The organism is Rehaibacterium terrae (assembly GCF_014202935.1).
Lineage (GTDB): Bacteria > Pseudomonadota > Gammaproteobacteria > Xanthomonadales > Xanthomonadaceae > Rehaibacterium > Rehaibacterium terrae.
Genome location: NZ_JACHHX010000001.1, coordinates 56,206 through 285,722, shown reverse-complemented (window position 1 = coordinate 285,722; position 229,517 = coordinate 56,206). Strand labels below are relative to the sequence as shown.

Sequence of the window (229,517 nt, the reverse complement as noted above, 5' to 3'; positions counted from 1 at the left end):
CGGCGATCTCCGCCCGCAGCGTGCGCGCGGCGGCCGGCTGGACCAGCCACAGGCCGGCCAGCAGGAGCAGCCACTTGCCGCCTGTCCCTGCGCTCTGCATGCTCACAGCATAGTCGTTGCTAGGGATTCGGCGATGAACACTGCACTCCGTCTGCTGCTGGTCGAGGACGACCCGGTCAGCGGCGCCTTCCTCACCGCCGCGCTGGAAGCGCTGCCGGCCATCGTCGATCTGGCCACCGATGCCGCCCAGGCCCGGCGACTGGCCCGCGTGCAGATCCACGCCCTGTGGCTGATCGACGCCAACCTGCCCGACGGCAGCGGCGAGCGACTGCTCGCCGACCTGCGCGCCGGCCTGCATGCCGACGCGCCGTCGGTGCCGTCCGCGCTGGCCCTGACCGCCGACCCTTTCCCGGAACGCCATGCCAGCCTGCGCGCGGCGGGTTTCGCCAAGGTGCTGACCAAGCCGCTCGATGGCGAGACCCTGCGCACGGCCGTGCTGGCGCAGCTTGCCGGAGACACGTCGGCGCCACCCCGGCCGGACGGAGGCCCGTGGGACGAGGCCCGCGCATTGGCGGCCGCTGGCGGCCGGATCGAGACGGTGCTGGCGCTACGCCAGCTCTTCCTCACCGAACTGCCCCGGCAGCGCAGCGCGATCCGGCAGGCACTGGCCGCTGGCGACGCGACCACCGCGCAGGCGACGCTGCATCAGCTCAAGGCGGCCTGCGCTTTCGTCGGCGCGACACGACTGCTCGACGCCGTGCGCGCACTGCACGCGACACCGGCCGACGACGTGGCGCGCGCAGCCTTCGAGCGTGAGTGCGACGCGCTGATCTGACGGCGCACGATGAAGGGGCGACCGGCCCGGCAGTGTAGAATTTGCCGTTTCCCGCTGCCGCCGCGCCCGCCATGACCGACGCCGCCCTCACCGCCCTGTCCCCCATCGACGGCCGCTACGCCGCCAAGGCCGAGGCCCTGCGCCCGATCTTCTCCGAGTACGGCCTGATCCGGGCGCGGGTGAAGGTCGAAGTCGAGTGGCTGCTGGCGCTGGCCGCGGAGCCTGGCATCGTCGAGCTCGCACCGTTCTCCGACGCCGCCACGGCCCGGCTGCGCGCGCTCGCCGACGGCTTCTCGGTGCAGGACGCCGCGCGGGTCAAGGCGATCGAACGCACCACCAACCACGACGTCAAGGCGGTGGAGTATTTCCTCAAGGAGCGGCTCAAGGACGATGCCGGACTCGCCCCGGCGCTGGAGTTCGTGCACTTCGCCTGCACCTCCGAGGACATCAACAACCTCAGCTATTCGCTGATGCTGCGCGAGGCGCGCGCGGCGGTGCTCGGGCCGATGCTCGACGCGCTCGCCGGCAAGCTGCGCGCGATGGCGCACGAGTACGCCGCGCTGCCGATGCTCTCGCGCACCCACGGCCAGACCGCCTCGCCCACCACCGTCGGCAAGGAGATCGCCAACGTGCTGGCCCGGCTGCAGCGGCAGCGGCGCCAACTCGACGGCGTCGAGCTGCTGGGCAAGATCAATGGCGCGGTCGGCAACTACAACGCCCACGTCGTCGCCTACCCGGGGGTCGACTGGCCGGCACTGTCGCGCCGCTTCGTCGAGTCGCTCGGGCTGACCTGGAACCCGTACACCACCCAGATCGAGCCGCACGACTGCATCGCCGAGCTGTGCGACGTGCAGCGCCGCATCAACACCATCGGCATCGACCTGTGCCGCGACGTCTGGGGCTACATCTCGCTGGGCTACTTCAAGCAGGCGGTGAAGGCTGGCGAAGTCGGCTCCAGCACCATGCCGCACAAGGTCAACCCGATCGACTTCGAGAACGCCGAAGGCAACTTCGGCGTCGCCAACGGACTGTTCGAGCACTTCGCCGCCAAGCTGCCGATCAGCCGCTGGCAGCGCGACCTGACCGACTCCACCGTGCTGCGCGCGCTCGGCACCGCCTTCGGCCACACCGTCGTGGCGCTGGATGCGCTGCTGCGCGGCTTGGGCAAGCTCAGCGCCAACCCCGAGCGCCTCGCCGAAGACCTCGACGCCGCCTGGGAAGTGCTGGCCGAGCCGGTGCAGACGGTGATGCGCCGCCACGGCCTGCCCAACCCCTACGAACAGCTCAAGGCGCTGACCCGCGGCCACGGCATCAGTGAAGCCGCCATGCGCCAATTCATCGCCGGTCTCGACCTGCCGCAGGACGCCAAGGATCGCCTGCTGGCACTCACCCCGGCCAGCTACACCGGCCTGGCCGAGCGGCTGGCGAAGGAGATTTGACCGCACGCAACTGGCCGCGTGACGCGGGCAGGATGCCCGCCTGCCCTTGAAACGGGGGCCGGAGCGGCAGCGGGCGCGCGGAAGTTGAGTCCCAAGGATCGCCGGCAGGGAGGGCCGGCCGGTCGCGACCGGATCACAAGCCAGCGCCCGCTCCCCCTCGAAAGGGATGAGGGCAGAAACGATCGCGGCTCACACCGCCCCTGCATTCGAGGCTGAAGCCATGCGCACCCCGATCGAAATCGACGCTTCCCGGCTGCCGCCGCTCGGCATGCCGCCCGAACGCTTCCTGCGCGACTACTGGCAGAAGAAGCCGCTGCTGATCCGCAACGCCTTCCCCGGCTTCGTCCCGCCGATCGAGCCCGAGGACCTGGCCGGGCTGGCCTGCGAGGAGGCGGCGCTGTCGCGCATCGTCGTCCACGACCGCAAGCGCGACCGCTGGGAGCTGCGCCACGGTCCGTTCGCCGAAGAGACGTTCCCGAAGATGCCGCGCAATGACTGGACCCTGCTGGTCCAGGACGTGGACAAGTGGGACGCCGACGTCCGCGCGCTGATCGCGCATTTTTCGTTCCTGCCGCGCTGGCGCATCGACGACGTGATGATCAGCTTCGCCGCCCCGGGCGGCTCGGTCGGCCCGCACACCGACCAGTACGACGTGTTCCTGCTGCAGGCCCAAGGCCAGCGCCGCTGGCAGATCAGCACCGATCCGAAGGCGCCGCAGGACTTCCGCGACGACGCCGAGCTCAAGCTGCTCAAGCGCTTCACGCCGACCCACGAATGGGTGCTGGCGCCCGGCGACATGCTCTACCTGCCGCCCGGCGTGCCGCACCATGGCGAGGCGGTGGATGCCTGCCTGACCTTTTCGCTGGGCATGCGCGCGCCCTCGGTGGCCGAGCTGATGGTGGACCTGGTCGAGCACCTGGCCGCCTCGATCCCCGACGAGCAGCGCTACGCCGACCCCGACCTGGCACCCGCCACCGATCCGGCCGAGATCGACGCCGCCGCCTTGGCACGCCTCGATGCCGCCCTGGCCCGGCTCAGGACCATCGACGCCGGCGAACTGCGCGACTGGTTCGGCCGCTTCATCACCACCTACCGCGCGGCCGGCGACCTGAGCCCGCCGGGCCGCCTGCCGACAGCGGCCACGGTGGAGAAAACGCTCTCCGCCGGCGGCCGTCTGCTGCGCCACCCCTTCGCCCGCTTCGCCTGGGCCCGTGCCGGCCGGGGCGCGCGGCTGTACGCGCACGGCCAGGACTACCCGATGGGCGTGGCCGCCGCACGCCGGCTCGCCAATGCCGAGTCGCTCGATGGCGCGGATCTCGCCGCGCTCGATGCCGACGCCCGGGCGGCCGTGATGGCGCTCGTCCGCCGTGGACTTTATCGTCCGCACCGGGCCCGGGCGGACGGCCCGACCCGGTAGCGGGCGAGAGAACAGCACGAGGAATCCCCGATGCGCGCCACCATCGATCCGGAGGCCGGCTTCCACGTCGAACCGGCCGACTACGCCACCGATTTCCAAGACCTGCGCCGCGTCCGCGAGACGGTGTTCGTGCAGGAGCAGAACGTCCCGCTCGAAGAGGAATGGGATGCACTGGACCCCAAGTGCCATCACGTGCTGGCACGCGACGCGGCGGGCCATGCGATCGGCACCGGCCGGCTCACCCCGGAGCGCAAGATCGGCCGCATGGCGGTGATGCGCGACTGGCGCGGCAAGGGCGTGGGCGAGGCGATCATGCACGCCCTGCTCGACCGTGCCCGCGCGCTCGGCTGGCCCGAGGTCAGCCTGCACGCGCAGGTCGCGGCGATCGGCTTCTACCAGAAGCTCGGCTTCGAGCCCTACGGCGAGCGCTTCGACGAGGCCGGCATCGAACATCAGGCCATGCGTCTGGCGCTGACGCCGACCGAGGCCGTGCCGCGCGCGCCCTCCGACCTGCCGCCCGCCGAGCCGCCGCAGCCGGTGGATAGCGCCGAACAGGCCGCCGCGGCGCTGCTGCGGATGATCCCGCTGGCGCGCAGCCTGATCCGTATCTACACCCGCGACCTCGACCCGCTGCTGTTCGGCCGCCCGGATGTGCTCGATGCCCTGCGCCAGTTCGCCACCGGTCGCCGCGGCGCGCAGGTGCGGGTGCTGGTGCAGGATCCGGCCAACGTCCAGCTGCGCCATCATCCGCTGCTGGCGCTGGCGCAACGGCTGGCCAGCACCTTCCACTTCCGTGCGCCGGTCGAGCCGCAGGACGAGCACTACCCGGCCGCTTTCGTCGCCACCGACCGCGGCGGCTTCCTGTTCCGCGCCCTCGGCAGCCGTTTCGAGGGCGAGGCCAGCGCCTGCGCGCCGGCACGGGCGCGCCAGCTGACCGCCCTGTTCGATCCGGTCTGGGAGCGCAGCCGCGTGTGCAGCGAGTTCCGCGCGCTGGGGATCTGAAGCGGGGACGGGACCCGGGCAAGAGCACCAAAGCACCGGCCTCCCGGCCGCCGCGTGATCCAGGTCGGCCCAAGGCCGCGCGTGCCTTGGCTCAGGTTCCGGTGCGCTGCGCCATCGGGCTATAATTGGAAACTTGTCTGCTGCGGCGCAGCAGGCTCCAGAAAAATCCTGCCCCGACAATCCTTTAGCCCCGAACGCACAGGGCCCGGTACTCGCCGTGGAAAGCCTTATCAAGCAGTTCGCTCAGACCTCGCACATTTCCGGCGGCAACGCCGCCTTCGTGGAAGACCTCTACGAGCAGTACCTGGTCGATCCCGACAGTGTCGGGCCGGAATGGAAAGCCTATTTCGACGGCATGAAGGGGCGCGAGGCCGGCGACATCCCGCATTCGGCGGTGATGGCCGGCATCCGGCAGGCGGCGAAGGCCGCCGGCCGGGTCGCGCCGGGCACGGTCTGTGATGAGGACGCCGCCAAGCAGGGGGCGGTGCTCAAGCTGATCACCGCCTACCGCTCGCGCGGCCACCTGCAGGCCGATCTCGACCCGCTCGGCATGATGGTCAAGCCGGCGGCACCGGACCTCGAGCTGGCCTTCCACGGCCTGTCCGATGCCGACCTCGACAGCGAGTTCGGCACCGGCCCGCACTTCGGCGGTCCGGCCCGGATGAAGCTCCGGGATCTGGTCGCCCAGCTCAGGGCCACCTACTGCGGCAGCATCGGCGCAGAGTTCATGCACATCACCGACGCCGAGCAGCGCCGCTGGGTGTACGAGCGTCTGGAGCGCGCCGCCGGCCGCTTCGGTTTCGGCGCCGACCAGCGCAAGCGCATCCTGGAGCGCCTGACCGCGGCGGAAGGGCTCGAGCGCTACCTGCACACCAAGTACGTCGGCCAGAAGCGCTTCTCGCTGGAAGGCGGCGACAGCCTGATCCCGCTGCTGGACGTGCTGGTGCAGCGCGCCGGCGCCGACGGCGTCAAGGAGATCGCCATCGGCATGGCCCACCGCGGCCGCCTCAACGTCCTGGTCAACACCCTCGGCAAGCCGCCGCACAAGCTGTTTGCCGAGTTCGAGGGCAAGTTCGACCACGTCGACGACCCGGCCCACACCGGCGACGTGAAGTACCACATGGGCTTCAGCTCGGACATCAAGACCCCGGGCGGGCCGGTGCATCTGGCGCTGGCCTTCAATCCCTCGCACCTGGAAATCGTCGGCCCGGTGGTGGCCGGTTCGGTGCGTGCCCGTCAGCTGCGCCGCGACGATACCGAGCGCAAGCAGGTGCTGCCGGTGCTGATGCACGGCGACGCCGCCTTCGCCGGCCAGGGCGTGGTGATGGAGCTGTTGCAGATGTCGCAGGCACGCGGTTTCGCCGTCGGCGGCACGGTGCATGTTGTCATCAACAACCAGGTCGGCTTCACCACCTCGCGCGTCGACGACGCCCGCTCGACCCTGTACTGCACCGACGTCGCCAAGATGGTCGGCGCGCCGATCCTGCACGTCAACGGCGACGACCCGGAGGCGGTGGTGTTCTGCGCCCAGCTCGCCCTCGACTTCCGCCAGGCCTTCCGCAAGGACGTGGTGATCGACCTGGTCTGCTACCGCCGCCACGGCCACAACGAGGCCGACGAGCCGGCGGCCACCCAGCCGTTGATGTACCAGAACATCCGCCGCCGCAAGACCACCCGCGAGCTGTACGCCCTCAAGCTGGTCGAGGAAAAGGTGATCGGCGCCGACGAGGCGCAGGCGATGATGGACGCCTACCGCGACCGACTGGATGCCGGCGAGGTCACCGCCGAGGTGGTGCCGCCGGCGGCCGATGCCATCACCGTCGACTGGACACCCTACCTCAAGGGCCGCATCGACAGCCCGGCCGATACCCGGGTGGCGCCGGACCGGCTGCAGACACTGGCTGACCGGATCTTCCAGATTCCCGAGCAGGTCAAGCTGCACCCGCGCGTGGCCAAGATCTACGAGGACCGCCGCAGGATGGCCGCCGGCGAGCAGCCGATGGACTGGGGCTTCGCCGAGAACCTCGCCTACGCCACCCTGATCGACGAAGGCTTCAAGCTGCGCCTGGTCGGCCAGGACGCCGGCCGCGGCACCTTCTTCCACCGTCACGCGGTGCTGCACGAGCAGACCACGGGCGAAACGTACTGGCCGCTGCGCCAGCTGGTCGACAAGCCCGAATACGTCACCATCATCGACTCGTTGCTGAGCGAAGAGGCGGTGCTGGCATTCGAGTACGGCTACGCCACCGCCGACCCGACCACGCTGACCATCTGGGAAGGCCAGTTCGGCGACTTCGCCAACGGCGCCCAGGTGGTGATCGACCAGTTCATCGCCTCCGGCGAGGCCAAGTGGGGCCGCCTGTGCGGGCTGGTGCTGTTCCTGCCGCACGGCTACGAGGGCCAGGGGCCCGAGCACAGCTCGGCGCGCCTGGAGCGCTTCCTGCAGCTGTGCGCGCTGGACAACATGCAGGTCTGCGCGCCGACCACGCCGGCGCAGATGTTCCACATGCTGCGCCGGCAGATGAAGCGCGCCGCCCGCAAGCCGCTGGTGGTGATGACACCCAAGTCGATGCTGCGCCACAAGCTGTCGGTCTCGACGCTGGACGACCTCAGCGGCGGCGGCTTCCAGTTGCTGATCCCGGACAGCCAGGTCAAGAATGCCAAAAAGACCAAGCGCGTCGTGGTCTGCGCCGGCAAGGTCTATTACGACCTGCTGGAAGAACACGAAAAGCGCGGCCTCGAGGACGTCGCGCTGGTGCGCGTCGAGCAGCTGTACCCGTTCCCGCGCGCCGAGCTGTCGGCCGAGCTCAAGCGCTTTGCTGCGGTCACGGACGTGGTGTGGTGCCAGGAGGAGCCGATGAACCAGGGCGCCTGGTACCAGATCCAGCATCATCTGCGGGCCTGCCTGCAACCCGGGCAGCACCTGCACTACGCCGGCCGCGGACGTTCGCCCGCCCCGGCCTGCGGCCATTTCAACCAGCATGTGGCCGAGCAGGCCAAGCTGGTCGACGACGCGCTCGTCGGCAAGCTCAACGGCGACCTCGCCGCCGAATGATCCCGACCCTCGCCCTTCCCCACGACCGACGCAACCCAGGACCCCGTCCATGAGCACCGAAGTCAAAGTCCCCGTCCTGCCGGAATCCGTTTCCGACGCCACCATCGCCAGCTGGCACAAGAAGGTCGGCGACGCCGTCAAGCGCGACGAGAACCTGGTCGATCTGGAAACCGACAAGGTCGTGCTGGAAGTGCCCTCGCCGGTGGACGGCGTGCTCAAGGAGATCAAGTTCCAGGCCGGTGACACGGTGACCAGCCAGCAGGTCATCGCCCTGATCGAGGAAGGCGCGGTCGCCGAAGCCAAGGACGAAAAACCCGCCACCGAGGCCGAAGAAAAGAAGGCCGAGGCCCCCAAGGCCGCCAAGGCCGCCGCGCCCGCCACGAAGAAGGCCGGCACCGCCGAGTTGTCGCCGGCCGGCCGCCGTGTCGCCGAGCAGCACGGCATCGATCCCGCGCAGGTCGAGGGCACCGGCCGCGGCGGCCGCGTGACCAAGGAGGACCTGGTCAACTACATGAGCGGCAAAACCGGTGCCGCGCCGTCCGGCGCCCGTCCGGAGCAGCGCGTGGCGATGACCCGCATCCGCCAGCGCATCGCCGAGCGCATGATGGAGTCGAAGAACTCCATCGCCATGCTCACCTCTTTCAACGAGGTGAATCTGCGCGAGGTGATGAAGATGCGCAAGACCATGGGCGAGCAGTTCGAGAAGGCCCACGGCATCAAGCTCGGCTTCATGAGCTTCTTCGTGAAGGCCGCCGCCAACGCGCTGCAGCGCTTCCCGATCATCAACGCCTCGGTCGACGGCAGCGACATCATCTACCACGGCTACGCCGACATCTCGATCGCCGTCGCCACCGACAAGGGGTTGGTGACGCCGGTACTGCGCAACGCCGAGTCGATGAGCTTCGCCGAGGTCGAGCAGGCCATCGCCGACTACGCGAAGAAGGCCCGCGACGGCAAGCTCGCGCTGGAAGACCTGCAGGGCGGCACCTTCACCATCACCAACGGCGGCACCTTCGGCTCGCTGATGTCCACGCCGATCGTCAACCCGCCGCAGTCGGCGATCCTCGGCATGCATGCCATCAAGGAGCGTCCGGTGGTGGAGAACGGCCAGGTGATCGCCGCGCCGATGATGTACATCGCGCTCAGCTACGACCACCGCATCATCGATGGCAAGGACGCGGTGCTGTTCCTGGTCGACATCAAGAACCAGCTCGAGAACCCGCACCGCATGCTGCTGGGCATGTAAGCGGCGCGGCTGTGAGCGGTGAGCGGCTGGTTCCGCTGACCGCTCAGCGTTCTCCTGCGCACACCCCCTGAATATCGACGACCGGAACGACCATGAGCGAACAGCAGAACTTCGACGTTGTAGTGATCGGCGGCGGCCCCGGCGGCTACGTGGCGGCGATCCGCGCCGCGCAGCTCGGCATGAAGGTCGCCTGCGTGGACGCCTTCAAGGCCAAGGGCGACGGCAAGCTGGCGCTGGGCGGCACCTGCCTCAACGTCGGCTGCATCCCGTCCAAGGCGATGCTCGATTCCTCGCGGCAGTTCCACAACCTGACCCACATGTTCGCCGACCATGGCATCACGGCGGACAACGTGGCCATCGACGTCAAGAAGATGGTTGCCCGCAAGGACAAGATCGTCAAACAGTTCAACGGCGGCGTGGCGCAGTTGTTCAAGGCCAACAAGGTCACCGCCTTCCACGGCTTCGGTACCCTGCACCCGGAGCGCGTGGTGAAGGTCAAGCTGCACGACGGCGGCGAAGCCGTGCTCAAGGCCACCAACGTGATCCTCGCGGCCGGCTCGGTGTCGATCGAGCTGCCGTTCGCCAAGTACGACGGCAAGTACATCGTCGACAACATCGGCGTGCTCGACTTCGAGGAGACCCCCAAGCGTCTGGGCGTGATCGGCGCCGGCGTGATCGGCCTGGAGATGGGCAGCGTGTGGCGCCGCCTCGGCGCCGAGGTGACCATCCTGGAAGCGCTGCCGGACTTCCTCGCCGCCGCCGACGCCGACATCGCCAAGGTGGCCGCGCGCGAGTTCAAAAAGCAGGGCCTGGACATCCGGCTCGGCTGCAAGGTCGGCAAGGTCGAGGTCAAGAAGAACGAAGTCCATCTCACCTACAACGACGGCAAGGAAGACCAGACCCTGGTCGTCGACAAGCTGCTGGTCTCGGTCGGCCGCCGCGCCGCCACCGAGGGGCTGCTGGCCGAGGGCACCGGCGTCAGGCTCGACGGACGCGGCATGATCGAGGTGGACGAGCACTGCCACACCGGCGTCGAGGGCGTATGGGCCATCGGCGACTGCGTACGCGGCCCGATGCTGGCGCACAAGGCCTCGGAGGAAGGCATCGCGGTGGCCGAGATGATCGCCGGCCTGCCCGGCCACGTCGACTTCAACACCGTGCCGTGGGTGATCTACACCGAGCCGGAAATCGCCTGGGTCGGCCGCACCGAGAAGCAGTGCAAGGACGAGGGCATCCCGTACAAGGTCGGCACCTTCCCGTTCGCCGCCATCGGCCGCGCCGTGGCGATGAATGAAACCGCCGGCATGGTGAAGGTGATCGCGCATGCCGAGACCGACCGCATCCTCGGCATGCACCTGTGCGGCCCGAACGTCTCCGAGCTGGTGCATGAAGGCGTGGTGGCGATGGAGTTCAAGGGCTCGGCCGAGGATCTGGCACGCATCTGCCATGCCCACCCGACCCTGTCCGAAGCGGTCCACGAAGCCGCCCTGGCAGTGGACAAGCGCGCGATCCACAAGGCCAACTGAGCCGCAGCTTCCGCCAGAGGGCGCCTGCGGGCGCCCTTGGCCTTCCAGGAGACAGCAACAGCATGAGCGTCCCTGCCGCCTTCCGCGCCTTCCGCATCCACCATGACAAGGCCGGCTATCGCGCCGGGCTGGAAACGATCGGGCTCGACGACCTCTCACCGGGCGAGCTGGTGATCCGTGCCGCCTACTCCAGCGTCAACTACAAGGACGCGCTGGCCGGCACCGGCGAGGGCAAGATCCTGCGCCGGTTCCCGCTGGTCGGCGGCATCGACGTGGCCGGCCATGTGGTGGCGTCGAGCGATGCGCGCTTCAGGGAAGGCGACGCGGTGCTGTGCACCGGCTGCGGGCTGTCGGAGACGCGCGACGGCGGTTATTCGGAGTACGTGCGGCTGGAGTCGCAATGGGCGATCCCCCTGCCGGCCGGGCTCGACCTGCGCGAGGCGATGATCCTCGGCACCGCCGGTTTCACCGCCGGCCTGGCCCTGTTCCGGATGATGCAGAACGGCCAGACCCCGACGATGGGCCCGGTCGTGGTGACCGGGGCCACCGGCGGCGTCGGTATGCTGGCGATCGACATCCTCACCCGCGCCGGCTACGAGGCACATGCCATCACCGGCAAGTTCGAGCAGTTGGACTTCCTGACCATGCTCGGTGCCAGGCAGGTGGTCTCGCGCCGCGATCTCGATCTGGGCCAGCGCCCGCTCGAAACAGCGATATGGGCCGGCGCCATCGACAACGTCGGCGGCGAGATGCTGGCCGGCCTCACCCGCGTCATCAAGCCGTACGGCAACATCGCCAGCTGCGGCCTGGCCGGCGGTCACACGCTGTCGACCACGGTGATGCCCTTCATCATCCGCGGCGTGAGCCTGCTCGGCATCGCCTCGGCCGGCACCGCGCGCGACATCCGCGAGCAGGTCTGGCAGCGCCTGGCCTCGGACTGGAAGCCGGCCCACCTGCCGGCGATCTGCACGCGCGAAGTGGGTCTCGACGAACTGCACGAGGTCTTTCCGCGCATGCTGCAGGGCGAGTCCTTCGGGCGGACCCTGGTGCGGATCTGATCCATCCTGTGGACATGTCCGGCCGCGGGGCTACAATCGCGGCGGCCGAATCCCCCGAGAGCGCATCCGATGGCACGCATCCTGATCGTCGACGACTCGCCTTCCCAGCTGCTGGGCATGAAGCGGGTCATCGAGAAGCTCGGCCACGAGCCGCTCACGGCCGAGGACGGCGCCGCCGGCGTCGAAGTCGCCAGGCGAGAGCTGCCGGACCTGATCCTGATGGACGTGGTGATGCCGAACCTCAACGGCTTCCAGGCCACCCGCGCGATCACCAAGGATCCGCTCACCGCCCACATCCCGGTCGTGCTGGTGACCACCAAGGACCAGGAAACCGACAAGGTCTGGGGGATGCGCCAGGGCGCCAAGGCCTACATCGTCAAGCCGTTCAACGAAGCGCAACTGACCCAGGTCGTCAACGAGCTGCTCGGCCCCAAGGCCGGCTGACCCCGCCGCGTGTCCCGACGCGTTCCGGAGCCTGCGAAAGCAGGCGCGTCGCGCGAGCCTTGCGCTGGCGAGTGCGCCGCATGCACGGGCCGAGCCCGCCGAAGGGTCCGCTACCGCCCCCTGTCCCGGCCCCGGCATCGCGAACCTGGCGCCGGCGCCCGGCTTGGCACACGAAGCCTGCCGGGCCAGCCTGGAACCATGCTCTGCAGCCCTCAGCCCTGGCCTGCGTCGCCCCCGAAGGCCTTGGCCATGTCGCGGTAGACCTGTCGCTGGCGGTCGTTGGCGGCACGCGGGGCGCGGATCTCGATCTCGACGATCTGGTCGCCGCGCGGCTTGCCGGGCAGGCCGCGGCCGCGCAGACGCAGCTTGCGGCCGGCGTCGGAATCCGGCGGCACCTTGAGTTCGACCGGCCCACCCAGCGTCGGTACGGTGACGGTGGTGCCGAGCGCGGCCTCCCACGGTGCGAGTTGCAGGGTGTAGATGATGTTGCGGCCGTCGACCTCGAACTGTGGGTGCGGCTGGTAGTCGATCTCGATCAGCAGATCGCCACGCCGGCCGGCGCCACCCTGCCCCTGTCCGGCCAGACGGATCACCTGTCCGGGACGGATGCCGGCCGGGATCTTCACCTCCAGGGTGCGCCCGTCCACGTTCAGCCGCTGGCTGCCGCCCGCATAGGCCACCTCCAGCGGAATCGCCAGCCGCGCCCGCACATCGCCACCGGACGCCGCCTGCGGACGCCCGCTGCGCATGCGGCCGAACAGCGACTCGAAAAAGTCGCTGAAACCGCCGGCGCCCTCGTCGAAATCGAAATCGAACCCCTGCGCCCCGTGCTGGCCGAAACCCGGCGGCGGGCGGAACTCCTCGCCCGCCCGGTAGCCGCCGGCACGCAGCTGGTCGTACTGCGCCCGTCGGACCGGATCGCGCAGCACCTCGTAGGCCTCATTGACGGCCTTGAACTTCTCCTCGGCCCCTGGCTCCTTGCTGACGTCGGGGTGGTACTTGCGCGCCAGCCGGCGGTAGGCGGCCTTCAGCTCGGCCTCGCCGGCGCCGGGTTCGACGCCGAGCGTGCTGTAGTAATCCTTGAACTGCATGGCGTGAGCTTATCCATCGCATCGGGACGTCGCGAAGTGTGCGCGAACCCGACACAAAAGAACACGGCCCGCGGCTCAGCACCGCAGGCCGTGCGAGCGGGTGCCCGTGAGGGCCCCGGCCCGTCGTCGCGGTCAGCCGCCGTTGACGGTGATGCGGCGCGGCGTGGTCTCGGGCTTCTTGGGAATGTCGATCTGCAGCACGCCGTTCTTGCCGCTGGCGGTGATGCCGTCCGGGTTGGCGCTGTCCGGCAGCGCGAAGCGGCGGTAGAACACGCCGTGCTGGCGCTCGATCCGCGAGTAGCGGTCGGTCTCCTCACGGGTCTCCGACTTGCGCTCGCCGCGGATCGACAGGATGCCCTTGTCCATGTTGATCTCGATGTCCTTCGGATCCACACCGGGGATGTCGGCGAAGATCACGAAGCGCTCGGGTTCTTCCTTGATGTCCACCCGGGGCACCCACTGGCTGGTCACCACGTTGGACTGGTCGGCGTCGGTCTCGCTGAAGAAGCGGTCGAAGACCTGCTTGATTTCTTCCTGGAGGCTGTTCTGCACCGCCCAGGGGTTGTAACGCACGATGCTCATGGTCGATCCTCCTGCATGCTTGGCCGGGGCGAACCCCGGCGGGCCGGGGCTGCCATGCCCGGATAGATGGGGATTCCAGCCGTGAGTTCAAGCCCCGCTGCTACACTCCGCTCCCCATTCCGCTGCACACGAGGCCACCATGAGCATCCGGGTCGGAGACAGGATTCCCCGCGCCACCCTCAACGTCCTGCGCGACGGCGTGCAGGCCGTCGATACCGACGAGATCTTCGCCGGCAGGAAGGTCGTGCTGTTCGGCGTACCCGGCGCATTCACGCCCACCTGCTCGGCCAGGCACCTGCCCGGCTTCGTCGAAAGGATCGACGAGTTCCGCAAGCGCGGCATCGAGGTCGCCTGTCTGGCGGTCAACGACGCCTTCGTGATGGACGCCTGGGGCAAGAGCCAGGGCGTGCCCGACGATCTGCACATGCTGGCCGACGGCAACGGCGCCTTCACCCGGGCCCTGGGGCTGGAGCTGGACGCGACCGCTTTCGGCATGGGCCTGCGCGCCAGGCGATTCGCGCTGTACGCCGAGGACGGGGTGGTCAAGCAGATCCACGTCGAGGCGCCGGGCGAGTTCAAGGTCAGCAGCGCGGACTACGTGCTCGAACACCTCGACTGAGGGCGGGACTCGGGTCCCGGGGCTCGGGAAAGAGCACCGGAACATCGTCATCCAGGCACGAGCCGGGACCCGATTCTCTGCTGAAGCCGAAGATCGCAGCGGCAAGGCCTCCGGCGCGGACGAAGCCGCCTCACCCCTCCCCTCGCGCTGGGGGCAGGCTCGTCGAAGCACCGGGATGCCGCTCCCGCGGCATGACGAACAAGGGCGCCCGGCGGCGCCCTTGTTCGTTTCAGCCGGGCGGACCGCCCGTCTCAGGCTGTGGGCTGCGGGGCCACTTCGTGCGTGGCCGTCCGCGGCAGGTCCCCGCGTTCGCCTTCGCCATCGGCTTCCTCCTCGGCGATCGCATCCACGCGCTCGATCGCCTGCAGCTTCTCGCCCTCGGCCAGGCGCATCAGGGTCACGCCCTGGGTGTTGCGGCCGACCTGCGAGATCTCCGCCGCGCGGGTGCGCACCAGTGTGCCCTGATCGGAGATCAGCAGGATCTCGTGCTGCTCGGTGAGCTGGATCGCACCGACCAGCGGCCCGTTGCGCTCGGAGGTCTGGATGGCGATCACGCCCATCGTGCCGCGGCCCTTGCGCGGGTATTCCGCCAGCGCGGTGCGCTTGCCGTAGCCGTTGGCGGTGGCGGTGAGGATGTCGCCGTCGCCATCGACCACGATCAGGCTGACCACATGCTCGCCCTCGGCCAGGCGCATGCCGCGCACGCCGGTGGCGGTACGGCCCATCGAGCGCACCTCGCTCTCGGCGAAGCGCACCGCCTTGCCGTTGGAGGCGAACAGCATCACGTCGCGGCTGCCGTCGGTGAGCTGCACGTCGACCAGGGCATCGCCCTCGTCGAGATTGATGGCGATCTTGCCGCGCTGCAGGCGGAAGGCGAATTCGGTCAGCGGGGTCTTCTTGACCGTGCCATTGCGGGTGGCGAAGAACACGTAGTGACCCTCGGCGTACTCGCGTACGGGCAGCACGGCCTGCACCTTCTCGCCTTCCTCCAGTGGAATCCAGTTGACGATCGGGCGGCCGCGCGCGTTCGGGCCGGCCTCCGGCAGCTGGTACACCGACAGCCAGAACACGCGGCCGGCGCTGGTGAAGGTCAGCAGGGTGTCGTGGGTGTTGACCAGCCACAGCTTGTCGATGAAATCCTCTTCCTTCGTCGCTGCCGCCGCGCGGCCCTTGCCGCCGCGGCGCTGGGCGCGGTAGGCGCTGACCGGCTGGCGCTTGGCGTAGCCGGCATGCGAGAGCGTGACCACCACGTCCTCGGGCGCGATCAGGTCGAGGATGTCCAGGTCCTCTTCGCTCTGGCGGATCTCGGTGCGGCGCGCGTCGCCGAACTCGGCACGGGTGGCGCGCAGCTCGGTGCGGATCACGTCCAGCAGCACGTCCGGGTTTTCCAGGATGTCGATCAGGCCGCGGATGGTATCGAGCAGCGCGCGGTACTCGTCGGTGAGCTTTTCCTGCTCCAGGCCGGTGAGGCGGTGCAGGCGCATCTCGAGGATTTCCCTGGCCTGCGCTTCGGAGAGCTGGTAGCCGTCCTCCAGCAGGCCCAGACCCGGCGCCAGATCCTCCGGGCGCGAGGCTTCGGCACCGGCCGCAGACAGCAGCGCGCCGACCATGCCCGGCGGCCAGCGCCGCGCCAGCATGCGCTCGCGCGCGACCTGCGGATTCTCCGAGGTCTTGATCAGCTCGATCATCTCGTCGACGTTGGCCAGCGCGACGGTCAGGCCTTCGAGGATGTGGGCGCGGGCGCGCGCACGGCGCAATTCGTAGATGGTGCGCCGGGTCACCACCTCGCGGCGATGGCGCACGAAGGCTTCCAGCATCTGCTTGAGGTTGAGCAGCTGCGGACGGCCATCCACCAGCGCCACCATGTTGATGCCGAACACCGACTCCATCGGCGTCTGCGCGTACAGGTTGTTGAGCACCACCTCGGCGCTCTCGCCGCGCTTGACCTCGATGTAGATGCGCATGCCGTCCTTGTCGGACTCGTCGCGCAGTTCGGAGATGCCTTCGAGCTTCTTCTCCTTCACCAGCTCGGCGATCTTCTCGATCAGCCGGGCCTTGTTGACCATGTACGGGATCTCGGTGACGACGATCGCCTCCCGGCCGGTGCGGTCGTCCACCTCGATCTCGGCACGCGCGCGTATGCGCACGCGGCCGCGGCCGCTGTGGTAGGCGGCGTGGATACCGGCGGTGCCGTTGATGATGCCCGCGGTCGGGAAGTCTGGACCGGGGATGTACTCCATCAGCTCGCCGATGCCGATCTCCGGGTTGTCGATCAGCGCGATGGTCGCGTCGATCACCTCCGAGAGGTTGTGCGGCGGGATGTTGGTGGCCATGCCCACGGCGATGCCGGCCGAGCCGTTGACCAGCAGGTTCGGCACCCGCGTCGGCAGGACGGTGGGTTCGAGTTCCTTCTCGTCGTAGTTGGGCTGGAAGTCGACCGTGTCCTTGTCGATGTCGGCCATCAGCTCGTGCGCCAGACGCGACATGCGCGCCTCGGTGTAGCGCATCGCCGCGGCGGCGTCGCCGTCGATCGAGCCGAAGTTGCCCTGGCCGTCCACCAGCAGGTAGCGCAGCGAGAACGGCTGCGCCATGCGCACCAGGGTGTCGTACACCGCGGTATCGCCATGCGGGTGGAACTTGCCGATCACGTCACCGACGATTCGGGCCGACTTGTAGTAGGGCTTGTTGCTGTGCGCGCCGAGCTCGTTCATCGCGTACAGCACCCGGCGGTGGACCGGCTTGAGGCCGTCGCGGACATCCGGGAGGGCGCGTCCCACGATCACGCTCATGGCGTAATCGAGGTAGCTCTTCCTCATCTCGTCTTCGAGGTTGACGGGGATGACTTCCTTGGCGAGCTCGGACATTCGTTTTTCCGTTTTGTTTCAGCGACTTGAAGCAACTTTATGAAGTTGATTCAAACGACGGTTTCCGACCGTCCGAAAGGCCGGTCGAAAAGACGTGAAATGGTACCACGGACGGGCGCCCCGAAGGGTCCCGTTTCGCGCTCGGAACAAGCACTTGCGGGCCCCGGCGGCAGGCGCGCCAGGGGCCGGATCAGTCGCCGAACACCGCCCGCATCCGCGCCGGGTCGGGACGCTCGATGACGCCCTTCTCGGTCACGATGGCGTCGATCAGTCCGGCCGGGGTCACGTCGAACACCGGATTCCACGCCGTCACGCCCGCGGCCACCGTGCGCTGGCCGCCGTAGCCGAGCAGTTCATCGGGGTCGCGCAGCTCGATCTCGATGTCCTCGCCGCGCGTGGTGGCCATGTCCACCGTCGACGACGGTGCCACCACCATGAACTTCAGCCCGTGGTGCCGGGCGGCGATGGCGAGCTGGTAGGTGCCGATCTTGTTGGCGGTGTCGCCATTGGCGCAGATGCGGTCGGCGCCGACCACCACCCATTGCACCTGACCGGACCGCATCAGATGCGACGCCGCGGCGTCGGCGATCAGGGTGGCCGGGATGCCGTCCTGCTGCAGTTCCCACACGGTCAGTCGCGCGCCCTGCAGCCAGGGCCGGGTTTCGCCGGCGAACACGCGGGCGATGCGGCCGCTCGCCACGCCGGCGCGGATCACGCCCAGCGCGGTGCCGAAACCGGCGGTCGCCAGCGAGCCGGTGTTGCAGTGGGTGAGCACGCCGGCGCCGGGGGCGATCAGCCCGGCGCCGAGCGCGCCCATGCGCCGGTTGGCGGCCAGATCCTCGGCCTCGATGGTGCGCGCCTCGCGCTCCAGCACCAGGCGCCAGTCGGCGCCCGCGCCGGCCAGGGCGCGGCGCACGCGCGCCAGCGCCCACATCAGGTTGACCGCGGTCGGCCGGGCGGCATTGAGCCGGTCCAGCGCCGGGGCCAGCCTGGCCAGCGCCGTGCCGCCGTCCGCCGCCTCCACACCCTGCCCCGCCAGCACCGCACCCCAGGCGGCGGCGATGCCGATCGCCGGCGCACCGCGCACCACGAGATCGCGAATCGCCTGCGCCACCGCGTCGCTGTCGGCGCAGTCGAGGTATTCGACGGTGAAAGGCAGCTTGCGCTGGTCGAGCAGCGAGAGGCGGTCGCCCAGCCAGCGGATCGGACGGACGCGGTCGTAGCGGTCGAAGTCGAGCATCGGAATCCTTGCAGGAGAAAACAGCGGCGAGCTTACCCGATACACCTCGCGGCGGTCCGCGTTATGCTCCGCTCATGCCCGCACGCAAGGCACCCGCCAAGCCCGCCCGGAAGACACCGCGTGGAAAGCCCGCGCCGGCGCCGGCCAAGGTTCCCGCGACAGCCCCTGCCGGAGCTTCCGCCCCGTCCTCCCCAGCCCCGATGCTGTCGCGGGACATGGCGGTCGACAGCCTGCTGCACACCGCGGCGGTGAAGGCCGGCGCCGGCGCCGCGCTCAAGGTCGTACTGGACGGCATCCCGCTGCTCAAGCCGTTCATCCCGACGCGTCTGCGCCGCACCGCGGGCGTCTGGTCCGAGGAGCGGATTCAGCGCCACCTGGTCCGCGCCGTGTACGCACGGCATGGCCTGAAGCCGGCTCGCTGGGAGATCGACGGCGTGCTGGCGGTCGCGCAGTCGCAGGGCGTGCTCACCCCGCTGGCCAGCCGGGCCGGCGTGCAGGCGCTGCTCTCGACCTGGATCCCGCGCGGCATGGCCGACACCGTGTTGCGCTACACCCCGCTCGACCCGCTGGTGACCGCCACCGCCCGCGCAGTCGCGGCCACCTGGGCCGCCGGCCGCTACGCCGACGGCGTCTGCAAGCTGCGCCGCGCCGGCGCCGACTGGCTGCCGGCGCCGGTGGCCGGGATGCTGAAACTCACCCCTGCCAAGCTGCGCGACTGGAGCGCGGAGGCGCTCGCGCTCGCCCTGCCGCCGCTCAAGCTCGTCTCCGGGTGGGGTCCGCACGCGGAGCGGGCGGAGAGGCCCCCGGGCAAGCGCTGAGTCAGTACACCGCGAACTCGCCCCGGCAGCCGTCGGCCACCCAGATGCCGCGCCGGTCCCAGCCCCAGGTACGCCCCTCGATGCAGGCCGCGCGCGAATACTGCTCGACCAACCGCACGCCGCCACGGCCCAGTGGCGCATCGCACCACTGGGTGCGCCCGCGATGGGACTCGCAGGTGACGAAGACCGGATGGATGCCGATCGCGCCGCCACGGCCACGACCATGCCCGCGGCCGTGCCCGCGTCCGGGATGGCCGCCATAGGCCGCGAACTCGGCCCGGCAACCGCCGGCCACCCAGATGCCACGCCGGTCCCAGCCCCAGGTGCGCCCCTCGATGCACGACGCATTCGAGTGCTGGCGCAGCAGGCGTACGCCGCCACGGGTATCGGCGGGACACCAGGCCTCGCGCCCGCGATGCGACTCGCACAGCACGATCTCGCCGCTCCAGCCTCGGCCGTACCCGCGCTCCGCCTGTGCGGCCGCCGGCAGCAGGCCTGCGCCGAGACCGATCGCGAGACCGCCAAGCAGCCCCATCCGCCGGATTCGAAAGTCGAACATCGCCCGTCCACCTCGCCTCTCGCGGCTCATGCCGCGCCACGACGCTAGGCGAGTCCGGATGAATACGCGGCCAACCCGGCCGGCCGCCGCGATCGATGTTCAGTCGCCGGTTAGCGCGGCCATGGACGCGCGCAGGCTGCGCTCGAACGCCTCGGCCGACATCGGCCGGCCGAACCACCAGCCCTGCACTTCGTCGCAACCGAGCTCCTGCGCGAAACGCGCGTGCTCGGCGTCCTCGATGCCTTCGGCCGTCAGCGCCAGGCCAAGCTCGCCGGCCACCGCCGCGATGGCGCGGGCGATGGCATGTGCGTGCTCGCCGCCATTCTCCTCGCCGCTGATGAAGGCGCGGTCGATCTTGATCCGGTCGACCGGCATCCGCTGCAATCGCGCCAGCGAGGAGTAGCCGGTGCCGAAATCGTCGATGGCGATGTGCACGCCGCCGTCCCGCAACGCCTTGAGCTGGGCGAGGATCTGCGATTGCTCCTCCTGGTGTGCCAGCACGCTCTCGGTGACCTCCAGCTCCAGCGACGCCGGCGGCAGGCCGAAGCGCTCGAGCAGGGCGAACACCTGTCGGTCGAAGCCACCGCGCTCGAGTTGCCGCACCGACACGTTCACCGCGAAGCGCAGCGACGGCAGGCCCGCCTCCCGCCAGCGGGCCGCCTGGGCGATGGCATGTTCGAGCACCCAGGCGCCGATCGGCACGATCAGGCCGCTGGACTCGGCCACCGGAATGAACTCGGCGGGCGAAACCTCGCCGATCATCTCGCTGCGCCAGCGCAGCAGGACCTCGGCCGCGACCATCCGCCGCTCGGCCAGACCGATCACCGGCTGGAAATGCAGCGTGAACTCGCCCCGCTGCAGCGCCGTGCGCAAGGCGTTGTCGTAGGCCAGCCGCTCGGCAGCGGCGCGGGTAAGCTCGCGCGAATAGAAGCGCAAGGTGTTGCGGCCAGCCGCCTTGGCCGCATACATCGCGGTATCGGCATTGCGCAGCAGGGTTTCGGCGTCCTCGCCGTCGCCCGGATACAGGCTGATGCCGATGCTCGGGGTCAGGTACAGGCTGTGTTCGCCGACCACGAAAGGCTCGTTGAACGCCTCCATCACCTTCTCCGCGACGCGCTCGGCGCCGCCGGGATCCTTCAGCGATTCCAGCACGATCACGAACTCGTCGCCGCCGATCCGCGCCACCATGTCGCTGTCGCGGATCAGCGCGCGCAGCCGCGCGGCGACCGCCTGCAACAGACGGTCGCCGACGCTGTGACCGAGCGAATCGTTGATGTTCTTGAAGCCATCCAGATCCAGAAACAGGATCGCCACGCCGCTGTGCATGAAGCGCGCCCGCGACAGCACCCGCTGCAGATCCCTGGTCAGCAGTGCGCGGTTGGGCAGGCCGGTCAGTGCATCGTGGTGGGCCAGGTGGTCGAGATGCTCGCGCGCGAGCACCAGCTCGGCGATGTTGAGGTAGCCGAGGATGAAGTTGACCGTCCGCCCCTGCTCGTCGCGTGCGGCGGTGACCGTGCGCCATACCGGATAACGCGAACCGTCGACGTGGGTCAGCCAGCCTTCGCCCCGGTGCCCCTCCGGCGGCAGCCGGTCGTCGGCCAGGCCGCCGCGCAGCAGTTCCGGATCGAGCAGGTGCCAAGGCTGGCCCACCAGCTCGGACTCGCTGCGACCGAGCATCTCCTCCAGCATCGGGTTGACCTGCACGACGATGCCCGCGGCATCGGTGACCGCGAGCCCTTCCGCCGAGCTGGCGAACACTTCCGCCGCCAGCCGCTCGCGCTCGTTCCTGCGGTAGATGTCGGTGACGTCGCGCGCCGCCATCAGCACGCCGCGCAGGCGCCCCTCGGCGGTGCGCAAGGCGAGCTTGTGGATCTGGATCAGGCACATCTGGCCCGTGATGCCGTGTTTCTGCCAGTGCATCGCGGTGATGACCGAATCCGACGCGATCGCGCGGCGGTCGTCCTCCTCGAAGCGGGCGGCGACCTCGGGCGGGAAGATATCGCCGGCGTGGCGTCCCACGATGTCCTCGCGCTTCATGCCGACGAAGTCGGCGAAGATCGGATTGCACTCCAGATAGGCACCGTCGGCATCCTTGATCGCCACCGGGTCGGGCAGGCTCTCCACCACGACCCGCAACAGCGCGCGCTCCTCCTCGAGCCGTCGTTTGGCGGCACGGTGCTCGGCATCCGTGCGCAGCCAGACGATCATGCTGGCGCAGGCCGCAAACACGGCCTTGAGCCGTGAAAGCATCCGCTCGTTGTAGCCGCCGTCACGATTGGCGAGCGCCAGCAGGCCGATCACCTCGTCCCCGCGCTTGAGCGGCACACCGAGAAAGTTGCGCAACGGGAAATGCCCCGCCGGCAGGGTGCCGCCCCAGCCCGGATGGCCGGGCGGATCGTTGGCGATCAGCGGCTCGCCGCTGGTGACCGGATACCCGAGCAGGCTGTCCAGATTGTGTATCTCCAGCCCGCTGTCGAGGTACTGGCGATGCAACTCGGCCGAGGCCCCGTCCCAGGGCTCGGCGGTCAATGCCAGCGCCCGCAGGAGAACGCCGCCCTGTCCGTCGCGGACCACCTCGGCCAGCAGGCCGTGCTCGCTCTCGGTGAGCGCGGCCAGTTCCCGCACCATCTCCTCGGCGCGCCGGCGCGGCTCGCCCTGGCTCATGAACTTCGACAGCACGCGCACGGCAGCGTTGTCGATGCGCGCCATCTCCTGCTCGCCGAGCACGGCGGCATGCAGCCCGGCGGCCAGGCCGGCGAGCCGCCCGAAGTCGGCCAGCGTCCGCAGCTCGCATTCGGTCGGCTCGCGCACGCGGTCGAAGTACACCGACAGCGCGCCGCGCACGCAGCCCGCCGCATCGATCATCGGCTCGGACCAGCAGGCGCGCAGCCCGAGCTCGTCGGCCAGCGGGAGCAGCGGCGCCCAATGCGGATCGGCGGCCACGTCGGGCGTCAGCACGCGCCGCCCCAGCGCCACGGCGCGCGGGCAGCTGCCCAGGGAGGGGTCCGGACGCAGCCCGGCGACCGCCTCCACCCACCGTTGCGGCAGGCGCTCTGCATGCGCGACCTGCAGCCGACCGGTCTCCGGATCGAGCACGAGCACCAGACACATGGCGCCCTCGATGGCGGACTCGAGCCGCGACGCCAGCAGGGCCGCCAGGTGCGGGAAGGGGACGCTGCCCGATTGCGTCGCCGGCGCCGCAGCGTCGCCGGAAATCGGGGGAGATGCCGTCGTGGTCGGACGAGTGGTCACGCGAGGGCCAGGCTCCGTTGCCATCGGCGTCCCGCGTCTGCCAGGCGAGACGTCGACAAGTCTGACTCAACGCCCTGGCACTGCCAAGCCGAGCGGTGCTGCGCCCCGCCAGGCGGCTTGCGACCGACGCTCAGGCGCGTTCGAACGGGAAGGCCAGCACATCGGCGATCCGCTCGCAGCCCAGCATGGCCATCAACAGGCGGTCCACGCCCAGGGCGACGCCCGCGCAGGACGGCAGGCCGGCGTCGAGCGCCGCCAGCAGCCGCTCATCGACCGGCGGCCGCACCTGGCCGCGACGGTGGCGAACGACCAGATCCCTGCCGAACCGTTCGCGCTGCTCGCCGGCGTCGCACAGCTCGTGGTAGCCGTTGGCCAGTTCCAGCGGGCCCAGGTACAGCTCGAAGCGCTCGGCCACCGGCGGCTCACCGGGGCGGATCCGCGCCAGTGCGCACTGCGAGGCCGGATAGTCGTAGAGCAGCAGGATGCGGTTGTCGGGCAGTACCGGCTGGACGAGATGGGTCATCAGCAGGTCGAGCAGATCGTCGCGGGTCAGGCCCTGCGGATCGATGCCGAACATCGCCAGCGGCGCGTACAGCTCGGCCTCGCTGGCGGTATGCGGGTCGAGCCCGAAACGGTCGCGGTAGAGCTCGCCGAAGCTCATCCGGCGCACCGTGGTGCGCTTGCCGACCAGCGCCATCGCCGCCTGCACCAGATCGGCACACTCCTCCATCAGGCGATGGTGGTCCCAGCCCTCGCGGTACCACTCGAGCATGGTGAACTCGGGATTGTGGCACTTGCCGGCCTCGCCGTTGCGGAACACCCGACCGAGTTCGTAGCAGTCGCCGACGCCGGCAGCGAGCAGCCGCTTGAGCGCGTGCTCCGGCGAGGTGCGCAGCCAGCGCCGGCGCTGGCCGGCTGCGGCGGGGCCCTCGAATTCCAGGCTCAGGCTCTGGATGTTGGGATCGGTATTGCCGGCCTCGGAGAGGATCGGCGTCTCGACCTCGAGCACGCCGCGCTCGGCGAAGAAGCGGCGGATCAGCGCGTACAGCCCGGCGCGCAGCTTGAGCGCCCTGAGCGGGGCGGTGGGTTGCCAGTCGTTGGCGGGATTCGTAGTCATCGTCGAAGTCTGGAGATGCGGCGCAAGGGAAGCGCGGAGAAGGACACGACTGCAGGAACGACGTGGTCGTCTCCCGGAGGCCGACGGCCTCAGCCGCGACCGCGAGAGCCGAGGAGTGAGTGAAGAGGAGTGAGTGAAGAGGAGTGAGTGAAGAGGAGTGAGAAACGAGGGAAAGCATCGGCTGACCGCAGCCTTGTCGCTCCCTCACTCCTCACTCCTCTTCACTCGTTTCCAGCCATGGCGGTCGCGGCTTGCACCGTTCTACAACATACCCTGCGGCGCAGCGGTTCCGTCATTTCCCGTGTTCGGCCAGGAAGGCCAGCAGCCGCGCCTCGTCCCAGACCTCGACGCCCAGCTCGCGCGCCTTGGCGAGCTTGGAGCCGGCCGCCTCGCCGGCGACCACGAAGCTGGTCTTTTTCGATACGCTGCTGACCGTCTTGGCGCCGAGCGCCTCCAGCCTGGCCCCGGCCTCCTCGCGGGTCAGCGACGAAAGCGCGCCGGTCAGCACCACCGTCTTGCCCGTCAGCGGACCGGTGCGGGCATCGGCCCGGGCGCGTGCGCGCAGCGCGTGCATCTGCGCCTCGGCCGCCCGCAGGCGCGGGCCCCAGTGCGGATCGTCGAGCAGGGCCAGCAGCGCGGCCGCGGGCGCGGCCGGCACGCCGAGCGCGATCAGGCCGTGTTCGCCCAGCGAACGCAACGCGGCGAGGTCGGCGCAGCGCGCGCCGATCCGTTCGATGGACGTGTCGCCGAGGCCAGCCAGCGGTGCGCCGAGCGCCTTGGCCGCGGAAAGCAGGTGCGCCAGGTCGAGCCGACTGGTCAGCATCGACGAAGGCGCGCCGCTGCCCTGTGCGCTGACGCCAGCCGCGAGCAGCGCATCGATCACCTGCTGGTTGTGCGGCTCGGCGAAGAAGGCGGCGACCGACTGCGCCACCTTCGGGCCGACGTCCGGCACCGCCAGCAGCAGCATTGCGTCGGCATGGCGGATTTCCTCCAGCGAGCCGAACGCGCGTGCCAGCGCCTTGGCGGTCTCCTCGCCGATCTGCATGATGCCGAGCGCGAACAGCAGCCGCTCCAGGCCGGCGCCACGGCTGCGGTCGATGGCCTCGACCAGGTTCTCGGCCCATTTGGTGGCGATCTTGCCGGACTTCACCGTCTCCGGCACGGTGCCATCGCGCTCGTCGGCACGCCGCTTCATCTCGAGAAAATCCTCGAGCGTGAGCCGGTAGAGATCGGCGACGGTCTCGACGTAGCCGAGATCGACCAGGTCCTCGATGATGCGCTCGCCCAGGCCTTCGATGTCCATCGCGCGACGCGAGGCGAAGTGGATCAGCGCCTGCTTGCGCTGCGCCGGGCAGTACAGCCCGCCACTGCAGCGGGCCACCGCCTCGCCGGCTTCGCGGACGATGGCCGAGCCGCAGGCCGGGCACACGGCCGGCATCGCATAGGGCGGATGCAGCGGCTCGCCGTTTGCGTCGCGCGGGCGGCGCTCTTCGATGACGCGCACCACCTCGGGGATCACGTCGCCGGCGCGGCGCACGATCACGCTGTCGCCGACGCGCACGTCCAGCCGGGCGATCTGGTCGGCGTTGTGCAGGGTGGCGTTGGTGACGGTGACACCCCCCACCTGCACCGGCTTCAGCCGCGCCACCGGGGTGATCGCGCCGGTGCGGCCGACCTGCACATCGATGCCCTCGACGACGGTGAGCTCCTCCTGCGCCGGGTACTTGTGCGCGATCGCCCAGCGCGGCGCACGGGCGACGAAGCCCATCGCCCGCTGCTGCTCGTAGCGATCGAGCTTGTAGACCACGCCGTCGATGTCGTAGGCCAGCGCGTCGCGCCGCGCACCGATGCGGGCGTAGTAGGCCAGCAGCCCGGCGAGCCCCCGCGCCACGTCGGCCTCGGGGCATACCGGCAGTCCGAACGCACGCAGTTTCGCCAGCGTCTCGGAATGCCGGGCCGGCAGGTCCCAGCCCTGTACGGCGCCCAGTCCATAGGCGAAGAAACTCAGCGGCCGGCGCGCGGTGACGCGCGGGTCGAGCTGGCGCAGCGAGCCGGCCGCCCCGTTGCGCGGATTGGCCAGCGGCTTCTCGCCCCGCGCCAGCGCCTGCGCATTGAAGCGCTCGAAGGCGGCCTTGGGCATGTAGACCTCGCCGCGCACTTCCAGCACCGCCGGCGCCTCCCCGCGCAGGACCAGCGGAATGGCGCGCACGGTGCGCAGGTTGGCGGTGACATCCTCGCCGGTGAGGCCATCGCCCCGCGTGGCGCCGCGCACCATCCGGCCGTCTTCGTAGCGCAGGCTGATCGCCAGCCCGTCGATCTTCGGCTCGACCGAGAACTCGGGGTCGGCGTCCCCGGTTTCTTCGGCGATGCGGCGCACGAAGTCGCGCACTTCGTCCTCACTGAAGGCGTTGCCGAGCGAAAGCATCGGCACTTCGTGCACCACCTCGGCGAATTCCCGCGCAGCCTGGCTGCCGACCCGCTGGGTCGGGGAGTCCGGCGTCAGCAGTTCGGGATGCTCGGCCTCCAGCGCCTGCAGCTCGCGCATCAGCCGGTCGTACTCGGCATCGGGAATACTGGGGTCGTCGAGCACGAAATAGCGGTAGTTGGCGTCCTCGATCAGACGCCGCAGTTCGGCGACACGGGCGGCGGCGGATGTGTTGCTCATTGCGGTGGTCGGTGCCTTGGAGTTCCAGCCGGGATGCGACGGATCATCCCGGGCAGGTCCCACCCGCAATCCGGGAGGCGACAGACGAGCAAGGAGGCGCGGAAAGCGGGAGAAAGCGTCGGCTCGTCGCAGCGCTGCCCTTCTCTCACTTCCCGCTCCTCTTCACTCGTTTTCCGCTTTTCGGGTCGCGGCTGAGGCCGCCCCTGCAGGGTGGATGCGGTCACCAGCGGGGCGGCTGGTGCAGTTTTTCCTGCTTGCGGTCGTAGGCGCGCAGCTCATCGCGGATGTGGGCGATGCGCTGACGGCCGAGCGCGTTGCGCTCCTCGTCCAGCACCACCGCGTCGAGCAGTTCGGCCATGCGTTGCGCGGTCGGCAGCATCATGTCCCAGGCATCGAGCGCCGGCATGGGGCCCGGCAGGGTCATGAAGAAGGTGATGCCCGGGGTCTGCAGTGTCTGGATCTGCGCCATGTCGAAGCTGCCCGGCTGCAGGATGTTGGCAACCGAGAACACCGGCCCGGCCTCGGGATGGCCATCGAGCAGGCGATGGAAGATGTTCATGTGACCGTAGACCAGACCGGCGCGCTCGGCGGCGACCACCAGGTCGGGGCCGTGCAGCAGGTGGCCGGCGCGGGCGGCAATGTAGAGGGTGACGATGCGGTCGTAGTCGGTCTGCGGCCGGGCACCCAGCCCGGACTGCCCGCCGCCAGGCGCCGCGCGCGGCTCGCCGTCGCCGAGGCTGCGGTCGATCAGTTCCAGCTCGTCCTGCACGTCGCGCGGGTCGTCCCGTCCCTGCGCGTGTTCGGCAGCCTCGGCTTCGATGATCTCCTTGAGCGTCGGCTCCACACGCGCTCCGCTGCGCTTGGGCGCAGGCGCGGCACTGCGGCGTCCCTGATCGGGCTTCTTCGGCCGACCGAGGAAATAGATCGCGGCAATCAGCACCAGGCCGGCGATGAGCAGGATGATGCGAAGCTGGGTGGCGTCCACGGGTGTGCTCCCTCTGTTCCGGTCAGGCGGCGCCGGCCAGGCGCGAGGCTTCGGCCAGGTCGACCGAGACCAGGCGCGACACGCCCGGCTCGCGCATGGTCACGCCGCACAGTTGACGCGCAGCCTCCATGGTCGCCTTGTTGTGAGTGACGAACAGGAACTGCACCTTCTCGCTCATCTCGCTCACCATCGCGCAGAAGCGGCCGACGTTGGCCTCGTCCAGCGGTGCGTCGACCTCGTCGAGCAGGCAGAACGGCGCCGGGTTGAGGCGGAAGATGGCGAACACCAGCGCCACCGCGGTCAGCGCCTTCTCGCCGCCGGACAGCAGCGAGATGTTCGACGGCCGCTTGCCGGGCGGACGGGCCATGATCGCCACGCCGGTATCGAGCAGGTCCTCGCCGGTAAGCTCCAGATAGGCGTGGCCACCGCCGAACAGGCGCGGAAACAGCTCCTGGACGCCGGCGTTGACACGGTCGAAGGTGTCCTTGAAGCGGCCGCGTGTCTCGCGGTCGATCTTGCGGATGGCGTCCTCGAGGGTTTCCAGCGCCGAGGTGAGATCGGCGTGCTGGGAATCGAGGTAGGTCTTGCGCTGCGACTGCTCGCCGTACTCCTGGATGGCGGCGAGGTTGACCGGCTCCAGGCGGCGGATCCTGGCCTCCAGGTCGGCCAGCGCCTTCTGCCAGGCATCGAAATCGGCCTCGGGCGGCAGCGCCGAAAGCACGGCGTCGAGCGTCATGCCGGCGGCGGCGATGCCCTCCTCCAGCTGCTGCGCCTTGAGCGCCAGTGCCTGTTCCTCCAGCCGCTTGCGCGAGATCGTCTCGCGCTGCGCCAGTGCCTGCTGGTCACGCTGCTGGCGGGTCTGTTCGTAGCGGCGCATCTCGTCCTCGATGCCATCGACCGCCGAACGCGCGGCGGCGAGGTCGCGCTCGACCACCACGCGCTGATCGAGATAGGCCTGCCGCTCGGCTTCCAGTTGCCGGATCGGCGCGTCGCCGTCGGCCAGCTGCGCGGCCAGTTCGCTGCGGCGGCTTTCCAGTTGCGAGCGCTGGCTGCCCATGCGCGCCAGTGCCTGGGTCAGCGACACCACCCGGGTGCGCTTGGACTCCAGCGTCAGGGCCAGTTGATGCGCGGTCTCACGCACCTCGCGTGCGGCGTTGCGGGCGGCGTCGCGGCGGTCGATCAGCAGGCGGCGCTCGCTCTCCAGGGCGGCGCGCTGCGACTCCAGCTCGCCCATGGCCGAGAGTGCCCGCTCCAGGCCGCCACGCGCCTCGCTGGCGCGCGCCTGCGACTCCTGCAGCGTCTGCGCGAGCTGGGCCAGTTCCTGCTCGATGCGGGCGAGCCGGCCCTGCGCCGACTCCAGCCGGCCCTGCTGGCTCTGGATCTGGCCGGCCAGCTCGGACACGCCGCGATGCGCCAGATACAGGCTGCGCTGGGCATCCTCGCGCTGCTGCTCGGCTTCCAGGATACGGTCGCGCAGCAGCGCCAACTGCTCGTTGAGTTCGTGCTCGCGCCGCGCCAGCGTGTCGATCTCCTCGCGCAGCGCGTGGATCTCGCGCTCGCGCGCCAGCGCGCCCTGCTGAGCCTCGCCGGAGCGCAGCACACGCACCCAGCCCGGGCCGATCCATTCGCCGGCGCGGGTGACGATCGCCTGGCCATCGGCCAGCGCAGGCAGACGCGCCTTCGCCGCAGCCAGATCCTCGGCGACCAGGACATTCTTCAACAGGCGCCGGATCGCGGCCGGGCCGCGCAGCCGCGCCGCCAGCGAATCCGGCGCCACCTCGACCGGGGCGGTGTCGGCCGCCACCAGCGCGACCCGTCCGTTGGCGAACTGCGCCAGCGACTCGAACAGCCGCTCGGGCGCGTCGACCGTCACAGCTTCGAGCAGGGCGCCGAGCACGGTCTCGACGGCGGTTTCCCAGCCGGCCTCGACCTCCAGCGTTTCGCCGAGCCGGGCGGCGTTTTCCAGCCCGTGCTGGCGCAGCCATTCGAGCGCGGCGCCCTTTTCCTGGCCGAGCGCGGCGTGCTGCAGGGCTTCCAGCGAGCCGAGCCGGCCGCGCGCGGCCTGGCCCTGCTTGCGGGTCTCGGCCAGCTCGGCCTGCGCCTGCCGTTGCTGCTCCTGCAGCGCGGCGACCGCCCGCTTGCGCTGTTCGAGCTGCTCGCCGAGCGCATCCAGGCTGGCCTTCTGCTCCTCGTGCCGCAGCCGCATCTCCTCCAGCGCCTGGCCGAGTGTGGTCACATCCAGGCCACCGCGCTCGCTGGCCAGTGCTTCGCGGCGCCGGCCGGCTTCCAGCGCCTGCCGCTCCAGGTATTCGATTTTGGTGCGCTCGACTTCGGCCGCACGCGAGGCTTCCGCGTGCGACTTGGCGTAGGCGTCCCAGCGCAGCTGCCAGTCGGCCAGCGCGGCTTCGGTGCTCCGCAGCGCCTCCTGGCGTTCACCATCCTCGGACTGCAGCGCCTCCAGCCGCGGTTCGGCCTCGGCGATGGCCAGGCGCAGCTCCTCGAGCTGACGCTCGTCGGCCTCGATGTGCTCGCCGATTTCGGCCCAGGCGGCGTCGGCCTCGATGCGGGCGCGCTCCAGCCGCTGGTACAGCTCGCGCTGGTGCTGGATCTGCTGCTCGACGCGGGCGATGTCGCCGCCGATGCGGTAGACCTCGGCCTGCACCTGCGCCAGCCGCTCGCTGGCCTCGCCATGCTGGGCACGGCAGATTTCGATCTGCGCCTCGGCATGGCGCTGCTCGGCGATCAGTTGTTCCAGGCGGGTCTCGTCCTGCGCCAATGTCTCGCGCAGCGCAGCCAGCTGGCCGTCGAGCCTGCGGTATTCGAGCGCCTTGAGCTGGGCGTCCTTTTCGCGCCGCTCGGCCTGGTACTGCTGGTACAGCTCGGCGGCGCGCGCCTGGCGCTTGAGGTGTTCGAGCTGCTTGTCGATCTCCTCGCGCAGGTCGTTGAGGCGGTCGAGGTTCTCGCGGGTGTGGCGGATGCGGGTTTCGGTCTCCTTGCGGCGCTCCTTGTACTTGGAGATGCCGGCGGCCTCCTCCAGGTACACGCGCAGGTCCTCGGGCCGCGCCTCGATGATCTGCGAGATCATGCCCTGCTCGATGATCGAGTAGCTGCGCGGGCCCAGGCCGGTGCCGAGGAACAGGTCGGTGATGTCGCGGCGGCGGCAGCGCGCGTTGTTGAGGAAGTAGCTGCTCTGGCCATCGCGGCTGACCACGCGCTTGACCGAGATTTCGTTGAAGCGGGCGTACTCGCCACCGACTGCGCCGTCGCTGTTGTCGAAGATCAGCTCGACCGTGGCCTGGCTCACCGGCTTGCGCGTGGACGAGCCGGAGAAGATCACGTCGGTCAGGCTGTCCCCGCGCAGGCGGCTGGCCGAGCTCTCGCCCATCACCCAGCGCACGGCGTCGATGATGTTGGACTTGCCGCAACCATTCGGACCGACGATGCCGGTCATGTTGGTCGGCAGGTGCAGGGTCGTGGGGTCGACGAAGGATTTGAAGCCCGAGAGCTTGATCGTTGAGAGACGCATGGGTCCGGAGCATACGCCGCGGCGGCGCGGAAGATGAGGCCCTCCGTGGAGCCGTCCGGGGACGGTTCCGCCACGTCAATCCATGGGAAACGCGAACCGGGGGCGCCCCTTCGGCCAAGTGCCTGATTCCCTTGGCCAAGCTTCGGGCCGCCCCGCGCTCGCAGCCGGCCGGCAGTATAGCCGGAACCGTCCCCGCCGGTTCAGCCGCCGCCGGCCTCGTCCGGCGTCTGCGCGCGGATGCTCAGCGCGTGGATGTCGGTCCGCATCAGCTCGCCGACCGCGTCGAACACCAGCCGGTGCCTGGCCAGCGGACGCAGCCCCGCAAAGGCCGCGCTGACCACATGCACGGCGAAGTGCCCGCGACCGTCGCGCGCGCCCTCGTGGCCGGCGTGCAGGTGGCTCTCGTCGACGACCTCCAGCGCGACCGGTGCCAGCGCGGTCTCGATCGCCGCGCGGATCAGTGCGACCCGGCGTTCGCCCACGTTCACGTTCATGGCAGCACCTTGCGGAACGGCCGCACCTCGACCCGCTCGTAGACACCGGCGGTCACGTAGGGGTCGGCCTCGGCCCAGGCGCGGGCAGCTTCCAGCGAGGGGAACTCGGCGACGATCAGGCTGCCGCTGAAACCGGCCGGGCCGGGATCCTCGGCGTCGATGGCCGGGCACGGACCGGCCAGCAACAGCCGCCCCAGCGCCGCCAGGGCCTCCAGCCGCGCCAGATGCGCCGGACGCGCGGCCTGGCGGGCGGGGAGCGAACCGGGGCGGTCATGGCCGAGGATCAGATACCACATGGGTGAGCTTGCCTTCGTGTCGAAGGGCGGCATGATACTGCGATGAGCGAACGCTTCCGCGTCCACCCCGTCGACCCCCAAGCCCGACTGATCGAACGCGCCGCCGACCTGCTGCGCCGCGGCGCGCTGGGCCTGTGCCCCACCGATGCCGGCTATTCGCTGGTGTGGACGATGGAGGCGCGCGATGCCGAAGACCGGGTGCTGCGGATGCGCGCACTGGACACCAAGCACCCGTTCACCTTACTCTGTGGCGCATTGAGCGAGGTCGGCCGCCTGGGCCGGCTCGACGACCGGGCCTTCCGACTGCTCCGGTCGCTGACCCCCGGCCCCTGCACTTTCATCCTGCCGGCCGCCTCCGAGCTTCCCCGCCGTCTCAAGCAGAGCAAGCGCCGCGCCATCGGAATCCGGCTGCCGGACCACCCTGTCGCGCAGGCCCTCATCGCCGCGGTCCGTGAGCCGCTGCTGTCGACCACGCTGCTGCTGCCCGACGACGAGGAACTGGCCAGCCACGAGGCCGAAGCCGTGGCGGAGCGGACCGAACGACTTGTCGATTTCATGCTCGACGCCGGGGACTGCGAACCCGGCCCCACCAGCGTGATCGACTGCACCGGAGACGAACCGGAACTGGTGCGCCAGGGCTTTCGCCCGTTGGCGCTTTGATCGGACAGACAAGCTTGCGCGGCCAGGCCAGGCTTTGCGATGGGCATGAGCGGATGAGCATGCAACCGGCGCAGGACGCCAATCCCAGCACGACCGCCGACGCGGCGCCCGGCAACGGCGCGACGCCCCCTCACCACCCGCAGCAACAGGAAATGCCGCTGGCGGTGGTCAAGGGCCAGCCGGTGGTGGAGATCCCGCAGGATCTGTACATCCCGCCGGATGCGCTGGAAGTGATCCTGGAGGCCTTCGAGGGGCCGCTGGACCTGCTGCTGTATCTGATCCGCCGGCAGAATCTGGACATCCTCGACATCCCGGTCGCCGAGATCACCCGGCAGTACATGGGCTACATCGAAGTCATGCGCGAAATGCGCTTCGAGCTGGCGGCCGAGTATCTGCTGATGGCCGCCATCCTCGCCGAGATCAAGTCGCGGATGCTGCTGCCGCGTCCGCCCAGCGAGGAAAGCCACGAGGAAGACCCGCGCGCCGAGCTGGTGCGCAGGCTGCAGGAGTACGAGCGGTTCAAGAAGGCCGCCGAGGACATCGACGGCCTGCCGCGGCTGGAGCGCGACACCATGCCGGTGAGCGCGCACGTGGCCGACCGCAATGTGGTGCGGCTGCCGCCGCCGGTGGACCTGCGCGAGATGCTGCTGGCGCTGCGCGACGTGCTCAAGCGCGCCGAGCTGTTCAGCCGCCACGCGATCCGCCGCGAGGCGCTGAGCGTGCGCCAGCGCATGGGCGAGCTGCTCGCGCGCCTGCAGGACGGCCAGTTCCACGCCTTCCAGACGCTGTTCGCGGTCGAGGAAGGCCGGCTCGGCGTGGTGGTCACTTTCCTCGCCATCCTCGAACTGGCCAAGGAGCAGCTGCTGGAGATCGTGCAGGAGCAACCGCTGGCGCAGATCTACGTGAAATCGCTGGCCGCCGACGGCAACGAGTGAACCCGGACGCATGGAACAGGACCTGATCAAGCGCATCGTCGAGGCCGCACTGCTGGCGGCCAACCAGCCGCTGAGCCTCGCCCAGCTCAACGCGCTGTTTCCCGAGGAGCAACCGCCGGCGCCGGGCAGCCTGGAGCTGGCCCTGGAAAGCCTGCGCGAAGACTGCGCCGGCCGCGGCATCGAGCTGGTCGAGGTCGCTTCCGGCTTCCGCTACCAGGTCCGCCAGGACGTCTACCCGTGGGTGGCGCGCCTGTGGACCGAGCGCCAGACCCGCTACGGCCGCGCCGTGCTGGAGACGCTGGCGCTGATCGCCTACCGGCAGCCGATCACCCGCGGCGAGATCGAGCAGATCCGCGGCGTGGCGGTGTCGAGCAACATCATCAAGCAGCTGGAGGAGCGCGAGTGGATCCGCGTGGTCGGCCACCGCGACGTGCCCGGCAAGCCGGCGCTGTTCGGCACCACCAAGGCCTTCCTCGACTACTTCGGCCTCAAGAGCCTGGATCAGCTCCCGCCGCTGACCGAACTGCAGGAGATCCCCGACCTGGAGCCGGAGCTCCCGTTCGATTCCGCCCCGGTGCCCGCCGCGGCAGCCATGCCGGAGACTTCCGCCAACGACGACGCCTCGCCCGAGGCGCCGCAGGCTTCCGAGGGTCCCAGCGCGGGCAGCTCTTTCCGAACCTCCGCGGACTCGTCCGCGGACAGCCCCACCGACGCCGTCGCGACGACGACCGTCCCTTCCCACCCCGATACGGCCGAGCCCGTCGCTGAAGACGCCGCCACGCCGGAGCCAGAAAAGCAATGAGTGAAACCCAACGCCGCGTTCTCTCGCTGAAGCGCGAACGCACCGAAGACAGCGACAGCCGTCGCATCGAGGAGCGCCTGCACAAGGTGCTCGCCCAGGCCGGCCTCGGCTCGCGCCGCGCGCTCGAGGAGCGCATCGCCGCCGGTCTGGTCAAGGTCAACAACGAGGTCGCCAAGGTCGGACAGAGCATCCGCGGCGGCGACCGCATCGAGATCGACGGCAAGACCTTCGTCGCCACTGCCCTGACCGAGCCGGCGCGCGTGCTGGTCTACCACAAGCCCGAGGGCGAGGTGACCACGCGCGAGGATCCGGAAGGCCGCCCGACCGTGTTCGACCATCTGCCGCGCCTGAAGGGCGCGCGCTGGATCGCCGTCGGCCGCCTGGACATCAACACCACGGGCCTGCTGCTGCTCACCACCGACGGCGAGCTGGCCAACGCGCTGATGCATCCCTCGCACGAGGTCGAGCGCGAGTACGTCTGCCGCATCCATGGCGAGGTCGGCCAGGACGTGATCGACCGGCTGGCACGCGGCGTCGAACTGGAGGACGGCCCGGCCAAGTTCGAGCAGATCGAGGCGATCGGCGCGTCTGACAGCCATGCCTGGTTCCGCGTCGTCGTCAAGGAAGGCCGCAACCGCGAAGTGCGCCGGATGTGGGAGTCGCAGGGTTTCCAGGTCAGCCGCCTCAAGCGCGTGCGTTACGGCACCGTCACCCTGCCCCGCCTGCTCAAGCGCGGCCAGAGCGAGGAGCTGCCCGCCGAACGCGTGGCCCAGCTCAAGCGCGCGCTCGGGCTGGAGGACAACGCCGGCAGCCTGACCCTGCAGCCGGTCATCGGCCAGCGCCGCGCCCGCACCACCGAGGTCAAGGTCAGCCGCGAGGATCGCCAGGCCGCCTACGTCAACGGCTACATCGCCGACGAGGCCCGCGAGCTGCGGGCCTTCGACCACATCCGCGACGAAACGCCCGCACGCCGTGGCCGCGGCGCCGGACCGGGGCGCGGCAAGGCCGGCAAGGGCAAGCGCGGTGGCAAGCCGGGCCGGCCGGCGGGCCAGGACAAGCGCCTTGGTGGTGGGGCACGCGACGTGCAGGCGCCCGGCTACGACCACAATGCCACCGCCTTCCGCACCTGGTACGTGCCCGAAGGCGTGGAGACCGGCCCGGCCGGCCACCGCAACCCCGGCACCGGCCGCGGACCGCGACCGTCGGGCGGCAAACCGGGCGGCAGGCCAGGCCCCAAGGGGGCTGGTGCCCGCCCGGGCGGCGGCGGCAACAAGCCCGGCGGACAGCGTCGCGGCCCCGGCGGAAAGCCCGGCGGCAAGCCCGGCGGAAAGCCGGGCGGGCGTCCGCATGGCCGTGGCGCGGGACCGCGCGGCGGCGGCGGCGGCCACTGAGGCCCAACGCCCGACGCCGAAACGGCCACGGGCGCGCTCGATCCGGTGGCCGTCCCGGGCCGCGACAGGCTCAGTCGATGAGACTGAACCGATCCGCATCGAGCTGTGCCGGAAAGCGCTCGCGGTGGCGCGCCAGCGGCTCGGCGGAAAGCGTGGTGGTGACCACCGCCGGCTGCAGCGCCAGGTCGGCCAGGGTCTGTCCGAGGAAGTCGGCCACCAGGCTGTCGCCGTGATACGGGATGTCGTTGCCGTCGGTGCCGACCCGGTTCACCGCCGCGACGTAGCACAGGTTCTCGATCGCCCGCGCCTGCAGCAGCGTGCGCCAGGCGTGCCGCCGCGGCGCCGGCCAGTTGGCGACGAACAGCAGCAGGTCGTAGTCGAAGCGCCCCTCGGCCTCGACGCCGAAACGGTTGCGGCAGAACACCGGAAAGCGCAGGTCGTAGCAGACCAGCGGACAGATCCGCCAGCCCTTCCACTCGACGGTCAGCCGCGCGCGGCCGGCGGCGTAGCGCTCGTGCTCGCCGGCCATGCGGAACAGATGACGCTTGTCGTAGTGACACAGCCCGCCGTCGGGCGTGGCCCACAGCAGCCGGTTGTAGACACGCTCGCCGTCGCGGATCTGCACGCTGCCGGTGACGGCGGCATCCAGCTCGGCGGCCAGCGCGCGGATCCAGGCCACGGTCGGCCCCTGCATGTCCTCGGCCTCGGCGATGGCCTCGTTGCTGAAGCCGCTGGTGAAGGTTTCGGGGAGGATCACCAGGTCGGTTCGTCCGGCCAGCGGGCGCGCCATTCCGGCATACATCGCCCGATTGGCGGCAGGATCGCGCCACACCGTGTCGCCCTGGATCAGCGAAACGCGCAGATCGTTCATGGTTCCGGCTCCGCTCGGTTCGGCAGCATCGGTTCGGTTCCTGTCCGGCGCTGCGGCGGGCCGCCCCGCCACCTCGGCGGGGCGGCCGGCCGCGGCCTGGGGTTCACAGTTGCTGCAGGCGCGCGACCGCGGCCTGGAGCGTTTCCTCGCTCTTGGCGAAGCACAGCCGCACCAGACGCTGCCCGGCCGGCGCGGTTTGGTAGAACGGCGACAGCGGGATCGCCGCCACCCCCTTCTCCACCGTCAGCCAGCGGGCGAATTCCGCGTCCGGCAGGTCGCTGACCTGCGAGTAATCGACCAGCTGGAAGTAGCCGCCCGGCACCGGCAGCGGCAGCAGGCGCGTGCGCGTCAGCAGCTCGCGGAAACGGTCGCGCTTGGGCTGGTAGAAGGCGCCGAGCCCGAGATGATGCTCCGGGTGGCGCTCGATCATCTCGGCGAATGCCCACTGCGCCGGAGCGAACGTGCAGAAGGTGTTGTACTGGTGCACCTTGCGGAACTCGGCCGACAGCGCGCGCGGGGCGATGCAGTAGCCGAGCTTCCAGCCGGTGCAGTGGTAGGTCTTGCCGAAGCTCGACACCACGAAGCTGCGCGCGGCCAGCTCCGGGTAACGCAGCACGCTCTCGTGGCGACGGCCGTCGTAGACGATGTGCTCGTAGACCTCGTCGGACAGCACCAGCACCGGCGTGTCGCGCAGGATCTCAGCCAGCGTCGCCATGTCCTGTGCCGACAGCATGGCGCCGGACGGGTTGTGCGGCGTGTTGATGAAGATCAGGCGCGTACGCGGCGTGATCGCGTCCTTCACCCGCTGCCAGTCCACCGAGAAGTCGTGCGGATGCAGTGGCACATGCACCGCCACGCCGCCAGCCAGCGCGATCGCCGGCTCGTAGCAGTCGTAGCAGGGGTCGAGCACGATCACCTCCTCGCCCGGACGGACCACCGCCGCGACCGCATCGAAGATCGCCTCGCTGGCCCCCGAGGTCACGGTGATCTCGGCGTCCGCATCCGGCCGATGGCCATACATCGCCTCGGTCTTCGCGGCGATCGCCTGGCGCAGCGCCGGGATGCCGCTCATCGGCGCGTATTGGTTTCTGCCTTCGCGCATCGCGCGTGCCAACGCGTCGACCAGGAATTCCGGTGGATCGAAATCGGGAAAGCCCTGGCCGAGGTTGATCGCCCCATGCTCCAGCGCGAGCTGGGACATGACGGTGAAGATGGTGGTGCCGACCTTGGGCAGCTTGCTCTGGATCTGCATGAGCGTCCTGTCGGAAACGCGGCGAGTCGAGGATGAAGAAGGGCGCGGCCCGCGTGGACCGCGCCCCGGATCATAGCCGGCAACCGGCTTACTGGCAGAGCTTGGGCTCCGACAGCACCGCCGTCGGCAGCGACTCCACCCAGAGGCCGGACAGCGGCGGAGCGAATTCCGCGGTGATGCCCAGCCGCTCGACGCGATTGGTGCCGTAGCGGCGCACGCCCTGCCCGACGATGCGGCTGGTGGTGGGCTGGTAGGTGCACAGCGGGCAGAAGCCGGTGAGCTGTTCCATGGCGATGCTCGCCTCGGCGTTGCCGGCATCATAGTCGCGGGCACCGATCAGCCAGCGCGGGAAGCCCTGGCCGTCGTACAGGTAGGCGGTGAGGATCTCCAACCCGTTCGGGATCACGCCGGGCGGCTCCAGCTGCACGTTGTAACCGAAGCCCGATTTGTCCGGCGAGTACCAGTGGCCGGTGACGTCGAGAGCCTGCCCGTTGAAGACCGGGCAGCCCTGCCCGCCGCCCAGGCGATCCATCGGCTCGTAACCGCTCTGGCCGTCGAGCTGGTAGTGGAAGTCGAGCGTGCTGGTCCCGGTGGGGATGATCTGCACCCGGCCGACCGGGGTGGAGGCGGTCTGGTTGCCGTTCCAGACGATGCGCAGCAGGTCGGCGTTCCAGACGCCGCCGTTCCCGGCCAGCGCCGGCGCCACCGCCAGGTACCAGGTCGGCGTGCCGTCCTGCAGGTAGGTGTACCAGAGCATCAGCCACTGGCTGCCGGCATAGTCCAGGAAGATGCCGTGGCCGGAGCGACGCCAGTTGTAGTACTGGCCGGAGCGCAGGTCAGGACGGGGACCACTCTGCAGCACACGGGCACGGAGGGCGAACTCGGTGCTGGGGGTGGCGCGAGTGTTTACCGGAGTCAGGTACCAGCGCCCGGGCTTCAGGTGGTTCCCGCTGAGAATGATGCTGCGGCTGTCATGCGCCCCACTGAGCACGGTCTGGGCCTGGTTGCGCGGCGGCGCGAGATTGATCTGCGGTGAGGATGCCTCGCTGGCATGCGCCAAGTACAGGTCGACGCCGAATGCGTTCTCCAGCGTGAAAGCCACCTCTTGGGCATTCGGCGGCACCTCGAAGTAAATGCGTTCGTGAGCGGCATTGCCTGACAGGCGCAGACGCAGTGTCTCCCCATCCTTCAACGCCCGTGCCGCTGACGTACCGGCAACACGGCTGATCCTCACCGGCACCTCCATGGTGACGAAGTCACGGGTCGCCGAGATCTGGACCAGGCCATAGCGGACATCCCCAGGCAGCATGCCCGGGTCGTTCCAGCTCAGACGCAGGTTGAATGGGGCGTTGCGGGCGACCTGTCCGGGACCGGTCGCGGTCAGGCCCCGCAGGTCTGCCCCCAAGGGGGATCGTGGCACGGCATAGCCTTCGAGCCGGATGGTGTCGACAGCCCCAGGCGAGCTCGACTCCCAGTTCTGCACCAGGGCCCAGACCACGAGGTTCTCAGAGCCCCCCGGGTGCTGGACATCCAGCTCGCAGCGCTCGCGCGCCTGGCCCTTGGGATCGGTCGAACGGCAGCGCTCCTCGCTGGCATCCGGACGGCTATTGCCGTTCTCGTCGATGCCGACGTAGAGATCGTAGTCGACGCTGGCCGGGCCGGTGGCCTCGAACACGACCTTCCAGGACACCGGCTGGCCATCGGCGCTCGGCGGCAGGGTCAGGGTGACGTAGGCAACGCCATCGGTCAGGTCGTCGTAGACATTGTTGCGTGCCGAATCCTGGCGCAGGTTGAAGTTGGTAATGAGGGGCGCGGCCAGCGGCGTGCCGCGGAAACGGGCATCAGGCAACGCCACCAGCCCCGACAGTGGGTAGTCGACGAAGCCGGCATCGCTATCGACCTGAAGCTCGATCGGTGGCGGCACCTGTCCCGGCAGGACATGGAGCGAGACCGGAATGGTCGCATCCGGCCGACCGTCGTTGGTGATGCGCTTGAAGCGCACCGTGCCATGGATCCAGCGCCCCGCCAGCGACGGGTCGGAGACATCGAAGGAGAAGTTCACCGACTGCGTGGCCCCGGCCGTGAGCGTGAAGCTGGCGGGACTGGCACTGGCGACGACTCCGGCCGGCAAGGATTCGAACTGCACCTGCCACTGCCCGCCGCCGGCGAGGTCGGTCACCCGTCGGGTCAGTGCGCATGCTTCCAGACAGGAGGCATGCACCAGAGCCGGCAGGTTGAGGTCGCGTGGCGTGCCCCCCGCACCCGGATTGGCATTGACGAACTCGGCAGAGGTCACGTTGAAGGACAGCGCCGCCCGGATGGCGCGCGACACGTCGATACTGCCGGCGCCCTGGTCGAACGGCGCGGCCAAGGTCGTGCCGTCGGTCAACTTGACCGAATTGCGTGCAGTGGTCGTGAGCGCGGAGATGATCTCGTTGGCACGCCAAGTCGGGTTGGCGGCTCGCAACAGGGCAGCCGCACCGGCCACGTGCGGGGTGGCCATCGAGGTACCCGACTTGAAGACCACACCACTCCCGGTGCGGTCGGCGGCCAGGATACTGACCCCAGGCGCCGTCACGTTCGGCTTGAGTACCTCGGCGATGTTGTCCGGCTTGGCCGGACCACGGCCACTGAAGCCCGCCAGCACATCGGCGAAGCCGGCCGCATCGCGCACCGTGGCGGCATCGAGCCGCCCGGTGTGGCCGCTGCCGGTGGACAGCCACTGCAGGAGCGCCTGGGCGTCGGCGTAACGGAGGTGGGTGGAGGGGATCGTGTGGGCATCCGCCACCACGCTGGCGCCGTCGGAGATCTGGTTCAGCAGCACCATCGCCGCGCCGCCGGCATTCTTCACATTGCGGCTCTTGTCCACGCGCGCATAGATGCCGCGGTCGCACAGCACCATGCGGTTGCTGTAGGTCGTCGCCCCCCACGCCGAAGGCATGTTGTTGCCGTTGAGGCTGGTGTCCGCGCCCTCGGCGCACAGCCGCGGCTCGGCGTGCACCAGCGGGAAGGTGCCGCTGCCGCCGGTCTGGCTGGCGCCGATCAGCACCCCGCCATTGGGCGGCGGCGTGGCGCCACCGCTCAGGAAGAGCTGGTTGCCGATGATGCGGGTATGGCTGGCCGCCGCCACCGTCAGCACCCAGGGGGCGTTGCCGGGGCTGGTGACCGTGCCCGCGCCGGGCCCGTCGTTGCCGGCGGCGACCACCACCACCACGCCGGCGTCGCGCAAGCCGCGCATCGCGTTGGCGCTGGAGTTGCTCCAGGGGTTGTTTGCGCTGCCGCCGATCGAATAGTTGACCACATGGACCTGGTCGGTGGCCGCCTGGTTGAGGGCCGCCAGTGTGGCACTGCCCGGGCAGGAACCGGACGAGCCCTCGTTGGTGCAGGCCTTGTAGCTGATCAGGTTGGCGCGCGGCGCCACGCCGGAGATCGTGCGGGCGACCCCGGACACGGTGACATTGAGCGGATTGCCGAGCACCGTGCCGGCGACATGGGTGCCGTGGCCGCTGACGTCGGAACCGTCGCTGCCCTCGCTGGTGAAGTTGTAGATGCCGATGAGCTTGTTGTTGCAGGTCGCCTGTCCGGTGGCACAAAGGCCAAGGAAGCCACCTTTCGGGTTGACGTGCACGTAGCCGTCCAGCGGGCTGGTGGCGGCGAATGAAGGGTGGCTTGCGTGGATGCCGGAGTCGACAACACCGACGATGACGCCCTCGCCGCGGGTGGTCACGCCGGCCGCACCGCTCCAGACCTGGTCGGCGCGGATCCAGCCCGGACCGGCATCGGTGTGCAGCCGTTCGATTTGCTCGCGCTCTACCTGCCTGACACCTGGCAGCTGGGCCAGCCGCTCGGCCTCGTGCGGCTCCAGCTCCAGCGCCACGCCATTGAACACGACATCGTAGACATGGGTCGGCCGCAGCGTGCGCCCGAGCCGCGCCTCGGCCTCCGACAGGCGCGCCTCGCGGCGGTCGCGCAGGAACGCCAGATACCCCTGGCTTTCCGGCGTCTTCACGTCGAGCATGCGCGCGCCGGTCACCGCCGGGCTGGTCGCGCTCAGGCGCGGGGCGCGCTTGTCCAGCTGGTCCGGGCCGGTGTAGCTGGCCAGGGCCGGCTCCTCGAACTGGACGATGTAGATGGCGCGGCCCTGGCTGCCGTGCTCCTTGGCGCCGGCCACCGGCACGGCGAAGGCGGCGATGCCGAGGACGCCGGCGATGGCGCGGGCGAGGATGGGCATGGCGGGGGGCGTCATGTTGGGCGTTCTCCTGATGGGCCGGTAGCGTGGCCACGGCAGCGTGGCTGCCGTTCGTCCTTGCGGCTGCGTGAGAAGGGTTTCGGGCCGTTCCGGGAATCCGACATTTACCGTGTTTGACCGCCACGGACAAGACTGATTGCACATACGTTCAGACGGCCTCATGCGGATGCCGGCGGCGCAGACAGAAACCTGAACGTGCCGGCGGCCCCGTGACACGGCCCTTGGCTTGCATGCGTGGATGCGGAGCGCGACCGCCCCCGGCAACCGGCCCGCCGCGCCGGCCGGCCGGCCGGCCGGCCGGCAAGATTTGATCGGCATCATGGACACCCCTTTCCGCGACTGGGTAGCATGCGCCCGCCGATGACTCCCGACGCTCCCGCCAGCCCGCCGCTGCTCGCTGCACGCGGCTTGCGCTTCCTGCGCAACGAAGAACCCGTGTTCGGGCCGCTCGATTTCGAGGTGCACGGTGGCGAGGCGCTGCTGGTGCTGGGCGGCAACGGCGCCGGCAAGACCACATTGCTGCGCGTGCTGGCCGGCCTGCTGGCGCTGTCCGAGGGCGAAGTCCTGCTGGACGGCGAAACACCGACGCGCGACAGACTCGCCCTCGCCGTCGCCTACCTCGGCCACCACCTCGCCCACAAGGGCGAGCTGACCGCGCTGGAGAACCTCGCCTTCGCCGTCGGCCTGGGCGGCCAGCGCCCGCGCAGCTCGCTGACCCAGGCACTGGCCAGCGTCGGCCTCGCCGGCTACGAGGACACCCCGGCGCGCAAGCTCTCCGCCGGCCAGAAAAAACGCCTGTCACTGGCCCGCCTGCTGCTGGTGCCGGCGCGGCTGTGGCTGCTGGACGAGCCTTACGCCAACCTCGACCTGGACGGCATCACGCTGGTGAACCGCATGATCCGGAAGCACGTCGGCGAGGGCGGCGCCGCGCTCATCACCACCCACGGCGCCTACGCCGCGCCGCCGGTGCGCACCCGCACCCTGAGCATGAACGGCGAGGCGTCGCGCTATGGCTGAGCCCGGGATGCTGCGTGCCGGCCGCGCCATGCTGGCGCGCGACCTCAAGCTGGTCTGGCGCCGCCGCGGCGACGCCGCCCAGCCACTGATCTTCGCCCTGCTGGTGGTCACCATGTTCCCGCTCGCGCTCGGCTCGGAACCGGCGCTGCTGGCGAAGATCGCGCCGGCCGTGCTGTGGGTGGCCGTGCTGCTGGCAGGCCTGCTCACCCTGGACACGCTCTACCGCGGCGATGCCGACGACGGCAGCCTGGAACAGATGCTGCTGGCCCCCACCCCGCTGGCCTGGCTGGTGTTCATCCGCGTGCTGGTGCACTGGGCCACCACCGCCCTGCCGCTGTTGCTGGTGACGCCGCTGCTGGCCGAGCTGCTGCACCTGCCGGGGAACCTTCTGCCGGTGTTGATGGTCTCCCTTGCGCTCGGCACCCCGCTGCTCAGCCTGATCGGCGCGGTGGTGGCCGCGCTGACGGTCGGGATGCGCCGCTCTGGTATGCTGCTCGGCCTGCTGGCGCTGCCGCTGTACGTGCCGGTGCTGGTGTTCGGCGCCGGCAGCGTGATGGCCGCCGCACAGGGCCTGCCCTGGACCGGCGCCCTCCTGCTGCTCGCCGCCGGCCTCGCCCTGGCCCTGATCCTCGCCCCCCTCGCCGCCGCGACCGCCGTCCGCATCGCCCTGACATGAACGCTCTCGTCCGCTGGTTCCATCGGCTCGGCTCGCCGCCCACCTTCTACGCCTTCGCCGCGCGCTGGGTGCCGTGGCTGTTCGCCGCCGCCGTGCTGACCACCCTGTGGGGGCTGTGGGCGGCGCTGTTCCAGGCGCCGGCCGACTACCAGCAGGGCGACAGCGCACGCATCCTCTACATCCACGTGCCGGCCGCCTGGATGAGCCTGTTCGTCTACGCGCTGATGGCCTTGTATGCCGCCATCGCGCTGATCTGGCGGATCAAGCTGTGCGAGGTGCTGGCGATGGCCTGCGCCCCGGTCGGCGCGATGTTCACCGCCGTCACCCTGCTCACCGGCGCGATCTGGGGCAAGCCGATGTGGGGCACCTGGTGGACCTGGGACCCGCGGCTGACCTCCGAACTGATCCTGCTGTTCCTGTACCTGGGCGTGATGGGGCTGAACGCCGCCATCGAGGACCGCCGCAACGCCGCCCGCGCGGCCGGCTTCCTGGCCATCGTCGGCGTCGCCATCCTGCCGGTGATCCGCTACTCGGTGGACTGGTGGAACTCGCTGCACCAGGGCGCCACCGTGCGCATCTTCGGCGAGTCGAGCATCGACCCGAGCATGGTGCCGCCGCTGGTCGCGATGGTGGTCGCCACCAAGTTCTGGTTCGCCGGCTCGCTGCTGCAACGCGCGCAGGTGGACATCCTGGAGCGAGAGGCCGGCAAGGACTGGGCCCGCGCGCTCGCCGGAGACGCTGCATGAGCACGCTGCTGGAAATGAGCTACGCGCCCTACGTCTGGTCCGCCTTCGCGGTCTTCATCGTCGCGCTGGCCTGGGACGGCCTGTCGCCCTGGTTCAGGCACCGTCGTGTCCGTCGCGACATCGTCCTGCGCGCGCGCCGTGAGGCGGCGCGCACAGGCAAGCGAGTCGAAGTCGAATGAATCCCACCCGCCGCCGCCGCCTGTTCCTGGTTCTCGCCCTGCTCTCCGCCGCCAGCGTCGCCGTCGCGCTGGTGACGCTGGCGCTGCAGCAGAACCTCACCTACCTCTACACGCCGACCCAGGTCCACGAAGGCGAAGCCGGCAGCGCCCGCTTCCGTCTCGGCGGCGAAGTCTGCGACGGCAGCATCGAGCGCACGCCGGGCACGCTGAAGGTGCGCTTCGACGTCACCGACCGCGTCAACGCGCTGCCGGTGCGCTACGAAGGCATCCTCCCGGACCTGTTCCGCGAGGGCCAGAGCATCGTCGCCACCGGCCGGATGGAAGACGGCGAGTTCGTCGCCGAGCAGATCCTGGCCAAGCACGACGAGACCTACATGCCCAAGGAAGTGGCCGACGCCATGGCGCAGGCCATGCAGCGCCCGGAGAACAGCGGTTGCCCGGCGAGGTGATCGACTGTGCTGCGGGAGCAGCGGAGGTCGCGGCCGATGCCCGCGAGCCCGGCAGTCGCGGCTTCCGACGCTTCCGCAATCGACCCGATGACGACCGCCGCGTGAAACCATCCCATGCTCCCTGAACTCGGCCAATTCGCCCTCATCCTCGCCCTGGTCGTCGCCTTCGCCCAGACCATCCTGCCGCTGGCCGGCGCCCAGCGCGGGCACGAGGGATTGATGCGGGTCGCGCGCCCGGCCGCCTGGGGCCAGTTCGTGCTGCTGGCGATCAGCTTCGCGCTGCTGACCTGGGCCTTCATCGCCCAGGACTTCTCGGTGGCCTACGTCGCCCACAACTCCAACAGCCTGCTGCCGATGCAGTACCGCTTCTCGGCGGTGTGGGGCGCGCACGAGGGTTCGCTGCTGCTGTGGGTGCTGATCCTGGCGGGCTGGAGCGCCGCGGTCGCCCATTTCAGCCGCAGCCTGCCGCTGCCGGTGGTGGCGCGCGTGCTCGGCATCATGGGCGTGGTCAGCATCGGCTTCCTGCTGTTCACCATCCTGACCTCCAACCCGTTCGAACGCCTGCTGCCGGCCGCACCGGAAGGCCGCGACCTCAATCCGCTGCTGCAGGATCCGGGGCTGATCTTCCATCCGCCGATGCTGTACATGGGCTATGTCGGCTTCGCGGTGGCCTTCGCCTTTGCCATCGCCGCGCTGATCGACGGCAAGGTGGACGCGCGCTGGGTGCGCTGGTCGCGGCCGTGGACCAACGTCGCCTGGGGCTTTCTCACTCTCGGCATCGCGCTCGGCTCGTGGTGGGCCTACTACGAACTGGGCTGGGGCGGCTGGTGGTTCTGGGACCCGGTAGAGAACGCCAGCTTCATGCCCTGGCTGGCCGGCGCGGCGCTGATCCACTCGCAGGCGGTGACCGAAAAACGCGGCTCGTTCCGCGGCTGGACGCTGCTGCTGGCCATCGCGGCGTTCTCGCTCTCGCTGCTCGGCACCTTCCTGGTGCGCTCGGGCGTGCTGACTTCGGTGCATGCCTTCGCCTCGGACCCCGAGCGCGGCATGTTCATCCTGCTGTTCCTCGGTTTCGTGGTCGGCGGCTCGCTGCTGCTGTACGCCCTGCGCGCGCCACGCGACGACACCGGCGCCCCGTTCGCCGCCAGCTCGCGCGAAACGCTGCTGCTGGTCAACAACCTGCTGCTGACCGCCGCCTGCGCGATGGTGCTGATCGGCACCCTGTTCCCGCTGTTCGCCGACGCGCTCGACCTGGGCAAGTTCTCGGTCGGCCCACCCTACTTCGGCCTGCTGTTCACCGTACTGATGGCGCCACTGGTGATGCTGGTGCCGTTCGGCCCGCTCACCCGCTGGCAGCGCGAGCAGCCCGACAAACCGCTGCGCATGCTCGCACCGTGGGCCGGGCTGGCGCTGATGTTGGGCGTGATCGCCTTCTTCGCCTGGCCCGAGGGCAGCGCCAAGACCGCCTTCGGCATCCTCGGCGCGGCCTGGGTGCTGGGCGGCACGCTGCGCTTCGTCTGGCAGCGCCTGCGTACCGCCAACGGCCGCTTCACCGCCGAGATGCTCGGCATGACGCTGGCCCACTTCGGCATCGGCCTGTTCGTGGCCGGCGTGCTGGTGGTCGAGAGCACCAAGCTCGAAACCGACGTGGCGGTGACACCGGGCCAGACGGTGTCCGCGCGCGGTTACGACTTCCGCTTCCTCGGCGTCGAGCAGGTGCCCGGCCCCAACTACCTCGCCGACCGCGGCCATGTCGTGGTCACCCGCAACGGCCGCATGGTCGCCGACCTGTGGCCGGAGAAGCGCGCCTACGCCAGCGGCGGCCAGGTGATGACCGAGGCGGCGATCGACTGGGGTCTGATGCGCGATGTGTACGTCGCGCTGGGCGAGCCGCTGGATCCCTCCGGCGAAAGCTGGGCGATGCGCCTGTACGTCAAGCCGATGATCCGCTGGATCTGGCTGGGCGCGCTGCTGATGGCGCTGGGCGGCTTCGTCGCCGCCGCCGACCGCCGCTTCCGCCGCGCGCCGAAGGAGGACAGCGCATGAGCTTGAGCCGCCTGTGGCCGTTCCTTGTATTCCTCGCGCTCGGCGCGCTGCTGTTCGCCGGCGTGCTGATGAGCGGACGCGAGAACCGCGAAGCCATCCCTTCGCCGCTGATCGGCAAGCCGGCGCCGGGCTTCGCGCTGCACCTGCTGCACCAGCCCGAGCGCATGGTGACGATGGACGAGCTGCGCGGCGAGCCGTTCCTGCTCAACGTCTGGGGCAGCTGGTGCCCGGCCTGCCGCGACGAGCACCCGTACATCGAAGCCTTGGCCCGTAGCAGCAAGATCCGGGTGGTGGGCTTCAACTGGAAGGACGAGCGCCAGGACGCCCTGCGCTGGCTGCAGCAGTTCGGCGACCCCTACCACCTGATCGTGGTGGACGAGGAAGGCGGCACCGCCATCGACTGGGGTGTGTACGGCGCGCCGGAAACCTTCCTGGTCGATGCCGAGGGCATCGTGCGCTGGAAGTACATCGGCCCGATCACGCCGGCCGTGATCGAGTCGCAGCTCAAGCCCCGGCTGGCCGAACTGGGAGTCGCGCTGTGATCCGCCGCCTCCTGCTCGCCCTGCTGCTCGCCTGCTCCACCACGGCCGTGGCGCTCGACCCGTTCGACTTCCGCGATGCCGCCGAAGAGGCGCGCTTCCGGGCACTCGCCCACGAACTGCGCTGCGTGATGTGCCAGAACCAGTCGCTGGCCGACTCCAACGCGCAAATCGCCCAGGACTTGCGCAGGCAGGTGCTCACGCTGATGCGCGAGGGCAAGAGCGACGAGGAGATCAAGCGCTTTCTGGTCGAACGCTACAGCGAATTCGTGCTCTACAAGCCACCGGTGACGCCGGCCACCTGGCTGCTGTGGTTCGGCCCGGCGCTGGTGCTGCTCGGCGGCATCGTCGCGGTCACGGCCATCGTCCGCCGACGCGCGAAGCAATTGCCGCCGCCGACCCCGGCCGACGACGAACAGGAGTGGTGACCCGATGACCGGATTCGTCCTGGGCGCGATCGCGCTGACCGTGCTGACGCTGGCCTTCCTGCTGCCGCCGCTGTGGCGCGATGCGCGCCCGCTGGCGATCGCACTGGCACTGCTGGTGCCGGCTGCTGGCGTCGGCCTGTACCTGGGCTACGGCACGCCGGCCGCGTTGCAACCACATGCCCAGATCGCTCCATCGCTGGAGGAGGCCATCGACCGCCTCGCCGCACACCTGGCCGACAACCCCGGGGACCAGCAGGGTTGGGCCCTGCTCGGCCGCAGCCGCAAGGCGCAGGAGCGCTTCGCCGAGGCCCGCGAGGCCTTCGCCCGCGCCCACGCGCTGGCACCCGACGATGCCGATCTGATGGTCGAGTACGCCGAGGCCATGACCCTCGCCAGCACGACCCGCATGATCGATGGCGAAGCGCTCGCGCTGCTCGAACGCGCCCTCGCCGCCGACCCGCAGCAACAGCGCGCACTGTGGTTCCTCGGCATCCATCACGTGCAGCACGGGCGTCCGGTCGAGGCAGCCGAGACCTGGGAGCGCCTGCTGCCGCTGGTGTCCGGGCAGACCCGCCCGGTGCTGATCGCGCAGATCAACGAGGTCCGCCAGCAGGCGGGCCTGCCGGCCATCGAGGACGCCGCACCCGCCGCCGTGCTCACCGTCACCGTCGATCTCGACCCGGCCCTGCGCGGCCACCTGCGGCCGGGCGACACGCTGTACGTGATGGCCCGCCAGACGGACGGCGCGAACATGCCGCTGGCGGTCAAGCGCCTGCCCGCCACCGGTTTCCCGCTGCAGGTGAGCCTGGGCGACGACGACAGCCCGATGCCCACGCTCAAGCTGTCCGATCAGGCGACAGTGCGCCTGATCGCCCGTGTTTCACATTCGGGCGATGCCGCCGCCCGCCCCGGCGACCTCGAATCCGCGCCGCTGGACGTGACACTTGCCGAAGGGACGAGCCACACACTGCGGATCGAGCGCGTCGTCGAGTAAGCGCACGCACCTGCCGCAGCCCGGGCGCAAGAGCCACGGCACGCACGGAGAGCAACCGAGAACAGCGGAGACAATGGAGGGGCTGATTTCGAATCCCTCCGCTTCCTCCACTGTTCTCTTTCCGCTCCGTGCGTGCTTTAAGCTTTGTCCGTTTTGTGCGCCGCCACCCGACGATGACCGAATACATCCCGCCCGGCACCCGCTTCCATGCCCTGCCCTCGCCGTTCCCGATGAAACGCGGCGGCGCCCTGCACGGCGCGCGCATGGCCTACGAGACCTGGGGTGAGCTGAACGCCGCACGCGACAATGCCATTCTGATTCTCACCGGCCTGTCGCCGAACGCCCACGCCGCGGCCAACGCCGGCAACCCGGCGCCGGGCTGGTGGGAGGAGATGCTCGGTCCCGGCAAACCGATCGACACCGACCACTGGTTCGTGGTCTGCGTCAACTCGCTGGGCAGCTGCAAGGGCTCGACCGGCCCTGCCTCCATCGACCCGGCCAGCGGCGAACCCTACCGGCTCGACTTCCCCAAGCTGTCCATCGAGGACGGCGCCAATGCCGCCCACGAGGTCGTGCGGGGGCTGGGAATCGAGCGCCTGGCCTGTCTGATCGGCTGCTCGATGGGCGGCATGACCGCACTCGCCTACCTGCTGCTGCACCCCGGCAGCGCACGCAGCCACATCAACGTCTCCGGCAGCGCCCGCGCGCTGCCGTTCTCGATCGCGATCCGCTCGCTGCAGCGAGAGGCGATCCGGCTCGACCCAAACTGGAACCAGGGCCGCTACGACGACACCCACTACCCGGAAAACGGCATGCGCATGGCGCGCAAGCTCGGCGTGGTCACCTACCGCTCGGCGCTGGAGTGGTCCGGCCGCTTCGGCCGGGTGCGGCTGGACAGCGACCGCCGCGACGGCGACGATCCGTTCGGCCTCGAATTCGAAGTCGAGAGCTATCTCGAAGGGCACGCGCGCCGCTTCGTGCGCCAGTTCGACCCCAACTGCTACCTGTACCTCAGCCGCTCGATGGACTGGTTCGACGTGGCCGAGTACGCCCCCGCGCGCGGCCCGGACGAAGTGCTGCAGGCACTCTCACGGATCGCACTCGAAAAATCGCTCGCGATCGGCGTGGAAACCGACATCCTGTTCCCGCTGCAACAGCAGGAGGAGATCGCCGAGGGCCTGCGCCTGGGCGGCGCCGACAGCCGCTTCGCCCCGCTGCCTTCGCCGCAGGGCCACGACGCGTTTCTGGTCGACATCCCGCGCTTCGGCGACCGGATCGGCGGCTTCCTCGCCGAGCTGCGCCCCCCTCCGCGCAGGGGCGGCTGGTAAGATCCACGCACCCACCCGACACGAACCGCCATGCTCACGCTGGATTTTCCCGGCAGCCGCAAACTGATCGCCGCCATCGACGCGGCCGTCGCCGCCCCGGACGACAAGGCCGTCACCGATGCCCTGCGCAGCACGCTGTGCCGACTGATCCGCGATCCCGAGGTGCGCCTGCCCGACTGCGTGCTCGATGCCCTCCCCGACCACTACGCCCGCCGCGAGCTCTACGTCAGCGATCGGTACGGTTACTGCGTGGTCGCGATGACCTGGGGCCCCGGCCAGGGCACGCCGATCCACGACCACGCCGGCATGTGGTGCGTCGAGGGCGTCTGGCATGGTCAGCTAGAGATCACCCAGTACGAATGCCTCGCCGCCGCCGAGGAGTGCTGCCGCTTCCGCCCGGTCGGCACGCTCACCGCCGGCCCCGGCTCGGCCGGCAGCCTGATCCCGCCGCACGAGTACCACACCATCCGTAATCCCAGCGACGACGCGGTCGCGGTGTCGCTGCACATCTACCAGCGCCAGATGACCTGCTGCTCGGTCTTCCAGCCGCTCGGCCAAGACCGCTACGCCCGCGCCACGCGGCAGCTGTGCCTGGACAAACTGGACTGAGGGCGGGGACGGGGACTCGGGAAAAAGCTGTCGGCACATCGTCATCCCGGCACAAGCCGGGGTCCATGCCGACCCTGCGCTTCGGCTGCGGCAGAGACGGATTCCGGCTCGGGCGAAGCCCGGCCTGCCCTGAGCTCGTCGAAGGGCCAGGACGACGGCAAGCCCCCCAGCCCCCAGCCCGCCTGGGCTATACTTCGCCCCCGCTGCCGGCGTGGCGGAATCGGTAGACGCAGCGGACTCAAAATCCGCCGATGGCGACATCGTGAGAGTTCGAGTCTCTCCGCCGGCACCAGCGAGCATCGCGAGAACCCGCGCACCCGCGCGGGTTTTTCGTTTCCGCGGCGCTCACAGCGGCCACACCACGAGCAGCATCGGCAGGCCGACGGCGATCACCAGGATCTCCAACGGCAGGCCGAGCGGCCAGTAGTCGCCGAAGCGGAAGCCGCCCGGGCCGAGAATCAACGTGTTGTTCTGGTGCCCGATCGGGGTCAGGAAGGCGCAGGACGCGCCCACCGCCACCGCCATCAGGAACGGGTCGGCGCTCACCCCGAGCTGGCCGGCGGTGCCGATCGCGATCGGACACATCACCGCCGCGGTGGCGGCGTTGTTCATCAGGTCCGACAGTGTCATGGTGACGACCAGGATCAGCGCCAGACTGAAAATCGCGTGGCCGTGGGCCACGTTTTCGATCAGCACGCGGGCGACCAGGTCGGCCGTGCCGGTACTCTCCATGGCGCCGGCCACCGGGATCAGCGCAGCCAGCAGCACGATCACCGGCCAGTCGATCGCCTCGTAGACCGCGCGCGGCGGCACCGTGCGCAGGGCCATCGAAGCCAGCACGCCCGCCGCGAATGACACTGCCGCCGGCACCAGCCCGAACGCCGCGCCGCCGACCGCGACAGCCATGATGGCACCGGCGGTCAGCGCGCGGCGGCGGTCGGGAATGCGCAGTTCGCGTTCGGCGAGCGGCACGCAGCCGTAATTGGAGGCGAATTCGGCGACGGCCTCGGACGGCCCCTGCATCAGCAGCAGGTCGCCGGCCTGGAACGTGAGCGAACGCAGCCGCGCCAGCGAACGCTGCCCCTGCCGCGACAGCGCCAGCAGGTTGATGCCGTACCGGGTGCGCAGGAGGATGTCGCTGGCCGAGCGCCCGGTCAGCGCCGATCCCGGCAGCACGGCCAGTTCGATCAGCACGATGTCGTCGCCCGCGGCCGCGGCCTCCCCGTCCGCCCCGACTCCATCCGCATCCTCACGCTTCTCGGCATCCGTATCGGCCGGTGCATGATGCCCGGCGCCGCCATCGCCCACGGAGTCATCCTTGCCGGTTCCGACCTCCTTGGCCTCCTCCAGCCGCAGGCCGAGAGCGGAGAGCGTGTTGGCCAGCGCATCGGCCTCGGCCTCGATCACCAGGATGTCTCCGACACGCACGCGCCGCCCGGGGTTGGGCGCGGTCACCCGAACATCGTTGCGCACCAGGCCCACCACCTGGGCCCCGGTTTCCTCCAGGAGCGCCTCGATCTCGCGCAGCGAGCGACCAGCCGCCTTGCTGCCCTCGGGCACTCGCGCCTCGGTGAGGTAGGCGCCGGCGTCGAAGCTGTCGACACCCCCCTGCCTGCGCGCCGGCACCAGCCGCCAGCCGATCAGTGCGACGAAGGCGACGCCGACCGCCGCGACGACGACACCGACCGGGGCGAAATCGAACATCGCGAAGGTGTCCGCACCGGTCTGGCCACGAAAGCCGGACACGATCAGGTTCGGCGGCGTGCCGATCAGCGTCGTCATGCCGCCCAGGATCGAGCCGAAGGCCAGCGGCATCAGCACCTGGCCCGGCGGCATCTGCTGGCGCTTGGCAACCTGGATCGCCACCGGCATCAGCAGCGCCAGCGCGCCGACGTTGTTCATGAACGCCGAGAGCACGGCGGCCAGCGCCGTCAGCGCGGCGATGCTCACGGTCGGCCCGGCTTTCGACGGCAGCACGACCCGGGTGACCGCATCCACAGCTCCCGAAGTCTGCAGGCCGCGGCTGAGCACCAGCACGCAGGCCACCGTGATCACCGCCGGGTGACCGAAGCCGGCAAAAGCCTCGGTGGGCTGCACCAGCCCGGCCAGTACGCAGGCGAGCAGCGCGCCGGCCGCCACCATGTCGTGGCGCCAGCGTCCCCACAGGAACATCGCCACCGTCGCCAGCAGGATGGCGAGGATCAGGACCTGCTCCGTCGTCATGCTCACCCCTCCACCTCGACCGGGCGTGGCTACAGACTAACGCCATCCCTGCGGGCGTTCCGCACGCAGGGGGGGTGCGCGGCGTCCGCCCGGGCGGGAACCCGGCGGCCACTGGCGACTTCAGCGCTGCTGCGCCGTCTGGGCGAGCAGCGCCGCGCCAACCCGCTCGAACACCGGCATCAGCTCGGCACGCACGCCGACCGGCAGCCGGCCCAGCAGCGTCGGCAGGCCGAACGGGGGCGCGGGCAACGGATCGCCGCGCCAGCCGAACGCCACCCGGTTGCTCATCGCCCGCTCGCCGACCACCAGCAGCCGCTCGCCGAAGCTGCGGCGCAGGCGGTCGAGATGGCGCTCGACATCGTCACCGTACAGGTTGAACGCCGCCACGCCGCCATCGGCCAGTGCATCGCGGCAATCGTCGTAGAAACGTTGCGACGAGAGTGCCTCGGGAATGCCGGTCTCGTCGTAGCCGTCCACCAGCAGCAGGTCGTAGCGGCCCGGCCGCGCGGCGACGAAGCGCGCGCCGTCGTCCAGCACCACGACGAAACGCGCATCGTCGTCGGGAATACGAAACTCCCGCCGCAGCGCGACCACGTGCGGATTGATCTCCACCACCTCGATCCGCGCCTCGGGCAGGTGGCGGTAGCAGAACTTCGCCTGCGAACCGCCGCCCAGCCCGACCATGCCGACCCGACGCGGCCGCGGCTGCCACAGCAGGGCCGCCATCATCGTCCGCGTGTAGTCGATCAGCAGCACGTCCGGCCGGCGGGTGAGCATCCGGCTCTGCGCTTCGCCGGCGGTGAACTGCAGCGAGGTGTAGCGCCAACCGCGGCGGATGAAGGGCTTGCGCAGGTGCGGCGGCGCGTCGTCCGTGCGACGGCCGTGCAGGCGTCGCGCCAACACATCCAGCCAATGCCGCCAACCGCTCGACTGCTTGTCCGCCATCGCGCTTTCGTCATGCCACACGGGGCGCAAAGCCTAGCGCAGCCGGCGCGCAGGGGGGAAACACGCAGAAATCGATCCGTCACCGCCCACACGTCGAACAGGGCGGCGTTGTCGGCGCCTTCCGGCTCCAGCCATTCGCCGTACGGCCACTGCTCGTCGAAGCTGCCGCCGGCCTGGGTCTGGAAGCGAATCTTGCCGGCACCGGCCAGGCGGAATACCGCCGTCGCGGTCTGCGGGGTGTCCACCACCGATTCGACCAGTTTTCACTGCGCCACAGATTTCACCCACGCGACGCTCACCGACACGGCAGCGGTGTTGGGGTAGCGGCGGCTGCCGCTGCGTGCGTTCGCGGCGCTCCGACAAGGAAAGGGGACGGGTCGACAACCCCCGTCCCCCGCCCCGCCCGGCCCGCGCTGCGCGCGGGCAGGAGCGCGGTGCCTGCCGGGTTACTGTGCGAACTCGCAGGTCACTTCCGGATTCCAGTCGGCGAAGATGCCGCTGGGGTTGTCGCGGCCGACCCACACGTGCAGCGCCCATATGTCCTGGTGCGGGTTGTAGTGCAGGTGCTGGCCGAGGAACTGCGGCGGTTCGGCGTGCGGCCACAGCGGCGCCGGGATGATGTATTCGACGCCGAGGAACTCCATCGAGCCGTCGGCGGTGGGCGCATACAGCAGCGCTTCGGGCCGCAGCAGCGAAAGCGTGCCGTTGCCGAGCTGGTCGAGCTTGCCGTAGTGATAGCCCATGCCGCCCATCGGCGACTCGACGCAGCCGCTCAGCGGAACATCCCAGCCGGCGGCCACGGCCGTGTCGAAGCTGAAGAACGGCGAGACGGCGCGACGCAGCATGTCGAGCTGCCTGGCGACTTCGTCCTGCCGGCACGCCGGCGGCAGGGAGCCGCCCGGCTTGGCTGCGGCAACCACACCGCAGTGTTTGGGCAACGCATCGCTCCCGCTGGAATGGGCGCCAGCCGCGCCGGCGGCCAGCGCGCCGCCGAACAGGCAGCACAGCACGGACGCGAACTTCGTTGACGGCCGGCAGGCTGGTGCACGGGTCGGATTGTCGATGGCGGATTTCATGTCGTTCTCCCTGTCGAGGAATGTCGGTCGGGCGGAGCAGGCCCGCTCCCGATGCTGCGCGGCGGGCTGCCGCGAGACTTCCGCGAATCCTCAAGAAGTCATCAAATTCCGCTCCGGATCAGGCGCTTGGCATGGTCCGGCGAGTTGCCCGGCGGCGACCGACGTGCCAGCCTTGGCCGCATGGCCTTTCGCTTCGGCGATTTCGTCCTCGATCCACGGACCGGCAGCCTGACCGGACCGGAGGGTCCGGTCGCGCTGCGCCGGCAGGCGTTCCGACTGGCTGAGGTACTGCTCGAGCACGCCCCCGAACTGCTCGACCGCGACACCCTGCTCGACGCCGTCTGGGGCCACGACGCGCTGTCGCCCAACGTGCTGCCGCAGACCATCAGCGAGCTGCGCCACGCACTCGGCGACGACGCGCACGCCCCGCGCTACATCGAGACCCTGCATCGGCGCGGCTACCGGATGGTCTGCGCGGTGGAACGGATCGACCCCGGGACGCCATCCGCGGCGGCCGGCACGACGCCGGGGATATCGGAACCGACGGCACAACGGCCGCGCTGGCGATTGCCCGCAGTGGTGGGCATCGTCATCGCGGCCTTGCTGTCGTCCGCGCACTGGTGGCAACGTGACGCGCATTGGCGCTGGCTGCACGTGGAGACGATCCCGGAGATCCGTCGCCTGATCGAAACCGACCTGGTCGCCGCCTGGCGCCTGGCCCATGCCGCGCGCCAGCGTGCGCCGGACGATCCGGTACTGGAGCAGCTCTGGCTCGATGTCAGCCTGCCGGTCACGCTGACCAGCGAACCGGAGGGCGCGACGGTCGCCGTGCGCGGCTACCGCGACGAAGCCGACTGGCTCGCGCTGGGCCGCACGCCGCTGCACGACGTACGCCTGCCGCTGACCATGCTGCGCTTCCGGGTCGACTTGGCGGACCATGCGCCGATCGAGGTCGCGCCGAGCGTGTTGCCCGCCCCTGATGCCTTCCGCCTGCACGCCGCGGACGAGGCGCCCGAGGACATGGTGTTCGTCCCCGCCGGGCCGGTGCGCTACCTGCTCGTCCCCGCCGAACTGCCGGATTTCTGGATCGACCGCCACGAAGTCAGCAACCGCGACTATCTGCGCTTCGTCGAGGATGGCGGCTACCGGCGCCCGGAATTCTGGCGCCATCCGGCGATCGAGGACGGCCGCGAGCTGGCGTGGGAGGAGCTGATCGCCCGCCTGGTCGACAGCACCGGCCTGCCCGGTCCGGCCACTTGGGCGCTCGGCACCTTTCCCGAAGGCGAAGGCGACCATCCGGTCGCCGGCGTGAGCTGGTACGAGGCCGCCGCCTACGCCGAGTGGGCCGGCAAATCGCTGCCGACGGTGTTCCACTGGTGGCGCGCCGCCGGCCTGGGTATCGCGCAGGTGGCGAACTTTTCCGACATCCTCGCCGCCAGCAACTTCGCCGGCCGCGGTACCGTGCCGCGCGGCAGCCTCGGCGGCCTCGGCCCGTACGGCACCTACGACATGGCCGGCAACGTCGCCGAATGGTGCGCCAACCCCGCCGGCGAGCGTCGCCACATCCTCGGCGGCGGCTGGGCCGACAACGCCTACCAGTTCCGCGATTTCGACGCCCAGCCCGCACTCGAACGCCGCCCGGGCTTCGGCTTCCGGCTGGTGAAGCAGGCCACCCCCGTCGACGAGGGCCTGCTCGCCGAAGTGCTGTTCCCGACCCGGGAACTCGCGCCGCCGGTCGACGACATCACCTTCGGTCACTTCGCCCGCATGTTCGACTACGACCCGGCGCCGCTGGACGCCGTGGTCGAGGAAATCGACGACAGCCACCATGCCTGGCGGCGCGAGCGGGTGAGCTTCAGTGCCGGCTATCCGGGCGAGCGCGTCATCCTGCAGCTGCTCCTGCCCCGGCGCAGCCAGCCGCCGTACCAGACCGTCGTCCATTTTCCGGGCGGCGACGCGCTGATGCTGGCCGACAGCCGCGAGGCCGGCCTGCTGCAGGTCGAGCCGTTTCTGCGCAGCGGCCGCGCGGTGGCGTACCCGGTCTATCGCGGCACGTTCGAGCGGCGCGTGCAGATGCCGCCGGGACCGCTCGCCGCGCGCAGCCTGCTGGTGCAGCAGGTCAAGGATCTTCGCCGCACGCTGGACTACCTCGCCAGCCGCGACGACATCGACAACGACCGGCTCGCCTTCCACGGCCTGAGCTACGGAGGCTGGCGCGCGCCGTTCGTGCTCGCCGTCGAGGATCGCTTCCGGATGGCGATGATCATGTCGGCCGGGCTCAGCGCCGCGCCGCTGCCGCCGGAAGTGGCGCTGCACAACTACCTGCCGCGGGTCACTCTTCCGGTACTCCTGATCTCGGGCCGCGACGATTTCAATTTCCCCTATGAGCAGTCGCAGAGGCCATTCTTCGAGCTGCTCGGCACGCCCGACGCGTACAAGCGCCACGTGGCGTTGCCGTGGGGCCACCTGCCACCCGGCTACACCGAGGTCGTGCGCGAGCTGCTCGACTGGACCGACCGATGGCTGGGACCGGTGTCGGCCGTCGCGCTGGCCGCGCGCGACGGCGGCGAGGCCAGCGAGTAGCTGCACCGCTGTCGATTTCCGCCGCTCCGGTTCGTCGTACACACGAATGCCGCACTCGCGCCGGCACCGTGCCATCCCCCACGCCCGGAGAACGACATGGCCACCCGCTTCCAGCGCATCACGCCCTTCCTCTGGTTCGACGCCCAGGCCGAAGAGGCCGCGGAGTTCTACGTTTCGATCTTCGACAACTCGCGCATCCGCAGTGTCGCCCGCTACGACCAGGCCAGCGCGCAGGCTTCCGGGCGGCCGGAGGGGGCGGCGATGACGGTCGATTTCGAGCTCGACGGCCAGCGTTTCACCGCACTCAACGGTGGACCACATTTCGCGTTCACCGAGGCGGTGTCGTTCGTCGTCCATTGCGATACGCAGGAAGAGATCGATCGCTACTGGGATCGTTTGTCCGAAGGCGGCGACCCGCGCGCGCAACAGTGCGGCTGGCTGAAGGACCGCTACGGGCTGTCGTGGCAGATCGTTCCGCGCGAGCTGCCGGCGCTGCTCGGTCGGGGAGACTCGGGCAAGGCCGGCAAGGTCATGCAGGCGCTGCTGTCGATGAAGAAGCCGGACCTGGCCGCACTGCGCGCCGCGGCCGAGTGAGCCGCCGCGGCATTCAAGCGCGCAGCGTCTGCAGATGGATGCTGGTCTCGGTGGCGCTGACGCCCTTGATGCGGCGGATGCGCTCCAGCGCCGCCGAGAGTTCCGTCAGGTTGCCCACGCGCAGTTCCGCCAGCAGGTCCCAGCGGCCGTTGGTGTCGTGCAGCGCCGCCACGCCGGGCTCGCCGAGCAGCGCGCGGATCACCGTCTGCTGGTTGCCCTCGACGGCGATGCTGGTCCAGGCCCGGATCTCGTCCGGCGCCGAATCGGGCCGCAGCCTCACCGTGTAGCCGACGATCACACCCTCGCGCTCGAGCCTGGCGATGCGATTGGTGATGGTGCCGCGCGAGACCTTCAGCGCCTGGGCGAGTTCGGCGATCGAGGCGCGCGCGTCGTGGCGCAGCTTGGCGATCAGTTGCTGGTCGAGGGCGTCCATTTGCGCATACTGCCATCGACAACTGCCGAAATGCCACGCATCTGCCCATTTACGCGCATTTTTGCTGTTTTGCGCTGACGGCCGCCTGCGGACAATGGAATCGACGGCGCAACCGCCCGCGCCCCCATGCGTCCGAGGACACCGATGACCACCCTGCTCACCACCCGCGACATCGCCCGCATCGTCGCCACGCTCGGCCTGCCGCACGTGCTTGCGCGCATGGTCGACTACATCGACGCCGACTTCCGCCGCTGGCCGGAGTTCGAGAAGTGCGCGCGGCTGGCCTCGCATTCGGACGTGGGCGTGATCGAGCTGATGCCGGTGTCCGATGCCCGCGAGTACAGCTTCAAGTACGTCAACGGTCACCCCAAGAACACCCGCGAGGGCCTGCCCACGGTGATGGCCTTCGGCGTGCTCGCCGACGTGGACACCGGCAAGCCCACGCTGCTCAGCGAACTGACCCTCACCACCGCCATCCGCACCGCCGCCACCTCGGTGCTCGCGGCGCGGGTCTTGGCGCGCAAGGACGCGCGCACGATGGCGCTGATCGGCAACGGCGCGCAGAGCGAGTTCCAGGCGCTGGCCTTCCATCACCTGCTCGGCATCGAGGAAGTGCGCCTGTTCGACGTCGACCCGGCCGCCACGACGAAGCTCGCCAGCCATCTGGCGGGGGCCGCCCCGGCGCTGCGCGTGCTGCGCTGTGCCGACACCGCCGGGGCGGTGCGCGGCGCCGACATCGTCACCACCGTCACCGCCGACAAGACCAACGCCACCATCCTCACCCCCGACATGCTCGTCCCCGGCATGCACATCAACGGCGTCGGCGGCGACTGCCCGGGCAAGACCGAGCTGCATCGCGAGGTGCTGGCGCGCGCGTCGGTGTTCGTCGAGTTCGAGCCGCAGACCCGCATCGAGGGCGATCTGCAGCAGATGCCGGCGGACTTCGCCGTCACCGAGCTGTGGCGGGTGCTGACCGGCGCGGCGCCGGGCCGCCGCCGCGACGACGAGATCACCGTGTTCGACTCGGTCGGCTTCGCGCTGGAGGACTATTCGGCCCTGCGCCTGCTGCGCGACTGCGCCGGTGAGCTGGGCCTGGGCGAGACCATCGGCCTGATCCCGGCGCTGGACGATCCCAAGGACCTGTACGGCCACCTGCTGGCCGAACCCGTGCGGTCGCGCCGGCGGGCGGCCTGATCCGGCGACCGGCGACCGCTTCCCGCGGTGGCGGTCTTCGCGCAACATCGCGGCTCGGACTCAGGGACGCCGCGATGACCTCTCCCCTGCCGGAAACGCTGCGGCTCGGACTGCGCCGTATCGACGACACCGACCTCGACGCCCTGCACGCCGTCTACGGCGATGCCGAGGCGATGCGCTGGGTCGGCGACGGCCGTCCGCTCGACCGCGCGCAGTGCGCACGCTGGATCGCGCTCACCCGTGCCAACTATGCCCGGCGCGGCTACGGCATGTTCGCCGTCGTCGCCCGCGGCCAGGACCGGCCCCTGGGCTTCTGCGGGCTGGTGCATCCCGGCGGCCAGCCGCTGCCCGAACTCAAGTACGCCCTGCACCGCAGCGCCTGGGGCCGCGGACTGGCGACCGAGGCCGCCGCTGCCCTGCTCGGCTACGGCGCGACGGCCCATGGCCTGCGCCACGTCGTCGCCACCGTGGCGGCGGCGAACACCGCCTCGCGGCGGGTACTGGAGAAGATCGGCATGCGCCGCACGACCACGCGGCGGGAAGCCGACGGCAGCGACACGCTGGTGTTCGCCTGGCGCTTGCCGGCCTGAGCGCGCCAGCCGCCCGGCGCTGGAGCCCGACCCCACCGGCCCGGACGCTGCCCTGTGCGCGCCGCTTCGACGAGGCCTGCAACGGCCACGCCACCCTCCGGCCTCCACCGGTCCGGCGCGGAAAGCACGCGCTACTCCTGCTGTCAGCCGCTGCAGCCGCCGCAGCACACCGAAGGCAACCGGACGATCTGGCACGCCGCCACCGGACAGCCGACCTGGCCTGGCGCAGAGCCCCCGCCAGCTCGGTCACCGACAGTACCGCCGCCACCTTCAGGCTGATGCCATCTGCGCCCGGCGCGTGCAGCGCTGCCCGGTCCAGTGCACGAATCGGCTCTTCCACCGCCCCGAGGTCGGGCGCCGGGGCAGTCAGTCCGATCTTGCATTCCATCGCATCGCTCCCGTGGCTGGACCGCCCCCGCGGCGGTGTTCGGGCATGCCCGGCGACCGCGACGCCGCGCTCACTGACCTCGATCAGGCCGGGCGCAATGGCGCGCTGACGGCTCCTCCCCGGGCGTGCGGCTCAAGCACCCGGCCGGGAAGCTGTCAGCACCACCGCGTCGTCCTGCAGCCGCAGCGTGCCGGGGCCGTGGGAGTCTGCCGACCGCCATACCGCATGGCCAAGCTGGACCTCGACATTGGGATACACTGCCTCGCCCACCGCGACATGGGCGTTCGCCGCCAGCGTCAGCATCGCCTGCAACTCGGCGTGCCGGGCCTCCAGTGCTTCCCGCGCCTGCTCGGCGGCTGCCAGCGTGCGCTCGGCCCGTTCCTTGGCCGCGCGACGCGCGGCACGATCGTCGTCGCGGGTCAGGGCGATGACCTTGCGCAGGTCGTCCTGCTGCGCGCGGTTGCGCGTCAGCGCTTCCAGGACGGCAGCCAGCTCCGAATACACCTGCGGGTGGTAGCCGACCAGCAGGCAGGTGCGCACGCCGGCCTGCGAGCCCAGCCTGCCCACCGACAGCGCCGCGCCGGCCCGCGCCATGCCGCCGATCAGCTGGCTGCGGCGCGCACCCGGCTTGCCGATGACGATGCAGTTGGGCGCGGTCAGCTCGCTGTGCACGGCGAACTCGCCGATCGCGATATCGTCGCCGGCTTCGATGACCGCGTTCTCGCAGAACTGCAGGCCGATCGGACCCTTCGCCTTCAGCCTCGCCGGTTGCAAGGCTCCGCGCGGATCCAGGCAGCCGATCACCCCGGCCCGCACTACGATGCTGCCACCGGCCTCGATCTGCGCCGCCTCCACCGTACCGCCGACCACCACGTCGCCGCTGGCACGGATGCGCATGCCGGCGATGACGTCGCCCGTCACGTTCACCGAGCCGTCGAAATCGATGTTGCCCGTGGACAGATCCACCGCCGGCAGCGTGATGGTCGGCTCGACGTCCACGCCGTCCGGCCGCAGCAGCGGCTGGCCGGTGATGTCGGCGATCAGCAGGTCCGGGTCGTCGGGCGAGGGCGAAGCGCCACGCAGGTCGGGGGCGTACGGCGTGTCGACGACACCGTCGGCGGGGATCACCCCGCCCCGCACGTCCTCGCCACTGCGCCCGGGAATGGCCGGGCTGCGCCGCATCAGCGCATCGCCGGCCTTCACCACCACCAGACCGCCCAGCTCCCGGTAGTCGACCACACCCCACTCGTCCACCCGCGGGCCGCGCCGACGGATGTCCGGAATCAGGCTCTGGAAACGCGCCGGCACGCCGGGTTCGGGCGGCCGGCCGCGCGCGATCGGCAACCGCTCGACGATGCCGGCGGCCAGCGCGCGCTCGATCTCGCCCTCCAGGATGCCCACGACCACGCCCTGCGCGGCCAATGCCGCGTCGACCTGAGCACGGGTCACCGGCGCGCCGCCGAAGGGCGGCTCCAGCGACAGCCAGGCGGTCATCGCGTCCGTCGCCAGCACGATCTCCAGCCGGCCATCGCGCCGCTCGGCCACCTCCAGCGCGAATGGCTGGCCCGCCGCCACCCGCCGCACGAACTCGTCCATGGCACCGTCGAGGCGGTACAGTGCCCCCCAACCACCGTCGGCAATGGCCTCGTGCAGGCATCCGCGATCGATCCGTTCGCGGGCCGTCGCGCCCTGCTCTGGCGCGAAATGGGCAACCAGCTTGCCCTCGGCCTCCCGCCACTCCAGCCGCAGCATCGATGGCGGAAGCCCGCTCATGCCGGCCCGGGCTCCCCGTCGGACCGCCCTGGCGCGTGCCATGTCCCGACATACGACGAATTCGACATGCCGCTGCGCACCCCGCATCACGCGGGCGGACCACGGATCGGCCCGCCCTGCAGATTACTTATCGGTGCCAGCGCCGGGATTTCCAAGCGCCGGGGCCCGGATCCCGTGACGGCCGTCGCAATCGCGAAGCTTCGGTGCCCACGGCAGCCCGTCGCGCCTCCGGCCTGCGCCGTGCCCGGCACGGGCTGACCTGTCCAGCGCGCCGCCGCCGCCTCCCTCTGGACACTGCGTCCCACGATGCCAGGCGCCGCCACCCCGGATGCCGGCCATGCGACCATTTCCGCCGCGCGCACGTCGTTGCCCGCGCAATCGATCCGCCCCGCTCCCCACCGAGGCCAGCGCGTGACCCCCGCCATCTCGATCCGGAATCTCTGCAAGACCTACGACAGCGGCTTCCAGGCGCTGAGAAACGTCGATCTCGATATCCGCCGCGGCGAAATCTTCGCCCTGCTCGGCCCCAACGGCGCTGGCAAGACCACTCTGATCGGCATCGTCTGCGGTATCGTCCGCCCCACCGCCGGCACGGTGCTGGCCGACGGCCACGACGTGGTGCGCGACTACCGCGCCGCCCGCAGCAAGATCGGCCTGGTGCCGCAGGAACTGGCCACCGAGACCTTCGAGACCGTCTGGGCCGCACTGCGCTTCTCACGCGGCCTGTTCGGCAAACCGCCCGACCCGGCCCACCTGGAGCGCGTGCTGCGCGACCTGTCGCTGTGGGACAAGCGCGACACCAGGATCAGCCAGCTCTCCGGCGGCATGAAGCGGCGCGTGCTGATCGCCAAGGCGCTGGCGCACGAGCCCAGCATCCTGTTCCTGGACGAGCCCACCGCCGGCGTCGACGTCGAACTGCGCCGCGACATGTGGGACATGGTGCGCCGCCTGCGCGAACACGGCGTCACCATCATCCTCACCACCCACTACATCGAGGAGGCCGAGCAGATGGCCGACCGCATCGGCATCATCAACCGCGGCGAGCTGCTGCTGGTCGAGGAAACCGCCACCCTGATGCGCCAGCTCGGCAAGAAGCAACTGCTGCTCACGCTGCAAAGCCCGCTGGCGGAGGTGCCCGAGCGCCTGGCCGACCTGCCGCTGGAGCTGACCGAGGGCGGCGAGCAGCTGGTGTTCACCTTCGACTCGCAGCGCGAGCGCACCGGCATCGCCAGCCTGCTCAAGCGCCTGCAGGACGAAGGCATCGCCTTCCGCGACCTGCACTCGCGCGAATCCTCGCTGGAGGAGATTTTCGTCGACCTGGTGAGGGCCGGCCGATGAACGTCCACGCCATCCGCGCCATCTACCGTTTCGAGATGGCCCGTACCTTCCGCACCCTCACCGAAAGCCTGGCCTCGCCGGTGCTCACCACCTCGCTGTATTTCATCGTCTTCGGCGCCGCCATCGGCAGCCGCATGGGCGACATCGACGGCGTGAGCTACGGTGCCTTCATCATCCCCGGCCTGATCATGCTCGCCCTGCTCAACGAGAGCATTTCCAACGCCTCGTTCGGCATCTACATGCCCAAGTGGTCGGGCACCATCTACGAGCTGCTCTCGGCGCCGGTGTCCTTCGTCGAGGTGGTGCTCGGCTACGTCGGCGCGGCGGCCACCAAGTCGCTGATGATCGGCGCGCTGATCCTCATCACCGCCCGCTTTTTCGTGCCCTACGAGATCGTCCACCCCGGCTGGATGCTGTTCTTCCTCGTGCTCACCGCGGTCAGCTTCAGCCTGTTCGGCTTCCTGATCGGCCTGTGGGCCAGCGACTGGCAGCAGTTGCAGGTGATCCCGCTGATGATCGTCACCCCGCTGACCTTCCTCGGCGGCGCCTTCTACTCGATCCAGATGCTGCCGCCGATCTGGCAGACGCTGTCGCTGTTCAACCCCGTCGTCTACCTGATCTCCGGCATGCGCTGGGCCTTCTACGGCGTCGCCGACGTCAACGTGCTGATCAGCGCCGGCATGATCCTCGGCTTCCTCGCCGCCTGCCTGGCCGCCGTGTGGTGGATCTTCCGGACCGGCTGGAAGCTGCGCAGCTGAGCCCACGGAGCGACACAAGGCCATGGACGGCATGGCAGCCGGCATGCCCGGCATCCACCCTACTGCGACAAGGCATGGTCGATCGCCGCGCACACTGCCGCCACCTGCGCCTCATCGCACTGCTCGGGCGTGGCGCGCGGGCTGTCGGGGTAGACCTCGGTCGTGGTGGTGTAGCGGGCGCCGGTGATGCCGGCACACAGGCCGAGCTCACGGAACGGATAGAGGATCACGCCCGGGGCGACCACGGGCGAGCCGATGATCTGGCCGCGGGCATCGGCCGGCGCGATGTGGGTCACCCGGCGCACCGCCTCGATCACCGCGGACTGGAAGACGAGCTGCGGATTCTCACTGTCGCCGACCAGGTAAAAACCGTCGGGAATCTGCCCGGGCTCGAACGGCTTGCCGTCGCGCGCGGCCAAGGCCGGCCGGAATTCGGTTTCGTCGGAATCGGTGGTCTCGTGCAGGTCGATGTGCAGCAGGAAACGACCACGCAGCGGCTCGACCAGGCGCATCAGCGCGGCCGACTCGGGCGCCTGCTGGCTGTGCTCCCGGAACGCGCGATTGGGATCGACCGCCTGCGCATTCCAGCGCTGGATTCGTTCGTAGGCCCACGGGCTGACGCAGGGGGCCACCAGCAGATTGACCCGATCCGCATAGCGTGCCGCCTCCCGATCCAGAAACAGCAGTGCGCCACGCACGCCACTGGTTTCGTAGCCATGCACGCCGGCGGTCACCAGCACGCAGGGCAGCCCGTCGCGCCAGTCGCGGCTGCGGACGGCGAACAGCGGGTAGCTGTCGGGCGGATACTCGATCCGGCCGTACTGCACCACTTCGAAGCGCGCCCCCAGCCGCTCGATCGCGCTCACCACGTCCTCGCTGTAGCTGCGCTGGCGGCGCTGGCGCGCCCGCCAGGCGGCAAGCTCGGTCGCGCCCCAGGCTTGGCCGGGAACACCGATGGGATAACTGCCCGCCATTGCGCGGCAACTCCAGTGATCCAGAAAGGACGCGCACTTTAGCACCCACCGCCGGCCGGCAGGCACAATGGCCAGACCGCACGCCACCAGACCGGACCCGACCCCGTGCCGCACTATTCCGGCCCCCTGCTCACCCGTGCACTCGCCCAGGCGCTGCTCGCCGCACGCGATGCCGGCGCGGCCATCTGGACCGGCTCGCTGGACCTCGGGCGCTCGCAAACCGAGGCACGGCTGGAGGCCGACGCCTGGCACTGGCAGGGCCGGCGCTATCCGTACCCGGACGCGCTCCGGGACCGCACGATCCATTACTGGGACGGCGCGGGCTTCGCGCCGGTGTCGCGCTACTCCGGCGCGCTGATCAAGCTGGTGCCGACCGAATGGGGCGCGCCGACCTTCGAGATCGACGGCATCAAGATGCTGCCCACGTCGAAGGAGTCGCCCATCGACGACGCGCGGCGCAAAGTGGGGCTGATCGAGCCGCGCGGCAAGGTCGTGCTCGACACCTGCGGTGGCCTCGGCTACTTCGCCGCCTGCTGCCTGGAGGCCGGCGCCGCGCGCATCCTGTCGTTCGAGAAGAACGCCGACGTGCTGTGGCTGCGCACGCTCAATCCGTGGTCGCCCGACCCGGATGCGCCCGCCAGCGACGGCCGGCTGCAGCTCACCCACGCCGACGTGTCGCAGGCGATCACGGGCCTGGCCGACGCCTGCGTCGATGCCGTGCTGCACGACCCGCCGCGCTTCGGCATCGCCGGCGAGCTGTATTCGCAGGCGTTCTACGACCAGCTCGCGCGCGTGTTGCGCCGCGGTGGGCGACTGTTCCACTACACCGGCAGCCCGAACAGACTCACCAGCGGCCGCGATGTGCCGCGCGAAGTCGCAAGGCGGCTCGAAAAGGCCGGCTTCAGGGCGCAGCCCGCACTGGACGGGGTGCTGGCAAGCAAGCGCTGAGCGCGCCCCCTCAGCCGCGCCAGTTCGCGTGCGTCTCCCAGAACGCCACGCTGCGCAGGTAGGCCGCGCGGTCGATCGGCACGCCCGAGCCGCCCTCTTCCACCCCGAGCGCATTGCGCATCATGGTGATCGGCGCCATCGGGATCTCCTCCGGCGCGGCGGTGTACAGGCAGCCCACCACGCCCCAGTCGGCCTCGATGGGCGTGCCCTCCTTCGCCATCTGCTCGCGGCTGTAGAGAATGGCGATCAGATAGTCCGCCACCGGCGGCTCCACACCCTCGAACCAGCGCACCAGCACCGGCAGTTCGTCCTTCGTGCGCGCCTCGTAGGCCGAGCGCAGCAGGTGCCGGTTGTCGTCGGTGATCGGCACCACCATGCAGCGCGTGGAGGTCCAGTTGCGGTGCACGTGCAGCTTGCAGAACGGCGCATAGCCGTCGAGCACCTTCAGCGGCGGCACGGTGTTGAGGTGCCGCTCGAACTGCTCGGGCGTGCAATCCTGGATGGTGTTGCGGCGCGGCTCGCGCGGGAACAGGCGGGTACGGGCGAACTCGGTCAGGACGATCGACATGCGGTGGGCCACGGGTTTCGGACTGCGCTGGATTGTCTCCGAAATGGCGCGCTGTCCGCAGCGCCCTCAGCCCGTCATCACCAGCGGCCGCCACAGCAGCACGAACGCGCTGATCGTGGCCAGCGCGACCAGGTTCATCCAGAACCCGGCCCGCACCATGTCGTCGATGTGCAACCAGTCGGCACTGAATACCGCCGCGTTGGGCGGCGTCGAGATCGGCAGCATGAACGCACAACTGGCCGACAACGCGATCACCGCCATGATCGTGTGCGGGTCGACGCCGATGCCCGCGGCCAGGCCGATGCCGACCGGGATCAGCATGTTCGAGACCGCCGTGTTCGACATCACCTCGGTCATGAACAGCACGATCGCCGCCAACGCCACCACGATCAGCACGGTGGGCAGCACCTGCAGCCCGCCCAGCAGCGTGCCGAACCACACCGTCAGCCCCGAGCTTTCGAACGCCGCCGCCAGCGACAGCCCGCCGCCGAACAGCAGCAGCAGGCCCCAGGGGAGGTTTCGCATGTCCGGCCAGCCCATCAGCCGGCCGCGCCCGCGCCGCGCCGGCAGCAGGAACAGGCTGACCGCGCCGATCATCGAGATCGACGTGTCCGACAGCCGCAGCGGCGCCGGCAGAAAGCCGCTGCCGATCCACAGCGCCGCCACCGTGCCGAACACCGCCAGCACCGCCTTCTCCTCGAATGCCATCGGGCCGAGCTGGCGGAGCTGCTCGCGGGCGAAATCCGCGCCCACCTCCTGGCGCGGGCGCACCGCAAACGCCACCCGCGTCATGTAGAAGTACAGCGCCGTCAGCATCAACGCCGTCAGCGGCGCGGCGAAGAAGAACCATTCGGCGAAACTGACCGTCCGCCCCAGGCTCATCTGCGACACCGCCGCGAACACCGCGTTGGGCACCGAGCCGATCAGCGTGGCCAGGCCGCCGATCGAGGCCGCGTAGGCGATCGACAGCAACAGCCCCTTGGCGAAGCGCCGCAGCGATTCGTCGTCGTAGAGCTGTTCGCGGCGGACCTCTTCGATCAGCGCCAGCCCGATCGGCAGCATCATCAGCGCCGTGGCCGCGTTGGAGATCCACATCGACAGAAAGGCCGTCGCCAGGATGATGCCCAGCGTGATGCGCCGCCCGCCGGCCCCGACCATCGCCACGATGCGCATCGCGATGCGCCGGTGCAGATCCCATTTCTGGATCGCCAGCGCGATGGTGAACCCGCCCATGTACATGAACACGATCGGATTGCCGTAGGCCATCGCCGCCGTGCGCTCGTCCGCGCCGCCGGCGATCGGCAGCAGGAAGACCGGCATCAGCGACGTCGCCGGGATCGGCAAGGCCTCGGTGATCCACCACGTCGCCACCCACAGCGTCACCGCGAGCACCGCGCGCGGCGCGTCGTCCAGCCCGGTCAGCCCGGGCGCGAAGTACACCAGCGCGAACAGCAGCGGCCCGAGCATCAGGCCGACGCGCTGGCGCATCGATGCGACCGGCTCAGACGCGATCGCGGTATCCGCGGATGAAGCCACGAACCCTCCCCGGGCGTGTGTTCAGCGGGCGATGGTACCGCGGCGGCATGAGCGCGCCGCACCGGCCCGGCCGGGGTTCACGACTGAATTCCCGCTCTTGCGGGGGGAACGGAAGACATCAAGCCCCTCGCAGCTCCCCTCCCGCACCATCACAGCCTGAACTCCGCCCCGTGAATAACGTGAGTCCGTTCGGGCCAGCGTGGGCAGAGCGCCTCGATCACTTCCATCAGCTCGATCCATGCCGTGACGGGATCGCCAGCGGGCTGAAGGTGCGCCGATGCGCCGCCATCCCTGACGAGGATCGGCTCGGGCGAGGCATCAGCCCTGCGGTCGGCCGAGTTCCGCGATGAGCTCATCGAGCAGTTGCTCCCGATCGAACAGCCTGAAGTAGTCGGCGACTTCCGTCATGTCGAGCGTCGCCCGGTTGGCTTGCAACAGCGCGCGGATGTCGTCCAGGTCACGAAGGCGCGAAGGATCGTTGGCGAACCCCTGCAGTTTGAAAGCGATCAGACCTTCCGCGCTGATGACGCGCAGGCGGCCCAGTCCGGTGTCGCGTTCTTCGGCTTCGGCCAGCAGGCGTCTGGCGATCGGTCGGTGTGCATACAGCAGATCGAGGCCTTCGTCGTCGCGCACGTAGTTGGCGGCGTCCTCGCTGCGATGGATGCAGCGGTAGCCCAGGTCGAGCAGGACCCGGTGCAGGCGGTCCGCGTCGTCGGCATCGGCGAGGAAGTCGACGTCCCGGGTTGCCCGCACCACGTTGTGCACCGCCAGCGCGAGTCCGCCGATCAGCGCCGGCGGCTGCTTGCTGTCCGCGAACGCAGCCAGTACCTGCTTGATCTGGTCGACCAGGCGGGACATGGCTACATGTTCCGCCGGTACTCGCCGCCGACTTCGTAGAGGGCGTGGCTGATCTGGCCGAGGCTGTGGGTCTTCACCGCCTCCATCAACGCCTCGAACACGTTTCTGCGCTCGCGGGCGGTGGACTGCAGATGGCGCAGGGGATCGCTCACGGAAGCGGCATCATCCCGTCCCTCGCCGTGAGGGGGAGGAAGCCGGACGGCGTTGCGGGCCTGCTGGAAGGCGCGGACGTTGTGGATCTGCTGGGCCTTTTCTTCCGGCGTGGAGCGGATCAGTTCGATTTCAGTGACGATGTCACCGGCGTGTTCCTTGGGCAGGAAGGTGTTGACGCCGATCAGCGGCAGGCTGCCGTCGTGTTTCTTCTGCTCGTAGTAGAGGCTCTCTTCCTGGATCTTGCCGCGCTGGTACATGGTGTCCATGGCGCCGAGCACGCCGCCACGCTCGGAGATGGCCTCGAACTCCTTGTACACGGCCTCTTCGACGATGTCGGTGAGCTTGTCGACGATGAAGCTGCCCTGCCAGGGGTTCTCGCAGAAGTTCAGCCCCAGCTCCTTGTTGATGATCATCTGGATGGCGACGGCGCGGCGCACGCTCTCTTCGGTAGGCGTGGTGATGGCTTCGTCGTAGGCGTTGGTGTGCAGGCTGTTGCAGTTGTCGAACAGGGCGTACAGCGCCTGCAGCGTGGTGCGGATGTCGTTGAACTGGATCTCCTGCGCGTGCAGGGAGCGGCCGGACGTCTGGATGTGGTACTTCATCATCTGGCTGCGCGGGCTGGCGCCGTAGCGCTCGCGCATGGCGCGGGCCCAGATGCGGCGGGCGACGCGGCCGATGACGGTGTACTCCGGGTCCATGCCGTTCGAGAAGAAGAAGCTCAGGTTCGGCGCGAAGTCGTCGATGTGCATGCCCCGGGCGAGGTAGTACTCGACGATGGTGAAGCCGTTGGACAGGGTGAAGGCGAGCTGGCTGATCGGGTTCGCGCCGGCCTCGGCGATGTGGTAACCGGAGATCGACACCGAGTAGAAGTTGCGCACCTTGCGGTCGACGAAGTACTGCTGGATGTCGCCCATCATGCGCAGGGCGAATTCGGTGCTGAAGATGCAGGTGTTCTGGGCCTGGTCCTCCTTGAGGATGTCGGCCTGGACGGTGCCGCGCACGGTGGCGAGGGTTTCGGCCTTGATGCGGGCGTATACCTCGGGCTCGACGAGCTGGTCGCCGGTGACGCCGAGCAGGCCGAGGCCGAGGCCGTCGTTGCCCTCGGGCAGCATGCCGGCGTAGACCGGGCGCTCGCGCCCCTCGAAGAACTTCTCGATCTTCTCGTGGGCGGCGTCCCAGCGGCTCTGGTCGGCGCGCAGGTACTTCTCGACCTGCTGGTCGATGGCGGTGTTCATGAACATCGCCAGGATGATCGGCGCCGGGCCGTTGATGGTCATCGACACCGAGGTGGTCGGCGCGCACAGGTCGAAGCCGGAATAGAGCTTCTTCATGTCGTCCAGCGTGGCGATGCTGACGCCGGAATTGCCGATCTTGCCGTAGATGTCGGGGCGCTCGGCCGGATCTTCGCCGTACAGGGTGACCGAGTCGAAGGCGGTGGACAGGCGCGCGGCCGGCTGGCCGAGACTGAGGTAATGGAAGCGGCGGTTGGTGCGCTCGGGCGTGCCCTCGCCGGCGAACATGCGGATCGGGTCTTCGCCGCTGCGCCGGTAGGGGTACACGCCGCCGGTGTAGGGGTAGTGGCCGGGCAGGTTTTCCTTCTGCAGGAAGGTCAGCAGCTCGCCCCAGCTCCGGTAGGTGGGCGCGGCGATCTTGGGGATCTTCTGGTGGCTGAGCGACTCGCGGTAGTTCTCGACGCGGATGGTCTTGTCGCGGACCTTGTACTCGTTGACCTCGTCGGTGATGGCCTTGAGCCGCGCCGGCCACTCGCGCAGCAGCTTGAGCGCCTCGGACGAGAGCGACTGCACGGCGTCCTGGTAACGCTGACGCAGGGTGAGCAGCGAGCGGTCGACCACGACCCCGTCCACGTCCCCGTCCACGTCCCCGGACACGGCCGAAGCTTCCTGCGTCGTCCCATGCTGCGGGAGCAGGTCCTCGGCGGCATACAGGTCCAGGGCTGCGGGCAGGCGCGGATCGCCGAGATCGTGCAGGCTCTGCCAGTAGGCCTGGGCACGGTTGGCGATCTCGGCCTGGCGGGCGATCTCGGCGTTGATACCGCGGCCCTGTTCGGCGATCTCGGCCAGGTAGCGGATGCGCTGGCCGGGGATGAGGACGGTGGCGCGGGGTTCCTTGAGCGAGGTATCGACCTGCGGGTTGAAGTCGCAACGGGTGGCGGCGACACCATCCCCACCCTTCCCTGCCACGGCGGGGGCGGCGGCCCCGAGGCCGAGCTTCTCGCGCAGCAGCCGGCACAGGTTGACGAACATCCAGGTCACGCCGGGGTCATTGAACTGGCTGGCGATGGTCGGATAGACCGGCACGTCCTCGTCGGCCAGCTTGAAGGCGGCGCGGTTGCGCTTCCACTGCTTGCGCACGTCGCGCAACGCGTCTTCCGCACCGCGCTTGTCGTATTTGTTGAGCACCACCAGCTCGGCGTAATCGAGCATGTCGATCTTCTCGAGCTGGCTGGCGGCGCCGTAGTCGCTGGTCATCACGTACATCGGAAAATCGACCAGATCGACGATCTCCGAGTCGCTCTGGCCGATGCCGGCGGTCTCGACGATCACCAGGTCGTAGCCGATGCCCTTCATGAAGGCGATGCAGTCCTTGAGCACCGCGCTGGTGGCCACGTGCTGGCGACGGGTGGCCATCGAACGCATGAACACGCGCCGGGAGCGCAGCGAATTCATGCGGATGCGGTCGCCCAGCAGGGCGCCGCCGGTGCGGCGGCGGGTCGGGTCCACGGCCAGCACCGCGATGCGCATTTCGGGAAAGTGCTGCAGGAAGCGGTTGAGCAGTTCGTCGGTGACGGACGATTTGCCGGCGCCGCCGGTGCCGGTGATGCCGATGACGGGAGTGGTGGCCCGGAAATGGGAAATCGGGAATCGGGAGCCGGAAGGGCCGGCGGCCCATTGCTTGCGCAGGCCGGCGAGCTCGGTCTCGCTGAACAGGCCATCCTCGATCGCACTGAGCATGCGGCCGATGCCGATCTCGTCGTCGATGTCGGGAGTGGCGAGCTTTTCCGGGTCCTGGATCCCCGGCCCCTGGTCCCGGGCCTGCGCAGCACGCCGCACCACATCCTCGATCATCGCCACCAGCCCCATGTGCATGCCGTCATTGGGGTGGTAGATGCGCTCGACGCCGTAGGCCTGAAGCTCGCGGATCTCTTCCGGCGTGATGGTGCCGCCACCACCGCCGAACACACGGATGTGGCCGGCACCACGTTCGCGCAGCATGTCCACCATGTACTTGAAGTACTCGACGTGGCCGCCCTGGTAGCTGGACACGGCGATGGCGTCGGCGTCCTCCTGCAGCGCGGCGCGCACCACGTCCTCCACCGAGCGGTTGTGGCCGAGGTGGATCACCTCCGCCCCCTGCGCCTGGATCAGCCGCCGCATGATGTTGATGGCGGCATCGTGGCCGTCGAACAGGCTGGCGGCGGTGACGAAGCGCAGCGGCGTGGCCTCCGGTCGGGGCTCGGCGGCGGGAACGTGGCTGGCGGGAATGCTCATGCGGCCCTCGGAACTCAGAACGGGGAACCGCCAGATTGTAGCCCAGGCCCCGCGCAGGCCGCCGGCCGGCGGCGGCAGGGCTGGAGGCGCGCGCGACGGCCCTTCTCGCACGCAGAGGAGTTGCGGAACGTGCGCTCGCAAGCCCGCCGCGGCGGCCGCTCCGACCGCGCGGCGGGACGTCATGGACTATTCGGTGACGATCTCGCGATGCATGGGGGCGAGCTTGGCCAGCAGCTTGTTCTGGGCTCGGAACGGGATGCCGCGCCGATCCATCGCAATCTGCAGGTCCTCGACCAGCGCGTTGAAGTCGGCACGGGTGATGCCCAGGCCGGCATGCGAGCTGCGCATGTCACGCCCGCTGTAGGTGCAATCGCCGCCGAGGATCACGCAGAACTGCTCGACCAGCTGACGCTTGATGCGCACCTGGTCGGCGTTTTCGAAGAACGGCCGCATGCGCGGATCGTCGAGCAGGATCGTCATGAAGTCGTCCATCAGTGCGGTCAGGCCGGCCACACCGCCGAACTCATCGAGAACGGGGCGCAATGTGGGGTCGGCCGGCGCCGGGTCCATCTGCGCCTGGGCCGGTTGGACCAGTGCCAGGGCCAGCCCGAGGAACAGGCCGAGCTTGGTCGGGAGTCGGAACATGGCATGTCTCCTTGGGTTCAGAAGCCGACCTGCAGCGAGGCGTACCAGCCACGCTGGTTGTCTGCGATGACGATGTTGCCGAGATCGACGTAGGCAAGGGTCAGCGAGAGGTGCTTGTTCGGAGCCCAGGCCACGAACGCATCCCAGGCGTCGTCCTCGCGGGCGATACCGAGATTGTCCGGCTTCATCCGGTACTCGGCGCCGATGGCGAGGTGACGGTTGAGCAGCCAGGCGGCGGAGCCCTCGAACTGCGGCCGGTAGCCGTTGCGCCGGTCACCACCAAAGCCGAGGATTCCGAACTGATTGGCCTTGGTGAAACGCACGGTACCGTTGAGCAGCAGGCTCTGGGCGAGATAGAGCTTGGTCGCGGACACGTAGAAGTCACTGCCGCGATGGCTCTGCGCACCGACGAAGGCGAGCACCGCCGGCTGGTCGTTGCGCTTGCGCTGCACGCCGACGGCCACCTGCGGCACCCAGCTGTCCTGTTCCAGAACAGCATCACCGAACAGGCGAAGCTTCAGACCGAGCGTGTCCTGGGTGAAGGTGAAGCCTCGCCCCAGGCCGAGGGCTGCACCGATTTGCCTGGTGTCGAACTTCTGTCGGGAAAGGCTGACCTCGACGCGATCGAACAGACCCAGCAGCACGCCCTGGCTGTCCATGGCGTAGTCGCCCGTATCCACCCGGGTATAGAAAGCATTCGCGCCGAACTGGTCGCGGGTGCCGTACCCGCCGATCACGGCCCAGGGCGTGAGACCACCTCCGGCCGCACCCTCCACTTGGCTTACGCCACCGGTGAGCAAGAGTTTGCCGCTGCTGCCGCGGCCGCTGTCCTGGGCCAGCGCAGCGCTTCCGGCGAGCATGAGTGTCAGGGCGAACACGACGCGCGCGTGGCCCGGACGCCTGTACATGGCTTGCATGGAGTACCCCCTCTCGAATTCGGACACTGGCGGGAGACGCTCGGTCTCCCGCCTCTCTTACGCAACAGCCAAGGAACGCGGATGCAGCCGGACCGGAGCACCCTTTCCGACGGCCATCCCACCGGCACCGGCGTCCGGGCAGCAGTCGCGGCTCGCCGGCGACCGGCGTGGATACACCGCCCGACACGCAGCCCGGGACCTTCAATGGCCGTGATCGAGCGTGTCCTTCAGCTGGCCGCGCACCGCACCCGCGGGATACTCCTGGTTGTGCACGTTGATATAGAACTCCTCCGGGTGCATGAGGATCTCGACGGCGGTGGCACGCAGCGCGCCGGTCATGGGATCGCGTGCGAACGCAGGGGCCCCGTTGGGCAGGATGCGGTCCTCGGCGATGCAGTCGGCCGCGCGGCCGTCCTGTGGCCAGGCCAGATTGACCACCACCGGTCCGTTCTGGCCCGGTCGGCCGCGATGGATGTGCGCCTGGCGGCCGTTGCCCGGGGGCAGGTCCAGCTCGCCGATCCGCTCGACCAGCAGGACGTAACAGATCGTCGTGCTGTCGCCGTCGATCCCGAACACGTAGGCCTCGCCGCGACCGCGCGGGTCGCCGACGATGCGGTTGTCCCGGCTGCCGCTGGCGACCTCCGCGCGCCCGCTCAGGCTGGCCTCGAGCACGATGTTCTCGTGACCGGCCGAGACCGGGGCGGCCAGCCCGAACGCAGCGACCGCGGCGACTGCGGAGCACGCTGTCCAGAGGGAGGTTTTCATGGTCTGTCTCCTCGAAGAAGCCGATGGAAACCGCGGCCGCTCCCGCTGCGGGAGCCGTCGCCGGGCTTCAACCGGCTGCTACGTGTCTAGTGCGGAGCCCGGATGCGCTTCGGGAGATGGCGGTCGCGGACGCCCTCGCCCGTGGCCGGTGCAGGGCCTGCGCGCGTCAGTCGGAACGCACCGCGTGCCAGACGTCGTTGACGCCGTCCCCGGTGATGTCGCCGGGGTTGCGGTCACGGACCCAGTAGTAGAGCGGCTGCCCGCGCCAAGTCCACTGCAGGCTGCCGTCCATGCGCTCGATGATCCCGAACTCGCCCTGCGGCTCGTCGTCGAGGCCGGCGGCGAAGATCGGCCAGAGCCTCTCGCAGACGCGGAAGCAGGTGCTGACGTTGGGGCGGTCGCGGCTGTAGGTGTAGAGGGTCATGCCGCGGGCGTCGACGAGGACGCCGTTGAGGAACAGCGCCGGCGCATCGGTCCGCTGGGCGGCCAGCTGCCGGCGCACGGCTTCGACCTCTGCCTCGCCGAGATTCTCCGCGGTGGGCTGGAAGATCCGCCCGACCTCGGGGGCCTCACGGGCCTGCCGGGCCGTCGCCGTCGCGCTGCACAACAGCAGGGCCAGTCCCAGGCAATGGATCGCAGTACGAGTCATGGCGGTATCCTCCGATGGAGATGGTGGGGCGGAACACTGCACCCAAGCTGATCATCGTCCGATCAAGCGCAGGGCCAGGCGGGTCAGCCAGCCCAACCGCGGCACCAGCTCCGAACGGATCAGCAACAGCGCGCCTTGCGGGGCGACGAAAGGTTTGTGCCTGGCCCCTGCCGGGGCCAGCAGATAGTCACCGGCGAAGTACTCCACGCCGTCGTGGACGATGGAGCCCTCCAGCACCAGACACTCCTCCTCGTGGCGGTGGCTATGCGGCGGCACACGGGCGCCGGGCGCCAGCCGCCACAGGCTGGTCTCGGTGCCGGCGGTCTCGTCGCGGCGCAGGGTCTTGATGCGGATGCCGTGCACGAACTCGCGCCATTCGCCTTCGTCCGCCCGCAAGACCCGGGTGGCGGGGGCCGCGGCATCGGCAAGGATGCGTTCGCGCATGGCCAGGCGGCGCGCCGGGTCCGGCGTCACCGGCGTCATGCTCTCGGCCAGACGGGCGGCCAGGTCGGGATCGAGGCGACGACGATCAGTCATGGCCGCCCCCTCGCCGAGCGCACGGCGCAAGGCCTGCAGACCGCGCCGGATATGCGATTTCACCGTACCCAGGGCGACCCCGGTGCGCGCGGCGATCTCCGGATGGCTCAGATCCTCGAAGAAGGCGAGCGCCAGCATGCGCCGCTGCTCCACGCTGAGCGTCTCCAGGGCATGGGCGACGGCCGAACGGCTGTCCAGGACCGCCATGAGGCGGCTGGCGGGATCATTTTCTTCACACAGCGTATACGTATCCAGCGCGTCCTGCGGATGCGCCACCAGACGGCTGCGGTGCGCCCGCTCGCGGCGCAGCCGGTCGACCGCGCGGCTCCAGGCGATGCGCAGCAGCCAGGCCAGCACGCCGCCGCGTCCAGGGTCGTAGTGTCCGGCCCCCTCCCAGACCTGCTGATAGACCTCGCAGACGACCTCCTCGGCGTCCTCGGGCCGGCCCAGCACGCGGATGGCGGTACCGTAGACACGGTCGACGGTGCGGTCGTAGAGCTCGCCCAACGCCGCCTGGTCGCGTTCGCACAGCCGCGCGACCAGATGGACGAGCCGGGTGCTTTCATCGATGGCGGCGGCAGGAGGCGGCGAGACTGGCAATCGGCTCATCCCGGACCCCGGCGAGTCGGGAACAGCCGCGATTGGGCATCGGAACCGGAGAAATCCGCGTGAAGGGCAGGCCCGTCCCGGCAGGCTGGGCGCGCCTGCGCCGGAACGCGGCCGGTGACCGGGGCCATGGCCTGCGCTCCGGACCGATCGCGCCGACCCAGCCCGTGCATGCACCGGCCGGCCGGCCGGGCTTTCCGGAGCGATTGCTTTACAATACGCGCGCCGTCAGGCCGGCCGGGGCACCCGGACAGGGCAGCGGCTCAAATTCCATCAATCAGTTACGTCCGGAACTTCGCTCGAAACATCAACCTTTCCGAGCGCAGTCGGCCGTCACCGGAGCCTCCAGATGATCTTCGAAACCATCTCCACCTCGGGCCACGAGGAAGTGGTGTTCTGCCATAACAAGGACGCCGGCCTCAAAGCCATCATCGCGATCCACAACACCGTGCTCGGCCCGGCCCTGGGCGGTACCCGCATGTGGAACTACGCGAACGAGGCCGAGGCGCTCAACGACGTGCTGCGCCTGTCGCGCGGCATGACCTACAAGGCCGCGGTGTCGGGCCTGAACCTGGGCGGCGGCAAGGCGGTCATCTGGGGCGACCCGAACAAGGACAAGTCCGAGGCGCTGTTCCGCGCCTTCGGCCGCTTCGTGAACTCGCTGGGCGGCCGCTACATCACCGCCGAGGATGTCGGCATCGACGTCAACGACATGGAGTACGTGTTCCGCGAGACCGAGTACGTCACCGGCGTGCACCAGGTCCATGGCGGCTCGGGCGACCCGTCGCCGTTCACCGCCTACGGCACCCTGCAGGGCCTGATGGCGGCCCTCAACGTCAAGTTCGGCAACGAGGACGTCGGCAAGTACAGCTATGCCGTGCAGGGCGTCGGCCACGTCGGCATGGAGTTCGTCAAGCTGCTGCGCGAGCGCGGCGCCAAGGTGTTCGTCACCGACATCAACCAGGAGGCCGTGCGCCGCGCGGTCGAGGAGTTCGGCTGCGAGGCGGTGGGCCTGGACGAGATCTACGACGTCGACGTCGACGTCTACTCGCCGACCGCCCTCGGCGGCACCCTCAACGAGACCACCATCGACCGCATCAAGGCCAAGGTGATCTGCGGTGCGGCCAACAACCAGCTCGCCACCGACCAGATCGGCGACGAACTGGAACGCCGCGGCGTGCTGTACGCGCCCGACTACGCGGTCAACGCCGGCGGCCTGATGAACGTGTCGCTGGAGATCGACGGTTACAACCGCGAGCGCGCCATGCGCATGATGCGCACCATCTACTACAACCTGATGCGGATCTTCGAGATCTCCAAGCGCGACGGCATCCCGACCTACAAGGCCGCCGACCGCATGGCCGAGGAGCGCATCAACACCATCGGCAAGCTGAAGCTGCCGCACATGGGCAACCATGCGCCGCGCTTCCTCGGCCGCCGCGCCAACTGATCGCCGCCATCCGTCGCACACACACCGCCCGGCCCGCCCGGGCGGTGTCGTTTCGGGGGCGGCAAGTCCCCGTCCGTGCGACAGAGGGCTTGAGAGACCACGGCGCGCTCACGCGCCGGCGCTACAATCACACCACCGCAAGCCTTGGAGTTGCCATGCGTCCATTCCCCTTGGGCGAAGAGATCGACGCCCTGCGCGAGGCCGTCCGCCGCTTCGCCGAAAGCGAGATCGCCCCGCGCGCGGCGCAGATCGATCACGACAACGCTTTTCCGCAGGAGCTGTGGCCGAAGCTGGGCGAAATGGGTCTGCTCGGCATCACCGTGCCGGGCGAGTACGGTGGCAGCGGCATGGGCTACCTCGCGCATCTGGTCGCGATGGAGGAAATCAGCAGGGCCTCGGGCTCGGTGGGCTTGAGCTACGGCGCGCACTCCAACCTGTGCGTGCAGAACCTCTACAACAACGGCAGCCCGGCACAGCGCGCCAAGTACCTGCCGAAGCTGTGCAGCGGCGAATGGGTGGGCGCGCTGGCCATGAGCGAGCCGGGCGCCGGCTCCGACGTGGTGGGCTCGATGGCCTGCCGCGCCGAGAAGAAGGGCGATGTCTGGGTGGCCAATGGCAACAAGATGTGGATCACCAACGGCCCCGAGGCCGACGTGCTGATCGTCTACATGCGCACCGCGGGCAAGGAGGCCGGCAGCCGCTGCATGACGGCCTTCCTGGTCGAGAAGGGCATGAAGGGCTTTTCCACCGCGCAGAAGCTCGACAAGCTGGGCATGCGCGGCTCCAACACCTGCGAGCTGGTGTTCGAGGACTGCGAGATCCCCGAGGAAAACGTGCTCGGCGAGGTGAACCAGGGCGTCAAGGTGCTGATGAGCGGGCTCAATACCGAGCGCCTGGTGCTCACCGGCGGCCCCTTGGGCCTGATGCAGGCGGCGCTCGACGTCGCCCTGCCCTATGTGCGCGAGCGCAAGCAGTTCGACGCACCGATCGGCAGTTTCGGCATCATGCAGGCCAAGATCGCCGACATGTACACCGCGCTGCAGTCCGCCCGCGCCTACGCCTACCTGGTGGCGATGGACTACGACCGCGGTCACGCCACGCGCATCGATCCGGCCAGCTGCCTGCTGCACGCCTCCGAGGCCGCGGTGCAGGTGGCGCTGGAAGGCATCCAGTGCCTGGGCGGCAACGGCTACATCAACGAGTACCCGACCGGCCGCATCCTGCGCGACGCCAAGCTCTACGCGATCGGTGCCGGCACCAACGAGATCCGCCGCATGCTGATCGGGCGGGAGCTGTTCGAGGGCCGCGCCTGAGTCCACGCGGCGCGCCCGTCGCCGCCGCGCTGCCGCGGGTCGCCTCGACCGCACCGCCGGCGACCGGACGCGGTATAAGTACCGACGCCGGCGACTGTCCGGCAGATCCGGAATCCCGGGAGCGCCGGGACTCCGCCAGCAACGGGCCGGCTCCTCTTGGCCGGCCCGCTTTTTATTCGTTCCGCCCACCGGCGGAGCGGGTTTGCCGCAGTGCAACATGCGAGCGCATAATCGAACGGTTCGGAAGCATTCCCGATCCAACCCGGAGATACGCATGACCCACGTCGTCATCGCGGGCGCCAAGCGCACCGCCATCGGTTCCCTCCTCGGCCAGTTCACCGGCGTCCCCACGCCGACGCTCGGTGCCGCCGCCATCCGCGCCGCCCTGGAACAGGCCGGCGTCGCCGCCGCCGATGTGTCCGAAGTCATCATGGGCTGCGTGCTGCCGGCCGGACTCGGCCAGGCACCGGCCCGCCAGGCGGCGCTCGGTGCCGGCCTGCCGGCCGCGGTGGGCTGCACCACCATCAACAAGGTCTGCGGCTCGGGCATGAAGGCGATCATGCTGGGCCACGACCTGATCCGCGCCGGCTCGGCGCAGATCGTCGTCGCCGGCGGCATGGAGTCGATGACCAACGCCCCGCACCTGCTCAACGGCGCACGCACCGGCATCAAGTACGGCAGCGCCGAGTTCCTCGACCACATGGCCTGGGACGGCCTGACCGACCCCTACGACAAGCAGGCGATGGGCGTGTTCGGCGAAATGTGCGTGCAGAAGTACGGCTTCACCCGCGAGGAGCAGGACGCCTTCGCCGCCGAGAGCGTGCGCCGCGCGCTGGCCGCGCAGGAATCCGGCGCCTTCGCCGACGAGATCGTCCCGGTGACCGTGGCCGGCCGCAAGGGCGAGGTCGTCATCGACCGGGACGAGCAGCCGGGCCGCTGCGACATCAGCAAGATCCCGGCGCTCAAGCCGGCGTTCAAGAAGGACGGCACCATCACCGCCGCCAGCTCCTCCAGCATCAACGACGGCGCCGCGGCCACCGTGCTGCTGTCCGCGGAGCTCGCCAAGGCCAAGGGCCTGACCCCGCTGGCGCGTATCCTCGGCCACGCCACCCATTCGCAGGAGCCGGCCTGGTTCACCACCGCCCCGGTCAGCGCGATCGACAACGTGCTGAAGAAGGTCGGCTGGAGCGTCGGCGACGTCGACCTGTTCGAGGTCAACGAGGCGTTCGCCTGCGTGGCGATGGCGCCGATGAAGGAGCTCGGCATCCCGCACGACCGGCTCAACGTCAACGGCGGCGCCTGCGCGCTGGGCCACCCGATCGGCGCTTCCGGCGCGCGTCTGGTGGTCACGCTGATCAATGCCCTGCGCAAGCGTGGCGGCAAGCGCGGCGTGGCGGCGCTGTGCATCGGCGGCGGCGAGGCGACGGCGATCGCCATCGAACTGGCCTGACGGGACGAACGCACCGCGGCACGGCGCGCCATCGGCCGTGCCGCTTGACACGCGACGAACCCCTCCCATGATGTTAGCGGCGCGCGCCGCGCGTCCCATCCATCACAAGAAGACGAGGAAGTGCTCATGTCCAGCTACAAGACCCTGCTCGCCCTGGCCTTCGGCCTAGCCCTGGCAGCGTGCTCGAACCAGTCGCAGGAAGCCCAGCAGCCCGCGGCCGAGCCCGCCGCTCCCGCGGAGCAGGCGGCCCCGGCGGCCGAGGCGGCCAACGAAGAGGCGGCTGGCGAGGCGGCACCCGAGGCCACCGACGAGGCCACCGACGAGACGACCGGCGAAGCCGCCGAGGGCAACGGCGAGACCGCCGAGGCGTCCGACGAGGAGAAGGACGGCGACGGCGAGCACTGAGCGCCGCCGCCTCGACGCAAGGCCCGCCCACCGGCGGGCCTTGCGTTTTCGGCACCGCGGGGAGACGCCGGGCGGGCTTTCCGGCGACAATGCGGGTCTTGTCTCCCAGCGAGTCCCGCCATGCCGGTGATCAAGAGCCACGTCGATCCGCGATCGCCCGAGTTCCTCGACAACGCCGCCCACCTGCGCACGCTGGTCGAGGATCTGGATGCCCGCCTGGCCCGCGCCGCCCTCGGCGGCGGCGACAAGGCCCGCGACAGGCACACCGCCCGCGGCAAACTGCTGCCGCGCGACCGCGTCACCGCCCTGCTCGACCCCGGCTCGCCCTTCCTCGAGCTCTCGCCGCTGGCGGCCGAGGACATGTACGACGGCGCCGCCCCCGCCGCCGGCATCATCACCGGCATCGGCCGCGTGCATGGGCAAGAGATCGTCGTCGTCGCCAACGATGCCACCGTCAAGGGCGGCACCTACTTCCCGATGACGGTGAAAAAGCATCTGCGCGCGCAGGAAGTGGCGCGCGAGAACCGTCTGCCCTGCGTGTACCTGGTCGACTCCGGCGGCGCCTTCCTGCCGCTGCAGGACGAGGTGTTCCCGGACAAGGAGCACTTCGGCCGGATCTTCTACAACCAGGCGCGGATGAGCGCGGAGAACATTCCGCAGATCGCCGTGGTGATGGGCTCGTGCACCGCTGGCGGCGCCTATGTGCCGGCGATGTGCGATGAGGCCATCATCGTCAAGGAACAGGGCACGATCTTCCTCGGCGGCCCACCGCTGGTGAAGGCCGCCACCGGCGAGGTGGTCGATGCCGAGTCGCTGGGCGGCGCCGAGGTGCACACCGCCGTCTCCGGCGTGGCCGACCACTTCGCCGAGAACGACCGTCACGCGCTGGAGATCGCCCGCGACGTGCTGCGCCACCTCAATCGCAAAAAATCGCTGCCGGTCGCGGTGCAACCGGTGCGCGAGCCGCTGTATCCCGCCGACGAGCTGTACGGGATCGTGCCCAAGGACACCCGCCGCCCCTTCGACATCCGCGAAGTCATCGCCCGCCTGGTCGACGGCAGCCAGTTCCAGGAGTTCAAGGCGCGCTACGGCAAGACGCTGGTGTGCGGCTTCGCCCACATCCACGGCTACCCGGTCGGCATCGTCGCCAACAACGGCATCCTGTTCTCCGAGAGCGCGCTCAAGGGCGCGCACTTCATCGAACTGTGCAACCAGCGCGACATCCCGCTGGTGTTCCTGCAGAACATCACCGGCTTCATGGTCGGCAAGAAGTACGAGAACGCCGGCATCGCCAAGGACGGCGCCAAGATGGTCACCGCCGTGGCCTGCTCGCACGTGCCCAAGTTCACCGTGGTCATCGGCGGCTCCTTCGGTGCCGGCAACTACGCCATGTGCGGTCGCGCCTACGGCGCGCGCTTTCTGTGGATGTGGCCGAACGCGCGCATCTCGGTGATGGGCGGCGAGCAGGCCGCCAGCGTGCTGGCCACGGTCAAGCGTGACGGCATCGAGGCCGCCGGCGGCGAATGGAGCGCCGAGGAGGAGGAAGCCTTCAAGGCGCCGATCCGCGAGCAGTACGAGCGCCAGGGGCACCCGTACTACGCCACCGCCAGGCTCTGGGACGACGGCATCATCGACCCGGCCGACACCCGCCGCGTGCTCGGGCTGGCGATCTCGGCCAGCCTCAATGCGCCGATCGTCAAGGAACGTTTCGGCGTGTTCCGCATGTAACCGCTTCACAGCGCACCGGCGACCAAGAGACAGCCCCGCATGACCAGCATCCGCATAGACCGCCACGCCCACGTCGCCACCGTTGCCCTCGCCCGCCCGCAGGTGCACAACGCCTTCGACGAGACGCTGATCGCCGAGCTGACCGCCGCGCTGCAGGCGCTGGATGCCGATGACGGGGTGCGCGCGGTGGTGCTGACCGGCGACGGCGCGACCTTCTCGGCCGGGGCCGATCTGAACTGGATGCGCGGCATGGCCGCTGCCAGCGAGGCCGACAACCTGGCCGACTCGCTGCGGCTGGCGACGCTGATGCGCACGCTCAACTTCCTCTCCAAGCCGACAATCGCCCGGGTCAACGGCTCGGCCTATGGCGGCGGCGTCGGGCTGGTGGCCTGCTGCGACATCGCCATCGGCGTGGAAGGCGCCAAGTTCTCGCTGTCGGAGGTCAAGCTCGGCCTGGTGCCGGCGGTGATCTCGCCCTATGTCGTCAACGCCATCGGCCCGCGGCAGGCGCGGCGGCTGTTCCTCACCGCCGAAGTCTTCGATGCCACCGAAGCGATGCGCATCGGCCTGTTGCACCAGTGCGTGCCGGCCGATGCACTCGACGATGCCGTCGAGCGCCAGCTGCACTGGCTCGGCAAGGGCGGCCCGGCCGCGCAGCACGAGGCCAAGCGGCTGGCGCTGCGCATCGGCGGCATGACCCGCGAACAGGCCGAACGCATCGACGCCGACAACGCCGCACTGATCGCCCGCCTGCGCGTCTCGCCGGAAGGCCAGGAAGGTCTGGGCGCCTTCCTCGACAAACGCGCGCCGCGATGGGTCGAAGGATGAACACCACCCCCACCCCAGCCCTCCCCCTGAGGGGGAGGGAGACAAGCATGCCGCGTCGGCAGGCATCGACGCCCACCCAGGCGACGACCGCTCCTGCTCCCACCCCCACCCCGGCCCTCCCCCTGAGGGGGAGGGGGACAAGCATGCCGCGTCGGCAAGCATCGACGCCCACCCAGGCGACGACCGCTCCTGCTCCCACCCCCACTCCGGCCCTCCCCCTGAGGGGGAGGGGGACAAGCATGTCGCGTCGGCAAGCATCGACGCCCACCCAAGCGACGAGCGCTCCTGCTCCCTCCCCTTCAAGGGGAGGGCCGGGGTGGGGATGGTGTTAGCGAGGCCCACATGCGCGGACAGACCAACCGAAAAATTCTCGGCCCCGGCCTGCAGAAGACCTTGCGCAAGGCGCCGACCGATGCCGAACGCATGCTGTGGCGGTACCTGCGCGACAAACAACTTGGCGGCTGCAAGTTCCGTCGCCAGCACCCCTATTACGATTACATCCTCGATTTCGTCTGCATCGACCGGAAACTCATCGTCGAACTCGATGGCGGCCAGCATGCCGATCGGACCGAAGCGGATCGCGCGCGCGACGCTGCGCTCGCTGCCGACGGCTTTTACGTGCTGCGATTCTGGAACCATGATGTGCTTGCCCGGACCGAGGCGGTGCTGGAAACCATCCTGCGCGCCTTGGGCGAGCGACAGCCGAAGCAACACCACGCCCACCCCGGCCCTCCCCCTGAGGGGGAGGGAGAAGAGCTAGCGCCCGTGAGCGAGAACGCATGAACAGGCCGATCCTCAACATCGACGAGATCGAGTTCGAGCCGTGGCGGCACGGTAAGAAGTACGAAGCCCGCCCCGGTCAGATCGCCCGGCGCATCGGCGCGCGCAAGCTCGGCTACGGGCTGGCCGTGCTGCCGCCTGGCAAGTGCGCATTCCCGCGTCACAGCCATCGCGTCAACGAGGAGATGTTCTTCGTCCTCGAAGGCACGGGCGAGCTGCGCGTGGGCGACGCGCGCCATCCGATCCGTGCCGGCGACGCAATCGCCTGCCCGCCCGGCGGGCCGGAAACCGCGCACCAGATCGTCAACACCGGCGACAGCGAGCTGAAGTACCTGGCGGTGAGCACGATGCAGCACCCGGAGATCGTGGAGTATCCCGACTCCGGCAAGTTCGGCGTGCGCGCCATCGACGACGACGCGGGCGGCAAGCCGCGCGTGTTCCGCTACAACGGCCGGGCCGAGGCCAGCCTCGATTACTGGGACGGCGAAGACTGATGTTCGACAAGATCCTGATCGCCAACCGCGGCGAGATCGCCTGCCGCGTCATCCGCACCTGCCGCCGGCTGGGCATCCGCACGGTGGCGGTGTTCTCCGATGCCGATGCCGACGCGCAGCACGTGCGGCTGGCCGACGAGGCGCACCACATCGGGCCGCCGCCACCGGGCGAGTCCTACCTGCGCGGCGAGCGCATCCTCGACATCGCGAAAAAGACCGGCGCGCAGGCGATCCATCCCGGCTACGGCTTTCTGTCGGAGAACGCCGACTTTGCCGAGGCGGTGGAACGGGCCGGCCTGGTCTTCATCGGCCCCAAGGCCGCCTCGATGCGCAAGATGGGCTCCAAGGCCGGCGCCAAGGAGCTGATGGCCGCGCACGGCGTGCCGGTGGTGCCCGGCTACACCGGCGAGGACCAGGATCCGGCACTGCTGCGGCGCGAGGCCGACCGCATCGGCTACCCGCTGATGATCAAGGCCGCGCACGGCGGCGGCGGCAAGGGCATGCGCATCGTGCGCACGGCCGGCGAGTTCGCCGCCGCGCTGGAAAGCTGCCAGCGCGAGGCGACCGGCGCCTTCGGTCGCGACCGGGTGCTGCTGGAGCGCTACATCCAGCAACCACGCCACATCGAGTTCCAGATCTTCGGCGACGGCCACGGCCGCATCATCCACCTCGGCGAGCGCGAGTGCTCGGCGCAGCGCCGCTACCAGAAGATCATCGAGGAATCGCCCTCGCCGCTCCTGACGCCCGCGCTGCGCGCGCGGATGGGCGAGGCGGCGGTGGCCGCCGGCCGCGCCATCGACTACGTCAACGCCGGCACGGTGGAATTCATCGTCGGTGCGGATGGCGACTTCTACTTCATGGAGATCAACACCCGTCTGCAGGTCGAGCACCCGGTGACCGAGCTCGTCACCGGGCTGGATCTGGTCGAGTGGCAGCTGCGCGTGGCCGCTGGCGAGGCGCTGCCGCTGGCGCAGGACCAGGTGCGCCACACCGGCCACGCCATCGAGGTGCGGCTGTACGCGGAAGACCCGGAGGCCGGCTTCCTGCCCGGCTCGGGCAGGCTGGAGAAGCTCGTCCTGCCGCCGCCGTCGGCGCAGGTCCGCCTCGATGGCGGCGTGGTCGAGGGCGACACGGTGACGATCTTCTACGACCCGATGATCGCCAAGCTGATCGTCCACGGCGCCGACCGCCGCGCCGCGCTGGCCACGCTGGCCGATGCGCTGGCGCGCAGCGAAATCGTCGGACCCAAGTCGAACATCGAATTCCTGGAGCGGCTGATCCGTCATCCGGTGGTGGTCGAGGGCCGCATCGACACCGGCTACCTCGACCGCCATCTGGACGAGGTGCTGTCCGAGCCCGCCCCGCCCACGCCACGCGAACTGGCCGCCGCCGCCACCGCCGCGCTGCTGCACGACGAGGCCGCGGTGCGCGAACAGGCAGCACGCTCCGGCGACCCGACCTCGCCTTGGGCGATCGCCGACGGCTGGCGCCTCGGCCATGCCGGCGAGCGCCGGCTGGTGCTGCAGCATCGCGGCGTCCGCCACGAGCTGCACGCCGCCGGCAGCGCGGGCGACTACCGTCTTCGCGGCGACGGCTTCGCGCTCACCATCACCGGCGCCCGCATCGTCGACGGCATGCTGTCGGCGCGCTTCGACGGCGAGAGCGCGCGTTACCTGGTGCGTGCCGATGCCGACGCGACGACCGTCCACGACGGCCACCGCCGCGTCCGCTTCGAGCGTGTCGGCGCTTTCCATTTCGAAGGCGAAACCGATGCCGGCGCCGGCAACCGCCTCGCCGCGCCCATGCCCGGCCGCATCGTGCTGGTGAAAGTGGCGCCGGGCGACCGCGTCGACGAGGGCCAGGAGCTGCTGGTCATGGAAGCCATGAAGATGGAGCTGACCTTGCGCGCGCCACGCGCCGGCACCGTCGCCGAGGTACGCGCCGCCGCCGGCGACTTCGTCGAGGGCGACGCGGCGCTGGTGATGCTGGAGGAGTAGCCGCCGGAGACCGGGAATCGGGAATGGGAAATCGCGGGGAGCGAGCCACCGGCACCGCCTGCGGCGGCCCGAAGCACGACCGCCGGGCCGGCTTCCGCCACGCCCGCCCCGATTCCAGATTCCAGATTCCCGACGCCCGACACAGATGGAACGATGAGCCGATGCGCTCGATGGAGAACGCCCCCATGACCGCCCTGCCCGCCGCCGTCCGCATCGTCGAAGTCGGCCCTCGCGATGGCCTGCAGAACGAGAAGACCCTCGTCCCGACCGCGGACAAGATCGCCCTGATCGACCGCCTGTCCGCCACCGGCCTGCGCACGATCGAGGCGACCAGCTTCGTCAGCCCGAAGTGGGTGCCACAACTGGCCGATGCCGCCGAAGTCTACGCCGGCATCCGCAAGCAGCCGGGCGTGAGCTACCCGGTGCTGGTGCCCAATCTGCAGGGCTACCAGCGAGCCAGAGCGGTCGGGGTGACCGAGATCGCGGTCTTCACGGCCGCCTCGGAAGCCTTCAACCGCAAGAACATCAACGCCTCGATCGAGGAGTCGATCGCGCGCTTCGAACCGGTGCTGGAGCAGGCCAGGGCCGATGGCGTGAAGGTGCGCGGCTACGTCTCGACCGTGCTCGGCTGCCCCTACCAGGGGGAGGTGCCGCTGGCCGACGTGGTGCGGGTGGCCAGACGCCTGCACGAGCTGGGTTGCTACGAAATCTCGCTCGGTGACACCATCGGCGTCGGCACGCCGGGCAAGGCGCGCGAGATGCTGCGCGCGGTGGCCGGCGAGGTGCCGATGGCGGCGCTGGCGGTGCACTTCCACGACACCCGTGGTCAGGCGCTGGCCAACATCCTGGCCTGCCTGGAGGAAGGCGTCGCCGTGGTCGATGCCGCCGTGTCGGGCACCGGCGGTTGCCCCTACGCGCACGGCGCCAGCGGCAACGTCGCCACCGAAGACGTGGTGTACATGCTCGAAGGCATGGGCATCGCCACCGGCGTGGACCTGACGAAGCTGGTCGAAACCGGCCGCTGGCTGGCCAACCTGCTCGGCCGCGAGACAGGCAGCAAGGTGACGCGCGCCACGGCGGCTTGAGCCCTCACCCCGCCGTGTGATGCCGGCTCATGGCTGGCATGACGCGAACTCGTTTCCTTTCGCGGGCAGTGGCGGCGACACTGATGCGTCGCCGAGCCGCCCGCCAGACCCGATGAACGCATCCGTCTTCTCCATCCGCCCGATCGCAGCGGACGACGACGAAGCCGTCGCGGCGATCATCCGCACCGTCATGACCGAGTTCGGCGCCGACGGCCCCGGCTTCGCCATCCACGACCCCGAGGTGGCACACATGAGCCGTGCCTACGACCGCCCCGGCGCGGCCTATTTCGTGGTCGAGAAGGACGGCGCGGTGATGGGCGGCGGCGGCGTGGCGCCGCTCGACGGCGGGCCGGGGGACGTGTGCGAGTTGCGCAAGATGTACTTCCTGCCAGCCCTGCGCGGCCTGGGCGCCGGCGCGGCGATGATGTCGCGCTGCCTCGCCGCCGCCCGCGCGCTCGGCTACCGCCGCTGCTATCTGGAAACCCTGCACGGCATGGACGCGGCGCAGAAACTCTACGAGCGCACCGGCTTCCGCCGGCTCGACGCGCCCATGGGCCGCACCGGGCACTTCGGCTGCAACCGCTTCTACCTGCTCGACCTGTGAGCTCCCGTCGCGGCGGCCGCAACCACAAAATCAGCGGGCACCGGAGTGCGACCCGAGCCGCTCATGCCGGTGCCCCGGGCGTGGGGTAAAATCGCGGTTTTCATCGACGCAGGATTCCCCATGCAGCTCAACGATGTCCGTGCCGTCGTCACCGGCGGCGTCTCCGGCCTTGGCCTCGCCACCGCCCAGCACATCGTCGCCAACGGCGGCAAGGTCGCGCTGCTCGACATCAACGACGACAAGGGCGCCGCCGCCGTCGCCGCGCTCGGCGCCGACAAGGCGAAGTACTTCCGCACCGACGTCACCGACGAGGAACAGGTCAAGGCCGACCTTGCCGCCGCCCGGGAGTTCATGGGCGGCCTGAACGCGGCGATCAACTGCGCCGGCATCCTCGGTGCCGGCCGCGTGCTCGGCAAGGAGGGGCCGATGCCGCTCAAGCAGTTCTCGACCACGGTGATGATCAACCTGGTCGGCAGCTTCAACGTCGCCAAGGCCGCCGCCGACCTGATGCAGCACAACACGCCGGGTGTCGATGGCGAGCGCGGCGTGATCGTCAACACCGCCAGCGTGGCCGCCTACGAGGGCCAGATTGGCCAGGCCGCCTATTCAGCCTCCAAAGGCGGCGTGGTCGGCATGACCCTGCCGATGGCACGCGAGCTGGCCCGCTTCGGCATCCGCGTGATGACGATCGCCCCGGGCATCTTCTGGACCCCGATGGTGGATGGCATGCCGCCGCAGGTGCAGGAGTCGCTGGGCGCTTCGATCCCGTTCCCCTCGCGACTGGGTCGTCCGGACGAATTCGCCGACCTGGTCGGCTTCATCCTCACCCACACTTACCTCAATGGCGAGACCATACGCCTCGACGGCGCCGTGCGCCTGGCACCCAAGTAAGTAAGCCCATGGTTGGTCCGCACGAGCGGCGGGGACCACGACCGGAGCATCGCAGTGCCCGGGTCGCGGCTGAAGCCGCCCTTGCGACCGATTCCGAATCCCCGAGCCCGACCTGACCATGAAAGCCTCCGACATCAAGCGCGGCAACGTCGTCGAATACAACAACACCGTCTACCAGGTGCGCGACATCGAGCGCAGCGCACCGCAGGGCCGTGGCGGCAACGTCACCTTCCGCTTCACCCTGTACAGCGTGCCGGGCGGCCAGAAATACGACCTGAGCCTGCGTGCCGAGGACGAGCTGAAGGAAGTCGAGCTCAGCCGCCGCATGGCGACCTTCTCGTACAAGGACGGCGAGGCGTTCGTCTTCCTCGACGCCGAGGACTACACGCCTTACCAGCTCGACGCCGACGTGGTCGGCGACGCCGCCGGCTACATCACCGACGGGCTGGAAGGCTGCTACGTGCAGATCATCGACGACCAGCCGGTAGGCCTGCAGCTGCCACAGAACGTGACGCTGGAAGTGGTCGACACCCCACCCGAGCTCAAGGGCGGCACCGCCACCAAGCGCCCGAAGCCGGCGAGGCTGAACACGGGCATCGAGATCATGGTTCCCGAGTACATCGCCAACGGCGAGCGGATCCTGGTCAACACAGTCACCGGCGAGTACGTCGGCCGGGCCTGACCGCGGCAGCCAGACCCGGGCACGCTTCAGCGCGCCAGCCACTTGCGCGCCATGCGGCGCACGGAGTCGTCGATGTCAGGGTCGTCAGCCACTTCCACTATGTCGCGCCAGGCCAGGTCGTGCGATTCCTCGCCGACGACGAAACGCTCGTCGGCGCCGGCCAGCACCAGGTAACGCACGTCGTAGTGCCAGTGCGCCGGCTCATGGCCGCGCGCCGGGATCATGTGCCGGTCGAGGTCGAAGATCGCCGGCTCCACCCGCAGCCCGGCCAGCCCGGTTTCCTCCTCCGCCTCGCGCAGCGCCACCCGCGCCAGGTCGGCATCGCCATCGGCATGGCCGCCCGGCTGCAGCCAGCGGCCGAGCTTGCGGTGGTGGGTGAGCAGCACGCGCCGGCCGTCGCCGCTCACCACCCAGGCCGAGCCGGTGAAATGGCCGACGGCGTGGTGGCGCTCGAACACATCCGGGTGCGAACCGAGGAAGGCCAGGAACAGTCCGGCGGTATCGGCTTGGGTCGGCCAGGCGGCGGCGAAGGCCGCAAGGTCCGCGGAAAGCTTGCGGCGAAGGTCATCCATTCGGTTCGGTATAGATGGCACGGGAGCGGGAGTGTACCCCCGCACTTCGCGCGCGCGTGACCGGACGGTTACACTCCGGGCTTCCTTCCGGGGGAGGACCCGATGAACGACGCCGCCACCGCGCCCGCACTGCGCGATCCCAGCCTGTTGCAGGCGCTGACGCCGCTGCTGTTCCTGGCGGTGATGCTCTCGCTTTCGGTCCATCTGTACTCGGACGACGCCTCCTACGGCGCCAACCAGATCGCACTGCTGCTGGCCGCCGGCATCGCATCGTTGATCGGCATGCGCAACGGCCACCGCTGGGCCGACATCCAGGACAGCCTGGTCCACGGCATCTCGCTGGCGATCGTGCCGATCTTCATCCTGCTGGCGGTCGGTGCGCTGATCGGCACCTGGATACTCAGCGGCACCGTGCCGACGCTGATCATCTACGGCCTGAAGCTGCTGCATCCGTCGTTCTTCTACCCGGCCGCCTGCCTGATCTGCGCGATCGTGGCGCTGACCATCGGCAGCTCGTGGACGGTGGCCGGCACGCTCGGCGTGGCGCTGATCGGTGTGGCGCAGGGGCTGGACATGTCGCTGCCGATCACTGCCGGCGCGATCATTTCCGGTGCCTACTTCGGCGACAAGATGTCGCCGCTGTCGGACACCACCAACATCGCTCCGGCCGCTGCCGGCAGCGAGCTGTTCGCGCATATCCGCCACATGATGTGGACCACTGGCCCGAGCATCGCCATCGCGCTGGTGCTGTTCGCGGCGATCGGCCTGTTGGGCGGTGGCCGCAGCGAGGGCGAGACGGCGCTGGGTGACCTGCCGACGGTGATGGCGGCGCAATTCGACACCGGTCCACACCTGCTGATTCCGCTGGTGGTGGTGTTCGTGCTGGCGATGCGCAAATTCCCGGCCTATCCGACGATCCTGATCGGCGCGCTGCTCGGCGCGCTGTTCGCGGTGATCTTCCAGCCGGCGGCAGTGATCAAGCTGGCCGGCAACGAGGCGCTGTCGCAACCGATGGCGCTGCTGTCGGGCGCGTGGATGGCGCTTTTCGACGGCTTCAAGGCCGACACCGGCAATGCCGCCGCCGACGAGCTGCTCTCGCGTGGCGGCATGAGCAGCATGCTCAACACTGTCTGGCTGATCATCTGCGCAATGGGCTTCGGCGCGGTGATGGAAAAGACCGGCCTGCTGGAGCGCATGATCCGCGCCGTGCTCAAGGCGGCCCGATCCACCGGCTCGCTGATCGCCGCCACGCTGGGCACCGCCATCGGCGCCAACGTGGTCGCTGCCGACCAGTACATGTCGATCGTGCTCACCGGCCGCCTGTACCGACCCGAGTACGAGCGCCGCGGGCTGGCGCCGGTGAACCTCAGCCGCGCGCTGGAGGATGCCGGTACGCTGACCTCGCCGCTGATCCCGTGGAACACCTGCGGCGCCTACATGGCGGCGACGCTGGGCGTGGCCACCTTCGACTACCTGCCCTACGCCTTCTTCAACCTGCTCAGTCCGCTGGTGGCGGCGGTGTTCGCCTACGCCGGCTTCAAGATCCTCAAGCTCCAGCCACAGCCGGCCGTGGTCCACCGCGGCTGATCCACCCATCTCCCACGCAGGCAACGCTCCGGAACACGATATGGAAAAGACCTCGATCCACGGCATGTGGTCCTCGCGCTTCGCGTTCATCCTCGCCGCCACCGGCTCCGCCGTCGGCCTGGGCAACATCTGGCGCTTTCCCTACATGACCTCGGACAACGGCGGCGGCGCCTTCGTGCTGGTGTACCTGCTCTGCGTGGCGATGGTCGCACTGCCGATCCTGTTCGCCGAGATCGCGATCGGCCGGCGCGGCCGCAGGAGTCCGATCCACAGCCTGATGGACATCACCCGCGAGGACGGTGTCTCGCGCGGCTGGGTCGGCATCGGCTGGATCAGCATCATCGCCGGCGTGCTGATCCTCTCCTTCTACAGCGTGGTCGCCGGCTGGACGCTGCACTACTCCTGGCTGTACGTAAAGCAGCTGTTCGGCGGCGCGGCGATCACCGATCCCGGCCTGGTGTTCGCCGAGCTGCTGTCGCACCCGTTCGAGCTGACCTTCTGGCATGCGGTGTTCATGGTGCTGACCATGGGCGTGGTGGCGCTGGGCGTCGAACAGGGCCTGGAGCGTGCGGTGAAGTTCCTGATGCCGGCGCTGTTCATCATGCTGCTGCTGCTGGTCGCCTACGGCGCCACCACCGGCCACCTCGGCGCGGCGGCGAGCTTCCTGTTCAACCCGGACTGGTCGAAGATCGACGGCGGCGTGTTCCTGCGCGCCATGGGCCAGGCGTTCTTCTCGCTCAGCCTGGGCATGTGCACGATGATGACCTACGGTGCCTACCTGCCGCGCGACGTGTCGGTGCCGCGCGTGGGCGCCACCGTGGCGCTGGCAGACACCGGCATCGCCCTGCTCGCGGGCCTGGCGATCTTCCCGATCGTGATCGGCTTCGGCATGGCGCCCACCGGCGGCGGCGCCGGCCTGATCTTCACTTCGCTGCCGCTGGCCTTCAACTCGATCCCGTTCGGCGTGGTCTACGGCCTGATCTTCTTCCTGCTGCTGGCCTTCGCCGCCTGGACCAGCTCGATCTCGCTGCTGGAGCCGGCGACCGCGTTCCTGGTCGAGCGCGGCGTCAGCCGCAAGACCGCGGCGCTGTCGATGGCCGCGTTCTGCTGGGGCCTGGGTCTGTTGTCGGTGCTCGGCTTCAACCACTGGTCGCACGTGAAGATCCTCGGCCGCGACATCATGAGCTTCATCGAGCTGATCGCGAACGACCTGATGCTGCCGCTCGGCGGCCTGCTGATCGCGCTGTTCGCCGGCTGGTTCATCAGCGGCGAGCGCATGCGCGAGCAGCTGCACGGCCTGCCGGCGCCGCTGTTCACGCTCTGGCGCTGGCTGGTGCGCGTGGTGGCGCCGGTGCTGGTGGCGGTGGTGCTGGTGCGCGCGGTGATCTGAGCGGGGCCGCATGGACGGGGCGTGATGCGCCCGCGCAGGCGCTCGCGCCTCATCGTGTGGTGGCGAGCAGGTGCCGGCTTCAGCCGGCGTCGGCGTCCTGCGCGCCTTCCGGCGCCGCCTCGCCGTCGCCGGCCCTGGACAGCAGTTCGCGCGGCAGGGACTTCTTGGCCGGCGCGCCCATCTCGGCGAGGCTGTGCACCTGCAGGATGACGCTGCCCTTGCCGCCCTCGGTGAGCCGGCGCAGCGCGCTGGCGTGCGATTTCTGCGCCCTCTCCAACTGTGTGCCGACGTTTTCCAGCTCGTTCACCAGCAGGGCGAAGTTGTCGTGCAGCAGGGCCGCCTTGCGGGCGATCTCCATGGCATTGACATTGCGCCGCTCGATCTTCCACAGGTGGGCCACGGTGCGCAGTGTGGCCAGCAGCGTGCTCGGGCTGACCAGCGAAATGTTCTTGCCCAGCGCGTAGCCGTAGAGCCCTTCGTCGGCGCGTACCGCCTCGATGAAGGCGGCCTCGACCGGCACGAACATCAGCACGAAATCGAGTGTGCGCAGGCCCGGCAGGTCGGTGTAGCCGCGCGCGGCCAAACCGTCGATGTGGCGCTTCAGCGAGGCCACGTGCTCGCGCAGCGCGGCGACACGCACCTCGTCGTCGGCCGCGGCGACGAAACGCTCGTAGGCCACCAGCGAGACTTTGGCGTCGATGACCAGATCCTTGTCGTCGGGCAGGTGCACCACCACGTCGGGACGTGGCCGGCCGCCGTCCTCGTCACGATAGCTGGCCTGGACCTCGTATTCGCGACCGGACTGCAGGCCGGAGGCCTCCAGCACGCGTTCGAGCACCAGCTCGCCCCAGGCGCCCTGCGCCTGGCTGTCGCCCTTCAGCGCGCGGGTGAGGTTGATTGCATCCTGGCTGATCCGCTCGTTGAGCTGCTTGAGCGTGTTGATCTCCTGCGCCAGCATGCCGCGCTCGCGCTGCTCGCTGGCCCAGGTCTGCTCGATCTTGTCGCGGAAGTCCTTGAGCTGGACCTTGAGCGGGTCGAGCAGGCCACCGAGCTGCTTCTCGTTGTGTTCGGCGAAGCGCCTGGCTTTCTCGTCGAGGATCTGCTGGGCCAGGTTCTGGAAGGCGTCGCGCAGTTTCGTCTCGGCCTGCTGCAGGAGTTGCAGCTTCTCCTCGGCAGCCAGCGCCTGTTCACGGCTGCTGGCCTGCAGCCGCGCGTGCTCGGCGCTCAGCGCCTGATGGCGCTGCTGCAGGGTCTCGTGGGCACGTGCCAGCTCGTCACGCTGACGGGCGATCTCCTCGCCACGCGAGCGCATCCCGGCCAGCTCGGCATCGAGCCGGCGGGCTTCATCGAGCACCTCATCCAGCCGCTGACGCAGCGCATCGAACTCTCCCTGCATCGCGCCCTCCCGTTCACGGAAGCGACGCGAAAGCCACAGGCCGGCACCGAGCGCGCCCAGCGCCAGGCCGACGGCGAACACCAGCAGTTCGTGGAAAGGTGACAAGGCAGACCCCGGGCATCGACGATGCCGTCGATTCTAGCCGCCGGACCGTCTCAACCTGCGAGACGGCCCGCAACTCACCCGGGGAGGGATGGGCCCGACCGCCCGGAGCCGGGCCGGGCAGACCGTCACGTGGGAGTGAGGATCAGCCGGCCTTCCTGGCCCAGGCCGAGCACCAACCCTTGGCCGCCACGTGGTGGCCCGGGAACAGGGTGCAGGGGCCCCACTCGGCGTCGCCGCCGGTCCAGAACTGGCAGTTGGCGCAGTCGCTGCCGGGCTTGAAGTTGGGATGCGTCAGGCCCTCGGTGCTCTCGACGTAGTTCAGAGCCTTGGCCTGCGGGTTGTCGAGCGGCAGCTTGGGCAGGTCCTGCGCGAAGGCCGGGCGGTCGATCAGGCGGATGCCCAGCGGAATCGCGACCGCAGCGGTGGCGGCGCGGACGAGGAAGGTGCGGCGGGAATTGCGCGACTCGGACATGGCTGGCTCCAGGCTGGCGTCGTCGAAACCAGGCCATCGTACACCCACGCCGTGAATGCACGGTTGACGCCGATCAAGGCGGCGACCAGCGGCGCGGCGTCAGCTATCCGCTAAACTGGTGCGATGAACGACGCTCTCCCCTACGATCCCGCGCGACTGGCCGCCTGCGCCCGCGACATCGTCGCCCATACCCGCGAGCTGGCCGCGCTGGGCTGGACGCCGGCCACCAGCAGCAACTTCTCGATGCGGCTGGACGACCGCCACGCCGCCATCACCGTCTCGGGCCGCGACAAGGGCCGGCTGACCGAGAGCGACATCATGGTGGTGGATTTCGACGGCCAGCCGGTCGGCGCCGCGCATCGTCCGTCGGCCGAAACGTTGCTGCACACCCAGCTCTACCGGCGCTTCCCCGACGTCGGCTGCGTACTGCACACCCACTCGCGCACCCAGACCGTGGCCTCGCGCCTGTTCGCCCTGGCCGGCAGCGTGCGCCTGGAAGGCTATGAACTGCTCAAGGCCTTCGCCGGGAACACCACCCACGAGGCGGCGGTCGACGTGCCGGTGCTGCCCAACAGCCAGGACATGCCCGCCCTCGCGGCCCGCGTCGAGGCGCTGCTGGAGCGGGGACCGCTGTGGGGCTACCTGATCGACGGTCACGGCCTGTACGCCTGGGGCCGCGACATGGCCGAGGCGCGCCGCCACCTGGAGGCCTTCGACTTCCTGCTGGCCTGCGAACTGGACCTGAGGAGACTGCACCAATGAGCCGCCTGCGCATCTTCGCCGAGAGCGACCCGACCACGCCGGTCTTCGAGACCCGCGACCATGCCGAAATGGCCGAGCGGCTACGCGCCATCGGCGTGCGCTTCGAGCAGTGGGAAGCTGCGCAGCCGGTCGTGCCCGGCGCTGCGCCGGAGGAGGTGATGGCCGCCTACCGCGCCGACATCGACCGGCTGGTCGCCGAGTACGGCTTCAACACGGTCGACGTGGTCAGCATCGCGCCGGACAACCCCAACAAGGACGCGGCTCGCGCCAAGTTCCTCGACGAGCATTATCACGTCGAGGACGAAGTGCGGTTCTTCGTGGCCGGCTCGGGGCTGTTCACCCTGCACCCGGACGAGCGCGTGTTCGAGGTGCTGTGCGAAGCCGGCGACCTGATCTCGGTGCCCGACCGCACCAGGCACTGGTTCGACATGGGGCCGCAGCCGAGCTTCATCGCCATCCGCTTCTTCAAGGAGCCGGATGGCTGGGTCGGCCACTTCACCGGCACCGACATCGCGCGGAAGTTTCCGCGCTACGAACCCGGCCAGGCCGGGTGACCGCATCCTGCAGGAGCGGCGGAAGCCGTCAGCCTTCGGCAGACGACCACGTCGTGCCTGCCACATCGCCCCGGACAGAATGAAAAGAACGATCCTCACCGACATCGAAGGCACCACCAGCAGCATCGCCTTCGTCAAGGACGTGCTGTTCCCGTACGCCCGCCGCGCCCTGCCCGCCTTCGTGCGCCGGCATGGCGACGAGCCGCAGGTGCGCAAGTGGCTGGACGCCGCGGCGCTGGACATCGGCGGGGTGTCGTCGGACGAGTGCATCGTCGAGGTCCTGCAGCAGTGGATCGACCAGGACCGCAAGCACACCGCGCTCAAGGCGCTGCAGGGCATGATCTGGCGGGCCGGCTACGAGGGCGCCGATTTCCACGCCCATGTCTATCCGGATGCGGCGCAGGCGCTGCGGCAGTGGCACGCGGCCGGCCATCCGCTGTATGTGTACTCCTCGGGCTCGGTGCCGGCACAGCGGCTGTTCTTCGCCCACACCGAGGCCGGCGACCTCACGCCGCTTTTTTCCGGTTACTTCGACACCGAGGTCGGCGGCAAGCGCGAAGCGCAAAGCTACCGCAACATCCTCGCCGCCATCGGCCGCGAGCCCGGCGAGGTGCTGTTCCTGTCCGATGTGGTCGAGGAACTGGACGCCGCCCGCGAGGCCGGGCTCGACACCGTGCTGCTCGACCGCCCGCAGGACTACCCGCAGCCGCGCACCGGCGAGGCCGCGCACGGGCATCGCCGGGTAACGTCCTTTGCCGAAATCCAGCCGGCCGCCTGAGCCCGCGACCATCGCCACATGAGCCCCGACGCATCCCCCGCGCGCCTGATCCGGCAAGGCCTGAGCCTCGGCCTGCTGCGCCGTCCGCGCGACCTGCCGGCCATCGCCGGCCCCGGCGCGTTCTTCGCCGCCTTCGCCCTGTTCGCACTGCTCGGCCTGGGCTGGGATTCGGCGACCACGGCGCCGCCACGCCACTTCGATTGGTCCGCGATCACCGACTACGCGCTCTATGCCGTGCTGGCACTGCTGGCCGGCTGGTCCGGTACCGCCGTGCTGCGCCGCCCGAGCCTGTGGCTGACACTGGCGGCATTGATCGTGCTGGCCAGCCTGCCGTCGACATTGGTGCTGCTGCTCGCCGGCCACTCCCTGCCCGATTCCGACTGGCGCGATCTCGTGCTGGAGGCCGGTTTCGTCCTCGTCGGCCTGGCGTATCTGGCCCGCAGTATCGGCTACCTCGCCGCCGGCGCCGGTCTCGTCCGCCGCATCGGCGCATGGTCGCTGTGTGCGCTGCTCTGGCTGCTGCCGACCTGGCTCTACCCGGTGGCTCCGTTCTGGTACACGCAATGGGACCAGACGCAGGACGAAGCCGATCACCCGCAACTCGACCTGCAGGCGCTGCTCGAAGCTCAGGACGCCCTGCTCGACCGCGCCCTGGCCGACCTGTCGCCGCAGCGGCCGGGCAGGATCGACCTGTACGTGCTCGGCTTCGCCGGCGATGGCCATGAATCGGTGTTCCGCAACGAGGTCGACTACCTGCAGCAGCTGTTCTCGCAGCGCTTCGACGCCGCCGGACGCACGCTCGGTCTGATCAACCATCCGCAAACCTTCGGCCACGCGCCGCTGGCCACCGTCGCCAACCTGCAGCTCGCCCTGCACCGCATCGGCGACCGGATGGATCGCGACGAGGACATCCTGCTGCTGTTCCTCACCACACATGGCAGCGAGGAACACGAGCTGCTGGTGCAGCTCGGCCCGCTGCCGATGCAGCAGCTCCGCCCGCACGATCTGCGCGCGGCACTGGACGTGTCCGGCATCCGCCACCGCGTGGTGGTCGTCTCGGCCTGCTATGCCGGCGGCTTCATCGACGCGTTGCGCGATCCGGACACGCTGGTGATCGCCGCCGCCCGCGCCGACCGTCCCTCCTTCGGCTGCGGCGAGGCATCGGAGATCACCTGGTTCGGCCGCGCCTTCCTCGTCGAGGCGCTGAACCGCACGCATGATTTCGTCGCTGCCTTCGAGCTCGCCAGCGAACTGATCGCCGGCTGGGAGCATGCGCAAGGTTTCGAGCGCTCGCACCCGCAGATCGCCGTCGGCGAGCGCATCGGCGCGCGGCTGGCCGCCTGGCGCGACGGCATCACGCCCGGGCCGCCGGTCGCGTTCGTGCCGACCGTGCCGACCGTGCCGGCGCCGCGGGGCGAGGCCCCCGCTGCCGCGCGGCAGGACTTGTAACAGCGGCTTCAGCCGCGCTTACGCGCCCCGGCCGGCGCGTTCGGCGCAGCGCGCCCGGACCGCCAGCGCGGTCGCCGGGAAGTCGCAGAACAGGCCATCCACCCCGCGCGTCATTGCGGCGCACAGTTCATCCTCGATATCCGCGCAACCTTCGCCCACCGCATCGTCGCGAAAGGTCCAGGCATCCACACGCAGGCCGGCGGCGTGCGCGGTCGCCACCAGCTCCGAGTCGCGGCCCGCGCTGTCGGTCAGCGCCCGCTTGTCGGGCGCGATGCCGGCCAGCCAGTCGCGATGTGTGGAGATCGCGCCGCGCCAGTCGGCATCGGCTTCCAGCAGCAGCACACAGGGCAACCCGGTCGCCTCATGCACGCGGCGCAGCGCCTCGACATCGAAACACTGCACACGCAATGCCACGCCGGGCGGCCGCACGCGCATGGCGTCGAGGAAGGGCGGCACCGGATCGTGACCCTGCGCCGCCAGTTCAGCGGGGTGCTTGAGTTCCGGATACAGCGTCACCGCCCTGCCGCGGGCCGCGGCCGCCTGCGACGCCCAGCGCAGCAGATCGGCGAAACGCACCAGCGGATGCCGCCCGTCATGCGCCCGGCTGCGGCCGGGGAAGGGTTGTACCGCGCGCAACGTGTCCAGCTCGGCAGCATCGAAGTCGATGCTGTACCAATCGTCATCGCGGCGGCGGGCGGCGAATTCCGGCCGCCGGGAGATGTCCGTGCTGCGGCCGAGCGACTGCTCGTGGCGGGCGAACAGCACGCCATCGCGGCTGGGCACCAGGTCCGGCTCGATCACGTCGGCGCCCTGCGCCAAGGCCAGGGCATAGGCAGCCAGCGTGTGCTCGGGCCGCTCGCCGCTGGCACCGCGGTGGGCGATCACCTCGGGCGCGGCGCCAGTGAGGGTGCGCCAGTTCACGGCTCGGCCTCGACCAGCCGGTAGACGGTTTCGGCACGCAGCTCGCCACGCCAGCGATCGAAGGCGCGGACCTGGATGCGGTGCTCGCCGGCCGGCAGATCGGTGGGCAGCGCCAGCCGCCACAGGTGGGTGGAGACCTCCGCCTCCGGCACGCGGTCGTAGCCGCGCAGCGCCTCGGCGGCATCGTCGGCCAGGTTTTCGGCGAGAATGCGCGGATCGGCGCGCTCGACCCGCTGCATCGGCCGCCACTCGCCGTCGCCGATGCGCACCTCGACGCGGTCGCCGTCGCTGCCCATGAACACATTGGCCCAGACATGCACGCCCGGCCAGGCGCCGCGCCGCAGCACCTTCGGCGCGTGCAGGGCGATGGTGTAGTCCTCCGGGGCACGGGCCACGAACCAGCGCAGCGCGTACTCGCCGCCGGCACGCACGCTCAGCCGCGCGTAGCCGTTGGGCGTGCCGTCGGCCATCATCGCGGCAGGAATGCCCTCGGCATCCTTCACCCCTCCCCAGAAGCCGCCGCAGGCGGCGCCGACGTTGTACTCGTGCAACGGCGTCGCTCCATGCCAGCCGTCGGCCGGGCCGTGGAAGTGATGGCGCTGCTTGTGACTGTGCGCGCTGAGCAGCAGCACGTGCGGAAAGTCGCGCAGCAGCGCGAACAGCCGCTCGCGATCGGCGCGGCGGAACGTCTCGCGCGCCGGATCCGGGTCGAAGAACGGGATGTGCGCGGCCACCACCAGCAGCCGGTCTTTCGGCAGCGTCGGCAGGTAGCTCTCGAGGAAGACGAACTGGTCCTCGCGCAGCCCGCCGATGTACGCCGGCCGTTGACCGGGCCGGTAGACCACGTTGTCGAGCACGATGAAGCTGGCCCGCGCCTCCTCCCAGGCGAAGCTGTCCGGGCCGAAGTGGCTGCGGAAGGTGAGCAGCGAGTCCTCGTCACGGCCGGCGTCGAAGTCGATGTCGTGGTTGCCCGCCGCGTGCAGCCAGGGGATCCCGAGGCGCGCGGTGACCGCGTTCATCGCCGGGTACAGCGACAGGTCGTCGTCGACCACGTCGCCCAGGGTCAGCCCGAGCCGGGCGCGCGGGTCATGTTGCAGCGGCGCGACGATGTCGTGGGCGTAGTACCCGACCTCGGTCAGCGACTTCGGCTGCGGGTCGCCGAACACCAGCACCTCCAGCGTGCCGTCGTCCGCCGTCTCCGGCCGCAATGCAAAGTCGGCGCGGTTCGCCGTCTCGGCGGCGATGCCGCCGTAACGCAGCGGCGGCAAGCCGTCCGGGAAGTGGTGCCGCCAGAACGCCGGCAATCCGTCGTCACCGGTCGGAAAGGCGTACTGCGCGGGCTTGATCACGAACAGCGTGACGCCGGCACGCAGCGGCAGGCGGTAGTTACCGTCGGCATCGGTGACCGCGATCTCGCGGCCGTTGGACAGCTTGACCCCGGCCACGCCCGGTTCATCAGCGTCGCGCTGGCCGTTGCCGTTGCGATCCAGCCATACCACACCGCGCGCTTCCTCGGCACGGGCGCCGGCCAGACACAGTACGAGCAACAGGAACAGGGAAATCCGGCCCATCGGCGCGCTCCGGGAAATGTCCGGATTATCCGCTCGCCGGACCGGCACCGGAAGCGCGCCGCCGCAAACGCGGCATCGCCGCGATCGAGGGCGCGTGCAGGCGCGTCTTCAGCCGCGATGACGCGCTTGCAGCACCGCGATCGCGTCGGCCAGCGACAGCCCGCGCGCGCGCAGCAACACCAGCAGGTGGAACAGCAGGTCGGCCGCCTCGCCCAGCAGCGCATCATCCTCCTGCGCCACCGCGGCGAGCGCGGTTTCGACGCCTTCCTCGCCAACCTTCTGCGCGATCCGCCGCGGCCCGGCGTCGAGCAGCCGCGTGGTGTAGCTGCCCGCGGGCCGCTCGCGAACGCGAGTGGCGATCAGCGCATCGAGCTGGCCGAGGAAATCGCCTGGCGCGGTGGGAAAGCAGCTCGGGCGCTTGAGATGGCAGGTCGGGCCGTGCGGGATCGCCTGCACCAGCAGCGTGTCGGCGTCGCAGTCGGCCTCGACGGAGACCAGTTCCAGCACGTCGCCGGAGGTCTCGCCCTTCGTCCACAGCCGCTGCCGGCTGCGGCTGAAGAAGGTGACGCGCCCGTCCCTCAAGGTCGCCGCGAGCGCTTCGCGGCTCATCCAGCCGAGCATCAGCACGCGGCGGCTGAGGGCATCCTGCACGATGGCCGGCAGCAGGCCGCCCTGCTTGTCCCAGTCCAGACGATCGGTGTCCTCAGGCCGCATCGCGCACCTCGATGGCTGCGGCGCGCAGGCGCGCCTTGAGTTCGGGAATGCGGATCTCGCCGCCATGGAACACGCTGGCCGCCAGCGCACCATCGACATCGGCCTCGCGGAACACCGCGATGAAATGCTCGACCGCACCGGCGCCGCCGGAAGCGATCAGCGGCACCCGGCAACGCGTGCGCACGGCGCGCAGCTGCTCGATGTCGTAGCCGCCGCGCACGCCGTCGGCGCCCATGCAGTTGAGCACGATCTCGCCGGCGCCCAGGCGTTGTGCCTCCTGCACCCAGTCGAGCGTGCGCCGGGCCAGCGCGCGGGTCTTGGCGGGGTCGCCGGTGTACTGGCGCACACGCCACTCGCCGTCGGCATCGCGCAGCGAGTCGATGCCGACCACCACGCACTGCACGCCGAATTCGCTGGCCAGCTCGGCGATCAGTTCGGGGCGCTCCAGCGCCGGCGAGTTCACCGATACCTTGTCGGCGCCGGCGTTGAGCACATCGCGGGCATCGGCCACCGAGCGGATGCCGCCGGCGACGCAGAAGGGAATGTCGATGATCCGCGCCACCCGTTCGACCCAGGCGCGATCGACACTGCGGCCCTGCGGGCTGGCGGTGATGTCGTAGAACACCAGCTCGTCGGCGCCCTGGTCGCGGTACCGCAGGGCCAGGTCCTCGATCGCGCCCATCGTCACGTGATCGCGGAAGCGCACGCCCTTGACGACGAGGCCGTCGCGAACGTCGAGGCAGGGAATGATGCGGCGGGTCAGCATGGAAAGCGCCGGAGATCGGTGATCGGCCGCGCGCTGCGCGCGCTCGATCGGAAACCGGAAGCGCATCCGGCGTGGCCGTGCCTGCGACACCGGAGGACCGATGACCTCCCGCGGCTGTTCCGATTTCCCATTTCCCGTTTCCCAGTTCCGTGCATCAACATACCGCCGCCTCACGCAGTGCGTCCGTGAGATCGAAGCGTCCGTCCAGCAAGGCCTTGCCCAGCACCGCGCCGGCGCAACCGCACGCTTGCACGGCACGCAGATCGGCGAGGTCGCGCACGCCGCCGGAGGCCTGCACGGCCAACGTCGGCGCCAGTGCGCGCAGATGCGCGTACAACGCCAGGTTCGGGCCGGCCAGCATGCCGTCGCGCGCAATGTCGGTGCACAACAGGTGCTTGAGGCCGATGCCGGCATAGGCGGCAGCGAGCGTGTCGAGCGTGCGGCCGCCCGCCTCGCTCTGCGTCCAGCCATGGACCGGAAGCTGCCAGCGGCCGCTGGCGTCGCGCCGGGTGTCGAGCGCGACGGTGATTCGCCCGGCGCCGTAGCGGGCAATCCAGCCGGCCACCTGCTCCGGCTCCTGCACCGCCAGCGAGCCGACCACGACGCGGTCGGCGCCGGCCTCGATCAGCCGCAGCAGGTCGGTTTCCCGGCGCACGCCGCCGCCGGTCTGCACCGCCAGGCCGGTCTCGGCCTTGATCGTCCGCAACAGCGGGATGAGCGTGTAGCCTCCGGCGCGGGCGGCGTCCAGGTCGACCAGGTGCATCCAGCGCGCGCCGGCCTCGGCATAGTGCATGGCCTGGGCCAGCGGGTCGGTGTCGTAGCGGGTTTCCTGCGCATAGTCGCCCTGCCGCAGGCGCACCACGCGGCCGGCACGGATGTCGAGCGCGGGATACAGGTCCCAGCTCATGCCACACCTGCGCGAAGGAAGTTGTCGAGGATGCGTGCGCCGACCGCGGCCGAGCGCTCCGGGTGGAACTGCGCACCGGCCACGCGGCCACGCTGCACCACCGCCGCGAAGCGCATGCCGTGGGTACAGGCGGCGACGCAGTCTCCGCCAACCGGCGCTGCGTAGCTGTGCACGAAGTAGGCCTGCGCGCCCTCCGGCAAGCCATCGAGCAGGACCGAAGGACGGATCGGCTGCAAGCGGTTCCAGCCCATGTGCGGCACCCGAACCCCCTCGCTCTCGATCAGCTTCGTCACCCGGCCGGGCAGCAGGCCGAGACAGTCGACATCGCCCTCTTCCGAGGACTCGAACAGCAGCTGCATGCCCAGGCAGATGCCGAGCAGCGGCCGCTCCAGCGTGCGGATCGTCTCGATGAGTCCGGCCGCGCGCAGCTTCGCCATCGCCGGCGCGGCGGCGCCGACCCCGGGCAGGATCACCCGCTCGGCGGCACGGATCGTCTCTGTGTCGTCGGTGAACACGACGTCGGCACCGAGCCGCGCCAGCGCATGGCGCACCGAGCCGATGTTGGCCCCACCCGAGTCGATCAGCGCGACCTTCATGCCGCGCACTCCATCCACGACGACATCCCCCGTGTCGCCATCCCAGTGAAAGCCGGGATCCCGTTTCCGAGGCGCGAAAGAGCAACATGGATCCAGGCTTTCGCCAGGATGACGGTGGTCTGCGCTTTGTAGCGGGCAGGATGCCCGCTGCTTTTGAATGGGGCCCCTGAGTTGCGGCGGGCGCGCGGAGGAAAGGCCCAAAGGGTCGCCCGCAGGGATGCGGGCGACGTTTTCGTCGGTGCATGGATGCACCGTCGAAAACGCCCGGAGCGCGCACACGAACCCTCCGGACAGGATGTCCGGAGGGCGCAGCTCGAGGGGTGCCCTTTCTTTTGGTTACTTTTCTTTGGGCACGCAAAGAAAAGTAACTCGGCCGCCGGCAGGCGGACGAAACCCCGGCGCGCAGCGCCGGCCAGGTCGTGATGACCTGCAAGCGCAAGGCAACACCATCCCCACCCCAACCCTCCCCTTGAAGGGGAGGGAGCATAGAGCAGCCTCTGCGACGTGCGTGGTAACACGGCGACCTTCACAGCGCCCCCTTCGTACTCGGCAACTCGGCCCCTTCCTTCCGAACCGCCTGCCGCAACGCCCGCGCCACCGCCTTGAAACAGGCCTCGATCATGTGATGCGTGTTCTCGCCGCGCACACTCAGATGCAGATTGAGCCCCGCCGCCTCGCACAGCGAGCGGAAGAAGTGCGGCACCAGCTCGGTCGGAAGTTCGCCGACACGCTCGCGCGGGAAGGCGCCCTCGAACACGAAATACGACCGGCCGGAAAAGTCCAGCGCCGCCGTCGCCAGCGCCTCGTCCATCGGCAGGGTGAAGCCGTAGCGGGCGATGCCACGCTTGTCGCCCAGCGCTTGGCGCAGCGCCTGGCCGAGTGCCAGTGCCGTGTCCTCGACGGTGTGGTGCTCGTCGATGTGCAGGTCGCCGGCGCAGCTCACCGCCAGTGCGAAGCCACCGTGCTTGCCGAGCTGCTCCAGCATGTGGTCGAAAAAGCCCAGGCCGGTGGCAGCGACCGGCTCGGCGGTGCGGTCGAGATCGACACGCACCCGGATCTTCGTCTCCCGCGTCGTCCGCTCGACCTCGGCCCGGCGCGGCGAGGCCAGGATGCGCCGGACGATGCCGTCCCAGTCGTCGTGGCCCGGGCCGATACGGAAGCCGCGCGCGCCGAGATTGTCGGCGAAACGCAGATCCGTCTCGCGGTCGCCGATCACCACGCTATGGGCGAGGTCGATGCTGCGGTCGCGCAGGTAGTGCAGGACCATGCCGACACCCGGCTTGCGGTTGGGCGAGTTTTCCTCCGGCAGGCTGGGATCGATCAGCACTTCGCGAAACACCACACCCTGGGACTCGAGCACCTGCATCATCAGCCGGTGCGGACCCTCGAAACTCTCCCTCGGAAAGCGCGGGCTGCCGAGACCGTCCTGATTGGACACCATCACCAGCTCGTAGCCTGCAGCCTGCAGGCGCAGCAGCGCGGGAATCGCGCCGGCAACGAAGCGCAGCTTCTCGTAGGCGTCGATCTGCTGGTCGGCCGGCTCTTCGATGATCGTGCCGTCGCGGTCGATGAAGGCGATGCGTCTCATGCCGGCGCCCTCCCCGCGCCGAGCGCGGCGAGCAGGGTGTCGTTGTCCTGCACCGTACCGATGCTGATGCGCAGGGCATCCCCGAGCCCCGGGTAGCCGCGCATGTCGCGCACCACCACGCCGGCGGCGAGCAGGCGCCGGAAGGCGAGCTCGGCCTCGACGAAGCGCACCAGCAGGAAATTGCCCTGCGAGGGATAGCAGCGGCGCACGCCGGGCAGCGCCGACAGGGCCGCGAACACCCGTTGCCGCTCGGCGATCACGCAGGCGATTCGTCGGCGCGTCTCGTCCAGTGTCGCCGGCTGCAGCGCGGCCAGCGCGGCGCGCACCGACGGGCTCGGCAATGGATACGGCGCGGCGACGTTGCGCAGCACCCGTATCAGCGCCGGGTCGGCCAGCAACGCGCCGATGCGGGCGCCGGCCAGGGCATGCGCCTTGGACAGCGTGCGCAGCACGGCCAGGTTCGGATGGCGCGGCAGCAGCGTGGCGGCGCTGGCCTGCGCGGCGAACTCGCCGTAGGCCTCGTCCACCACCACCACGGCCTGGTCGGCCAGCGCGACGGCGGCGCGCTCGATCGCTTCCCGCGGCACGACCTCGCCGGTCGGATTGTTCGGCGAGCACAGGAAGACGATCCGCGCGCCACCGTCGCGCGCCGATGCGATGACGGCGTCGATGTCCAGCGCCCAGCCGTCGGCGGTGTCGATCAGCGGCACCTCGATGCGCCGCGCATCCTGCAGGCGGGCGCAGACCGCGTACATGCCGAAGGTCGGCGGCGCGAGCACCACCGCATCCCGGCCGGCACGGCACAGCGCGCGCACCAGCAGGTCGATGGCCTCGTCGCTGCCGCGGCTGATCAGCACCCGCTCCTCGTCCACCGCGTACAGCGCGGCCAGCTCCGCGTGCAGCGCAGCCGGCTGTGGATCGGGATAGCGGTTGAGGCCGAGACCGCCGTCGGCCGGCGACGGCCACGGACTTTCGTTGGCATTCAACCAGACCGAGCCGGTCAGGCCGCTGCGGCGGGCCGAGGCATAGCCTGCGAACTGGCGCAGGTCCTCGCGTACCAGATCGAGCACATCACTCATGCCGCTCCTCCGATGCGCCCGATCCGCAAGGTCACTGCGCGCTCGTGTGCGGCCAGCGCCTCGGCGCGTGCCAGCGTCGCCGCGCAGGGACCGATGGCGCGCAGCCCCTCGGCACCTACCTCCTGCACGCTGATCGCGGTCTGGAAGCTGGCGACGCTGACGCCGCTGTATGCCCGCGCCGCGCCGCCGGTCGGCAGTACATGATTGGTGCCCGAGCAGTAGTCGCCCAGCGCTTCGGGCGCGTAATCGCCGAGAAAGACCGAGCCGGCCGCCTCGACCTGGTCCAACCAGTTGCGCGGCTCGCGCAGGGCAAGGATCAGGTGCTCGGGGGCATAGGCGTTGCTGAGCGCGAAAGCGTCCTCCAGCCGGGCCACCTTGACCAGCCGCGCATGCTCCAGTGCGCGTCGGGCGATGTCGGCGCGCGGCAGTGTGGAAAGCTGGCGCGGCAACGCGTCGAGCACAGCGGCCAGCAGCTGGTCGGAGTCGCTGACCAGGATCACCTGCGAATCGGGGCCGTGCTCGGCCTGCGAGAGCAGGTCGGCGGCGACGAAGTCGGGATCGGCGCCGGCATCGGCGATCACCAGCACCTCGGATGGTCCGGCCGGCATGTCGATGGCGGCACCGTCGGGGTCCTGGGCGACCAGTTGCTTGGCCGCGGTTACGTAAGCGTTGCCGGGGCCGAACAGCTTGTCGCACCTGGGTACGCTCTCGGTGCCGTAGGCCATCGCCGCGATCGCCTGTGCGCCGCCGAGCTTGAGCACGCGATCGACACCGCACAGCCGCGCCGCCACCAGCACCGCCGGATCGGCCCGACCGTCGGCACGCGGCGGCGTGCACAGCACCAGCTCGCGACAACCGGCCAGCTTGGCCGGCACAGCGAGCATCAACGCCGTCGAAGGCAGCGGCGCGCTGCCGGCCGGAACGTACAGACCGACCCGGGCGATCGGGCGGAGCAAGCGGCCGCAGCGCACGCCGGGCGCGGTCTCGATCTCGAACTCACGCGGCATGCCGGCGCGGTGCCAGGCCACGATGCGCTCGCGCGCTTCGCGCATCGCCCGCTTCAGGCCGTCGTCGACGGCGCGCTCGGCGGCGGCGAACTCGTCCTCACCGACCGCAAAGGCGCCCAATTCGACACCATCGAAGCGGCGGGTGAGCGCGCGCAGCGCGACATCGCCATCGGCACGCACCTGGGCGATGACGCGTTCGACGGCGGTGCGCACCTCGACGGCGACCGCAGCCGTGGGGCGGCGCAGCACGGCCGCGCGGCCGGTGGCATCGAGCGAATCCCAGTCGATCGGGTTCAGCGGGAGCATGGTCGTGTTCATGCCAGCATCTGCTCCACCGGCAGCACGAGCAGCCCGCGGGCGCCGGCGCGCTTCATGTCCTCCAGCCGCTGCCAGGTGATGGCCTGCCGGCAGACCGCCTGCAGCGCGACCTCGGAGGCGGCACCGTCGATCTGCATCACGGTCGGCGGCTCGGCGTCCGGCAGCAGCCGCATCAAGGCCGGCAGCGCCGTGCGCGGCGCCTGGAACATCACCAGCTTGCTGCCCTGCACGCGCAGCACGCCGTCGAGCCGGCGCAGCAGCAGCGCGGCGAGTTCGGCGCGCTCGTCGATGAAATCGACGGCAGGGCCTGCCAGCACCGCCTCGCTCTCGATGATCACCTCGACCTCTCGCAACTGGTTGGCGACCAGGGTGGCGCCGGTCGAAACCAGATCGCAGACCGCATCGGCCTGGCCGAGGCGCGGCGCGATCTCGACCGAGCCGGACAGCACCACCGGCTCGGCGTCGATGTCCCTGGCCCGCAGCCAGCGACCGAGCAGTTGCGGGTAGCTGGTGGCGATGCGCTTGCCGGCGAGCATGTCCGGACCACGCCAGTCCCAGTCCTGCGGCACCGCCAGCGACAACCGGCAGCGGCCGAAGCCGAGAGTGCGCAGCTCGCGGAAAGCATCGCCCTGGCCACGCGCCCGACGCTCCTCCGCCTGCTCGTCGAGCACGTTGCGGCCGACCACGCCGAGGTCGCACACACCCTCGGCGATCAGGCCGGGGATGTCGTCGTCACGCACCAGCAGCAGATCGATCGGCAGGGATTCGCCGTAGCAGAACAGGCGGTCGCGGCTCTCGCGGAAGCTCAGCCCGGCACGTGCGAGCAGGTCGCGCGCCGGGTCGGCGAGACGGCCGGATTTCTGGATGGCAATACGCAGACGGTCGCGCGACTTCATGTCGCCTCCGGAGGAAGTCAAGGAAAGTTCAGTGCGCCTCGGCGTCGCTGGGCGCATAGCCGAGCCGCTCGGCGGCCAGGCGATAGCCGCCGGCCCCCAGCTCGACGCAGCGGGCGACCCGGCCGATGGTGGTGACGCTCACCGCCGTGCGGTCATGGATCTCCCGGTAGGGCAAGCCTTGCAGCAGCAACGGCACCACCCGCCAACGATCGGCCATCGCCTGCAGCTCGGCCGGCGTGCACAGATCCTCGAGGAAGGCGCGCAGCTCGGCCGGCGTGCGCAGGCTGAGCAATGCCGCGATCAACGCATCGAAGGCGCCGTCGTCACTGATCTCGGGTGGAAGGGCTCGGCGTTTCATGTCGTGAATGCAATAATGCGTTAGTACGCTAACTCATTTCAACGACCTGCGCAAGCCGGCCCTTGGCCGCCGCCGACCAACGCGATAATGTGATGCCGGTCACAGGGGAGGGATCCCATGCCGTGGAGCCGGTCAGTGTTCTCCGCCGCGCTGGCACTGTTGCTGAGTGCCGTGCAGGCGTGGGCTGCGGCCCCGGCCGTGATCACGCCCGGCCAGCCGATGCTGGATCTGGCACCCCACCTGAGCTGGCACCACGAGCCCGAGGCCCATGCCGGCGCAGTGACCCTGTTCGCACGGGCCGCCGCCGGCGAGTTCCAGCCATTGCCGAACGGCCGCACCAATTTCGGCTTCCGTTCCGGCGCGTTCTGGTTCCACACCCGGATCGAGAACCGCGACCCCGGCGAAACACGCTGGCTGCTGGTCCAGCGCTACCCGCTGAGCGACCGCATCGAGATCTGGCTGCGTCGCGCCGACGGCACCATCGACTATCAGGCTTCGGGCGACCACCTGCCCTTCAGCCACCGCGCAATCAAGTACCGCCATCCCAACTTCTGGCTGGAGCTCGCGCCCGGCGAGCCAGTCGAGCTGCTGGTCCGGGTCGAGAGCCAGAGTTCGATGCAGGTCCCGCTGGCCCTGTACTCACCGGCCGCCTTCGCCGAACTGGCACGCGATGCCCAGTTCAGCATCGGCCTCTACTACGGAATCCTGCTGGCGCTGTTCTTCTACAACCTGATCCTGTGGGCGACACTGCGCGATCCGACCTACTTCTGGTACATGTTCCACATCACGGCCTTCGGCCTGGTGCTGTTCTGCCTCAATGGCCTGGCCTTCGAGTACCTGTGGCCGAATTCACCCTGGCTGCAGGACCGCTGCGTGCCGGTCTCGATCTGCATCGCCCAGATCGGGATGCAGCAGTTCGCGCGCATCTTCCTTGAGCTCGACCAGCGCTGGCCGACCGGCAGCCGGATCGGCCTGGCGCTGATCGTCCTGTTCGCCGTGCTCGGGGTCGCTTCGCTGCTGCTGCCCTACCGCATCACCACGCCGATCGCCTCCGCAGCCGTGCTGCCGAGCGTGGCCTGGATCGTGATCGTGAGCATCGTCGCCCTGCGCCGCGGCTATGCGCCGGCCCGGCTGTTCCTGCTCGCCTGGGCGCTGTTCCTGATCGGTACGGCCACCTTCGCCCTGGTCGCCTTCGGCGTGCTGCCGAAGCTGTTCATCACCGAGTACGGTGTGCAGATCGGCTCGGCGCTGGAAATGATCCTGCTCAGCTTCGCCCTCGCCTACCGCTACGGTGCACTGCGCAACGAGAACGAGCGCATCGTGCGCGAAGCCAACGAGCAGCTCGAACGCAGCGTCGCCACGCGGACCGCCGAACTCAGCCAGGCCCTCGAGCAGCTGGCCGAAGCCAATGCGCGGCTGCGCGAACTGAACCGGCGCGACAACCTCACCGGGGTATTCAGCCGCCGTCACTTCAGGGAAACCCTGGAGCACCTGCTGGTCGACATGCACGAGACCGGCGCGTCGCTGGCCGTGCTGATGATCGACATCGACCACTTCAAGTCGATCAACGACGAGCTCGGCCACTTCACCGGCGATGCCTGCCTGCGCTGGATCGCCGGCCAACTGCAGGTCGCGCTCGGCAGTCAGCGCGGAGTGCTGGGACGCTTCGGTGGCGAGGAATTCATCGCCGCCCTGCCCGACACCAGCCTCGCCCAGGCCAGACGCATCGCCGAGCAGCTGCAGGAGGATATCGCCAGCACGCCGGTCCAGATCGGAGACGAAACGGTCCGGTTGACCATCAGCATCGGCCTGCACGTGATCCCGGCCGGCACCCGCACCGGCTCGGAGGAGGCGATCCGCCGTGCCGACGATGCGCTCTACCTGGCCAAACGTGACGGCCGCAACTGCGTGCGTGACAGCACCGCGTTGCCGGCCGCCACCGACTGAGGATCAGACCGCCGCGCGTGCGGCTGCCAGCAACCGGCCGGACTCGACCAGGGCCACGGCTGCCGCGACCTCGCCATCCATGGCACGGTCACGGCGCATGAACGGGATCGTCTCGCGCAACACCGCCAGTGCCGCAGCGACCGCTCGCCCGGGACCGAATTCGCCGCTGGCGGCCAGCTCGGCCCGCAAGCCCTCGACCTCGGCGAGAAACCCGGCATGGCCGTCCCTGTCCGGCAACGGTCCACCCTGCACCTTGACGGCCAGGGCGAGTGCATCGGCGCGCCGCGCCAGGTCGCGGGCGGCGTTGATCATGTCGCGCCGGAAGTCCAGCGCCTGCGCGGCGGTGTAGATCTCCAGCGCCAGCACGCGGCCGAGATCGCGGCACATGTCGAGCACATGGCGCGCCTCGTTGGCGCCCATCGACACGTGGTCCTCGGCATTGGCGCTGGTCGGCACCGAGTACACCGAAGCCGGATGCGCGCGCGTGGCCAGGTCGTTGACGATGGCCGCAGCCGTGTATTGCACGATCATGAAGCCCGATTCGGTGCCGTCCTCGTTGCCGATCAGGAACGCCGGCAGGCCGTCGTTGGTGGCCGGGTCGACCAGCTTGTTCAGGCGCCGCTCGGAGATCGCGGCCAGTACCGGGATCGCCGCCTTCACGTAGCTCATCGCCAGCGCCAGCGGCATGCCGTGGAAGTGGCCGGCGGAGATCACCTGCTCCTCGACATGGGTGGCGCCGACCGCATCCGGGAACACCAGCGGGTTGTCGGTGACGGCGTTGAGCTCGATGTCGATGACGCGCTTGGCCTGTTCGACCGCATCGCGTACTGCGCCGTGCACCTGCGGGATGCAGCGCAGCGAATAGCTGTCCTGCGGCTGGTGCTTCTTGCCGCCGCGGAACGGGCGGAAGCGCTGGTAGAACTTCTCGCGGCCGTGGCGCTGGCCGAACGGCACCCAGTCCCAGCCGATGTCGAAGCGCAGCGCCTGCGCTTCGGGCGTGTCCCAGCTCGTCGGCTGCCACGGGCGGAAGCGCGGCACCAGGTGGTAGGGAATGTCGACCAGGGTCGAGCCGGCCAGCAGGCGGCGCAGGTTGGCCGCGACCTGCACCTGGCCCGGATGCGGACGCAGTGCGTGGACCTTCTCGTCGAAGGCGGCGAGCCGGCCGGCGAAGGCGTCGAGGGTCATCGCCGCGGCCAGGTCGGCGGTATCGAGCAGCTCGTCGAGCTTCGCCAGCGCGAGCACGGCGCAGGCCAGCATCTGCGCCGTACCGTTGTTGAGCGCCAGGCCTTCCTTGTAGGACAGCCGCAGCGGCGCCAGACCGGCGCGCCTGAGTGCCTCGGCGCCCGGGATGCGCTCCCCGCCGTGGAAAGCCTCGCCACCGCCAAGCAGCACGATCGCCAGATGCGACAGCGGCGCCAGATCGCCGCTGGCGCCGACCGAGCCAAGCTGCGGCACCACCGGCACGATGCCGGCGTTGAGCATCGCCGTCATGGCTTCCAATGTCGCCACCCGGATGCCGGAATGACCGCGCATCAGCGTGTTGATGCGGATGACCAGCATCGCCCGCACCACCTCGGGCGGGAGCGGTTCACCGACACAGACCGCATGAGTGACGATCAGGTTGCGCTGCAGTTCCTCGTGCAGCGATTCGCCATCCGGATCCGTGACTGCGCCCGGCAGCTCGTCACGAAGCCGGTGCGCACCGAGCAGGCGGTCGGCATTGCTGCCGAAGCCGGTGCTGACGCCGTAGATCGGCTCCTCGCGGCGCACCTGCTCGGCGAGGAAATCGGCGGCATGGCGTACTTTCTCCAGCTGCGCCGCATCCAGCTCGACGCGCGCGCCGCCGGCCACGGCGACGACCTGCTCGCGGGTGAGGGAGTTTCCGTCGAGACGGATGGCCGACATGCTCACTCGCCCTCCATCGCGCGCAGTTGCTCCAGCTCCACGCGCAACACGCTGCCGAGCTCGGCGCGGGCAACCTCGAACTGCGCCTGCCGGCGCAGATCCTTGACGGTGACGGTGCCGCGCGCGGCCTCGTCCTCGCCCTGCAGCACCACGAAGCGGATGCCGGCGCGGTCGGCGTACTGGAACTGCTTGCCGAGCTTCTTCGGCTCCAGCTGCGCCTCGGTGTTGATGCCGGCGGCACGCAACTCGCGGGCGATGGCCAGCATCTCCGGCAGCCGCGCCTCGTCCATCAGCGCCACCATCGCCTGCACGGTGCTGTCGGCGGTGGCGACGATGCCGGCCTCGCGCAGCTGCCAGAACAGCCGCGTCAGGCCGATCGAGATGCCGACACCCGGCAGGTGCGATTTGGTGTAGTTGCCGGCCAGGTTCTCGTAGCGGCCGCCCGAGCAGATCGAGCCGATCTGCGGGTACTCGTCGAGCGTGGTCTCGTAGACGGTGCCGGTGTAATAGTCCAGGCCGCGGGCGATCGACAGGTTGATGGCGTAGTTCTTCTCCGGCACGCCCAGCGCCCGCACCAGCTGCAGCACCTCGCGCAGCTCGGCCACGCCGGCGTTGAAGGTCTCGCTGCCCTCGCCCAGCGCGGCGAGCTTGTCGAGTGCATCCTGGTGGCCGGCCGAGCGGATCTTGACGAAATCCAGGATCCGCTGCGCCGCCTCGTCGCTCAGCCCGAACCCGGGGCCGGTGAGCGTCTCGAACACCGCCTCCGGGCCGCGCTTGTCGAGCTTGTCCACCTCGCGCAACACCAGCATCTGGCGCTCGCCGTCGGCGATGCCCAGACCCTCGAAGAAGCCGCGCATCAGCTTGCGGTTGTTGAGCTGGATGGTGAACGGGCCGATGTCCAGCTCCGAGAACACCGCATGGATCACCGCCGGCATCTCGGCGTCGTAGCGGATCGACAGGCCGTCCTTTCCGATCACGTCGATGTCGCACTGGTAGAACTCGCGGAAGCGTCCGCGCTGGGCACGCTCGCCGCGGTACACGCGCTGCATCTGGTAGCGGCGGAACGGGAAAGCCAGCGCGTGCTCGTGCTCGGCGACGTAGCGCGCGAGCGGCACGGTCAGGTCGAAGCGCAGCGCCAGCTCGGGCAACCCCCCGGCCGGCTTCTCCAGCGCGCCGGTGGACTGCACGAAATAGACCTGGCGCTCGGTCTCGCCGCCGGTCTTGGTCAGCAGCACCTCGGACAGCTCCATCACCGGGGTCTCGATGGGCAGGAAACCGAAGCGCTCGTAGTTGCGGCGGATCGTGTCCAGCATCCGCTGGAAGGCGATCTGGTCACGGGGCAGCAGCTCCATGACACCGGGCATGGTGCGGGGCTTGATCAAGGCCGGACTCCGGGAGTTCGCGAAGGCCGCATTCTACAGGCGCGGCACGGACCGGATGCGGCGGGCGAACGCCGCTCTTGCCAGCCCCCGCAACCGCCCCTAAAATACGCGGCTCGAATGTCGGGGTGTAGCTCAGCCTGGTAGAGCGCTACGTTCGGGACGTAGAAGTCGCAGGTTCAAATCCTGTCTCCCCGACCAATATCTGCAAAAAAGCCGGCGCATGCGCCGGCTTTTTCTTTTCGGAGCCGCATGATCGGCCTGCCGCCCGCCTCACAGCCTCTGCAGGAAGCGCCCGAACTCCTCGGCGACGAAGTCCACATGATTCGCCAGCCGGTGCGAATCGTCGACCAGCACCAGCCGGTCGCGCCGCGCCCGCGCCCAGCGCACCACGTCCATCGCCGGAATCAGTTCGTCGTCCCAGCCGTGCACGATGGCGGTAGGCACCGCCGCGGCGTCGAAACGGCGACGGTAGCCCTCGATACCGATCGGCGGCGCCATCAGGAACAGTCCGGCCACCGGCATCTCGCGCGACAGCAGGCAGGAAATGAACGCGCCCATGCTCGACCCGGCCAGCACCAGCGGCCGCGGCGCGGCCTCGGCGTGTGCGCGCAGCAGCGCCAGACGGTCGTCGATGTCCTCGACCCGGCCGCGGGCGTCGATCGCGGTGTAGTCGGGGCGCTCGTGCGTCCAGCCCAGACCGTCGGCGACCGCGGCCAGCGCGGCGACCTTGGTCGCCTCCGGGCCGGAGTTCAGGCCGTGCGAGAGGATGACGTGTCCTTTCATGCCGCTTCGTCGCGTGCGGGTATCGCGCCGGGCGGAGTGACGCCGGACGCGCTGCGGTGGGCGGAAACCGCGCCGATGTTAGCATGCGGACCATGCTCCCCGACCTGCCGCCGCTGCCCGAGATCGACTACCGGCCGCTGCCCTACGAGGCGCGTCTGGGCACCCGCCCGCGCGAGGCGATCACGCGGGTCGTCATCCACTGCACCGAAACGCCCGACCTCGCCTCGGCGCGCCGCTTCGGCGAGAAGGTGCTGTACGACTCGGGCACCGGCAACAGCGGCCATTACTACATCGACCGCGACGGCCGCGTGCTGCTCTACGTGCGGCCCGAGCGCATCGCCCACCACGTCAGCGGTCACAACGCCGATTCGGTCGGCATCGAGCTGGTCAACCGCGGCCGTTACCCGCACTGGCTGGATTCGCGCCATCAGGCCATGACCGAGCCCTACCCCGAGGCTCAGATCCAGGCCCTGATCGCCCTGCTCCGCCATCTCCGGCACGAGCTGCCCAACCTGCGCCACATCGCCGGCCACGAGGACCTGGACACCCGCACCGTCCCTGCCAGCGACGACCCAAGCAAGACCGTCCCGCGCAAGCGCGACCCCGGCCCGCTGTTCCCGTGGGAGCGCGTGCTGCGCGAGACCGGGCTGGTGCGCATCGTCGCCGACTGACCTCCGCTGTTGCAGGCGCAACCGTTTTGTGGGAGCGGCCATCAGGCCCGTTCTGTTGCAGCGGCTTCAGCCGCGACCGAGTGTTGGGAGGCGAGTGAAGAGGAGTGAGGAGCGAGAGAAAGCATCGGCTCGCCAAGTCCCGCTCTCCCCTCGTTTCTCACCCCTCTCCCCTCGTTTCTCACTCCTCCCCCCCTCATTTCTCACCCCTCATTTCTCACTCCTCACCCCTCATTTCTCACTCCTCCCCCCTCATTTCTCACTCCTCCCCCCTCGTTTCTCACTCCTCCCCCCTCGTTTCTCACTCCTCCCCCCTCGTTTCTCACTCCTCTTCACTCGTCTCTCGCCCCCGGGTCGCGGCTGAAGTCGCTCCGCAACAACAGCGGGGGCGCGTCGCGTCGAGCGCACCACCCGCGCCGGCTATACTTCGCGCCCCGCGGAGGAATCCCCATGCCCCATCCCGTCGTCGCCGAACTGATCGATCTGCTTGCCCTGGAGCGCCTGGAAGACAACCTGTTCCGGGGCCAGAGCCGCGACATCGGGACCAAGTACGTGTTCGGCGGGCAGGTGCTCGGCCAGGCCGTCTCCGCCGCCCAGCAGACCACCACGCCCGAACGCGAGGTGCACTCGCTGCACGGCTACTTCCTGCGCGCCGGCGACATCGATCACCCGATCGTCTACGACGTCGACCGCGCCCGCGACGGCAAGAGCTTTTCGGTGCGCCGCGTCACCGCCATCCAGCACGGCCAGCCGATCTTCGTGCTGGCGGCCAGCTTCCACGCACCCGAGCCGGGTGTCGAGCACCAGCTCTCGATGCCCGAGGTGCCGTCCCCCGAAGACCTGCCGCCGCCCGAGCCGATCGACGCCGAGACACTCGCCGCCCTGCCGCCGAAGATGCAGCGCTGGCTCACCCGCCAGGGCCCATTCGAGCTGCGCCACGTCTACCCGCGCAACGAGCTCAAGCCGACCAAGCGCCCGCCCTACCAGCAGGTGTGGTTCCGCCTGATCGACCGCATCGGCGACGACGCCGCACTGCACCGCGCGATGCTCGCCTACGCCTCCGACTTCCACCTGATCGGCACGGCCACCTTCCCGCACGCGATCAGCTACTACCAGCCGAACGTGCAGATGGCCTCGCTGGACCATGCGATGTGGTTCCATCGCCCGTTCCGCGTGGATGAATGGCTGCTGTACGCCTGCGACAGCCCCACCGCCCAGGGCGCGCGCGGACTGGCGCGTGGACTGATCTACGACCGTGACGGCCGACTGGTCGCCAGCACCGCCCAGGAAGGCCTGATCCGCGTGCTGCCGGCCCGGCAGGAGTAGAATGACGGCATGCGCCAGATCTTCACCTCACCGCGCCTGGAGAACGTCGAGGGCGTCGCCCGCCTGCTCAACGAACACGGCATCGAAACCCACATCTCCTCGCCGCGCAGCTACAAGGGCAACCGCCGCGGCAACTTCAGCTACACCGCCCTGGCCCGCGGCCAGGGCGGCCCGCAGGCGGCGGTGTGGATCGTCCGCGCCGAGGACCAGACCCGCGCCCGGCAGATCCTGCGCGAAGCCAACCTGATGGAGTCCGATCGCCCGACCTACCTGCCCGGCGCCTACCTCCAGCCGGAGCAGCCGGCGATCCGGCCGCGCGCCAGCACCGCCCTGCGCATCCGCCTGTTCCTGCTCGGCGTCATCGGCGCGATGGCGGCGGCGATGTTCTTCCGCATGCTGGCCGGCTGAGCGATTTCCGCCCGCCGCACCTCACCTGCGGACATTGGCGCCGTTCACCGGGTCGTGGCAAGGGCCGGGCGCTCGATGCGCGGCGGCTCGGCGAACGGGCGGATGCCGAAGTGGGGGTGGATTTCGGCGGGGAAGTGGACGACGCCGTCCTTGACCACCATGCGGATCTTCATCGTCTCGCGCAGGTCGGTGGTGGGGTCGCCGGGGACGAGGAAGAAGTCGGCGAGCTTGCCGCGTTCGATCGACCCAAGGCGCTGGTCCTCGCCGAGGTAGCGGGCCATGTCCAGGGTGGCGCGGCGCAGCACTTCGGCAGGGCTGAAGCCGATGGCCTCGAACAGTTGCAGCTCGCGGTGGAAGTTGAACGAGCCGCCGAGGTCGGTGCCGGGGATGAGGAACACGCCACGGGCGTGCATCTCGCGCAAGGTGGCGAGGATGCGCTCCCAGGCGGCCGCGTAGGCCTCGGCGTCGCCGGGGGCGGACATGTCGGTCCAGGCGCGCTTGGCATCGCGCTGGTTGCCGATCGGCAGGTGCTCGATGTAGCCGGCGGCGCCGCGCGGGGTTTCGCCGTCGCGGTTGAGCAGCAGGTTTTCGTGGATGGCGATGGTGGGCTCGACGGCGACGTTCTTCGCGACGATGGCGTCCATCGTGCGGCGCACGCGCGGCGATTGCGGGTCGAGGTCGGCCAGGCGCTTGAGCGCGGTCAGGCGCAGCAGGGTGCGGGTGTCTTCCTCGGGGTCGAGCACCCAGCCGAGCATGATCTGGTTGATGTGGGTGAGCTCGTCGTAGCCGGCCTCGATCATCGCGTCGGCGTTGGTAAACGCCGGCACGTGGCCGGAGGCGCGCAGCCCCAGGCGGTGCGCCTCGGCGACGGCGGCGGCGCTCCACGCCGGGTTCATGCTGTTGTAGAGCTTGACCTGGTGGAAGCCGCGCGCGGCATACCAGCGCACCGCGTCCAGCGCTTCGCTCTGGCTGGCGACGAGGATGCCGTTGTTGGAGTTGAACGGGCTGCGGCCCTCGATGAAGCCGCTGCGGTGGATGCGCGGGCCGGCGACGGTGCCGTTCTCGATGCTGTCGATCAGGCGCTGCAGCGAGGCGTTGTCGTTGCCCATGTCGCGGACGCTGGTGACGCCGGCGGCGAGGTTGAGGATCGCGCCTTCCTGGCCGATGTGGCCGTGCATCTCGTAGAAGCCGGGCAGCAGCGTGCCGCCCTCGCCGTCGATCAGCACCTCGCCGGGTGACGGCACGCTACCGGCGGGCTGCACGCCGGCGATGTGACGGCCGTGGAAGACGACATCCACCGGCGTGGACAGCGCGAGTTTTTCCGGCTCGAACACGCGCACGTTGCGCACCCGCACCGGCGCGTCGAAGCGGTGGGCGATGGAGCGCGAGATGGCTTCGAGCCGCTCGCGGGCGAGCGCGTCGGACTTTTCGCCCAGCGCATCGACCTCGCCCTCGTAGCCCTTGCGGATCACCCCGAAGCGCGCCGAGACGATGCCGAACAGCGCGCCCTGTTCGTCGAGCAGGAAGAAGGTCGGGTTGAGCGACAAGCCGCTGATGGCGTGGAAGCGAACCACGCGCCGGGCCTCGCCCTCGCCCACCGCGACGGCCTCGCCGGCTTCGATGCGCAGCTCGCCGCCCGGCAGTGCCGGCAGGCGTCCGCCCTCGGCCGCGAGCAGTGCGCGGGCGTACAGGCCCAGTGCCCACGGGCTGGCGCTCTGGCCGATGTACAGCGCGCCCTCGTCGGCCTGCGCGCTGCCCTCGCCCACCGAGTCGCGCCAGCGCACGCTGCCGCCATCGCGCACGAAGTGCTCGTCCACGCGGCTGCCGAAGGTGGTCGTGCCGCGGATGGTCCACTCCAGCGGCAGGCCGTCGGCACCGAGCCGCAGCGTCTCGGCCATGGTCGGGCCGCGGCCGTTGTTCTTGAAGTCATAGTCGATCTCGACCCGCGCGCCGTCGCGCTTGGCGATCAGGTGGCCGACGGCGTTGCCGCCGGCGATCACGGTAAAGTGCTCCTCCACCGGCACGGCGTGGGCGGAGGACGAGGCCCACCACAGGGCGAGCAGCAGGGAAACGCGGCGCATCGGGCTTTCTCGACGGACGGGAAAGCCCGAATGTCTCCGATCCGGGCCGCCGGCGCCATAGGCCGTTGGTCGCGGTCGGCGTGCGCCGCCCCCCGGATGGCGACGGTCGGACCGCACCCACGACGGACGGCCGGCCGACCTTGCGAATCGAGACGCCGGTGATTGCAATGCACGACCGCGCGCGCTGCGCACCGCATGGAGCCGGCGCCCGCAAAACGGGCGCCGGCCGCGGCTCAGAAGCGATGCCAGAGCCGCACGAACCACGAAGCGCCGTTGAGACCGAACTGCACGCTGTCGAAGACGTGGCCGTTGTCGGTTTCGTCCGGGTCCTGGCGGGTCGGGAAGACATCGAACACGTTCGCGCCGCCCACGGTCAGCCGGGTGTTCTCGCTGAAGTTGTAGGTGACGGCGACATCGGCCGAGGTCTTGGCCGCATAGCGGGCGTTGGGTACCGGCGGGCCGGAGAAGGTGCCGAGCGTCTGCGGGCCGAAGTGGATGATCTTGAGGCTGCTGTCCCAGGCGCCCAGGCTGTAGTCGAAGCCGAGCGTGGCCTTGCGCCGCGGCGCGCCCTCTTCGATGAACAGGCGCTCGCGCTCGCTGAGCAGCACGTCCTCGCGGCCGACCAGCGACGGCGGGGCGTGGATGCGGGTGACTTCGTTCCTGTTGAAGTTGGCGGCGAAGAAGGTGGACAGCACGCCGTCGCCGACGGCGGTGCGGTGCGCCACGGTCAGATCGAGACCGCGGGTGCGGGTGTCCACCGAGTTGACGAAGAACTGCGCCTCGCCCACGCCGAGCCCTTCGAGGATGCCGCCGATGTTCGGGTCGTCGGTGTCGAAGCGGCCGGACAGCACGATGCGGTCGTCGATGGTGATGCGGTAGGCGTCGACGGTGACGGTGAGGTCGTCGGTCGGCGCCCAGGTGAAGCCGGCGGTGAAGCTGCGCGAGGTTTCCTCGGTGAGCGCGGGGATGCCGGCGGCGTTGGCGACGGTGCCACCGTTGGGCGCCAGCAGCACATCCACCGGCACGCCGCTGATGAAGTCGGTGAAGGTGGACGAGAAGAAGCGCTGCTGCAGCGATGGCGCGCGGAAGCCGGTACTGGCCGAGCCGCGCAGCAGCAGCGCGTCGGTGGCACGGAAGGCCAGCGCCAGCTTGCCATCGAGGGTGGTGCCGAAGTCGCTGTAATCCTCGAAGCGCGCGGCGGTGGCGACGGTGAGGCGGTCGGTGAACTGGGTTTCGACGTCGATGTAGGCGGCGCGGTTGCTGCGCGTGCTGTCGGTTTCGTCGCCCGGCTGGAAGCCGGGGAAGCCCTGGCTGCCGGCGTTGCCGCCGCCGGGACCGTCGGCGTCGATGTACGAGCCCGGTTCGCCGGCGTAGATCTCGTAGTTCTCGTGCCGGTACTCGGCGCCGAAGGCGACGTTCATGCCCTGCATCACGCCGTCGAAGTAGCGGGTGAAGTCGAGGTTGACGGTGTTCTGGCGGAACGAGAAACCGCCGGCATCGAACGCATCGGGGCTGATGCCGCGACCGCCAGCCAGCAGGTCGGCGTTGGCGATCGAGGCGTTGAGGGTGTTGGTGATGCGGAACAGCATCCGGTTGTAGCCGGTGGTGGCCGACAGGTCGGCCATCCACTCGCCGAGGTAGCCGCGCACGCCGAGCGTGCCGGAGCGGTCGTCGACGTCGGCATTGATGAAGGGCACGAAGCCATTCGGGTACATCGCCGCCGAATTGCGCGACGGGATGTCCTCGTCGCCGTCGCGGGCAAAGGCGCCGGAGGAGGCGTCGCGCTGCTGGATGCCGGCGGTGAAGTAGACGCTGGCGTTGTCGGTGAGCGGCTGCTCGCCGTTGAGGAGGAGCGTGGCGTTCTCGACCTTGCTGTCGCCGATGATGCGCGGGTTGTCCGGGCCGGAACGGTCGGAGCGGCCACGATCCAGGTATTCGCCGGTCAGCGCGACGATGCCGCCGCGCGCGGTTTCGAAGCCGCAGTAGCCGGACAGCAGCCAGTTCGCGCCGTCGCCGCGGGTGTACTGGCCGTAGCCGGCGGTGCTCTCGCAGCCCGCGCGGCGCTTGAGGGCGATGTTCATCACGCCGGCGATGGCGTCCGAACCGTACTGCGCGGCGGCGCCGTCGCGCAGGATCTCGACCCGATCGATCGCCAACAGCGGGATGGTGTTGAGATCGGTGCCGGTGTTGCCGCGGTTGCGCGCGCCGAACAGATTGACCAGCGCGACCGTGTGGCGACGCTTGCCGTTGACCAGCACCAGCGTCTGATCCGAGCCCAGGCCACGCAGCGCGGCCGAGTCGATCAGGTCGGCGCCGTCGGCGCCGGTCTGGCGGGTCGAGTTGAACGAAGGCGTGAGGTACTGCAGCGTCTGCGCCAGATCGACCTGCAGCCCCCGCGTGGCCGGCTTGTCGAAGTCGATGACGTCGATCGGCACGGGCGTGTCCGCCGCCGAGACGTTGGCGCGACGCGAGCCGACCACGAAGACCTGATCCAGTCGCGCGGCCTCCTGCGTCTCCTCCGTTTCCTGCGTCTCCTGCGCGACTGCGATACCGGCCGCAGTGAATCCACCCGCAACCACGCCCAGCGCGACCGCGATCGCCCGTTTCAAGGTATCCATGCCGTTCTCCCCTGGTTGGCGGCAAGAGCTTACGCCCGCCGCCGGCCCGGCGAACAGGGGGTGGGCGGGTTTGAGCCGAATCAAGGCCTCGCCGGCATGCCGGCCTACACTGCCGGCATGGCCACCGCCCCCGACGCCCGTGACGACGCGCCCGAGCCGGTCTTCCATGCCCGCGGACTGACCAAGGTCTACCGCATGGGCGAGGTGGAAGTGCACGCGCTGCGCGGCGTCGATCTGGATCTGTATGCCGGCGAGTTCGTCGTGCTGCTGGGCGCCTCGGGCAGCGGCAAGTCCACGCTGCTCAACATCCTCGGCGGACTGGACGCACCGAGCGCGGGGCGGGTCGAGTGCCGCGGGCATCCGCTGACCGGCGCCGGCGAGGACGCGCTGACGCGGTTCCGCCGCGAGCATGTCGGTTTCGTGTTCCAGTTCTACAACCTGATCCCGAGCCTGACCGCGCGCGAGAACGTGGCGCTGGTGACCGAGATCGCCCGCGACCCGATGCCGCCCGAGGAGGCGCTGGCGCTGGTCGGGCTGACGGACCGGATGGATCACTTCCCGGCGCAGCTGTCCGGCGGCGAGCAGCAGCGGGTGGCGATCGCCCGCGCCATCGCCAAGCGCCCGGACGTGTTGCTGTGCGACGAGCCGACCGGCGCGCTCGACTCCAGGACCGGCATCCTCGTGCTGCAGGCGCTGGAAAGGATCAACCGCGAGACCGGCGCGCTCACCGTGGTCATCACCCACAACGCGGTGATCGCCAACATGGCCGACCGGGTGATCCGCCTCAGCGACGGCCGCATCGCCGGCGAAGGGCGCAACCCCACGCGCGCCGCGGCCGAGGATCTGCACTGGTGAGCGCGCGTCATCGCCTCCGTGTCGTTACCGGCGACAGTGGGACCCGCAGGCTTCCGGGAGCGCCACACGTCGTCGCTGTCCCGATGGATCAAAAGCGAAAGCACGCACGGAGGAAGGGAGACGAGCGGAGAGTGCGCAGATGCCGTCCGATCGGAGCTCCTCCGTGTCCTCCGCCCTTCTCCCGCTTGCTCCGTGCGTGCTGTTCGTCTGTGAAGGTGGAAGCTGATATCCGCGCTGCCGGTGGCATTCGAGGCGCGGGGAGATTGCGGCCGTGACCCCCCTGCACCGCAAGCTGCTGCGCGAGCTGCGCCAGTTGCGCGGTCAGGTGCTGGCGATCGCGCTGGTGATGGTCGGCGGCATCGGCACCATGGTGATGGCGCTGACCAACTACGACGCGCTGGCCGATACGCGGGCGCTGTACTACGGCGAGTACCGCTTCGCCGAGGTGTTCGCGCGGGTCAAGCGCGCGCCGCTGCCGCTGGCCGGGGCGGTGCGGGCGATCCCCGGTGTGCGCGAGGTCGAGCCGCGCGTGGTCGGCTTCGCCAGCCTCGAAGTCGAAGGCTTCGACGAGCCGGTCACCGGGCAGATCGTGTCGCTGTCCACGCCCGAGGATCCTGGCCTGAACCGGCTGTACCTGCGTGAGGGCCGGTTGCCGCTGGCGGACGACGAGGTCGTGCTGGGCGAGGCCTTCGCGCAGGCGCATGGCCTGCGGCCCGGCGACGGGCTGGTCGCCATCCTCAACGGCCGCCGCCAGGCGCTGCGGGTGAGCGGCGTGGGGGCGTCGCCGGAGTTCGTGTACCCGATCCGCCCCGGCGACGTGTTTCCAGACTTCGAGCGCTACGGCGTGCTGTGGATGCCGCGCGAGCCGCTGGCGATGGCCTTCGACATGGACGGCGCATTCAACGACCTGGCGATCACACTTGCCCGCGACGCCCGCGAGGCCGACGTGATCGACGCGCTCGACGCCCTGCTCGCGCCGTACGGCGGCGTCGGCGCGCACGGCCGCGACCTGCAGATGTCGCATCGCTTCCTCAGCGAGGAGCTGAACCAGTTGCAGATGATGACGCGCTTTTTCACCGTGATCTTCCTCGGCGTGTCGGCCTTCCTGCTCAACGTGGTGGTGGGCCGGCTGGTCGCCACCCAGCGCGAACAGATCGCCGTGCTCAAGGCCTTCGGATACAGCCGCTGGGAGGTGGGCCTGCACTACGGGCAACTGGTGCTGCTGATGGTGCTGGTCGGCGTGCTGCCCGGCGTGGCGCTGGGCGCGTGGCTCGGGCGCGGCATGGCCGACCTGTACATGACCTTCTTCCGCTTTCCGTTCCTGGCGTGGTCGCTGTCGCCATCGGTGCTGGCGCTGGCGTTCGGCTTCGCCATCGCGGCCGCCGCGTTCGGCACGCTCGGCGCGTTGCGCCGCGCCTTCGCGCTGCCACCGGCCGAGGCGATGCGGCCGGAGGCGCCACCGGTGTTCCGCCGCACGCTCACCGAGCGCCTCGGCCTGGGCGTCCTGCTCGACCCGCCGGCGCGGATGATCCTGCGCAATCTCGAACGCCGGCCGTTGCGCACCACGCTGTCGGTGATCGGCATCGGCCTGGCCTGCGGCATCCTGGTGATGTCGCGCTTCCAGTCTGCCGCGATCGAGGAAATGATCGAGGTGCAGTTCGGCTTCGCCCAACGCGACGATCTCGCCGTGACCTTCGCCGAACCGGCCTCGTGGCGCGCGGCGGAAGAACTGGCCGCCCTGCCCGGCGTGCGCGCGGTGGAGCCTTTCCGCGCGGCGGCGGTCAACCTGCGCCACGGCCATCGCCACTACCACACGGCGCTGCAGGGGCTGGACGACGACACCGACCTCAAGCGCGTGCTCGACGACACCCTGCAACCGGCCCGCCTGCCGGCCGAGGGCCTGCTGCTGACCGACTACCTTGCCGACCTGCTCGGTGCACGGCCGGGCGACACACTGGACGTCGAGTTCCTCGAAGGCCATCGCCGCACGCTGCGCGTGCCGCTGGCCGGCACCGTACGCGAATACCTCGGCGTCGGCGCCTACGCCCGCCGCGACACCGTCAACCGGCTGCTCGGCGAAGGCGATGCACTGTCGGGCGCGTGGCTGGCGATCGACCCGCCGGCGCGGCTGGACGTGGTGAGCGCGTTGCGCGAGCGGCCGCGGGTGGCTGCCATCACCGACCGCGCCGCGATGGTGCAGAGCTTCCGCGACACACTGGCCGAGAACATCCTCGCCTTCACCCTGATCGCCACACTGATGGCCGGCAGTATCGCCGTCGGCGTGGTGTACAACGCCGCCCGCATCACCCTCGCCGAGCGCGGCCGCGAGCTGGCCAGCCTGCGCGTGCTCGGCTACACCCGCGCCGAGGTGCGCGCGCTGCTGCTGGGCGAACTCGGCGCACTGAGTTTCTTCGCCCTGCTGCCCGGCTTCGCGCTCGGCTACGGCATGGCCGCGCTGCTGGTGTGGGGCTTCCGTTCCGACCTGTACCGCATCCCGCTGGTCATCGCACCCGGCGGTTATGCGTTCGCCGGGCTGGTGGTGCTGGCCGCCACCGTACTGTCGGCGTGGCTGGTGCGCCGCCGCCTCGACCGGCTCGACCTGGTCGCGGTACTCAAGACAAAGGAGTGACAACGATGAAGCACGCCCGCCGCATCCGTTACTTCGTCGTCGCCGCCATCGTCGCCGCCCTGCTGCTGGTGGCGGTGTGGCCGACGGCGCGGCTGGTCGATACCGGCACGGTGGACCGCGGCCTGGTGCGCGAGACCTTCGACGCCGAGGGCCGCACGCGGCTGCGCGACCGCTACGTGGTGTCGGCGCCGGTCGCGGCGATGGCGCGGCGGCTGGCGCTGGAGCCGGGCGATACGGTCGCGGCCGGCCAAGTGCTGGTGACACTCGACCCGGTCGTCGCGCCCACGCTCGACGCCCGTGCCCGCGCCGAGGCGCAGGCGCGCGTGGCCGCCGCCCGCGCCCGGCTCGACGCCGCGCGCGAGGAAACCCGCGCCGCCGCGGCCGCCGCGGCGCAGGCCATCGCCGAGGACGAGCGCCAGCAGGCGCTGCTGCAACGCCGGCTCGTCGCGGTGGAAGCCGCCGAGCGCGCGCATACCGCGCGCCAGCGCGCCGAACGCGAGGCCGCCAGCGCGCGTTTCCGCGAGGCCACCGCCGCGCATGAACTGCAGGCCGCGCAGGTCGTGCTCACCCACGGCAGCCGCGACCGTCCGGCCGAGGCCGCCCTGGAACTCACCGCGCCGGTCGCCGGCGTGGTGCTGCGCCGGCACTACGAGAGCGCGCGCCCGGTACAGGCCGGCGAGGCGCTGATCGAGATCGGCGATCCGGCCGGGATGGAGGTCGAGGTCGACGTGCTCTCCGCCGATGCCGTGCGTCTGCGCGAGGGGATGCGGGTGGAACTGCTGCGCTGGGGCGAGGCGCATGCGCTGGAAGGACGCGTGCGCCGTATCGAACCCGGCGGCTTCACCAAGTTCTCCGCGCTGGGCGTGGAGGAGCAGCGCGTGTGGGTGATGGTGGAACTGGTCAGTCCGCGCGAGGACTGGCAGCGGCTGGGCGAGGCGTATCGCGTCAACGCCCGCTTCGTGCTGCGCGAGGCCGACGACGTGCTGCGCGTGCCCGGCAGTGCGGTGTTCCGTCATGGCGAGGGCCACGCGGTGTTCCGCATCGACGGCCGCCGCGCGCGACTCGTGCCGGTGCGCACCGGCCTGTCCGGCGGCGGCCTGGTCGAGATCGTGGATGGGCTGCAGGAAGGCCAGCGGGTGATCGTGCATCCCGACCGTGAACTGGAGGACGGCGACCGGGTGCGGGCAAGGTCCAGGTAACTACCCCGCCTTGCCCGGACACTCTGCCCGGGCAAGGACCGGCGTGGCGGGTAGCGCACGCGTCCGGCGACACGACGGCGACGCTCGCCACATCGATGCCATGGCAGCCGCCCATTCCGGACGCTTGTCGGTGGGATGCCGGATCGGCCGGCTGGCGCCGGCATCCCGGCGGCAGTTGAGCTCGATCAAGCCCGCCGTGACCGGCACCTGCGAGAATCACGTCTCCAGCCTGCCCGCGCGGCGAAGGAGGCGTCATCAAACCGCAACCCTCGGCAATGTTCTGGATCGGGGTCTACCTGGCCCTGATCGTGATCCCGCTGGGCGTGCTGCTGCTCGGCGAGCGGCCCCGCGGCGGCGGCTTCTGGTGGGATTTCGCGCTGGTGACCGGCTACGCCGGGCTGGCGATGATGGGCGTGCAGTTCGCGCTCACCGCGCGCTTCAAGCGGGCGACGGCGCCGTTCGGCATCGACATCATCTATTACTTCCACCGTTACCTGGCTTCGATCGCCTTCATGTTTCTGGTGGGGCACGCGGCGCTGCTGTACCTGAAGTACCCCGAGGTGGTCGGCCGGATCGACCCGCGCCACGCACCGGCCTACATGACGCTGGGCTGGCTGGGGCTGATCGCCTTCGCCGCGATCATGCTCACCTCGCTGTGGCGCAAGCGTCTGCGCATCGAGTACGACAACTGGCGGCGCATCCATGTCGTGCTGGCCGTGGTCGGCATCGTGGTGGCCGTGCTGCATGTCGAGGGCGCGGGCAGCTACCTGGAGTCGCCGCTCAAGCGCGCGCTGTGGACGCTGCTGGCGGTGTCCTGGCTGGCGCTGGTGGTGCATGTGCGCCTTGTGCGCCCCGCCCTGCTGCGTCGTCATCCCTGGCGCGTGGCCGAGGTGCGCAGGGAACGCGGGCGTAGCTGGACGCTGGCGCTGGAACCCACCGATGGCCACGTGCCGGCCTACCACCCCGGCCAGTTCGCCTGGGTGACCCTGCGTGCCTCGCCGTTCGCGATGCGTGAGCATCCATTCTCATTCTCCTCTTCACCCACCCGTCCCGGGCGGGTGGAATTCACCATCAAGGAGCTGGGCGATTTCACCGCGCGGATCGGCCAGATCCAGCCCGGCGAAACGGCATATGTCGACGGCCCCTACGGCAGCTTCGGCATCGATCGCCAGCCGCAGGCGCCGGGCTTGGTCTTCGTCGCCGGCGGCGTCGGCATCGCGCCGATCATGAGCATGCTGCGCGCGCTTGCCGACCGCGGAGACCGCCGCCCGCTGTGGTTGTTCTACGGCAACCGCGCCTGGGACCGCATCGTGTTCCGCGAGGAGCTGGAGCAGCTCGCGGGCAAGCTCGATCTCACGCTGGTGCATGTGCTCGGCGAGCCGCCCGAGGGCTGGACCGGCGAGCGCGGTTACATCACCCGCGAAGTGCTGGCGCGCCACCTGCCGGCGGATCCGTCCGCCCTGCATGCGTTCATCTGCGGCCCGGATCCGATGATCCGGCTGGCCGAGCGCGGCCTGCGCGAACTGGGCCTGCCGCTGCGCCACCTGCACTCCGAAATTTTCGACCTCGCCTGAACCCGGACAGGAGAACGACCATGCGCGAACGTTGGGCACGAACACTGGCGATCACGACCGGACTGATGGTGCTGGCGCTGTCGGTCGCTTTCGCCACGATCCAGAACCCGGGCGCGGATGCACTGCCCGTCACCGGCCACGCCGCCAAGTCCGCCGGCGACGACACCGAGCTTCTGGCTCGTGGCCGCGCCGTCTACGACGCGCAAGGCTGCGCCCGCTGCCACTCCATCGCCGGCCAGGGCAGCCCGCGCAGCCCGCTGGATGGCGTCGGCGCGCGCATCCCGCGCGAACTGCTCGGCGACTGGGTCGTCGGCAGCGAAGCGGTCGCCGACGAACTGGCACCGCGCGTGCTGGCGGCCAAGCGGCCATATGCCAAGATGCCGGCGGAGGATCTGGCGGCGCTGGTGGCCTACCTGGCCAGCCTCGACGGCGGCGAGTGAGGCCGGAAATCGGAAGAAGCATCGCGGCGCCGGGGCGGCGTCGCAAGACACCTGCCGTCGGCAATGCCAGGAAGCCTTCCGCCCCCCCGTCCGCGCGCGAGGGCAGCGGCGGTAGCATGTCCATGTGACCGCAAACGCCTCCATCCGCCTCTACCAGACCGCCGAGCACGGCTGCGGCTACTGGCCCGGGCGCACCGCGCGCGACCTGGTGCTGGACCCGCACGACGCGCAACTGCCCGAGTTGTACGCCGGCGCCCTGGCCATGGGCTTCCGCCGCTCGGGAGCGCACGTCTACCGGCCGCACTGTCCGGGCTGCCGTGCCTGTGTGGCGCTGCGCATCCCGGCCGCCGCTTTCGTTCCCGACCGCAGCCAGCGCCGCTGCCTGCGCCGCAACGCCGACCTCACGCTGCACATCGCACCGGCCCGGCGCAGCGACGAGCATTTCGCGCTGTACAGGCGCTACCTCGAATGCCGCCACCCTGGCGGCGGCATGGACAACGCCATGCCGGAGGACTTCGACCTGTTCCTGGCCTGCTCCTGGAGTCCGACCCGCTTCCTCGAACTGCGCCGCGACGGCCGCCTGCTCGGCGTGGCGGTGACCGACGTGCTGCCCGATGCGCTGTCGGCGGTCTACACCTTCTTCGAGCCGGACGAGGCCACGCGCGGCCTGGGCACCTTCGCCATCCTGCAGCAGCTGCGCTGGGCGCGTGAGGAAGGGCGGCGCTACCTGTACCTGGGCTACTGGATCGCCGGCCATCCGAAGATGGACTACAAGATCCGCTTCCGCCCGCACGAGCGCCTGCAGGGCGGGCTGTGGGTGGAACACCGCTGAGGCGCCGCGACACGCCACCGTCGCCCGCGCATGCGAGAATCTGCGCCCATGCGCACTCTCGTTCTCGTCCTGAGCCTCGCCCTGCTCGCCGCCTGCGGCCGCAGCCCCGACACCGCCACCGACGAGGCTGCCGTGTCCGAGCCGCCCGTGCCCACCGTCCGCTTCGCCACCTACAACGTCTCCCTGTACAGCACCGAACCCGGCGGCTTGATCGCCCGGCTGGAAGCCGGCGACGAGGGTGCCCGCAAGATCGCCGCCGTCATCCAGCGCCAGCGCCCCGACGTGCTGCTGCTCAACGAGTTCGACTACGACGCCGACCACCGCGCCGCCGGCCTGTTCCAGCGTGACTACCTGGAGGTCGGCCAGCACGGCGAGCAGCCGATCCGCTACGCCTACCGCTACCTCGCCCCGGTCAACACCGGCGTGCCGAGCGGGCTGGACCTGGACCGGGACGGCCGCAGCGATGGCCCGGCCGACGCCTGGGGCTTCGGCCACCAGCCCGGCCAGTACGGCATGCTGGTGCTGTCGCGTCACCCGATCGACGCCGCCGCCGTGCGCAGCTTCCAGCACTTCCGCTGGAAGGACCTGCCGGATGCGCTGGAGCCGCAGGTGCCGGAGACCGGCGCCCCCTGGTACCCGCCCCAGGTGTGGGAGCAGCTGCGGCTGAGCTCGAAATCGCACTGGGACGTGCCGGTCGACACGCCGCTCGGCCGCGTGCATTTCCTGGTCTCGCATCCGACCCCGCCGGTGTTCGACGGCCCCGAAGACCGCAACGGCCGCCGCAACCACGACGAGATCAGGCTGTGGGCCGAATACGTCTCCGACCAGCCGCTGGAATGGCTGTACGACGATGCCGGCCGCCGCGGCGGCCTCGACCGCGACGCGCTGTTCGTGATCGCCGGTGACCTCAACGCCGACCCGGTCGACGGCGACAGCGTCCCAGGCGCGATCCAGCAGTTGCTGGACCACCCGCGCGTGCAGCGCTACCCGGCGCCGCGCAGCGAGGGCGCGGTGATCGCCGCCGAAACCACCGGCGAGGCGAATCTGGCGCACCGCGGCGACCACGCCCACGACACCGGCAACTTCGGCCCGCGCGTGGGCAACCTGCGCATCGACTATGTGCTGCCTTCGGTCGGGCTGCAGGTGCGGGACAGCGGCGTGTTCTGGCCGCGCCCGGACGAGCCCGGCCACGACTGGACGCTGGCCAGCGACCACCACATGGTGTGGGTCGACGTCGTGCTGGAGCAGGCGCGGTAACCCTCCCGGCAACGACTCTTGCGCAGGAAGCGGCTTCGGCCGCGACCGGGCACGCACGGCGCGTAGCCGCTCGCGTCTGGCGCCGCTCCTGCGCCAGACGCCGACTATCCGGCTGCGGAACCCTTCAGCGCAGCTCCACCCGCAGCGCTTCCGCCGCCGCGCGGGCCTTGGCGCGAGCCTCGTCGATGCTCTCGCCGCGCGCGAGCGTCACCGCGACGCGGCGCCTGCCTTCCACCTTCGGCTTGCCGAACAACCGCAGCGCGGTGTCCGGCTGCGCCAGCGCGGCATCGACGTGGTGGAACACCGGTACGCCGTGGCCTTCGGCCAGCACCGCGCACGAGGCCGAGGGGCCGAACTGGCGCAGGTTCGGGATCGGCAGGCCGAGAATGGCCCGCGCATGCAGGGCGAACTCGCTCAGCTCCTGCGAGATCAGCGTCACCAGCCCGGTGTCGTGCGGACGCGGGCTGACCTCGCTGAACCAGACTTCATCGCCCTTCACGAACAGCTCGACGCCGAAGATGCCCCAGCCGCCGAGGTTGTCGGTGACGGCGCGGGCCACGCGCTGCGCGTTCTCCAGCGCCTTCGCGCTCATCGGCTGCGGCTGCCAGCTCTCGCGGTAGTCGCCATCGATCTGCAAATGGCCGATCGGGTCGCAGAAGCTGGTGCCGTCGCGGTGGCGCACGGTCAGCAGGGTGATCTCGTAGTCGAAGTCGATGAAGCCCTCGACGATCACCCGCCCCTGCCCGGCGCGGCCGCCGGTCTGCGCGTACTCCCAGGCCTCGTCGATCTCCGCCTGCGAGCGGACCGTGCTCTGGCCCTTGCCCGAGCTCGACATCACCGGCTTGACCACGCACGGCAGCCCGATCTCGGCGACGGCGAGGCGGTAGTCCTCCAGCGTGTCGACGAAGCGGTAGGGCGAAGTCGGCAGGCCCAGCGTTTCGGCAGCGAGCCGGCGGATGCCCTCGCGGTCCATGGTCAGCCGCGCGGCGCGCGCGGTCGGGATGACCTTCAGCCCGTGCGGCTCCAGTTCGACCAGGGTCTGGGTGTGGATGGCCTCGATCTCGGGCACCACCAGGTCGGGCTTCTCCTGCGCGATCAGCGCCTTGAGCAGGGCCGGGTCGAGCATGTTGAGCGTGTGGCAGCGATGCGCCACCTGCATCGCCGGCGCATCGTCGTAGCGGTCGGCGGCGACCACTTCCACTCCCAGCCGCTGCAGTTCGATCGCCACCTCCTTGCCGAGCTCGCCGGAGCCGAGCAGCAAGACACGGAAACCGTGCTTCGACAGGGGCGTGCCGAGGGTGACGGACTGGGACATGGCGGGCTCCGGCAGCGGGGAGGCGCAATTGTAGCCGGCGAGCATGCGGCACAGCGGCCTGCCGTTCAGCCCCGCGATTCACCCGGCTGGAATGATTTGCGATGCTGCCGGCTCCCCCGGTTTCCCGCCTTCGCCATGCGTTTGCTCCGTCCCGCCGTACCACTGCTTCTGCTGTGCCTGTGTCTGCCCGCCCACGCCGGCGAGCGCTGGGACGAGGCCGAACTGGCCGGGCTGGTCACCGACGCGCGGCTGGACGAGATCAGCGGGCTGGTGGTGTCGCACCTGCATCCGGGCGTGCTGTGGGTCCACAACGACAGCGGCGACGACGCGGTGCTGTACGCGATGTCGGACAGCGGCACGCACCTGGCCACGGTCGAGATCGAGGGCGTGCGCAACATCGACTGGGAGGACCTGGCCGGCTTCGAGCGCGACGGCCGCCGCTACCTGCTGATCGCCGACACCGGCGACAACGGCGGCATCCGCCAGACCCTGTGGCTGCACCTGGTCGAGGAGCCGGCCGAGGTGCGCGACCAGCGCGTGCGTCCGCTGCGCAGCATCCAGTTCCGCTGGCCGGACGGACCGCGCGACTGCGAGGCGGTGGCGGTCGATGCACAGCGCGGCGAAATCCTGCTGATCTCGAAGAAGCGCACGCCACCCGAACTGTTCCGCCTGCCGCTGGATGCCGCCGCCGGACCGGTACACGTCGCCGAACCCATCGGCCGGCTGACCGGCATCGCCCAGCCCACGCCCGACGACCTGCAGCGCAATCCGGTGTTCGGCCGTTACCGTGCACAGATCACCGCTGCCGACATCAGCGCCGACGGCCGCCGGCTGGCGGTGCTCAACTACCGCACCGCCTACGTCTACCTGCGCCAGGGCGACGAGGGCTGGGACCGCACTGTCGCCCGCCCGCCGGTCGAAGTGCCGTATCCGTGGCTGCCGCAGGCCGAGGCGATCGGCTTCGGCCCCGATGGCCGCACCCTGTGGGTCGCCAGCGAGAAGCGGCCCACCCCCTTGCTGCGGGTGCCGCCGCAGCAGGGGGATTGAAGATCGGGGCTCGGGACGCGGGCAGGCGCATCGAAGTCTTCACACTCCCGCGCACCCTCCTGCCGCTCGGCCGCACCGTCCCTTGCATATTGATATCAATTTGATATCTTTTCTTCACCCTCACGGAGAATCCCCATGAAAGAGCTCGAGATCCGCTCCTGGCCCGGCATTCCGGTCCTGATCCTGGTGCTGGCGCTGCTGGCCCTCGCCGTCTGGGGCTTCATCGACGGCGTCCGCAGCGGTGACGGCATGCAGCTGACGATCGCGCTGGTCGCCGCCATCGTGCTGCTGGTGAGCCTGGCCGGCTTCTACATGGTCGAACCCAACCAGGCGGCGGTGCTGACCCTGTTCGGCAAGTACGTCGGCACGGTCAAGGAACAGGGCCTGCGCTGGAACAACCCGTTCTTCAGCGCCAAGAAGGTCTCGCTGCGGGTGCGCAACTTCGAGAGCGGCCGGCTCAAGGTCAATGAGCTGGACGGTAGCCCGATCGAGATCGCCGCGGTGATCGTGTGGAAGGTGGTCGACTCGGCCGAGGCGGTGTTCAACGTCGACGACTACGAGAGCTTCGTGCACGTGCAGTCGGAGGCGGCGATCCGTGCGATGGCGTCGAGCCATCCCTACGACCAGCACGAGGACGGCCAGATCTCGTTGCGCAGCCACGCCGCCGAGATCAGCCAGCACCTCAAGGAGCAGCTCGACGAGCGCCTGACCACCGCCGGCGTGGACGTCCTGGAGGCGCGCATCAGCCACCTCGCCTACGCGCCGGAAATCGCCCAGGCGATGCTGCAGCGGCAGCAGGCCAACGCGGTGATCGCCGCCCGCACCCGCATCGTCGAGGGCGCGGTGTCGATGGTCGAGATGGCGCTGGAGCAGCTCAAGGCCAAGGGCATGGTCGAGCTCGACGACGAGCGCCGCGCGCACATGGTCTCGAACCTGCTGGTGGTGCTGTGCTCGGACCGCGCCACCCAGCCGGTCGTGAACACCGGTTCGCTCTATTGACCACCGCCTGCGCAGGAGCGGCCCGATCCGCGAACGGCGGCGTCCGGAGCGCAACGTCGACAAGCGGGCGGCCGCGACTGGAGCCGCTCCTGCAGGCACAGGTACACGGCAGCCCATGAGCGAGAAGAAAGCCTATCCGTTGCGGATCAGCGCCAAGGTCCTGGAGGCCATGCAGCGCTGGGCCGACGACGAGCTGCGCTCGCTCAACGCCCAGATCGAGTACGTGCTGCGCGAGGCGCTGCGCCGCGAAGGCCGGCTCAAGCCGCCCCGCGCGGAACCGACCGAGGACGATGCCGAGTGATGCGGCACTCCATGCACCAGGAGAGGAACTCCCATGGCCAATGAACGCTGGACCTACCAAGTCGTCGAAGTGAGACCGCGTCTGTTCGGCGTCAGGCCGGAGGACGTGCAGGCCGAGCTCAACCGGCTCGGCGCGCAGGGCTGGGAGCTGGTGTCGGTCACCCAGCCGGGCACGATGCATCCGGTCCGGCTCTACTTCAAACGCACCCAGTGAGTCTCGTGAACGCGCAAAACGGATCCTCATCATGAAACGTGAGTTCGCCCTCGCCCCGACCGGCAAGCTGCCTTGGCTGTTCCTGGCCGGCCTGCTGGGGATACTGCCGATGCTGCTGATCGCCGTCTCGGTGCCGGCGGCGGCCCCCGGTTCGCCGCAGGTCACATACGCGGCGCTGGCGCTGACCGGGTTCACCGCACTGGGCATCTTCGCCCTGGCGCGACGACGCTCGGTCGCCATCGAGGGCGACCGGCTGGTGATCCGCGCCGCGCTCTACACGCAGCGCATCCCGCTCGCCGAGCTGTGCCCGGAGCAGGCGCGCATCGTCGACCTGCGCGAACATCACCAGTGGCGCCCGGCATTGCGCAGCAACGGCCTGGGCCTGCCCGGCCTCAAGCTCGGCCACTTCCGCAGCCGCGGCCTCGGCAAGCTGTTCTGCGTGCTCACCGACGCATCGCGCGTGCTGGTGCTGCCCGAGCGCGGCGGACGCGCGCTGCTGCTGAGCCTGGAGCGCCCCCAGGCGCTGCTCGACGCGCTCCGGGCGCGTTGACGGCACACGAGCGCATCGCCAAGCTGCGCGCATGCTGCGACCGCGCGACTGGCGCCTGATCAACGGCGAACATTTCGAAGCCCTGCCGGCGGCGTTGGCGCGTGCCCGCGCCAATGCCGCCGCGCGCGCGCTGGCCCGAGCCGACTGGCTGATCCGGCGCAAGGACGATGGCCGCTATCTCGCCGCCGTATCGCAGCGCAGCGATACGCTGCGCGCCGTCCCGCTCGATCCGGCCGCGCGCCGCCTGGCCGATGCGCTGCACGCCTTCGCCGCCCGCCTCCATCCCGCCCGACGCGAACGCACCGGCGCGCGGACGGAGCTGTCGCTGCATCACCTGCCCCGCCTGCTGCACGCGCTCGGCCTGCCCGACGACTACGGCGCGCGGCACGCGCTGGCGCTGGTGGCCGAGCCGGTGCAACTGGCTTTCGCCGGCTTTGACCGCTACCGTCGCCCGCTCTGGCTGCATGCGGATGCCGCGCGCGCCTGGGCGCGGATGCGCGAGGCCGCGCGCCGCGACGGCGTGGTGCTGGAGGCGATCTCGGGCTACCGCAGCCATGCCTACCAGCTCGGCATCTTCCGCCGCAAGCTGGCGCGCGGGCAGACGGTGGAACAGATCCTCGCCGTCAACGCCGCGCCCGGCTACAGCGAACACCACAGCGGCCGCGCGCTGGACATCGGCACGCCGGGCGAGCCGCCGGCCGAGGAAAGCTTCGAGACCACCACCGCCTTCGCCTGGCTCGGCGCGCATGCCGGCGCCTTCGGCTTCGTCATGAGCTACCCGCGCGACAATCCCCACGGCATCGTCTACGAGCCGTGGCACTGGTGCTGGCGCCGCGCAGGCGCCTGAAAGGCGAAAAGCGAAATCACGCACGGCCGTGCGTGATTTCGCTCTTCCGACCCCCTACTGCTGCGACCGCGGCGCCGGTTTGGCGACGGCGCTGGCGGCGTCGGCGATGCGCCACAGGTACAGGCTGGCCCAGGTGCGGTATGGCCCCCAGCACTCGCCACGGGCGAGCAGGGCCTTGGGTGCGGGCATCGCTTCGGCACGGTCCACGATCTGCGCGCCCTTGCGGATGCCCAGGTCGTCGACCGGCAGCACGTCGGGACGGCCGAGACGGAAGATCAACATCATCTCCACCGTCCAGCGGCCGATGCCGCGGACTCGGGTGAGCGCGGCGACGATCTCGTCCTGGTGCATGCCGGCCATCTGCCGGGTGCTCGGGATCTCGCCGGCCTCGGCACGGCGGCACAGGTCGCGCAGCGCGAGTGTCTTGTTGCCGGACACGCCACAGGCGCGCAAGGTGGCGTCGTCGATGCGGCCGAGCGTGTCGGCATGCAGCTTGCGCGCTCCGATGGCGGCCTCGACGCGGCCGACGATGGTGGCGGCGGCCTTGCCGGAGAGCTGCTGGTAGAGGATCGCGCGGGCCAGCGCATCGACCGGGTCGAAGGGTTTCTTCCAGCGCGGGTCGGCTCCGATCGGGCCGATCCTGCGCATCCAGGCGCCGAGCCTGCGGTCGACGCGCGCCAGGTGCGCGCCGGCGGCCTCGACGTCGAAACCGCGCGGGTAGCGGGCCATGCCTTGCCTCCGGCTCAATCGCGCCGCACCAATGCGGCGACCGCCAGCAGCCACCAGCCGAGCATCATCAGCACGCCGCCGAACGGCGCGGCGGCGGTGCCGGTGCCGGCGAACACTGCCAGCGCCAGGCTGCCGGCGAACAGCAACATGCCGGCCAACAGCGCCGCCAGTGCCGAAAGCGCCAGCCACCCGGCCGCGCGCGGCGCCAGCGCGACCAGCGCCAGGCCGTGGCCGAAGGCGAACAGTGCCGCCAGCCCGAGCCGCGCCTGCGCCTCGCCATCGACACCGTGGGATGCGTAGGCGCCCAGCGCCACGGCGAGGCCGCAGGCGATGGCGCCGGTGGCGGTGAGCAGGCGTTGCGGTAGCGGCATGGGCGGCTCGACGGTCGTGAAAGCGGGAAGGCTACACCGCACAGAGCGCGCAGGCGCGCGGAGCGGTCGTCAGGCCGGCGCGGCATGCGCCACGATGCAACCGGTCGCGGCTCATGCCACCCCTGCCCCGGCGCCGCTCGTCACTGCGCCGGCGCGAGATACGCCTCGCGATCGCGGCGCAGGTTGGCGGCCTTGAAGTTCGGCAGTGCGAAGGCCCAGCCGTCGACCTTGCCGCGCAGCGCCTGGACGTCGGCGGACAGCTCGGCGAGGCGGGTGTCGGCGTCCTTGAGCAGCGCGTCCTTTGCCGTCTCGTCCAGTGCGGACGCGGCGGCTGTCTCACCTTCGTCGCCAGCGACCGGCTTCTCGGCGGCCTCGACGGCCCGACGGTCCTTTTCGACTTCGGCGGCCAGGAACTCGCGCGCCTGCGCCTCGTCCAGCACCGGCTCCAGCACCACCCACAGGCGACCATCGCGGTCCCAGGCGCGCAGGCCGATGCGCAGGCCGTCCTCGCGCAGGAACTCGGCAGCCAGGGTCGGCTCGCCCCAGTCGCCGTCGAAACGACGCACGTCGTCGAGCTGCAGGTTGTCGAACAGGCCGGCGGTGGCTTCCGGCGCGTAATCGCTGACCAGCCGCTGGCCGCGCGGGATCTGCGCGAGGGTGAAGCCGGCCGCATCACCGTCGCGGCGCTCGATGCGGAAGGCCGGACCGCGCTCCGGGCGCACCTCGACCGCCACGATCCGGCGCGCGGCGATGTCGAGCAGATCGCGCGCCAGCCAGCGGGCCGGGTCCTTCTCCACGGCCAGATCGGCGTCGGCCAGCCAGCTCTGCGCCTGCTCCGGCAGGCGCACGAAGCTGCCGCGGCCCTGCGGGTTGTTCCGGCCGACGATCACCGCCAGCGGTTCGCCGCCGCCATGCAGCTCCAGTCGCACACCGCCTGCCGCGGGCTCCGAAACGTCCTCGACGCCGAGCTGTGCATATCGCTCGGGCAGCGCGGTCTTGGGCTCGAGCCTGCGCGCCTGGGTGAAGCGCAACAGCAGGCCGCGCAGTTTGCCGGTGTCCGCCGGCCAGCCCTCGCGCTCGGCCACGCGCCAGACCTCGCCGTCGCGACGCAGCGTGACGAGCACGGCATCGCCGGCGCCGATCACGCGCACCTCTTCCAGCGCGTTCAGCCGCGCCTCCAGGGCGGGCAGCAGGGGGCCGGCCGCGGCATCGTGCCGCACCGGCGCCTGCCGTCCGCTGTACCACAGGACGCCACCGAGCAGGGCGATGGCGAGTACGACCAGCACGAGAAGTCGCTTGGCAGTCATCTCCTTCGTCTCCTTTCGCGGAACCGCTCAGCGCGCCAGCGCCTCGCGGCGGCGGCGCGCCTTCCACCAGGCGAAGCCGAGCGCGAACAGCGTCACCAGCAGCGGCATGCCGACGATGTTGAGGAACTTCAGCCGCGCACCCAGCGACTGGATGTCGGCATCGAGCTGGCGCCGCACCTGGCGCAGCTCCTGGCGGATGCGCAGCTGTTCCTGGCGGAAGCGCTGGATCTCGGCCTGCTGCTCGGGGCTGAGCAGTTGCGCGCCATCGGCGCGATCGCCCTGCAGCTCGACCAGGCGGCGCTCGGTTTCGGCAAGCTCGGCCTGCAGCTCGCGCTCCTTGGCGCGGAAACGATCGTCGGCGCGCCGGCGCAGCTCCTCGACAACCGTGAACGGGCGTGAAGAGGTCGGGCGGGTACGCACCGCGATCAGGTCGCTGCTGCCGACCAGGTTGTCGACCGCATTGATGACGAAGTCGCCGTTGTTGGCGAATGGATTGAAGATGCGCTGGCCGAAGAAGTTCTGCACCTGCACCCACAGCCGGTCGGCGAGCATGTCGGCATCGCCGACCAGGATGATATTGGCCGGCTCGCGGCTTTCGGCGAGGTGGCCCTCGCCGCTGCGCTCCGGGAAGGCAGTCCTGAGCGTGCCCGACAGCCGCGCCGCCAGCACGTAGCTCACGCCGCTGGGCTCGAAGCCGTCGAACAGCGCCCCCGGGTCGGGCAGGAAGCGCAGGCGTGCGACATCGACCGCCATCGAGGCCGGCGAGCTCTGGATCAGCGGCTCCAGCCGCACCTGCGCGTCGTCGGCGAGATTGAAATGACCGGCGATGGCGAGGTTGATGCTGTCCAGGTCGCCCGAGACCACGTCCTGCTGATTCAGGTTGGGCCGCCCGAGGCCAAGGAAGCCCAGGTGCCGCACGGGCGGGCGGTCGGCGCTGGGCTGCACCTGCAGCGCGTTGCGCGCATCCAGCACCGCCTTGTCCGGGTCGTACTGCACGCCCCAGGCCTGGAACAGCCGTGGCAGGTCGGAACTGCGCGTGGCGAACATCGGGTCGGCCTCCGGCCCGCTCTCGCCAGGATCCAGCTCGGAATGCGGGTCGACGAAGACCAGCAACCGGCCGCCGCGCAGGACGAACTGGTCGATGGCGTAAAGCGTGTCCTCCGGGAGGTTCTTCGGATGCACCAGGACCAGCGCGTCGATGTCATCGGCGATGCGGTCGACGTCTCTCCCCAGCCGGCGCAGGTCGAACATCTGCCGCAGCTCGCCGTCGATCACCCAGCCCTCGCTGACCCGTCCGGTCGCCGGGTCGAAGCCCGGGCCCATGTTGAGCGAGGAGAGCAGCCCGACCGCCGGCCGACGGTCGCTCGACAGCGCATGGATCAGCTTGGCGATGTCGTACTCGAGGAAGGCCTCCTTGTCAGGCTGGAAGAACGGAATGACCATCTGGCCGTCGGTGGCGTTGGTGCCGGCCAGACCGAAGAACAGCGTGTCGCCCGCCGCGCCGACCGGCACCGCCTGCAGGCCGAAGCCGGTGGCGCGGTCCTCGGCCTCGGAGAACGGCAGCGGGTCGATGACCTCCAGCCGCACCTTGCCGCCGGAGCGGGCGGCGATCTCCTCCAGCAGCTCGCGCACCCGCGTCGCATAGGTGCGGATCGTCGGCAGGTCGCGCGCGGCGCTCTCGGAGAAGAAGAAGTACAGGTTCACCGGCTCCTCCAGCCGCTGCACGATGCGCTGGGTGCCCTCGGAGAGGGTGTAGAGCCGGTTCTGGGTGAGGTCGAGCCGGACGCCGCGCAGCAGCAGGCCGGAGAGCACGACCAGGGCGAGAAAGACCGCGGCCAGCACGATCAGGGTGCCGCCGGTGTAAACGCGTTGTTGCATGCGGTTCATCGGTGGGCTCCTTCAGTCCGCCTTCTTCAGGGCGATCACGACCGTGCAGGCATACAGCCAGAAACCAATCGTGAGCACGAAGAACAGCACGTCACGCAGATCGAGCACGCCCTTGGCGATGGCGCTGAAGTGGGTCAGGAAGCTCAGCTGGGCGATGGCGTCGGCAAACGCCTGCGGCGCGACCGCGCGGACCGCGTCGAGTACCAGCGGAAAGCCCGCCAGCAGCAGCAGGAAGCACACCACCGCGGTGAGGATGAAGGCGACCACCTGGTTGCGCGTGGTCGCCGACAGACAGGCGCCGACGGCGAGGAAGGCGCCGGCCATCAGCAGGCTGCCGACGTAGGCGGCGAGGATAACGCCGTTGTCCGGATCGCCCAGATAGTTGACCGTGATCCAGATCGGGAAGGTCAGCGCCAGCGCAATGCCGACGAAGGCCCAGGCGGCGAGGAACTTGCCCAGCACGGCCTGCCACATCGTCAGCGGCAGCGTGAGCAACAGCTCGATGGTGCCGCTCTTGCGCTCCTCCGCCCACAGCCGCATCGAGACCGCCGGCACCAGGAACAGGTACAGCCACGGATGGAAGTTGAAGAACGGCTGCAGGTCGGCCTGGCCGCGCTCGTAGAAGCCGCCGAAGTAGAACGTCGTCGCGCCGGCGAGCACCAGGAAGATGACGATGAACACGTAGGCCACCGGGGTAGCGAAGTAGCTCGCCAGCTCGCGGCGGAAGACAGCGGTCACCGGACTCATGCCTGCGCCCCTCCCGTGGTGATGCGACGGAATACTTCGTCGAGCCGCCCGCGCTCGATCTGCAGTTCGCTGAAGGCGACATGGCGGCTGCGCAGACGCTCGGCCACGCTGTCGCCGAGCGCGCGTCCGGGCTGCGGAATCGCCACCAGCCTGCCGCTGTCGGCATCGGCCTCGACCGCCTGCAGGCCGTCGAGACCCTCCAGCGCGACGCGCGCGGACACCGTGTCGTCGGTGCGGAACGACACCGCGCCGTGATAGCGCGAGCGCCGCTCCAGCTCCGCCGGCGTGGCATCGGCCAGCAGCCTGCCGGCGGCGATGATGACCGCCCGGGTGCACACCGCGTCGACCTCTTCGAGGATGTGGGTGGAGATGACGATGGTGCGCTCGCGCGACATCTCGCGGATCAGGCCACGCACCTCGTGCTTCTGGTTGGGATCGAGCCCGTCGGTGGGCTCGTCCAGGATCAGCACCGGGGGATCGTGCAGGATCGCCGCCGCCAGGCCGACGCGACGGCGGAAGCCCTTGGAGAGCGTGTCGATCGGCTGCAGCAGCACCCCCCCCAGCGCGAGCCGCTCGACCACCGCACCGATGCGTTCCCGGCGCACCTCGCCGGTCAGGCCGCGCACATCGGCGACGAACTGCAGGAAGCCACCGGCGCTCATCTCGCCATAGCTCGGCGCGCCCTCGGGCAGGTAGCCGATCGCGCGCTTGGCGGCAAGCGGCTCGGCAATCACGTCATGACCACAGACCCGGGCCGTGCCCGCGCTGGGCGCGAGGAAGCCCGCGATCATCTTCATCGTGGTGGACTTGCCGGCACCGTTCGGGCCGAGGAAGCCGAGCACTTCGCCCGGCTCGACCCGGAAGCTGATGCCGTCGACGGCGGTCTTGCCGCCGTAACGCTTGGTCAGTTCATGGGTTTCGATCATCGCCGCACGTCCTGGATGCTGGATGCTGGTGACGGTGAGACGGGAAGCCGCGCCATCGGGCGACGACGCGACCGTAACCATTACCGCGCACGGCAGGCAAAGTTCCGCATGGACGGGGGTCCGCAACGTGGACGGAACCCGACCGCGCGCGGTGCGGCGCCACTCGTGCGGCGCCGGAAACGGCGCACGGCGGGAAACGCGAGTCGTCCGCCGCACGCGATGGCCGGTGGCGGCTTCACGCCGCCACCGGCGGTTTGCTTACCTGATCGGCCAGTAGACGTTGAACTGGCTTTCCTCGGCGGCCGTGCCCTCGATGTCCTGCAGATACTCCTCGAAGGCGCGGTCGTGGACCACTTCGCCGCGGGTCGCGGCCCAGGCGCGCAGCTGGTCGCGGACGACCGGCAGACCCGCCGGGTGGCCGTTGTAGACCGTCTTGAGCGCGCGGCCGGCGTAGCTGCGGCCGAACCTCACCTCGCCCTCGAGCTTGATCGATTCCGGATCGATCTCCTCCGCGGGCGGCAGCGCCTCGGCACCAGGACGCAGCTTCGCTTCCGTCTCGCCCTCGCCTTCGACACTCTCGTCGGCGGCCGGCTGCTCGGCGACGGCCGGACCGGTGCCCTTCTTGCGCACCGGCATGACCACGTCGAACTCGTACACGTCGGTACCGAAGTTGGTGGTCACCAGGCGGAACGGACCGGCGGCCTCCAGGTCGTTCTTCGCCATCACCTGGCGGATCCACTTGAGCTGGTTGATCATCGCGGTCTCGACCGCGGTGATGTTGCGCTCGGAGGTGGTCGGGATGTACAGCACGTTCTGCGCCGGGATCTCGACCGTCTCGATGGTCAGGTTGCCGTAGTCGTAGTTCGGGATGGTCGCGAACAGGGCGCCCAGGTTGGCCAGGCCGGTCTTCATGTCCTCGCCGACGGTGCGGGCGATGTACATGCCGGCGTAGCGGCCGAGCAGGTTCCAGCCGTACTCGACGTCATAGCGCTGGGTGATGACGGTGGTGCGACCGCGGCGCTCGATGTTGAAGCGCATCGTCTTGTTGTCGCCGTAGGCGTCGTTCTGCAGCGCGTAGCGGACCATCTGCACGCGCCCTTCCTGGCGGTTGTCGACGATCTCCCAGCTGCCCGAGCCGATGCGCTTGAGATCGGAGGCGTAGTCCAGGCGGGCGCCGACGCCGAAGTCCGGACCGCTGATCGTGTAGCGGATGTTCGGGTCGTGCAGGCGCATCGGATGCCAGTCGGCGAAGCGCTTGAAGCCGTTGAGGGTGTCGAACACGATCCGCACCGGACGGTTGGTCTCGGCGGTGTGCTCGATCGCCTGCTTGGCAGGCAGGAACAGGGCGACCACCACGAACAGGGCAACGACGATCAGGATGGCGGCGATGAATTCGAGAAGGCGGGTCATTCGGGATCTCTCCAGGAACGGCAGCGGCTGACGGGCGCGGGGGTGCCGCCAGCCGGCCGGAATCAGCAATGCTAACCGAAGTTCGCCGGCGGCTGCACAGGGGCAGCCGGGCAAGGCGCGAAATCGGCGCCGGAACGTGCCGGCGGTCACGGCAACGGCGCCCGCCCGCCGCGCGGACGGGCACCGCAGCCGCCCCGGTGCAGGCTCAGACCAGCTTGAGTTCGAAGGCCTTGAGCACGGCGCGCGTACGGTCGCGTACGCCGAGCTTGGACAGGATGTTGGAGACGTGGTTCTTGACCGTGCCCTCGGCCACGCCCAGCGAGTTGGCGATCTCCTTGTTGCTGAAGCCGCCGGCCATCAGCCGCAGGATCTCGGTCTCGCGCTCGGTCAGCGGGTCCGGGCGGTCCAGGCTGACGAACTCGTTGTGCATGTGCTCCAGCCCCGACAGCAGACGCTGGGTGACCGCCGGCTGCACCAGCGAGCCACCGGCGGCCACGGCCTGGATCGCGGAGACGAGCTGGTCCAGCGACACGTCCTTGAGCAGGTAGCCGCGGGCGCCGGCGCGGATGCCGGCCAGCACCAGCTGATCGTCGTCGAAGGTGGTGAGAATGATCGTCGGCGGCAGCGCGCCGGCCTTGGACAGCGCCTGCAGCGCCTCCAGGCCGGACATGACCGGCATGCGCATGTCCATCAGCACGACATCGGGCTTGACCTCCGGGATCAGCTCCACCGCCTGACGGCCGTCGGCAGCCTCGGCGACCACCCGGATGTCGTCGGAAAGCTCCAGCAGGGAACGGATGCCCTGGCGTACCAGGTTCTGGTCGTCGACGAGACAGACGCGAATCATGCCGGAGTCTCCAATGGCAGGCGGATGTCGAGCGCGAAGCCTTCGCCGCGCGCGGTATGGATGTCGATGCTGCCGCCGTAGGCGGCCAACCGCTCGCGCATGCCGCGCAGGCCGTGGCCGGGGGCGATGCCGTCGGCACCGCGGCCGTCGTCGCGGGCGCGGATGCGCAGCTCGCCACCGTCACGGCTGAAGCTGAGATCGAGGCGGCTGGCGCCGGCGTGGCGGACGGCGTTGGTGATGATTTCCTGGGCGCAGCGCAGCACGACGTGGGCGCGCTCGGGATCGTCCAGAGTGAACTGCTCGGGCACGTCGAGCCGGATGTCCAGCGCCGGGACCCCCTCGACCAGCGTGCGCAGGGCGCCGGCGAGCTCGACCGAGCCCTCGTCGCGCAGCTGGCTGACCGCCTCGCGCACGTCGGTGAGCAGCAGCTTGGCCAGGGTGTGCGCCTGGCGCACGTGCTCCTGCACCTTGCCGCTGCTCAGATGGCTGGCCACTTCGAGATTCAGGCTGAGCGCGGTCAAGTGATGGCCGAGCAGGTCGTGCAGCTCGCGCGAGATCCGCACCCGCTCGCTCATCCGCGAACTCTCGGCCAGCAGCGCGCGGGTGGCGCGCAGTTCGGAATTGAGCCGGCGCTGCTCGTCGCGCGCCTGCGCCTGCTGCTTGGCGACCAGGCCGATCACGAAGGCGAAGCTGGCATAGCCGGCGTACAGTGCCGACTGCAGCACCGCCTCGACCAGGGTGAAGCCGAGCCCCTGCATGAAGGCCGGCACCAGCGCCACGTGCTGCAGGATCAGCCAGGCCACGCCCAGCCGCAGCGGCAGCAGCCAGGCGATCACCCCGGCCACCACCAGCAGCAGCACGCCGCCCAGGCCAGTGCCGGTGAAGTGGCTCACCGCGATGGCCGAGAGCGTCAGCACCAGCAGCAGCACGTCGTCGTACCAGCGCGGCTGACGCACGCCGAGCGAACGGGTCACCAGCCAGTAGCTCAGACCGAAGGCGAAATAGGCCGCCGCCCACATGGTCAGCCGCACGTCGCTCAGCAGGCCGGCACCGTCCTCTTCCGGGAAGTACCAGGAATTGAGCAGCAGCGGGATCCCCACCATGGCCCAGGTGAACAGGCCGGCATAGCGGAGCAACTGCGTGTGGCTGAGGCGCCCGAGCATGCGGGCATCATAGGCTGCGCCGCGTGCGCCGCAACGGGGCCGGAAGTCACGCCGCGCCGGGCCGGATCGTGTCCGAACGGAGCGTTAACACCCGCCCGCCACCACCCCGCCGCCCGGCCGGCCATGCCATAATCCGCACCGGTGGCGGCCCTCCCGGCCGCCCGTCACGGGAGTACAGACAGGAATGTCGATCGTCATCCGCGACGTGCGCGAGCACGAGCTGGATTCCGTTCTAGCCCTGAACAACGCCGCCGGCGCCGCCATCCTTCCGCTGGACGCCGCGAAGATCCGCTTCTTCTTCGATCATGCCGAGTATTTCCGTGTCGCCGAAGTCGACGGTCTGCTGGCCGGCTTCCTGATCGCGCTCAGCCAGGACGCGCCCCACGACAGCCCCAACTTCCGCTGGTTCCAGCAGCACTACGACCGCTTCATCTATATCGACCGCATCGTCGTCGCCGGCTCGCGTCGCGGCGCCGGCCTCGGCCGCGTGTTCTACGCCGATCTGCAGAGCTTCGCCGAGGTGCGCAGCCCCCGCATCGCCTGCGAAGTGTTCCTGGAGCCGGGCAACGACATCGCCCTGCTGTTCCACGGCACCTTCGGCTTCCACGAGGCCGGTCGCCAGCTGATGCCGGGCGTGGAGCGCCACGTCTCGCTGCTGGTCAAGGAGCTGTGCAGCTGGCCCTGGGTGCGCGACACCTACGGCGAGAGCCTGCCCGAGCAGCCCTGGCTCGCCACCCGCCCCCTCCCCGGCCGCCAGCCGGCGCTCGCGACCGGCACCTGAGCATGGCGGCCGCCCGTCCCGACTACGAACAGGCCGGCGAACTGAAGATCGGGCAGGTGGGCATCGCCAACCTGCGCGTCCGCACGCTGGATGTTCCCAGGCTGGTGGAAGAGATGCGCGAGCGCGTCGAGCGCGCGCCCAATCTCTTCGCCCGCGCCGCGGTGGTGGTCGACTTCGGCGCGCTCAGCCGCTGTCCGTCGGTCGGCGACGCGCGCGCCCTGATCGACGGCCTGCGCGATGCCGGCGTGCTGCCGGTGGCGCTGGCCTACGGCACCAGCGAGGTCGAAGCGCTGTCGCGCGAACTGGGCCTGCCGCTGCTGGCCAAGTTCCGCGCCCAGTACGAGCGCGGCGAACCCGCGCCGGCCGTCGCGCCGCCGCCCGCGCCCGAACCGCCACCGCAACGCGAACGACCGGCGCCGCGCGCCGCTGCGCCGGCCGCCAGCCCCGGCCTCATGCACACCCTGCCGGTGCGCTCCGGCCAGCAGATCTACGCGCAAGGGCGCGACATCATCGTCTGCGCCACCGTCGGCGCCGGCGCCGAGGTGATCGCCGACGGCTCGGTGCACGTCTACGGCGCGCTGCGCGGGCGCGCCCTGGCCGGCGCGCAGGGCGACACCAGCGCACGCATTTTCTGCCGCGAGTTCCACGCCGAGCTCGTGGCCATCGCGGGGCACTACAAGGTGCTCGAAGAGCTCCCCAAGGCGCTGCAGGGCAAGGCCGTGCAGATCCGGCTGGAGAACGACAGGATCATGATCGAGGAACTGCCATGAACGAAGGCGTCGCAACCGAAACACTCCCGGACCGCGCCGAGGCCACCACCGCTTCGGGTCAGGCCCGCCAGGCGAAGATCGTCGTCGTCACCTCGGGCAAGGGCGGTGTCGGCAAGACCACGACCAGCGCCAGCCTCGCCTGCGGCCTGGCCAAGCGCGGCAAGAAGGTCGCCGTGATCGACTTCGACGTCGGCCTGCGCAACCTCGACCTGATCATGGGCTGCGAGCGCCGCGTGGTGTACGACTTCGTCAACGTCGTGCACGGCGAGGCCACGCTGCGGCAGGCGCTGATCAAGGACAAGCGCTTCGACAACCTGTACGTGCTGGCCGCCTCGCAGACCCGCGACAAGGACGCGCTGACCAAGGAGGGCGTCGAGAAGGTGCTGCGCGACCTGTCCGACGACGGCTTCGAGTACATCGTCTGCGACTCGCCGGCCGGTATCGAGAAGGGCGCCTTCCTGGCGATGTACTTCGCCGACCAGGCGGTGGTCGTGGTCAACCCCGAGGTGTCCTCGGTGCGCGACTCCGACCGCATCCTCGGCCTGCTGGCCTCCAAGACCCGCAAGGCCGAGCTCGGCGAGCGCGTGCAGGAGTTCCTGTTGCTCACCCGCTACAGCCCGGCCCGCGTCGAGGCGGGCGAGATGCTCTCCATCGCCGACGTCGAGGAGGTGCTCGGCCTGAAGACGCTGGGCGTGATCCCGGAGTCCGGCGACGTGCTCAACGCCTCCAATGCCGGCGTGCCGGTGATCCTGGACGACCAGTCCGACGCCGGCCAGGCCTACGAGGACGCCGTCGCCCGCCTGCTCGGCGAGGATCGCCCGATGCGTTTCACCCAGGCCGAGAAGAAGGGCTTCTTCAAGAAGCTCTTCGGCGCTTAAGGAGCGAGGGACGATGGGTATTTTCGATTTCCTGAAGGGCAAGAAGCAGACCGCCTCCATCGCCAAGGAGCGGCTGCGCATCATCGTCGCGCAGGAACGCAGCACCCGCGGCGGTCCGGACTACCTGCCGCTGCTGCAGCGCGAGCTGCTGGAAGTGATCCGCAAGTACGTCAGCGTCGACGTCGACGCGGTCAAGGTCGACCTGGTCAAGGACGGCGACCACGACGTGCTCGACATCTCGGTGGCGCTGCCGGACAGGGAAGAAGCCCGCGCGGCCGTCAACAGCTGAGCACGATGCCTTTTTCTGGAGCGTGTAGCGTGTGCTTTGCGCACGACTCCCCGGAGGCCACGTCGGGTGCGCAAAGTGCGCGCCACGAGGCCATGGGCGCGCCCGCGCCGGTCGAACCGGCCGTGCTGCGCCTGCATGACATCGGCTTCGACGCCCCCGCCGCCCTGCTCGCACGCTACGGGCTGACACTGCACCGCGTCGCCGACGGCGAGCCGATCCCCGGCAGCTACTGGGGCGACAGCGAAGCCGGCCTGATCGGCTGCACCGTCCAAGCCCGCGCCGACACCCCGGTGCATTCGTTGCTGCACGAGGCCTGCCACCTGATCGTGCTGCCGCCGGAACGTCGCGCCACCGTCCACACCGACGCCACCGACTCGGTCGCCGAGGAGGACGCCACCTGCTACCTGCAGATCCTGCTGGCCGACTGGCTGCCCGGCGTCGGCCGCGACCGGCTCATGGCCGACATGGATGCCTGGGGCTACAGCTTCCGCCTCGGCTCGGCGCGCGCCTGGTTCGAACACGACGCCGAGGACGCCCGCGCCTTCCTCGTCGCCCGTGGACTGCTCGCCGGGACCGGCGAACTCCTCGACCCTCTGCAGCAGCGGCTTCAGCCGCGACCGGGATACAACAGCGAAGATTCAGCCACGGATCCACGCGGATAAGCGCGGATGGAGCCGATTCAAGATCTTATCCGCGTCTATCCGCGCAGATCCGTGGCCAAAGACTGCTGTTGTTCCCGGGCATCCGGTCGCGGCCGTGGCCACGCCCACAAGCCCCTGCACTTGCGCAAGCCCACGGCTTGCGCGCCCCCGTCGCGCGCACTAGCCTGCCGGTTCCCAGCGCCACCCCCGGCGCACGTCGCCCCAGGAAACCCGCCGTGAAAATGCACCGCCCCCTGCTCGCCCTCGCCATTTCCGCCGGCCTGCTGGCCGGCTGCACGAAGGACGCCGCTCCGCCTGCCACGGCAGCCGAGGCCGATGCCTTCGTGGCCCGGGTCAACGAAACCTTCCGGCAGACGAACCCCGAATCGGCCTCCGCACAATGGCTGGCCTCGACCTACATCAACAGCGACTCGCAACTGATCGCCGCCAAGGCGCAGGAGCGCAGCCTGGCGCAACTCAAGGCGTTCGTCGAGGAGGCCAGGCGCTTCGACGGACTGGAGCTCAAGCCAGAGACCGCGCGCGCCATCCAGCTGCTCAAGCTGGCCACCGCCATGCCGGCACCGAAGGACCCGGCCAAACTCGCGGAGCTGACCCAGATCGCCACCCGGATGGAAGGCATGTACGGTGCCGGCACGTACTGTTCGGACCCGGACGACCCGGGCACCTGCAAGCAGATCGGCGAACTGTCGAGCGTGCTCGCCACCAGCCGCGACTACGACGCCCAGCTCGAAGCCTGGGCCGGCTGGCACACCATCTCGGTGCCGATGCGCGACGATTACCGCCGCTTCGTCGAGCTGGTGAACGAGGGCGCGCGCGAGCTCGGCTTCGCCGACGCCGGCGAAATGTGGCGCGCCGGCTACGACATGGACCCGGCCGATTTCCGCGACGAGACCGACCGCCTGTGGGGCCAGGTCAAGCCGCTTTACGAGCAGCTGCACTGCTACGTGCGCGGCCAGCTGGAGGAGAAATACGGCGAGAAGGGTTCGGTGGACGGCAAGATCCCCGCCCACCTCACCGGCAACATGTGGGCGCAGCAGTGGGGCAACCTGTGGGACGTGCTGGAGCCGTACAAAGGGGTCGGCAGCCTCGACGTCTCCAGCCGCCTGAAGGCGCAGCGCGACGGCGAATACAACCGTCTGCTGGCCTCGCTCGGCCGCGCCGCCACCGCCGCCGATCAGGTCGAACTGGGCCGCCAGGCCGATCTCGCCATCGCCAAGGCGATGAACGAGCGCGCCGAGGATTTCTACGTCTCGCTCGGGATGCCCCGGTTGCCGGAGTCGTTCTACCAGCGCTCGCAGTTCATCAAGCCGCGCGACCGCGACGTGGTCTGTCACGCCAGCGCCTGGGACCTGAACTATCAGGGCGACGTGCGCATCAAGATGTGCATCGAGCCGACCGAGGAAGAGTTCACCACCATCTACCACGAGCTCGGCCACATCTATTACTACCTGGCCTACAACCATCTGCCGCCGATCTTCCAGTCCGGCGCGCACGACGGCTTCCACGAGGCGATCGGCGACACCATCGTGCTGGCCATGACGCCCAGGTACCTGTCCAGCATCGGCCTGGTCGATGCGCCGGCGCAGAGCCGTGAGGCGTTGATCAACGCCCAGCTCAAGCTGGCGCTGGACAAGGTCGCCTTCCTGCCGTTCGGGCTGCTGATCGACCGCTGGCGCTGGGGCGTGTTCGACGGCTCGATCAGGCCCGAGGACTACAACAAGGCCTGGTGGGAACTGCGCGCCAGGTACCAGGGCGTGGCCCCGGCCGGCGAGCGCGGCGAGGACTTCTTCGACCCGGGCGCCAAGTACCACGTGCCGGGCAACACGCCCTACACGCGCTACTTCCTCTCCCACATCCTGCAGTTCCAGTTCTACCGCGCGCTGTGCGAAGCCAGCGGCCACACCGGCCCGCTGCACGAGTGCAGCTACTACGGCAGCAAGGAAGCCGGCGAGAAGTATTGGGCGATGATGGCCAAGGGCCAGAGCCAGCCCTGGCAGCAGACGCTCAAGGAACTCACCGGTGGCGAACAGATGGACGCCAGCGCCATCCTCGACTACTTCGCCCCGCTGCAGGCCTGGCTGGAAGAACAGAACCGGGGCAAGACCTGCGGCTGGTGATCCGGCTCGACCGATGCGGTGCGAACGGCCGGCGGGAAACCGCCGGCCGTTTTCGTCCGTCGAAGCGCTACAGCCGCTCGGTCGGTTCCAGTGCCGCCGCCTCGGCCACCGGCCCGGGCACGACGTGATGCCGCCGCATGTAGCCGAACCACAGCCACCAGGCCAGGAAAGTGAAGCCGCCAGCGGTCAGTGCCAGCGCCAGGCCGCCGTGGCTGACCAGCGGCGACACCAGGCCGGCGATCAGCGCATTGAATCCCAGACCGATGAAGGCCTGCAGGCTCGACGCCGCGCCGCGCTGATGCGGATACATGTCGAGAATGGCCAGCGTGAGGATCGGGAACACCAGCGCGATGCCGAAGGCGTTGAGCATCATCGGCAGCACCGCCAAGGGCGCCGCGGGCGCGCCGACCAGCAGGTTGTAGCCGACATTCACCGCTACCGCGAGGCCGCAGACCGCAAAACCCAGCCGGGCCAGCCGCGGCCCGCTGATCCTGCCGGCCATCCGCCCGGAGGTGTACGCACCCAGCATCATCCCCGAGATGGTCGGCACGAAGAACCAGGCGAACTGCTGCTCGTTGAGCCCCAGCAGATCGAGCACGAAGGCCGGCGCGGACGAGATGTAGAGAAACAGTGCGCCGAAATTGAAGCTGCCGGCCAGCGCCAGCCGCAGGAAGGCGCGGTTGCGCAGCATGGCGAGGTTGCCGTGCCACAGCTGCGCGGGATGAAAGGCGCGCCGCCGCGCCGGTGGATGCGTCTCCGGCAGCCAGCGCGCGGTCGCCAGCCAGATCGCCGCGCCGAACAGGGCGAGGAACCAGAAGATCGCCGGCCAGTCGGCGAAGCCGAGGATCCAGCCGCCGATGATCGGCGCGATCGCCGGGGCGATGCCGAAGATCATCGTGACCTGGCTCATCAACCGCTGCGCGTCCTCGCCGTCCAGACAATCGCGGATCACCGCCCGGCCGACGATCAGCCCCACGCCCGCCGACAGCCCCTGCAGCACCCGGAAGGCCAGCAGCGTGTTCAGGTCGGGAGCCAGCGCACAGCCCACCGAAGCGAGCACGAACACCGCCACCCCGCCCAGGATCACCCGCCTGCGTCCGACCGCGTCCGACATCGGCCCGTGGAACAGGCTCATCGCCGCATACGCCAGCAGATAGACGCTGATGGTCTGCTGCATGGCGACCTTGCTGGCGCGGAAGTCCGCGGCCATCGCCGGGAAGGCCGGAAAGATCGTGTCGATCGAGAAGGCGCCGAACATCGCCAGCGCGCCGAGCAGGACGGCGAGGCGGACGCGCGAAACCGGGAGTCGTGGGTGCATGCGGCCGATCCGTGGTGACGCGGCAGGATAGCAGGGCGACGGCGCCCGACTGCCTCGGTCCAGGCGCAAAGACTGTGCCGCACACGGCCCACCGACACAGGATGCAGATGCCGGGGCGGCCAAGGCCCCATACGGAGCCGTGCCCGTCAGGCGCCCCTCTGGCGACGCGGGTCACTCAGTGACGCAGCTTGCGCTGGTGGACGCCGCCACCGCGCTGGCTCAGCAGCTCGGCCCGCTCCAGCGAGCGCTCCGCGCGGCGCAGCTCGCCCATCTCCTGGTAGACCCGCGCCAGCGCCAGGTGGAAACGGAATTCGCCGTCGTGCAAACGGATCGCGCGCTGGAAGTAGTCGGCCGCCGCCGCGAACTCGCCGCGACGCTCGTGCTCCAGCCCGAGGATGAAGTTGTGGAACGGGTCACGCCGCTGGACCTCCAGCATGCGGCGCTCGTACTCGGCCAGCCGTCCGGCCCGCCCCTGCGCGCGATACAGGCTGGTGAGGTTGGTCAGGGTCGGGAGATGCTCGCTGTCGTGCGCCAGCGCGGCGAAGTAGGCACGTTCCGCGCCCTCGGGGTCGCCGACACGCAACTGCAGCACGCCGAGGTTGTTCCAGGCCGCCGCAAAGCCGACGTCCCTGGCCAGCGCGGCATCGAAGAAGGCGCGCGCGCCGGCGTGGTCGCCCTGCGCCAGCAGTTCGGCACCGCGGTTGTTGTACAGATGGGCCAGCGCGCGGTGGTCGTCGACGATCCGCGGCCGACCGCGGGTGGCGACCACGCTGCGGTCGAAATCCACCGTGTAGCGACGGCCCTGGATGCGCACCCCGGCGTTGATGTGGCCGGAGTGGAAGATGGTGCCGTCCTGCTCGATCCAGGCGAGCACCTGGTCGACCTCCTGGGCGTAGGCCTCGACGCCGACCGCACGCGCCAGGGTGACGAAGGCGAGCGTGAACGACAGGCAGTTGCCGCGCCGCAGCCGCCAGGTTTCCTCGACGCTGAGCGTGGTCTGCAGGTCGTACTCGAGCGCCATGCCGTCGGGCGCGAACATGAACTCGATCAGCAATTGCAGCCGCTGCTCGGGCGTGCGGGCGCGCTCGACCACCTGCGTCTGGACCCGCTCGCGCAATTCGGCCGGCACGGCGAACACCTGCTCCCGGTCCGGCGGCACCTGGGCGTACGCCAGGCCGGACAGCGCGAACAGCGCGATCGCCGTCAGCTTCGCCATGTCGGGCTCCCCCCGCTGCCGCGGGATGGCATCGCCACGGAATCATTCTACGCCCGCCGGCCGGTCGCGCCACGGCGCCGGCGACGCGCTTCAGCCGCCGTACGGCGGGGACGCGGCCGCGCGCCGCTGGCCGACCGCCTGCAGGAAGTGCAGGTGACGCTGGTACTGGTCCAACACGTCGTTGATCACATCCTCGCGCTGCCAGCCCATGATGTCGTAGTCCTGCCCGCCCTCGCGCAGGTGCACCTCGGCGCGCCAGTACTTGAGCTTCTCGGCGCGGTCGGCGCGGGTGTCGCGCAGCACGAACGCCGGCGGATCGTAGGCGCGCGGGCGCACCGAGTAGAAGAAATCGTCGCCATCGCCCGGGCCCACCTCGATCCAGACCCTGCCGTCCTCGCCGTCGCCGACGCGCGCCTGCAGCTCCTGCCGGGCGAACTCCGCGGCGACCGACTCCAGCGCCGGCCGCACAGTGCCTTCCAGGTAGGCCGCCACCTCGTCGCGGCGCGGCTGATGGACGATGGCGCGCAGCCGCTGCCGCCAGCCCAGTGCCGCGTGCGGGCCGCGCGGCTCCACCCTCGCCTCGCGCAGGCTCATCCGCTTGACCGCCTCGATGCGCAGCGCCCGCAGCAGACCCCAGCACATCAGCACCATGATGACGGCGAAGGGCAGCGCGCTGGCGATGGTTGCGGTCTGCAGCGCGCCCAGGCCGCCGGCCAGCAGCAGCGCCGCTGCCACCACGCCCTCCAGCACCGCCCAGAAGATCCGCTGCCAGGTCGGCGCCGACTCGTCGCCGCCGGAAGTAAGCATGTCCACGACCAGCGAGCCGGAGTCCGAGGAGGTGACGAAGAAGGTCACCACCAGCAGCGTGGCGACCAGCGAGGCCAGCGTGGACAGCGGCAGATGCTCGAAGAACCGGAACAACGCCACCGAGGTGTCGGCGGCCACCGCCTCGGCGAGCTCCGCAATGCCCTGCATCATCACCATGTGGATGGCGGTGTCGCCGAAGAAGGTCATCCAGACGAAGGTGAAACCCACCGGCACCAGCAGCACGCCGATGACGAACTCACGGATGGTGCGGCCGCGCGAGACGCGGGCGATGAACATGCCCACGAACGGCGACCAGGCGATCCACCAGCCCCAGTAGAACAGCGTCCAGCCGCCGATCCAGCCGGTCGGTTCGTAGGCGTAGAGGTTGAAGGTCATCTCGAACAGACGCGACAGGTACATGCCGGTGTTCTGCACCAGCGTCTGCAGCAGGAACACCGTCGGTCCGGCCGCCAGCACGAACAGCAGCAGGGACACGGCCAGGATCATGTTCAGCTCGGAGATGCGGCGGATACCGGCATCCAGCCCGAGCGCGACCGACAGCGTGGCCACCGCGGTGATCGCGGCAATGAGCATGATCTGCACGCCGATCCCGGTCGGCACACCGAACAGGTAGTTCAGCCCCGAATTGACCTGGATGACGCCGAAGCCGAGCGACGTGGCGACACCGAAGATGGTGCCGAGCACCGCGAACACGTCCACCGCGTGGCCCACGGGGCCGTGGATGCGCTCGCCGATCAGCGGATAGAAGGCCGAGCGGACGGTCAGCGGCAGGCCGTGGCGGAAGGCGAAGTAGGCCAGCGACAGCGCGACCACGGCGTAGATCGCCCAGGCATGGATCCCCCAGTGGAAGAAGGTGATGCGCATCGCCTGCCGCGCCGCCTCCGCCGTCGCCGCCTCGCCGACCGGCGGACTGGTGTAGTGCATGATCGGCTCGGCCACGCCGAAGAACATCAGACCGATGCCCATGCCGGCCGAGAACAGCATCGCGAACCACGAGGCGTAGCTGTAGTCGGGCTCGCTGTGGTCGGGGCCGAGCTTGATCCGGCCGAAGCCGGACACCGCCAGCAGCACCACGAACACCAGGAAGCCGGCCACCGCCAGCACGTAGAACCAGCCGGCGGTCTCCACCACCCAGCCCTGCACCGCGCCGAACAGCGCTTCGGCGGCCTGCGGCGCGACGATCGCGAAGGTGACGAAAACCAGCGTCAGCACGCCCGAGGCGATGAACACCGGGGGATTGATCCGGATCCAGTCGCGCTTGCCGTTCATGCCGTTCCTCCGTGTCGATGATGGCCCGGGCGCCGCGGCCGCTCAACGCCATGGTCGGAACCAACGAACCTTGGGACGACTCGCTTCACGGCGCTTGTCGGGAGACGATCACTCAGAAGTAGAAGCCGATGTTGACGTTCAGACGCGAGCGCCAGCGGTCGCCGCCCGGCTCGTCGATGCCCACGCCCGGTCCGCCGACGAACCACATGTTGCGGCCGGCGATCCAGTCGACGTAGGCGAACATCGGACCCTTGGCGAAGCTGCAACCGGTCACGCTCTGCCAGGAATCGCGCAGACCGGTGCCGCTTGCCTGCGTCGTGCTCAGATTGTTGTAGCAGGTGATGCCGTCGAACCAGCCGGTACGGGCAAAGTCCCAGGCGAGGTTGGCGGTCAGCACGTCGCCCCTGGCGGCGATCTCGAACGGAAACATGAAAGCCGACAGCGCGATCCGCGGCTCCGGCACCCAGTACTCGTAGTGCGCCCATTGCAGCTGCAGGGTCAACGGACCGCGCGCGAACTGCCCGTGCAGGGCCATGCCCCGATGATCGTGACGGCGTCCGCTCGGGCGGTGCTCGACCCGACCGGCGAAGGCCGAGGCGCCGAGTTCCATCGTCCACTCGCCGCCGCGGTCGATGTCACGGGCGTAGCGCAGGTTGATCCTCTCGCGCTCGCGGTACGGCAGCGCCGCGGTGGTGGCGACATCGAAGGAGTAGCGGCCGAAGCGCGCACCGGTGCCGTACTCGTCGCCGAAGAACAGCCCGGCATGCCAGCGTCGCTCGCCACGCGCGTCGCGCCAGACCACGCCGAGGTCGTAATCGTCCTCGATGCCGAGGTAGTAGCCGCTGCCGAACCAGAAACTGTGCGAGGCGTAGGGCAACAGGCCGAACGGCACCTTCACCACCCCGGCGCGCAGGTCGCGGTCCTCGTCGACGCGCCAGCCGGCCCAGGCGTGGTGCACGGCGTCGAAGCCGTCGTACCAGCGGTATTGCAGCGAAAAGAACAGCGGCCCGGCATGGCCACCGGCATCGACCCGCAACAGTTCCAGGTCGAGTTCGTTGTTGCCGGCCGAACCGCCGTAGTCGCGCCAGACGTAGTTGAAGCGGACGGCGCCGCCGAGCTCCAGGCCGGCATCGCGCGCGGCCGCCGGCGACGTCGCCACCCCGAGCGCCAGCAGCGCGGCGAACACCCTCTGTCCGTACATCGTTCCTCTCCCAGCGAACCCGTTCAGACACGGCCGGACCCTACGCCATGCGCCGGCCGCAGGCAAACACCCCGAGCCTGCGAATGCATGAAGCCGCGCCACGTGCATTCTCCCGGTGATGAGCCGGATGCCCTCCGACCGACCCGGGACAGGCGCGCCCGGACCCGCGCCGACGGATCGAGCGGCCACGGGATCGACCCGCGACCGGCCACCCGTGGCCGGGCCGCACGCTTGAAAATCCATTGGCGCTCAGCGCTCGTCCATCTGCCGCCCGTCCGGCCCCGGCGCCAGCCGCGGGTCCAGCTCCACCGCCACCGGCGAGGTGCGCGTGACCGGCACGAAATCCACCTGCTCGGCTTCGGGCACGGCGGCGCCGACACGGATCCGGTGGGCGAGGAAGCCGGCCAGCAGCAGCAACAGCACGACCATCGACAGCGGAAAGCCGTCGTCGCCGAGCCGCTGCATCGCGGCGCCCGCCAGCAGCGGGCCGAGGGTGGCGCCAATGCCGTTCACCAGCAGCAGGCCCTGCGTCGCCTGCAGCGCCTCGACGCGCTGCAGGCGGTCGTGGGTCTGCGCCACCGACAAGCCGTACAGCGAGAACGACAGCCCGCCGTAAACCGCGCCTGCCAGCAGCAGCGCGCGCGGCGCGGCATCGCCCAGCGACAGCATCGCCAGCGCGGCCAGCGCCGCCAGCAGCGCCACGACCAGCAGCACGCGGCGGCGGTCGCGGTGGTCGGACAGCCTGCCGATCGGCCATTGCAGCAGCGCACCACCCAGGATGGTGGCCGCGATGAAGGCCGCCACCCCGCCATCGTCCAGTCCGCGACCGGCGGCATAGACCGCCGCCAGGCCCCAGAACGCGCCGGTGACCATGCCGGAAAAGCCAGCCCCGAGCACACCGGTCGGCACCGCCCGGTACAGCCGGCCGAGCGACAGATGCGGCGTCTGGACCGGCGTGGGCGCCACCGCGCGGGTCATCGCGATCGGGATCAGCCCGAGCGAGAACAGCACCGCCACCAGCGCGAACGAGGCCAGCTCGCCCGGCCCATACACCAGCACCAGGCCCTGCCCCGCGGCCAGCGCCAGCAGGCTGGCCATCATGTAGACCGCGAAGACCTGCCCACGCCCCTCCTCCACCTGCGCGCCGAGCCAGCTCTCCACCACCATGTACAGCCCGACCAGCGCGATGCCGTTGACCAGCCGCAGCAGCCACCAGGCGACCGGATCCACGGCCAGGCCGTAGAGCAGGCTGACCGCGGCCGAGAGCGAGGCCATCGCGGCGAAGGCGCGGATGTGGCCGACCCGCCGGATCAGCGGCGGGCAGACGAACGCGCCCGCCACGTAGCCGAGGAAGAAGGCCGACATCACCACGCCGACGGCAAAGTCGGAAAAACCCTCCAGATGCGCGCGCAGGCCGAGCAACGTGCCGACCATCCCGGAGCCGGCCAGCAGGATCGCCATCCCCGTGAGCAGGGCCGAGACCGATGCCAGTGCGGATGCCTTCACGGCGGCTCCCGGGGCGCGTGAACCGCCGCCCACCATAGCGCGGTGGGGCCGCAGCGGCGAACCGGCCGCGCACCGCGCGGTCGAACCGTGGTGTCCGTCGGCCGCCACGGCGCGACGACCGCAGGGTGCCGCGCAGCCGCGGCGGGAGTATCGTGGAGCCACGGCCCCGGCCCGTCCGCCGGTCGCGCTCCGCGGGACGGGCCGAGGCCGGCCGGCGCATCGGGCAGGCGCGCCGGTCGGAGACAACGCAGCGCCACCGGGAGACGACGATGATCAGCATCAGCAGCACGCAAGAGGCGACCCGTCAGCCGTTCGAAGTGCGCACCGTCCCGGCCTTGCGGCCGCTGGACTGGGTCGCACGCGGGTGGGAGGACTTCAAGCAGCACCGCGGACCGAGCCTGATCTACGGCCTGCTGGTCACCGGCATGGGCTGGCTGATCTTCGCCCTCACCAGCCACCCCTATTTCATCGCCGCAGCAGTGTCCGGCTTCCTGCTGATCGGCCCGATCCTGGCCACCGGCCTGTGCGAACTGTCCCGTCGCCGCGACCGCGGCGAGCCGGCGAGCTTCGACGCCTCGCTCGAAGGGCTCACCCGCAACCGCAGCGCCATGCTCGATTTCGCCGGCGCGCTGATCGGCATTGGCCTGATCTGGTACATCCTGTCCGGCTTCATCCTGCGCCTGGCGCTCGGCAACGTCGCCCCCGAGATCGGCATGACGCTGTGGGACAATGCGCTGGCCAAGCTCACGCTCGGCCAGGTCGTCGCCTACTTCGCCGTCGGCGGCGCACTCGCCAGCCTGGTGCTGGCGCTGGCGCTGGTGTCGGTGCCGCTGATCCTCGACCGCCACGCCACCGCCGACGCCGCCATGCGCACCAGCGTGCGCGCGACCATCGCCAACCTGCCCGCAGTGCTGGTCTGGGGCGCACTGCTGGTCGGGCTGATCGCGCTCGGCTTCGCCACCTTGCTGGTCGGCATGCTGGTGATCTACCCGCTGCTCGGCCACGCCACCTGGCACGCCTACCGCGATCTGGTGGCCCCCGAGGGTGCGGAGCGCTGAGCCGCTCCCGTGCCGCCGCGGCGCCGCACGGGCGTCGCGGCGGCGCCCGGCTCAAGGCGCCTGCGCGCGGGCCGACTTCACTTCCACCGCCACCACGTGCGCGCGGCCGGCGAGCAGCGCCCAGGCGTGCTCGGCGTCCTCCAGCCACAGCACCTGCCCCGGATGCAGGTCGAACACCGGCCGGCTGCCGTCGGGCAGGGTCATCCGCAGCCGCGCCGCGTCCAGCGACACCAGCAGGAACGGCGGATGCCGATGCATCGGGCTGCTGCCGCCCGGCGTCGCCAGCACGTCGAAGACGCGCACGTGGTCGTTGTCGAACAACACGTGGTGGTTGACCGGATCGACCGCCACCGGCTCGTGCGGCGGCAACGGCGCGTCTGCCGTGGGCGCACCCTTGAGCTCGACCGCAATCACGTGCATGTCGCCAGCGAGCAGCTCCCAGGCATGCTCCAGCGGATCCAGCCAGAGCACCTGTCCGGGATGCAGGTCGAGGATGGAGCTCGCGCCATCGGGCGCCTTCATGCGCAGCCGCGCCGTGCCCAGGCTGACCGCCACCATCGGCGGATGCGAGTGCATCGCCGCCGACGCGCCAGGCGCCGCCATCACCTGCAGCACGCGCACGTGCCCGTTCTCCAGCACCACCTGATGGGTCACCGGGTCCACGCTCACCGCGTCGCCCGATGCCGCCATCGACGGTGCGGCAGTGGCTGCCAGCAGCAGGACGAAGCCGAGGCCAAGGATGCGTTTCATCGTCTCTTCCTCTTCTCGTCGTTACGAGGCTGCAAGGACGGCAGCGGCGGCGGCCGTCGGTCATCGCGGCGCGGTGGACGCAACGCCGATGTGCAGGCCGGGTCGTTCCCACCCGAGCCAACGCGGCCGCCCGCTGGCGCCGGCCACACGCGGCCCGGCCGCGCGGAGCGGCGCGGCGGAAGGGGTAGAATCCCCCTTTTCCCCCGCCGTACCCCGCTTCGTCCATGACCGACCTGGCCAGACCCGCCTTCCACGGCTTCGAGCAGATCCCGCTGCGCGAGTACGCCGAGCGCGCCTACCTCGACTACTCGATGTACGTGGTACTCGACCGCGCCCTGCCCTTTCTCGGCGACGGCCTCAAGCCAGTGCAGCGCCGCATCATCTATTCGATGAGCGAGCTGGGTCTGAATGCCTCGGCCAAGCCGAAGAAGTCCGCCCGCACCGTCGGCGACGTGATCGGCAAATACCATCCGCACGGCGACAGCGCCTGCTACGAGGCGCTGGTGCTGATGGCGCAGCCATTCTCCTACCGTTATCCGCTGATCGAGGGCCAGGGCAACTTCGGCTCCAGCGACGACCCCAAGTCGTTCGCGGCGATGCGCTACACCGAAGCCAGACTGACCCCGATCGCCGAAGTACTGCTGGGCGAGCTGGGCCAGGGCACGGTCGACTGGACGCCCAACTTCGACGGCACGCTGCAGGAGCCGAGCTGGCTGCCGGCGCGGCTGCCACACCTGCTGCTCAACGGCACCACCGGCATCGCGGTGGGCATGGCCACCGACATCCCGCCGCACAACCTCAACGAGATCGTCAGCGCCTGCGTGCGCCTGCTCGACCAGCCCGACGCCAGCGTGCGCGAGCTGTGCGAGCACGTGCGCGGCCCGGACTTCCCGACCGAGGCCGAGATCATCACCCCGCGCGCCGACCTGATCGCCCTGTACGAGACCGGCAACGGCAGCGTGCGCGCCCGCGCCACCTGGGTGCGCGAGGGCAACAATCTCGTGGTCACCGCGCTGCCCTACCAGGTGTCGCCCAGCAAGGTCCTCGAACAGATCGCCCAGCAAATGCGCGCCAAGAAACTGCCGTGGCTGGAGGACCTGCGCGACGAGTCCGACCACGCCAACCCGGTGCGGCTGGTGCTGGTGCCGCGCTCCAGCCGGGTCGACTACGACGGGCTGATGAGCCATCTGTTCGCCACCACCGACCTGGAGAAGAGCTTCCGGGTCAACTTCAACATCATCGGCCTGGACGGCCGCCCGCAAGTGAAGAACCTGCGCGACTTCCTGCGCGAATGGCTGCAGTTCCGCAGCGACACCGTCACCCGCCGCCTCAGGCACCGGCTGGAGAAGGTCGAGCGCCGCCTGCACCTGCTCGAAGGTCTGCTCATCGCCTTCCTCAACCTCGACGAGGTGATCCGCATCATCCGCAGCGAGGACGAGCCCAAGCCGGTGCTGATGCAGCGCTTCGGCCTGAGCGAGGACCAGGCCGAGTACATCCTCGAAACCAAGCTCAAGCAGCTCGCCCGGCTGGAGGAAATGAAGATCCGCGGCGAGCAGGACGAGCTGTCCAAGGAGCGCGACAAGCTCATCGCCACCCTCGACTCCAAGGCCAAGCTGAAGAAACTGATCAAGGACGAGCTGCTGGCCGACGCCAAGCGGTTTGGCGATCCGCGACGCTCGCCGCTGGTCGAGCGTCGCGCCGCGCAGGCGCTCTCCGAAACCGAGCTGGTCGCCAGCGAGCCGCTCACCGTCGTGCTGTCCGAAAAGGGCTGGGTGCGCGCCGCCAAGGGGCATGACGTCGATGCCGCCGCCCTCAGTTACCGCGAGGGCGACCGCCTGCTGCACGCCGTGCGCGGGCGCACCACCTGGCAAGCCGCCTTTCTCGACTCCACCGGCCGCGCCTATTCGACCGCCGCGCACACCCTGCCCTCGGCACGCGGCAACGGCGAGCCGCTGACCGGTCGCTTCACCCCGCCGGCCGGCAGCCGCTTCGTCGGCGCCGCCACCGGCGAGAACGATCAGCGCTTCCTGCTGGCGACATCCTATGGCTACGGCTTCGTCACCCGCTTCGAGAACTTCGTCGGCCGCCAGAAGGCCGGCAAGGCGCTGCTCAACGCCGACAAGGACGCCGAGGTGCTGGCACCGGTACCGGTCAACGATCCGAAGACCGACCTCGTCGTCGCCATCACCTCGGCCGGCCACCTGCTCGCCTTCCCGATCGCCGAGCTGCCCGAGCTGGACAAGGGCAAGGGCAACAAGCTGATCCAGATCCCACCGGCCAAGCTCAAATCGGGCGAGGAGAAGGTCACCGCCGTCGCCAGCGTGCGCGAGGGCGGCGAGCTCACCCTGTACTGCGGCCAGCGCAAGCTCACCCTGAGCTGGCGCGACCTGCAGGCCTACGCTGGCGCCCGCGCCCAGCGTGGCCACCTGCTGCCGCGCGGCTTCCAGCGCGTGGACGGCGTCGAGGCGGGCTGAGCATGGACGCCGCCTATTGGCTGCAGCGCTGGGCCGAAGGCCGCACCGGCTGGCACCAGCCCGAGCCCAACCGCCTGCTCGAACGCCACTGGGCGAGCCTGAAGGCGCCGCCCGGCAGCCGCGTGTTCGTGCCGCTGTGCGGCAAGAGCCTGGACATGGTCTGGCTGGCTGCACAAGGTCACGAGGTGCTCGGCGTGGAACTATCACGCGCGGCGGTGGAGGCATTCTTCGCCGAACAGGGGCTGGCGCCCGAGGTGGTCGAGGATGGCCGCTTCCGCCGCTACCGCGCCCAGGGCATCGAGCTGCTGGTCGGCGACGCCTTCGCGCTCACCGCCGATGACCTCGCCGACTGTCGCGCCGCCTACGATCGCGCCGCCCTGATCGCCCTGCCACCGGCCCTGCGCGAGCGCTACGTGCGCGAGCTGTACGCCCGCCTGCCCGCCGGCTGCATGACTCTACTGATCACCCTCGAATACCCGCCCGGCGAGAAGGAAGGCCCGCCCTTCAGCGTCGACGAGGCGGAAGTCCACCGCCTGTTCGAACCGGGCTGGCAGATCACCCTGGAGCAGCGCGTGGACATCCTCGACCGCGAGCCTTCGTTCCGAGAAGAAGGCGTCACCCGCCTGCACACCGCGGCCTACCGGTTGCGCAAGCGGTTGGGATAGGGCGGAAACCGGAAACCGGAAACCGGAAACCGGAAACCGGAAACCGGAAACCGGAAACCGGAAACCGGAAAAGCCTCACATGCCCGTCATCCCCGCGAAAGCGGGGATCCAGCGTCTTGCGCGCAGGCTGACAGGAGCGCGGAGTGGTCACGGACGCCGGGGCCCGTCCCGGCTACCATCGTCCCTTTCGCACGCCAGGAGTCGAACGATGCGTACATGGCTCAAGCGCAGCCTGCTGTCCCTGCTCGCCGTCGCCGTCGTCATCGCCGCCGTCGGCACCTTCGTGCTGCGCGGCAGCCTCGCGCCGCTCGACGGCGAGCTGGCCCTGCCTGGGCTGTCCGCCCCGGTCAGCGTCGAGCGCGACGCCGACGGCGTGGCGACCATCACCGCGCGCAACGAAGCCGACGCCCTGCGCGCGCTCGGCTATGTGCATGCGCAGGAGCGCTATTTCGAGATGGACCTGCTGCGCCGCGCCGCCGCCGGGGAACTGGCCGCGCTGCTCGGCCCGCTGGCGCTCGAACGCGACCGTACCGCCCGTCTGCACCGGCTGCGTCAGCGCCTGCTCGACGACCTCGACGCCGTCAACGGCGACATGGCGCCAGCCATCGAGGCCTATGCGGAGGGTGTCAACGCCGGCCTCGCCGCGCTGCGCGTGCGCCCCTGGCCCTACCTGCTGCTGCGCGCCAGGCCCGAACCCTGGCGCGTCGAAGACAGCGGCCTGGTCGCCTACGCGATGTTCTTCGACCTGCAGGACGAGCTGAACACCCGCGAGCTGGCGCTGTGGCGGTTGCGCCAGCATCTGCCGGCACCGCTGTACGCCCTGCTCACCGCCGAGGGCACCGAATGGGATGCGCCGCTGATGGGCGCGCCGCGCGGCAACCTCGCCCTGCCCGGCGCCGACGAGATCGACCTGCGCACCCTGCCCGCGCCCGATGAAAACGGGCCGGTCCGCTACTCCGAACCGGCCGCACCAGGCAGCAACAACTGGGCGGTGGCCGGCGCGCTCACCACCGACGGCCGCGCCATCGTCGCCAACGACATGCACCTGGGCCATCGCGCCCCCAACATCTGGTTCCGTGTGCGGCTGGTCTATCCCGACCCGCACGCGCCGGCCGGTCGCGTCGACGCCGCCGGCGTCAGCCTGCCGGGCGTGCCCGGCATCGTGGTCGGCAGCAACGGCCATGTCGCCTGGGGCTTCACCAACAGCTACGGCGATTGGCTCGACTGGGTGCGGGTGACGCCGGCCGGCGATGGTCGCTACCGCACGCCGGAGGGCGACGAAGCGATTCGCGTGCACCACGAAACCATCGCCGTGAAGGGCCGCAACGCCGTCGCGCTGGAAGTGCGCGAAACCCGCTGGGGCCCGATCCTGCACGTCGACAGCGATGGCCACGCCCTGGCGCTGGCCTGGACTGCGCACCGCCCCGGTGCGCTGAACCTGCGCCTGCTGGAAATGGTCCGCGCCGGCGATCTCGACCAGGCCGTCGCCATCACCGACCGGATCGGCATCCCGGCGCAGAACCTGGTCGTCGCCGACCGCCACGGCCGCATCGGCTGGAAGCTGGCCGGCCGCATTCCCCAGCGGCTCGGCGACTGTGACCCGCAGCAGCCGCTCGACCCGCTGGCCGGCTGCGACTGGGGCGACTGGCTACCGCGGACCCCGCAACTGATCGATCCGGCGCATGGCCGCCTGTGGACCGCCAACGCCCGCGTCGCCGACGGCGAGACGCTGCGCCTGATCGGCGATGCCGGCTACGCCCACGGCGCGCGGCAGAAACAGATCCGCGACGCCCTGTTCGCCCGTGAGCGCTTCGACGAGGACGCCCTGCTGGCGATCCAGCTCGACGACCGCGCGCTGTTCCTCGAACGCTGGCACCGCCTGTTGCACGAACGCGCCGCGGCCCAGGACGATGCCGCGCTCACGCGTCTGGCCGAGGCCGCGCGCGACTGGGAGGGCCGTGCCGCGCCCGAAGCGGTGAGCTACCGGCTGGTGCGCACCTGGCGGCTGGCCGTGCTCGACCGCATCGCCAAGGGCCTGAGCGCCCCGGCGCGCGTCGCACTCGGCGACGACTTCGTGATGCCCGATCTGCCACAGCTCGAAGGCGTCGCCTGGGAACTGGTCACCCAACGCCCGGCACACCTGCTGCCCAGACGCTTCGAAACCTGGGAGGCCCTGTTCGCCGAGGCCGCCGCGCAGACCATTGCCGACCTGGAAAAACTCGGCCCGCTCGAACAGCGCCGCTGGGGCGAGCGCAACACCGCCCGCATCTGCCACCCGCTGGCCGGCGCGATCCCCGGCTTCATCCGCCCGCACCTGTGCATGCCCGGCGACGAACTGCCCGGCGACGGCAACATGCCGCGCGTGCAGGCACCAGCCTTCGGCGCCTCGCAGCGCATGGTGGTTTCGCCCGGCCACGAAGCCGACGGTTACCTGCACATGCCCGGCGGCCAGAGCGGCCACCCGCTGTCGCCGTTCTGGGGCGCCGGCCACGCCGCCTGGGTGCAGGGCGAGGCCACGCCCTTCCTGCCCGGCGAAGCCAGGCACCGGCTCACGCTCACCCCATAACGCCGCGTGGCGGCTCCGTATAGGAGCGGCTTCAGCCGCGACCGGATGCCCGGGAACAACAACAGTCTTTGGCCACGGATCTACGCGGATAGACGCGGATAAGATTTTGAATCGGCTCAACCCGCACTTATCCGCGTAGATCCGTGGCTGAATTTTCGCTGTTGCGTCCCGGTCGCGGCTGAAGCCGCTCCTGCACGTGTGGGCTGGTTTCGTCGCGATCGTGCCGGCGCTGCGCGCCGGGTGTTCAGCCCGCCTGTGGGGTCCTCGCGAACTGGCCGGCCCTTCGGGCCGGGGGTTCCGTCCGCCTGCCGGCGGCCGGGTCACTTTCTCTTGCTTGCCCAAGAGAAAGTGACCAAAGAGAAGGGCACCCCAGAGCTCCGCGCCCTTTGGGCTTCCTGCCCAAAGGGTTCGCGAGCGCCGCCGGGGTTTTTCGACGCGGCATCCTGCCGCGGCGAAAAACGGCGTGCATCCGTGCACGCCGCCCTGACGGGCCTGATCCGGCGGCACTCGCCGCTGCGCATGGGGCCCCACCAAGAGCGCGGGCTTCCTGCCCGCAACAGCAACAGCGTCGCTCCGATCGCTCCCGATTCGCGCTTGCTCTTGGGCGGGCAGGAGCCCGCCCGCTTTTCCCGGGGCCCCTGAGCGGCGGCGGGCGCGCGGAGGAACAGCCCGAAGGGTCGCCGGCAAGGATGCCGGCGACGTTTGCGTCGGCACAGGATGTGCCGTCGCAAACGCCCGCAGCGCGCACGCGTGCCCGGAGGACAGGATGTCCGGAGGGCGCCGCGTTGGGGTGCCCTTTCTTTTGGTTACCTTTTCTTTGGGCAAGCAAAGAAAAGTAACCCGGCCGCCGGCAGGCGGACGGAACCCCGGCGCGAAGCGCCGGCAGGTCGCGACGAACCTGCACGCTGTAGGAGCGGCTTCAGCCGCGACCGGAGAACCCCGCAGGCAACCGGTCGCGGCTCACGCCGCTCCTACAGGCGAAGCGGGTCGCGGCGACCACGGGCTGCACATACGACACGGGAGCGCACGCAGCGCCCCCGTGTCGGTACCGCTGGCGGCCGGATCACTCCGTCGGCGGCGGGAACACGCTCGGCGCCGGCGGTGCCTGCGGGCGGTGCGGGGGATTCTTCTCCAGCTCGGCCAGCAGCAGCTCCACCGCCTTCTCGATGCTCGGGTCGCGCCCGGCGGCAATCAGTTCGGGGCGATCGATCACCTCGATGTCCGGCGCCACGCCCTCGTTCTCCACCGCCCAGTGGCCGTCGGTGTCCATGAAGCGGAAGGTGGCCGCCAGGATCGCGCCGTTGTCGCTCAGGCTCGGGTTGCCGGATATGCCGATCAGACCGCCCCAGGTGCGGGTGCCGATCAGCGGCCCCAGTCCGAGCTTGCGGAAGTAGTACGGCAGCGCGTCGCCGCCCGAGCTGGACAGGCCGTTGATCAGCATCGCCTTGGGCCCCAGGTGGGAGAGGAACGGGGTGGCGTTCGGCTCCAGGCCGCGCTGCTTCCAGTAGTTCAGCGGTTCGCGGCGCAGCAGCTCGATCATGCGGTCGGGAATGAAGCCGCCGCCGTTGTAGCGGTCGTCGATGATCAGGGCCTGCTTGTGCGCCTGTGCCACCATGCCGCGGAACAGTTCGCGGTTGCCTTCCACCGCGGTGTTCGGGACGTGGATGTAGCCGATGCGGCCGCCGGACAGGCGGTCGACTAAGGCGCGCTTTTGCTGCACCCAGTCGGCGTAGCGCAGGCCCTGCTCGGAGGCGATGGCCCTGACCCGCACCTCACGTGCGCCCTGCTCGACCGGGCTGGCGTTGACGCGCAGGGTCACCACGCGGTCGGCCTTGTTCTCCAGCAGCGCGTAGAAGTTCTTCACCGTACGGGTGGAAACGCCATCCACGGCGAGGATGTACTCGCCGTCGCGCGCGTTCACTCCCGGCGCGGCCAGCGGCGAGCGCGCCGACACGTCGCCGGCGTCGGCAGGGAAGACCCGCTCGACGCGGAAGTAGCCCGACTCGTGCGCGGCGATCTGCGCACCCAGCAGGCCGCCCGCCTTGCGCGGCACGACGGTCTCGTCGCCGCTGCTGACGTAGACGTGGCCGGCATTGGTTTCGCCGGCGATCTCGGTGAACAGGTAGTCGAGGTCGGCGCGGGTGACGACGTGCGGCAGCAGGGCCTCGTACTTGGCACGGATGGCGTTCCAGTCCTGGCCGTGCATGTTCTCGTCGTAGAACCAGTCGCGCAGGATGCGCCAGCCGTCGACGAACATCTGCCGCCACTCGCGGCGCGGCTCGATGCGCAGCTCCCACGTGTCGAGCGCGAGCTGGCCCTTGTCCAGCTCGGCGCCGGGCTTGGCGTCGACGATGGCGAACTTGCCGCCCGGCTGCTGCACGAGCAGCTTGCGCCCATCGGCCGAGAGCGCGTAGCCGGTGACGCCGGAGGCGACGTCGGCCGGCTTGTCGCCCTCGGTGGCGAGGAAGCGCAGCGTCGGCGCGCCGTTGCCGGTGGCCAGGTAGAACACGCCCTCGGCGTTGGCGGTGAGCCTGTGGTAGTTGCCGGCGGGCGCGGCCAGCGGCACCACGCGGGCGTTGAAGCCATCGGCGTCGATGCGCACGCGCAGCGGTGCCGGATCCTTCTTCGCCTCGCCGCCGCCGGCATTGCCGCCGCCCGGACGCACCTCGTCGCTCTTGGGCAGGAACAGCGCCGGGCCGTCGGCCGCCAGGCTGGCGGCGTAGATGCGGGTGGCGTTGTTGTAGAGGTAATTGAACTCGTAGCTGCTGAAGGCCAGGTTGTAGTCGCGGTTGGACAGGAAGTAGAGCCAGCGGCCCTGCGGGTCGAAGGCCGGGCTGGTCTCGGCGGTGTCGTCGGCGGTGAGCTGCCGCGTACGCCGCGACTCCAGCGAGTAGACCCAGATCGAGGTGTTGCGGCTGGCGCCGGTCTTCACGTAGGCCAGGTGGCGGCTGTCCGGCGACCAGGTGTACTGGGTCAGGTCCTGCACCGTGCCGCGGTCGACGTCGGTGGTGGCGCCGGTGGCGACGTCGACGATGCGCAGGCGCTGCTTCTTGTCACCGTAGGCGAGCTTGGTCGAATCGGGCGACCACACCGGCGCGAAACGCCAGATGTCGCCGTCACGGGTGACGCGACGCGGCTCGCCGCTGCCGTCCTGGGCGCGCACCCAGATCTCGTATTCACCGCTGGCATCGCTCAGGTAGGCGATCCAGCGACCGTCCGGCGACCAGCTCACGCTGTGTTCGCGCACATCGGGCGTGTTGCTGAGGTTGCGCGGCTCGCCGTGCCTGGCCGGCAGGGTGAAGATCTCGCCACGGGCGCCGAACACCGCGCGCTCGCCGCCCGGTGACAGGCCGAAGCTCTCGACGAAGGCGGCCGGCTTGACATGGCGCGGCTGGGTGTCGGGGAAGTCGCCGACGACACGGATCGGCACTTCCTTCGCGGTTTCGGTTTTCGGGTCGAAGCGCCAGATCGAGCCGCCGTGCTCGAACACGATCGCGTCCGGGCCGGCGCTCGGCCAGAGGATGTCGTACTGGTCGAAGTTCGTGAGCTTGCGCGGCTCGCCGCCCTGCGGCGGGATCGCGTACAGGTTGAGCGTGTGATCGCGGTCGGAGACGAAATACACCGTGTCGCCCACCCACATCGGCTGGTGGTCGGTGGCGCGGTGGTCGGTGAGGCGCAGCGAGGTGTTGGCGGCCAGGTCGTAGATCCACACGTCCTGCGCACGACCGCCGCGATAACGTTTCCAGCTGCGGAAGTCGCGGTCGATCGGCGTGTAGACGAACTTCGTGCCGTCGGGGGAGAACATGCCGCCGCCGGTCTCGGGCACCGCCAGCGGCGTTTCCATGCCGCCGTCCACCGGCACCAGGTAGGGCCGGCCGCCGCGCTCGTCGGTCGGCACGCGGTTGGCACGCACGAGCACGTGCCTGCCGTCCGGCGTCCAGTCGAGCACGCGGTAGTCGGTGCCGCCGCGCGGCGGCATCGGGCCGACGTCGTTGTACCAGGTGAGCTGGCGCGGCTCGCCGCCGGTGCTCGGCATCACATAGACCTGGCGGGTGCCGTTGTATTCGGCCGAGAAGGCGATCCACTGCCCGTCCGGCGAGAACTTCGGGTACAGCTCCTTGCCGGGGTGCGAGGTCAGGCGCTGCGCGGTGCCGCCATCGGCGTGGACCACGTGGATGTCGCCGGCGTGCACGAAGACGATGCGCTCACCGTGGATGTCGGGGAAGCGCAGCAGCTTGGTCGGGCTGTCGCCGGTCGCGGCATGGGCGAGCGGGGCGGCCGCCAGCAGCACGATGGCGAACGGGGAGATACGAGGGATCATCGGTGCACTCGCGGACGGACAGACGCGCGAGTATGGCCCATCGGCGCGGGCCGGGGCTGTGCCCTTGGTTGGGGCGCCGCGGCACGGGACCGCACCGCCACCCCACCCGGCCCGGCCGGGACGCCACCGCACCATGACCGAAGTCATGGTCAGCGACGCGGCCGCGGCTGTTACCCTTCGGCGCTCGCCCTTTCCGTCCGCACCACGGAGACCCGCATGCGCTGGCTCGCTCCCTCCCTGCTCGCCCTGGCCGTGACCGTCCCGTTCACCGCTCCGGCCGCCGCCCAGACGCCGATCACTCTCGACCAGGCCATGGCCCATCCGGACTGGATCGGCCCGCCGGTCGAGCAGGCCTGGTGGTCGCTGGACGGCCGGCAGGTCTACTACACCCTCAAGCGAGAGGGCGCGCTGATCCGCGACACCCATGCGCTCGACCTCGCCAGCGGCGCCAGTCGGCCACTCGCCGACGAGGCGCAGGCGACGATGGACGCCGCCAACCCGGTCTACAACCGTGACCGCAGCCTGGCGGTGTTCGTGCGCAACGGCGACGTGTTCGTGCGCGACCTGCGCAGCGGCGCGCTGACCCAGATCACCCGCAGCGCCGAGACCGCGGCCGACGCCGCCTTCAGCGCCGACGGCCAGGCGGTGATCTGGCGCGTCGGCCACGACTGGTACCGTTGGCGCTTCGCCGAGCGGGTGGTCGAGCCGGCGGCGCTGCTGCGCGCCGAGAAGGATCCGGCCGCGCCGCCGGCCGAGGACTACCTGCGCGACATGCAGTTGCGCCTGATCGCCACCCTCAGGCGCGAAAAGGACCAGCGCGACGCCCTGCGCGAGCGCGGCGAGGCGCTGCGCCGCGCCGACGCCAGCCGCGCCGCCGCGCCGGTGTATCTGGGCGACGGCCTGCAGCTGGTGCGCAGCGCGCTGTCGCCGGCCGGCCATTACGCGATCGTCGTCACCGAGCCGAAGAACGGCGACCGCGGCCGCCGCGGCCAGATGCCCAAGTACGTCACCGAGTCCGGCTACGAGGAGTTCGAGGATGTGCGTACCCGCGTCGGCCGCAATCCGCCGCTGGGGCACGGTCTGCGCCTGGTCGACCTGGCTGGCGGCAGCGTGGTCGAACTCAAGCTCGACCCGCTGCCCGGCATCGCCGTCGATCCGCTGGCCGACCTGCGCCGCGCCGCCGGCAAGGAGCCGCAGACCGGCAACCGCCGCGTCCGTGTCGACGGCGTGCGCTGGAGTGCCGACGGCGCCAACGTCGCCGTGATGCTGCGCGCCACCGACAACAAGGACCGCTGGATCGCCACCGTCGACTTGGCGAAGCAGGCGCTGGTGCCGGTGCACCGCCTGACCGATCCGGCCTGGATCAACTGGGCCTTCAACGACTTCGGCTGGCTGCCGGACGGCCGCACGCTGTGGTTCCTCTCGGAAGAGTCCGGCTACTCGCACCTGTACACCGTGGTCCCTGGCCAGCGCCCGCATCGCCGCACCGAGGGCCGCTGGGAGGTCGATGCGCCGGTGCTGTCGCACGACGGCAGCCGCGCCTTCTTCCTGTGCAACCGCAACTGGCCGGGCGACTGGGAGCTGTGCCGGCTGGACCTGGCCAGCAACACCGTCGTCGAACTCACCGGGATCGACGGCGTGGAGAGCTTCGTGCTCTCGCCGGACGAGTCGCAGGTGCTGCTGCGCTGGTCGTCCAGCCACGTGCCGCCGCAGTTGGCGGTGGTGGCGGCCAGCGGCGGCGAGGTGCGCAAGCTCACCGACACCCGCAGCGAGGCATACCGGGCGCGCGAGTGGTTGGCGCCGCAGTTCGTGCAGGTGCCTTCGAAGCACGGCGCCGGGCATGTCTGGGCCAAGCTCTACCGCCCGGCCGAACTCGAACCCGGCAAGCAGTACCCGATCGCCCTGTTCGTGCACGGCGCCGGCTACCTGCAGAACGTGCACGCACGCTGGCCGGTGTACTTCCGCGAGCAGATGTTCCACCAGCTGCTGGTGCAGCACGGCTATGTCGTGCTCGACATGGACTTCCGCGGCTCGGCCGGCTACGGCCGCGACTGGCGCACCGCGATCTACCGGCAGATGGGCCACCCCGAGCTGGAGGACTACCTCGACGGCATCGACTACCTGGTCGAACAGCACCAGGGCGACCGCGACCGGGTCGGCATCTACGGCGGCAGCTATGGCGGCTTCATGACGTTCATGGCGATGTTCCGCGAACCCGGGCGGTTCCACGCCGGCGCCGCGCTGCGCCCGGTCACCGACTGGGCGATGTACAACCACGAGTACACCTCGAACATCCTCAACACGCCGGACATCGACCCCGAGGCCTACCGCAAGTCCTCGCCGATCGAGTATGTCGAGCAGTTCGAGGGCCACCTGCTGATCAGCCACGGCATGATCGACGACAACGTGCTCTACCAGGACTCGGTGCGGCTGGCGCAGCGCCTGATCGAACTGAAGAAGCACGACTGGGAGCTGGCCAGCTATCCGCTCGAGCGTCACGCCTACCAGCATCCGGAAAGCTGGTACGACCAGTACCGGCGCGTCTTCGAGCTGTTCGAGCGCGCGCTGAAGACACCGAAGTGACCGACCCGCGCAGCCGCAGCTGTGCAGTCCGCGAAAGCCCGGCCACGCGCCGGGCTTTCGCGTTGGCGGCGGTAGAATCCGCGCCGACCGCCACAAAAGACCCGCCCATGCCCGACATCGCCGCCGTCCACGACTACCTGCGCGATCTGCAGGACCGCATCTGCGCCGCCATCGAGGCCGCCGACGGCGAAGGCCGCTTCGTGCAGGACCAATGGCAGCGTGCCGAAGGCGGTGGCGGGCGCTCGCGGGTGATGAAGCAGGGCCGGGTGTTCGAACAGGCCGGCATCGGCTTCTCCGACGTCTGCGGCGCCACCCTGCCGCCCTCGGCCAGCGCGCACCGCCCGGCGCTGGCCGGCGCGCCGTGGCGGGCGATGGGCGTGTCGCTGGTGTTCCACCCGCGCAACCCCTACCTGCCGACCACGCACATGAACGTGCGCTACTTCGAGGCCCGGCCCGCGGGCCGCGACCCGGTGTGGTGGTTCGGCGGCGGCTTCGACCTGACCCCGTTCTACCCGTTCGACGAGGACGTGCGCCACTGGCACGAAACCGCGCGGCGCGTGTGCGAGCCGTTCGGCGGCGAGGCGCGCTACCGCGCCCACAAGGACTGGTGCGACCGCTATTTCTTCCTCAAGCACCGCGGCGAGGCGCGCGGTGTCGGCGGGCTGTTCTACGACGACCTCGACGAGGGCGGCTTCGAGGCCTGCTTCGGCTACACCCGGGCCGTGGGCGATGGCTTCCTCGACGCCTACCTGCCGCTGGTGGCGCGCCGCCAGGACACGCCCTACGGCGAGCGCGAGCGGCAGTTCCAGCTCTACCGGCGCGGCCGCTACGTCGAGTTCAACCTGGTCTGGGACCGCGGCACCCTGTTCGGCCTGCAGTCGGGCGGCCGCACCGAGAGCATCCTGATGAGCCTGCCGCCGCTGGTGCGCTTCGAGTACGGCTACCAGCCCGAGCCCGGCTCGCCCGAGGCACGCCTGGCCGACTACCTCATTCCGCGCGATTGGCTGGCCGAACTCGCCTGAGCCCCGCTCCGGCCGGCGGCGGACGATAAAAAACCCCGCGGGCCAGGGGAAGCCCGCGGGGTTCGGGGGGAGGAAGGCCGGTCTGGGGAGAAACCGACCCTCCGGGATCCACTCAGGGGAGTGAGCGATCCAACGACGGGCGTTGCACCCGTCGATGACATCTGACCACTGCCGGGCTTGATGGTTCGTGAAGAATGCCGTTAACGCGCACTAATATTCATTCTCGATTCAGCGTTCGCCGCCACCCCCACGCAGGTCACTGATTTTCGCGGCTTTCCAGCACCGACAGGGGCGGGCGGAACCGGCACCACCCAGCGCGGAGAGGGCCGGGCTGGCGCCGCGCGCGCCCCCCCACTGCCGCACGCGGCACCTGTGCCGGGGCGCGCCGCGTAAGCCGCCGTTTCCGCCGCCCGTTCAATGTGCCTGATCCCAGTTGGCGCCGACCCCGGCGTCGACCACCAGCGGCACCCGCAACTGCGCCGCGCCCTGCATCCGCTGCTTCACCTCGGCCAGCAGGGTGTCGACGAAGCCGGCCTCGACCTCGAACACCAGCTCGTCGTGCACCTGCATGATCATGAGGGCACGCCCGGCATGCTCCGCCAGCCAGGCGTCCACCGAGATCATGGCGCGCTTGATGATGTCGGCGGCGGTGCCCTGCATCGGCGCGTTGATCGCGGCGCGCTCGGCGGCGGCACGCAGGCCCTGGTTGCGGGCATGGATGTCGTTCAGGTACAGCCGGCGGCCGAACACGGTCTCGACGTAGCCCTTCGCCCTGGCCTGCTCGCGGGTGCGCTCCATGAACTCGCGCACGCCGGGGTAGCGGGCGAAGTACAGCGCGATGTAGTCCTGCGCCTCGCCACGGGCGATGCCGAGCTGGCGCGCCAGGCCGAAGGCGCTCATGCCGTACATCAGGCCGAAGTTGATCGCCTTGGCGGCGCGGCGCTGGTTGCCGTCGACCTGCTCCAGCGGCACGCCGAACACTTCGCTGGCGGTGGCGCGGTGGATGTCCTGCCCGCTCTCGAAGGCCGCCACCAGGCCGGGGTCCTGCGACAGGTGGGCCATGATCCGCAGCTCGATCTGCGAGTAGTCGCAGGCGACGATGCGGCGGCCCTCGGGCGCGATGAAGGCCTGGCGGATGCGGCGGCCGTCCTCGGTGCGGATCGGGATGTTCTGCAGGTTCGGGTCCGAGGACGCCAGCCGGCCGGTGGCCGCGCCGGCCTGGTGGTAGCTGGTGTGCACCCGGCCGGTGTGCGGGTTGATCGCCTCGGGCAGCTTGTCGGTATAGGTCGAGCGCAGCTTGGCCAGACCGCGGTATTCCAGGATCAGCCGCGGCAGCGGGTGCTCGTCGGCGATCGCCTCCAGCGCCTCTTCGTTGGTGGACGGCTGGCCGGTCGGCGTCTTCACCAGCACCGGCAGCTTCAGTTCGTCGAACAGGATCGCCTGCAACTGCTTGGGCGAGTCGAGGTTGAAGCTGCGCCCGGCGATCTCGTAGGCCTGCTGCTGGGCGGCGTGCATGCGCCTGGCCAGTGCCTGGCTCTGCCGGCGCAGCTCATCGGCATCGACCAGCACGCCATTGGCCTCCATCCGCGTCAGCACCGGCACCAGCGGCATCTCGATCTCGCGGTAGACCTTCTCCAGCGCGGGCTCGGCAGCGAGCTTGGCGTGCAGGGCATGGTGCAGGCGCAGGGTGATGTCGGCGTCCTCGGCGGCGTAGGCGGTGGCCTGCTCCAGCGCGACCTGCGGGAACGGGATCTGCTTGGCGCCCTTGCCGGCGACGTCCTCGTACTTGATGGTCTCGTAACCCAGGTGGCGCCGCGCCAGCGTGTCCATGTCGTGGCGGCTGGCGGTGGAGTTGAGCACGAAGGATTCCAGCATGGTGTCGTGCGCGTAGCCGCGCACCTCCACGCCGTGCCGGCGCAGCACGTGCAGGTCGTACTTGCCGTGCTGGCCGACCTTGGGCCTGCCGACGTCTTCGAGGATCGGACGCAGCGCGGCGAGCACGGCGTCGCGGTCGAGCTGGGCCGGCGCGCCGGGGTAGTCGTGCGCCAGCGGCACGTAGGCGGCGTGGCCGGGTTCGACGGCGAAGCTCAGCCCGACCAGGTTGGCACGCATCGGATCGAGCGAATCGGTCTCGGTATCGAAGGCGATCAGCCCGGCCGCACGCAGCCGCTCGATCCAGGCGTCGAGCTGGCCGCGCTCCAGCACGCAGTCGTACTCGCCGGGCGCGGCCAGCGCCGGGTCGGGCGCTTCGGCCGCGGCGGCGGTGCCCGGGTAGCCCTTGGGCGCGGCGGTCGGCACCTTCGCGTCCGCACCGTCCGCTGCCTGCCCGTCCAGCTCGCGCAGCGCGGCCTTGAAGTCGTAGCGGGCATAGAGCGCGCGCAACGCGTCCACGTCCGGCTCGCGCAGCTTCAGCGTCTCCGGCCCGCCGTCGAGCGCGACATCGGTCTTGATCGTCACCAGTTCACGGTTGAGCGGCAGGCGGTCGAGTGCGGCGCGCAGGTTCTCGCCGAGCTTGCCGCCGATCTCGCCGGCGTGGGCGATCACGCCGTCGAGCGTGCCGTATTCGCCCAGCCATTTGGCGGCGGTCTTGGGGCCGCACTTCTCGACGCCGGGGATGTTGTCCACGCTGTCGCCCATCAGCGCCAGCAGGTCGACGATCTGGTCGGGCCGCACGCCGAACTTCTCGCGCACGCCGGCCTCGTCGAGCACGCTGCCGCTCATGGTGTTGACCAGCGTGATGCCCGGCCGCACCAGCTGGGCGAAGTCCTTGTCGCTGGTGGAGATGGTGACCTGCATGCCCTGCGCCGCGCCCTGCACCGCCAGCGTGCCGATCACGTCGTCGGCCTCCACGCCGGGCACGCGCAGGATCGGGAAGCCCAGCGCCTCGACGATCTGCAGCATCGGCTCGACCTGGGCACGCAGCTCGTCCGGCATCGGCGCGCGCTGCGCCTTGTACTCGGCGTACATCGCGTCGCGGAAGGTCGGCCCGGAGGCGTCGACCACGAAGGCGGCGTAGTCGGGTTTCTCCTTGAGCGTGGCGCGCAGCATGTTGACCACGCCGAACAGCGCGCCGGTCGGCTCGCCCGCCGCGTTGGTCAACGGCGGCAGGGCGTGGAAGGCACGGTAGAGGTAGCTGGAGCCGTCGATCAGGACCAGGCGGGGCATGGCGGCGCGCGTCGGGGGGTGAGCCGTCGATTCTACGGGAGCGCCAGCGTCCGCCGCCGGCACCCGCCGCGACCGTGTGCCGCGCTTGAGCGGCACGGCCGCATTTGCCATCCTGACCGCTCCCCATCGCAAACCCCACGCGCCGAGGTACGCCATGCGCAGGCCGCTCATCGCATTCTCGTTGCTGCTGGCGCTGCCCACGCTCGCGCAGCAGTCCACGCCCCGCGAGCTGCTGGCGCAGGAGCGCGACGCGGTCAAGGAAGTGCCGATCCCGGAGAAGATCCCCGCCCCCGCCGAGCGCGAGCCGCCACCGGCGGTGCGCATCCTGGTCGACGAGCGGACCGGCGACCGGATCGAGGAATACCGGGTCAACGGCCGCCTGCACATGGTCAAGGTGACGCCACGGCGCGGCCCGCCCTACTACCTGCTCGACACCAACGGCGACGGCCGCCTCGACAGCAAGGACGGCGAGGGACCGGTCCGCCCGGTGTACTGGGTGGTCTACCAATGGGACTGATGCCCGCGCCGGATCACGCCGCCCGCCCGGAGGCGCATGGCTGAGCCCGCCGGCGCCGCGCGCGCCCTCTCGAACCTCATCGCCGCGATCGACCGCCTCGCCCGCGGCGCTGCCTGGCTGTGCGCGCTGGCCACCCTGGCCTGCGTGGCGCTGGTGTTCGCGCTGGTGGTGGCGCGCTATGCCTTCAGCGCCGGCTCGCAGGCGGTGCAGGAGCTGGTCGTCTGGCTGCACGCCGGCGCCTTCCTGTTCGGCCTGGCCTGGACGCTGCGCGAGGACGGCCACGTTCGCGTCGACATCTTCCAGCAGCGCTTTCCGCCGCGCGTCGCCGCCTGGGTGGAGGTGGCCGGCGGCGTGCTGTTCCTGCTGCCGTTCTGCACCTTCGTCGTCTGGATGAGCTGGGACTATGTGGCCGCCAGCTGGGCGGTGCGCGAGGGCTCGCGCGAGCCGGGCGGGCTGCCGGCGCTGTACCTGCTCAAGGGCATGCTGCCGGCCGCCGCCGCCCTGCTCGGGCTGCAAGCGCTGGCGCAGGTGCTGCGCGCGCTGCGCCGCGCGCTGGGCGGAGCAGACACGTGAGCGGCGCGCTGCTGGCCGGGCTGGTGATCGCGCTGTGCGCGGCGCTGCTGGCCGGCTACCCGGTCGCCTTCACTTTGGCCGGGGTGTCGCTGCTGTTCGCCGGCCTGGGCTGGCTGCTGGGCGCCTTCGATCCGGCCTACCTGTCGGCGTTCCCGAACCGCGTGTTCGGGGTGATGACCAACGAGACGCTGATCGCGGTGCCGCTGTTCGTGTTCATGGGCGTGATGCTGGAACGCTCGCGGCTGGCCGAGGATCTGCTCACCACCGTCGCCGGCCTGTTCGGTCGCCTGCGCGGCGGGCTGGTGGTGGCGGTGCTGCTGGTCGGCGCACTGCTCGCCGCCAGCACCGGCATCGTCGGCGCGACTGTCGTCACCATGGGCCTGATCTCGCTGCCAGTGATGCTGCGCCACGGTTACGACCCGCGCCTGGCCACCGGCAGCATCGCTGCCGCCGGCACCCTCGGCCAGATCATCCCGCCCTCGATCGTGCTGGTGCTGCTCGGCGACCAGCTCGGCAACGCCTACCAGCAGGCGCAGCTGCGTCTGGGCAATTTCGCGCCCAAGGCGGTGTCGGTGGGCGACCTGTTCGCCGGCGCGCTGATCCCCGGGCTGATCCTGGTCGGCCTGTACCTGCTGTACGCGCTGTGGGTGGCCTGGCGGCATCCGGCCCGCGCCCCGGCCATCGCGCGCGGCGAGCGTGTCGGCGTCTGGCGCACCGTCGCCGCCGTGCTGCCGCCGCTGCTGCTGATCCTGGCCGTGCTCGGCTCGATCCTCGCCGGCATCGCCACGCCGACCGAAGCGGCGGCGGTGGGCGCGGTCGGCGCCACGCTGTTCGCCGCGCTGCGCCGGGAGCTGCGCCCGTCGCGTCTGCTGGAGGTGGCGCTGCGCACGGTGAAGATCACCGCGATGGTGTTCGCCATCCTGATCGGCGCGGCACTGTTCACCCTGGTGTTCCGCGGCTACGGCGGCGACGACCTCGTCCACGACCTGCTCAGCGGCCTGCCCGGCGGCACCACCGGCGCGTTGATCGCGGTGATGCTGATGATGTTCCTGCTCGGCTTCGTGCTCGACTTCATCGAGATCACCTTCGTGGTGGTGCCGATCGTCGGCCCGGTGCTGCTGGCGATGGGCGTGGACCCGGTCTGGCTGGGCGTGATGATGGCGATCAACCTGCAAACCAGCTTCCTCACCCCGCCGTTCGGCTTCGCCCTGTTCTACCTGCGCGGCGTGACGCCGCCGCAGGTGCGCACCGCGCAGATCTACCGCGGCGCGCTGCCGTTCATCGCGCTGCAGCTGGCGATGCTGCTGGTGCTGGCGCTGTGGCCCGGGCTGGCGACCTGGCTGCCGGGCCTGCTGTACGGCTGAGCGCCTCAGCGCCGGGCGGCGTAGTAGGCCTCTTCCGAGATCGCGTGCCAGGCCTGGGCCTGGGCGCGGAAGGCGCGCTGTGAGTCGTACACGCGGCGCACGAAGGGATCGGCGGCGGCCATGGCCTCCAGCGTCTCCTCGCTGGCGCGCCGGAGCGCGGCGATCACGTCGTCGGGCAGGCGGCGCAGCTGCACGTTGTGTTCGCGCACGAGCTGATCCAGCGCCTGCTGGTTGCGCGCGGTGTACTCGGCGAGCATGGCGTCGTTCACCGCGCGGCAGCAGGTTTCGACGATGTGTTTCAGGTCGTCTGGCAGCGCCTCGAACGCGGTCTTGTTGACCATGCACTCGAGCGTCGGGCCCGGCTCCTGCCAGCCCGGGTAGTAGTAGAACTTCGCGACCCGGTGCAGGCCGAAGGCCAGATCGTTGTAGGGGCCCACCCACTCGCAGGCGTCGATCGCGCCCGACTGCAGGGCGGTGAAGATTTCCGCGCCGGGCAGGTTGACCGGGGTGGCGCCGACCTTGGCCATCACCTCGCCGCCCAGGCCCGGGATGCGCATCTTCAGGCCGCGCAGGTCGGCCAGCGAGCGCAGCTCGCGGTTGAACCAGCCGGCCATCTGCACGCCGGTGTTGCCGGCCGGGAACGGGACCAGCCCAAATTGCGCGTACAGCTCGCGCCATAGCGCCAGCCCGCCGCCCTCGTACAGCCAGCCGTTCATCTCCTGCGCGTTGAACCCGAACGGAATCGCACAGAAGAACGGCGCCGCTGCGGCCTTGCCCTTCCAGTAGTAGCTGGCGGTGTGACCCATCTCGGCGGTGCCGCGCGAGACCGCGTCGAACACCTCGAACGCCGGCACCAGCTCGCCCGCGCCGTACACGCGCACCCGCAAGCGGCCGCCGGAGGCCCTGGTGATCATCTCGCCGAGCAAGGCCGCGCCGGTGCCCAGCCCCGGCAGATTCGCCGGCCAGGAGGTGACCATCTTCCAGCTCAGCCGCACGTCGGAGGCCGTGCCCGCCGATCCGCCCTCGCGTGCCCCGCAGGCGGCCAGCCCCGCGGCCACCGCCGCCAAACCCGTGCCGCGCAGAAGATCACGTCGCTTCATGGCCTCACTCTCCGGTTGCGTGGACGCCGAAGTGTAGCGGAGCCGATGCGACGGAAAGCAGGGGGATCGGCCGACGCCGCGCCAAGCCCGCGGCGCTGCTTCGCAGGCGCTACGCCACCTGCAGGTTGGCGTAGGCCAGCACCAGCCACTTGGGACCGACCTCGTCGAAGTTGACCTGCACGCGGGCGTGGCTGCCGGCGCCTTCGTAATCGATGACGGTGCCGGGGCCGAAGCTGGGATGCACGACCTGCTGGCCGAGCTTCAGGCCGCCGCTGTCGGCCGGTTCGGCGAAACGCCCCGAGAACGCCGGCCGCGACACCTGCACCTTCGGCCGCACCTCGCGCAGCAGCGCCGAGGGGATCTCGCGCAGGAAGCGCGAGGGCTGGCCGTAGGTGTCCATGCCGTGCAGGCGGCGCGTCTCGGCATAGCTCAACACGAGCTTCTGGCGGGCGCGGGTGATGCCGACGTAGGCGAGGCGACGCTCCTCTTCCAGCCGTCCGGATTCCTCCAGCGACCGGCTGCTCGGGAACAGCCCCTCCTCCATGCCGACCACGAACACCAGTGGAAACTCCAGGCCCTTGGCGCTGTGCAGGGTCATCAACTGCACGCCCTCGGCGCCGGCCTCGGCCTGGCCTTCGCCAGCCTCCAGCGAGGCGTAGGCGAGGAAGGCCACCAGCTCGGGCAGGTTCTCCAGCTCGTCCTCGTCGCTGCGGACGAAGCGGCTGGCGACCGACACCAGTTCGTCGAGGTTGTCGGTGCGCGAATCCAGCGCGCCCTTCGACTCGTTGGCGTAGTGCTCGCGCAGGCCCGAGCGCAGCAGCACGTGGTCGATCTGTTCGGCCAGCGGCAGGGGGCGGAGCTCGCCGGCCAGCTTGTCGATCAGCTCGATGAAGCCGCGCAGGGCGTTGCGGGCGCGGGCGGCGAGCGCGTCGCCGGACGCCAAGGCCTGCGCCGCCTCCCACAGCGGGATCGCCCGGCCACGCGCCAGCAGCCGCACCTCGTCCAGCGTGCGGCTGCCGATGCCGCGCGCCGGCGTGTTCACCGCGCGCTCGAAGGCGGCATCGTCGGCGCGGTTGGCCACCAGCCGCAGGTAGGCCAGCGTGTCCTTGATCTCGGCGCGCTCGAAGAAGCGGAAGCCACCGTAGACGCGGTAGGCGATGCCCTCGCGCTGCAGCGTCTCCTCGAATGCGCGCGACTGCGCGTTGGAGCGGTACAGCACCGCGCAGTCGCCGTAGCTGCCGCCCTCGCGCACCCACTGGCGGATGCGCTCGACCACGAAGCGCGCCTCGTCGATCTCGTTGTAGGCGGCGTACAGGTCGACCGGCTCGCCTTCGCCGGCGTCGGTCCACAACTGCTTGCCGAGCCGGCCGGGGTTGTGCGCGATCACCGCGTTGGCGGCGCCGAGGATGTTGGCGCTGGAGCGGTAGTTCTGCTCCAGCCGGATGGTTCTGGCACCCGGGTAGTCGCGCAGGAAGCGCTGCATGTTCTCGACCTGCGCGCCGCGCCAGCCGTAGATGCTCTGGTCGTCGTCGCCGACGATGAACACATGCCCGCTGTCGCCGGCCAGCACGCGCACGAAGGCGTACTGGATGGCGTTGGTGTCCTGGAACTCGTCGATCAGCAGCTCGCGGAAGCGCTGCCGGTAGTGGTGCAGCAGCGGCGGGTGCTGCAGCCACAGCTCGTGCGCGCGCAGCAGCAGTTCTGCGAAATCGACCAGCCCGGCGCGGTCGCAGCGTTCCTGGTAGGCGGCATAGACGCGCACCATCGTTTCCAGGAAATAGTCGCCGCCGACCTGGATGTGCTGCGGTCGGCGGCCCTCGTCCTTCTGCGCGTTGATCCACCACACCGCCTGGCGCGGCGGGAAGCGGCCCTCGTCGAGATCCATCTCCGCCATCAGGCGCTTGACCAGCCGCTGCTGGTCGTCGGCGTCGAGCACCTGGAAGGACTCGGGCAGCTTCGCCTCCTGCCAGTGCAGGCGCAGCAGGCGGTGGGCGAGGCCGTGGAAGGTGCCGATCCACATCCCACGGGTGCCGTGGCGCAGCATCTGCCCGGCGCGCTGGCGCATCTCGCCGGCGGCCTTGTTGGTGAAGGTGACCGCCATCATCGCGTGCGCCGGCACACGCTCGACCTCGTTCAGCCAGGCCAGGCGATGGGTGAGCACACGGGTCTTGCCGGAGCCGGCGCCGGCCAGCACCAGGTAATGGCCGGGCGGCGCGGAGACGGCCTCGCGCTGCGCGGGATTCAGCGCGTCGAGCAGGTGGGAGACATCCATCCGCGCATTGTACCGGCCCGCCGCGCGGCGGGCCGGCGCGCGGATCACTTGCGGCGGACGATGCCCACCAGCAGGCCGATGCCGCCGAGCGCCATCAGCGCGTAGCCGAGCCGATGGTCGGGGCGTTTTTCCTCGGTGACGGTCAGCGAGGCGTCGCCGATCCGCAGCACTTCCTTGCTGTCCTTGAAGGTGAACAGGCCGGCCGTGACCAGCGCGCCGGCCACCAGCAGCGCGGCACCAACCACCAGGAATGCATTGCGCATGGGAAGCTCCTGTGCGTCCGCCCGGAACGGGCCCGTCGAGCCTAATCTCACGCGCCGGGCGAAGCCAGCACCGCCTCTTCGAGCCGCACGCCGGGCAGGCCGAGCACGAAGTCAGCGCCCATCAGCTTCGACGGCGTGTAGAAGCCGCCGGGCGGGGGGGGCGACTGCCGCAGCAGGTGCTCGACGATGCCCAGCGCCGCGCTCACGGTGAGGTCATAGCCGTTCGGCGTGCGCAGGATCCGCTGCACGCTGCGGCCGGCAGCGTTGCGGGCGATGCCCCAGATCACGCAGCCGGTGCGCTCGCGGGCCTGCTCGGACGGGCCGCGCACCTTCTTCCTCACCTGCCGTTTCAACAGGGCCTGCACCGGTCCCCAGCCCAGCAGCGGGCCGAGCAGGCGCAGTCGGCGCAGCCGCGCCACCGTCGCCGGCGGCACCACCATGTAGACCTCGATGTCGGGGATGCCGGTGGACAGGTAAGCGGTGTAGACGTCGCCCCAGGGAATCGTCACCGCCGTGCGGGCCTCGCCGTCGCGCTCGAATTGGCGCACCTTCCAGGCCAGCGGCACTCTGCGGACCTGGCCCTGCTTGCGCACCCGGCCGCCCTTGCCCAGCCCCTCGACGCTGGTCGCCGCGGTGCCCGGGCTCGGCCCGCCGCCGGCCTCGAAGGCCAGCACCAGCGTGTCGGCATCGGGCAGGTCGCGCTTGAGGATGGCGGCCAGGCAGTCGGTGGGCACCACGTCGAAGCCGGCGCCCGGCAGCACCACGATGTCGGCCAGCTTGGCGTCGGCGTGCGCCATGTGGCAGTGCTCGAAGACGTCGATCTCGCCGGTGATGTCGAGATAGTGCGCCCGCGCCGCCAGGCAGCCGCGCAGCATCGGCGCGCAGGTGGCCGAGAACGGCCCGGCGCAGTTGAGCAGCAGGCCGATATGGTTGAGCCCCTCGCGCACGGCGGCATCGTTGTCGAGCGCGAAGGCGCGCCAAGGCAGGCCGAGCAGGGTGGCCAGGCGCTCGACCGCCGCGGCGTCGCGCCCGGCCAGCACCGGGCGCAATCCGCGGCGTGCCGCCTCATGGGCGATCAGCCGACCGGTGTAGCCGTTGGCGCCGTAGATCATCCAGTCCATGCCGGGGCTCCTCGGGTTCGCACGCGTCGCGCTCCCCGGCGCCGCTTCAGCGCCGGGTCGCCGCCAGCATTCTGCGGAAGTACCAGCCCGGCAGCCAGCGCTTGATCCGCCAGCGCAGCGTCTCGCGCCGGGTCGGGAGGATCAGGAACTCGCCGCGCTCGGCGGCGGCGAACAGCCGGTCGGCGACCTCGTCCAGGCGATCGGGCGCCCTGGCCATCATCCGTTCCGCCGTTTCACGCACGCGGGGGTCGCCGCGCCAGCTTTCCAGCAGGTTGGTCCGGAAGAACGCCGGACAGGCCACCGAGACGGTCACCCCCTGCGCCGCCACCTCGGCGCGCAGCTGCTCGGACAGGGCCACCACGCCGGCCTTGGCCACGCCGTAGCTCATGATGCCGGGCGCACCGGCCAGCGCGGCGAAACTGGCAATGTTGACGATCTGCCCGCGCCCGCGCGCCAGCATGTCGGGCAGGAACAATCGGCAGCCGCGCACCACGCCGAGCAGGTTGATCTCCAGCACCTCGCGCCACTCCTCGATCGTGCTGTCGACCAGGCAGCCGCCGCTGGCGATGCCGGCGTTGTTGACCAGCACGTCGAGCCGCTGCCAGCGCCGCATCAGGGTGTCGTGCAGCGCGCGCATCGAGGCGTCGTCGCCGACGTCGGCGACGAGCGCGAGATGACCCTCGCCGGGGAGCAGCGCGGCGGTTTCCTCGGCGCGCTCGAAACGCCGATCGGCGCAGGCCACGGCGGCGCCCGCGGCGGCGTAACGCAGCGCCAGGGCTCGCCCCAGCCCGCTGCCCGCCCCCGTGATCAGCACCTGCCGCCGCGCCATCCGGCCCGCTCCGCATCGCGTGATAGGCTGCGGAGGATACCAAGACACATCGGACCGATCCGTGCACGACCCCCTGTTCGACCTGCACGACCGCATCGCACTGGTCAACGGCGCCTCGCGCGGCATCGGCGAGGCCATCGCCCGTCTGCTGGCCGCCCACGGCGCCCACGTGATCTGCACCAGCCGCCGCCAGGAGGCCTGCGAGGCGGTCGCCGCCCGCATCCGCCAGGAAGGCGGCCGCGCCGAGGCGCGGGCCATGCATGCCGGCGACCCGGCCGCGATCGAGGCGCTGTTCGCCGCGCTCGACGCCGCCGGCCAAGCACCCGACATCCTCATCAACAACGCCGCCGCCAACCCGTACTTCGGCCCGGCACTCGACATGGACCTGGCCGCCTGGGACAAGACCGTCGCGGTCAACCTGCGCGGCTGCTTCTGGACCTGCGTGCAGGCGGCACGGCGGATGCGGGCGAAGGGCGGCGGCGCGATCGTCAACATCGCCTCGGTCAACGCCCGCCGCCCGGCGCCCGGGCAGCTGGTCTACTCGCTGACCAAGGCCGGCATCGTCAACATGAGCGAGGGCTTCGCCAAGGAGCTGGCGCCGCACGGCATCCGCGTCAACGCCATCCTGCCCGGCCTGACCGAGACCAGATTCGCCGCCGCGCTCACCGGCGACGAGAAGATCATGGCCACGATGCGCCGGCTGATCCCGCTCGGCCGCGCCGCGCAGCCGGACGAGATCGCGCCGATGGCGCTGTTCCTGGTCAGTCCGGCGGCGAGCTACATCACCGGCGGCGCATTCGTGGTCGATGGCGGGTATCTGGCCTGACGGCCCGGCGCACTGACCGGGCATTCCCGCGCCCCGGCCGCGGACACCTGAGATTCCCGGCCCGGTCGGGTACCCTTGCCCGACACCCAGTCCGACCCGACCAAGCAATGAAGCGATTCCTGCTCCTGGCCGCAATGACGCTCGCCCCCGCCGCCCACGCCGAAAGACTCACCCTGGAAGCCATCACCGGCGACGCCCCGCTGTCCGGGCCGACGCTGACCAGGCCGGCGGTCTCGCCGGACGGCCGCCGCGTCACCTTCCTGCGCGGCAAGGACGAGGACCGCAACCGGCTCGACCTGTGGGAGTACGACATCGCCAGCGGGCAGGCGCGCCTGCTGGTCGACTCGCGCGCGCTGCTGCCCGGCGAGGAGACGCTCTCGGACGAGGAGAAGGCGCGCCGCGAGCGCCAGCGCATCGCCGCCCTGTCCGGCATCGTCGAATACCAGTGGGCGCCGGACGGCCGCCGCCTGCTGTTTCCGCTCGGCGGCGAGCTGTACCTGTACGACCTCGAGGCCGGCGAAGGCGTCGATCCGGTGCGCCGGCTCACCGCCGGCGAGGGCTTCGCCACCGACCCCAAGGTTTCGCCGCGCGGCGGCTTCGTCAGCTTCGTGCGCGGCCGCAACCTGTGGGTGGTCGATCTGGCCGACGGCAAACAGATCCAGCTCACCCGCGACGGCTCCGACACCATCGGCAACGGCGTCGCCGAGTTCGTCGCCGACGAGGAGATGGGCCGCCACACCGGCTACTGGTGGGCGCCGGACGATTCGGCCATCGCCTTCGCCCGCATCGACGAATCGCCGGTGCCGGTCCGGCGCCGCTTCGAGATCCACGCCGACCGCACCGAGATCGTCGAGCAGCGCTACCCGGCCGCCGGCGAGCCGAACGTGCGCGTGCAGCTCGGCGTGGTGGCCCCCAAGGGCGGCCGGCCGCAATGGATCGACCTGGGCGGCGACCCCGACATCTACCTCGCCCGGGTCGACTGGCTGGACGGCAAGCGCCTGAGCTTCCAGCGCCAGAGCCGCGACCAGCGCCGGCTCGACCTGGTCCTGGCCGAGCTCGACAGCGGCCGCCAGCGCATCCTGCGCACCGAGACCAGCGCCACCTGGGTGTCGCTGCACGACAACCTGCGCTTCCTCAAGACGCGCGAGGCCTTCCTGTGGAGCTCGGAGGAGAGCGGCTTCCAGCACCTGTACCTGATCGGCCTGGACGGCGAGGTGCAGGCGCAGCTCACCCGTGGCGAGTGGATGGTCGAGCAGGTGCTGGCGCTGGACGAGGCCAGGGGCCTGGTCTATTTCAGCGCCACCAAGGACTCGCCGCTGGAGCGCCACGTCTACCGGCTGCCGCTGACCGGCGGCGAGCCCGAGCGGCTGACCCGGGTCGCCGGCTGGCACGACGCCACCTTCGCCGCCAACGCCAGCGTCTTCGTCGACCTGTGGTCGAACCCGGCCACGCCGCCGCAGACCGAGCTGTATTCGGCCGACGGCGAGAAGCTGGCCACCCTGGTCGTCAACGACCTGAACGACCCCGCCCATCCCTACGCGCGCTTCCGCGACGCCCATATCGAGCCCGAATTCGGTGCCCTGGCCGCCGCCGACGGCCAGATCCTGCACTACAGCCTGCTCAAGCCGCCCGGCTTCGACCCCACGCGCAAGTACCCGGTGGTGGTGTACGTCTACGGCGGCCCGGCGGCGCAGACCGTCACCCGGCAGTGGCCGGGCCGCGCCGACCGGCTGTTCAACCTCTACCTGGCCCAGCAGGGCTACCTGGTGTTCTCGCTCGACAACCGCGGCACCCCGCGCCGGGGCGTGCGCTTCGGCAGCGCGCTGTTCCGCGAACAGGGCCGGGTCGAGGTCGAGGACCAGATCCGTGGCATCGAGATGCTGCGCACCCTGCCCTACGTCGATGCCGCGCGCATCGGCGTGCACGGCTGGTCCAACGGTGGCTACATGGTCTTGATGATGCTGGCCAAGGCCCCGCACATCTACGCCTGCGGCGCGGCCGGCGCCCCGGTCACCGACTGGGCGCTGTACGACACCCACTACACCGAGCGCTACATGGACCACCCGGCCGCCAATCCCGAGGGCTACCGGCGCAGCAGCGTGTTCACCTGGCTGGACGGCCTGCGCGGCAGCTTGCTGCTGATCCACGGCATGGCCGACGACAACGTGCTGTTCAGCCACAGCACCCGGCTGATGAGCGAGCTGCAGCGGCGCGGCATGCCGTTCGAGCTGATGACCTACCCGGGCGCCCGCCACGGTCTGCTCGGCAAGGACGCGCTGCATCGCTACCGGCTCAGCGAGGACTTCTTCGCGCGCTGCCTGCGGCGCTGACAGCCCCTGCGACGGCGCGGTCGCCGCGACGACCGCGCCGCGCATCCCGCCCACCTCGGCTGGCTCCGGCGGCCGGATTGGCGTCGTTGCGGGGCCAGCGGTCATGCCGCCGTCAAAGCAGCCGGCGCGCCCTCCGGCTATAGTCCGGACCGAAGGGGGGAATCCACGCACCCCGCGCTTTCCGTTCCGGCCCGGCCGGAGGGAGTCGCTCGAATGCGTGTTGGGCACGGCAGCCCCGCGACACGGCAGTTCCGCCCGCATCTGCGCCGCTGGACGCTGGTGGCGTTCCTGCTCGCGTTCGTCCTGTTCGGCCTCGCCGCCTGGCGCACCTACCAGCATAGCCGGGCCGTGATCGCCACCGACGCCTGGGTCCGGCACACCCTGCTGGTGCTGCAGGAGGCGCTCGCCTTCGAGGACAGCGTGGCGCGGATGGAGGCCGAGCATCGCGGCTTCCTGATCACCGGCGACCGCGCGCTGGAGGCCGCCCGCGACCGGCACCACGCGCAGGCGCGGCGCGAGCTCGTCATGCTGCGCGAACGGCTCCGCGACGCGCCGCCGCAGCTGGCGCGGGTGGAAAGCATCCAGGCCCTGCTGGACGCCCGCATCGCCGTCATGCGCGAGGCGTCGCAGCTGGTCGCACGCGACGGCCTCGACGCCGGCCGCGCGCACTTCCAGACCATCGGCGTCGCACTGATCGCACCGGTCCACGCGCTGGTCGAGGAGCTGCGCCGGCACGAGGAGGCCGTGCTCGGCGAGCGCGCCCGGCTGGCCGCGCAGAACGCGCTGCGCCTGCAAACCACCCTGGCCTACGGCCCGCTGATCGGGATCGCGCTGATGGCGCTCGGGCTGGTGGCGCTGCTGCGCGAACTGCGCCGCGGCGAGCGCACCCAGCGGGCGCTGGCCGAAGCCAACGCCCTGCAGCGGGCGATCCTGGAAAGCGCCGGCCACATGATCATCGCCTGCCGCCCCGACGGCATCATCCGTCTGTTCAACTGTCGCGCCTGCGAGCAGCTGGGCTACACCGCCGAGGAGATGGTCGGGCGGCAAACCCCGGCGGTCTTCCATGATGCCGACGAGGTCGCCGCCCGCGCCGCCGAGCTGTCGCGCGAGCTCGGCGAGCCGATCGCACCGGGCTTCGAGGCCTTCGTCGCCAGGCCGCGGCGCGGCGAGGTCGACAAGCGGATCTGGACCTATGTCCGCAGGGACGGCTCGCGCTTCCCGGTGGAGCTGACCATCACCCCGGTGCACGACGACACCGGCAGCCTGCTCGGCTTCGTCGGCGTCGCCCAGGACATCGGCGAGCGGCTGGCCGCCGAGCGCGAAGTGCTCGAGCTCAACCGCCGCCTGCAAGCCAAGGCCGAACAGCTGGAACAGACCAACCGCGAGCTGGAGAGCTTCAGCTATTCGGTCTCGCACGACCTGCGCGCGCCGCTGCGGCACATCGACGGCTATGCGCGGATGCTGGCCGAGGACCTCGGCGACCGACTCGATCCCGAACCGCGCCGCTACCTGCAGGCGATCGCCGACAGCGCGCGCCGGATGGGCGTGCTGATCGACGACCTGCTGGCGCTGTCGCGGCTCGGCCGCAAGCCGCTGGCGCGCGAGCCGGTGGACATGCGCGCCCTGGCCGAGGAGGCGCTGCGCGACGTGCCGCGCCACGCGGCCACCATCGACATCGGCGACCTGCCGCCGGCCAGCGGCGACCCGGCGCTGCTCAAGCAGGTCTGGATCAACCTGCTGTCCAACGCCCTCAAGTACAGCGCGCCACGCGGCGAGCAGGCCCGCGTCGAGGTGAGCGGCCGGCGCGAGCACGGGCGCGTGCGCTACCGCGTGCGCGACAACGGCGTCGGTTTCGACATGCGTTACGCCGACAAACTGTTCGGCGTGTTCCAGCGCCTGCACCCGCAAGACCGGTTCGAGGGCACCGGCGTGGGCCTGGCCATCGTCCACCGCATCGTCACCCGCCACGGCGGCCACGTGGGCGCGGAGGCGGCGCCGGACCAGGGCGCGTGTTTCGAATTCGACCTTCCCGCCCCATGAGGAAACGTCCGTGCAATACCAACACGTCGAGATCCTGCTGGTGGAAGACTCCTCGGCCGACGCCGAGATGACCCTGCGCACGCTCGAGCGGCGCGGCATCGCCAACCGCATCGAATGGGTGCGCGACGGCGTGGAGGCGCTGGAGTTCCTGCGCTGCGAAGGGCCCTGGGCCGGACGCGGCAACGGCCATCCCAGGCTGGTGCTGCTCGACCTGAAGATGCCGCGCATGGACGGCCTGCAGGTGCTGGAACAGATGCGGGCCGACCCGCGTCTCGACACCATCCCGGTGGTGATGATGACCTCCTCGCGCGAGGAGGGCGACCTGGTCGCCAGCTACCGGCTCGGGGTCAACAGCTACATCGTCAAGCCGGTGGACTTCGACGCCTTCGCCGAGACCGTCGCCCAGGTCGGCATGTACTGGATGCTCGCCAACGAGGCCCCGCCATGACTCACTCCGCCCACGAACCGCTGCGGGTACTGCTGGTCGAGGACTCGCCGGCCGACGTGGACATCCTGCGGCGCGAGTTGCAGTCGCTGCGCCCGAGTGTCGAGACGCTGGTGGTGGACAGCGACGAACGCCTGCGCCAGGCGCTGGAGGCGTTCGCTCCGCACCTGGTGCTCAGCGACTTTTCCATGCCCGGCTTCAACGGCATCGAGGCCTTGAAGCTCGTCCGCGAAATGGCGCCCCACACGCCCTTCATCTTCGTCTCCGGCACCATCGGCGAGGAGGTCGCGATCGCCGCCCTGCACGCCGGCGCCGACGACTACGTGCTCAAGGACAACCTGCGCCGGCTGGCGAGCTCGGTCGAGCGGGCGCTGCGCAATGCCGCCGAGCGCGAGGCGCGACGCGCGGCCGAGCGGGCGCTGCGCGCCAGCGAGGAGCGCTTCCGCGCCCTGGTCGAGACCACCGAGGACTGGATCTGGGAGGCGGGCCTGGACGGCACCCTCACCTATTCCAACATCGGCCTGCGGCGGGTGCTCGGATACATGCCGGAGGAGGTGATCGGGCGGCGCGTCTACGAACTGATGGACGAGGGCGAGGACGCGCGCGTCGCCGGCGTGCTGACCCCGGAGGACGTCGCCACCCGGCGCGCCTGGCGCGGCCGCGTGGTGCGCTGGCGCCACCGCGACGGCAGCCTGCGCATCCTGGAGAGCAACGCGCAGCCGATCCTCGACGAGAACGGCAACCTGCTCGGCTTCCGCGGCATCGACCGCGACGTCACCCAGCGCGTGCAGCAGGAGGCCAGGATCCGCACCCTCGGCCGCATGCACGCCGTGCTCGCCGCGCTCGGCGATGCCGTGCTGCGTGCCGACACGCGGGCGCGCCTGGTCGAGGCCGCCTGCCGGATCGCGGTCGAGCAGGGCGGCTTCAGCAGCGCCTGGATCGCCGGCCGCCGGGACGACGGCAGCCTCGCCCTGCTGGGCCATTACGGCACCGCCTCGGCGCTGGCTGAGAACGGCCTGCCCTTGCTCGTGGCCGCCGACGAGCATGCCGGCGACGAGCGCCTGATCGCCCAGGTGCTGGCCGGCCGCAGCCTGATCATCCCCGACCTGCGCCACTCCAGCCTGTCGGCCGGCAAGCGCGCCGCCGCGGCCTCGATCGGCGTGCGGGCGATCGTGGGCCTGCCGCTGGGCGAACCGGCCTGGGGCGCGCTGGTGCTGTACAAGCAGGAGCCGCACGAGTTCGATGCCGACGAGATGGATCTGCTGAAGCGGGTGGCGGCGAGCATCGACTTCGGCCTGGACTTCATCGCCAAGAGCGAGCGGCTGGAGTTCCTCGCCTACCACAACCCGCTGACCGTCCTGCCCAACCGCGCCGCCTTCCGCGAGCTGCTGCAGGCGCGCATGGACGCCGGGCCGCAACTGGTCGGCATGGTCGCCGTGGTCCGCTTCGATGTCTTCAGGCACTCGCGCGGACGCGAGTTCGGCGACGCGCTGCTGCGCGCGCTGGCCGCGCGGCTGGGCCAGCGCTTCGACAAGGATGCCCTGCTGGCCCATCCGGGCGAGGATACCTTCCTGTTCGCCCTGCCCGCCTCCGCGGCGCCGGACGACGACCTGGCCCGCATCGAGGCCCTGATCGCGGCCTGCAGCGACGAACCCTTCCTGATCGAGGGCGAGGAGGTTTTCCTGACCCTGCGCTGCGGTCTGCTGCGCACGCCGGAGCACGCCAGCGATGCGGAAACCGCCGAGCGCAACGTCGCCGCCGCCTATGGCGAGGCGGCCGAGCACGGCGTGCCGCTGCTGGCTTACGACGACGAGATCCGCAAACGCGCCGAGCGCCGCATCGAACTGGAGCGCGAACTGCGCCACGCCATCGACGCCGAGCAGTTCGAGCTGTTCCTGCAACCCAAGTTCGAGGCCCGTTCGCAGCGCGTGACCGGGGCCGAGGCGCTGCTGCGCTGGCGGCATCCGCAGCTCGGCCTGGTGTCGCCGGCCGAGTTCATTCCCTTGCTGGAAGACACCGGCCTGATCGTCCCGGTCGGCCACTGGGTGCTGCGCCGTGCGGCACGGCTCGTGCGGCAGTGGCGCAAGGCCGCCGTCGGCGGCCTGCGCATCGCGGTCAACGTCTCCGCCCGCGAACTGCGCCAGCACGGGTTCGTCAGGCAATGCGCCAGCATCCTGGAAGGCTGCGGCGGCGAGCCCTGCCTCGACATCGAGATCACCGAGAGCGTGCTGATGGAGGACATCGCCCACAGCATGCGCATCCTGCAGGCGCTGCGCGACCTCGGCTTCGGCGTCGCCATCGACGATTTCGGCACCGGCTATTCCTCGCTCAACTACCTGTCGCGCCTGCCGGCAGACACGCTCAAGATCGACCAGTCGTTCGTCGCGCAGATCGCGCAGAGCCCGGAATCGCTCGCGCTGGTGACCAACACCATCAATCTGGCGCATGCGCTCGGCCTGCGCGCGGTCGCCGAGGGCGTCGAGGAAGAAGAGCAGGCCAAGCTGCTTCGCCTGCTGCGCTGCGACGAGCTGCAGGGCTACCTGCTCGGCCGGCCGCTGCCGGTGGACGAGTTCGAGCGCACCTTTCTTGCCTGAGGACGGGCTGGACGGCGACCTCGCCCTCAGTCCGCCAGTTCGGCGATGACCGGCGCGTGGTCGCTGGGCCGCTCCCAGGTGCGCGGCTCGCGGTCGATGCTGGCGGCGGTGCAGCGGCCCCTGAGCGTATCGGACAGCAGCACCAGGTCGATGCGCAGGCCGAGATTGCGGCGGAAGCCGGCGGCGCGGTAATCCCACCAGCTGTAGTGACCGCCCTGGTCATGGTGCAGGCGGAAGCTGTCGTGCAGGCCGAGCGCCAGCAGCCGTCGCAGGGCCTCACGCTCGGGCGTCGAGCACAGGATCTGCTCGCGCCAGGCCTCCGGGTCGTGCACGTCGCGGTCGTCGGGAGCGATGTTGAAATCGCCGAGCACGATCAGGTTGGGATGGCGCGCGATCTCGGCCGCCAGCCAGTCGTGCGCCGCATCCAGCCAGCGCAGCTTGTAGTCGTACTTCTCGTCGCCGACCGCCTTGCCGTTGACCACGTACAGGTCGACCACGCGCAGGTCGCCGACCGTCGCCGCGATCACCCGCTTCTGCTCGTCCTCGAAGCCGGGAATGCCGACCTGCACGTCGCGCGCCGGCTCGCGGCTGAGGATGGCGACGCCGTTGTAGGTCTTCTGTCCGGCGAACACGCTGCGGTAGCCGAGCTCGGCGAGCGCGGCCGCGGGAAACTTGGCGTCCTCCAGCTTGGTTTCCTGCAGGCCGACGATGTCCGGCTGCCGATCCTTCAGCCACTCGACCAGGTGCGGCAGGCGGACGTTGAGCGAATTGACGTTCCAGGAGGCGATCTTCATCGCGGCAGTGTAGCCAAGTGCCGGCTTCCTGCAGCAGCGGCGGCTTGCGTATGCTGGCCCGCCCCACACCGGAGCCTGCCGATGAACGACTGGATCGACCTGCGCTCGGACACCGTCACCCGCCCCACGCCGGCGATGCGCGAGGCCATGTTGCGTGCCGAGGTCGGCGACGACGTGTATGGCGAGGATCCGACCGTCAATGCGCTGCAGGACCGGCTCGCCGCCGAGCTCGGCTTCGAGGCGGCGCTGTTCGTGCCCAGCGGCACGCAATCGAACCTGCTGGCGCTGATGAGCCACTGCGAGCGCGGCGACGAATATCTGGTCGGCATGGACGCGCACACCTACAAGTACGAGGGTGGCGGCGCGGCGGTGCTGGGCTCGATCCAGCCGCAGCCGGTACCGCACGCCGACGACGGCACGCTGCCGCTGGACGCGCTGGCGAGCGTGATCAAGCCGGTCGACCCGCATTTCGCCCGCACCCGCCTGCTGTGCCTGGAGAACACCTGGCACGGCCGCCCGCTGCCGCTGGACTACCTCGCCGCCGCGCGCCGCTTCTGCGCTGCGCACGGGCTGGCACTGCATCTGGATGGCGCACGGCTGTACAACGCGGCGGTGGCCTGCGGCGTGCCGGCGCGCGAGATCGCGCGGCACTTCGACAGCGTCTCGGTGTGCTTCTCCAAGGGCCTGGGCGCGCCGGTCGGCTCGGTGCTGGCCGGCAGCCGCGCACTGATCGGGAAGGCACGCCGCTGGCGCAAGGTCGCCGGCGGCGGCTGGCGCCAGGCCGGCATGCTGGCGGCGGCCTGCCTGCATGCGCTCGATCATCACGTCGCGCGCCTCGCCGAGGACCACGCCCGCGCCGCGCGACTGGCGGCCGGGCTGCGCGGCCTGCCCGGCCTCACCGTCGCCGGCCAGCACACCGGCATGGTCTTCATCGAGGTGCCGGCCGAGCGCCTGCCGGCGTTCAAGGCGCACATGGAGGCGGCGCGCATCCGCCTGTCGATCGGTTATCTGCCGACGATCCGCATGGTCACGCACCTGGACATCGACGACGCCGGCATCGAGCGCACGCTCGCGGCGTTCCGCGAATTCTTCCGCTGATCCCTCCGCGCTGACGCGGCGACCGCGCGGGCGGTCGCCGCGCGCCGACGGTCAGTACTGGAGCCGGTACGGCCCACGCCGGTCGAGGCGGATGCGGTCGATCTCCGGATACACGTCGACCGGCTCGCCGGGGACCTCCGGCGTCAGGCAGACCGGCGCGTCGCCGGGCACCGGCTGCAGCACCGAGCCTGGCACGAGCGGCAGCGGTGTGTCGTCGCGCAGCACCAGCCAGATTGCGTCGCCCCCGGCTTCGATGCGGTAGCTGAAGCCCGAGCCATGCATCGGGTAGCCCATCGCCGGGTACGGCGTGCCGCTGCAATCGGCCGCGGCGAAATAGACCAGGCCGTCGTCCGGAACGGCGGCCGGCCGCATCAGGCCGTCGCCGCCCAGCACCAGCGGCACCGGCACGCCGCCGTAGGGCGTGACCAGCAGCACGCCGCTGGAATACTCGAATTCGTTGATCCGCACATAGGGCAGCCACGGCCCCTGCGCCTTGCCTGCGGCGTCGAGCACCACCGGCGCGCCGGCCGCCTTCGCCGGTGGCCCCTTGCCGCTGTTCGCAAACGAAAAGCCGGCGAACGAAGCGCCGGCCAGCACCAGACACAACCCCGCGAGCAGACCCTTCCTCATGGTGCACTCCTGCGTTGGATGGACTCCCCCCGGCGTCATCGTGCACAACGCAGGCGGGCCGCGCCTGCGGTCAGGCCGGCCGCCCATTCACGAAGCCGGGCGGGCGCTCTGCCCGTCGCTCAGGCGGCCAGACCGTAGCTGCGCAGCAGCGCCTCGGGCGAGGGCTCGCGGCCACGGAAGGCGACGAAGCTTTCCAGCGCCGGGCGCGAGCCGCCCACGGCGAGGATCTCGCGGCGGAAGCGCGCGCCGGTGGCGTGGTCGAACACGCCGGCCTCCTCGAACGCGGCGAAGGCATCGGCACTGAGCACTTCCGCCCACAGGTAGCTGTAGTAACCGGCCGCGTAGCCGCCGGAAAAGATGTGGGTGAAGGCGTGCGGGAAGCGGTGCCACTCGGGCGGCCTCACCACCGCCACCTCGCGCCGCACCTCGTCGAGGATCTCCAGTACCCGCCCGCCGCGCGCCGGGTCGAATTCCAGGTGGAGGCGGAAGTCGAACAGCGCGAACTCGAGCTGGCGCACCAGGAACAGCCCGGCCTGGAAGTGGCGTGCGGCCAGCATCTTCGCGTGCAGCTCATCCGGCAGCGGCGCACCGGTCTGGTAATGGCGGGCGAACAGGCCCAGCGTCTCACGCTGCCAGCAGAAGTTCTCCATGAACTGGCTGGGCAGCTCGACCGCATCCCATTCCACGCCGCTGATGCCGCCCACGCTCGGCCAGTCCACCTCGGTCAGCATGTGGTGCAGGCCGTGGCCGAACTCGTGGAACAGGGTGAGCACGTCGTCGTGGGTGAGCAATGCCGGCTTGCCGTCCACCGGCGGGGCGAAGTTGCAGGTGAGGAAGGCCACCGGCCGGTGCAGCTCGCCGTCGTGGAAGCGGGCGCGGCACACGTCCATCCAGGCGCCGCCGCGCTTGCCGGTGCGGGCATGAAGGTCGGTATAGAAGCCGGCGCGGACCGTGCCGTCGGCATCGACCACGTCGAAATAGCGCACGTCCGGATGCCACACGTCGACGCCGTCGCGCGCGCGGAAACTCACGCCGAACACGCGCCCGGCGATGGCGAACAGGCCGTCGATCACCGCCGGCAGCGGGAAGTAGGGCTTGAGGTCCTCCTCGCTGAAGTCGAAGCGGCGCTGGCGCAGTTTCTCGCTGGCGTAGGCGATGTCCCAGGGTTGCAGCTCGTCGTAGCCGAGTTCGGCGCGGGCGAAGTCGCGCAGCGCGTCGAGCTCGCGCGCGGCGACGGGCTTGGCGCGGGCGGCGAGGTCGTGCAGGAAGGCCAGTACCCGCTCCGGCGTGCCGGCCATCTTGTCGGCCAGCGACACGTGCGCGGCGCTCGGGTAGTCGAGCAGCCGCGCGGCCTCGTGGCGCAGGGCGAGGATCTTCTCGATGCGCGCGGAGTTGTCGAAGCGGCCGCCATGCGGCCCCTGGTCGGAGGCGCGGGTGTTGTAGGCGGTGTAGAGCTCCCGGCGCAGGGCGCGGTCGTCGGCGAAGGTCAGGATGGCCTGCACCGAGGGCCCCTTGAGCGTGGCGAGGTAGCCCTCGACGCCCCGCTCCTGCGCGGCCTGGCGGAAGATCGCCCGTGCCGAATCCGGCAACCCGGCCAGCTCGGCCTCGGACAGCGGGCGCGCCCAGGCGTCGGTGGCGTCGAGCACGGCTTCCTCGAATTCGGTTTCGAGTTTGCTCAGTTCGTTCTGGATCGCCCGGAAGCGCGAGCGCGCCGGCTCCTCCAGCGCCACGCCGCTGAGGCGGAAGCTGCGCAGGCTGTCCTCGACCAGGGTGCGCCGCGCGCGGTCGAGGGCGGCGAACTCGGGCGACTCGGCCAGCGCCTTCACGGCGGCATACAGGTCGCGGTTCTGGCCCAGCTCGGTGCTGTGCTCGGTGAGCTTTTCCAGCGCGGCGTTGTAGGCCTCGCGCAGCGCCGGCGAGTCCTTGACGCCGTGAAGGTGGGAGACCGGCGCCCAGACGCGGCCGAGGCGTTCCTCCAGCCGCTCCAGCGGCGCCATCAGGGTGGCGAAGCCGCGCGCCTGCGGATCGGCGACCAGCCGCTCGACGGCGGCGCGGAACTCGGCGAGGACGGCATCGACCGCCGGGTTCACGTGCTCCGGGGCGATGGCGGAAAAGGCGGGCAGCTCGCTGTCCGCGAGCAGGGGGTTGTCGGCGGTATCCATGCCGCCTAGGTGGCGGGCGGGGGCGTGGAATTCAAGGTGGGCACGCGGCTCGGGGCCCGGCCTCACTCCCGCATCACCGGCCGGCGGGCCGCGGCGCGGTCGGCCTCCAGCCGGTCCAGATCGAGCTGCTGGATGCTGCGGATGCGGCAGCGCTCGGTGCCGGCCTCGACGTGGTCGACGCCGGGGCGCACGCGGCCGGTACGGGCGCCGATGCGCAGCATCACGCTGTGCTCCAGCGCCCGGCATGGCTGCTCCAGGCGCAGCAGATAGGCGCGGCCCACGCGCGTCCAGACCACGATCTCGCCGGGGCCGGCCTCGTCCCAGTGGCTCAGCCGCGAGAACGGAATCTCCGGCAGCAGCGGGCCGGCATAGCGCTGGTACTGGATCGGCGGTTCGCTGCGGACGCGCTTCTCGGCGCCGCCGGCGCAGGCGGTCAGCAGCGCGGCGAACAGGGGAATGATGAAACGGAAACGTGACATGGCCCGGCCCTCCTCGGGGACACTGGTGCAGGACGTCGTGGCGTGGCCCATCGTCGCGCCGCGGGGCGACTTTCGCCATACGCCCGCCGCGCCCGCTTCCCGTATTCTCGGTCCGTTTTGCCGCCGCCCGCGCGCGGGCGCTCGCATCTACGGAGGATCGAATGAAGTTTCCGCGTCTGCGCTGGCTGGGGCTGCTGGGCCTCGGCGTCGCCTCCCTCGCGCTGGCCGAGGCCGGCTACTACCGCCACCCCGCCGCGCACGGCGACACGCTGGTGTTCACCGCCGAGGGCGACCTGTGGGCGGCCTCGTTGAACGGCGGCCCGGCGCGGCGGCTGACCACGCACCCGGCCGAGGAATCGCAGGCGGCGATCTCGCCGGACGGGCGCCGGATCGCCTTCGCCGCCAACTACGACGGCGCCACCGAGGCCTACGTGATGCCGCTCGCCGGCGGCGCGCCGGTGCGGGTCAGCTTCGAGGGCGGACGGGTCGCCATCGCCGGCTGGACGCCGCGCGGCGAGGTGGTCTACGCCACCGACAACCTCGCCGGCCCGAGCTGGCGCAGCGTGCTGCGCACGGTCGACCCGGACACGCTCGAACGCCGCGAACTGCCGCTGGCCGACGCCAACGAGGCCGCCTTCGACGACGCCGGCCACGTCTACTTCACCCGCTTCGGCCTGCACATCACCGGCGACAACGCCCGCGAGTACCGCGGCGGCGCGATGGCGCAGCTGTGGCGTTTCGCGCTCGCCGGCGGCGACGAGGCGGTGCGGCTGGCGGCCGACCATCCCGGTTCGCTCAAGCGGCCGATGTGGTGGCAGGGACGGCTCTATTTCGTCAGCGATGCCGCGGGCGGCACCGACAACCTGTGGTCGATGGACGCCGACGGCGGCGACATCCGCCAGCACACCCGCCACGCCGACTTCGAGGTGCGCGGCGCGCGCCTGGCCGACGGCCGCATCGTCTACCAGCACGGCGCCGATCTGCGCGTCTACGACATCGCCAGTGGCAGCGACCGCGTCATCGAGGTGTCTCTCGCCAGCGATTTCGCCCAGCGCCGCGAGCGCTGGATCAAGCAGCCGCTCGCCTTCCTCACCTCGGCCAGCTTCGCGCCGAACGGCGAGCGCGTGGCGCTGACCGCGCGCGGCCGCGTCGCGCTGGCCGGCACCGGCCCGCTGCGCCGCATCGAGATCGCGCTGCCGGCCGAGCAGCGCGCCCGCAACGCCGTGCTCAGCCCGGACGGCAAGTGGGTGTACGCCATCGCCGACGGCACCGGCGAGCACGAGGTGTGGCGCTTCCCCGTCGACGGCTCGCCGGGCGGCGAGCCGCTGACCCGCGACGGCGACAGCCACCGCTGGCGCGTGCTGCCCTCGCCGGACGGCAAGTGGCTGGCGCACGACGACAAGCGCGGCCGGCTGTGGCTGCTGGAGCTGGCCACCGGCCGCAACGTGCAGATCGACGCGCTCACCCCGCACGGCGGCGACCAGTACAGCGACATCGTGTGGTCGCCGGACAGCCGCTTCCTCGCCCTGGTGCGCCCCGACAGCCCGCGCCGCCGCGACCAGGTGCTGCTCTACTCGCTCGCCGAGCGCCGCCTCGCCACCGTCACCAGCGACCGCTACGAATCCTTCTCACCGGCGTTCACGCCCGACGGGCAGTGGCTGTACTTCCTCTCCAATCGCAACTTCCAGCCCACGCCCGGCGCGCCCTGGGGCGACCGCAACATGGGCCCGGCCTTCGACAAGCGCGCCAAGGTCTACGCGGTGGCGCTGCAGGCCGGGCTGCGCTTTCCGTTCCGGCCGAAGGACGAGCTGGGCGGCGAGCCGAAGAAGAACGGCGACGACAAGAACAACGGCACCGCGCCGGTGAAGGTCGACTGGGACGGCCTCGCCTCGCGCCTGCACGAGGTGCCGCTGGCGCCCGGCAACTACCGCAACCTGCAGACCGACGGCGAGCGCCTGTACCTGCTCGACGCCGAGGCCGGCCCGGAGCCCAGGCCCACGCTCAAGACGCTGGCGATCGCCGGCGACGCGCCGCAGCCGGAGGTGTTCATGGCCGAGGTGCGCGACTACGCGCTGTCGGCCGACCGCAGGAAGCTGTGGCTGATGAAGTGGACGCGCAACGGCCCCGCCGGCGACATGTTCATCCTGCCCGCCGGCGCCAAGGCGCCGACCGACGCCGCCGCGCTGGCGAAGGGGCAGGTGCGGGTCGGCGACTGGTCGTTGCCGATCCTGCCCGAACGCGAGTGGCGGCAGATGTTCGCCGACGCCTGGCGCATGCACCGCGACTTCCTGTTCGACCCGAACATGCGCGGCCTCGACTGGCCGGCGCTGCGCGACAAGTACGCGCCGCTGCTGGCGCGCGTCGCCGACCGCGGCGAGCTCGACGACCTGCTCGGCCAGATGATGGGCGAGCTGGGCGTACTGCATTCGCAGGTGCGCGGCAGCGACCTGCGCCGCGATGCCGAGGCCGCCGTCGCCGCTTCGCTCGGCGCCGCCTTCGAGCGCGTCGCCGACGGCGCCCGCATCGCGCGGATCTGGCGCTCGGACCCCGAATTGCCGAACGAGCGTGCGCCGCTGGCGCAGCCTGGCGTTGAACTGCGCGAGGGCGACGTGATCCTGGCCGTCAACGGCCGGCCGGTACGGGACGCCACCGACATCGCCGTGCTGCTCGCCAACCAGGCCGGCCAGCAGGTGCTGATCGACTACCGTCGCGGCAACGCCGCCCCGGCGCGCGTGGTCGCCACGCCGGTGGCGATGGACCGCGACGCCGCCCTGCGCTACAGCGACTGGGTGCAGGGCACGCGCGAGCGGGTCGAGCAGGCCGGCGGCGGCCGGATCGGCTACCTGCACCTGCGCGCGATGACCGCCAACGACATCGCCGACTTCGCCCGCGAGTTCTATGCCAACGTCGACCGCGAGGCGCTGATCGTCGACGTGCGCCGCAACCGCGGCGGCAACATCGACAGCTGGGTGATCGAGAAACTGCTGCGGCGCGCCTGGATGTTCTGGCAGCCCCCGGGCCGCAGCCCGTACCCGAACATGCAGCAGACCTTCCGCGGCCACCTGGTCGTGCTGATCGACAACCTGACCTATTCCGACGGCGAGACCTTCGCCGCCGGCATCAAGTCGCTCGGGCTGGCGCCGCTGATCGGCCAGCGCACCGCCGGCGCCGGTGTCTGGCTGAGCGACCGCAACCGGCTCAGCGACAACGGCATGGTGCGCGTGGCCGAGAATGCGCAGTTCGCGCCGGACGGGCGCTGGCTGATCGAAGGCCGCGGCGTCGCCCCCGACATCGAAGTCGACAACCCGCCGCACGCCACCTGGCGTGGCGAGGACGCCCAGCTTGCCGCCGCGCTCGCCCACCTTCAGCGGAAACTGCGCGAGCAGCCGATCGCCCCGTTCCAGGGCGAGCCGATCCCGCCGCGCGGCCGCAACGGCGCCGACGTGCGTTGAACACCGCCCGGAGGCCCGGCGGCCGGCAGCTCCGGGTCGTGTACTGGGCGCTCAGCGCGTCAGCAGCTTCACCAGCCGGTCGGCCAGGCCGCGGTAGGGCGGCCTGAACAGGTCGAAGCCGGCGAAGCGCGCCTGCCGGAACACCGGCATCGGCTTGCTGAAGGCCAGGAAGCCGGCGTGGCCGTGGTAATGCCCCATGCCGCTGGCGCCGACGCCGCCGAACGGCAGGCACGACTGCGCGTTGTGCATCAGCGTGTCGTTGACGGTGACGCCGCCGGCGACGATCTGCGCCAGCACCTTCTCGCGCCGCGCGCGGTCGTCGTCGAACAGGTAGAAGGCCAGTGGCCGCTCGTGCGACTGCACGTACGCGAGTGCCTCGTCCAGGCTGCGGTAGCCGCACACCGGCAGGATCGGGCCGAAGATCTCCTCGCGCATCAGCGCGGTGTCGTCGGGCGGGTCGAGCACCAGCGTCGGCGGCAGGATGCGGCGGCCTTCGGAGAGGGCGGCATCCAGCGGCACCAGCTCGATCACCGGCAGGCGCCGCGCCTGCGCCTCGTCGAGGTAGCCGCGCAGGCGGCGGTACTGGCCGGCGTTGACGATGCGCGTGTAGTCGGGGTTGTCCACCAGCGTCGGGTAGCGCGCGCCGACTTCGCGCCGCAGGGCCTCGACGAAGGCGTCGCGCTGTCCCTGCGGCACCAGCACATAGTCGGGCGCGATGCAGGTCTGGCCGGCGTTGAGCCACTTGCCGCTGGCGATGCGGGCGGCGGCGCGGGCCAGCGGGTAGCCCTCGGCGATCAGCGCCGGCGACTTGCCGCCGAGTTCGAGCGTCACCGGCGTGAGGTTGGGCGCGGCCGCCGCCATCACCTTGCGGCCGACCGCGGTCGAGCCGGTGAACAGCAGGTGGTCGAACGGCAGGCCGGCGAACGCCGCCGCCAGCGCCGGCCCGCCCAGCGCTACCGCGACACGGTCGGCGGGGAACACCTCGGCCAGCAGCTCGCGCAGGCACAGCGAGGTGCGCGGCGTGTGTTCGGAGGGCTTGAGATAGACGTGATTGCCGGCGGCGATCGCGTCAGCGAGCGGGATCAGCGCCAGGTTGACCGGGTAGTTCCATGGCGAGATCACGCCGACCACGCCCAGCGGCTGGTAGCGGATCTCGGCCCGCGCCGGCCAGAACAGCGGGCTGAGCATGCGCCGCCGCGGCCGCATCCAGCCCTTGAGATGGGCGAGCAGGTGGTCGATCTCCTTGAGCACGGTCATGCCGTCGGCGATCGCCGATTCGTGGGGTGAGCGGTGGCCGAAGTCGGCGGCGATGGCGGCGCTCATCGCCGGCAGCTTCGCCTTGAAGGCAGCACGCAGGCGTTCGAGGTCGTCGCGGCGCTGCGCGTAGTCGGGCATGCGCGCCTGCCAGGCGCCGCGCAGGCGACGCAGGGTGGCGGTGAGTTCGGCCGGCGGGGTGTCGGTGGGCGTGTCCATACGGGGGAGTCTAGCGCCCTGCCGGGGGCTGGGGGCAGGATTCGGGAAAGGCCATCACAGCCTCGTCATCCCGGCGAAAGGGCCGCTGCGAGCGAAACAGCTCGAGTGCCGTGCCGCCACATGCTCTACGCGCTTCCGATTTCCGATTTCCGATTTCCGGCTACCGGTTCCCACACCCCTACAATGCCCACATGAACCTCCGACCCTTCCAAGGCATCACCCCCACCCTCGGTCAGCGCGTCTGGATCGATCCCGGCGCCCACGTCATCGGCGACGTCGTCATTGGCGACGACAGCTCGGTGTGGCCGGGCACGGTCATCCGCGGCGACGTCAACCGCATCCGCATCGGTGCGCGCACCAATGTGCAGGACGGCGCCATCGTCCACGTCACCCACGAGGGCCCGTTCACCCGGCCGGGCGGCTTGCCGACGATCATCGGCGACGACGTCACCATCGGGCACGGCGCGGTGATCCATGCCTGCACGCTGGAGGACGTCTGCCTGGTCGGCATGCACGCCACCGTGCTCGATGGCGCGACGGTGAGGAAGCACGGCTTCGTCGGCGCCGGCGCGGTGGTCTCGCCAGGCAAGACGGTCGGCGAGGGCGAGCTGTGGCTGGGCAGCCCGGCGCGGATGGTGCGCAGGCTCTCCGACCGCGAGATCGAGGCGCTGCATTACAGCGCGCAGCATTACGTGCGCCTGAAGGACCGATACCTCGCCGGCGGGGCGTAGCCGGCGCGCCGCGGCAGGACATCAGGGCGCGGTCGCGATCTCCAGCGCCGTCAGGTACGCCAGCGCCTGGTCGCGGCTCGCACCGCACATCGCCGGCGTCGGCCGCAGGCCGAGGCACACCGCCGGGCGTTCCGGCCGGCCGAACAGGCGGCAGCGATTCATGCCGTCGAGCTGCACGCAGCGCACGCCGGCCGGCTTGCCGTCCGGCATGCCCGGGATCGGGCTGCTGATCGAGGGCGCGATGCAGCAGGCACCGCAGGCCGCGCGGCAGTCCACCTCAGTCGCCGGTCGCCAACGCCACGTCGCGTTCGCGCAGGGCTTGGTACACCGGCTCGGTGTCGGGGCGCTTGCCGTGCCAGTGGGCGAAACTCAGCGCGGCCTGCTCGACCAGCATCCCCAGGCCGTCGACGGCCAGGCGGCAGCCCGCCGCACGCGCCCAGGCCAGGAACGGGATCGCCACCTCGCCATAGCTCAGGTCGACCGCGGTGGTCAGGCTGTTGACCAGCGACAGCGGCAGGTCCAGCGCCTGGCCGTCGCGGCCGGCCGAGGTGGCGTTGACGATCAGCTCGAAGTCGCCGAGCTCGCGCATGTCCTCCCAGTAGCGGGAGGTGGCGCGATCGGGTTCGCCGAGCCTGTCGCACAGCTCGTCGGCCTTGACCGGCGTGCGGTTGACCACCACCAGCCGCAGCACGCCGGCGTCGAGCAGGGCCGGCACGATGCCGCGCGCGGCACCGCCGGCGCCGAGCAGCAGCACGCTGCGGCCACGCAGGTCGAGGCGGCGGCGCTCGGTGAGGTCGCGCACCAGGCCGGCGCCGTCGGTGTTGTCGCCTTCCCAGCCTTCCGGAATGCGGGTCAGCGTGTTGACCGCGCCGGCGCGCTGCGCACGCGCGCTCAGCCTGGCGCACAGACCGTAGGCGGCCTGCTTGTGCGGCAGGGTGACGTTGGCGCCGACGCCGCCGGCGGCGGCGAAGGTGTCCAGTGCGGCGGCGAAGCCTTCCGGCGTCGCGTCGATCGCTTCGTAACTCAGCGACAGGCCGAACTGGCGGGCGAACTCGCGGTGGATGAACGGCGACAGCGAATGCTTCACCGGATGGCCGAAGACCGCATAGCGCTTGGTGTCCATGGTGTTCACTCCTTCAGCCAGCGCGCCGCGTCGAGCGCGAAATAGGTCAGGATGGCGTCGGCGCCGGCGCGCTTGATCGACAGCAGCGCCTCCAGCGCGCAGGCGCGTTCGTCGAGCCAGCCGTGGCCGGCCGCCGCCTTGAGCATGGCGTATTCGCCGCTCACCTGGTAGACGAAGGTGGGCACGCCGAATTCGTCCTTCACCCGTCGCACGATGTCCAGGTAGGGCAGGCCAGGCTTGACCATCACCATGTCGGCGCCCTCCTCCAGATCGAGCGCGACCTCGTGCAGCGCCTCGTCGCTGTTGGCCGGGTCCATCTGGTAGGTGTGCTTGCTGCCCTTGCCGAGATTGCCGGCCGAGCCGACCGCGTCACGGAACGGGCCGTAGAAGGACGAGGCGTACTTGGCCGAGTAGGCGAGGATGCGGGTGTTGACGAAGCCCTGCTCTTCGAGCGCGTTGCGGATCATGCCGATGCGGCCGTCCATCATGTCCGAGGGCGCGACCACGTCGGCGCCGGCTTCGGCATGCGAGAGCGCCTGCTTCATCAGTGCCTCGACGGTGGCATCGTTGACGATCTGGCCGCGCTCGTCCATCAGCCCGTCCTGGCCGTGGGTGGTGAACGGGTCGAGGGCGACGTCGGTGATCACGCCCAGCTCCGGGAAGCGCGCCTTGAGCGCGCGCACCGCGCGCTGGGCCAGGCCGTCGGGATTCCACGCCTCGCGCGCGTCCTCGCTCTTGGCCTCGGGCGGCGTGACCGGAAACAGGGCGAGCGCGGGAATGCGCAGCGCCAGCGCCTGTTCGGCGAGTTTCAGCAGCTCGTCGATCGACACGCGCTCGACGCCCGGCATCGAGGCCACCGCCGCGCGGCCGCTGTGTTCGTGCACGAACGCCGGCAGGATCAGGTCGTCGGCGGTGAGCACGGTCTCGCGCATCAGCCGACGCGAGAACTCGTCCTGACGCATGCGGCGCGGCCGGGTGTAGGGGTAGCCCATGCAATCCTCCCAGGTGGATTTTTCGATGATAGCGCCGGCCCCTGACGCCGGCTTGATGCGGATCATCCCGCGCAGCGATGGAACCCGTCGATCTCGACCAGCAGCTCGCGGCGGCAGACCTCGCCGACCAGCAGCAGGCGCGGCACGTGGTCGGGCAGATGGCGCGCCAGTCGCGCACGTACTGCCGGCAGATCCTCCTGTCGGCGCACGTAGACGCGCAGCGGGCTGTCGGCGCCGAATGCGGCCGGCAACCCGGGGCGCTCGGCACGCGCCACCAGCAACAGGCTGTCGAGGTTGCGGAAGACCTCGTCGAACTGTGCGGCGAGGTCGCCGGCATGCATCGAGGCATGCCCGACCACCGCCGCGGTGCCGGAAATCAGCAACGGCAGTGCCGGCGAGGCCGGCAGCAGCGCGCGGGTGAAACCGGGCGGCTGCGGGCCGTACTGGCGCGGGTAGCGGAAGGCGCTGACCTGGCGCGGGTTCTCCAGCGGCGTGCCGGGTTCGCGCGCGGCCAGCCAGTACACCTGCAGCACGCGGCGGCCATCGTGGCAGCCGATCGCGGTCGCCGCCGGGTAGCGCGGCCAACGGCCGCGCAGACCGCGTTCGCGGCCGACGCAGAACTGCCGGTAGCGCTCGGCGTCACCATCGCCTTCGGTGATCGCGTCGATGTAGTTCCACGCCTTCTGCACGTGACCGAAGCCGTTGTCGGCGAGCCAGCCGCACAGCCGGTCGTAGGCGGCCTCGGCGGCGACGGCGATGCCGCCGGCCGGCGCCTCGTCGACCTCGATGGCGCCGAAGGCCAAACCACCGCCCACGGCGGTGGCGATGCCGCCGCGACGGTCGGCGCTCACCTGGCCATCGACACGCCAGACCTCGAACGGCGCCGCGCCATCGGGCTGCAGGTTCACCCGCAGATAGCGCGGATCGTCATGGCGCGCGGGCGCGCCCGCGCCGAACCCGAACACGGCCAGGACCCTGCCGTCGGCGAGCAGGCCATCCAGCGATGCCCGGACGTAATCCACACGCAGGCGCGCCGCGCCGAGGACGGCGGGCTGCGGGGGCAGCGACGCGGGATGCGGGGTGGACATGCCGGAAACAGGCGGGGCGCGGCGGGAGCGCAATGATACGTGGCCGGGCGCCACGCCGCCGAGAGGCCGCGTCCGCTGCCGGGCCGCCCGGGGCGGTCGCCGGCGCTTACTGGTACGGCACCACCCGCACCGGGTCGATGGCGTAGGACGACTTCGCCATCGCGTTCTCGACCTGGCGGATGCGCAGCGTGCCCTCCACCCAGTACGGATCCCAGATGTCGACCATCGGCAGCGGCTTGTCCGGCTTGACGTGGATGATCTGGTTCGGCGGCGGCGGCGGCACGTGGATGCAGGCGCCGAAGTAGGGCACCAGGAAGAACTCCAGGATCTCGTTCTGCGGGCTGACGCTGATCGGCACGATGTAGCCGACCAGCTTGCCCTCGACGCCGTCCATCCTGTCGACGGTCTTGGCGCTGTCGAACTGCACGGCCGGGCCGGTGCCTTCGTGGTCGATGCTGGCCTGCAGCTTCTCCAGCAGGGCGATCTCCTCGGGCGGCATCAGCTCCAGCCAGTCGATCTCACGGTAGTCCTTGGCCAACGCCGCGACGGCGAGCAGCCACAGGGAGAGGAACAGAAGAATGCGTTTCATGGGCAGGGCTGGGGGCTGGGGGTTGCGGGAGCGTGCGCTTCCCATTGTCCGTCATCCCGGCGTTCGCCGGGATGGCGAGGCTTCGAGGCTCTTTCCCGGGTCCCGGGTTCCGAACCTCATGTCCGGATGCTCATGCCGTCGGCGACCGAGCGCCGGTAGGCCATCAGCGCCGGCAGCAGGCCGACCACGCCGGCCGCGCCGATGACGATGCCGAGCAGTTTCCACTCCGCCGCCGACGGCCAGCCGGGCGCGACCGCGATGCCGTACTGCGCCTGCAGCCACGGCGCCAGCGCGAACACCAGCGCCTGCAGCAGCAGCAGGCCGAGCAGGGCCCCGGCGGTGGCCAGCAGCAGGGCTTCGAGCAGCAGCAGCGCCAGCACGTGACGCGGACCGGCGCCGACCGAGCGCAGGATCGCCATCTCCCGGCGGCGCTCGCTGAGCGTGGCCAGCAGCACGGTCAACAGACCGAGCAGGCCGGCCAGCACCACGCAGGCGGCGGTGACCTGCAGCGCGCGCTCGGCGGTACCGAGCAGGCGCCAGAGCTGCTGCAGGGCCACGCCCGGCAGCACCGCGGTCAACGGCTCGGCGCGGTACTCGTTGATGTGGCGCTGCAAGGCGAACACCGCCATGCGGTCGGACAGGCCGAGGTAGAAGGCGGTGATGCTGCGTGGCCGCAGCCGCTCGGGACCGAGCTGCGACGGGTCGGGGGCGCGACCGATGCGGGTGCCGGCGCGCCAGTTGAGGTGGATCGCCTCGATCGCCTGAAGGCTCACGTACACGCCCTGGTCGATCGGCGTGCCGGTCGGCGCCAGCACGCCGACCACGGTGAACGGACGGTCGTCGTGCTGCTGCGGATTGACTGCGGCGGTGCCATGGGCGAGCACGATCTGCTCGCCGAGGCGGTAGCCGAGCCGGCGCACCACCTCGGCGCCGAGCACGGCGTCGAACAGTTCGGCGAACGGCCGCCCCTGCGCGAACTCGATGCCACGCTCGCCGGCGTACTTCACATGCTCGAAATAGCCCGGCGTGGTGCCGACCACGCGGTAGCCGCGGTGCGAGTCGCCGAGTGCGATCGGCACCGTCCAGGCCACGCCGGGCTGGCCGGCGATGTCCTCGTAACTGGTCCAGGACAGGTTGTTGGTGGCGTCGCCCAGGCGGAACACCGAATACAGCAGCAGCTGCACCGGATGCGAGCGCGCGCCGACGATCAGGTCGGTGCCGGCGACGGTGCGCAGGAACGACTCGCGCGCGTCCTGCCGCAGCCGCTCCACGCCGAGGAACAGCATCACGCTCACCGCCACCGTCAGCACCGTCAGCAGCACGGTGAAGCGGCGGTTCCACAGACTGGCGGCAGCCAGGCGCAGCAGCTCGCTCATGCCGCGGCCTCCCGCACGCCACCGGCACGATTGAGCGCCGGCAGGCTGAGCACGCGGTCGAAGCCGGCCTGCAGCGCGCGGTCATGGCTGACGAACAGCAGCGCCGCGCCGGTGTGCGCGCACTCGGCGAACAGCAGACGCATGAAGTCGGCGCGGGCGTCGGCGTCGAGCGCCGAGGTCGGCTCGTCGGCCATCACCAGCTCCGGCGCGCCGATCAGCGCGCGCGCGGCGGCGACGCGCTGCTGCTGGCCGACCGACAGCGCATCGGCGCGGCGGCGCAGGATGTCCGGGTCGGCCAGCCCGAGCGCGCCGAGCAGGCGCGCGGCGGCGGCGTCGAGGCTGCCGTCGCGTTCGATCGCGCGGGCGCGGCGGCGGCGCGAAAAGCGGCAGGGCAGCAGCACGTTCTCACGCACCGACACGAACGGCAGCAGGTTGAACTGCTGGAAGACGAAGCCGAGATGGTCGCTGCGCACGCGGTCCCGCTTGCGTGCGGGCAACGCCGTCAGCGACTCGCCGCCGAGTGTCACCTCGCCGGCCTGCGGCGCCAGCGTGCCGGCGAGCAGGTTGAGCAGCGTGCTCTTGCCGCTGCCGCTGGGACCGAACAGGAACACCCGCTCGCCCGCGGCGAGCGAGAATTCGGGAATGTCGAGCAGCGGGCGCGCGCCCCAGCCGAAGCGCAGTCCCCGCACGGCCAGTACCGGTGCCGCGCTCATCGTGCCCGCGGCACCGCGATGCGGTCCTGGCCGGCACGCAGCACACCGCCGTCCTGGCCGGTCGGCGCAAGCAGCTGCCAGCGCACTTCCTCGGTGCCCGGAAACGCGCGGAACAGCGCATGGCGGATGCCGCGCAGCCGTTCCGGCGCCGCGCACTCGAAGCGGTAGTCGGCGTGCCAGTCGCCACCGTGGCCGTGGCCATCATCGTCAGCATGGTCAGCATGGGCATGGCCGTGGTGCTGGTGGCCGTGCGCCTGGCCGTGCGCCGCCTTGCCGCCGCCGGGCGGGGTCACCGCGGCTGAGACCGCCCGGCAGGCCGCCTCGGCATCCGGCTGGAACAGGGCCGACGCGTCGGCCAGCGCCGCTTCGGCGGCCGCCCAGGCGGCATGCTGTGCCGCGCTCTCCGGCGCGTGCTCGAAACCGACGATGTGGTGCCCGGCGGCCTGCAGGCGCAGGGCCACGCGACCACCGTCGACCACGATGTCCAGATGGGTCACGCCGTGCTCATGGGCATGGCCGCCGCCGGCCCGGACCGGGGCGGCGAGGGCGGCGAGGGCCGCGGCCAAGACCGCAGCGGAGACGAGGGAGCGGGTGTTCACGTGTGGCTGCTCATCAAACCGGATGTCGTTACACCATAACAAGAACAGCCGCCCCGCACAGCCGGCCCGGGCCAGACGCGCTGCCGCGGCCGTTCCGGACGGCGGCTGGCACCGACAGGCCACAAGCCGCGACGGCAAAGGGTTCGGCACGGTTTTTGCGACGCGATTCACGGGAGGTTGCAGTGCGCGGGCGTAAATTTATGGTTAATCGCTGGTTAACCTGTTGCGAAGACAGGCAGGCATACTAGAATCGGTCTCACAAGATCGCCGTAACAGGCTGATATACAAGACACAAACATGCACGCCGCGCCGCTGGCCATCGTGATCGCCCTGTTGCTCGCCACGCTGCTGCTGGCGTCGCTGCGGCGGGTGCCGGAAGGGCAGGTGTACACGGTGCATCGTTTCGGCCGCTTCGTGCGCGCCCTTCCCCCCGGACTGCACCTCGTCGTGCCGCTGGTCGACCGGATCGCCCACCAGGTCCACCTGATCGGCCACCACGTCGAGCTGCCGGCGCGCCCGCTCGGCCGGACCACGGCCAGCGCCGACCTGTACTACCAGATCCTTGATCCGCTGCGGACCGGCGATGCGCTCGACAGCGTCGACGAGGTGGTGCTGCGGCAGGCCGACGCGGTGCTGGCGGAAGTCGGCCCGCAGGCCGAGAACGGCTGGCCGGTCGCCGCCGAGGCGCTCAAGGCCGAGCTGAACCGGCGCATGGGCGGCCTGGGCCTGCGGATCATCCGCTGCTCGCTGCACCCGGGCGCCTGAGCCGGCCGCCGGTCACGGCCGGCCGCGACGCGGCGGGGTAGACTTCCCGCCGCCATCGTCGCCGGAATCCCCGCGTGAACCCCCTCGCCCACCTGCGGCCCGCGCTCGATGCGGGCCTTGTCGAACTCGGCCTGGCCGCGCCGGCGCTGTCCGCACGCCTGCTCGACTACCTGGCGCTGCTGGACCGCTGGAACCGCGCCTACAACCTCACCGCCATCCGCGACCCGCGCGAGATGGTGGTCAAGCACCTGCTCGATTCGCTGGCGATGGCGCCGTTCGTGGGCGACGAAACACTGGCCGACCTCGGCACCGGCCCCGGCCTGCCCGGCATCCCGCTGGCGCTGGCGCGGCCGGGATTGCGGGTGACCCTGGTCGAGTCCAACGGCAAGAAGGCGCGCTTCCTGCGCGAGGCGGTGCGCCGGCTGGGTCTGGCCAACGCCCGCGTGGCCGGATGCCGCGCCGAGGCGCTGGACGAACCGGGCGCCTACGACTGTCTTACCGCCCGCGCCTTGGGTACCCTTGCCGAACTCGTTCGCGTCGGCGGCCACCTGCTCAAGCCCGGGGGGCGGCTGCTGGCGATGAAGGGCCTCGCGCCCGCGGACGAGATCGCCGCCCTGCCTCCGGACTGGCACGCGAGCGCGGTGCATGCCCTGCGTGTGCCGGGCCTGGACGCCGAGCGGCATCTGGTCGTCGTCACCCGGCGTGCCGCCTGAGGCGCGCCGTCACAAGCACGCGGCACGAAGCCGCGCGGAGTCGTCCATGACGCGCATCATCGCCATCGCCAACCAGAAGGGCGGCGTCGGAAAGACCACCACCGCGGTCAATCTCGCGGCGGCGCTGGCCGAGGTGCCGCGCCGGGTGCTGCTGGTCGATCTCGACCCGCAGGGCAACGCCACCATGGCCTCGGGCGTGGACAAGCGCGAACTGGACACCTCCGCCTGCGAGGTGCTGCTGGGCGAGGCCGAGGCTGCGCAGGCGATCGTCAGGGCGCCGGAGGGCTTCGACCTGCTGCCCAGCAACATCGACCTGACCGCCGCCGAGGTGCGGCTGATGGACGAGGATGCGCGCGAGCAGCGCCTGAAGCGCGCGCTCGCCGCCGTGCGCGACGGCTACGACTACATCATCATCGACTGCCCGCCGGCGCTGTCGCTGCTCACCCTCAACGCCCTGGCCGCCGCCGACGGCGTGCTGGTGCCGATGCAGTGCGAGTATTTCGCGCTGGAGGGCCTGTCGGCGCTGATCGACACCATCGAATCGCTCAAGCTCAAGGTGAACCCGCAGCTGGAGATCGAGGGCATCCTGCGCACCATGTTCGACGTGCGCAACAACCTCGCCAACGCGGTCAGCGGCGAGCTGACCCGCCACTTCGGCGACAAGGTGTTCCGCTCGATCGTGCCGCGCAACGTGCGTCTGGCCGAGGCGCCCAGCCACGGCCAGAGCATCCTGCGCTACGACATGGGCTCGCGCGGCGCGATCGCCTACCTCGGCCTCGCCGGCGAGCTGGTGCGGCGCCACCACGCCCGCCAGAAGACATTGGAGACTGCATGATGGCAGCCAAGAAACGCGGCCTCGGCCGCGGCCTGGAAGCCCTGCTGGGCGGCCACGACAAGTCGCCGGCCGAAGAAGCCGCCTCCGGCGAATCGCTGCGCACGCTTCCCGTCGATGTGCTGCAGCCGGGCAAGTACCAGCCGCGTACCGGCATGGACCCGGCCAAGCTGGCCGAGCTGGCCGACTCGATCCGCGCCCAGGGCCTGATCCAGCCGATCGTCGTGCGCGCCATCGCGCCGGTGAACGGGCAGGACCGCTACGAGATCATCGCCGGCGAGCGCCGCTGGCGCGCCGCCCGCCAGGCCGGCCTGACCGACGTGCCGGTGGTGCTGCGCGAGGTCGACGACCGCGCCGTGATCGCCATGGCGCTGATCGAGAACATCCAGCGCGAGGATCTCAACCCGCTGGAAGAAGCGCAGGCGCTGCAGCGGCTGATCGACGAGTTCCAGCTCACCCATCATCAGGCCGCCGAGGCAGTGGGGCGCTCGCGCGCGGCGGTGTCCAACCTGCTGCGCCTGCTGGAGCTGCCGCAGGAGATCCGCCACCTGGTCGAGACCCACGCCATCGAGATGGGGCACGCCCGCGCCCTGCTCACGCTGGCGCCGCAGGCCGCCATCGCCCTGGCGCGCAAGGCCGCCGAAGAGGGCCTGAGCGTGCGCGAGGTCGAGCGCCGCGTGCAGCAGATGGCGCAGGGCAAGGTGCCGACCAGGGGCGCCGCCAAGCCGGCCAAGGCGCCCGCCGATGCCGACATCGCCGCGCTCGAGCGCGAGCTCAGCGAGCGCCTCAACGCCCGGGTCGCCGTGCAGCACGGCCGCGCCGGCAAGGGCCGACTGGTGATCCACTACCACGGCGTGGACGCGCTCGAAGGCATCCTCGAACGGCTGCGCGGCCCGGCCGACTGACGCCGCGCCCATGACCGTCCTCGTCACCGGCGCGGCGGGCTTCATCGGCGCCTACGTCTGCCGCGCGCTGCGCGCGCGCGGCGAACACGTGGTCGGCCTGGACAACTGGAACGACTACTACGACCCACGGCTCAAGCGCGACCGCGTCGCCGCACTGTGCCCGGACCTGCGCATCGCCGCGCTCGACCTGACCGACCGCGCCGGCCTGGACGCCCTCTTCGACGAGCTCGCGCCCAGCCGCGTCGTCCACCTCGCCGCCCAGGCCGGCGTGCGCTACTCGCTGCACAACCCGCACGCCTACGCCGACAGCAACCTCACCGGTTTCCTCAACCTCCTGGAAGCCTGCCGGCATCGCGGCATCGCGCATCTGGTCTACGCCTCCTCCTCGTCGGTGTACGGCGCCGGCGCCGTGCCGCCGTTCCGCGAGGACGCGCGGATCGACCGGCCGCTGTCCCTCTACGCCGCCACCAAGGTCGCCAACGAGGCGATGGCCTACAGCTACGCCCACCTCTACGGCCTGCGCTGCACGGGCCTGCGCTTCTTCACCGTGTACGGCCCCTGGGGCCGCCCCGACATGGCGCCGCTGCTGTTCAGCCGCGCCGTGCTCGCCGGCCGGCCGATCGAGGTGTTCAACCACGGCCGGATGCGGCGCGATTTCACCCACATCGACGACATCGTCGCCGGCGTGCTCGGCGCGCTCGACCACCCGTCGACGGACACGCCACCGCACCGCGTCTTCAACCTCGGCAACCACACCCCGGTCGAGCTGGAGCGCTTCATCGCCGTGATCGAGCAGGCCGCCGGCCGGCCGGCGCAAAAGCTCTACCGGCCGATGCAGGCCGGCGACATGCCCGAAACCATGGCCGACACCGCCGCCGCGCAGGCCGCATTCGGCTTCGAGCCGCGCACCGCCATCGAGGACGGCCTGCCGCCGGTGGTGGCCTGGTGCCGCGACTACTTCGGCGACCGGGTCTGACACACACAGAGGCAACAACACGCACGGAGAAGAGCGGAGAACGAGCGCAGGACGCGGAGCAGTTTCGATCAGCCCTCCTCCGTGCCCTCCGCTTTTCTCCCCACCTCCGTGCGTGCTGTTGTGCGTGCTGTTGTGCTTGCAGGCATCCGCCCGCCAGAGAAACCTGCTTGCAATCAGGCGCTTGCGCACCGCATAATGCGCGGCTCGCTGCGCCCCGCCCATTCGGGGCCCGCCGCCGGAAGCGCGATCTCCGGCCCGGGCGCGACAGCCGAAACGGCCGAGAAATCAGCCACTTGTACCCTCCCGCATCGCGCTCGGCACCGCCCGAGGGGCCGCTGCCTCCCTGGCCAAGGGAAGCCCAACCGATACCAACGAGGTGCGTCATGGCCCGCGTATGCCAAGTCACCGGCAAGGGCGTGCAGACCGGCAACAACGTCTCGCACGCGAACAACAAGACCCGTCGCCGCTTTCTTCCCAACCTGCACGAGCGCCGCTTCTGGGTGGCCTCGGAGAACCGCTGGGTGAAGCTGCGTGTTTCCACCCAGGCCCTTCGCACCATCGACAAGAAGGGTATCGATACCGTCCTCGCCGAGCTGCGCGCTCGCGGCGAGAAGATCTAAGGAGGATTGAGCCATGGCTTCCAAGCGCGACAAGATCCGCCTGATCTCCTCGGCCGGCACCGGCCACTTCTACACCACCGACAAGAACAAGAAGAACACGCCGAACAAGATGGAGATCAAGAAGTACGATCCCGTCGTTCGCAAGCACGTGATCTACAAGGAAGGCAAGATCAAGTAAGCCTTCCCGCCGCGGCCCGCCGCAGCGCGAAACGCGAAGCCCGCCTCCCGGCGGGCTTTTCTTTTGGGCTTCCCGGCGGCCGCGACTTGCGCTGCGGCTGCGACAGCGTCTCAGGCCGCCGGCGGCGTCCAGCCCGGCGGCTTCGGCCGCGTGTGCGGATTGGGCCGCTCACGATGGCTCCACAACTGGTGCACCCACCACAGCGCCACCGGGCCGAGCAGCCACTGCGCCGCGCGGGCGAAGTCCGGCGTGCCCGCCTCGGCGAGCGCGTAACCGCCGCCGCCCACGGCCAGCAGATAGATCACCAGCGCGCCGACGTGATAGCGCGCAGGCTCGGGCAGCCGACCGACACCAGCGAGATTCACCAGCAGGCCGAGGAGGTAGATCGCGAGCAGGGCCAGCAGCACGAAGCGCAGCATGTCCATCGGAAGGCTCCTCCGGAACCGAAAGGTGGTGCAGGCAGTAGCAGCACCGTGCCGCATGCCGCTGCGGCGCGCAAGCGGAACCGCACCCGCCGGCCCGGAAAATACATCTCTTTGTCCGGATGAAAATGGCGTATTGATGACAAAGAATCCTTTCTAATCAGGCAGATAACTCCATCGCTAACCGGAGATTTTTCGCGTAGCACCGAAAAACACCTTGACCATCCGGGGCGATGACCGTAGCCTGCGCGAACCGACTCATCGAGACCGGCTGAGGGACAGGCCCTTGGACGCCGGGGCAACCAGCGGTACACCCGCCAGGTGCCAATTCCTGCGATGGCGATGCCATCGACAGATGAGCAGACTTCCGCGGCGCAGGCCGCGGACCGGGCGTGCCGCGGACGGGCTCGCTGGGTCGGTAGCCGTTTCCCGATCCGTGATGCCGCCATGACGCCGATCCCGCCCGCCGACCGCGACTCCGAACCCTTCCGCCTGCCTGCCCTGGAACCGCCCTATCGCGGCGTGCTGACCCTTCGTCTGCGCCCGCGTCGCGGTGGCCCGGAGGCGCTGCTGCGCCTGCGCTACAGCCTGCAGGGCGACGTCACCCGGCCATGGCGCGCCGTGCTCGGCGGCATCTCCGCCGGCGAGACACCGGGCGGCACGGACGGCTGGTGGCGCGTGCAGGTCGGCGCCGGCCTCGCCATCGATCCGGCCGACGGCGCGGTGCTCGGGCTGGAGTACATCGGCGCGCCGCCAGCCGGTTGGCACGGCGTGGACAGCGCCGACCAGGCCGACGCGTTGGCCGCGGCGCTCGACGCACTCGGCGCCGACACGGTCGCCGCGGTGATCGGCGCCTCCTATGGCGGCTGCGTGGCGCTGGCCTTCGCGGCGCGTCATCCGCGCCGCGCCGCACGCGTGCTGGCGATTTCCGCCGCCGACCGGCCGGCGCCGATGAGCAGCGCCCTGCGCGCGCTGCAGCGGGCGCTGCTGCGCGACGGCCTCGCCCGCGGCGAGGGCCAAGCCGCCACCGCGCTGGCGCGCGCGCTCGCCATCACCACCTACCGCAGCGAGCGCGAATTCGCCGAGCGCTTCGACGGCGAACCGGTCTGGCGCGACGGCCGCTGGCGCTGGCCGGTCGAAGACTATCTCGACGCCCAGGGTCAGGCCTTCGCCGCCCGCTTCGACGCCACCCGCTACCTCGCGCTGTCCGAATCGCTGGACCTGCACCGCGTCGACCCGGCGGCGCTCGACGGCGCGAGGCTGCATCTGCTCGCCGTCGCCGAGGATCGCCTGGTGCCGGCCGAGGACGTGCGCGCGCTGGCCGCGCGCTGCGGCGCGGATTTCAGCCTGATCCATTCCCGCTACGGCCACGACGCCTTCCTGAAGGAAGAGGCCGCCATCGCCGACTGGCTGCGCGCGCGCCTCGCCGCGCCGGAGCGAATGCGCGGGCGGGCGCTGCCCGCCTGATCCGCGACTCGCTCCCACACTCCCGCTTCCAGAGGACTCCACCATGAGCCTGCATCCGCAGACGCTGGCCGTGCGCGCCGGCATCGACCGCGACGACGCCTTCGGCGCCGTCATCCCGCCGCTGCACCTGAGCAGCAACTTCTCCTTCGCCGGCCTGAACGGCAAGCGCCGCTACGACTACACCCGTAGCGGCAACCCCACCCGCGACCTGTTCGCCGAAGCGTTGAGCGAACTCGAAGGCGGCGCCGGCGCCGTCGTCACCGCCAGCGGCATGGCGGCGATCGCGCTGGCTCTGCAGCTGCTCGAAGCCGACGACCTGCTGGTCGCCCCGCACGACGGCTACGGCGGCAGCCAACGGCTGTTCCGCGCCTGGGCCGGGCAAGGCCGGTTCCGCCTGATCGAGGCCGACTTCACCGATCCGCGCAGCCTCGGCGACGCGCTGGCGCAGTCGCCGAAGCTGGTATGGATCGAGACGCCGAGCAATCCGCTGCTGCGCGTGGTCGACATCCGCCACGTCGCCCGGGCCGCGCACGCGGCCGGGGCGCGGGTGACGGTCGACAACACCTTCCTGTCGCCGGCGCTGCAGCAGCCGCTCGCGCTCGGCGCCGATCTGGTCGTGCACTCCACCACCAAGTACATCAACGGCCACAGCGACGTGGTCGGCGGCGCGCTGATCGCCGCCGACGTCGCGCTGGCCGAACGGCTCGGCTGGTGGGCCAACGCCATCGGCCTGACCGGCGCGCCGTTCGACAGCTACCTCGCCCTGCGCGGCCTGCGCACGCTTGCCGTCCGCCTGCGCGCGCACGAGGAGAACGCCGGCGTGCTCGCCGCCATGCTCGACGGCCATCCGGCGGTGCGCGCGGTGCACTACCCCGGCCTGCCGACGCATCCGCAGCACGCGCTGGCCGCGCGCCAGCAGCGCGGCTTCGGCGCCATGCTGAGCTTCGAGCTGGCCGGTGGACTGGCAGCGGTCGAGGCCTTCCTCGCCGGCCTGCGCTGCTTCACTCTGGCCGAATCGCTGGGCGGCGTGGAAAGCCTCGTCGCCCACCCGGCCACCATGACCCACGCGGCGATGCCACCCGAGGCGCGCGCCCGCGCCGGCATCGGCGACGGCCTGCTGCGGCTGTCAGTGGGCATCGAGGACGTGCGCGACCTGGCCGCCGACATCGAGCAGGCGCTGGCGCGCGCGCTCGCGGTCACCCCATGCAGCGAGGTGGCGCGATGAACCCTGTCTTCGAAACCCGCTCCGTGGCCGCCGCCACGGAGGTCGCACCCGCCACGCTCGCCCTGATCGGCACCGGCCAGGTGGCGCAGGCGCTCATCGCGCAGATCGCACGGCTGCGATCGTGCGGTGTGCCGGTGCCGCTGCGGCTGGTGCAGCTCGCCAATGCCCGCGGCGTCTGCACACGCGACACGCCCGACTGGCACGCCCGTCTCGCCGCGCTGGCTGCGCTGCCGCGCGGCGCACGCAACGATCCCACGCCGCGGATCGCCGATGCGGTCGAACTGGTGATCGATCTCAGCGCCAGCGACGCGGTCGCCGCCTGCCATGCCGAGTGGCTGCGCCAAGGCCGTATCGTCGTCACCGCCAACAAATGCGGCCTCGGCGAATCGGCCGCGCGCGCCGAGACATTGCAGGCGCACATCGACGCCGCGCCCTGGCGCTACGGCGACAGCGCCACCGTCGGCGCGGGACTCGGCGCCGTGCGCCGCCTGCGCGAGCTGCGCGCCTGCGGCGAAACCGTGCACGAGATCGCCGGCGTGCTCTCCGGCACCCTGGCCTGGCTGTTCGACCGCTACGACGGCCGCGCCGCCTTCTCGGCCTGCGTGCGCGAAGCGCATGCGCTCGGCCTGACCGAGCCCGACCCGCGCGACGACGTCGGCGGCGCCGACGTGCTGCGCAAGCTGCGCATCCTCGCCCGCGCCATCGGCTGGCGCGTGCCCGACGACGGCGTGCGCATCGACCCGCGCCTGCGCTGCGGACAGGGCGACGATCCGTGGGCCGACATCGCCGCCCTCGACACCGGCATCGCCGCCCTGTTCGCCGAGCGGCCAACAGCGGACGCCCGGCTCGCCGTCGTCGCCCGCGCCCGTCCCGGCGACTACCGCATCGGCATCGAATGGCTGCCGCCCGACGACCCGCTGGCCCAGCGCGGCGGCTGCGACAACGCCATCCTCATCCGCAGCGAACGCTACGCCGAACGCCCGCTGGTCCTGCGCGGCCCCGGCGCCGGCCCCGCCCTCACCGCCGCCGCCGTACTGGAGGATGCGCTGACGGCATGGCGCGCGCAGTCGCGCCAAGGCTGAGCCCACGCCGGAACGATTCCTGCCATGGCATGGCGGCGAGCAGCGAGCGAACGGGGACGGGAGTGGAGCGGGGCCTTGCCCTGCCGGCGGCCGTGATCACGCCTCGTCCCGCATGGCGTCGCCCGCCGGGACGCGGCTTGCGTCGCATCCACCCCTCACCGCCCCCGAATCCTGGTCACCGATTCATCCGCTGCTCCACCAGCGTCGCCACCACGCCCGGGTCGGCGAGGGTGGAGGTGTCGCCGAGCTGGTCGGGCTGGTTCTCGGCGATCTTGCGCAGGATGCGGCGCATGATCTTGCCCGAGCGGGTCTTGGGCAGGCCCGGCGCCCATTGCAGGTGGTCGGGGGTGGCGATCGGGCCGATCTCCTTGCGCACCCACTGGATCAGTTCCTGGCGCAGCGCCTCATCGCCCTCGACGCCGGCCTTCAAGGTGACGTAGGCATAAATGCCCTGGCCCTTGAGCTCGTGCGGACAGCCGACCACGGCGGCCTCGGCCACTTTCGGGTGCGCGACCAGCGCGCTCTCGATCTCGGCGGTGCCGAGGCGGTGGCCGCTGACGTTGATCACGTCGTCGACGCGGCCGGTGATCCAGTAATCGCCGTCCTCGTCGCGGCGGCAGCCGTCGCCGGTGAAGTACATGCCGGGGTAGGTCCTGAAGTAGGTGTCGATGAAGCGCTGGTGGTCGCCGTAGACGCTGCGCATCTGGCCGGGCCACGAATCCAGGATGACCAGGTTGCCCTCGGCGGCGCCTTCGAGTAGCCGGCCGTCGGCATCGACCAGCGCCGGACGCACGCCGAAGAAGGGCTTGGTCGCCGAGCCCGGTTTCTGCGGGATGGCGCCGGGCAAGGGGGCGATCAGGATGCCGCCGGTCTCGGTCTGCCACCAGGTGTCGACGATGGGGCAGCGCGAATCGCCGACGACTTCGTGGTACCAGCGCCAGGCCTCGGGATTGATCGGCTCGCCGACCGTGCCGAGCAGGCGCAGGCTGGCGCGCGAGGTGCGCTTGACCGGCGCGTCGCCCTCGCGCATCAGCGCACGGATGGCGGTGGGTGCGGTGTAGAAGACCGTCACCCGGTGCTTGTCGATCACCTGCCAGAAGCGGCTCACGTCGGGGTGGTTGGGCACGCCCTCGAACATCAGCGTGGTGGCGCCGTTGGCGAGCGGGCCGTAGACGAGATAGCTGTGACCGGTGATCCAGCCGACGTCGGCGGTGCACCAGTAGACATCGTCCTCCTTGAGGTCGAACACGCACGCGTGGGTGTAGCTGGCGTAGACCAGGTAGCCGCCGGTGGTGTGCAGCACGCCCTTGGGTTTGCCGGTGCTGCCGGAGGTGTAGAGGATGAACAGCGGGTCCTCGGCGCCCATCCGCTCGGGCTCGCAGGTGTCGGGCTGGCCGTCGACGACGGCTTCGTACCAGCGGTCGCGCGGCATCTGCATCGGCACGGCGGCGCCGCTGCGGCGCACCACCAGCACGGTCTCGACGCAGGTGGTGCCGGGACGCCTGAGCGCTTCGTCGACATTGGCCTTGAGCGGCACCTGCCGGCCGCCGCGAAGGCCCTCGTCGGCGGTGATGACCAGCTTGCTGCCGCAATCGGCGATGCGCCCGGCCAGCGCATCGGGCGAGAAGCCGCCGAACACCACCGAGTGGATCGCGCCGATGCGCGCGCAGGCCAGCATGGCGTAGGCGGCCTCGGGAATCATCGGCAGGTACAGCGTGACCCGGTCGCCCTTCTTCACGCCGAGGTTGCGCAGCGCATTGGCGAGTCGGCACACCTCGCGGTGCAGCTCGCGGTAGCTGATGTGGCGCGAGGCGTCGGGGTCGTCGCCTTCCCAGAGCAGCGCGGTCTTGTCGCCGCGTGTCGGCAGATGACGGTCGATGCAGTTCACCGACACGTTCAGCTCGCCATCCTCGTACCAGCGGATGCGGAAGTCGTCGAGCGCGTAGGACACGTCCCTGATGCGGGTCGGCTTGCGGAACCAGTCGATGCGCTCGGCCACGCGCGCCCAGAAGCCTTCGGGATCGCGCACGGACTCCGCGTACAACCGCGCGTAATCGTCGGCCCGGATCGCGGCGCGGGCGACGAAGTCCTGGGGGGGCGGGTAGACGGGCTGGCTCATGGCGCTGCTCCGGAAACGGGGACGAAGCGGCAATTACACCATCCCGGTCCCGCCCCGGCACGGCCGCTGCGTCGCCCGCCGGCGTGGATTAGGCTGTGGCGCCACCCCGTCACCTCGCGACCATGAGCGGACTGTTCCTCGCCGCCGAGCTGCTGCTCGGACTGCTGTTCCACGCCCTGCTGGCGCTGGCCCTGCTGGCCGTGTTGCTGGGGCCGCGACGCACACAAGACCGCATCTACGGCGCGCTCAAAGCGGTGGTCTGGCTGCCGCTGAGCCTGGCCGCCGTGGTGCTGCCCAGGGCGGACAAGCCCTCGCTGCTGCGGATCGGCTCGGCGCTGGCCGCCTTCGTCGCCTGGTTCGCGCTGCTGCCCAAGCTGACCCTGACGCTGGCACGGGCACAGTGGCTCGACCACATCCCGCTGGCGACGCTGCTGTTGCTGGTCGTGCTGTTCGGCCTCGGCCAGGCGCTGCCGGCGACCTGGCTGCGGCCGTGGGTGCGGGGGCTGGTCGCGGTGGCACTGGTGGAGTTTGTGCATCTCGGCCTGTACGCACTGTTCCGCGCGCAGGGCTGGTTGCCGGGCGCGGCGTAGGAGCGTTGGCCGCGAGCGGTTGTTTGCGTGGTTCTCCGGTCGCGGCTGAGGCCGCTCCTGCAATGTGTGGGCTGGATTGGGTTCGTCGTGATCGTGCCGGCCTTTCAGGCCGGAGCTCCGTGCGCCTGCGGGTTCGTCACGACCTGCCGGCGCGTAGCGCCGGGTGTTTCGTGCGCCTGTGGGTTTGTCGCGATTTGGCCGGCCTTTCAGGCCGGGGGTTCCGTCCGCCTGCCGGCGGCCGGGTTACTTTTCTTTGCTTGCCCAAAGAAAAGGTAACCAAAAGAAAGGGCACCCCGGAGCGGCGCCCTCCGGACATCCTGTCCGAAAGGTGCGCGTGCGCGCTGCGGGCGTTTGCGACGGCACCTCCTGTGCCGGCGCAAACGTCGCCGGCCTCCCTGCCGGCGACCCTTCGGGCTGTTCCTCCGCGCGCCCGCCGCCGCTCAGGGGCCCCGGAAGAGCGGGCGGGCTCCTGCCCGCCACGAGCAAGAGCGGAAAGACCGGCCTTCGTTTCGGCGGAGCGATCGACTGGGGATGTTCGGATGCGGAGGGCCGCGCGATGACGATCAAGGTGCTCGTCGTCGACGATTCGGCGCTGGTGCGGCAGTTGCTGAGCGAGCTGCTCGGGGCCGATCCGGAGATCGAGGTGGTGGGAACGGCATCCGATCCGTTCATCGCGCGCGAGAAGATCAAGGCGCTCAAGCCCGACGTGCTCACCCTCGATGTCGAGATGCCGCGCATGGACGGGCTGCGCTTTCTCGACAATCTGATGCGGCTGCACCCGCTGCCGGTGGTGATGGTCTCGACGCTCACCGAGTGGGGCGCCGATGTCACGCTGTCGGCGCTGGAGCTGGGCGCGGTCGATTTCGTCGCCAAGCCCAAGCTCGACGTCGAGCGTGGGCTGCGCGACTACGCCGCGCTGCTGGTCGAGAAGGTGAAGGCGGCGGCGGCGACGCGTCCGGCGGCGCGCCGGCCGAGGCGCCTCGATGCGCTGCTGCCGGTGCCGCCGGTCGGCTACCGCACCACCGACCGGCTGATCGCGCTCGGTGCCTCCACCGGCGGCACCGAAGCACTGCGGCAGGTGATGGCCAGGATGCCGCCGGACGCGCCGGCGGTGGTGATCGCGCAACACATTCCCGGCGGCTTCAGCCGCGCCTTCGCGCAGCGGCTGGACCGCGAATCGGCGCTCAAGGTCGCCGAGGCCGAGGACGGCATGCCGATCACGCCCGGCCACGGCTACGTCGCGCCGGGCGGCTTCCACCTGCGGGTGGAGCGCAGCGGCGCACGCTGGGTCTGCCGGATCGGCGAGGACGCACCGGTCAACCGCCACCGGCCGAGCGTCGATGTGCTGTTCCACTCGGTGGCGCAGGCGGTCGGCCGCAACGCCATCGCCGCGCTGCTCACCGGCATGGGCGACGATGGCGCGCGCGGGCTGCTGGCGCTGCGCCAGGCCGGCGCGCACACGCTGGTGCAGGACGAGGCCACCAGTGTGGTCTGGGGCATGCCCGGCAGCGCGTTCCGGCTGGGCGCGGCGGCGGAAGTGCGGCCGCTGGAGGAGATCGCCGACGCGCTGCTCGCGCGGCTGGCGGCCTGAACGCCGGACGCGACGCCGCCGCGTGCCCGCGTCTAAAGCCGGGCGGCGGCGCGCCGATAAGGTAGGCAGGAACCTCCACGAGATCCGCCATGCAAGCCCGCATCCTTTCCCGCCTCGCTCCGGCCCTGCTGCTCACGATCCTGTTCCTGGTGGCCGAGATCGCCGGTTGGGCGCCCGGCGTCCGCTGGGGCCTGCTCACCGCGATGGTGCTGGCCTGGTCGGTGGGCAGCCTGTGGCTGGCGACCGAAGCCCGCCGGCACACGCCGGACGAGGCCCGGCTGCTGCGCGAGCAGCAGACGCTGCTGGGCGAGCTGCGCCAGTTCGTCAGCCGCGAAATCGAGGGTTCGCGGCATGAGATCGAGCGCACCCGCAGCCTGGTCCGCGAGGCGGTGCAGACGCTCTCGGGCAGCTTCGAGGCGATGAGCCGGCAGTCGCGCGAGCAGGGCAACGCGGTGTCGCGCATCGTCGACCGCACCGGCAACCGCGACGGCAGCGAGATGGGCATCCAGCGCTTCGCCCAGGAGGCCAGCCGGCAGATGGAGCAGCTGGTCGCCGCGCTGGAGGAGGTCAGTGGCCAGAGCTCGGCCACCGTCGAACACATCGACGACATGGCCGGCCACCTCGACGGCATCTTCGCCCTGTTGGAAGACGTCAAGTCGATCGCCGACCAGACCAACCTGCTGGCGCTCAACGCCGCCATCGAGGCGGCCCGCGCCGGTGAGGCCGGCCGCGGCTTCGCGGTGGTGGCCGACGAGGTGCGCAACCTGTCCGAACGCTCCACCGCCTTCAACGAGCAGATCCGCAAGCTGGCGCACAACTCGCGCGAGGCGATCACCAAGGTGCGCGACACCGTCAGCCGCATGGCCACCCGTGACCTGGCCCGCTCGCAGGAGGCCAAGCACGAGTCGGCGCGCCTGCTGCAGCAGGTCGGCGCGATGAACGCCGCGCTGTCGCAGGGCATGCAGGAGATCAGCCAGTGCGGCCGCGCCATCGACGGCTCGGTGGCCGAAGCGGTGCGCTCGCTGCAGTTCGAGGACATCGCCACCCAGGCGCTCGGTTCGGCATTGGTCCACCTGGAGCGCTTGGCCGCGATCAACCACGAGGCCACCGCCCTGCAGGAGCTGCTCAACCGCAACGGCGGCGTGCGCGACGCCGAGCTGCTGCAGGCGCTGCACAAGCTCGCCGTGCGCATCCGCGAATACCGCGGCGAGTGGGAGAAGCCGCCGCACAAGCCGGTGTCGCAGCTCGATCTCGGCGCCGGCTCGGTGGAGCTGTTCTGAGCGCATGCCGTCATCGTCGGCCGATGAGGCTCCGACAGCCGGACAACCATGCCGATCGCCACGCGGCCGGGGAACCCCCCGGCCGCGCCGCATTCGCGCGCTGAACCCGGGCGCAAACGGGTCCGCATCGGCGCTGCGCGACCTGCCGCTCGCGCTGGAGCACCGGCACGAACACGCCGCCCGCATGCTGCACGACGACATCGGCCAGGCGCTGACCGCCGCCGTGCTGGACTGGCGCCGGGCGGCGACGCCCCGCTCGGCGCGGCGGGATGCGCGGGCGAAGCGAGGGAGGATGGCGCGCCCGTCGGGACGGCAGTCCCGCGCAGGCGCGGGCAGTGGCATGGAGGGCGCGGCGCACCGCGCGGCGCGGCGGGATGCGCGGGCGAAGCGAGGGAGGATGGCGCGCCCGTCGGGACGATAGTCCCGCGCAGGCGCGTGCGAGGTGACGGGGAAGCGATGGGCTCGCAGCGCGCCGGGCGTAGGGGCGGAGCGAAGAGGAGTGGCGCGCCCGTCGGGACGGCAGTCCCGCGCAGGCGCGGGCAACGGCATGGAGGGCGCGGCGCACCGCGCGGCGCGGTGGGATGCGCGGGCGAAGCGAGGGAGGATGGCGCGCCCGACAGGATTCGAACCTGTGACCCCTACCTTCGGAGGGTAGTACTCTATCCAGCTGAGCTACGGGCGCGTGGCTGCGGATTTTGACACGGATTCGGGGCCGGCGCGAACCGTGGCGACCGCCGCGGCGCGGCGGGCTGTCGGCGTTTTCCGGGCCGGGTGGCTGAACCGGCGTGAATCGGGTCACAGCTTCGGCGATGCGCTGCCGGCGCTGCGCGGCGGACACGCTAGGCTTGCAGGGTTCCCTGCCCGGAGTTCCCGCGCCCCTCATGGACAGCCGCCTGGTCGCCAGCCCGGAGCGTCGATTGCCGGAACAGGCGCTGGTCGCGCTCGATCTGTGCGGACGTCCCGCGCTCGCCAGCCCGCACGCGCAGCCGCTGCTGCTGCCGGAGGTGATGGCCGAGCTGCGGCCGGCCATCGGGGCCGCCATGGCGCAGCTGCGGGCGCATCCCGAACGCATCGTCCACTGGAAACAACCGAGCGCGCTGGGTCCGCTCGAATGCCGCCTGCTCGGCGCCCGCGACGACGCCGGGCAGCCGCGCGGTTTCCTGCTCAGCGTGGCGCCGGCGACCGCCGGCGGCAGCACCCGCGACGCGGTGGTGCACGGGCGCTGGGACGAGGCGGTCGAGCACCTCGAGGACGGGCTGTGGGACTGGGACGCCGAGAGCGGGTGCGTGCGCCGCTCCCCGCGCTGGCTGTCCATGCTCGGTTACGGCGAAGGCGAGCTGGGCCCTGCGCTCGACGAGGTGTTCGCGCTGATCCACCCGGACGACCGCGCCGGCCTGCGCATTCAGCTCGACCGTCTGCTGGCCGGCGGCGTCACCCATTACGTCAGCGAACACCGGCTGCGCCACCGCGACGGCAGTTGGCGCTGGATCCTCGACCGCGGCAAGGTCGTGGCCTGGCGGCCCGACGGACGGCCGCAGCGGGTGGTCGGCACGCAGACCGACATCACCGCCTACAAGGCGCTGCAGGAACGGCTGAGCGAGAGCGAGCTGCTGCTCAAGGAGGCGCAGCGCGTCGCCCAGGTCGGCAGCTGGGCCTGGGAGGCCGACAGCGGCCGGGTGTGGTGGTCGGAGGAGATGTTCCGCATCGCCGCCCTGCCGCCGGAGCACGGCGCGCCGACGCTGGAGCAGCAGCGCGCGCTGTATCCGGCCGAGTCCTACGCCCGGCTGCGCGAGGCGCTGGGCCGGCTGCTGCACCGGGGCGAG

At 70.4% G+C, this 229,517-nt stretch carries 193 protein-coding genes, 3 tRNA genes, 1 pseudogene and 1 riboswitch (2 of these 198 only partly in view); of the genes and pseudogenes, 108 read left to right on the top strand and 89 right to left on the bottom strand.

Annotated elements, in window-relative coordinates:
* Nucleotides 1-106, bottom strand: the 5' portion of a protein-coding gene (locus HNQ58_RS01205) for a translocation/assembly module TamB domain-containing protein (RefSeq protein WP_183946955.1). The gene continues 1,928 nt to the left of window position 1, outside the view; 106 of the gene's 2,034 nt are visible here — the first part of the coding sequence; its start codon is at nt 104-106; the stop codon falls past the left edge of the window.
* Nucleotides 107-133: 27 nt separating this feature from the next.
* On the opposite strand from HNQ58_RS01205, the gene HNQ58_RS01200 reads away from it, so the two are divergent.
* From HNQ58_RS01200 to pilH, 9 genes are all read left to right on the top strand, one after another.
* Nucleotides 134-835, top strand: a complete 702-nt coding sequence (locus HNQ58_RS01200) for an Hpt domain-containing response regulator (protein WP_183946954.1) — start codon at nt 134-136, stop codon at nt 833-835.
* A gap of 71 nt (nt 836-906) precedes the next feature.
* Nucleotides 907-2,274 (top strand): adenylosuccinate lyase, encoded by a 1,368-nt coding sequence (gene purB / locus HNQ58_RS01195; RefSeq protein ID WP_183946953.1) that lies wholly within the window; start codon nt 907-909, stop codon nt 2,272-2,274.
* A gap of 220 nt (nt 2,275-2,494) precedes the next feature.
* Nucleotides 2,495-3,691, top strand: coding sequence for a cupin domain-containing protein (locus HNQ58_RS01190; protein WP_183946952.1), 1,197 nt, complete (start codon nt 2,495-2,497; stop codon nt 3,689-3,691).
* A 30-nt stretch (nt 3,692-3,721) separates the two neighbouring features.
* Complete coding sequence (locus tag HNQ58_RS01185) at nt 3,722-4,693, top strand: GNAT family N-acetyltransferase (RefSeq protein ID WP_183946951.1); 972 nt, start codon at nt 3,722-3,724, stop codon at nt 4,691-4,693.
* Nucleotides 4,694-4,910: 217 nt separating this feature from the next.
* Complete coding sequence (locus HNQ58_RS01180; protein WP_183946950.1) at nt 4,911-7,748, top strand: 2-oxoglutarate dehydrogenase E1 component; 2,838 nt, start codon at nt 4,911-4,913, stop codon at nt 7,746-7,748.
* 49 nt (nt 7,749-7,797) lie between these two features.
* Nucleotides 7,798-8,994 (top strand): dihydrolipoyllysine-residue succinyltransferase, encoded by a 1,197-nt coding sequence (gene sucB / locus HNQ58_RS01175; protein ID WP_183946949.1) that lies wholly within the window; start codon nt 7,798-7,800, stop codon nt 8,992-8,994.
* A 92-nt stretch (nt 8,995-9,086) separates the two neighbouring features.
* Nucleotides 9,087-10,520 carry a dihydrolipoyl dehydrogenase gene (lpdA, locus tag HNQ58_RS01170; RefSeq protein ID WP_183946948.1) on the top strand — a complete coding sequence of 478 codons (1,434 nt, stop codon included), beginning with the start codon at nt 9,087-9,089 and terminating at the stop codon, nt 10,518-10,520.
* 62 nt (nt 10,521-10,582) lie between these two features.
* Nucleotides 10,583-11,578 (top strand): YhdH/YhfP family quinone oxidoreductase, encoded by a 996-nt coding sequence (locus HNQ58_RS01165; RefSeq protein ID WP_183946947.1) that lies wholly within the window; start codon nt 10,583-10,585, stop codon nt 11,576-11,578.
* Nucleotides 11,579-11,647: 69 nt separating this feature from the next.
* Entirely contained in the window at nt 11,648-12,022 is a 375-nt protein-coding gene (gene pilH / locus HNQ58_RS01160) for a twitching motility response regulator PilH (RefSeq protein WP_183946946.1), read from the top strand.
* 212 nt (nt 12,023-12,234) lie between these two features.
* On the opposite strand, the gene HNQ58_RS01155 is transcribed toward pilH, so the two are convergent.
* Together HNQ58_RS01155 and HNQ58_RS01150 are read right to left on the bottom strand one after the other, a co-directional pair.
* Entirely contained in the window at nt 12,235-13,113 is an 879-nt protein-coding gene (locus HNQ58_RS01155; RefSeq protein WP_183946945.1) for a DnaJ C-terminal domain-containing protein, read from the bottom strand.
* A gap of 132 nt (nt 13,114-13,245) precedes the next feature.
* Entirely contained in the window at nt 13,246-13,695 is a 450-nt protein-coding gene (locus HNQ58_RS01150; protein WP_183946944.1) for an Hsp20/alpha crystallin family protein, read from the bottom strand.
* A 139-nt stretch (nt 13,696-13,834) separates the two neighbouring features.
* Here HNQ58_RS01150 and HNQ58_RS01145 point away from each other — a divergent pair, with 139 nt between their 5' ends.
* Nucleotides 13,835-14,314, top strand: coding sequence for a peroxiredoxin (locus HNQ58_RS01145; protein ID WP_183946943.1), 480 nt, complete (start codon nt 13,835-13,837; stop codon nt 14,312-14,314).
* 251 nt (nt 14,315-14,565) lie between these two features.
* Here HNQ58_RS01145 and gyrA read toward each other — a convergent pair whose 3' ends face one another.
* On the bottom strand, nt 14,566-17,178 hold the full coding sequence (gyrA, locus tag HNQ58_RS01140) for a DNA gyrase subunit A (protein ID WP_183946942.1): 2,613 nt from the start codon (nt 17,176-17,178) through the stop codon (nt 14,566-14,568).
* 190 nt (nt 17,179-17,368) lie between these two features.
* Nucleotides 17,369-18,418 carry an S-methyl-5-thioribose-1-phosphate isomerase gene (gene mtnA / locus HNQ58_RS01135; RefSeq protein ID WP_183946941.1) on the bottom strand — a complete coding sequence of 350 codons (1,050 nt, stop codon included), beginning with the start codon at nt 18,416-18,418 and terminating at the stop codon, nt 17,369-17,371.
* Between the two features lie 200 nt (nt 18,419-18,618).
* Here mtnA and HNQ58_RS01130 point away from each other — a divergent pair, with 200 nt between their 5' ends.
* A complete protein-coding gene (locus tag HNQ58_RS01130) occupies nt 18,619-19,236 on the top strand; it encodes a hypothetical protein (RefSeq protein WP_183946940.1) in 618 nt (205 codons plus the stop codon).
* A 1-nt stretch (nt 19,237) separates the two neighbouring features.
* Here the strand turns inward: HNQ58_RS01130 and HNQ58_RS01125 are convergent, their stop codons facing one another.
* The 8 genes from HNQ58_RS01125 to HNQ58_RS01090 all read right to left on the bottom strand — a co-directional run bounded on the left by HNQ58_RS01125 (nt 19,238) and on the right by HNQ58_RS01090 (nt 32,130).
* Nucleotides 19,238-19,795 carry a DUF3011 domain-containing protein gene (locus HNQ58_RS01125; protein WP_246416772.1) on the bottom strand — a complete coding sequence of 186 codons (558 nt, stop codon included), beginning with the start codon at nt 19,793-19,795 and terminating at the stop codon, nt 19,238-19,240.
* A 99-nt stretch (nt 19,796-19,894) separates the two neighbouring features.
* Entirely contained in the window at nt 19,895-23,047 is a 3,153-nt protein-coding gene (locus HNQ58_RS01120) for an EAL domain-containing protein (RefSeq protein ID WP_183946939.1), read from the bottom strand.
* A gap of 130 nt (nt 23,048-23,177) precedes the next feature.
* Nucleotides 23,178-24,164: an EF-P lysine aminoacylase EpmA gene (gene epmA / locus HNQ58_RS01115; RefSeq protein WP_183946938.1), complete on the bottom strand. Its 987-nt coding sequence runs from the start codon at nt 24,162-24,164 to the stop codon at nt 23,178-23,180.
* A 292-nt stretch (nt 24,165-24,456) separates the two neighbouring features.
* Entirely contained in the window at nt 24,457-26,829 is a 2,373-nt protein-coding gene (ligA, locus tag HNQ58_RS01110) for an NAD-dependent DNA ligase LigA (protein WP_183946937.1), read from the bottom strand.
* 220 nt (nt 26,830-27,049) lie between these two features.
* Complete coding sequence (gene zipA, locus HNQ58_RS01105; RefSeq protein WP_183946936.1) at nt 27,050-27,814, bottom strand: cell division protein ZipA; 765 nt, start codon at nt 27,812-27,814, stop codon at nt 27,050-27,052.
* 22 nt (nt 27,815-27,836) lie between these two features.
* Nucleotides 27,837-31,340, bottom strand: a complete 3,504-nt coding sequence (gene smc / locus HNQ58_RS01100) for a chromosome segregation protein SMC (protein WP_183946935.1) — start codon at nt 31,338-31,340, stop codon at nt 27,837-27,839.
* A gap of 200 nt (nt 31,341-31,540) precedes the next feature.
* Nucleotides 31,541-31,834 (bottom strand): BolA family protein, encoded by a 294-nt coding sequence (locus HNQ58_RS01095; protein WP_183946934.1) that lies wholly within the window; start codon nt 31,832-31,834, stop codon nt 31,541-31,543.
* A complete protein-coding gene (locus HNQ58_RS01090) occupies nt 31,831-32,130 on the bottom strand; it encodes a YciI family protein (protein ID WP_183946933.1) in 300 nt (99 codons plus the stop codon). Before HNQ58_RS01090 ends, HNQ58_RS01095 begins: the two co-directional genes overlap by 4 nt.
* A gap of 42 nt (nt 32,131-32,172) precedes the next feature.
* On the opposite strand from HNQ58_RS01090, the gene HNQ58_RS01085 reads away from it, so the two are divergent.
* Genes HNQ58_RS01085 through rluB form a run of 4 tightly spaced genes read left to right on the top strand, consistent with a single transcriptional unit; the run spans nt 32,173 to nt 35,918 of the window.
* Nucleotides 32,173-32,790, top strand: a complete 618-nt coding sequence (locus HNQ58_RS01085; protein ID WP_183946932.1) for an L-threonylcarbamoyladenylate synthase — start codon at nt 32,173-32,175, stop codon at nt 32,788-32,790.
* Nucleotides 32,791-32,849: 59 nt separating this feature from the next.
* Entirely contained in the window at nt 32,850-33,725 is an 876-nt protein-coding gene (locus HNQ58_RS01080; RefSeq protein ID WP_425504132.1) for a segregation and condensation protein A, read from the top strand.
* 10 nt (nt 33,726-33,735) lie between these two features.
* On the top strand, nt 33,736-34,527 hold the full coding sequence (scpB, locus tag HNQ58_RS01075; RefSeq protein ID WP_183946930.1) for an SMC-Scp complex subunit ScpB: 792 nt from the start codon (nt 33,736-33,738) through the stop codon (nt 34,525-34,527).
* Nucleotides 34,524-35,918: a 23S rRNA pseudouridine(2605) synthase RluB gene (gene rluB / locus HNQ58_RS01070; protein WP_183946929.1), complete on the top strand. Its 1,395-nt coding sequence runs from the start codon at nt 34,524-34,526 to the stop codon at nt 35,916-35,918. Before scpB ends, rluB begins: the two co-directional genes overlap by 4 nt.
* Nucleotides 35,919-35,988: 70 nt before the next feature.
* Here rluB and HNQ58_RS01065 read toward each other — a convergent pair whose 3' ends face one another.
* The 3 genes from HNQ58_RS01065 to HNQ58_RS01055 all read right to left on the bottom strand — a co-directional run bounded on the left by HNQ58_RS01065 (nt 35,989) and on the right by HNQ58_RS01055 (nt 42,287).
* Nucleotides 35,989-36,789: an amidohydrolase gene (locus HNQ58_RS01065; RefSeq protein WP_183946928.1), complete on the bottom strand. Its 801-nt coding sequence runs from the start codon at nt 36,787-36,789 to the stop codon at nt 35,989-35,991.
* Between the two features lie 103 nt (nt 36,790-36,892).
* Entirely contained in the window at nt 36,893-38,041 is a 1,149-nt protein-coding gene (locus tag HNQ58_RS01060; protein ID WP_183946927.1) for a pyridoxal phosphate-dependent aminotransferase, read from the bottom strand.
* Between the two features lie 88 nt (nt 38,042-38,129).
* Entirely contained in the window at nt 38,130-42,287 is a 4,158-nt protein-coding gene (locus HNQ58_RS01055; protein WP_183946926.1) for a S8 family serine peptidase, read from the bottom strand.
* 363 nt (nt 42,288-42,650) lie between these two features.
* On the opposite strand from HNQ58_RS01055, the gene ccmA reads away from it, so the two are divergent.
* The 12 genes from ccmA to HNQ58_RS00995 all read left to right on the top strand — a co-directional run bounded on the left by ccmA (nt 42,651) and on the right by HNQ58_RS00995 (nt 51,593).
* Complete coding sequence (gene ccmA / locus HNQ58_RS01050; RefSeq protein ID WP_183946925.1) at nt 42,651-43,307, top strand: heme ABC exporter ATP-binding protein CcmA; 657 nt, start codon at nt 42,651-42,653, stop codon at nt 43,305-43,307.
* Complete coding sequence (gene ccmB / locus HNQ58_RS01045; RefSeq protein ID WP_246416769.1) at nt 43,300-43,983, top strand: heme exporter protein CcmB; 684 nt, start codon at nt 43,300-43,302, stop codon at nt 43,981-43,983. The genes ccmA and ccmB overlap by 8 nt, the downstream gene beginning before the upstream one ends.
* Nucleotides 43,980-44,729, top strand: a complete 750-nt coding sequence (locus HNQ58_RS01040) for a heme ABC transporter permease (RefSeq protein ID WP_183946924.1) — start codon at nt 43,980-43,982, stop codon at nt 44,727-44,729. Before ccmB ends, HNQ58_RS01040 begins: the two co-directional genes overlap by 4 nt.
* Complete coding sequence (ccmD, locus tag HNQ58_RS01035; RefSeq protein WP_183946923.1) at nt 44,726-44,908, top strand: heme exporter protein CcmD; 183 nt, start codon at nt 44,726-44,728, stop codon at nt 44,906-44,908. Before HNQ58_RS01040 ends, ccmD begins: the two co-directional genes overlap by 4 nt.
* Nucleotides 44,905-45,357 carry a cytochrome c maturation protein CcmE gene (gene ccmE, locus HNQ58_RS01030; protein ID WP_183946922.1) on the top strand — a complete coding sequence of 151 codons (453 nt, stop codon included), beginning with the start codon at nt 44,905-44,907 and terminating at the stop codon, nt 45,355-45,357. The genes ccmD and ccmE overlap by 4 nt, the downstream gene beginning before the upstream one ends.
* A gap of 114 nt (nt 45,358-45,471) precedes the next feature.
* The gene (locus tag HNQ58_RS01025; protein WP_183946921.1) at nt 45,472-47,403 is read left to right on the top strand and encodes a heme lyase CcmF/NrfE family subunit; all 1,932 of its coding nucleotides are present in this window, start codon (nt 45,472-45,474) and stop codon (nt 47,401-47,403) included.
* Entirely contained in the window at nt 47,400-47,945 is a 546-nt protein-coding gene (locus tag HNQ58_RS01020; RefSeq protein ID WP_183946920.1) for a DsbE family thiol:disulfide interchange protein, read from the top strand. Before HNQ58_RS01025 ends, HNQ58_RS01020 begins: the two co-directional genes overlap by 4 nt.
* Entirely contained in the window at nt 47,945-48,370 is a 426-nt protein-coding gene (locus HNQ58_RS01015) for a cytochrome c-type biogenesis protein (protein WP_409616389.1), read from the top strand. Before HNQ58_RS01020 ends, HNQ58_RS01015 begins: the two co-directional genes overlap by 1 nt.
* Nucleotides 48,371-48,374: 4 nt before the next feature.
* The gene (locus HNQ58_RS01010) at nt 48,375-49,364 is read left to right on the top strand and encodes a tetratricopeptide repeat protein (RefSeq protein ID WP_183946918.1); all 990 of its coding nucleotides are present in this window, start codon (nt 48,375-48,377) and stop codon (nt 49,362-49,364) included.
* 173 nt (nt 49,365-49,537) lie between these two features.
* Complete coding sequence (metX, locus tag HNQ58_RS01005) at nt 49,538-50,692, top strand: homoserine O-acetyltransferase MetX (RefSeq protein WP_183946917.1); 1,155 nt, start codon at nt 49,538-49,540, stop codon at nt 50,690-50,692.
* Nucleotides 50,693-50,722: 30 nt separating this feature from the next.
* Nucleotides 50,723-51,301, top strand: coding sequence for a cysteine dioxygenase family protein (locus HNQ58_RS01000; RefSeq protein WP_183946916.1), 579 nt, complete (start codon nt 50,723-50,725; stop codon nt 51,299-51,301).
* Between the two features lie 205 nt (nt 51,302-51,506).
* Nucleotides 51,507-51,593: transfer RNA gene (locus tag HNQ58_RS00995), tRNA-Leu, on the top strand.
* Nucleotides 51,594-51,646: 53 nt separating this feature from the next.
* Here HNQ58_RS00995 and HNQ58_RS00990 read toward each other — a convergent pair.
* From HNQ58_RS00990 to HNQ58_RS00980, 3 genes are all read right to left on the bottom strand, one after another.
* Nucleotides 51,647-53,524 carry an SLC13 family permease gene (locus HNQ58_RS00990; protein WP_183946915.1) on the bottom strand — a complete coding sequence of 626 codons (1,878 nt, stop codon included), beginning with the start codon at nt 53,522-53,524 and terminating at the stop codon, nt 51,647-51,649.
* Between the two features lie 120 nt (nt 53,525-53,644).
* Nucleotides 53,645-54,469, bottom strand: coding sequence for a fused MFS/spermidine synthase (locus HNQ58_RS00985; RefSeq protein ID WP_183946914.1), 825 nt, complete (start codon nt 54,467-54,469; stop codon nt 53,645-53,647).
* A gap of 446 nt (nt 54,470-54,915) precedes the next feature.
* Nucleotides 54,916-55,545, bottom strand: coding sequence for a hypothetical protein (locus HNQ58_RS00980; RefSeq protein WP_183946913.1), 630 nt, complete (start codon nt 55,543-55,545; stop codon nt 54,916-54,918).
* A 180-nt stretch (nt 55,546-55,725) separates the two neighbouring features.
* Between HNQ58_RS00980 and HNQ58_RS00975 the strand changes: the two genes are divergently transcribed.
* Together HNQ58_RS00975 and HNQ58_RS00970 are read left to right on the top strand one after the other, a co-directional pair.
* Nucleotides 55,726-58,128, top strand: coding sequence for an SUMF1/EgtB/PvdO family nonheme iron enzyme (locus tag HNQ58_RS00975; protein ID WP_183946912.1), 2,403 nt, complete (start codon nt 55,726-55,728; stop codon nt 58,126-58,128).
* A 96-nt stretch (nt 58,129-58,224) separates the two neighbouring features.
* The gene (locus tag HNQ58_RS00970) at nt 58,225-58,722 is read left to right on the top strand and encodes a VOC family protein (protein WP_183946911.1); all 498 of its coding nucleotides are present in this window, start codon (nt 58,225-58,227) and stop codon (nt 58,720-58,722) included.
* 13 nt (nt 58,723-58,735) lie between these two features.
* On the opposite strand, the gene HNQ58_RS00965 is transcribed toward HNQ58_RS00970, so the two are convergent.
* Nucleotides 58,736-59,155 (bottom strand): Lrp/AsnC family transcriptional regulator, encoded by a 420-nt coding sequence (locus tag HNQ58_RS00965; protein ID WP_183946910.1) that lies wholly within the window; start codon nt 59,153-59,155, stop codon nt 58,736-58,738.
* A 144-nt stretch (nt 59,156-59,299) separates the two neighbouring features.
* Here HNQ58_RS00965 and HNQ58_RS00960 point away from each other — a divergent pair, with 144 nt between their 5' ends.
* Together HNQ58_RS00960 and HNQ58_RS00955 are read left to right on the top strand one after the other, a co-directional pair.
* The gene (locus HNQ58_RS00960) at nt 59,300-60,349 is read left to right on the top strand and encodes an ornithine cyclodeaminase (RefSeq protein ID WP_183946909.1); all 1,050 of its coding nucleotides are present in this window, start codon (nt 59,300-59,302) and stop codon (nt 60,347-60,349) included.
* A 74-nt stretch (nt 60,350-60,423) separates the two neighbouring features.
* Nucleotides 60,424-60,939: a GNAT family N-acetyltransferase gene (locus HNQ58_RS00955; protein WP_183946908.1), complete on the top strand. Its 516-nt coding sequence runs from the start codon at nt 60,424-60,426 to the stop codon at nt 60,937-60,939.
* A gap of 520 nt (nt 60,940-61,459) precedes the next feature.
* Here HNQ58_RS00955 and HNQ58_RS00950 read toward each other — a convergent pair.
* Nucleotides 61,460-63,100 (bottom strand): flagellar assembly protein A, encoded by a 1,641-nt coding sequence (locus HNQ58_RS00950; protein WP_183946907.1) that lies wholly within the window; start codon nt 63,098-63,100, stop codon nt 61,460-61,462.
* A 411-nt stretch (nt 63,101-63,511) separates the two neighbouring features.
* Between HNQ58_RS00950 and HNQ58_RS00945 the strand changes: the two genes are divergently transcribed.
* Entirely contained in the window at nt 63,512-64,438 is a 927-nt protein-coding gene (locus HNQ58_RS00945) for an ATP-binding cassette domain-containing protein (RefSeq protein ID WP_183946906.1), read from the top strand.
* On the top strand, nt 64,435-65,196 hold the full coding sequence (locus HNQ58_RS00940) for an ABC transporter permease (RefSeq protein WP_183946905.1): 762 nt from the start codon (nt 64,435-64,437) through the stop codon (nt 65,194-65,196). The genes HNQ58_RS00945 and HNQ58_RS00940 overlap by 4 nt, the downstream gene beginning before the upstream one ends.
* 59 nt (nt 65,197-65,255) lie before the next feature.
* Here the strand turns inward: HNQ58_RS00940 and HNQ58_RS00935 are convergent, their stop codons facing one another.
* On the bottom strand, nt 65,256-66,170 hold the full coding sequence (locus HNQ58_RS00935; protein ID WP_183946904.1) for a M14 family metallopeptidase: 915 nt from the start codon (nt 66,168-66,170) through the stop codon (nt 65,256-65,258).
* A 105-nt stretch (nt 66,171-66,275) separates the two neighbouring features.
* Here HNQ58_RS00935 and HNQ58_RS00930 point away from each other — a divergent pair, with 105 nt between their 5' ends.
* The gene (locus tag HNQ58_RS00930; protein WP_183946903.1) at nt 66,276-67,118 is read left to right on the top strand and encodes an SAM-dependent methyltransferase; all 843 of its coding nucleotides are present in this window, start codon (nt 66,276-66,278) and stop codon (nt 67,116-67,118) included.
* 10 nt (nt 67,119-67,128) lie between these two features.
* Here the strand turns inward: HNQ58_RS00930 and HNQ58_RS00925 are convergent, their stop codons facing one another.
* From HNQ58_RS00925 to HNQ58_RS00885, 9 genes are all read right to left on the bottom strand, one after another.
* A complete protein-coding gene (locus tag HNQ58_RS00925; protein ID WP_183946902.1) occupies nt 67,129-67,686 on the bottom strand; it encodes a DUF3228 family protein in 558 nt (185 codons plus the stop codon).
* Nucleotides 67,687-67,752: 66 nt separating this feature from the next.
* Nucleotides 67,753-69,174: an SLC13 family permease gene (locus HNQ58_RS00920; protein ID WP_183946901.1), complete on the bottom strand. Its 1,422-nt coding sequence runs from the start codon at nt 69,172-69,174 to the stop codon at nt 67,753-67,755.
* Between the two features lie 366 nt (nt 69,175-69,540).
* Entirely contained in the window at nt 69,541-70,080 is a 540-nt protein-coding gene (locus tag HNQ58_RS00915) for a nucleotidyltransferase family protein (protein WP_183946900.1), read from the bottom strand.
* Between the two features lie 2 nt (nt 70,081-70,082).
* Complete coding sequence (locus HNQ58_RS00910; protein ID WP_183946899.1) at nt 70,083-73,742, bottom strand: methylmalonyl-CoA mutase family protein; 3,660 nt, start codon at nt 73,740-73,742, stop codon at nt 70,083-70,085.
* A gap of 186 nt (nt 73,743-73,928) precedes the next feature.
* Nucleotides 73,929-74,387 carry a group I truncated hemoglobin gene (locus HNQ58_RS00905; RefSeq protein ID WP_183946898.1) on the bottom strand — a complete coding sequence of 153 codons (459 nt, stop codon included), beginning with the start codon at nt 74,385-74,387 and terminating at the stop codon, nt 73,929-73,931.
* A 17-nt stretch (nt 74,388-74,404) separates the two neighbouring features.
* Complete coding sequence (locus HNQ58_RS00900; protein ID WP_183946981.1) at nt 74,405-75,295, bottom strand: DUF3034 family protein; 891 nt, start codon at nt 75,293-75,295, stop codon at nt 74,405-74,407.
* A 210-nt stretch (nt 75,296-75,505) separates the two neighbouring features.
* Nucleotides 75,506-76,069 carry a CHRD domain-containing protein gene (locus HNQ58_RS00895; protein WP_183946897.1) on the bottom strand — a complete coding sequence of 188 codons (564 nt, stop codon included), beginning with the start codon at nt 76,067-76,069 and terminating at the stop codon, nt 75,506-75,508.
* 166 nt (nt 76,070-76,235) lie between these two features.
* A complete protein-coding gene (locus HNQ58_RS00890; protein WP_183946896.1) occupies nt 76,236-76,718 on the bottom strand; it encodes a COG4315 family predicted lipoprotein in 483 nt (160 codons plus the stop codon).
* A gap of 51 nt (nt 76,719-76,769) precedes the next feature.
* The gene (locus HNQ58_RS00885; protein ID WP_183946895.1) at nt 76,770-77,864 is read right to left on the bottom strand and encodes a sigma-70 family RNA polymerase sigma factor; all 1,095 of its coding nucleotides are present in this window, start codon (nt 77,862-77,864) and stop codon (nt 76,770-76,772) included.
* Nucleotides 77,865-78,210: 346 nt separating this feature from the next.
* On the opposite strand from HNQ58_RS00885, the gene HNQ58_RS00880 reads away from it, so the two are divergent.
* From HNQ58_RS00880 to yeiP, 13 genes are all read left to right on the top strand, one after another.
* Complete coding sequence (locus HNQ58_RS00880) at nt 78,211-79,311, top strand: Glu/Leu/Phe/Val dehydrogenase (RefSeq protein ID WP_183946894.1); 1,101 nt, start codon at nt 78,211-78,213, stop codon at nt 79,309-79,311.
* A 155-nt stretch (nt 79,312-79,466) separates the two neighbouring features.
* Nucleotides 79,467-80,624: an isovaleryl-CoA dehydrogenase gene (locus tag HNQ58_RS00875; protein WP_183946893.1), complete on the top strand. Its 1,158-nt coding sequence runs from the start codon at nt 79,467-79,469 to the stop codon at nt 80,622-80,624.
* A gap of 274 nt (nt 80,625-80,898) precedes the next feature.
* Nucleotides 80,899-82,074: a thiolase family protein gene (locus HNQ58_RS00870; protein ID WP_183946892.1), complete on the top strand. Its 1,176-nt coding sequence runs from the start codon at nt 80,899-80,901 to the stop codon at nt 82,072-82,074.
* A 126-nt stretch (nt 82,075-82,200) separates the two neighbouring features.
* Nucleotides 82,201-82,479 carry a hypothetical protein gene (locus HNQ58_RS00865; RefSeq protein ID WP_183946891.1) on the top strand — a complete coding sequence of 93 codons (279 nt, stop codon included), beginning with the start codon at nt 82,201-82,203 and terminating at the stop codon, nt 82,477-82,479.
* A gap of 120 nt (nt 82,480-82,599) precedes the next feature.
* Nucleotides 82,600-84,207, top strand: a complete 1,608-nt coding sequence (locus tag HNQ58_RS00860) for a carboxyl transferase domain-containing protein (protein WP_183946890.1) — start codon at nt 82,600-82,602, stop codon at nt 84,205-84,207.
* 39 nt (nt 84,208-84,246) lie between these two features.
* On the top strand, nt 84,247-85,035 hold the full coding sequence (locus HNQ58_RS00855) for an enoyl-CoA hydratase/isomerase family protein (RefSeq protein ID WP_183946889.1): 789 nt from the start codon (nt 84,247-84,249) through the stop codon (nt 85,033-85,035).
* A gap of 342 nt (nt 85,036-85,377) precedes the next feature.
* Nucleotides 85,378-85,818 carry an endonuclease domain-containing protein gene (locus HNQ58_RS00850; RefSeq protein WP_183946888.1) on the top strand — a complete coding sequence of 147 codons (441 nt, stop codon included), beginning with the start codon at nt 85,378-85,380 and terminating at the stop codon, nt 85,816-85,818.
* The gene (locus HNQ58_RS00845) at nt 85,815-86,309 is read left to right on the top strand and encodes a cupin domain-containing protein (RefSeq protein WP_183946887.1); all 495 of its coding nucleotides are present in this window, start codon (nt 85,815-85,817) and stop codon (nt 86,307-86,309) included. Before HNQ58_RS00850 ends, HNQ58_RS00845 begins: the two co-directional genes overlap by 4 nt.
* A complete protein-coding gene (locus HNQ58_RS00840; RefSeq protein WP_183946886.1) occupies nt 86,309-88,306 on the top strand; it encodes an acetyl/propionyl/methylcrotonyl-CoA carboxylase subunit alpha in 1,998 nt (665 codons plus the stop codon). Before HNQ58_RS00845 ends, HNQ58_RS00840 begins: the two co-directional genes overlap by 1 nt.
* Nucleotides 88,307-88,491: 185 nt before the next feature.
* Nucleotides 88,492-89,391, top strand: coding sequence for a hydroxymethylglutaryl-CoA lyase (locus HNQ58_RS00835; RefSeq protein WP_183946885.1), 900 nt, complete (start codon nt 88,492-88,494; stop codon nt 89,389-89,391).
* 112 nt (nt 89,392-89,503) lie between these two features.
* Nucleotides 89,504-89,995 (top strand): GNAT family N-acetyltransferase, encoded by a 492-nt coding sequence (locus HNQ58_RS00830; protein WP_183946884.1) that lies wholly within the window; start codon nt 89,504-89,506, stop codon nt 89,993-89,995.
* Nucleotides 89,996-90,115: 120 nt separating this feature from the next.
* Entirely contained in the window at nt 90,116-90,886 is a 771-nt protein-coding gene (locus HNQ58_RS00825) for an SDR family NAD(P)-dependent oxidoreductase (protein ID WP_183946883.1), read from the top strand.
* A gap of 118 nt (nt 90,887-91,004) precedes the next feature.
* Nucleotides 91,005-91,568 (top strand): elongation factor P-like protein YeiP, encoded by a 564-nt coding sequence (gene yeiP, locus HNQ58_RS00820; RefSeq protein WP_183946882.1) that lies wholly within the window; start codon nt 91,005-91,007, stop codon nt 91,566-91,568.
* Between the two features lie 26 nt (nt 91,569-91,594).
* Here the strand turns inward: yeiP and HNQ58_RS00815 are convergent, their stop codons facing one another.
* A complete protein-coding gene (locus HNQ58_RS00815; protein ID WP_183946881.1) occupies nt 91,595-92,140 on the bottom strand; it encodes an NUDIX hydrolase in 546 nt (181 codons plus the stop codon).
* A gap of 102 nt (nt 92,141-92,242) precedes the next feature.
* Between HNQ58_RS00815 and nhaC the strand changes: the two genes are divergently transcribed.
* Nucleotides 92,243-93,727 carry a Na+/H+ antiporter NhaC gene (nhaC, locus tag HNQ58_RS00810; RefSeq protein ID WP_183946880.1) on the top strand — a complete coding sequence of 495 codons (1,485 nt, stop codon included), beginning with the start codon at nt 92,243-92,245 and terminating at the stop codon, nt 93,725-93,727.
* 40 nt (nt 93,728-93,767) lie between these two features.
* On the top strand, nt 93,768-95,117 hold the full coding sequence (locus HNQ58_RS00805; protein ID WP_183946879.1) for a sodium-dependent transporter: 1,350 nt from the start codon (nt 93,768-93,770) through the stop codon (nt 95,115-95,117).
* A 79-nt stretch (nt 95,118-95,196) separates the two neighbouring features.
* Here HNQ58_RS00805 and HNQ58_RS00800 read toward each other — a convergent pair whose 3' ends face one another.
* A complete protein-coding gene (locus tag HNQ58_RS00800) occupies nt 95,197-96,618 on the bottom strand; it encodes a DNA recombination protein RmuC (protein WP_183946878.1) in 1,422 nt (473 codons plus the stop codon).
* Between the two features lie 142 nt (nt 96,619-96,760).
* Nucleotides 96,761-97,090, bottom strand: a complete 330-nt coding sequence (locus HNQ58_RS00795; RefSeq protein ID WP_183946877.1) for a high-potential iron-sulfur protein — start codon at nt 97,088-97,090, stop codon at nt 96,761-96,763.
* Nucleotides 97,091-97,213: 123 nt separating this feature from the next.
* Between HNQ58_RS00795 and HNQ58_RS00790 the strand changes: the two genes are divergently transcribed.
* The 4 genes from HNQ58_RS00790 to HNQ58_RS00775 all read left to right on the top strand — a co-directional run bounded on the left by HNQ58_RS00790 (nt 97,214) and on the right by HNQ58_RS00775 (nt 100,633).
* Nucleotides 97,214-97,852 carry a methylthioribulose 1-phosphate dehydratase gene (locus HNQ58_RS00790; RefSeq protein ID WP_183946876.1) on the top strand — a complete coding sequence of 213 codons (639 nt, stop codon included), beginning with the start codon at nt 97,214-97,216 and terminating at the stop codon, nt 97,850-97,852.
* A complete protein-coding gene (locus tag HNQ58_RS00785; RefSeq protein ID WP_183946875.1) occupies nt 97,849-98,406 on the top strand; it encodes a 1,2-dihydroxy-3-keto-5-methylthiopentene dioxygenase in 558 nt (185 codons plus the stop codon). The genes HNQ58_RS00790 and HNQ58_RS00785 overlap by 4 nt, the downstream gene beginning before the upstream one ends.
* A gap of 79 nt (nt 98,407-98,485) precedes the next feature.
* On the top strand, nt 98,486-99,184 hold the full coding sequence (gene mtnC, locus HNQ58_RS00780) for an acireductone synthase (protein WP_183946874.1): 699 nt from the start codon (nt 98,486-98,488) through the stop codon (nt 99,182-99,184).
* 18 nt (nt 99,185-99,202) lie between these two features.
* Entirely contained in the window at nt 99,203-100,633 is a 1,431-nt protein-coding gene (locus HNQ58_RS00775; RefSeq protein ID WP_183946873.1) for a C13 family peptidase, read from the top strand.
* Nucleotides 100,634-100,651: 18 nt separating this feature from the next.
* On the opposite strand, the gene HNQ58_RS00770 is transcribed toward HNQ58_RS00775, so the two are convergent.
* The 11 genes from HNQ58_RS00770 to HNQ58_RS00720 all read right to left on the bottom strand — a co-directional run bounded on the left by HNQ58_RS00770 (nt 100,652) and on the right by HNQ58_RS00720 (nt 111,354).
* Nucleotides 100,652-101,554 (bottom strand): glycerophosphodiester phosphodiesterase family protein, encoded by a 903-nt coding sequence (locus tag HNQ58_RS00770; RefSeq protein ID WP_183946872.1) that lies wholly within the window; start codon nt 101,552-101,554, stop codon nt 100,652-100,654.
* Nucleotides 101,551-103,125: a calcineurin-like phosphoesterase C-terminal domain-containing protein gene (locus tag HNQ58_RS00765; RefSeq protein ID WP_183946871.1), complete on the bottom strand. Its 1,575-nt coding sequence runs from the start codon at nt 103,123-103,125 to the stop codon at nt 101,551-101,553. Before HNQ58_RS00765 ends, HNQ58_RS00770 begins: the two co-directional genes overlap by 4 nt.
* A gap of 108 nt (nt 103,126-103,233) precedes the next feature.
* On the bottom strand, nt 103,234-103,839 hold the full coding sequence (gene hisIE, locus HNQ58_RS00760; protein WP_183946870.1) for a bifunctional phosphoribosyl-AMP cyclohydrolase/phosphoribosyl-ATP diphosphatase HisIE: 606 nt from the start codon (nt 103,837-103,839) through the stop codon (nt 103,234-103,236).
* Complete coding sequence (hisF, locus tag HNQ58_RS00755; protein WP_183946869.1) at nt 103,829-104,605, bottom strand: imidazole glycerol phosphate synthase subunit HisF; 777 nt, start codon at nt 104,603-104,605, stop codon at nt 103,829-103,831. The genes hisIE and hisF overlap by 11 nt, the downstream gene beginning before the upstream one ends.
* A 154-nt stretch (nt 104,606-104,759) precedes the next feature.
* A complete protein-coding gene (locus HNQ58_RS00750; protein WP_183946868.1) occupies nt 104,760-105,512 on the bottom strand; it encodes a 1-(5-phosphoribosyl)-5-[(5-phosphoribosylamino)methylideneamino]imidazole-4-carboxamide isomerase in 753 nt (250 codons plus the stop codon).
* Nucleotides 105,509-106,108: an imidazole glycerol phosphate synthase subunit HisH gene (hisH, locus tag HNQ58_RS00745; RefSeq protein WP_183946867.1), complete on the bottom strand. Its 600-nt coding sequence runs from the start codon at nt 106,106-106,108 to the stop codon at nt 105,509-105,511. The genes HNQ58_RS00750 and hisH overlap by 4 nt, the downstream gene beginning before the upstream one ends.
* A gap of 526 nt (nt 106,109-106,634) precedes the next feature.
* Nucleotides 106,635-107,696, bottom strand: a complete 1,062-nt coding sequence (gene hisB, locus HNQ58_RS00740; RefSeq protein ID WP_183946866.1) for a bifunctional histidinol-phosphatase/imidazoleglycerol-phosphate dehydratase HisB — start codon at nt 107,694-107,696, stop codon at nt 106,635-106,637.
* Nucleotides 107,693-108,775 (bottom strand): histidinol-phosphate transaminase, encoded by a 1,083-nt coding sequence (gene hisC / locus HNQ58_RS00735; protein WP_183946865.1) that lies wholly within the window; start codon nt 108,773-108,775, stop codon nt 107,693-107,695. Before hisC ends, hisB begins: the two co-directional genes overlap by 4 nt.
* The gene (hisD, locus tag HNQ58_RS00730) at nt 108,772-110,079 is read right to left on the bottom strand and encodes a histidinol dehydrogenase (protein ID WP_246416788.1); all 1,308 of its coding nucleotides are present in this window, start codon (nt 110,077-110,079) and stop codon (nt 108,772-108,774) included. Before hisD ends, hisC begins: the two co-directional genes overlap by 4 nt.
* Before the next feature lie 17 nt (nt 110,080-110,096).
* Nucleotides 110,097-110,996 (bottom strand): ATP phosphoribosyltransferase, encoded by a 900-nt coding sequence (gene hisG, locus HNQ58_RS00725; protein WP_183946864.1) that lies wholly within the window; start codon nt 110,994-110,996, stop codon nt 110,097-110,099.
* Between the two features lie 28 nt (nt 110,997-111,024).
* A complete protein-coding gene (locus tag HNQ58_RS00720) occupies nt 111,025-111,354 on the bottom strand; it encodes a YerC/YecD family TrpR-related protein (RefSeq protein WP_183946863.1) in 330 nt (109 codons plus the stop codon).
* Nucleotides 111,355-111,471: 117 nt separating this feature from the next.
* Between HNQ58_RS00720 and HNQ58_RS00715 the strand changes: the two genes are divergently transcribed.
* A complete protein-coding gene (locus HNQ58_RS00715) occupies nt 111,472-113,301 on the top strand; it encodes a sensor domain-containing diguanylate cyclase (RefSeq protein ID WP_183946862.1) in 1,830 nt (609 codons plus the stop codon).
* A 3-nt stretch (nt 113,302-113,304) separates the two neighbouring features.
* Here the strand turns inward: HNQ58_RS00715 and HNQ58_RS00710 are convergent, their stop codons facing one another.
* Together HNQ58_RS00710 and hisS are read right to left on the bottom strand one after the other, a co-directional pair.
* The gene (locus tag HNQ58_RS00710; RefSeq protein ID WP_183946861.1) at nt 113,305-115,206 is read right to left on the bottom strand and encodes an HAL/PAL/TAL family ammonia-lyase; all 1,902 of its coding nucleotides are present in this window, start codon (nt 115,204-115,206) and stop codon (nt 113,305-113,307) included.
* Nucleotides 115,207-115,208: 2 nt separating this feature from the next.
* Nucleotides 115,209-116,588 (bottom strand): histidine--tRNA ligase, encoded by a 1,380-nt coding sequence (gene hisS, locus HNQ58_RS00705; protein WP_183946860.1) that lies wholly within the window; start codon nt 116,586-116,588, stop codon nt 115,209-115,211.
* Nucleotides 116,589-116,709: 121 nt separating this feature from the next.
* Between hisS and HNQ58_RS00700 the strand changes: the two genes are divergently transcribed.
* A tRNA-Pro gene (locus tag HNQ58_RS00700) sits at nt 116,710-116,786 on the top strand.
* 72 nt (nt 116,787-116,858) lie between these two features.
* Here the strand turns inward: HNQ58_RS00700 and HNQ58_RS00695 are convergent.
* Entirely contained in the window at nt 116,859-117,371 is a 513-nt protein-coding gene (locus tag HNQ58_RS00695; protein WP_183946859.1) for an alpha/beta fold hydrolase, read from the bottom strand.
* 92 nt (nt 117,372-117,463) lie between these two features.
* Between HNQ58_RS00695 and HNQ58_RS00690 the strand changes: the two genes are divergently transcribed.
* From HNQ58_RS00690 to HNQ58_RS00680, 3 genes are all read left to right on the top strand, one after another.
* Nucleotides 117,464-118,042, top strand: a complete 579-nt coding sequence (locus HNQ58_RS00690) for an N-acetylmuramoyl-L-alanine amidase (protein ID WP_183946979.1) — start codon at nt 117,464-117,466, stop codon at nt 118,040-118,042.
* A 447-nt stretch (nt 118,043-118,489) separates the two neighbouring features.
* Entirely contained in the window at nt 118,490-119,365 is an 876-nt protein-coding gene (gene tesB / locus HNQ58_RS00685) for an acyl-CoA thioesterase II (protein ID WP_183946858.1), read from the top strand.
* A 9-nt stretch (nt 119,366-119,374) separates the two neighbouring features.
* Nucleotides 119,375-119,773, top strand: a complete 399-nt coding sequence (locus HNQ58_RS00680; RefSeq protein ID WP_183946857.1) for a pathogenicity-like protein — start codon at nt 119,375-119,377, stop codon at nt 119,771-119,773.
* Between the two features lie 44 nt (nt 119,774-119,817).
* Here the strand turns inward: HNQ58_RS00680 and HNQ58_RS00675 are convergent, their stop codons facing one another.
* Nucleotides 119,818-121,854 carry an amidohydrolase family protein gene (locus HNQ58_RS00675; RefSeq protein WP_183946856.1) on the bottom strand — a complete coding sequence of 679 codons (2,037 nt, stop codon included), beginning with the start codon at nt 121,852-121,854 and terminating at the stop codon, nt 119,818-119,820.
* Between the two features lie 233 nt (nt 121,855-122,087).
* Nucleotides 122,088-124,472 carry a TonB-dependent receptor plug domain-containing protein gene (locus HNQ58_RS00670; protein ID WP_183946855.1) on the bottom strand — a complete coding sequence of 795 codons (2,385 nt, stop codon included), beginning with the start codon at nt 124,470-124,472 and terminating at the stop codon, nt 122,088-122,090.
* A 96-nt stretch (nt 124,473-124,568) separates the two neighbouring features.
* On the opposite strand from HNQ58_RS00670, the gene HNQ58_RS00665 reads away from it, so the two are divergent.
* The 7 genes from HNQ58_RS00665 (at nt 124,569) to HNQ58_RS00635 (ending at nt 133,258) form a co-directional block, all read left to right on the top strand.
* On the top strand, nt 124,569-125,327 hold the full coding sequence (locus HNQ58_RS00665; RefSeq protein ID WP_183946854.1) for an ABC transporter ATP-binding protein: 759 nt from the start codon (nt 124,569-124,571) through the stop codon (nt 125,325-125,327).
* Nucleotides 125,328-125,598: 271 nt separating this feature from the next.
* Nucleotides 125,599-127,956 (top strand): FtsX-like permease family protein, encoded by a 2,358-nt coding sequence (locus tag HNQ58_RS00660; protein ID WP_183946853.1) that lies wholly within the window; start codon nt 125,599-125,601, stop codon nt 127,954-127,956.
* Nucleotides 127,957-127,961: 5 nt separating this feature from the next.
* Nucleotides 127,962-129,155: an efflux RND transporter periplasmic adaptor subunit gene (locus tag HNQ58_RS00655; protein WP_183946852.1), complete on the top strand. Its 1,194-nt coding sequence runs from the start codon at nt 127,962-127,964 to the stop codon at nt 129,153-129,155.
* 275 nt (nt 129,156-129,430) lie between these two features.
* The gene (locus HNQ58_RS00650) at nt 129,431-130,729 is read left to right on the top strand and encodes a ferredoxin reductase family protein (protein ID WP_183946851.1); all 1,299 of its coding nucleotides are present in this window, start codon (nt 129,431-129,433) and stop codon (nt 130,727-130,729) included.
* A gap of 20 nt (nt 130,730-130,749) precedes the next feature.
* The gene (locus HNQ58_RS00645) at nt 130,750-131,169 is read left to right on the top strand and encodes a c-type cytochrome (protein ID WP_183946850.1); all 420 of its coding nucleotides are present in this window, start codon (nt 130,750-130,752) and stop codon (nt 131,167-131,169) included.
* Nucleotides 131,170-131,293: 124 nt separating this feature from the next.
* Complete coding sequence (locus tag HNQ58_RS00640; protein ID WP_183946849.1) at nt 131,294-132,001, top strand: arginyltransferase; 708 nt, start codon at nt 131,294-131,296, stop codon at nt 131,999-132,001.
* 48 nt (nt 132,002-132,049) lie between these two features.
* The gene (locus HNQ58_RS00635; RefSeq protein ID WP_183946848.1) at nt 132,050-133,258 is read left to right on the top strand and encodes an endonuclease/exonuclease/phosphatase family protein; all 1,209 of its coding nucleotides are present in this window, start codon (nt 132,050-132,052) and stop codon (nt 133,256-133,258) included.
* 124 nt (nt 133,259-133,382) lie between these two features.
* Here the strand turns inward: HNQ58_RS00635 and purT are convergent, their stop codons facing one another.
* Nucleotides 133,383-134,573 (bottom strand): formate-dependent phosphoribosylglycinamide formyltransferase, encoded by a 1,191-nt coding sequence (purT, locus tag HNQ58_RS00630; RefSeq protein ID WP_183946847.1) that lies wholly within the window; start codon nt 134,571-134,573, stop codon nt 133,383-133,385.
* A gap of 135 nt (nt 134,574-134,708) precedes the next feature.
* Here purT and HNQ58_RS00625 point away from each other — a divergent pair, with 135 nt between their 5' ends.
* The 6 genes from HNQ58_RS00625 (at nt 134,709) to HNQ58_RS00600 (ending at nt 138,530) form a co-directional block, all read left to right on the top strand.
* On the top strand, nt 134,709-135,620 hold the full coding sequence (locus HNQ58_RS00625) for an SdiA-regulated/phytase-like domain-containing protein (protein WP_183946846.1): 912 nt from the start codon (nt 134,709-134,711) through the stop codon (nt 135,618-135,620).
* Between the two features lie 135 nt (nt 135,621-135,755).
* The gene (locus HNQ58_RS00620) at nt 135,756-136,619 is read left to right on the top strand and encodes an SPFH domain-containing protein (RefSeq protein ID WP_183946845.1); all 864 of its coding nucleotides are present in this window, start codon (nt 135,756-135,758) and stop codon (nt 136,617-136,619) included.
* 115 nt (nt 136,620-136,734) lie between these two features.
* Nucleotides 136,735-136,920, top strand: coding sequence for a type II toxin-antitoxin system antitoxin (locus tag HNQ58_RS00615; RefSeq protein ID WP_183946844.1), 186 nt, complete (start codon nt 136,735-136,737; stop codon nt 136,918-136,920).
* Between the two features lie 33 nt (nt 136,921-136,953).
* Nucleotides 136,954-137,133: a DUF4177 domain-containing protein gene (locus HNQ58_RS00610; RefSeq protein ID WP_183946843.1), complete on the top strand. Its 180-nt coding sequence runs from the start codon at nt 136,954-136,956 to the stop codon at nt 137,131-137,133.
* Nucleotides 137,134-137,164: 31 nt separating this feature from the next.
* Nucleotides 137,165-137,683: a PH domain-containing protein gene (locus HNQ58_RS00605; protein ID WP_183946842.1), complete on the top strand. Its 519-nt coding sequence runs from the start codon at nt 137,165-137,167 to the stop codon at nt 137,681-137,683.
* 31 nt (nt 137,684-137,714) lie between these two features.
* Complete coding sequence (locus HNQ58_RS00600) at nt 137,715-138,530, top strand: M15 family metallopeptidase (RefSeq protein ID WP_183946841.1); 816 nt, start codon at nt 137,715-137,717, stop codon at nt 138,528-138,530.
* Nucleotides 138,531-138,584: 54 nt separating this feature from the next.
* On the opposite strand, the gene HNQ58_RS00595 is transcribed toward HNQ58_RS00600, so the two are convergent.
* The 9 genes from HNQ58_RS00595 to HNQ58_RS00555 all read right to left on the bottom strand — a co-directional run bounded on the left by HNQ58_RS00595 (nt 138,585) and on the right by HNQ58_RS00555 (nt 147,917).
* Entirely contained in the window at nt 138,585-139,259 is a 675-nt protein-coding gene (locus HNQ58_RS00595; RefSeq protein WP_183946840.1) for a DNA-3-methyladenine glycosylase family protein, read from the bottom strand.
* A gap of 14 nt (nt 139,260-139,273) precedes the next feature.
* Nucleotides 139,274-139,630, bottom strand: coding sequence for a DUF423 domain-containing protein (locus HNQ58_RS00590; protein ID WP_183946839.1), 357 nt, complete (start codon nt 139,628-139,630; stop codon nt 139,274-139,276).
* Nucleotides 139,631-139,770: 140 nt separating this feature from the next.
* Nucleotides 139,771-140,937: a DUF4340 domain-containing protein gene (locus HNQ58_RS00585; protein ID WP_183946838.1), complete on the bottom strand. Its 1,167-nt coding sequence runs from the start codon at nt 140,935-140,937 to the stop codon at nt 139,771-139,773.
* A gap of 27 nt (nt 140,938-140,964) precedes the next feature.
* Nucleotides 140,965-142,815, bottom strand: coding sequence for a Gldg family protein (locus tag HNQ58_RS00580; RefSeq protein ID WP_183946837.1), 1,851 nt, complete (start codon nt 142,813-142,815; stop codon nt 140,965-140,967).
* A 21-nt stretch (nt 142,816-142,836) separates the two neighbouring features.
* Entirely contained in the window at nt 142,837-143,571 is a 735-nt protein-coding gene (locus HNQ58_RS00575) for an ABC transporter permease subunit (RefSeq protein WP_183946836.1), read from the bottom strand.
* Nucleotides 143,568-144,497 (bottom strand): ABC transporter ATP-binding protein, encoded by a 930-nt coding sequence (locus HNQ58_RS00570; RefSeq protein ID WP_183946835.1) that lies wholly within the window; start codon nt 144,495-144,497, stop codon nt 143,568-143,570. The genes HNQ58_RS00575 and HNQ58_RS00570 overlap by 4 nt, the downstream gene beginning before the upstream one ends.
* A gap of 258 nt (nt 144,498-144,755) precedes the next feature.
* Nucleotides 144,756-145,907 carry an SRPBCC family protein gene (locus HNQ58_RS00565; RefSeq protein ID WP_183946834.1) on the bottom strand — a complete coding sequence of 384 codons (1,152 nt, stop codon included), beginning with the start codon at nt 145,905-145,907 and terminating at the stop codon, nt 144,756-144,758.
* Between the two features lie 205 nt (nt 145,908-146,112).
* Complete coding sequence (locus tag HNQ58_RS00560; RefSeq protein ID WP_183946833.1) at nt 146,113-146,754, bottom strand: response regulator; 642 nt, start codon at nt 146,752-146,754, stop codon at nt 146,113-146,115.
* Nucleotides 146,751-147,917 carry a sensor histidine kinase gene (locus HNQ58_RS00555; RefSeq protein ID WP_183946832.1) on the bottom strand — a complete coding sequence of 389 codons (1,167 nt, stop codon included), beginning with the start codon at nt 147,915-147,917 and terminating at the stop codon, nt 146,751-146,753. The genes HNQ58_RS00560 and HNQ58_RS00555 overlap by 4 nt, the downstream gene beginning before the upstream one ends.
* Nucleotides 147,918-148,101: 184 nt before the next feature.
* Between HNQ58_RS00555 and HNQ58_RS00550 the strand changes: the two genes are divergently transcribed.
* From HNQ58_RS00550 to HNQ58_RS00525, 6 genes and pseudogenes are all read left to right on the top strand, one after another.
* Nucleotides 148,102-148,698 (top strand): GNAT family N-acetyltransferase, encoded by a 597-nt coding sequence (locus tag HNQ58_RS00550; protein WP_183946831.1) that lies wholly within the window; start codon nt 148,102-148,104, stop codon nt 148,696-148,698.
* 2 nt (nt 148,699-148,700) lie between these two features.
* On the top strand, nt 148,701-149,468 hold the full coding sequence (gene minC, locus HNQ58_RS00545; RefSeq protein ID WP_183946830.1) for a septum site-determining protein MinC: 768 nt from the start codon (nt 148,701-148,703) through the stop codon (nt 149,466-149,468).
* Nucleotides 149,465-150,346 (top strand): septum site-determining protein MinD, encoded by an 882-nt coding sequence (gene minD / locus HNQ58_RS00540; RefSeq protein WP_183946829.1) that lies wholly within the window; start codon nt 149,465-149,467, stop codon nt 150,344-150,346. The genes minC and minD overlap by 4 nt, the downstream gene beginning before the upstream one ends.
* Before the next feature lie 13 nt (nt 150,347-150,359).
* Nucleotides 150,360-150,635, top strand: a complete 276-nt coding sequence (minE, locus tag HNQ58_RS00535) for a cell division topological specificity factor MinE (protein WP_183946828.1) — start codon at nt 150,360-150,362, stop codon at nt 150,633-150,635.
* 92 nt (nt 150,636-150,727) lie between these two features.
* Nucleotides 150,728-151,201: pseudogene (locus tag HNQ58_RS00530) on the top strand (hypothetical protein); the annotation flags it as partial.
* A 311-nt stretch (nt 151,202-151,512) separates the two neighbouring features.
* A complete protein-coding gene (locus HNQ58_RS00525; RefSeq protein WP_425504129.1) occupies nt 151,513-153,414 on the top strand; it encodes a M2 family metallopeptidase in 1,902 nt (633 codons plus the stop codon).
* A gap of 67 nt (nt 153,415-153,481) precedes the next feature.
* On the opposite strand, the gene HNQ58_RS00520 is transcribed toward HNQ58_RS00525, so the two are convergent.
* From HNQ58_RS00520 to HNQ58_RS00500, 5 genes are all read right to left on the bottom strand, one after another.
* The gene (locus tag HNQ58_RS00520; RefSeq protein WP_183946827.1) at nt 153,482-154,732 is read right to left on the bottom strand and encodes a multidrug effflux MFS transporter; all 1,251 of its coding nucleotides are present in this window, start codon (nt 154,730-154,732) and stop codon (nt 153,482-153,484) included.
* A 175-nt stretch (nt 154,733-154,907) separates the two neighbouring features.
* Entirely contained in the window at nt 154,908-155,948 is a 1,041-nt protein-coding gene (locus HNQ58_RS00515) for a transglutaminase-like domain-containing protein (protein ID WP_183946826.1), read from the bottom strand.
* 90 nt (nt 155,949-156,038) lie between these two features.
* Nucleotides 156,039-158,045: a BCCT family transporter gene (locus tag HNQ58_RS00510; RefSeq protein ID WP_183946825.1), complete on the bottom strand. Its 2,007-nt coding sequence runs from the start codon at nt 158,043-158,045 to the stop codon at nt 156,039-156,041.
* A gap of 112 nt (nt 158,046-158,157) precedes the next feature.
* Nucleotides 158,158-159,246: a hypothetical protein gene (locus HNQ58_RS00505; protein WP_246416765.1), complete on the bottom strand. Its 1,089-nt coding sequence runs from the start codon at nt 159,244-159,246 to the stop codon at nt 158,158-158,160.
* A gap of 249 nt (nt 159,247-159,495) precedes the next feature.
* Nucleotides 159,496-160,752 (bottom strand): MFS transporter, encoded by a 1,257-nt coding sequence (locus tag HNQ58_RS00500; RefSeq protein ID WP_221301092.1) that lies wholly within the window; start codon nt 160,750-160,752, stop codon nt 159,496-159,498.
* Between the two features lie 269 nt (nt 160,753-161,021).
* Between HNQ58_RS00500 and HNQ58_RS00495 the strand changes: the two genes are divergently transcribed.
* The gene (locus HNQ58_RS00495) at nt 161,022-161,810 is read left to right on the top strand and encodes a DUF2189 domain-containing protein (RefSeq protein ID WP_183946823.1); all 789 of its coding nucleotides are present in this window, start codon (nt 161,022-161,024) and stop codon (nt 161,808-161,810) included.
* A gap of 51 nt (nt 161,811-161,861) precedes the next feature.
* On the opposite strand, the gene HNQ58_RS00490 is transcribed toward HNQ58_RS00495, so the two are convergent.
* Entirely contained in the window at nt 161,862-162,560 is a 699-nt protein-coding gene (locus tag HNQ58_RS00490) for a cupin domain-containing protein (protein WP_183946822.1), read from the bottom strand.
* Between the two features lie 224 nt (nt 162,561-162,784).
* On the opposite strand from HNQ58_RS00490, the gene parC reads away from it, so the two are divergent.
* From parC to HNQ58_RS00475, 3 genes are all read left to right on the top strand, one after another.
* Nucleotides 162,785-165,034, top strand: coding sequence for a DNA topoisomerase IV subunit A (gene parC / locus HNQ58_RS00485; RefSeq protein ID WP_183946821.1), 2,250 nt, complete (start codon nt 162,785-162,787; stop codon nt 165,032-165,034).
* A 2-nt stretch (nt 165,035-165,036) separates the two neighbouring features.
* On the top strand, nt 165,037-165,699 hold the full coding sequence (locus HNQ58_RS00480) for a thiopurine S-methyltransferase (protein WP_183946820.1): 663 nt from the start codon (nt 165,037-165,039) through the stop codon (nt 165,697-165,699).
* A gap of 208 nt (nt 165,700-165,907) precedes the next feature.
* Nucleotides 165,908-168,265, top strand: coding sequence for a penicillin acylase family protein (locus tag HNQ58_RS00475; protein WP_183946819.1), 2,358 nt, complete (start codon nt 165,908-165,910; stop codon nt 168,263-168,265).
* 1,063 nt (nt 168,266-169,328) lie between these two features.
* Here the strand turns inward: HNQ58_RS00475 and HNQ58_RS00470 are convergent.
* A complete protein-coding gene (locus HNQ58_RS00470; protein WP_183946818.1) occupies nt 169,329-172,586 on the bottom strand; it encodes a S41 family peptidase in 3,258 nt (1,085 codons plus the stop codon).
* Between the two features lie 216 nt (nt 172,587-172,802).
* Between HNQ58_RS00470 and HNQ58_RS00465 the strand changes: the two genes are divergently transcribed.
* Both HNQ58_RS00465 and hemF read left to right on the top strand, forming a co-directional pair.
* Nucleotides 172,803-175,169 (top strand): S9 family peptidase, encoded by a 2,367-nt coding sequence (locus tag HNQ58_RS00465; RefSeq protein ID WP_183946817.1) that lies wholly within the window; start codon nt 172,803-172,805, stop codon nt 175,167-175,169.
* Between the two features lie 107 nt (nt 175,170-175,276).
* Nucleotides 175,277-176,191, top strand: a complete 915-nt coding sequence (gene hemF / locus HNQ58_RS00460) for an oxygen-dependent coproporphyrinogen oxidase (protein WP_183946816.1) — start codon at nt 175,277-175,279, stop codon at nt 176,189-176,191.
* Nucleotides 176,192-176,605: 414 nt separating this feature from the next.
* Here the strand turns inward: hemF and polA are convergent, their stop codons facing one another.
* Nucleotides 176,606-179,356, bottom strand: a complete 2,751-nt coding sequence (gene polA, locus HNQ58_RS00455; protein WP_183946815.1) for a DNA polymerase I — start codon at nt 179,354-179,356, stop codon at nt 176,606-176,608.
* Nucleotides 179,357-179,510: 154 nt separating this feature from the next.
* Between polA and HNQ58_RS00450 the strand changes: the two genes are divergently transcribed.
* The 3 genes from HNQ58_RS00450 to HNQ58_RS00440 are packed head-to-tail and all read left to right on the top strand — an operon-like array spanning nt 179,511 to nt 181,810.
* Nucleotides 179,511-179,873, top strand: coding sequence for a DUF2782 domain-containing protein (locus tag HNQ58_RS00450; protein ID WP_183946814.1), 363 nt, complete (start codon nt 179,511-179,513; stop codon nt 179,871-179,873).
* A gap of 36 nt (nt 179,874-179,909) precedes the next feature.
* Nucleotides 179,910-180,446, top strand: coding sequence for a TRAP transporter small permease subunit (locus HNQ58_RS00445; protein WP_183946813.1), 537 nt, complete (start codon nt 179,910-179,912; stop codon nt 180,444-180,446).
* The gene (locus tag HNQ58_RS00440; protein ID WP_183946812.1) at nt 180,443-181,810 is read left to right on the top strand and encodes a TRAP transporter large permease subunit; all 1,368 of its coding nucleotides are present in this window, start codon (nt 180,443-180,445) and stop codon (nt 181,808-181,810) included. The genes HNQ58_RS00445 and HNQ58_RS00440 overlap by 4 nt, the downstream gene beginning before the upstream one ends.
* A 5-nt stretch (nt 181,811-181,815) precedes the next feature.
* Here HNQ58_RS00440 and HNQ58_RS00435 read toward each other — a convergent pair whose 3' ends face one another.
* The 5 genes from HNQ58_RS00435 to HNQ58_RS00415 form a co-directional block, all read right to left on the bottom strand.
* On the bottom strand, nt 181,816-182,910 hold the full coding sequence (locus HNQ58_RS00435) for a TRAP transporter substrate-binding protein (protein ID WP_183946811.1): 1,095 nt from the start codon (nt 182,908-182,910) through the stop codon (nt 181,816-181,818).
* Between the two features lie 109 nt (nt 182,911-183,019).
* The gene (gene uvrD / locus HNQ58_RS00430; protein ID WP_183946810.1) at nt 183,020-185,182 is read right to left on the bottom strand and encodes a DNA helicase II; all 2,163 of its coding nucleotides are present in this window, start codon (nt 185,180-185,182) and stop codon (nt 183,020-183,022) included.
* A 44-nt stretch (nt 185,183-185,226) separates the two neighbouring features.
* Entirely contained in the window at nt 185,227-185,445 is a 219-nt protein-coding gene (locus tag HNQ58_RS00425) for a hypothetical protein (RefSeq protein WP_183946809.1), read from the bottom strand.
* A 47-nt stretch (nt 185,446-185,492) separates the two neighbouring features.
* Entirely contained in the window at nt 185,493-186,566 is a 1,074-nt protein-coding gene (locus HNQ58_RS00420) for a saccharopine dehydrogenase family protein (protein ID WP_183946808.1), read from the bottom strand.
* A gap of 46 nt (nt 186,567-186,612) precedes the next feature.
* Nucleotides 186,613-187,395: an SDR family NAD(P)-dependent oxidoreductase gene (locus HNQ58_RS00415; RefSeq protein ID WP_183946807.1), complete on the bottom strand. Its 783-nt coding sequence runs from the start codon at nt 187,393-187,395 to the stop codon at nt 186,613-186,615.
* A 61-nt stretch (nt 187,396-187,456) separates the two neighbouring features.
* On the opposite strand from HNQ58_RS00415, the gene HNQ58_RS00410 reads away from it, so the two are divergent.
* The 5 genes from HNQ58_RS00410 to HNQ58_RS00390 all read left to right on the top strand — a co-directional run bounded on the left by HNQ58_RS00410 (nt 187,457) and on the right by HNQ58_RS00390 (nt 195,630).
* Nucleotides 187,457-188,221, top strand: a complete 765-nt coding sequence (locus tag HNQ58_RS00410) for a glucose 1-dehydrogenase (protein ID WP_183946806.1) — start codon at nt 187,457-187,459, stop codon at nt 188,219-188,221.
* A gap of 107 nt (nt 188,222-188,328) precedes the next feature.
* Nucleotides 188,329-190,551, top strand: coding sequence for a S9 family peptidase (locus HNQ58_RS00405; RefSeq protein WP_183946805.1), 2,223 nt, complete (start codon nt 188,329-188,331; stop codon nt 190,549-190,551).
* Nucleotides 190,552-190,764: 213 nt separating this feature from the next.
* Nucleotides 190,765-192,591, top strand: coding sequence for a sensor histidine kinase (locus HNQ58_RS00400; RefSeq protein WP_183946804.1), 1,827 nt, complete (start codon nt 190,765-190,767; stop codon nt 192,589-192,591).
* 10 nt (nt 192,592-192,601) lie between these two features.
* The gene (locus tag HNQ58_RS00395; RefSeq protein WP_183946803.1) at nt 192,602-193,039 is read left to right on the top strand and encodes a response regulator; all 438 of its coding nucleotides are present in this window, start codon (nt 192,602-192,604) and stop codon (nt 193,037-193,039) included.
* Entirely contained in the window at nt 193,036-195,630 is a 2,595-nt protein-coding gene (locus HNQ58_RS00390) for an EAL domain-containing protein (RefSeq protein ID WP_183946802.1), read from the top strand. Before HNQ58_RS00395 ends, HNQ58_RS00390 begins: the two co-directional genes overlap by 4 nt.
* 26 nt (nt 195,631-195,656) lie before the next feature.
* On the opposite strand, the gene xth is transcribed toward HNQ58_RS00390, so the two are convergent.
* A complete protein-coding gene (gene xth, locus HNQ58_RS00385; RefSeq protein WP_183946801.1) occupies nt 195,657-196,424 on the bottom strand; it encodes an exodeoxyribonuclease III in 768 nt (255 codons plus the stop codon).
* Between the two features lie 81 nt (nt 196,425-196,505).
* On the opposite strand from xth, the gene ltaE reads away from it, so the two are divergent.
* Nucleotides 196,506-197,522 carry a low-specificity L-threonine aldolase gene (gene ltaE, locus HNQ58_RS00380; protein WP_183946800.1) on the top strand — a complete coding sequence of 339 codons (1,017 nt, stop codon included), beginning with the start codon at nt 196,506-196,508 and terminating at the stop codon, nt 197,520-197,522.
* Nucleotides 197,523-197,573: 51 nt separating this feature from the next.
* On the opposite strand, the gene HNQ58_RS00375 is transcribed toward ltaE, so the two are convergent.
* From HNQ58_RS00375 to HNQ58_RS00365, 3 genes are all read right to left on the bottom strand, one after another.
* Nucleotides 197,574-198,152 carry a hypothetical protein gene (locus HNQ58_RS00375; protein ID WP_183946799.1) on the bottom strand — a complete coding sequence of 193 codons (579 nt, stop codon included), beginning with the start codon at nt 198,150-198,152 and terminating at the stop codon, nt 197,574-197,576.
* 119 nt (nt 198,153-198,271) lie between these two features.
* Nucleotides 198,272-200,314, bottom strand: coding sequence for a M3 family metallopeptidase (locus tag HNQ58_RS00370; protein WP_183946798.1), 2,043 nt, complete (start codon nt 200,312-200,314; stop codon nt 198,272-198,274).
* A 62-nt stretch (nt 200,315-200,376) separates the two neighbouring features.
* On the bottom strand, nt 200,377-200,793 hold the full coding sequence (locus HNQ58_RS00365) for a DUF6491 family protein (protein ID WP_183946797.1): 417 nt from the start codon (nt 200,791-200,793) through the stop codon (nt 200,377-200,379).
* A 161-nt stretch (nt 200,794-200,954) separates the two neighbouring features.
* Between HNQ58_RS00365 and HNQ58_RS00360 the strand changes: the two genes are divergently transcribed.
* Nucleotides 200,955-204,245 (top strand): S41 family peptidase, encoded by a 3,291-nt coding sequence (locus HNQ58_RS00360; RefSeq protein WP_183946796.1) that lies wholly within the window; start codon nt 200,955-200,957, stop codon nt 204,243-204,245.
* A 51-nt stretch (nt 204,246-204,296) separates the two neighbouring features.
* On the opposite strand, the gene HNQ58_RS00355 is transcribed toward HNQ58_RS00360, so the two are convergent.
* On the bottom strand, nt 204,297-205,718 hold the full coding sequence (locus tag HNQ58_RS00355) for a coniferyl aldehyde dehydrogenase (RefSeq protein ID WP_183946795.1): 1,422 nt from the start codon (nt 205,716-205,718) through the stop codon (nt 204,297-204,299).
* Nucleotides 205,719-205,909: 191 nt separating this feature from the next.
* On the opposite strand from HNQ58_RS00355, the gene HNQ58_RS00350 reads away from it, so the two are divergent.
* The gene (locus HNQ58_RS00350; protein ID WP_183946794.1) at nt 205,910-206,449 is read left to right on the top strand and encodes a gamma carbonic anhydrase family protein; all 540 of its coding nucleotides are present in this window, start codon (nt 205,910-205,912) and stop codon (nt 206,447-206,449) included.
* Nucleotides 206,450-206,470: 21 nt separating this feature from the next.
* Here the strand turns inward: HNQ58_RS00350 and HNQ58_RS00345 are convergent, their stop codons facing one another.
* The 8 genes from HNQ58_RS00345 to HNQ58_RS00310 form a co-directional block, all read right to left on the bottom strand.
* Nucleotides 206,471-206,725 (bottom strand): YkgJ family cysteine cluster protein, encoded by a 255-nt coding sequence (locus HNQ58_RS00345; protein WP_183946793.1) that lies wholly within the window; start codon nt 206,723-206,725, stop codon nt 206,471-206,473.
* Nucleotide 206,726: 1 nt separating this feature from the next.
* Nucleotides 206,727-207,572 (bottom strand): shikimate dehydrogenase, encoded by an 846-nt coding sequence (gene aroE, locus HNQ58_RS00340; RefSeq protein ID WP_183946792.1) that lies wholly within the window; start codon nt 207,570-207,572, stop codon nt 206,727-206,729.
* Between the two features lie 5 nt (nt 207,573-207,577).
* Nucleotides 207,578-208,564, bottom strand: a complete 987-nt coding sequence (hemB, locus tag HNQ58_RS00335; RefSeq protein WP_183946791.1) for a porphobilinogen synthase — start codon at nt 208,562-208,564, stop codon at nt 207,578-207,580.
* 62 nt (nt 208,565-208,626) lie between these two features.
* Nucleotides 208,627-209,652 (bottom strand): chorismate transformation FkbO/Hyg5 family protein, encoded by a 1,026-nt coding sequence (locus HNQ58_RS00330; RefSeq protein ID WP_183946790.1) that lies wholly within the window; start codon nt 209,650-209,652, stop codon nt 208,627-208,629.
* 106 nt (nt 209,653-209,758) lie between these two features.
* Nucleotides 209,759-210,241: a DUF3299 domain-containing protein gene (locus HNQ58_RS00325; RefSeq protein WP_221301091.1), complete on the bottom strand. Its 483-nt coding sequence runs from the start codon at nt 210,239-210,241 to the stop codon at nt 209,759-209,761.
* Between the two features lie 116 nt (nt 210,242-210,357).
* Complete coding sequence (locus HNQ58_RS00320) at nt 210,358-211,617, bottom strand: ABC transporter permease (RefSeq protein ID WP_183946788.1); 1,260 nt, start codon at nt 211,615-211,617, stop codon at nt 210,358-210,360.
* A complete protein-coding gene (locus tag HNQ58_RS00315; RefSeq protein ID WP_183946787.1) occupies nt 211,614-212,330 on the bottom strand; it encodes an ATP-binding cassette domain-containing protein in 717 nt (238 codons plus the stop codon). The genes HNQ58_RS00320 and HNQ58_RS00315 overlap by 4 nt, the downstream gene beginning before the upstream one ends.
* On the bottom strand, nt 212,327-212,929 hold the full coding sequence (locus HNQ58_RS00310; RefSeq protein ID WP_183946786.1) for a ZrgA family zinc uptake protein: 603 nt from the start codon (nt 212,927-212,929) through the stop codon (nt 212,327-212,329). Before HNQ58_RS00310 ends, HNQ58_RS00315 begins: the two co-directional genes overlap by 4 nt.
* 297 nt (nt 212,930-213,226) lie before the next feature.
* On the opposite strand from HNQ58_RS00310, the gene HNQ58_RS00305 reads away from it, so the two are divergent.
* From HNQ58_RS00305 to rpmG, 7 genes are all read left to right on the top strand, one after another.
* Nucleotides 213,227-213,694, top strand: a complete 468-nt coding sequence (locus tag HNQ58_RS00305) for an SPFH domain-containing protein (RefSeq protein ID WP_183946785.1) — start codon at nt 213,227-213,229, stop codon at nt 213,692-213,694.
* 74 nt (nt 213,695-213,768) lie between these two features.
* Nucleotides 213,769-214,407, top strand: a complete 639-nt coding sequence (gene rsmG, locus HNQ58_RS00300; protein ID WP_183946784.1) for a 16S rRNA (guanine(527)-N(7))-methyltransferase RsmG — start codon at nt 213,769-213,771, stop codon at nt 214,405-214,407.
* Nucleotides 214,408-214,453: 46 nt separating this feature from the next.
* Nucleotides 214,454-215,242 carry a ParA family protein gene (locus HNQ58_RS00295; protein WP_183946783.1) on the top strand — a complete coding sequence of 263 codons (789 nt, stop codon included), beginning with the start codon at nt 214,454-214,456 and terminating at the stop codon, nt 215,240-215,242.
* The gene (locus tag HNQ58_RS00290; protein WP_409617719.1) at nt 215,227-216,144 is read left to right on the top strand and encodes a ParB/RepB/Spo0J family partition protein; all 918 of its coding nucleotides are present in this window, start codon (nt 215,227-215,229) and stop codon (nt 216,142-216,144) included. Before HNQ58_RS00295 ends, HNQ58_RS00290 begins: the two co-directional genes overlap by 16 nt.
* A gap of 10 nt (nt 216,145-216,154) precedes the next feature.
* The gene (locus HNQ58_RS00285; protein WP_183946781.1) at nt 216,155-217,120 is read left to right on the top strand and encodes an NAD-dependent epimerase/dehydratase family protein; all 966 of its coding nucleotides are present in this window, start codon (nt 216,155-216,157) and stop codon (nt 217,118-217,120) included.
* 383 nt (nt 217,121-217,503) lie between these two features.
* A complete protein-coding gene (gene rpmB / locus HNQ58_RS00280) occupies nt 217,504-217,740 on the top strand; it encodes a 50S ribosomal protein L28 (RefSeq protein ID WP_183946780.1) in 237 nt (78 codons plus the stop codon).
* Nucleotides 217,741-217,753: 13 nt separating this feature from the next.
* Nucleotides 217,754-217,918 (top strand): 50S ribosomal protein L33, encoded by a 165-nt coding sequence (rpmG, locus tag HNQ58_RS00275; protein ID WP_019398349.1) that lies wholly within the window; start codon nt 217,754-217,756, stop codon nt 217,916-217,918.
* Nucleotides 217,919-218,028: 110 nt separating this feature from the next.
* Here the strand turns inward: rpmG and HNQ58_RS00270 are convergent, their stop codons facing one another.
* Nucleotides 218,029-218,343, bottom strand: a complete 315-nt coding sequence (locus HNQ58_RS00270; protein WP_183946779.1) for a hypothetical protein — start codon at nt 218,341-218,343, stop codon at nt 218,029-218,031.
* Nucleotides 218,344-218,595: 252 nt separating this feature from the next.
* Nucleotides 218,596-218,702, top strand: a riboswitch (SAM riboswitch).
* A gap of 85 nt (nt 218,703-218,787) precedes the next feature.
* Here HNQ58_RS00270 and metX (HNQ58_RS00265) point away from each other — a divergent pair.
* From metX (HNQ58_RS00265) to HNQ58_RS00255, 3 genes are read left to right on the top strand one after another with little or no spacing between them, the layout of a single operon-like run.
* Nucleotides 218,788-219,807, top strand: a complete 1,020-nt coding sequence (metX, locus tag HNQ58_RS00265; protein WP_183946778.1) for a homoserine O-succinyltransferase MetX — start codon at nt 218,788-218,790, stop codon at nt 219,805-219,807.
* 43 nt (nt 219,808-219,850) lie between these two features.
* Entirely contained in the window at nt 219,851-221,032 is a 1,182-nt protein-coding gene (gene metB, locus HNQ58_RS00260) for a cystathionine gamma-synthase (RefSeq protein ID WP_183946777.1), read from the top strand.
* 23 nt (nt 221,033-221,055) lie between these two features.
* Nucleotides 221,056-222,114, top strand: coding sequence for a homoserine dehydrogenase family protein (locus HNQ58_RS00255; RefSeq protein ID WP_183946776.1), 1,059 nt, complete (start codon nt 221,056-221,058; stop codon nt 222,112-222,114).
* 175 nt (nt 222,115-222,289) lie between these two features.
* Here the strand turns inward: HNQ58_RS00255 and acs are convergent, their stop codons facing one another.
* The gene (acs, locus tag HNQ58_RS00250; RefSeq protein WP_183946775.1) at nt 222,290-224,233 is read right to left on the bottom strand and encodes an acetate--CoA ligase; all 1,944 of its coding nucleotides are present in this window, start codon (nt 224,231-224,233) and stop codon (nt 222,290-222,292) included.
* Nucleotides 224,234-224,355: 122 nt separating this feature from the next.
* Here acs and HNQ58_RS00245 point away from each other — a divergent pair, with 122 nt between their 5' ends.
* From HNQ58_RS00245 to HNQ58_RS00235, 3 genes are all read left to right on the top strand, one after another.
* Nucleotides 224,356-224,823, top strand: coding sequence for a hypothetical protein (locus HNQ58_RS00245; protein ID WP_183946774.1), 468 nt, complete (start codon nt 224,356-224,358; stop codon nt 224,821-224,823).
* A gap of 556 nt (nt 224,824-225,379) precedes the next feature.
* Complete coding sequence (locus tag HNQ58_RS00240; RefSeq protein ID WP_183946773.1) at nt 225,380-226,414, top strand: protein-glutamate methylesterase/protein-glutamine glutaminase; 1,035 nt, start codon at nt 225,380-225,382, stop codon at nt 226,412-226,414.
* Nucleotides 226,415-226,503: 89 nt separating this feature from the next.
* Nucleotides 226,504-227,694 (top strand): methyl-accepting chemotaxis protein, encoded by a 1,191-nt coding sequence (locus HNQ58_RS00235; RefSeq protein ID WP_183946772.1) that lies wholly within the window; start codon nt 226,504-226,506, stop codon nt 227,692-227,694.
* A 605-nt stretch (nt 227,695-228,299) separates the two neighbouring features.
* On the opposite strand, the gene HNQ58_RS00230 is transcribed toward HNQ58_RS00235, so the two are convergent.
* Nucleotides 228,300-228,376: transfer RNA gene (locus tag HNQ58_RS00230), tRNA-Arg, on the bottom strand.
* 199 nt (nt 228,377-228,575) lie between these two features.
* Between HNQ58_RS00230 and HNQ58_RS00225 the strand changes: the two genes are divergently transcribed.
* A protein-coding gene (locus HNQ58_RS00225) for a sensor domain-containing protein (protein WP_183946771.1) crosses the window boundary here: on the top strand, nt 228,576-229,517 show its 5' end (the start). Its footprint extends 1,818 nt past the window's final position; 942 of the gene's 2,760 nt are visible here — the first part of the coding sequence; its start codon is at nt 228,576-228,578; its stop codon lies beyond the right edge, outside the window.

Bases quoted from the DNA above. Each gene is read 5' to 3' on its own strand.
- HNQ58_RS00840 (WP_183946886.1), top strand. From the start codon at position 86,309: ATGTTCGACAAGATCCTGATCGCCAACCGCGGCGAGATCGCCTGCCGC.
- hemB (WP_183946791.1), bottom strand. From the start codon at position 208,564: ATGGGCTACCCCTACACCCGGCCGCGCCGCATGCGTCAGGACGAGTTC.
- HNQ58_RS00295 (WP_183946783.1), top strand. From the start codon at position 214,454: ATGACGCGCATCATCGCCATCGCCAACCAGAAGGGCGGCGTCGGAAAG.
- rpmB (WP_183946780.1), top strand. From the start codon at position 217,504: ATGGCCCGCGTATGCCAAGTCACCGGCAAGGGCGTGCAGACCGGCAAC.
- minD (WP_183946829.1), top strand. From the start codon at position 149,465: ATGAACGAAGGCGTCGCAACCGAAACACTCCCGGACCGCGCCGAGGCC.
- HNQ58_RS00895 (WP_183946897.1), bottom strand. From the start codon at position 76,069: ATGAAAACCTCCCTCTGGACAGCGTGCTCCGCAGTCGCCGCGGTCGCT.
- epmA (WP_183946938.1), bottom strand. From the start codon at position 24,164: ATGACTACGAATCCCGCCAACGACTGGCAACCCACCGCCCCGCTCAGG.
- HNQ58_RS00360 (WP_183946796.1), top strand. From the start codon at position 200,955: ATGAAGTTTCCGCGTCTGCGCTGGCTGGGGCTGCTGGGCCTCGGCGTC.
- HNQ58_RS00355 (WP_183946795.1), bottom strand. From the start codon at position 205,718: ATGGACACGCCCACCGACACCCCGCCGGCCGAACTCACCGCCACCCTG.
- HNQ58_RS01040 (WP_183946924.1), top strand. From the start codon at position 43,980: ATGAACGCTCTCGTCCGCTGGTTCCATCGGCTCGGCTCGCCGCCCACC.
- HNQ58_RS00590 (WP_183946839.1), bottom strand. From the start codon at position 139,630: ATGCCGCTACCGCAACGCCTGCTCACCGCCACCGGCGCCATCGCCTGC.
- HNQ58_RS00285 (WP_183946781.1), top strand. From the start codon at position 216,155: ATGACCGTCCTCGTCACCGGCGCGGCGGGCTTCATCGGCGCCTACGTC.
- HNQ58_RS00940 (WP_183946905.1), top strand. From the start codon at position 64,435: ATGAACGTCCACGCCATCCGCGCCATCTACCGTTTCGAGATGGCCCGT.
- HNQ58_RS00470 (WP_183946818.1), bottom strand. From the start codon at position 172,586: ATGATCCCTCGTATCTCCCCGTTCGCCATCGTGCTGCTGGCGGCCGCC.
- HNQ58_RS01125 (WP_246416772.1), bottom strand. From the start codon at position 19,795: ATGTTCGACTTTCGAATCCGGCGGATGGGGCTGCTTGGCGGTCTCGCG.
- HNQ58_RS00610 (WP_183946843.1), top strand. From the start codon at position 136,954: ATGGCCAATGAACGCTGGACCTACCAAGTCGTCGAAGTGAGACCGCGT.
- nhaC (WP_183946880.1), top strand. From the start codon at position 92,243: ATGAACGACGCCGCCACCGCGCCCGCACTGCGCGATCCCAGCCTGTTG.
- HNQ58_RS01065 (WP_183946928.1), bottom strand. From the start codon at position 36,789: ATGAACGATCTGCGCGTTTCGCTGATCCAGGGCGACACGGTGTGGCGC.
- ccmD (WP_183946923.1), top strand. From the start codon at position 44,726: ATGAGCACGCTGCTGGAAATGAGCTACGCGCCCTACGTCTGGTCCGCC.
- HNQ58_RS00560 (WP_183946833.1), bottom strand. From the start codon at position 146,754: ATGATTCGCGTCTGTCTCGTCGACGACCAGAACCTGGTACGCCAGGGC.
- purB (WP_183946953.1), top strand. From the start codon at position 907: ATGACCGACGCCGCCCTCACCGCCCTGTCCCCCATCGACGGCCGCTAC.
- sucB (WP_183946949.1), top strand. From the start codon at position 7,798: ATGAGCACCGAAGTCAAAGTCCCCGTCCTGCCGGAATCCGTTTCCGAC.
- HNQ58_RS00990 (WP_183946915.1), bottom strand. From the start codon at position 53,524: ATGACGACGGAGCAGGTCCTGATCCTCGCCATCCTGCTGGCGACGGTG.
- metB (WP_183946777.1), top strand. From the start codon at position 219,851: ATGAGCCTGCATCCGCAGACGCTGGCCGTGCGCGCCGGCATCGACCGC.
- HNQ58_RS00600 (WP_183946841.1), top strand. From the start codon at position 137,715: ATGCTGCGACCGCGCGACTGGCGCCTGATCAACGGCGAACATTTCGAA.
- HNQ58_RS00690 (WP_183946979.1), top strand. From the start codon at position 117,464: ATGCTCCCCGACCTGCCGCCGCTGCCCGAGATCGACTACCGGCCGCTG.
- HNQ58_RS00910 (WP_183946899.1), bottom strand. From the start codon at position 73,742: ATGAGCATTCCCGCCAGCCACGTTCCCGCCGCCGAGCCCCGACCGGAG.
- HNQ58_RS00765 (WP_183946871.1), bottom strand. From the start codon at position 103,125: ATGGGCCGGATTTCCCTGTTCCTGTTGCTCGTACTGTGTCTGGCCGGC.
- HNQ58_RS00985 (WP_183946914.1), bottom strand. From the start codon at position 54,469: ATGGCGGACAAGCAGTCGAGCGGTTGGCGGCATTGGCTGGATGTGTTG.
- HNQ58_RS00420 (WP_183946808.1), bottom strand. From the start codon at position 186,566: ATGGACTGGATGATCTACGGCGCCAACGGCTACACCGGTCGGCTGATC.
- HNQ58_RS00375 (WP_183946799.1), bottom strand. From the start codon at position 198,152: ATGAGGAAGGGTCTGCTCGCGGGGTTGTGTCTGGTGCTGGCCGGCGCT.
- hisG (WP_183946864.1), bottom strand. From the start codon at position 110,996: ATGAAGTCGCGCGACCGTCTGCGTATTGCCATCCAGAAATCCGGCCGT.
- HNQ58_RS00625 (WP_183946846.1), top strand. From the start codon at position 134,709: ATGCGTTTGCTCCGTCCCGCCGTACCACTGCTTCTGCTGTGCCTGTGT.
- HNQ58_RS01095 (WP_183946934.1), bottom strand. From the start codon at position 31,834: ATGAACGTGAACGTGGGCGAACGCCGGGTCGCACTGATCCGCGCGGCG.
- HNQ58_RS00475 (WP_183946819.1), top strand. From the start codon at position 165,908: ATGCGTACATGGCTCAAGCGCAGCCTGCTGTCCCTGCTCGCCGTCGCC.
- HNQ58_RS00240 (WP_183946773.1), top strand. From the start codon at position 225,380: ATGACGATCAAGGTGCTCGTCGTCGACGATTCGGCGCTGGTGCGGCAG.
- HNQ58_RS00565 (WP_183946834.1), bottom strand. From the start codon at position 145,907: ATGACCCGCCTTCTCGAATTCATCGCCGCCATCCTGATCGTCGTTGCC.
- HNQ58_RS00350 (WP_183946794.1), top strand. From the start codon at position 205,910: ATGAACCTCCGACCCTTCCAAGGCATCACCCCCACCCTCGGTCAGCGC.
- HNQ58_RS01020 (WP_183946920.1), top strand. From the start codon at position 47,400: ATGAGCTTGAGCCGCCTGTGGCCGTTCCTTGTATTCCTCGCGCTCGGC.
- HNQ58_RS00575 (WP_183946836.1), bottom strand. From the start codon at position 143,571: ATGAGTCCGGTGACCGCTGTCTTCCGCCGCGAGCTGGCGAGCTACTTC.
- HNQ58_RS00325 (WP_221301091.1), bottom strand. From the start codon at position 210,241: ATGAAACGCATTCTTCTGTTCCTCTCCCTGTGGCTGCTCGCCGTCGCG.
- minC (WP_183946830.1), top strand. From the start codon at position 148,701: ATGGCGGCCGCCCGTCCCGACTACGAACAGGCCGGCGAACTGAAGATC.
- HNQ58_RS00815 (WP_183946881.1), bottom strand. From the start codon at position 92,140: ATGGATGACCTTCGCCGCAAGCTTTCCGCGGACCTTGCGGCCTTCGCC.
- HNQ58_RS00785 (WP_183946875.1), top strand. From the start codon at position 97,849: ATGAGCCGCCTGCGCATCTTCGCCGAGAGCGACCCGACCACGCCGGTC.
- smc (WP_183946935.1), bottom strand. From the start codon at position 31,340: ATGCGTCTCTCAACGATCAAGCTCTCGGGCTTCAAATCCTTCGTCGAC.
- HNQ58_RS00435 (WP_183946811.1), bottom strand. From the start codon at position 182,910: ATGAAGCGACGTGATCTTCTGCGCGGCACGGGTTTGGCGGCGGTGGCC.
- HNQ58_RS01010 (WP_183946918.1), top strand. From the start codon at position 48,375: ATGACCGGATTCGTCCTGGGCGCGATCGCGCTGACCGTGCTGACGCTG.
- HNQ58_RS00900 (WP_183946981.1), bottom strand. From the start codon at position 75,295: ATGTACAGGCGTCCGGGCCACGCGCGCGTCGTGTTCGCCCTGACACTC.
- HNQ58_RS00235 (WP_183946772.1), top strand. From the start codon at position 226,504: ATGCAAGCCCGCATCCTTTCCCGCCTCGCTCCGGCCCTGCTGCTCACG.
- hisH (WP_183946867.1), bottom strand. From the start codon at position 106,108: ATGAAGGTCGCGCTGATCGACTCGGGTGGGGCCAACATCGGCTCGGTG.
- HNQ58_RS00960 (WP_183946909.1), top strand. From the start codon at position 59,300: ATGACCACCCTGCTCACCACCCGCGACATCGCCCGCATCGTCGCCACG.
- hisF (WP_183946869.1), bottom strand. From the start codon at position 104,605: ATGCTGACCCGCCGCATCATTCCCTGCCTCGACGTTCGCGACGGCCTC.
- HNQ58_RS00860 (WP_183946890.1), top strand. From the start codon at position 82,600: ATGCCGGTGATCAAGAGCCACGTCGATCCGCGATCGCCCGAGTTCCTC.
- HNQ58_RS01130 (WP_183946940.1), top strand. From the start codon at position 18,619: ATGCTGTCGCGGGACATGGCGGTCGACAGCCTGCTGCACACCGCGGCG.
- tesB (WP_183946858.1), top strand. From the start codon at position 118,490: ATGCCCCATCCCGTCGTCGCCGAACTGATCGATCTGCTTGCCCTGGAG.
- HNQ58_RS00515 (WP_183946826.1), bottom strand. From the start codon at position 155,948: ATGGCGAAGCTGACGGCGATCGCGCTGTTCGCGCTGTCCGGCCTGGCG.
- HNQ58_RS00890 (WP_183946896.1), bottom strand. From the start codon at position 76,718: ATGACTCGTACTGCGATCCATTGCCTGGGACTGGCCCTGCTGTTGTGC.
- HNQ58_RS00510 (WP_183946825.1), bottom strand. From the start codon at position 158,045: ATGAACGGCAAGCGCGACTGGATCCGGATCAATCCCCCGGTGTTCATC.
- HNQ58_RS00445 (WP_183946813.1), top strand. From the start codon at position 179,910: ATGGCTGAGCCCGCCGGCGCCGCGCGCGCCCTCTCGAACCTCATCGCC.
- HNQ58_RS00870 (WP_183946892.1), top strand. From the start codon at position 80,899: ATGACCCACGTCGTCATCGCGGGCGCCAAGCGCACCGCCATCGGTTCC.
- HNQ58_RS00585 (WP_183946838.1), bottom strand. From the start codon at position 140,937: ATGACTGCCAAGCGACTTCTCGTGCTGGTCGTACTCGCCATCGCCCTG.
- HNQ58_RS00835 (WP_183946885.1), top strand. From the start codon at position 88,492: ATGACCGCCCTGCCCGCCGCCGTCCGCATCGTCGAAGTCGGCCCTCGC.
- yeiP (WP_183946882.1), top strand. From the start codon at position 91,005: ATGAAAGCCTCCGACATCAAGCGCGGCAACGTCGTCGAATACAACAAC.
- HNQ58_RS00605 (WP_183946842.1), top strand. From the start codon at position 137,165: ATGAAACGTGAGTTCGCCCTCGCCCCGACCGGCAAGCTGCCTTGGCTG.
- HNQ58_RS00715 (WP_183946862.1), top strand. From the start codon at position 111,472: ATGCCGTGGAGCCGGTCAGTGTTCTCCGCCGCGCTGGCACTGTTGCTG.
- HNQ58_RS00330 (WP_183946790.1), bottom strand. From the start codon at position 209,652: ATGTCCACCCCGCATCCCGCGTCGCTGCCCCCGCAGCCCGCCGTCCTC.
- HNQ58_RS00790 (WP_183946876.1), top strand. From the start codon at position 97,214: ATGAACGACGCTCTCCCCTACGATCCCGCGCGACTGGCCGCCTGCGCC.
- HNQ58_RS00680 (WP_183946857.1), top strand. From the start codon at position 119,375: ATGCGCCAGATCTTCACCTCACCGCGCCTGGAGAACGTCGAGGGCGTC.
- hisC (WP_183946865.1), bottom strand. From the start codon at position 108,775: ATGAGTGATGTGCTCGATCTGGTACGCGAGGACCTGCGCCAGTTCGCA.
- rluB (WP_183946929.1), top strand. From the start codon at position 34,524: ATGAGTGAAACCCAACGCCGCGTTCTCTCGCTGAAGCGCGAACGCACC.
- HNQ58_RS00650 (WP_183946851.1), top strand. From the start codon at position 129,431: ATGTTCTGGATCGGGGTCTACCTGGCCCTGATCGTGATCCCGCTGGGC.
- HNQ58_RS00595 (WP_183946840.1), bottom strand. From the start codon at position 139,259: ATGGCCCGCTACCCGCGCGGTTTCGACGTCGAGGCCGCCGGCGCGCAC.
- HNQ58_RS00970 (WP_183946911.1), top strand. From the start codon at position 58,225: ATGGCCACCCGCTTCCAGCGCATCACGCCCTTCCTCTGGTTCGACGCC.
- ligA (WP_183946937.1), bottom strand. From the start codon at position 26,829: ATGAGCAACACATCCGCCGCCGCCCGTGTCGCCGAACTGCGGCGTCTG.
- ccmE (WP_183946922.1), top strand. From the start codon at position 44,905: ATGAATCCCACCCGCCGCCGCCGCCTGTTCCTGGTTCTCGCCCTGCTC.
- HNQ58_RS00880 (WP_183946894.1), top strand. From the start codon at position 78,211: ATGATCTTCGAAACCATCTCCACCTCGGGCCACGAGGAAGTGGTGTTC.
- xth (WP_183946801.1), bottom strand. From the start codon at position 196,424: ATGAAGATCGCCTCCTGGAACGTCAATTCGCTCAACGTCCGCCTGCCG.
- HNQ58_RS00935 (WP_183946904.1), bottom strand. From the start codon at position 66,170: ATGGCGGGCAGTTATCCCATCGGTGTTCCCGGCCAAGCCTGGGGCGCG.
- HNQ58_RS00830 (WP_183946884.1), top strand. From the start codon at position 89,504: ATGAACGCATCCGTCTTCTCCATCCGCCCGATCGCAGCGGACGACGAC.
- HNQ58_RS00955 (WP_183946908.1), top strand. From the start codon at position 60,424: ATGACCTCTCCCCTGCCGGAAACGCTGCGGCTCGGACTGCGCCGTATC.
- ccmB (WP_246416769.1), top strand. From the start codon at position 43,300: ATGGCTGAGCCCGGGATGCTGCGTGCCGGCCGCGCCATGCTGGCGCGC.
- HNQ58_RS00450 (WP_183946814.1), top strand. From the start codon at position 179,511: ATGCGCAGGCCGCTCATCGCATTCTCGTTGCTGCTGGCGCTGCCCACG.
- minE (WP_183946828.1), top strand. From the start codon at position 150,360: ATGGGTATTTTCGATTTCCTGAAGGGCAAGAAGCAGACCGCCTCCATC.
- HNQ58_RS00555 (WP_183946832.1), bottom strand. From the start codon at position 147,917: ATGCTCGGGCGCCTCAGCCACACGCAGTTGCTCCGCTATGCCGGCCTG.
- HNQ58_RS00950 (WP_183946907.1), bottom strand. From the start codon at position 63,100: ATGAGCGGGCTTCCGCCATCGATGCTGCGGCTGGAGTGGCGGGAGGCC.
- HNQ58_RS00570 (WP_183946835.1), bottom strand. From the start codon at position 144,497: ATGATCGAAACCCATGAACTGACCAAGCGTTACGGCGGCAAGACCGCC.
- mtnC (WP_183946874.1), top strand. From the start codon at position 98,486: ATGAAAAGAACGATCCTCACCGACATCGAAGGCACCACCAGCAGCATC.
- HNQ58_RS01000 (WP_183946916.1), top strand. From the start codon at position 50,723: ATGCTCACGCTGGATTTTCCCGGCAGCCGCAAACTGATCGCCGCCATC.
- HNQ58_RS00850 (WP_183946888.1), top strand. From the start codon at position 85,378: ATGCGCGGACAGACCAACCGAAAAATTCTCGGCCCCGGCCTGCAGAAG.
- HNQ58_RS01025 (WP_183946921.1), top strand. From the start codon at position 45,472: ATGCTCCCTGAACTCGGCCAATTCGCCCTCATCCTCGCCCTGGTCGTC.
- lpdA (WP_183946948.1), top strand. From the start codon at position 9,087: ATGAGCGAACAGCAGAACTTCGACGTTGTAGTGATCGGCGGCGGCCCC.
- HNQ58_RS00980 (WP_183946913.1), bottom strand. From the start codon at position 55,545: ATGAAATCCGCCATCGACAATCCGACCCGTGCACCAGCCTGCCGGCCG.
- mtnA (WP_183946941.1), bottom strand. From the start codon at position 18,418: ATGCTCGACTTCGACCGCTACGACCGCGTCCGTCCGATCCGCTGGCTG.
- HNQ58_RS00390 (WP_183946802.1), top strand. From the start codon at position 193,036: ATGACTCACTCCGCCCACGAACCGCTGCGGGTACTGCTGGTCGAGGAC.
- HNQ58_RS00505 (WP_246416765.1), bottom strand. From the start codon at position 159,246: ATGTACGGACAGAGGGTGTTCGCCGCGCTGCTGGCGCTCGGGGTGGCG.
- HNQ58_RS01190 (WP_183946952.1), top strand. From the start codon at position 2,495: ATGCGCACCCCGATCGAAATCGACGCTTCCCGGCTGCCGCCGCTCGGC.
- HNQ58_RS00425 (WP_183946809.1), bottom strand. From the start codon at position 185,445: ATGCGCAATGCATTCCTGGTGGTTGGTGCCGCGCTGCTGGTGGCCGGC.
- HNQ58_RS00405 (WP_183946805.1), top strand. From the start codon at position 188,329: ATGAAGCGATTCCTGCTCCTGGCCGCAATGACGCTCGCCCCCGCCGCC.
- HNQ58_RS00465 (WP_183946817.1), top strand. From the start codon at position 172,803: ATGCGCTGGCTCGCTCCCTCCCTGCTCGCCCTGGCCGTGACCGTCCCG.
- HNQ58_RS01060 (WP_183946927.1), bottom strand. From the start codon at position 38,041: ATGCAGATCCAGAGCAAGCTGCCCAAGGTCGGCACCACCATCTTCACC.
- HNQ58_RS00580 (WP_183946837.1), bottom strand. From the start codon at position 142,815: ATGCAACAACGCGTTTACACCGGCGGCACCCTGATCGTGCTGGCCGCG.
- HNQ58_RS00365 (WP_183946797.1), bottom strand. From the start codon at position 200,793: ATGTCACGTTTCCGTTTCATCATTCCCCTGTTCGCCGCGCTGCTGACC.
- gyrA (WP_183946942.1), bottom strand. From the start codon at position 17,178: ATGTCCGAGCTCGCCAAGGAAGTCATCCCCGTCAACCTCGAAGACGAG.
- HNQ58_RS01085 (WP_183946932.1), top strand. From the start codon at position 32,173: ATGAGCGAACGCTTCCGCGTCCACCCCGTCGACCCCCAAGCCCGACTG.
- HNQ58_RS00400 (WP_183946804.1), top strand. From the start codon at position 190,765: ATGCGTGTTGGGCACGGCAGCCCCGCGACACGGCAGTTCCGCCCGCAT.
- HNQ58_RS00480 (WP_183946820.1), top strand. From the start codon at position 165,037: ATGGACGCCGCCTATTGGCTGCAGCGCTGGGCCGAAGGCCGCACCGGC.
- purT (WP_183946847.1), bottom strand. From the start codon at position 134,573: ATGTCCCAGTCCGTCACCCTCGGCACGCCCCTGTCGAAGCACGGTTTC.
- HNQ58_RS00915 (WP_183946900.1), bottom strand. From the start codon at position 70,080: ATGTCCCGCCTGGTCGACCAGATCAAGCAGGTACTGGCTGCGTTCGCG.
- HNQ58_RS01145 (WP_183946943.1), top strand. From the start codon at position 13,835: ATGAGCATCCGGGTCGGAGACAGGATTCCCCGCGCCACCCTCAACGTC.
- HNQ58_RS01055 (WP_183946926.1), bottom strand. From the start codon at position 42,287: ATGACGCCCCCCGCCATGCCCATCCTCGCCCGCGCCATCGCCGGCGTC.
- HNQ58_RS00620 (WP_183946845.1), top strand. From the start codon at position 135,756: ATGAAAGAGCTCGAGATCCGCTCCTGGCCCGGCATTCCGGTCCTGATC.
- HNQ58_RS00320 (WP_183946788.1), bottom strand. From the start codon at position 211,617: ATGAGCGAGCTGCTGCGCCTGGCTGCCGCCAGTCTGTGGAACCGCCGC.
- HNQ58_RS00825 (WP_183946883.1), top strand. From the start codon at position 90,116: ATGCAGCTCAACGATGTCCGTGCCGTCGTCACCGGCGGCGTCTCCGGC.
- HNQ58_RS00805 (WP_183946879.1), top strand. From the start codon at position 93,768: ATGGAAAAGACCTCGATCCACGGCATGTGGTCCTCGCGCTTCGCGTTC.
- HNQ58_RS00655 (WP_183946852.1), top strand. From the start codon at position 127,962: ATGAAGCACGCCCGCCGCATCCGTTACTTCGTCGTCGCCGCCATCGTC.
- HNQ58_RS01080 (WP_425504132.1), top strand. From the start codon at position 32,850: ATGCAACCGGCGCAGGACGCCAATCCCAGCACGACCGCCGACGCGGCG.
- HNQ58_RS00550 (WP_183946831.1), top strand. From the start codon at position 148,102: ATGTCGATCGTCATCCGCGACGTGCGCGAGCACGAGCTGGATTCCGTT.
- HNQ58_RS01090 (WP_183946933.1), bottom strand. From the start codon at position 32,130: ATGTGGTATCTGATCCTCGGCCATGACCGCCCCGGTTCGCTCCCCGCC.
- HNQ58_RS00635 (WP_183946848.1), top strand. From the start codon at position 132,050: ATGCGCACTCTCGTTCTCGTCCTGAGCCTCGCCCTGCTCGCCGCCTGC.
- HNQ58_RS01165 (WP_183946947.1), top strand. From the start codon at position 10,583: ATGAGCGTCCCTGCCGCCTTCCGCGCCTTCCGCATCCACCATGACAAG.
- HNQ58_RS00490 (WP_183946822.1), bottom strand. From the start codon at position 162,560: ATGAAACGCATCCTTGGCCTCGGCTTCGTCCTGCTGCTGGCAGCCACT.
- HNQ58_RS00495 (WP_183946823.1), top strand. From the start codon at position 161,022: ATGATCAGCATCAGCAGCACGCAAGAGGCGACCCGTCAGCCGTTCGAA.
- HNQ58_RS00415 (WP_183946807.1), bottom strand. From the start codon at position 187,395: ATGGCGCGGCGGCAGGTGCTGATCACGGGGGCGGGCAGCGGGCTGGGG.
- HNQ58_RS01150 (WP_183946944.1), bottom strand. From the start codon at position 13,695: ATGAGCATCGTGCGTTACAACCCCTGGGCGGTGCAGAACAGCCTCCAG.
- HNQ58_RS00305 (WP_183946785.1), top strand. From the start codon at position 213,227: ATGCACGCCGCGCCGCTGGCCATCGTGATCGCCCTGTTGCTCGCCACG.
- acs (WP_183946775.1), bottom strand. From the start codon at position 224,233: ATGAGCCAGCCCGTCTACCCGCCCCCCCAGGACTTCGTCGCCCGCGCC.
- HNQ58_RS00670 (WP_183946855.1), bottom strand. From the start codon at position 124,472: ATGGATACCTTGAAACGGGCGATCGCGGTCGCGCTGGGCGTGGTTGCG.
- metX (WP_183946778.1), top strand. From the start codon at position 218,788: ATGACGCCGATCCCGCCCGCCGACCGCGACTCCGAACCCTTCCGCCTG.
- HNQ58_RS00975 (WP_183946912.1), top strand. From the start codon at position 55,726: ATGGCCTTTCGCTTCGGCGATTTCGTCCTCGATCCACGGACCGGCAGC.
- HNQ58_RS00245 (WP_183946774.1), top strand. From the start codon at position 224,356: ATGAGCGGACTGTTCCTCGCCGCCGAGCTGCTGCTCGGACTGCTGTTC.
- HNQ58_RS00695 (WP_183946859.1), bottom strand. From the start codon at position 117,371: ATGAAAGGACACGTCATCCTCTCGCACGGCCTGAACTCCGGCCCGGAG.
- HNQ58_RS00885 (WP_183946895.1), bottom strand. From the start codon at position 77,864: ATGAGCCGATTGCCAGTCTCGCCGCCTCCTGCCGCCGCCATCGATGAA.
- hisIE (WP_183946870.1), bottom strand. From the start codon at position 103,839: ATGCGGCCTGAGGACACCGATCGTCTGGACTGGGACAAGCAGGGCGGC.
- HNQ58_RS00750 (WP_183946868.1), bottom strand. From the start codon at position 105,512: ATGAGCTGGGACCTGTATCCCGCGCTCGACATCCGTGCCGGCCGCGTG.
- rpmG (WP_019398349.1), top strand. From the start codon at position 217,754: ATGGCTTCCAAGCGCGACAAGATCCGCCTGATCTCCTCGGCCGGCACC.
- HNQ58_RS00905 (WP_183946898.1), bottom strand. From the start codon at position 74,387: ATGTTCCGACTCCCGACCAAGCTCGGCCTGTTCCTCGGGCTGGCCCTG.
- HNQ58_RS00925 (WP_183946902.1), bottom strand. From the start codon at position 67,686: ATGTCGATCGTCCTGACCGAGTTCGCCCGTACCCGCCTGTTCCCGCGC.
- HNQ58_RS00645 (WP_183946850.1), top strand. From the start codon at position 130,750: ATGCGCGAACGTTGGGCACGAACACTGGCGATCACGACCGGACTGATG.
- hemF (WP_183946816.1), top strand. From the start codon at position 175,277: ATGCCCGACATCGCCGCCGTCCACGACTACCTGCGCGATCTGCAGGAC.
- HNQ58_RS00845 (WP_183946887.1), top strand. From the start codon at position 85,815: ATGAACAGGCCGATCCTCAACATCGACGAGATCGAGTTCGAGCCGTGG.
- aroE (WP_183946792.1), bottom strand. From the start codon at position 207,572: ATGGACACCAAGCGCTATGCGGTCTTCGGCCATCCGGTGAAGCATTCG.
- HNQ58_RS00665 (WP_183946854.1), top strand. From the start codon at position 124,569: ATGCCGGCCTACACTGCCGGCATGGCCACCGCCCCCGACGCCCGTGAC.
- HNQ58_RS00675 (WP_183946856.1), bottom strand. From the start codon at position 121,854: ATGCGCCGCGTTTCCCTGCTGCTCGCCCTGTGGTGGGCCTCGTCCTCC.
- HNQ58_RS00720 (WP_183946863.1), bottom strand. From the start codon at position 111,354: ATGAAACGCCGAGCCCTTCCACCCGAGATCAGTGACGACGGCGCCTTC.
- HNQ58_RS00965 (WP_183946910.1), bottom strand. From the start codon at position 59,155: ATGGACGCCCTCGACCAGCAACTGATCGCCAAGCTGCGCCACGACGCG.
- HNQ58_RS00315 (WP_183946787.1), bottom strand. From the start codon at position 212,330: ATGAGCGCGGCACCGGTACTGGCCGTGCGGGGACTGCGCTTCGGCTGG.
- HNQ58_RS00855 (WP_183946889.1), top strand. From the start codon at position 84,247: ATGACCAGCATCCGCATAGACCGCCACGCCCACGTCGCCACCGTTGCC.
- scpB (WP_183946930.1), top strand. From the start codon at position 33,736: ATGGAACAGGACCTGATCAAGCGCATCGTCGAGGCCGCACTGCTGGCG.
- HNQ58_RS00520 (WP_183946827.1), bottom strand. From the start codon at position 154,732: ATGCACCCACGACTCCCGGTTTCGCGCGTCCGCCTCGCCGTCCTGCTC.
- pilH (WP_183946946.1), top strand. From the start codon at position 11,648: ATGGCACGCATCCTGATCGTCGACGACTCGCCTTCCCAGCTGCTGGGC.
- HNQ58_RS00865 (WP_183946891.1), top strand. From the start codon at position 82,201: ATGTCCAGCTACAAGACCCTGCTCGCCCTGGCCTTCGGCCTAGCCCTG.
- parC (WP_183946821.1), top strand. From the start codon at position 162,785: ATGACCGACCTGGCCAGACCCGCCTTCCACGGCTTCGAGCAGATCCCG.
- HNQ58_RS00270 (WP_183946779.1), bottom strand. From the start codon at position 218,343: ATGGACATGCTGCGCTTCGTGCTGCTGGCCCTGCTCGCGATCTACCTC.
- HNQ58_RS00615 (WP_183946844.1), top strand. From the start codon at position 136,735: ATGAGCGAGAAGAAAGCCTATCCGTTGCGGATCAGCGCCAAGGTCCTG.
- HNQ58_RS00795 (WP_183946877.1), bottom strand. From the start codon at position 97,090: ATGTCCGAGTCGCGCAATTCCCGCCGCACCTTCCTCGTCCGCGCCGCC.
- HNQ58_RS00370 (WP_183946798.1), bottom strand. From the start codon at position 200,314: ATGGATACCGCCGACAACCCCCTGCTCGCGGACAGCGAGCTGCCCGCC.
- HNQ58_RS00875 (WP_183946893.1), top strand. From the start codon at position 79,467: ATGCGTCCATTCCCCTTGGGCGAAGAGATCGACGCCCTGCGCGAGGCC.
- HNQ58_RS00920 (WP_183946901.1), bottom strand. From the start codon at position 69,174: ATGCGCCAGCGCGTCGGCCTGATGCTCGGGCCGCTGCTGTTCGCGCTG.
- HNQ58_RS01185 (WP_183946951.1), top strand. From the start codon at position 3,722: ATGCGCGCCACCATCGATCCGGAGGCCGGCTTCCACGTCGAACCGGCC.
- HNQ58_RS00710 (WP_183946861.1), bottom strand. From the start codon at position 115,206: ATGTCGGCCATCCGTCTCGACGGAAACTCCCTCACCCGCGAGCAGGTC.
- HNQ58_RS00775 (WP_183946873.1), top strand. From the start codon at position 99,203: ATGAGCCCCGACGCATCCCCCGCGCGCCTGATCCGGCAAGGCCTGAGC.
- metX (WP_183946917.1), top strand. From the start codon at position 49,538: ATGACCGAATACATCCCGCCCGGCACCCGCTTCCATGCCCTGCCCTCG.
- HNQ58_RS01155 (WP_183946945.1), bottom strand. From the start codon at position 13,113: ATGCAGTTCAAGGATTACTACAGCACGCTCGGCGTCGAACCCGGCGCC.
- hisB (WP_183946866.1), bottom strand. From the start codon at position 107,696: ATGAGACGCATCGCCTTCATCGACCGCGACGGCACGATCATCGAAGAG.
- ltaE (WP_183946800.1), top strand. From the start codon at position 196,506: ATGAACGACTGGATCGACCTGCGCTCGGACACCGTCACCCGCCCCACG.
- HNQ58_RS01200 (WP_183946954.1), top strand. From the start codon at position 134: ATGAACACTGCACTCCGTCTGCTGCTGGTCGAGGACGACCCGGTCAGC.
- polA (WP_183946815.1), bottom strand. From the start codon at position 179,356: ATGCCCCGCCTGGTCCTGATCGACGGCTCCAGCTACCTCTACCGTGCC.
- ccmA (WP_183946925.1), top strand. From the start codon at position 42,651: ATGACTCCCGACGCTCCCGCCAGCCCGCCGCTGCTCGCTGCACGCGGC.
- uvrD (WP_183946810.1), bottom strand. From the start codon at position 185,182: ATGGATGTCTCCCACCTGCTCGACGCGCTGAATCCCGCGCAGCGCGAG.